The 226,144-nt window shown below is 67.5% G+C and carries 214 protein-coding genes, 4 tRNA genes, 1 other RNA gene and 4 pseudogenes (1 of these 223 only partly in view); 73 read left to right on the top strand and 150 right to left on the bottom strand.

Annotated features, from left to right (window positions below):
• Together mmsA and mmsB are read left to right on the top strand one after the other, a co-directional pair.
• Positions 1 to 544, top strand: the final stretch of a protein-coding gene (gene mmsA, locus FOJ82_RS00265) for a multiple monosaccharide ABC transporter ATP-binding protein (RefSeq protein ID WP_143936478.1). 992 nt of this gene lie to the left of the window's left edge; 544 of the gene's 1,536 nt are visible here — the last part of the coding sequence; its start codon lies beyond the left edge, outside the window; it ends in the stop codon at positions 542 to 544.
• Positions 541 to 1,743 carry a multiple monosaccharide ABC transporter permease gene (mmsB, locus tag FOJ82_RS00270; protein ID WP_143936479.1) on the top strand — a complete coding sequence of 401 codons (1,203 nt, stop codon included), beginning with the start codon at positions 541 to 543 and terminating at the stop codon, positions 1,741 to 1,743. The genes mmsA and mmsB overlap by 4 nt, the downstream gene beginning before the upstream one ends.
• Here the strand turns inward: mmsB and FOJ82_RS00275 are convergent.
• A complete protein-coding gene (locus tag FOJ82_RS00275) occupies positions 1,731 to 2,210 on the bottom strand; it encodes a DUF6912 family protein (RefSeq protein ID WP_143936480.1) in 480 nt (159 codons plus the stop codon). The two genes, mmsB and FOJ82_RS00275, sit on opposite strands and share 13 nt — an antisense overlap.
• A 186-nt stretch (positions 2,211 to 2,396) precedes the next feature.
• Here FOJ82_RS00275 and FOJ82_RS00280 point away from each other — a divergent pair, with 186 nt between their 5' ends.
• Positions 2,397 to 2,765, top strand: coding sequence for an Rv3235 family protein (locus tag FOJ82_RS00280; RefSeq protein ID WP_143936481.1), 369 nt, complete (start codon positions 2,397 to 2,399; stop codon positions 2,763 to 2,765).
• 3 nt (positions 2,766 to 2,768) lie between these two features.
• Here the strand turns inward: FOJ82_RS00280 and secA are convergent, their stop codons facing one another.
• From secA to FOJ82_RS00370, 17 genes are all read right to left on the bottom strand, one after another.
• Positions 2,769 to 5,558, bottom strand: coding sequence for a preprotein translocase subunit SecA (secA, locus tag FOJ82_RS00285; RefSeq protein ID WP_484421955.1), 2,790 nt, complete (start codon positions 5,556 to 5,558; stop codon positions 2,769 to 2,771).
• Between the two features lie 116 nt (positions 5,559 to 5,674).
• Entirely contained in the window at positions 5,675 to 6,280 is a 606-nt protein-coding gene (gene hpf, locus FOJ82_RS00290) for a ribosome hibernation-promoting factor, HPF/YfiA family (protein WP_143936482.1), read from the bottom strand.
• A gap of 112 nt (positions 6,281 to 6,392) precedes the next feature.
• A complete protein-coding gene (locus FOJ82_RS00295) occupies positions 6,393 to 7,067 on the bottom strand; it encodes a ComF family protein (protein ID WP_143936483.1) in 675 nt (224 codons plus the stop codon).
• Between the two features lie 52 nt (positions 7,068 to 7,119).
• The gene (locus FOJ82_RS00300) at positions 7,120 to 8,817 is read right to left on the bottom strand and encodes an LpqB family beta-propeller domain-containing protein (protein WP_143936484.1); all 1,698 of its coding nucleotides are present in this window, start codon (positions 8,815 to 8,817) and stop codon (positions 7,120 to 7,122) included.
• Positions 8,814 to 10,316, bottom strand: a complete 1,503-nt coding sequence (gene mtrB, locus FOJ82_RS00305) for an MtrAB system histidine kinase MtrB (RefSeq protein ID WP_342780563.1) — start codon at positions 10,314 to 10,316, stop codon at positions 8,814 to 8,816. Before mtrB ends, FOJ82_RS00300 begins: the two co-directional genes overlap by 4 nt.
• A gap of 40 nt (positions 10,317 to 10,356) precedes the next feature.
• A complete protein-coding gene (gene mtrA, locus FOJ82_RS00310) occupies positions 10,357 to 11,061 on the bottom strand; it encodes an MtrAB system response regulator MtrA (protein WP_143936485.1) in 705 nt (234 codons plus the stop codon).
• Between the two features lie 70 nt (positions 11,062 to 11,131).
• Positions 11,132 to 11,902 carry a hypothetical protein gene (locus FOJ82_RS00315; protein WP_143936486.1) on the bottom strand — a complete coding sequence of 257 codons (771 nt, stop codon included), beginning with the start codon at positions 11,900 to 11,902 and terminating at the stop codon, positions 11,132 to 11,134.
• Entirely contained in the window at positions 11,899 to 13,521 is a 1,623-nt protein-coding gene (locus FOJ82_RS00320; protein ID WP_143936487.1) for a hypothetical protein, read from the bottom strand. The genes FOJ82_RS00315 and FOJ82_RS00320 overlap by 4 nt, the downstream gene beginning before the upstream one ends.
• Complete coding sequence (locus FOJ82_RS00325; protein WP_143936488.1) at positions 13,518 to 14,234, bottom strand: hypothetical protein; 717 nt, start codon at positions 14,232 to 14,234, stop codon at positions 13,518 to 13,520. The genes FOJ82_RS00320 and FOJ82_RS00325 overlap by 4 nt, the downstream gene beginning before the upstream one ends.
• A gap of 72 nt (positions 14,235 to 14,306) precedes the next feature.
• A complete protein-coding gene (locus FOJ82_RS00330) occupies positions 14,307 to 14,870 on the bottom strand; it encodes a YqgE/AlgH family protein (protein WP_143936489.1) in 564 nt (187 codons plus the stop codon).
• Positions 14,871 to 15,416: 546 nt separating this feature from the next.
• Positions 15,417 to 16,739 carry an SAVED domain-containing protein gene (locus tag FOJ82_RS00340; protein ID WP_143936490.1) on the bottom strand — a complete coding sequence of 441 codons (1,323 nt, stop codon included), beginning with the start codon at positions 16,737 to 16,739 and terminating at the stop codon, positions 15,417 to 15,419.
• Positions 16,732 to 17,208, bottom strand: a complete 477-nt coding sequence (locus FOJ82_RS00345) for a Mov34/MPN/PAD-1 family protein (protein ID WP_143936491.1) — start codon at positions 17,206 to 17,208, stop codon at positions 16,732 to 16,734. Before FOJ82_RS00345 ends, FOJ82_RS00340 begins: the two co-directional genes overlap by 8 nt.
• On the bottom strand, positions 17,205 to 18,503 hold the full coding sequence (locus tag FOJ82_RS00350) for a HesA/MoeB/ThiF family protein (protein WP_143936492.1): 1,299 nt from the start codon (positions 18,501 to 18,503) through the stop codon (positions 17,205 to 17,207). The genes FOJ82_RS00345 and FOJ82_RS00350 overlap by 4 nt, the downstream gene beginning before the upstream one ends.
• Positions 18,490 to 19,011: a ubiquitin-conjugating enzyme family protein gene (locus FOJ82_RS00355; RefSeq protein ID WP_246099653.1), complete on the bottom strand. Its 522-nt coding sequence runs from the start codon at positions 19,009 to 19,011 to the stop codon at positions 18,490 to 18,492. The genes FOJ82_RS00350 and FOJ82_RS00355 overlap by 14 nt, the downstream gene beginning before the upstream one ends.
• 98 nt (positions 19,012 to 19,109) lie before the next feature.
• Positions 19,110 to 20,075 (bottom strand): nucleotidyltransferase domain-containing protein, encoded by a 966-nt coding sequence (locus FOJ82_RS00360; protein ID WP_143936494.1) that lies wholly within the window; start codon positions 20,073 to 20,075, stop codon positions 19,110 to 19,112.
• Positions 20,076 to 21,352: 1,277 nt separating this feature from the next.
• Positions 21,353 to 22,105, bottom strand: a complete 753-nt coding sequence (locus FOJ82_RS00365; protein WP_143936495.1) for an ATP-binding protein — start codon at positions 22,103 to 22,105, stop codon at positions 21,353 to 21,355.
• Entirely contained in the window at positions 22,102 to 22,590 is a 489-nt protein-coding gene (locus FOJ82_RS00370; protein ID WP_143936496.1) for a hypothetical protein, read from the bottom strand. Before FOJ82_RS00370 ends, FOJ82_RS00365 begins: the two co-directional genes overlap by 4 nt.
• Here FOJ82_RS00370 and FOJ82_RS00375 point away from each other — a divergent pair.
• Positions 22,534 to 23,454 (top strand): annotated as a pseudogene (locus tag FOJ82_RS00375) (ISL3 family transposase); the annotation flags it as partial. The gene FOJ82_RS00370 and the pseudogene FOJ82_RS00375 overlap by 57 nt on opposite strands.
• 84 nt (positions 23,455 to 23,538) lie before the next feature.
• Here FOJ82_RS00375 and FOJ82_RS16570 read toward each other — a convergent pair.
• The 15 genes from FOJ82_RS16570 to FOJ82_RS00445 all read right to left on the bottom strand — a co-directional run bounded on the left by FOJ82_RS16570 (position 23,539) and on the right by FOJ82_RS00445 (position 39,520).
• Complete coding sequence (locus FOJ82_RS16570) at positions 23,539 to 23,691, bottom strand: hypothetical protein (protein WP_246099655.1); 153 nt, start codon at positions 23,689 to 23,691, stop codon at positions 23,539 to 23,541.
• 901 nt (positions 23,692 to 24,592) lie between these two features.
• Positions 24,593 to 25,237 (bottom strand): ABC transporter ATP-binding protein, encoded by a 645-nt coding sequence (locus tag FOJ82_RS16980; protein WP_425472457.1) that lies wholly within the window; start codon positions 25,235 to 25,237, stop codon positions 24,593 to 24,595.
• A gap of 1,048 nt (positions 25,238 to 26,285) precedes the next feature.
• Complete coding sequence (locus FOJ82_RS00385) at positions 26,286 to 26,804, bottom strand: hypothetical protein (RefSeq protein WP_143936498.1); 519 nt, start codon at positions 26,802 to 26,804, stop codon at positions 26,286 to 26,288.
• Positions 26,805 to 27,955: 1,151 nt separating this feature from the next.
• Positions 27,956 to 28,540 (bottom strand): hypothetical protein, encoded by a 585-nt coding sequence (locus FOJ82_RS00395; protein WP_143936500.1) that lies wholly within the window; start codon positions 28,538 to 28,540, stop codon positions 27,956 to 27,958.
• Positions 28,537 to 29,961 carry a type IV secretory system conjugative DNA transfer family protein gene (locus FOJ82_RS00400; protein ID WP_143936501.1) on the bottom strand — a complete coding sequence of 475 codons (1,425 nt, stop codon included), beginning with the start codon at positions 29,959 to 29,961 and terminating at the stop codon, positions 28,537 to 28,539. Before FOJ82_RS00400 ends, FOJ82_RS00395 begins: the two co-directional genes overlap by 4 nt.
• Entirely contained in the window at positions 29,958 to 30,401 is a 444-nt protein-coding gene (locus FOJ82_RS00405; RefSeq protein WP_143936502.1) for a hypothetical protein, read from the bottom strand. Before FOJ82_RS00405 ends, FOJ82_RS00400 begins: the two co-directional genes overlap by 4 nt.
• A gap of 212 nt (positions 30,402 to 30,613) precedes the next feature.
• Positions 30,614 to 32,110, bottom strand: coding sequence for a M23 family metallopeptidase (locus FOJ82_RS16575; protein ID WP_246099657.1), 1,497 nt, complete (start codon positions 32,108 to 32,110; stop codon positions 30,614 to 30,616).
• 6 nt (positions 32,111 to 32,116) lie between these two features.
• Positions 32,117 to 33,424, bottom strand: coding sequence for an ATP-binding protein (locus FOJ82_RS00415; RefSeq protein WP_246099659.1), 1,308 nt, complete (start codon positions 33,422 to 33,424; stop codon positions 32,117 to 32,119).
• A gap of 176 nt (positions 33,425 to 33,600) precedes the next feature.
• Positions 33,601 to 35,103, bottom strand: coding sequence for an SCO6880 family protein (locus FOJ82_RS00420; RefSeq protein WP_143936504.1), 1,503 nt, complete (start codon positions 35,101 to 35,103; stop codon positions 33,601 to 33,603).
• Positions 35,087 to 36,598 (bottom strand): hypothetical protein, encoded by a 1,512-nt coding sequence (locus FOJ82_RS00425; protein ID WP_143936505.1) that lies wholly within the window; start codon positions 36,596 to 36,598, stop codon positions 35,087 to 35,089. Before FOJ82_RS00425 ends, FOJ82_RS00420 begins: the two co-directional genes overlap by 17 nt.
• A gap of 5 nt (positions 36,599 to 36,603) precedes the next feature.
• Positions 36,604 to 37,323: a hypothetical protein gene (locus FOJ82_RS00430; protein WP_143936506.1), complete on the bottom strand. Its 720-nt coding sequence runs from the start codon at positions 37,321 to 37,323 to the stop codon at positions 36,604 to 36,606.
• 69 nt (positions 37,324 to 37,392) lie between these two features.
• Entirely contained in the window at positions 37,393 to 37,773 is a 381-nt protein-coding gene (locus FOJ82_RS00435) for a hypothetical protein (protein ID WP_143936507.1), read from the bottom strand.
• A complete protein-coding gene (locus FOJ82_RS00440) occupies positions 37,767 to 38,357 on the bottom strand; it encodes a hypothetical protein (RefSeq protein WP_185975556.1) in 591 nt (196 codons plus the stop codon). Before FOJ82_RS00440 ends, FOJ82_RS00435 begins: the two co-directional genes overlap by 7 nt.
• Before the next feature lie 110 nt (positions 38,358 to 38,467).
• Complete coding sequence (locus tag FOJ82_RS16075) at positions 38,468 to 38,638, bottom strand: hypothetical protein (protein ID WP_185975557.1); 171 nt, start codon at positions 38,636 to 38,638, stop codon at positions 38,468 to 38,470.
• Between the two features lie 63 nt (positions 38,639 to 38,701).
• Positions 38,702 to 39,520 carry a hypothetical protein gene (locus FOJ82_RS00445; protein WP_143936509.1) on the bottom strand — a complete coding sequence of 273 codons (819 nt, stop codon included), beginning with the start codon at positions 39,518 to 39,520 and terminating at the stop codon, positions 38,702 to 38,704.
• 481 nt (positions 39,521 to 40,001) lie between these two features.
• Here FOJ82_RS00445 and FOJ82_RS00450 point away from each other — a divergent pair, with 481 nt between their 5' ends.
• On the top strand, positions 40,002 to 40,499 hold the full coding sequence (locus FOJ82_RS00450; RefSeq protein WP_143936510.1) for a hypothetical protein: 498 nt from the start codon (positions 40,002 to 40,004) through the stop codon (positions 40,497 to 40,499).
• Between the two features lie 308 nt (positions 40,500 to 40,807).
• Here FOJ82_RS00450 and FOJ82_RS00455 read toward each other — a convergent pair whose 3' ends face one another.
• Together FOJ82_RS00455 and FOJ82_RS00460 are read right to left on the bottom strand one after the other, a co-directional pair.
• On the bottom strand, positions 40,808 to 42,574 hold the full coding sequence (locus FOJ82_RS00455; protein ID WP_143936511.1) for a sigma-70 family RNA polymerase sigma factor: 1,767 nt from the start codon (positions 42,572 to 42,574) through the stop codon (positions 40,808 to 40,810).
• On the bottom strand, positions 42,571 to 42,897 hold the full coding sequence (locus tag FOJ82_RS00460; protein ID WP_143936512.1) for a hypothetical protein: 327 nt from the start codon (positions 42,895 to 42,897) through the stop codon (positions 42,571 to 42,573). The genes FOJ82_RS00455 and FOJ82_RS00460 overlap by 4 nt, the downstream gene beginning before the upstream one ends.
• A gap of 204 nt (positions 42,898 to 43,101) precedes the next feature.
• On the opposite strand from FOJ82_RS00460, the gene FOJ82_RS16080 reads away from it, so the two are divergent.
• The 3 genes from FOJ82_RS16080 to FOJ82_RS00470 all read left to right on the top strand — a co-directional run bounded on the left by FOJ82_RS16080 (position 43,102) and on the right by FOJ82_RS00470 (position 44,783).
• On the top strand, positions 43,102 to 43,266 hold the full coding sequence (locus FOJ82_RS16080) for a hypothetical protein (protein ID WP_185975558.1): 165 nt from the start codon (positions 43,102 to 43,104) through the stop codon (positions 43,264 to 43,266).
• Complete coding sequence (locus FOJ82_RS00465; RefSeq protein WP_246099756.1) at positions 43,266 to 44,315, top strand: ArdC-like ssDNA-binding domain-containing protein; 1,050 nt, start codon at positions 43,266 to 43,268, stop codon at positions 44,313 to 44,315. Before FOJ82_RS16080 ends, FOJ82_RS00465 begins: the two co-directional genes overlap by 1 nt.
• Positions 44,316 to 44,384: 69 nt before the next feature.
• A complete protein-coding gene (locus FOJ82_RS00470; RefSeq protein ID WP_143936514.1) occupies positions 44,385 to 44,783 on the top strand; it encodes a PLP-dependent aminotransferase family protein in 399 nt (132 codons plus the stop codon).
• A gap of 436 nt (positions 44,784 to 45,219) precedes the next feature.
• On the opposite strand, the gene FOJ82_RS00475 is transcribed toward FOJ82_RS00470, so the two are convergent.
• From FOJ82_RS00475 to mobF, 4 genes are all read right to left on the bottom strand, one after another.
• Entirely contained in the window at positions 45,220 to 45,480 is a 261-nt protein-coding gene (locus FOJ82_RS00475; protein ID WP_185975559.1) for a hypothetical protein, read from the bottom strand.
• 128 nt (positions 45,481 to 45,608) lie between these two features.
• A complete protein-coding gene (locus FOJ82_RS00480; protein ID WP_143936516.1) occupies positions 45,609 to 46,229 on the bottom strand; it encodes an O-methyltransferase in 621 nt (206 codons plus the stop codon).
• Between the two features lie 511 nt (positions 46,230 to 46,740).
• Positions 46,741 to 49,482 carry a hypothetical protein gene (locus FOJ82_RS00485; protein ID WP_143936517.1) on the bottom strand — a complete coding sequence of 914 codons (2,742 nt, stop codon included), beginning with the start codon at positions 49,480 to 49,482 and terminating at the stop codon, positions 46,741 to 46,743.
• Between the two features lie 877 nt (positions 49,483 to 50,359).
• A complete protein-coding gene (gene mobF / locus FOJ82_RS00490) occupies positions 50,360 to 55,690 on the bottom strand; it encodes a MobF family relaxase (RefSeq protein ID WP_143936518.1) in 5,331 nt (1,776 codons plus the stop codon).
• Positions 55,691 to 55,856: 166 nt separating this feature from the next.
• On the opposite strand from mobF, the gene FOJ82_RS00495 reads away from it, so the two are divergent.
• The gene (locus tag FOJ82_RS00495; RefSeq protein ID WP_143936519.1) at positions 55,857 to 56,087 is read left to right on the top strand and encodes a hypothetical protein; all 231 of its coding nucleotides are present in this window, start codon (positions 55,857 to 55,859) and stop codon (positions 56,085 to 56,087) included.
• A gap of 66 nt (positions 56,088 to 56,153) precedes the next feature.
• On the opposite strand, the gene FOJ82_RS00500 is transcribed toward FOJ82_RS00495, so the two are convergent.
• Positions 56,154 to 56,477 (bottom strand): histone-like nucleoid-structuring protein Lsr2, encoded by a 324-nt coding sequence (locus FOJ82_RS00500; RefSeq protein ID WP_143936520.1) that lies wholly within the window; start codon positions 56,475 to 56,477, stop codon positions 56,154 to 56,156.
• A 533-nt stretch (positions 56,478 to 57,010) separates the two neighbouring features.
• On the opposite strand from FOJ82_RS00500, the gene FOJ82_RS00505 reads away from it, so the two are divergent.
• Entirely contained in the window at positions 57,011 to 57,784 is a 774-nt protein-coding gene (locus FOJ82_RS00505; protein ID WP_143936521.1) for a methyltransferase domain-containing protein, read from the top strand.
• A gap of 286 nt (positions 57,785 to 58,070) precedes the next feature.
• Here the strand turns inward: FOJ82_RS00505 and FOJ82_RS00510 are convergent, their stop codons facing one another.
• On the bottom strand, positions 58,071 to 59,135 hold the full coding sequence (locus tag FOJ82_RS00510) for a hypothetical protein (protein ID WP_143936522.1): 1,065 nt from the start codon (positions 59,133 to 59,135) through the stop codon (positions 58,071 to 58,073).
• Between the two features lie 545 nt (positions 59,136 to 59,680).
• Here FOJ82_RS00510 and FOJ82_RS00515 point away from each other — a divergent pair.
• Positions 59,681 to 60,649: a DUF5677 domain-containing protein gene (locus FOJ82_RS00515; protein WP_143936523.1), complete on the top strand. Its 969-nt coding sequence runs from the start codon at positions 59,681 to 59,683 to the stop codon at positions 60,647 to 60,649.
• Positions 60,650 to 62,287: 1,638 nt separating this feature from the next.
• Positions 62,288 to 63,571: an IS256 family transposase gene (locus tag FOJ82_RS00520; protein WP_221932976.1), complete on the top strand. Its 1,284-nt coding sequence runs from the start codon at positions 62,288 to 62,290 to the stop codon at positions 63,569 to 63,571.
• A gap of 786 nt (positions 63,572 to 64,357) precedes the next feature.
• On the opposite strand, the gene FOJ82_RS00530 is transcribed toward FOJ82_RS00520, so the two are convergent.
• Complete coding sequence (locus FOJ82_RS00530) at positions 64,358 to 64,987, bottom strand: hypothetical protein (RefSeq protein WP_143936525.1); 630 nt, start codon at positions 64,985 to 64,987, stop codon at positions 64,358 to 64,360.
• 277 nt (positions 64,988 to 65,264) lie between these two features.
• Positions 65,265 to 66,698, bottom strand: coding sequence for a chymotrypsin family serine protease (locus FOJ82_RS00535; RefSeq protein ID WP_143936526.1), 1,434 nt, complete (start codon positions 66,696 to 66,698; stop codon positions 65,265 to 65,267).
• A 293-nt stretch (positions 66,699 to 66,991) separates the two neighbouring features.
• Between FOJ82_RS00535 and FOJ82_RS00540 the strand changes: the two are divergent.
• A pseudogene (locus tag FOJ82_RS00540) lies at positions 66,992 to 67,353 on the top strand (IS110 family transposase); the annotation flags it as partial.
• 272 nt (positions 67,354 to 67,625) lie between these two features.
• On the opposite strand, the gene FOJ82_RS00545 reads toward FOJ82_RS00540, so the two are convergent.
• The 9 genes from FOJ82_RS00545 to FOJ82_RS00580 form a co-directional block, all read right to left on the bottom strand.
• On the bottom strand, positions 67,626 to 67,916 hold the full coding sequence (locus tag FOJ82_RS00545) for an IS3 family transposase (protein ID WP_221932977.1): 291 nt from the start codon (positions 67,914 to 67,916) through the stop codon (positions 67,626 to 67,628).
• Positions 67,917 to 68,208: 292 nt separating this feature from the next.
• Positions 68,209 to 68,754 carry a hypothetical protein gene (locus FOJ82_RS00550; RefSeq protein ID WP_143936527.1) on the bottom strand — a complete coding sequence of 182 codons (546 nt, stop codon included), beginning with the start codon at positions 68,752 to 68,754 and terminating at the stop codon, positions 68,209 to 68,211.
• 5 nt (positions 68,755 to 68,759) lie between these two features.
• On the bottom strand, positions 68,760 to 69,755 hold the full coding sequence (locus FOJ82_RS00555) for an AAA family ATPase (protein ID WP_143936528.1): 996 nt from the start codon (positions 69,753 to 69,755) through the stop codon (positions 68,760 to 68,762).
• Positions 69,756 to 70,157: 402 nt separating this feature from the next.
• Positions 70,158 to 70,673 carry a hypothetical protein gene (locus FOJ82_RS00560; protein WP_143936529.1) on the bottom strand — a complete coding sequence of 172 codons (516 nt, stop codon included), beginning with the start codon at positions 70,671 to 70,673 and terminating at the stop codon, positions 70,158 to 70,160.
• Positions 70,642 to 70,839, bottom strand: a complete 198-nt coding sequence (locus FOJ82_RS16085; protein WP_185975560.1) for a hypothetical protein — start codon at positions 70,837 to 70,839, stop codon at positions 70,642 to 70,644. Before FOJ82_RS16085 ends, FOJ82_RS00560 begins: the two co-directional genes overlap by 32 nt.
• Positions 70,840 to 71,144: 305 nt before the next feature.
• Entirely contained in the window at positions 71,145 to 71,369 is a 225-nt protein-coding gene (locus tag FOJ82_RS16985) for an excisionase family DNA-binding protein (RefSeq protein ID WP_143936530.1), read from the bottom strand.
• A gap of 359 nt (positions 71,370 to 71,728) precedes the next feature.
• Positions 71,729 to 72,955 (bottom strand): tyrosine-type recombinase/integrase, encoded by a 1,227-nt coding sequence (locus FOJ82_RS00570; protein ID WP_143936531.1) that lies wholly within the window; start codon positions 72,953 to 72,955, stop codon positions 71,729 to 71,731.
• Positions 72,956 to 73,132: 177 nt separating this feature from the next.
• Positions 73,133 to 73,500, bottom strand: a transfer-messenger RNA (tmRNA) gene (gene ssrA / locus FOJ82_RS00575).
• Positions 73,501 to 73,548: 48 nt separating this feature from the next.
• Positions 73,549 to 74,142 carry a DUF1707 SHOCT-like domain-containing protein gene (locus FOJ82_RS00580; RefSeq protein ID WP_143936532.1) on the bottom strand — a complete coding sequence of 198 codons (594 nt, stop codon included), beginning with the start codon at positions 74,140 to 74,142 and terminating at the stop codon, positions 73,549 to 73,551.
• Between the two features lie 119 nt (positions 74,143 to 74,261).
• On the opposite strand from FOJ82_RS00580, the gene FOJ82_RS00585 reads away from it, so the two are divergent.
• Positions 74,262 to 74,630, top strand: coding sequence for an FKBP-type peptidyl-prolyl cis-trans isomerase (locus FOJ82_RS00585; protein ID WP_143936533.1), 369 nt, complete (start codon positions 74,262 to 74,264; stop codon positions 74,628 to 74,630).
• Between the two features lie 34 nt (positions 74,631 to 74,664).
• On the opposite strand, the gene smpB is transcribed toward FOJ82_RS00585, so the two are convergent.
• The 5 genes from smpB to prfB all read right to left on the bottom strand — a co-directional run bounded on the left by smpB (position 74,665) and on the right by prfB (position 79,468).
• Positions 74,665 to 75,141 (bottom strand): SsrA-binding protein SmpB, encoded by a 477-nt coding sequence (gene smpB / locus FOJ82_RS00590; protein ID WP_143936534.1) that lies wholly within the window; start codon positions 75,139 to 75,141, stop codon positions 74,665 to 74,667.
• A 22-nt stretch (positions 75,142 to 75,163) separates the two neighbouring features.
• Positions 75,164 to 76,621 carry a M23 family metallopeptidase gene (locus tag FOJ82_RS00595; RefSeq protein ID WP_143936535.1) on the bottom strand — a complete coding sequence of 486 codons (1,458 nt, stop codon included), beginning with the start codon at positions 76,619 to 76,621 and terminating at the stop codon, positions 75,164 to 75,166.
• A gap of 21 nt (positions 76,622 to 76,642) precedes the next feature.
• Positions 76,643 to 77,545: a permease-like cell division protein FtsX gene (gene ftsX / locus FOJ82_RS00600; RefSeq protein WP_221932978.1), complete on the bottom strand. Its 903-nt coding sequence runs from the start codon at positions 77,543 to 77,545 to the stop codon at positions 76,643 to 76,645.
• Positions 77,546 to 77,558: 13 nt separating this feature from the next.
• Positions 77,559 to 78,245, bottom strand: coding sequence for a cell division ATP-binding protein FtsE (gene ftsE, locus FOJ82_RS00605; protein WP_143936536.1), 687 nt, complete (start codon positions 78,243 to 78,245; stop codon positions 77,559 to 77,561).
• 104 nt (positions 78,246 to 78,349) lie between these two features.
• Positions 78,350 to 79,468, bottom strand: coding sequence for a peptide chain release factor 2 (gene prfB, locus FOJ82_RS00610; protein WP_143936537.1), 1,119 nt, complete (start codon positions 79,466 to 79,468; stop codon positions 78,350 to 78,352).
• Between the two features lie 20 nt (positions 79,469 to 79,488).
• Here prfB and FOJ82_RS00615 point away from each other — a divergent pair, with 20 nt between their 5' ends.
• The 3 genes from FOJ82_RS00615 (at position 79,489) to FOJ82_RS00625 (ending at position 81,126) form a co-directional block, all read left to right on the top strand.
• On the top strand, positions 79,489 to 79,956 hold the full coding sequence (locus FOJ82_RS00615; RefSeq protein ID WP_143936538.1) for a GatB/YqeY domain-containing protein: 468 nt from the start codon (positions 79,489 to 79,491) through the stop codon (positions 79,954 to 79,956).
• A 109-nt stretch (positions 79,957 to 80,065) separates the two neighbouring features.
• Positions 80,066 to 80,875 (top strand): hypothetical protein, encoded by an 810-nt coding sequence (locus tag FOJ82_RS00620; RefSeq protein ID WP_143936539.1) that lies wholly within the window; start codon positions 80,066 to 80,068, stop codon positions 80,873 to 80,875.
• 174 nt (positions 80,876 to 81,049) lie between these two features.
• Positions 81,050 to 81,126: transfer RNA gene (locus FOJ82_RS00625), tRNA-Val, on the top strand.
• A gap of 62 nt (positions 81,127 to 81,188) precedes the next feature.
• Here FOJ82_RS00625 and FOJ82_RS00630 read toward each other — a convergent pair.
• From FOJ82_RS00630 to FOJ82_RS00640, 3 genes are all read right to left on the bottom strand, one after another.
• On the bottom strand, positions 81,189 to 81,662 hold the full coding sequence (locus tag FOJ82_RS00630; protein ID WP_185975561.1) for an SRPBCC family protein: 474 nt from the start codon (positions 81,660 to 81,662) through the stop codon (positions 81,189 to 81,191).
• Between the two features lie 74 nt (positions 81,663 to 81,736).
• A complete protein-coding gene (locus tag FOJ82_RS00635) occupies positions 81,737 to 82,351 on the bottom strand; it encodes a nucleotidyltransferase domain-containing protein (protein ID WP_221932979.1) in 615 nt (204 codons plus the stop codon).
• Between the two features lie 121 nt (positions 82,352 to 82,472).
• Complete coding sequence (locus tag FOJ82_RS00640) at positions 82,473 to 83,408, bottom strand: NAD(P)/FAD-dependent oxidoreductase (RefSeq protein WP_143936542.1); 936 nt, start codon at positions 83,406 to 83,408, stop codon at positions 82,473 to 82,475.
• A gap of 88 nt (positions 83,409 to 83,496) precedes the next feature.
• Between FOJ82_RS00640 and FOJ82_RS00645 the strand changes: the two genes are divergently transcribed.
• The gene (locus FOJ82_RS00645) at positions 83,497 to 84,087 is read left to right on the top strand and encodes a helix-turn-helix domain-containing protein (protein WP_143936543.1); all 591 of its coding nucleotides are present in this window, start codon (positions 83,497 to 83,499) and stop codon (positions 84,085 to 84,087) included.
• Here the strand turns inward: FOJ82_RS00645 and FOJ82_RS00650 are convergent.
• On the bottom strand, positions 84,084 to 85,253 hold the full coding sequence (locus FOJ82_RS00650; RefSeq protein WP_143936544.1) for an NAD(P)/FAD-dependent oxidoreductase: 1,170 nt from the start codon (positions 85,251 to 85,253) through the stop codon (positions 84,084 to 84,086). The two genes, FOJ82_RS00645 and FOJ82_RS00650, sit on opposite strands and share 4 nt — an antisense overlap.
• Before the next feature lie 194 nt (positions 85,254 to 85,447).
• Between FOJ82_RS00650 and FOJ82_RS00655 the strand changes: the two genes are divergently transcribed.
• Together FOJ82_RS00655 and FOJ82_RS00660 are read left to right on the top strand one after the other, a co-directional pair.
• Positions 85,448 to 86,233 (top strand): hypothetical protein, encoded by a 786-nt coding sequence (locus tag FOJ82_RS00655; RefSeq protein ID WP_143936545.1) that lies wholly within the window; start codon positions 85,448 to 85,450, stop codon positions 86,231 to 86,233.
• 51 nt (positions 86,234 to 86,284) lie between these two features.
• Complete coding sequence (locus FOJ82_RS00660) at positions 86,285 to 87,277, top strand: lactonase family protein (RefSeq protein ID WP_143936546.1); 993 nt, start codon at positions 86,285 to 86,287, stop codon at positions 87,275 to 87,277.
• Here FOJ82_RS00660 and FOJ82_RS00665 read toward each other — a convergent pair.
• From FOJ82_RS00665 to FOJ82_RS00690, 6 genes are all read right to left on the bottom strand, one after another.
• A complete protein-coding gene (locus FOJ82_RS00665; RefSeq protein WP_143936547.1) occupies positions 87,274 to 89,481 on the bottom strand; it encodes a 6-phosphofructokinase in 2,208 nt (735 codons plus the stop codon). The two genes, FOJ82_RS00660 and FOJ82_RS00665, sit on opposite strands and share 4 nt — an antisense overlap.
• 33 nt (positions 89,482 to 89,514) lie before the next feature.
• The gene (locus FOJ82_RS00670; protein WP_281279909.1) at positions 89,515 to 89,928 is read right to left on the bottom strand and encodes a DUF3052 domain-containing protein; all 414 of its coding nucleotides are present in this window, start codon (positions 89,926 to 89,928) and stop codon (positions 89,515 to 89,517) included.
• 79 nt (positions 89,929 to 90,007) lie between these two features.
• Positions 90,008 to 92,764, bottom strand: a complete 2,757-nt coding sequence (gene aceE, locus FOJ82_RS00675) for a pyruvate dehydrogenase (acetyl-transferring), homodimeric type (RefSeq protein ID WP_143936548.1) — start codon at positions 92,762 to 92,764, stop codon at positions 90,008 to 90,010.
• 136 nt (positions 92,765 to 92,900) lie between these two features.
• Positions 92,901 to 93,776 carry a carbohydrate ABC transporter permease gene (locus FOJ82_RS00680; protein ID WP_143936549.1) on the bottom strand — a complete coding sequence of 292 codons (876 nt, stop codon included), beginning with the start codon at positions 93,774 to 93,776 and terminating at the stop codon, positions 92,901 to 92,903.
• Positions 93,773 to 95,125, bottom strand: a complete 1,353-nt coding sequence (locus FOJ82_RS00685; protein WP_143936550.1) for an ABC transporter permease subunit — start codon at positions 95,123 to 95,125, stop codon at positions 93,773 to 93,775. The genes FOJ82_RS00680 and FOJ82_RS00685 overlap by 4 nt, the downstream gene beginning before the upstream one ends.
• 17 nt (positions 95,126 to 95,142) lie before the next feature.
• On the bottom strand, positions 95,143 to 96,534 hold the full coding sequence (locus tag FOJ82_RS00690; RefSeq protein WP_221932980.1) for an ABC transporter substrate-binding protein: 1,392 nt from the start codon (positions 96,532 to 96,534) through the stop codon (positions 95,143 to 95,145).
• A 219-nt stretch (positions 96,535 to 96,753) separates the two neighbouring features.
• Here FOJ82_RS00690 and FOJ82_RS00695 point away from each other — a divergent pair, with 219 nt between their 5' ends.
• The 7 genes from FOJ82_RS00695 (at position 96,754) to FOJ82_RS00725 (ending at position 102,778) form a co-directional block, all read left to right on the top strand.
• Positions 96,754 to 97,260 (top strand): GNAT family N-acetyltransferase, encoded by a 507-nt coding sequence (locus FOJ82_RS00695; protein WP_143936551.1) that lies wholly within the window; start codon positions 96,754 to 96,756, stop codon positions 97,258 to 97,260.
• Between the two features lie 99 nt (positions 97,261 to 97,359).
• Positions 97,360 to 97,962, top strand: a complete 603-nt coding sequence (locus tag FOJ82_RS00700; RefSeq protein ID WP_143936552.1) for a DUF1707 and DUF4870 domain-containing protein — start codon at positions 97,360 to 97,362, stop codon at positions 97,960 to 97,962.
• Between the two features lie 107 nt (positions 97,963 to 98,069).
• Positions 98,070 to 99,209 (top strand): PucR family transcriptional regulator, encoded by a 1,140-nt coding sequence (locus FOJ82_RS00705; RefSeq protein WP_425472469.1) that lies wholly within the window; start codon positions 98,070 to 98,072, stop codon positions 99,207 to 99,209.
• A 55-nt stretch (positions 99,210 to 99,264) separates the two neighbouring features.
• Positions 99,265 to 100,206: an ACP S-malonyltransferase gene (locus FOJ82_RS00710; RefSeq protein ID WP_143936554.1), complete on the top strand. Its 942-nt coding sequence runs from the start codon at positions 99,265 to 99,267 to the stop codon at positions 100,204 to 100,206.
• Between the two features lie 16 nt (positions 100,207 to 100,222).
• Positions 100,223 to 101,206, top strand: coding sequence for a beta-ketoacyl-ACP synthase III (locus FOJ82_RS00715; RefSeq protein WP_143937350.1), 984 nt, complete (start codon positions 100,223 to 100,225; stop codon positions 101,204 to 101,206).
• A 32-nt stretch (positions 101,207 to 101,238) separates the two neighbouring features.
• Positions 101,239 to 101,484 (top strand): acyl carrier protein, encoded by a 246-nt coding sequence (locus FOJ82_RS00720; protein ID WP_143936555.1) that lies wholly within the window; start codon positions 101,239 to 101,241, stop codon positions 101,482 to 101,484.
• A 40-nt stretch (positions 101,485 to 101,524) separates the two neighbouring features.
• Entirely contained in the window at positions 101,525 to 102,778 is a 1,254-nt protein-coding gene (locus tag FOJ82_RS00725; RefSeq protein WP_143936556.1) for a beta-ketoacyl-[acyl-carrier-protein] synthase family protein, read from the top strand.
• A 65-nt stretch (positions 102,779 to 102,843) separates the two neighbouring features.
• Here FOJ82_RS00725 and FOJ82_RS00730 read toward each other — a convergent pair whose 3' ends face one another.
• The gene (locus FOJ82_RS00730) at positions 102,844 to 103,038 is read right to left on the bottom strand and encodes a hypothetical protein (RefSeq protein ID WP_143936557.1); all 195 of its coding nucleotides are present in this window, start codon (positions 103,036 to 103,038) and stop codon (positions 102,844 to 102,846) included.
• Between the two features lie 146 nt (positions 103,039 to 103,184).
• On the opposite strand from FOJ82_RS00730, the gene FOJ82_RS00735 reads away from it, so the two are divergent.
• Complete coding sequence (locus FOJ82_RS00735; RefSeq protein ID WP_143936558.1) at positions 103,185 to 103,880, top strand: hypothetical protein; 696 nt, start codon at positions 103,185 to 103,187, stop codon at positions 103,878 to 103,880.
• A 4-nt stretch (positions 103,881 to 103,884) separates the two neighbouring features.
• Here the strand turns inward: FOJ82_RS00735 and FOJ82_RS00740 are convergent, their stop codons facing one another.
• A complete protein-coding gene (locus tag FOJ82_RS00740) occupies positions 103,885 to 104,409 on the bottom strand; it encodes a DUF3145 domain-containing protein (RefSeq protein ID WP_143936559.1) in 525 nt (174 codons plus the stop codon).
• 193 nt (positions 104,410 to 104,602) lie between these two features.
• Between FOJ82_RS00740 and FOJ82_RS00745 the strand changes: the two genes are divergently transcribed.
• The 3 genes from FOJ82_RS00745 (at position 104,603) to FOJ82_RS00755 (ending at position 109,083) form a co-directional block, all read left to right on the top strand.
• Positions 104,603 to 106,444 carry an alpha/beta hydrolase family protein gene (locus FOJ82_RS00745; protein ID WP_143936560.1) on the top strand — a complete coding sequence of 614 codons (1,842 nt, stop codon included), beginning with the start codon at positions 104,603 to 104,605 and terminating at the stop codon, positions 106,442 to 106,444.
• A gap of 656 nt (positions 106,445 to 107,100) precedes the next feature.
• Positions 107,101 to 107,466: a hypothetical protein gene (locus FOJ82_RS00750; RefSeq protein ID WP_143936561.1), complete on the top strand. Its 366-nt coding sequence runs from the start codon at positions 107,101 to 107,103 to the stop codon at positions 107,464 to 107,466.
• 54 nt (positions 107,467 to 107,520) lie between these two features.
• The gene (locus FOJ82_RS00755; protein ID WP_143936562.1) at positions 107,521 to 109,083 is read left to right on the top strand and encodes a putative mucin/carbohydrate-binding domain-containing protein; all 1,563 of its coding nucleotides are present in this window, start codon (positions 107,521 to 107,523) and stop codon (positions 109,081 to 109,083) included.
• 58 nt (positions 109,084 to 109,141) lie between these two features.
• Here FOJ82_RS00755 and FOJ82_RS00760 read toward each other — a convergent pair whose 3' ends face one another.
• The 4 genes and pseudogenes from FOJ82_RS00760 to FOJ82_RS00775 all read right to left on the bottom strand — a co-directional run.
• Positions 109,142 to 110,107 carry a VWA domain-containing protein gene (locus FOJ82_RS00760; RefSeq protein WP_143936563.1) on the bottom strand — a complete coding sequence of 322 codons (966 nt, stop codon included), beginning with the start codon at positions 110,105 to 110,107 and terminating at the stop codon, positions 109,142 to 109,144.
• Positions 110,095 to 111,063, bottom strand: coding sequence for a VWA domain-containing protein (locus FOJ82_RS00765; protein ID WP_425472470.1), 969 nt, complete (start codon positions 111,061 to 111,063; stop codon positions 110,095 to 110,097). The genes FOJ82_RS00760 and FOJ82_RS00765 overlap by 13 nt, the downstream gene beginning before the upstream one ends.
• Before the next feature lie 8 nt (positions 111,064 to 111,071).
• Complete coding sequence (locus tag FOJ82_RS00770) at positions 111,072 to 112,112, bottom strand: DUF58 domain-containing protein (RefSeq protein WP_143937351.1); 1,041 nt, start codon at positions 112,110 to 112,112, stop codon at positions 111,072 to 111,074.
• Positions 112,113 to 112,161: 49 nt separating this feature from the next.
• Positions 112,162 to 113,169 (bottom strand): annotated as a pseudogene (locus FOJ82_RS00775) (AAA family ATPase); the annotation flags it as partial.
• A 180-nt stretch (positions 113,170 to 113,349) separates the two neighbouring features.
• On the opposite strand from FOJ82_RS00775, the gene FOJ82_RS00780 reads away from it, so the two are divergent.
• Both FOJ82_RS00780 and FOJ82_RS00785 read left to right on the top strand, forming a co-directional pair.
• Complete coding sequence (locus tag FOJ82_RS00780; RefSeq protein WP_143936566.1) at positions 113,350 to 114,228, top strand: hypothetical protein; 879 nt, start codon at positions 113,350 to 113,352, stop codon at positions 114,226 to 114,228.
• 57 nt (positions 114,229 to 114,285) lie between these two features.
• Complete coding sequence (locus FOJ82_RS00785) at positions 114,286 to 115,074, top strand: HAD hydrolase family protein (RefSeq protein ID WP_185975562.1); 789 nt, start codon at positions 114,286 to 114,288, stop codon at positions 115,072 to 115,074.
• A gap of 48 nt (positions 115,075 to 115,122) precedes the next feature.
• Here the strand turns inward: FOJ82_RS00785 and FOJ82_RS00790 are convergent, their stop codons facing one another.
• The 5 genes from FOJ82_RS00790 to FOJ82_RS00810 all read right to left on the bottom strand — a co-directional run bounded on the left by FOJ82_RS00790 (position 115,123) and on the right by FOJ82_RS00810 (position 122,791).
• Positions 115,123 to 118,155: a glycine--tRNA ligase gene (locus FOJ82_RS00790; RefSeq protein WP_221933022.1), complete on the bottom strand. Its 3,033-nt coding sequence runs from the start codon at positions 118,153 to 118,155 to the stop codon at positions 115,123 to 115,125.
• 68 nt (positions 118,156 to 118,223) lie between these two features.
• Entirely contained in the window at positions 118,224 to 119,759 is a 1,536-nt protein-coding gene (locus FOJ82_RS00795; protein ID WP_143937352.1) for an aspartate:alanine exchanger family transporter, read from the bottom strand.
• A gap of 49 nt (positions 119,760 to 119,808) precedes the next feature.
• The gene (locus FOJ82_RS00800; protein ID WP_143936569.1) at positions 119,809 to 120,999 is read right to left on the bottom strand and encodes a TIGR04053 family radical SAM/SPASM domain-containing protein; all 1,191 of its coding nucleotides are present in this window, start codon (positions 120,997 to 120,999) and stop codon (positions 119,809 to 119,811) included.
• Positions 121,000 to 121,055: 56 nt separating this feature from the next.
• Positions 121,056 to 122,156, bottom strand: coding sequence for a sugar kinase (locus tag FOJ82_RS00805; protein ID WP_143936570.1), 1,101 nt, complete (start codon positions 122,154 to 122,156; stop codon positions 121,056 to 121,058).
• Positions 122,153 to 122,791: a bifunctional 4-hydroxy-2-oxoglutarate aldolase/2-dehydro-3-deoxy-phosphogluconate aldolase gene (locus FOJ82_RS00810; RefSeq protein WP_143936571.1), complete on the bottom strand. Its 639-nt coding sequence runs from the start codon at positions 122,789 to 122,791 to the stop codon at positions 122,153 to 122,155. The genes FOJ82_RS00805 and FOJ82_RS00810 overlap by 4 nt, the downstream gene beginning before the upstream one ends.
• 89 nt (positions 122,792 to 122,880) lie before the next feature.
• Here FOJ82_RS00810 and FOJ82_RS00815 point away from each other — a divergent pair, with 89 nt between their 5' ends.
• Together FOJ82_RS00815 and FOJ82_RS00820 are read left to right on the top strand one after the other, a co-directional pair.
• Positions 122,881 to 123,651, top strand: coding sequence for an IclR family transcriptional regulator (locus tag FOJ82_RS00815; protein WP_143936572.1), 771 nt, complete (start codon positions 122,881 to 122,883; stop codon positions 123,649 to 123,651).
• A 71-nt stretch (positions 123,652 to 123,722) separates the two neighbouring features.
• Positions 123,723 to 123,796 (top strand) — tRNA-Ile (locus FOJ82_RS00820).
• 11 nt (positions 123,797 to 123,807) lie between these two features.
• Here FOJ82_RS00820 and FOJ82_RS00825 read toward each other — a convergent pair.
• From FOJ82_RS00825 to otsB, 4 genes are all read right to left on the bottom strand, one after another.
• Complete coding sequence (locus tag FOJ82_RS00825; RefSeq protein WP_143936573.1) at positions 123,808 to 124,149, bottom strand: hypothetical protein; 342 nt, start codon at positions 124,147 to 124,149, stop codon at positions 123,808 to 123,810.
• A gap of 8 nt (positions 124,150 to 124,157) precedes the next feature.
• Entirely contained in the window at positions 124,158 to 124,553 is a 396-nt protein-coding gene (locus FOJ82_RS00830; RefSeq protein WP_143936574.1) for a hypothetical protein, read from the bottom strand.
• A 280-nt stretch (positions 124,554 to 124,833) separates the two neighbouring features.
• Positions 124,834 to 125,172, bottom strand: a complete 339-nt coding sequence (locus FOJ82_RS00835) for a metal-sensitive transcriptional regulator (protein WP_143936575.1) — start codon at positions 125,170 to 125,172, stop codon at positions 124,834 to 124,836.
• Complete coding sequence (gene otsB, locus FOJ82_RS00840; RefSeq protein WP_143936576.1) at positions 125,169 to 126,020, bottom strand: trehalose-phosphatase; 852 nt, start codon at positions 126,018 to 126,020, stop codon at positions 125,169 to 125,171. The genes FOJ82_RS00835 and otsB overlap by 4 nt, the downstream gene beginning before the upstream one ends.
• A gap of 42 nt (positions 126,021 to 126,062) precedes the next feature.
• Between otsB and FOJ82_RS00845 the strand changes: the two genes are divergently transcribed.
• The 6 genes from FOJ82_RS00845 to FOJ82_RS00865 all read left to right on the top strand — a co-directional run bounded on the left by FOJ82_RS00845 (position 126,063) and on the right by FOJ82_RS00865 (position 130,054).
• Positions 126,063 to 127,514, top strand: coding sequence for an alpha,alpha-trehalose-phosphate synthase (UDP-forming) (locus FOJ82_RS00845; protein ID WP_143936577.1), 1,452 nt, complete (start codon positions 126,063 to 126,065; stop codon positions 127,512 to 127,514).
• Between the two features lie 62 nt (positions 127,515 to 127,576).
• Positions 127,577 to 127,649: transfer RNA gene (locus tag FOJ82_RS00850), tRNA-Asn, on the top strand.
• A 264-nt stretch (positions 127,650 to 127,913) separates the two neighbouring features.
• Positions 127,914 to 128,090 (top strand): hypothetical protein, encoded by a 177-nt coding sequence (locus FOJ82_RS16580; RefSeq protein ID WP_246099666.1) that lies wholly within the window; start codon positions 127,914 to 127,916, stop codon positions 128,088 to 128,090.
• Positions 128,018 to 129,046, top strand: coding sequence for a YihY/virulence factor BrkB family protein (locus tag FOJ82_RS00855; protein ID WP_246099668.1), 1,029 nt, complete (start codon positions 128,018 to 128,020; stop codon positions 129,044 to 129,046). Before FOJ82_RS16580 ends, FOJ82_RS00855 begins: the two co-directional genes overlap by 73 nt.
• Before the next feature lie 125 nt (positions 129,047 to 129,171).
• The gene (locus FOJ82_RS16990) at positions 129,172 to 129,678 is read left to right on the top strand and encodes a DUF3048 domain-containing protein (protein ID WP_143936578.1); all 507 of its coding nucleotides are present in this window, start codon (positions 129,172 to 129,174) and stop codon (positions 129,676 to 129,678) included.
• Positions 129,578 to 130,054 (top strand): DUF3048 C-terminal domain-containing protein, encoded by a 477-nt coding sequence (locus FOJ82_RS00865; protein WP_246099670.1) that lies wholly within the window; start codon positions 129,578 to 129,580, stop codon positions 130,052 to 130,054. Before FOJ82_RS16990 ends, FOJ82_RS00865 begins: the two co-directional genes overlap by 101 nt.
• A 59-nt stretch (positions 130,055 to 130,113) precedes the next feature.
• Here FOJ82_RS00865 and FOJ82_RS00870 read toward each other — a convergent pair whose 3' ends face one another.
• Entirely contained in the window at positions 130,114 to 130,614 is a 501-nt protein-coding gene (locus tag FOJ82_RS00870; protein WP_143936580.1) for a hypothetical protein, read from the bottom strand.
• A gap of 62 nt (positions 130,615 to 130,676) precedes the next feature.
• Between FOJ82_RS00870 and FOJ82_RS00875 the strand changes: the two genes are divergently transcribed.
• Both FOJ82_RS00875 and FOJ82_RS00880 read left to right on the top strand, forming a co-directional pair.
• Positions 130,677 to 132,101, top strand: coding sequence for a sodium:proton antiporter (locus FOJ82_RS00875; protein WP_221932981.1), 1,425 nt, complete (start codon positions 130,677 to 130,679; stop codon positions 132,099 to 132,101).
• Between the two features lie 123 nt (positions 132,102 to 132,224).
• Complete coding sequence (locus FOJ82_RS00880) at positions 132,225 to 133,097, top strand: sigma-70 family RNA polymerase sigma factor (protein ID WP_143937354.1); 873 nt, start codon at positions 132,225 to 132,227, stop codon at positions 133,095 to 133,097.
• A 4-nt stretch (positions 133,098 to 133,101) separates the two neighbouring features.
• Here FOJ82_RS00880 and dnaG read toward each other — a convergent pair whose 3' ends face one another.
• The 4 genes from dnaG to dusB form a co-directional block, all read right to left on the bottom strand.
• Positions 133,102 to 134,937, bottom strand: coding sequence for a DNA primase (gene dnaG, locus FOJ82_RS00885; RefSeq protein ID WP_143936581.1), 1,836 nt, complete (start codon positions 134,935 to 134,937; stop codon positions 133,102 to 133,104).
• Between the two features lie 65 nt (positions 134,938 to 135,002).
• Positions 135,003 to 136,067 (bottom strand): HD domain-containing protein, encoded by a 1,065-nt coding sequence (locus FOJ82_RS00890; protein ID WP_143937355.1) that lies wholly within the window; start codon positions 136,065 to 136,067, stop codon positions 135,003 to 135,005.
• Positions 136,068 to 136,134: 67 nt separating this feature from the next.
• Positions 136,135 to 137,421, bottom strand: coding sequence for a citrate synthase (locus tag FOJ82_RS00895; RefSeq protein WP_143936582.1), 1,287 nt, complete (start codon positions 137,419 to 137,421; stop codon positions 136,135 to 136,137).
• A gap of 75 nt (positions 137,422 to 137,496) precedes the next feature.
• Positions 137,497 to 138,660: a tRNA dihydrouridine synthase DusB gene (dusB, locus tag FOJ82_RS00900; RefSeq protein ID WP_143936583.1), complete on the bottom strand. Its 1,164-nt coding sequence runs from the start codon at positions 138,658 to 138,660 to the stop codon at positions 137,497 to 137,499.
• Positions 138,661 to 138,756: 96 nt separating this feature from the next.
• On the opposite strand from dusB, the gene FOJ82_RS00905 reads away from it, so the two are divergent.
• A complete protein-coding gene (locus FOJ82_RS00905; RefSeq protein ID WP_143936584.1) occupies positions 138,757 to 139,542 on the top strand; it encodes an alpha/beta fold hydrolase in 786 nt (261 codons plus the stop codon).
• Between the two features lie 60 nt (positions 139,543 to 139,602).
• Entirely contained in the window at positions 139,603 to 141,645 is a 2,043-nt protein-coding gene (locus FOJ82_RS00910; protein ID WP_143936585.1) for a M3 family metallopeptidase, read from the top strand.
• A 5-nt stretch (positions 141,646 to 141,650) separates the two neighbouring features.
• Here FOJ82_RS00910 and FOJ82_RS00915 read toward each other — a convergent pair whose 3' ends face one another.
• A complete protein-coding gene (locus FOJ82_RS00915; protein WP_143936586.1) occupies positions 141,651 to 142,670 on the bottom strand; it encodes an N-acetylglucosamine kinase in 1,020 nt (339 codons plus the stop codon).
• 72 nt (positions 142,671 to 142,742) lie between these two features.
• On the opposite strand from FOJ82_RS00915, the gene FOJ82_RS00920 reads away from it, so the two are divergent.
• Positions 142,743 to 143,663 carry a MurR/RpiR family transcriptional regulator gene (locus FOJ82_RS00920; RefSeq protein ID WP_143936587.1) on the top strand — a complete coding sequence of 307 codons (921 nt, stop codon included), beginning with the start codon at positions 142,743 to 142,745 and terminating at the stop codon, positions 143,661 to 143,663.
• 26 nt (positions 143,664 to 143,689) lie between these two features.
• On the top strand, positions 143,690 to 144,457 hold the full coding sequence (locus FOJ82_RS00925; RefSeq protein WP_143936588.1) for a sugar isomerase domain-containing protein: 768 nt from the start codon (positions 143,690 to 143,692) through the stop codon (positions 144,455 to 144,457).
• 5 nt (positions 144,458 to 144,462) lie between these two features.
• Here FOJ82_RS00925 and FOJ82_RS00930 read toward each other — a convergent pair whose 3' ends face one another.
• Positions 144,463 to 144,765, bottom strand: coding sequence for an antibiotic biosynthesis monooxygenase family protein (locus FOJ82_RS00930; RefSeq protein WP_143936589.1), 303 nt, complete (start codon positions 144,763 to 144,765; stop codon positions 144,463 to 144,465).
• Between the two features lie 60 nt (positions 144,766 to 144,825).
• On the opposite strand from FOJ82_RS00930, the gene FOJ82_RS00935 reads away from it, so the two are divergent.
• The 4 genes from FOJ82_RS00935 to FOJ82_RS00950 are packed head-to-tail and all read left to right on the top strand — an operon-like array spanning position 144,826 to position 147,919.
• Complete coding sequence (locus tag FOJ82_RS00935; RefSeq protein WP_143936590.1) at positions 144,826 to 145,785, top strand: metal ABC transporter substrate-binding protein; 960 nt, start codon at positions 144,826 to 144,828, stop codon at positions 145,783 to 145,785.
• Entirely contained in the window at positions 145,772 to 146,530 is a 759-nt protein-coding gene (locus tag FOJ82_RS00940; protein WP_246099672.1) for a metal ABC transporter ATP-binding protein, read from the top strand. Before FOJ82_RS00935 ends, FOJ82_RS00940 begins: the two co-directional genes overlap by 14 nt.
• Positions 146,530 to 147,507, top strand: coding sequence for a metal ABC transporter permease (locus FOJ82_RS00945; RefSeq protein ID WP_143936591.1), 978 nt, complete (start codon positions 146,530 to 146,532; stop codon positions 147,505 to 147,507). The genes FOJ82_RS00940 and FOJ82_RS00945 overlap by 1 nt, the downstream gene beginning before the upstream one ends.
• Positions 147,494 to 147,919 (top strand): Fur family transcriptional regulator, encoded by a 426-nt coding sequence (locus FOJ82_RS00950; RefSeq protein ID WP_143936592.1) that lies wholly within the window; start codon positions 147,494 to 147,496, stop codon positions 147,917 to 147,919. The genes FOJ82_RS00945 and FOJ82_RS00950 overlap by 14 nt, the downstream gene beginning before the upstream one ends.
• Here FOJ82_RS00950 and recO read toward each other — a convergent pair.
• Entirely contained in the window at positions 147,896 to 148,621 is a 726-nt protein-coding gene (gene recO, locus FOJ82_RS00955) for a DNA repair protein RecO (RefSeq protein ID WP_143936593.1), read from the bottom strand. The genes FOJ82_RS00950 and recO overlap by 24 nt on opposite strands.
• 49 nt (positions 148,622 to 148,670) lie before the next feature.
• On the opposite strand from recO, the gene FOJ82_RS00960 reads away from it, so the two are divergent.
• The 3 genes from FOJ82_RS00960 to FOJ82_RS00965 all read left to right on the top strand — a co-directional run bounded on the left by FOJ82_RS00960 (position 148,671) and on the right by FOJ82_RS00965 (position 150,196).
• On the top strand, positions 148,671 to 149,435 hold the full coding sequence (locus FOJ82_RS00960) for an isoprenyl transferase (RefSeq protein WP_143936594.1): 765 nt from the start codon (positions 148,671 to 148,673) through the stop codon (positions 149,433 to 149,435).
• A 144-nt stretch (positions 149,436 to 149,579) separates the two neighbouring features.
• Positions 149,580 to 149,705 (top strand): hypothetical protein, encoded by a 126-nt coding sequence (locus FOJ82_RS16825; protein WP_281279912.1) that lies wholly within the window; start codon positions 149,580 to 149,582, stop codon positions 149,703 to 149,705.
• Between the two features lie 206 nt (positions 149,706 to 149,911).
• Positions 149,912 to 150,196 (top strand): hypothetical protein, encoded by a 285-nt coding sequence (locus FOJ82_RS00965; RefSeq protein WP_143936595.1) that lies wholly within the window; start codon positions 149,912 to 149,914, stop codon positions 150,194 to 150,196.
• A gap of 206 nt (positions 150,197 to 150,402) precedes the next feature.
• Here the strand turns inward: FOJ82_RS00965 and leuA are convergent, their stop codons facing one another.
• Positions 150,403 to 152,142, bottom strand: coding sequence for a 2-isopropylmalate synthase (gene leuA, locus FOJ82_RS00970; RefSeq protein ID WP_143936596.1), 1,740 nt, complete (start codon positions 152,140 to 152,142; stop codon positions 150,403 to 150,405).
• A gap of 214 nt (positions 152,143 to 152,356) precedes the next feature.
• Positions 152,357 to 153,298 carry a GTPase Era gene (gene era / locus FOJ82_RS00975; protein ID WP_143936597.1) on the bottom strand — a complete coding sequence of 314 codons (942 nt, stop codon included), beginning with the start codon at positions 153,296 to 153,298 and terminating at the stop codon, positions 152,357 to 152,359.
• A 145-nt stretch (positions 153,299 to 153,443) separates the two neighbouring features.
• Between era and FOJ82_RS00980 the strand changes: the two genes are divergently transcribed.
• Positions 153,444 to 154,115 (top strand): hypothetical protein, encoded by a 672-nt coding sequence (locus FOJ82_RS00980; RefSeq protein ID WP_143936598.1) that lies wholly within the window; start codon positions 153,444 to 153,446, stop codon positions 154,113 to 154,115.
• Between the two features lie 4 nt (positions 154,116 to 154,119).
• Here the strand turns inward: FOJ82_RS00980 and FOJ82_RS00985 are convergent, their stop codons facing one another.
• From FOJ82_RS00985 to FOJ82_RS01010, 6 genes are all read right to left on the bottom strand, one after another.
• On the bottom strand, positions 154,120 to 155,436 hold the full coding sequence (locus tag FOJ82_RS00985) for a hemolysin family protein (protein WP_143936599.1): 1,317 nt from the start codon (positions 155,434 to 155,436) through the stop codon (positions 154,120 to 154,122).
• An 83-nt stretch (positions 155,437 to 155,519) separates the two neighbouring features.
• A complete protein-coding gene (locus tag FOJ82_RS00990) occupies positions 155,520 to 156,047 on the bottom strand; it encodes a hypothetical protein (RefSeq protein WP_143936600.1) in 528 nt (175 codons plus the stop codon).
• A 160-nt stretch (positions 156,048 to 156,207) separates the two neighbouring features.
• Complete coding sequence (locus FOJ82_RS00995; protein WP_143936601.1) at positions 156,208 to 157,464, bottom strand: APC family permease; 1,257 nt, start codon at positions 157,462 to 157,464, stop codon at positions 156,208 to 156,210.
• A gap of 66 nt (positions 157,465 to 157,530) precedes the next feature.
• Positions 157,531 to 157,995, bottom strand: coding sequence for an rRNA maturation RNase YbeY (gene ybeY / locus FOJ82_RS01000; RefSeq protein ID WP_143936602.1), 465 nt, complete (start codon positions 157,993 to 157,995; stop codon positions 157,531 to 157,533).
• Entirely contained in the window at positions 157,992 to 158,936 is a 945-nt protein-coding gene (locus FOJ82_RS01005; RefSeq protein WP_143937357.1) for a PhoH family protein, read from the bottom strand. The genes ybeY and FOJ82_RS01005 overlap by 4 nt, the downstream gene beginning before the upstream one ends.
• Before the next feature lie 153 nt (positions 158,937 to 159,089).
• Positions 159,090 to 159,536, bottom strand: coding sequence for a DUF5709 domain-containing protein (locus FOJ82_RS01010; RefSeq protein WP_143936603.1), 447 nt, complete (start codon positions 159,534 to 159,536; stop codon positions 159,090 to 159,092).
• A 33-nt stretch (positions 159,537 to 159,569) separates the two neighbouring features.
• Between FOJ82_RS01010 and FOJ82_RS01015 the strand changes: the two genes are divergently transcribed.
• Positions 159,570 to 160,271, top strand: coding sequence for a queuosine precursor transporter (locus tag FOJ82_RS01015; RefSeq protein WP_143936604.1), 702 nt, complete (start codon positions 159,570 to 159,572; stop codon positions 160,269 to 160,271).
• Positions 160,272 to 160,370: 99 nt separating this feature from the next.
• Here the strand turns inward: FOJ82_RS01015 and FOJ82_RS01020 are convergent, their stop codons facing one another.
• The 8 genes from FOJ82_RS01020 to hrcA form a co-directional block, all read right to left on the bottom strand.
• Positions 160,371 to 161,306: an AEC family transporter gene (locus FOJ82_RS01020; RefSeq protein WP_143936605.1), complete on the bottom strand. Its 936-nt coding sequence runs from the start codon at positions 161,304 to 161,306 to the stop codon at positions 160,371 to 160,373.
• A gap of 44 nt (positions 161,307 to 161,350) precedes the next feature.
• The gene (locus tag FOJ82_RS01025; RefSeq protein ID WP_143936606.1) at positions 161,351 to 162,193 is read right to left on the bottom strand and encodes a DUF2510 domain-containing protein; all 843 of its coding nucleotides are present in this window, start codon (positions 162,191 to 162,193) and stop codon (positions 161,351 to 161,353) included.
• 31 nt (positions 162,194 to 162,224) lie between these two features.
• The gene (locus FOJ82_RS01030; RefSeq protein ID WP_221932983.1) at positions 162,225 to 163,895 is read right to left on the bottom strand and encodes a SulP family inorganic anion transporter; all 1,671 of its coding nucleotides are present in this window, start codon (positions 163,893 to 163,895) and stop codon (positions 162,225 to 162,227) included.
• Position 163,896: 1 nt separating this feature from the next.
• Positions 163,897 to 164,676, bottom strand: coding sequence for an NAD-dependent epimerase/dehydratase family protein (locus tag FOJ82_RS01035; RefSeq protein ID WP_143936607.1), 780 nt, complete (start codon positions 164,674 to 164,676; stop codon positions 163,897 to 163,899).
• Positions 164,677 to 164,742: 66 nt separating this feature from the next.
• Positions 164,743 to 165,969, bottom strand: a complete 1,227-nt coding sequence (tgt, locus tag FOJ82_RS01040; protein WP_143936608.1) for a tRNA guanosine(34) transglycosylase Tgt — start codon at positions 165,967 to 165,969, stop codon at positions 164,743 to 164,745.
• Positions 165,966 to 166,700, bottom strand: coding sequence for a 16S rRNA (uracil(1498)-N(3))-methyltransferase (locus FOJ82_RS01045; protein WP_143936609.1), 735 nt, complete (start codon positions 166,698 to 166,700; stop codon positions 165,966 to 165,968). Before FOJ82_RS01045 ends, tgt begins: the two co-directional genes overlap by 4 nt.
• A complete protein-coding gene (dnaJ, locus tag FOJ82_RS01050) occupies positions 166,697 to 167,863 on the bottom strand; it encodes a molecular chaperone DnaJ (RefSeq protein ID WP_143936610.1) in 1,167 nt (388 codons plus the stop codon). The genes FOJ82_RS01045 and dnaJ overlap by 4 nt, the downstream gene beginning before the upstream one ends.
• 10 nt (positions 167,864 to 167,873) lie before the next feature.
• Positions 167,874 to 168,887: a heat-inducible transcriptional repressor HrcA gene (gene hrcA / locus FOJ82_RS01055; RefSeq protein ID WP_143937359.1), complete on the bottom strand. Its 1,014-nt coding sequence runs from the start codon at positions 168,885 to 168,887 to the stop codon at positions 167,874 to 167,876.
• A 101-nt stretch (positions 168,888 to 168,988) separates the two neighbouring features.
• Between hrcA and FOJ82_RS01060 the strand changes: the two genes are divergently transcribed.
• The gene (locus FOJ82_RS01060) at positions 168,989 to 169,828 is read left to right on the top strand and encodes an MBL fold metallo-hydrolase (RefSeq protein WP_143936611.1); all 840 of its coding nucleotides are present in this window, start codon (positions 168,989 to 168,991) and stop codon (positions 169,826 to 169,828) included.
• 1 nt (position 169,829) lies between these two features.
• On the opposite strand, the gene FOJ82_RS01065 is transcribed toward FOJ82_RS01060, so the two are convergent.
• From FOJ82_RS01065 to FOJ82_RS01075, 3 genes are read right to left on the bottom strand one after another with little or no spacing between them, the layout of a single operon-like run.
• Positions 169,830 to 170,603 carry an inositol monophosphatase family protein gene (locus FOJ82_RS01065; protein WP_143936612.1) on the bottom strand — a complete coding sequence of 258 codons (774 nt, stop codon included), beginning with the start codon at positions 170,601 to 170,603 and terminating at the stop codon, positions 169,830 to 169,832.
• A gap of 42 nt (positions 170,604 to 170,645) precedes the next feature.
• Positions 170,646 to 171,200 (bottom strand): DinB family protein, encoded by a 555-nt coding sequence (locus tag FOJ82_RS01070; protein WP_143936613.1) that lies wholly within the window; start codon positions 171,198 to 171,200, stop codon positions 170,646 to 170,648.
• 46 nt (positions 171,201 to 171,246) lie between these two features.
• Positions 171,247 to 172,089 (bottom strand): DUF3097 family protein, encoded by an 843-nt coding sequence (locus FOJ82_RS01075; protein ID WP_143936614.1) that lies wholly within the window; start codon positions 172,087 to 172,089, stop codon positions 171,247 to 171,249.
• Between the two features lie 90 nt (positions 172,090 to 172,179).
• On the opposite strand from FOJ82_RS01075, the gene pdxH reads away from it, so the two are divergent.
• Entirely contained in the window at positions 172,180 to 172,845 is a 666-nt protein-coding gene (pdxH, locus tag FOJ82_RS01080; RefSeq protein ID WP_143936615.1) for a pyridoxamine 5'-phosphate oxidase, read from the top strand.
• Between the two features lie 13 nt (positions 172,846 to 172,858).
• Here the strand turns inward: pdxH and FOJ82_RS01085 are convergent, their stop codons facing one another.
• The 6 genes from FOJ82_RS01085 to FOJ82_RS01115 form a co-directional block, all read right to left on the bottom strand.
• Positions 172,859 to 173,677: a hypothetical protein gene (locus FOJ82_RS01085; protein WP_143936616.1), complete on the bottom strand. Its 819-nt coding sequence runs from the start codon at positions 173,675 to 173,677 to the stop codon at positions 172,859 to 172,861.
• Positions 173,662 to 174,420: an ABC transporter ATP-binding protein gene (locus FOJ82_RS01090; protein WP_246099674.1), complete on the bottom strand. Its 759-nt coding sequence runs from the start codon at positions 174,418 to 174,420 to the stop codon at positions 173,662 to 173,664. Before FOJ82_RS01090 ends, FOJ82_RS01085 begins: the two co-directional genes overlap by 16 nt.
• Positions 174,377 to 174,772, bottom strand: coding sequence for a GntR family transcriptional regulator (locus FOJ82_RS01095; protein ID WP_143936617.1), 396 nt, complete (start codon positions 174,770 to 174,772; stop codon positions 174,377 to 174,379). The genes FOJ82_RS01090 and FOJ82_RS01095 overlap by 44 nt, the downstream gene beginning before the upstream one ends.
• A 69-nt stretch (positions 174,773 to 174,841) precedes the next feature.
• On the bottom strand, positions 174,842 to 175,189 hold the full coding sequence (locus tag FOJ82_RS01100; protein WP_143936618.1) for a hypothetical protein: 348 nt from the start codon (positions 175,187 to 175,189) through the stop codon (positions 174,842 to 174,844).
• Positions 175,190 to 175,369: 180 nt separating this feature from the next.
• Positions 175,370 to 175,693, bottom strand: a complete 324-nt coding sequence (locus FOJ82_RS01110; protein WP_185975566.1) for a DUF1990 family protein — start codon at positions 175,691 to 175,693, stop codon at positions 175,370 to 175,372.
• A 158-nt stretch (positions 175,694 to 175,851) separates the two neighbouring features.
• Positions 175,852 to 176,295 carry a hypothetical protein gene (locus tag FOJ82_RS01115; RefSeq protein ID WP_143936621.1) on the bottom strand — a complete coding sequence of 148 codons (444 nt, stop codon included), beginning with the start codon at positions 176,293 to 176,295 and terminating at the stop codon, positions 175,852 to 175,854.
• A gap of 142 nt (positions 176,296 to 176,437) precedes the next feature.
• Between FOJ82_RS01115 and FOJ82_RS01120 the strand changes: the two genes are divergently transcribed.
• Positions 176,438 to 177,016, top strand: a complete 579-nt coding sequence (locus FOJ82_RS01120; protein WP_143936622.1) for a hypothetical protein — start codon at positions 176,438 to 176,440, stop codon at positions 177,014 to 177,016.
• Between the two features lie 289 nt (positions 177,017 to 177,305).
• On the opposite strand, the gene FOJ82_RS01125 is transcribed toward FOJ82_RS01120, so the two are convergent.
• The 7 genes from FOJ82_RS01125 to hemW all read right to left on the bottom strand — a co-directional run bounded on the left by FOJ82_RS01125 (position 177,306) and on the right by hemW (position 182,506).
• Entirely contained in the window at positions 177,306 to 177,728 is a 423-nt protein-coding gene (locus tag FOJ82_RS01125; RefSeq protein ID WP_143936623.1) for an HIT domain-containing protein, read from the bottom strand.
• Between the two features lie 150 nt (positions 177,729 to 177,878).
• Positions 177,879 to 178,145 (bottom strand): hypothetical protein, encoded by a 267-nt coding sequence (locus FOJ82_RS01130; protein ID WP_143936624.1) that lies wholly within the window; start codon positions 178,143 to 178,145, stop codon positions 177,879 to 177,881.
• Between the two features lie 613 nt (positions 178,146 to 178,758).
• The gene (locus tag FOJ82_RS01135) at positions 178,759 to 179,202 is read right to left on the bottom strand and encodes a hypothetical protein (protein WP_073185908.1); all 444 of its coding nucleotides are present in this window, start codon (positions 179,200 to 179,202) and stop codon (positions 178,759 to 178,761) included.
• Positions 179,203 to 180,012: 810 nt separating this feature from the next.
• Complete coding sequence (locus tag FOJ82_RS01140) at positions 180,013 to 180,255, bottom strand: toxin (protein ID WP_073186922.1); 243 nt, start codon at positions 180,253 to 180,255, stop codon at positions 180,013 to 180,015.
• Positions 180,252 to 180,485 (bottom strand): ribbon-helix-helix domain-containing protein, encoded by a 234-nt coding sequence (locus FOJ82_RS01145; protein ID WP_073186923.1) that lies wholly within the window; start codon positions 180,483 to 180,485, stop codon positions 180,252 to 180,254. Before FOJ82_RS01145 ends, FOJ82_RS01140 begins: the two co-directional genes overlap by 4 nt.
• A gap of 108 nt (positions 180,486 to 180,593) precedes the next feature.
• Positions 180,594 to 181,130 carry an HAD-IA family hydrolase gene (locus FOJ82_RS01150; RefSeq protein WP_185975568.1) on the bottom strand — a complete coding sequence of 179 codons (537 nt, stop codon included), beginning with the start codon at positions 181,128 to 181,130 and terminating at the stop codon, positions 180,594 to 180,596.
• A gap of 167 nt (positions 181,131 to 181,297) precedes the next feature.
• On the bottom strand, positions 181,298 to 182,506 hold the full coding sequence (gene hemW, locus FOJ82_RS01155) for a radical SAM family heme chaperone HemW (protein WP_143936626.1): 1,209 nt from the start codon (positions 182,504 to 182,506) through the stop codon (positions 181,298 to 181,300).
• Between the two features lie 88 nt (positions 182,507 to 182,594).
• On the opposite strand from hemW, the gene FOJ82_RS01160 reads away from it, so the two are divergent.
• The 3 genes from FOJ82_RS01160 to FOJ82_RS01170 are packed head-to-tail and all read left to right on the top strand — an operon-like array spanning position 182,595 to position 185,670.
• Positions 182,595 to 183,887: an ABC transporter substrate-binding protein gene (locus FOJ82_RS01160; RefSeq protein ID WP_143936627.1), complete on the top strand. Its 1,293-nt coding sequence runs from the start codon at positions 182,595 to 182,597 to the stop codon at positions 183,885 to 183,887.
• The gene (locus FOJ82_RS01165) at positions 183,887 to 184,849 is read left to right on the top strand and encodes a carbohydrate ABC transporter permease (protein ID WP_143936628.1); all 963 of its coding nucleotides are present in this window, start codon (positions 183,887 to 183,889) and stop codon (positions 184,847 to 184,849) included. Before FOJ82_RS01160 ends, FOJ82_RS01165 begins: the two co-directional genes overlap by 1 nt.
• Positions 184,846 to 185,670, top strand: a complete 825-nt coding sequence (locus tag FOJ82_RS01170) for a carbohydrate ABC transporter permease (protein ID WP_143936629.1) — start codon at positions 184,846 to 184,848, stop codon at positions 185,668 to 185,670. Before FOJ82_RS01165 ends, FOJ82_RS01170 begins: the two co-directional genes overlap by 4 nt.
• Positions 185,671 to 185,702: 32 nt before the next feature.
• On the opposite strand, the gene FOJ82_RS01175 is transcribed toward FOJ82_RS01170, so the two are convergent.
• The 6 genes from FOJ82_RS01175 to FOJ82_RS16090 form a co-directional block, all read right to left on the bottom strand.
• Complete coding sequence (locus tag FOJ82_RS01175; RefSeq protein ID WP_143936630.1) at positions 185,703 to 185,903, bottom strand: hypothetical protein; 201 nt, start codon at positions 185,901 to 185,903, stop codon at positions 185,703 to 185,705.
• On the bottom strand, positions 185,900 to 186,349 hold the full coding sequence (locus FOJ82_RS01180) for a CBS domain-containing protein (protein ID WP_143936631.1): 450 nt from the start codon (positions 186,347 to 186,349) through the stop codon (positions 185,900 to 185,902). The genes FOJ82_RS01175 and FOJ82_RS01180 overlap by 4 nt, the downstream gene beginning before the upstream one ends.
• A 64-nt stretch (positions 186,350 to 186,413) precedes the next feature.
• Positions 186,414 to 188,168 (bottom strand): DEAD/DEAH box helicase, encoded by a 1,755-nt coding sequence (locus FOJ82_RS01185; protein ID WP_143936632.1) that lies wholly within the window; start codon positions 188,166 to 188,168, stop codon positions 186,414 to 186,416.
• A 94-nt stretch (positions 188,169 to 188,262) separates the two neighbouring features.
• Positions 188,263 to 189,348 (bottom strand): FKBP-type peptidyl-prolyl cis-trans isomerase, encoded by a 1,086-nt coding sequence (locus FOJ82_RS01190; protein ID WP_143936633.1) that lies wholly within the window; start codon positions 189,346 to 189,348, stop codon positions 188,263 to 188,265.
• A gap of 110 nt (positions 189,349 to 189,458) precedes the next feature.
• On the bottom strand, positions 189,459 to 191,288 hold the full coding sequence (lepA, locus tag FOJ82_RS01195; protein WP_143936634.1) for a translation elongation factor 4: 1,830 nt from the start codon (positions 191,286 to 191,288) through the stop codon (positions 189,459 to 189,461).
• A 182-nt stretch (positions 191,289 to 191,470) separates the two neighbouring features.
• Entirely contained in the window at positions 191,471 to 192,103 is a 633-nt protein-coding gene (locus FOJ82_RS16090) for a hypothetical protein (protein ID WP_185975569.1), read from the bottom strand.
• A gap of 159 nt (positions 192,104 to 192,262) precedes the next feature.
• On the opposite strand from FOJ82_RS16090, the gene rpsT reads away from it, so the two are divergent.
• Positions 192,263 to 192,526 carry a 30S ribosomal protein S20 gene (gene rpsT, locus FOJ82_RS01205; RefSeq protein WP_143936635.1) on the top strand — a complete coding sequence of 88 codons (264 nt, stop codon included), beginning with the start codon at positions 192,263 to 192,265 and terminating at the stop codon, positions 192,524 to 192,526.
• A gap of 78 nt (positions 192,527 to 192,604) precedes the next feature.
• On the opposite strand, the gene holA is transcribed toward rpsT, so the two are convergent.
• The gene (gene holA, locus FOJ82_RS01210) at positions 192,605 to 193,576 is read right to left on the bottom strand and encodes a DNA polymerase III subunit delta (protein ID WP_143936636.1); all 972 of its coding nucleotides are present in this window, start codon (positions 193,574 to 193,576) and stop codon (positions 192,605 to 192,607) included.
• 93 nt (positions 193,577 to 193,669) lie between these two features.
• Here holA and FOJ82_RS01215 point away from each other — a divergent pair, with 93 nt between their 5' ends.
• Entirely contained in the window at positions 193,670 to 194,680 is a 1,011-nt protein-coding gene (locus tag FOJ82_RS01215) for a Gfo/Idh/MocA family protein (RefSeq protein WP_143936637.1), read from the top strand.
• A gap of 179 nt (positions 194,681 to 194,859) precedes the next feature.
• Here FOJ82_RS01215 and FOJ82_RS01220 read toward each other — a convergent pair whose 3' ends face one another.
• From FOJ82_RS01220 to FOJ82_RS01250, 7 genes are all read right to left on the bottom strand, one after another.
• Entirely contained in the window at positions 194,860 to 197,181 is a 2,322-nt protein-coding gene (locus tag FOJ82_RS01220) for a discoidin domain-containing protein (RefSeq protein ID WP_143936638.1), read from the bottom strand.
• Positions 197,121 to 197,687 carry a glycoside hydrolase family 20 zincin-like fold domain-containing protein gene (locus tag FOJ82_RS01225; protein ID WP_185975570.1) on the bottom strand — a complete coding sequence of 189 codons (567 nt, stop codon included), beginning with the start codon at positions 197,685 to 197,687 and terminating at the stop codon, positions 197,121 to 197,123. Before FOJ82_RS01225 ends, FOJ82_RS01220 begins: the two co-directional genes overlap by 61 nt.
• A 160-nt stretch (positions 197,688 to 197,847) precedes the next feature.
• Positions 197,848 to 200,193, bottom strand: coding sequence for a ComEC/Rec2 family competence protein (locus tag FOJ82_RS01230; protein WP_143936640.1), 2,346 nt, complete (start codon positions 200,191 to 200,193; stop codon positions 197,848 to 197,850).
• On the bottom strand, positions 200,190 to 201,047 hold the full coding sequence (locus FOJ82_RS01235) for a ComEA family DNA-binding protein (RefSeq protein WP_143936641.1): 858 nt from the start codon (positions 201,045 to 201,047) through the stop codon (positions 200,190 to 200,192). Before FOJ82_RS01235 ends, FOJ82_RS01230 begins: the two co-directional genes overlap by 4 nt.
• 56 nt (positions 201,048 to 201,103) lie before the next feature.
• The gene (gene leuS, locus FOJ82_RS01240; protein ID WP_143936642.1) at positions 201,104 to 203,629 is read right to left on the bottom strand and encodes a leucine--tRNA ligase; all 2,526 of its coding nucleotides are present in this window, start codon (positions 203,627 to 203,629) and stop codon (positions 201,104 to 201,106) included.
• A 33-nt stretch (positions 203,630 to 203,662) separates the two neighbouring features.
• On the bottom strand, positions 203,663 to 204,580 hold the full coding sequence (locus FOJ82_RS01245; protein ID WP_143936643.1) for a carbohydrate kinase family protein: 918 nt from the start codon (positions 204,578 to 204,580) through the stop codon (positions 203,663 to 203,665).
• A gap of 18 nt (positions 204,581 to 204,598) precedes the next feature.
• On the bottom strand, positions 204,599 to 205,522 hold the full coding sequence (locus FOJ82_RS01250; protein WP_143936644.1) for a DUF4192 family protein: 924 nt from the start codon (positions 205,520 to 205,522) through the stop codon (positions 204,599 to 204,601).
• Between the two features lie 87 nt (positions 205,523 to 205,609).
• Between FOJ82_RS01250 and FOJ82_RS01255 the strand changes: the two genes are divergently transcribed.
• The gene (locus FOJ82_RS01255; RefSeq protein ID WP_143936645.1) at positions 205,610 to 206,254 is read left to right on the top strand and encodes a hypothetical protein; all 645 of its coding nucleotides are present in this window, start codon (positions 205,610 to 205,612) and stop codon (positions 206,252 to 206,254) included.
• Here the strand turns inward: FOJ82_RS01255 and FOJ82_RS01260 are convergent.
• The 4 genes from FOJ82_RS01260 to FOJ82_RS01275 form a co-directional block, all read right to left on the bottom strand.
• The gene (locus FOJ82_RS01260) at positions 206,244 to 207,176 is read right to left on the bottom strand and encodes a DMT family protein (RefSeq protein ID WP_143936646.1); all 933 of its coding nucleotides are present in this window, start codon (positions 207,174 to 207,176) and stop codon (positions 206,244 to 206,246) included. The genes FOJ82_RS01255 and FOJ82_RS01260 overlap by 11 nt on opposite strands.
• 87 nt (positions 207,177 to 207,263) lie before the next feature.
• Positions 207,264 to 208,472, bottom strand: coding sequence for a L,D-transpeptidase family protein (locus FOJ82_RS01265; RefSeq protein WP_246099676.1), 1,209 nt, complete (start codon positions 208,470 to 208,472; stop codon positions 207,264 to 207,266).
• Between the two features lie 74 nt (positions 208,473 to 208,546).
• Positions 208,547 to 209,428: a 3-methyladenine DNA glycosylase gene (locus tag FOJ82_RS01270; RefSeq protein ID WP_143936647.1), complete on the bottom strand. Its 882-nt coding sequence runs from the start codon at positions 209,426 to 209,428 to the stop codon at positions 208,547 to 208,549.
• Entirely contained in the window at positions 209,425 to 210,117 is a 693-nt protein-coding gene (locus tag FOJ82_RS01275) for a M48 family metallopeptidase (RefSeq protein WP_185975571.1), read from the bottom strand. The genes FOJ82_RS01270 and FOJ82_RS01275 overlap by 4 nt, the downstream gene beginning before the upstream one ends.
• Positions 210,118 to 210,302: 185 nt before the next feature.
• On the opposite strand from FOJ82_RS01275, the gene FOJ82_RS01280 reads away from it, so the two are divergent.
• The 5 genes from FOJ82_RS01280 to FOJ82_RS01300 all read left to right on the top strand — a co-directional run bounded on the left by FOJ82_RS01280 (position 210,303) and on the right by FOJ82_RS01300 (position 213,961).
• A complete protein-coding gene (locus FOJ82_RS01280) occupies positions 210,303 to 211,244 on the top strand; it encodes an NAD(P)-dependent oxidoreductase (protein ID WP_143936649.1) in 942 nt (313 codons plus the stop codon).
• Between the two features lie 44 nt (positions 211,245 to 211,288).
• On the top strand, positions 211,289 to 211,984 hold the full coding sequence (locus tag FOJ82_RS01285) for an AzlC family ABC transporter permease (RefSeq protein ID WP_221932984.1): 696 nt from the start codon (positions 211,289 to 211,291) through the stop codon (positions 211,982 to 211,984).
• Positions 211,977 to 212,303 carry a branched-chain amino acid transporter permease gene (locus FOJ82_RS01290; RefSeq protein ID WP_143936650.1) on the top strand — a complete coding sequence of 109 codons (327 nt, stop codon included), beginning with the start codon at positions 211,977 to 211,979 and terminating at the stop codon, positions 212,301 to 212,303. Before FOJ82_RS01285 ends, FOJ82_RS01290 begins: the two co-directional genes overlap by 8 nt.
• A gap of 84 nt (positions 212,304 to 212,387) precedes the next feature.
• A complete protein-coding gene (locus tag FOJ82_RS01295) occupies positions 212,388 to 213,674 on the top strand; it encodes an inorganic phosphate transporter (RefSeq protein WP_143936651.1) in 1,287 nt (428 codons plus the stop codon).
• Positions 213,671 to 213,961, top strand: coding sequence for a hypothetical protein (locus FOJ82_RS01300; RefSeq protein WP_143936652.1), 291 nt, complete (start codon positions 213,671 to 213,673; stop codon positions 213,959 to 213,961). Before FOJ82_RS01295 ends, FOJ82_RS01300 begins: the two co-directional genes overlap by 4 nt.
• Before the next feature lie 6 nt (positions 213,962 to 213,967).
• On the opposite strand, the gene FOJ82_RS01305 is transcribed toward FOJ82_RS01300, so the two are convergent.
• The 9 genes and pseudogenes from FOJ82_RS01305 to hemE form a co-directional block, all read right to left on the bottom strand.
• A complete protein-coding gene (locus FOJ82_RS01305; protein ID WP_143936653.1) occupies positions 213,968 to 214,333 on the bottom strand; it encodes a nuclear transport factor 2 family protein in 366 nt (121 codons plus the stop codon).
• Positions 214,334 to 214,454: 121 nt separating this feature from the next.
• A tRNA-Ala gene (locus tag FOJ82_RS01310) sits at positions 214,455 to 214,527 on the bottom strand.
• 58 nt (positions 214,528 to 214,585) lie between these two features.
• A complete protein-coding gene (locus FOJ82_RS01315) occupies positions 214,586 to 216,184 on the bottom strand; it encodes a uroporphyrinogen-III synthase (protein WP_143936654.1) in 1,599 nt (532 codons plus the stop codon).
• A 71-nt stretch (positions 216,185 to 216,255) separates the two neighbouring features.
• Positions 216,256 to 217,557, bottom strand: a complete 1,302-nt coding sequence (hemL, locus tag FOJ82_RS01320; RefSeq protein ID WP_425472471.1) for a glutamate-1-semialdehyde 2,1-aminomutase — start codon at positions 217,555 to 217,557, stop codon at positions 216,256 to 216,258.
• Positions 217,554 to 218,516: a porphobilinogen synthase gene (gene hemB / locus FOJ82_RS01325; protein ID WP_143936656.1), complete on the bottom strand. Its 963-nt coding sequence runs from the start codon at positions 218,514 to 218,516 to the stop codon at positions 217,554 to 217,556. Before hemB ends, hemL begins: the two co-directional genes overlap by 4 nt.
• Positions 218,513 to 219,295, bottom strand: a complete 783-nt coding sequence (locus FOJ82_RS16585; RefSeq protein ID WP_281279927.1) for a uroporphyrinogen-III synthase — start codon at positions 219,293 to 219,295, stop codon at positions 218,513 to 218,515. Before FOJ82_RS16585 ends, hemB begins: the two co-directional genes overlap by 4 nt.
• Positions 219,272 to 220,180: pseudogene (hemC, locus tag FOJ82_RS16590) on the bottom strand (hydroxymethylbilane synthase); the annotation flags it as partial. The gene FOJ82_RS16585 and the pseudogene hemC, both read right to left, overlap by 24 nt.
• Complete coding sequence (locus tag FOJ82_RS01335) at positions 220,177 to 221,454, bottom strand: protoporphyrinogen/coproporphyrinogen oxidase (RefSeq protein ID WP_143936658.1); 1,278 nt, start codon at positions 221,452 to 221,454, stop codon at positions 220,177 to 220,179. The pseudogene hemC and the gene FOJ82_RS01335, both read right to left, overlap by 4 nt.
• Positions 221,451 to 222,536, bottom strand: a complete 1,086-nt coding sequence (hemE, locus tag FOJ82_RS01340) for a uroporphyrinogen decarboxylase (protein ID WP_143936659.1) — start codon at positions 222,534 to 222,536, stop codon at positions 221,451 to 221,453. The genes FOJ82_RS01335 and hemE overlap by 4 nt, the downstream gene beginning before the upstream one ends.
• Here hemE and FOJ82_RS01345 point away from each other — a divergent pair.
• Genes FOJ82_RS01345 through hemQ form a run of 3 tightly spaced genes read left to right on the top strand, consistent with a single transcriptional unit; the run spans position 222,511 to position 225,577 of the window.
• Positions 222,511 to 223,806 (top strand): glutamyl-tRNA reductase, encoded by a 1,296-nt coding sequence (locus tag FOJ82_RS01345; protein ID WP_143936660.1) that lies wholly within the window; start codon positions 222,511 to 222,513, stop codon positions 223,804 to 223,806. The two genes, hemE and FOJ82_RS01345, sit on opposite strands and share 26 nt — an antisense overlap.
• Entirely contained in the window at positions 223,803 to 224,870 is a 1,068-nt protein-coding gene (hemH, locus tag FOJ82_RS16595; RefSeq protein WP_246099678.1) for a ferrochelatase, read from the top strand. Before FOJ82_RS01345 ends, hemH begins: the two co-directional genes overlap by 4 nt.
• Positions 224,867 to 225,577 (top strand): hydrogen peroxide-dependent heme synthase, encoded by a 711-nt coding sequence (gene hemQ, locus FOJ82_RS16600; RefSeq protein ID WP_246099680.1) that lies wholly within the window; start codon positions 224,867 to 224,869, stop codon positions 225,575 to 225,577. Before hemH ends, hemQ begins: the two co-directional genes overlap by 4 nt.
• 45 nt (positions 225,578 to 225,622) lie before the next feature.
• Here the strand turns inward: hemQ and FOJ82_RS01355 are convergent, their stop codons facing one another.
• Positions 225,623 to 226,099 (bottom strand): MarR family winged helix-turn-helix transcriptional regulator, encoded by a 477-nt coding sequence (locus FOJ82_RS01355; RefSeq protein ID WP_143936661.1) that lies wholly within the window; start codon positions 226,097 to 226,099, stop codon positions 225,623 to 225,625.
• Positions 226,100 to 226,144: the final 45 nt, after the last annotated feature.

A 226,144-nucleotide genomic window follows, 5' to 3' on the forward strand; every position in this document is an offset into this window, starting at 1 on the left:
CCCCACGACCGTGCAGCGCGCGATCGCGGCGGGGCTCGCCTACGTCAGCGAGGACCGGAAACGCTTCGGGCTCAACCTGATCGCGGAGATCCGGCACAACGTGACCGCGGCGGCCCTCCACAAGGTCTCGAAGCGGGGCGTGGTGGACGCGGGTCACGAGACGAAGGTGGCCCAGGCCTACCGGGAGCAGATGCGGATCCGCAGCGCGACCGTGCAGGCCCCCGTGGGCCAGCTGTCGGGCGGCAACCAGCAGAAGGTCGCCCTCAGCAAGTGGATGTTCTCCGACCCGGACGTCCTCATCCTCGACGAACCCACGCGCGGCATCGATGTCGGGGCGAAGTACGAGATCTACACCATCATCAACCAGTTGGCCTCACAGGGACGCGGGGTCATCGTCATCTCCTCCGAACTGCCGGAGCTGCTCGGGCTCTGCGACCGGATCTTCACGCTCTGCGAGGGGCGCATCACCGGGGTCCAGGACCGCGGGACCGCCACGCAGGAGTCACTCATGCGCCTCATGACGCAGGAAAGGACCACGACATGACCTCCTCCCTCACCACGGCGCCGCCCCGGCGACGCTTCGCCGGGATCGCAGGCGGGGCCAGACAGTACGGCATCGTCGCCGCCCTCGTGGTGATCGTCGCCTTCTTCCAGTTCACCACCGGCGGACGCCTCCTCCAGCCCAACAACGTCACCAGCCTGATCCAGCAGAACGCATACGTGCTGGTGCTGGCGGTCGGCATGCTGATGATCATCGTCGCCGGGCACATCGACCTGTCCGTGGGCTCGGTGGTGGCAGCCGTGGGCGGCGTGATCGGCATCATGTTGGCCGACCACGGGGTGTCCCCCTGGATAGTGGTGGTGTCCGCGTTGGCTGTCGGAGCCCTGATCGGGGCCTGGCAGGGCTTCTGGGTGGCGTTCGTAGGGATCCCGGCGTTCATCGTGACGCTGGCGGGCATGCTCGTCTTCCGGGGCGTGGCGCTCGTCCTGGTCGGCTACACCCGTGCGGGCTTCCCCGGCGGGTTCCTCGCCATCTCGAACGACGGCGTCGCCGGGATGACCGGCTTCGTCGGACAGCTGGACGCCTTCACCTTGGTGGCCGGTGCCGTCGGCATCGGCGGGATCATCGTCACCAGCCTGCGAACCCGGGCTCTTCGGGCCAGGCACGGGCTGGCGCTGGAGTCGCCCAAGGTCCTCGTGGCCCGGCTGGTCCTGATCTGTGCCCTGATCGCGGTCCTCACGTACTGGATAGCCCTGAGCGCACTGGGCCTGCCCTACGTGCTCGTGATCGTGGGCGTGATCATCGTGGTGTACGCGTGGCTGATGGGCAACACGGTCTTCGGCCGGCACGTCTACGCGATCGGCGGCAACCTGTCGGCGGCGAAGCTGTCCGGGGTGAACACCCGCAAGGTCAACTTCTGGCTGTTCGTGAACATGGGCCTGCTGTGCGGCGTGACAGCCATCATCGTCACGTCCCGGTCCGGCGCCGCGCTGGCAGCGGCCGGGGTCAACTACGAACTGGACGCGATCGCCGCCTGCTTCATCGGTGGCGCCGCGGTCACCGGCGGCGTCGGGCGCGTGCTCGGGGCAGTCGTGGGCGCGCTCATCATGGGCGTGCTCAACATGGGCCTGTCCATCCTGGGCGTCGACCCGTCCTGGCAGTTCGTGATCAAGGGAATGGTCCTGCTGCTGGCCGTCGCCTTCGACATGGTGGGCAAACTCAGGTCGTCTCAGACGTCCTGAACGCCCCGGCGGAACTCCTCCACGCCATTCCAGAGCATGTCGTTGGCGTGGAGGAGTTCCTGCACCTGCGGGAAGTCCCATGCGGTGTCCACGTCCAGACCGGACGCGGCCGCGGCCGCATCCGCGAAGTCGACGCCCTCGGCCTCCGAGAACCAGCACGTGATCGACTCCGGCGGCACGTCCGCGACCACCACCTCACCGTTGGAGGCATCGGTCCCCGGGCTCACCTGCGACGCCGGGACCTCGGCCACGAGGACAAGCCGCTCACCATGGGCCGCGAGTGCGGCGACCGAGGCGATCACCATGGCGGCGTACTCCGCGTCCTCGGTCTGCGCTTCGGTGTACTCCAGTGCCTCCAGCAGTTCGCTGGTGACCGTGTGGGCCTGGCGTCGCGTCAGGGTGGTGACTCCCGTGATCGCGTCCAGTTCGTCGTTGCGGATGGGGATGAATACGAGTTGGCGCTGCACGCCGCCAGCCTAATCGGGACGGCGCCCGGCCGTGGGTCCGCCGCGCGCTCCGCCGCACCCAGGTGTTGTCAGTCGCGGCGCAGGTGTTGTCAGTCCTGCCCGGGGTGTTGCCAGTGACGGCTCGCGTGTTGCCGATCCCGGCAAGGCCCTTCCTACGCGGCGGACGCGGCCCCTAGCGTCCAGCACATGACCAAGCTATCCATCCCCGCCACGCCACCGGGCACTCCCCGCCGCGAGGACAGGCGGGTGCCGTCGGCAGCACTGGGGATCGCCGTCGCCGTCGTCGAGGCGCTGTCGGGCCGCCGGCCGTTGCACCAGATCCGCACGCGCATGACCCGGGCGGCGTTCGAGTCCCTCGTCGCACTCCTGGGCACAAGCCGCTTCACGGCCGTGGGTCAGGGGCGCATCACAGCCCAGATGCCGAGCGCAGAAGCCGTGGAAGCCACGGCCAGCATCAAGGTCGCCGGCCGCTGGCTGGCCTGCGTGGTGCGCCTGGACCTCGGCCCGTACGGCTGGGCGTGCTCGGAGTTCGCCGTGGTGGGCGTCCCCGCGTGAGCCTTACGCAGCGGCGCCGCCGTGGCAGTTCTTGTACTTCTTGCCGGAACCGCAGAAGCACGGCTGGTTGCGGCCGAGCTTGCGCTCGGTCTTGACCTGCGTCGTGGTGGAGCTTGCCTCCCCCGACTCGTCGGGTGCCGAGTAGCTGAGGTTCTGCTGCTCCTGCGCCTCCAGGCCCTTGGCGAGCGGCTTGCGCGCCGCCGGCTCCGCAGGTGCCTCCTGCGCCTCCCCACCGGAGGTGGAGAGCCCGGCCTTGCCCAGCACGTCGACGGGGGTGCCGTCGCCCTCCGTGACGAGTCCGACGTTGACCGCCGGCTCGGGCTTGTTGACCTCGAGGTTGAACAGGAGACCAACGACCTGCTCGAACGACGCCTCGCGCATCGCGATGAACATGTCGCCGCCCTCACGCTGGTACTCGACGAGCGGATCGCGCTGGGCCATGGCACGCAGGCCGATGCCCTCGCGCAGGTAGTCCATCTCGTAGAGGTGTTCGCGCCAGTTGCGATCCACGACGCTGAGCAGCACCTGCCGCTCGAGCTCGCGCATGGTGTCCGCGCCCAACTCCTCCTCGCGGCGGTCGTAGGCCTCCTTCACGTCCTCGGTGAAGATCTCGATGAGCTCGGACTGGTTGGGCAGGTCCTCGGGGAGGTCGTCGGCGTCGACGCCCACCGGGTACAGCGTGCGCAGCTCGTTGAGGAGCATGTCGATGTCCCAGTCCTCGGGAACCCCGACGGTGTGGGTGCGCACCACCTCGGCCACGACGGACTCCGCGCGCTCCCTGAGCTGCTCCTCGAGGTCCGCACCGTCGAGGACGCGGCGGCGGTCCCGGTACACCACGTGGCGCTGGCGGTTCATCACGTCGTCGTACTTCAGGACGTTCTTGCGCATCTCGAAGTTGCGCGCCTCCATCTCCTTCTGCGCCGACTCGATGGTGTTGGTCACCGACTTGTTCTCGATGGGGACGTCGTCGGGCACCTTCAGCATCAGGAGTGCACGCTCGAGCAGTTCCGGACGGAACAGGCGCATCAGGTCGTCGGACAGGGAGAGGTAGAACCGGCTCTCGCCCGGGTCGCCCTGGCGCCCGGAGCGGCCTCGCAGCTGGTTGTCGATCCGTCGGGACTCGTGGCGCTCGGACCCGATCACGTAGAGACCGCCGGCCTCGACGACCTCCTCGTGCTCGGTACGGACCTGGTCCTCGAGCGCCTGCAGGGTGTCGGGCCACTGCGCCTCGTACTCCTCCGGCGTCTCGACGGGGTCGAGACCCTGCTTGCGCAGTTGCAGGTCCGCCAAGAACTCTGGGTTGCCGCCCAGCATGATGTCGGTGCCTCGGCCGGCCATGTTCGTGGAGACCGTGACGGCGCCCTTGCGGCCCGCCTGCGCGACGATCTCCGCCTCCTTCTGGTGTTGCTTGGCGTTCAGCACGTTGTGCGGGATCCCGGCCTGCTTCAGGAGCTTGGACAGCAGCTCGGACTTCGCGACGGAGGCGGTGCCGATCAACACCGGTTGGCCCTTCGCGTGGCGCTCGACGACGTCGGCGATGATGGCGTCGTACTTGGCTTCCTCGGTGCGGTAGACGAGGTCCTTGCGGTCCTGGCGGATCATCGGGCGGTTCGTCGGGATCTGGATGACACCGAGGCCGTAGATCTTCTGGAACTCCGACTCCTCCGTCTTCGCCGTACCGGTCATGCCGGCGAGCTTGTCGTACATGCGGAAGTAGTTCTGCAGCGTGACCGTGGCGAGGGTCTGGTACTCGTCGCGGATCTGGACGCCCTCCTTCGCCTCCAGCGCCTGGTGCAGGCCCTCGTTGTAGCGACGTCCGGACAGCGAGCGACCGGTGTGCTCGTCGACGATGAGGATCTCGCCCTCCATGACGACGTAGTCCTTGTCCTTCTTGAACAACTCCTTGGCCTTGATGGCGTTGTTCAGGTAGCTGATCAGCGGCGTGTTCGCGGACTCGTACAGGTTGTCGATGCCCAGCCTGTCCTCGACGTGCTCGATGCCGGAGGCGTTGATGGCCACCGTGCGCTTCTTCTCGTCGACCTCGTAGTCGCGGTCCCGCTCCAACTGACGGACCAGCTTGGCGAAGACGGGATACCACTCGTGCGTGTCCTGTGCCGGTCCGGAGATGATCAGCGGGGTACGTGCCTCGTCCACCAGGATGGAGTCGACCTCGTCGACGATGGCGTAGTGGTGGCCGCGCTGGACGAGGTCCTCCACCTTGAGCGCCATGTTGTCGCGCAGGTAGTCGAAGCCGAACTCGTTGTTCGTGCCGTAGGTGATGTCCGCCTTGTAGGCCTCCCGCCGCTGGGCAGGGGTCATCTTGGACAGGATCACGTCCACCGTTAGCCCGAGGAAGTGGTGGATGCGCCCCATCTGCTCGGACTGGTACTTCGCGAGGTAGTCGTTGGTGGTGACGACGTGGACGCCCTTGCCCGTCAGTGCGTTCAGGTAGGCCGGGAGGGTACCGACGTGCGTCTTGCCCTCACCGGTCTTCATCTCGGCGATGTTGCCCCAGTGGAGCGCTGCACCACCCATGATCTGGACGTCGAAGAGGCGCTTGTCCACGACGCGCACGGTGGCCTCGCGCACCACGGCGAACGCCTCGGGCATGATCTTGTCGATGTCCTCGCCGTCGTCCAGGCGGCGCCGGAACTCATCCGTCATGGCGCGCAGCTCGGCATCGGACATCGCCTTGAAGTCGTCCTCGATGAGATTGACCTGCTTGGCGATCTTGTCCAGCTTCTTCAACTGCGCCCCCGAGCCAAGATTGCTCAGGAAATCCATGAATCCCACGTCGTCGGTCCTTTGGTTGACGTCATATCGGCGCCTAGCACCACCTTTGGTGGTTGCACGCCGCTGACCATCCTAGCCAGCGGCGGCGAACCACCCAAGAACTGGACCAACTCTCCTCAGGCGTCGACGTCCAGGTGGATCACTCCGTAGTTGTAGGCCTTGCGGCGGTAGACCACCGACGGGCGACCCGTGGCGGCGTCCTGGTACAGGAAGAAGTCGTGCCCGACGAGTTCCATCTCGTCCAGCGCCTGCGCCAGGGTCAGCGGAACGGCCTGGAAGACCTTCTCCCTGACAACGAGCGGCCCGTCCCCGGTGACCACCATGCCCGCCACCTCGTGGGTGTCGTCATCGTTGTGGGACTCCGCGTCCGTGGGCAGCGGCGGGAGGTCCTTCGGAGGCAGGGCCGACCGCAGTCCGCGGTGGGTCTTGCGGCGATCGGCGGCCTTGCGGAGCTGTGCCTTGAGGCGATCGAAGGCAGTCTCGAACGCGACGGTCTTGTCGTTGGCCCTGGCCTCGGCCCGGATCACGGGTCCTCGGCTGCGCAGGGTGATCTGGACCTCGACGGCGTCCGCCGGGTTCTTGGTCCCTTCGCTGGCGGAGAACTCGACCTCGCCCCGAATCAACCTGTCCTTGAACTTCTCCACCGAAGTGAGGCGGTCATTGACCAGACTCTTCAGGTCCGTTCCAACCGTGCAGTGCCTGCCAGTTACGACGATGTCCATCGTTCCTCCTATTCGGCGCCGAAGCGCTACGGGGTAAACACAGACGCCTCCGAACGGGCCCGGATTCCGGGACCTGAGTTCGAAGGCGTCTCCATTCCCCAACGCTACCCGGTTACCCAAACGAGGTGTGGGATATCCGGGACTTGGCGGGGGTGGTTCGGTCCGCGTCGCCGATCACCGCGATCCCCACCACCTGGTCCCCTGCGCAGGTCACGGCACGGACCGCCTCCGCCAGCGACGCGCCGGTGGTGACGACATCGTCGCACAGCACCACCGGGGCCCCGCACGGGCGCGCCCGCATGGTGCCGACGACGTTGCGGCTGCGTCCAGTCCTGCCCAGTTCCCGTTGGTCCAGACCCGAGCCGGACCTCGCCAGCAGGGGCGCCCACCTCAGGCCCGTACGGCGGGAGGCCCCCGCCGCCAACCGGCGACCGTGGTCGTGGCCCCGCGCGCGGACCTTCGCCGCGAGCGACGGCACCGGCACCAGCACCGTCTCCGGGCCCGGCTGCAGGGCGGCCACGGCCACTGCGAGACGCGCAGCCAGGACCCGCCCGAGGTGGAGCGCACCGTCGTCCTTGAACGCGGGCACAAGGTGTTCGACCAATGGGCGGTAGTCGTTCGCGCAGACCACCGGCACGCCATCCAGCGTGGGGCGCCGGACCCGCCGTGGCACCGCTGTCACGAGGAGCCGCGAGCAGGATGCGCACAGGGACCAGGCGGGCAGCCGGCATCCCGGGCAGACCGATCCCAGGAACAGGTGCGCAGCGGCGTCGAGGAGGGTGACCATGCCCACACTCTGGTCGGCGCGGTGCCCGCCGCGTCACTTTCCACAGCCCGGGTCAGCCCGGGTAGCTGACCTCACTCATCGTCACGTCCAGCCCGGTCCAGCGGCTGCGAGCCTCGTATCGGCGCACCTCGTTGTCCTCGCTCCGGATCACGACGGCGTCGCCGCCCATCCGAGGCAGGGCGGAGATCTGCACCGGGTCCGCGCCGACCGGGCCGATGTGCTCGACCAGAGCACCGTCCGCGGAGACCAGGTAGACCGACGGGTCGTCCTCGGTGCTGGCGATCAGCGCCAGTTCCGTCTCGCCGCTCCAGCTGACGTCGAGGTAGTCGTGCAACTGGTTGGACTGGTCCGCGACGACTATCTCGGTCGGGTGCACGAGGGTGGGCCGACCTGCGGCCGAGATCGTCGCCACCACCAACGTGTTGCCCTCGTCGCCGGTGGTCACCAGGGCGATCCGGGAACCGGCCTGGGTCACGGAGAAGTCGACCAGTTCCGAGGAGACCAGGCTGATGTCCACGGACGTCACGCGCTCCTGCGCATCGATGATGATCAGCCGAGTCCGGCCCTGGGGGTCCTCCCCCATCACCCACATCTCGCCCAGCACGATCTGCGCGGAGCGCAGGTTGGTGAAGTCCGACTCCACCTCTGCGAGCTCGCCGCTGCGGGGCCCCAGCAGCACGACCGTGCGGTCCTCGCTGATGAAACCCACCAGTGACGCGTCGAGGGAGATCGCCACCTCGGACACGTCCCGGCCGCCGGACTGCATCTGCACGAAGGAGCCCGACGGGGCGACCTGCCCTGCGATGGAGCGTCGGACACCGAACAGGTCTGGGATGGTGGCGCGTGACAGCACCTGGTAGCCCTGCTGGGAGGCGAGCTCGAGCACCCCGTCCTCGTTCTGCCCGGGCAGCGCCAGCGGCACCGCGCCGTCCTCGACGCTCACCCCGCTCATGCGTGGGATGGAGGTCAGGGACCACACGAGCTGCGCCCCCAGGTCGCGCCGGCGGTCCTCGCTCAGGGCGTCGGGCAATCCCCGCAGCGACACCGTCGCGGTCCCCTCGGAGTCGAGGCTGGCGCCGCGCGGACCGAGCGACGCGCTGGTGGGGATGGCGTTGCGCACCGCCGGGGCGAGCCTCTGGCTCGGCCCGGCGATCTGGGACTCGACGATCCGGCTGGGGGTGAGGAGCGCCTCGGGCAGGTGGATCATGTCCGGCACCACGTAGTTGCCGGAGCGGGACAGGAAGTAGGTGGTCACGTGGGCGTAGTAGCGCTCGAAAATGAATCGGGAGACCAGGAGACCCTCCGGGGCGTTCCCGATGCGCCACTCCCCCTCCTCCTGGACCAGCTGGAACCCGAACGCGTAGGGCCGGCGCTCCGACGTGAAGCGGCCCCATTCGTCCAGCGACCCGGTCACCGTGCCCTCGACCGAGAACTGGCCCTCGGCCTCAGTCACCACGCCGTCGTAGATCACGGCCCCGATCCCCGGGTCCCAGTCGTCGCGCACGGACGTGGCGAGGTACTCGCGCGCCACCCGGTAGTCGGCCTCGGGGTCGGCCATGGCCTGCATGAACCCATCGACGAGCCGCTCCGGGGTCACGCCCGCCTGCGGCGGCTCGGGCGCGATCTCGATGCCGGGCGGTGGGGCGCTGGCCGGGATGCTCTCGACCGGCCCCGCCACGGGGACGGTGGTGCACGCTGCCATCCCCAGGCCGAGGGCGGCCACCACGAGGGCCAGCACGATCCTTCTCATGTGTCGGTCCTCCTGGCCGTTACGTCGGTTGGGATGATGGGCAGCGGCGAACTTGTGAGCGCGGTGTCGGTGTCCTTCGGCAGGGTGAGCCGGAACTGGGCGCCCTTGCCGGGACGCCCCCAGGCACTGAGCCAGCCGTCGTGGAGCCGCGCGTCCTCCAGCGAGATCGCGAGCCCCAGGCCACTGCCACCCACGACGCGGGTCCGGGACGGGTCAGCCCGCCAGAACCGTTCGAACACCTGGGCCGCCTGGGCGGCCGGGAAGCCGACGCCGTGGTCCCGCACCGTGACCGCTACCGAGTCCTCGTCGCCTGCGACAGTGACGTGGACCGGCCTGCCCTCACCATGCTCGATCGCGTTGACCAGCAGGTTTCGCAGGATCCTCCGGATCCGGCGCGAGTCCATCATCGCCGTGGCGTCCCCGCGCGCGGTGAACCGCAGCTCGGTCCCCTGCTGCTCCGCGAGTGCGGTGTGTGCCTGGACCTCGGAGCGGACCAGTGCGGCCAGGTCCACGTCCTCCAGCGAGAGCACCGCCGCGCCGGCGTCGAACCGGGAGATCTCAAGCAGGTCCTGGAGCATGACGTCGAAGCGCTCGATCTCGGAGAACATCAACTCGGCGGCCCGGGCCGTCTGGGGCGGGAAGGCCCCGCGCGACTCGTGGATGACGTCCGTGGCCATCTTGATGGTGGTGAGCGGGGTACGCAGTTCGTGGGACACGTCGCTCACGAAGCGGCGCTGCACCGCCGAGAGGGTCTCCAGCTCGCGGATGCGCTGCTGCAGGTCGTCGGCCATCTCGTTCATCGACTCCGCCAGTGAGGCGATGTCGTCGGTGCCGCGCACCAGCATCCGCTCGTCCAAGTTCCCGGACGCCAGGCGGAGCGCGGTCTGGCTGGCCTTGCGCACCGGGCGGACCACCGTGACGGTGACCATGTAGGCGATCGCCGCGAGCGCGCCGAGCAGCGCCAGCCCGGTGCTGACCACCGCCCCCTGGAGAGCGCGGATGGTGGCCACCTCGCTGGTCATCTGGAAGATGTAGAAGATCGGGTACCGCTCCCCGCCGGAGTCCACCAGGACCGTTCCGACAGCCCAGCCCGGGACCGGGGCCTGGTCGTCGTCGACGAAGACCACCTCGGTTGGGGTGACGAACATCCCGGTGCCGGACTCCACGGCCGCGCGCAGTTCGGCGGGGACGGACTCCGCCAGGATCTCCGATGACTGGTAGACCGAGGAGGGCCCCTGGATCAACACCTGGTAGCGGCCGGACTCGGCGCCGGCGAGGGCCGCCAGCTGGATCAGTTGCTCGTTGATGGCGACGTTGCGGGTCTCCGGGAGCCGCAGTTGCTGCTGCATGAAGCTGTGGATGCCGATGGCCTCCGCGATCGAGGCCTGCTTCTTCGACTCGACGATGCCGGCAGTGGCCTGGTTGAGCAGCAACAGCCCCGCCAGCACGAGCACGACGAACGAGGCACCGAGCGTGAGGAACAGCACCCGAAGCGGCAGCGAGCTCCCCCAGAGGCTGCCGAGGCTGAGCTGGCTCCGCTCAGGACGCCTGCGCTGCTTCACCGGCCCGGTACCCGATTCCGCGGACCGTCACGATGATCTCCGGGTGCTCGGGGTCCTTCTCCACCTTCGAGCGCAGGCGCTGGACGTGCACGTTGACGAGCCTGGTGTCGGCCGCGTTCCGGTACCCCCAGACCTCGTCGAGGAGTGCCTCGCGGCTGAAGACCGTGGCCGGCCGCTTCGCGAGGGCGAGCAGCAGGTCGAACTCCAGCGGCGTCAGCTGCAGTTGTTCGCGGCCCCGCTTGACGGTGTGGGCGGCCACGGAGATGGACAGGTCCCCGATGGTGAGCTCGTCGGCACCGGGTTCGGCACTGACGCGCCGCAACCTGGTGCGGATGCGCGCGATGAGCTCCTTCGACTTGAAGGGCTTGGCGATGTAGTCGTCAGCCCCGGCCTCGAGCCCGGCCACGACGTCGGCCGTATCGGACTTGGCGGTCAGCATCACGATCGGGACGTCGGACTCTGCACGGATGTCGCGGCACACGGACACCCCGTCGCGACCAGGCAGCATCAGGTCAAGCAGGACGAGGTCGGGCCGGCTCTCCCGCAGGACCGCCAACGCGTTGCTTCCCGAAGCACAGTGCACCGTCTCGAAACCCTCTTGCCCGAGAACAATCTGGAGCATCTCCGAAAGCGCGGCGTCATCGTCGACGATCAGGATCCGACTACGGGTCCTCTCGCTCACTTGTCCCTCCCCAACTGCTAGCCGTTCCCACCCACTCTAGCCGGTGGGCGACGCCCGGGAGGAGCAGCCTTCAGGCCCTCGCCACGGGTCGGGGCCAACCCCCCGGGGTGAGTTCGTCGCCGTCGGCCATCAGTTCCTCCACCTCGCTCCTCAAACCCGACGCCGCGGCCCGCCACGGTGCGCCGCCGGAGACGTGGGTGGCCAGGAAGCCTGCGGTGGCCCGCACCCTGACCACGGCGCCGCTGCTCCGGGAGAACAGCCCCCACATGCCGACGCTCACCGAGGGCGCCCGGTGCACGAAGCCGCTGAGTTGGGCGTTACCGCTGCTGACGCTCAGCGCGGCCGTGCTGAAGACGGACTCCATGAGCAGTTGGCCCTGCCGGGTCACACGCCCCAGACCCTGCAGCGTCTCAGCGAACTCCCCCGTCGCCACCCGCTGCCGTTCGACGGCCCGGGACTTTCCGCTGCGCGCCCGCCCCGACCAACCGGTGTCATTGCTCTCCATCCTCTCGATCCGTCGCGCGAGGACACCGACGTTGTCGGAGGCGGACAGCCACTGGTGCTGTGCCAGTTCCAGCCGGTCGGGCACCTCCCGGCTGCCCTGCAGGACCGCGAGCGACGCGACGACCCGTCCCATCTCCGCGTCCAGCTGCCACCACAGAGTGTCCCGATAGCGCGTCATGGCGGAGGCCGCGGCGCGGTAGGTGCAGGTCATGGCGCGCAGCACCTCCGAGTTGAGCACCAGGTGCATCTCCACGTTGTCCAGACTCTTCGCGACGGTCACCAGCGAGCGCATCCGCACGACCGCGTCCTGGACGTTCTCGAACCCCTTGCTGCTCATGAGTCGAAGACCTTTCCGGTTCGGTCGACCGCGGCCTGTTCGTTGGCCTCGTAGCCGGCGGCGGTCGCGTTCAGCTGGTGTGCGAGTTCCTCGTAGGCCTTCGCGGCCTGCGCGGACCAGAGCTGGCACTGGTGCGTCGCACGCGAGTAGGCGGCAGCGGGCTCCGACACGAGCCCGAAGCTCGAGTGGCCGTCACGGACCGTTCGTGTCACGCCACCGACGCCTTCCATCTCGAGGGCCAGCCGGCGCCACTGCTCGGCGTCGCGCGCCAGTTCGTCGCTGGTGACGTTGAAGTCTGTCCCCCGCGCGAAGCTGCTGCTGGTCGCGCCCCGTCCCCCTCCGGGACCGTAGTGGTCCCGGACGCCCTGCGCGCCCTGGGGACCGCGCCCGACGCCTGCGGAGAACCCGCCCCCGACCCCGGTGGTGGCAGTGCCGCCCGAGCTCTGGGTCCCGGCACCGCCGGGGGTGTAAGAGGTGCCGTCGACGCCCTGGCCCCCGGCCGCGTGCGCACCCGTGAAGCCACCGCCAGGGGCGTTGCCGGCGCTGGGATTCCATCCCCAACCGGAGGTGTTGGGCGCCCCGGGTGCCACCTGTTGTCCTGCGGCCGCGTTCCCGGACAGGGGTGCGCTGCCGGAGGTGGCCGAGCCGCCACCCCAGCCGGCGGCACCGGCCGCGGCGCCTCCGGCGGCGACCCCGGTTTCGCGCCCGCCGTCGCGGCGCGGCTCGTGCTGCTCGTCCTCCGGAGCTTCGTCCTCGGGACCGTGGACGCCGTCAACGCCGCCGGCGCCCGGACCGCCGGGCACCGTGCCACCGCCGCGCTCGTGCTCACGGAGCTGGCTGCGAAGCCACTGCTCGCTCGCAACGCCGTCGACGCCGTCGCCTCCCACGGCACCGAACGCCTGGACCACCGCGAGGGAAGGGTCCGCCATGTAGCCCTGGGAGCCGGAGGCCTGCACACCCGTCATGGGCGCGAACGCCGCCCCGCCCGCCCTGTTGTTCTGGAGATTCTGCAGTACGGACAGGGGGATGCCACCCTGCTGGGATCCGGGGGTCACGACCCCCGCGCCGGCACCCTGGGTACTCGGGATGCCGCCGACGCCACCGAGGGTCGCCCCCGGGATGGCTGCCCCGCCCACCGGGTCATTGCGGGAAAGGTAGGACCCCCTTGTGCCACCGCCGCTGCGGGCGCGCGGCGCCTCCGACGTGGTGGTACCGGCGAGGAACGCTCCAGGAACTTCGTCGGTGCTGCCCACACCCCAAGGGTCGTCGTCGGTGATCCTTCCGTAGCCGTCGACGCCGAGCCCGTCCCCTCCCGGGACCGCGGTCAAGGGCATCGCCGTGGGTGCGGCGCCGGACACGCCGGAGCGGGACCTTTCGTTCTCGGCGCGGGTCTGGCCCGCGTGGGCGCCGAGCACGGCAGCGCCCCCGGCGCCGGCACCCAGGCCGAGCAGCGGCCCCGGAGCAGGACCGGTCTCCTCGTCGTCGGGACGCAGCCGCGTGTCCGCGAGGATCGCCTCCTGGTCCTCGGCCGGCTCGGTCAGGTCATCGTCCTCGGCGCCGATCCCGGCGAAGAAGAGGCCGTCGTCCCCCCAACGCGGGGACTGCTCGGATCCGGTCATGCCATTCCTCTCGCCATCATCGCCTGCATGTCTGCCTGGACCTGCGCCAGCTCTGCGGCCAGCTCCTCGTGTTCGCCCGGCACGAAGACGGGGGCGACGTGGCGCTGGTACGCGCTCTGGTGGGCCGACATCACGGCGTCGGCGATCTCCGAGATCCGCGCCCTCTGCAACCAGGTGGAGGAGAACTCCACGGTCTCGGTGAGCCCTCCCAGGCCGAGGGTGACGCGGACGTGGCCGTTGCTGCTGAGGCCCGTGGCGCGGGTGCCCGTGAGGTCCGCCCAGCGCACCTCGTTCGGGGGGCGGAGCGCGAGTTCGTCGGAGCGTTCCATCAGCTCGGCAGCCCGCTCCTGGAGGTCCTGGAAGTTGTCCCAGGTGAACTCGAGGTCGGAGCTGGGCTCGGGCCGCGGAACGGGGGCGGAGGGCAGGTTGCTGCCGACGCGCGCATTGGCCAGGAAAAAGGCCTCGGTGAAGGAGTCAGCCAGTTGCCTGCCGGCGGTGCGTTCCCGCCAGCGGGTGGACAGCCGCACCCGCGTCAGGTGCCGGGTCTGTTCGTCCACCCAGATCCGCACGGCGCGACGGGTGCAGGGAAAACCCTGCGCGTGTTCCCACTCCTCGTCGTCGGCCTCCACCTCGGAGTCCGCTTCGGTTGCTTCTGGATCGTAGTCAACGGGTGCCAGGAACTCGTCGTCCATCACCGCGTCGGAATCCTTCATCTGGTGAAACCCCCAATCTCCGCTCCCAAGTCTGGCAGCAGGACGGGTCACCACCCGGGGTGCGGGACGGCCTCAGTTCAGCTCGGGGGTCTCGGTCCACGTGGACCAACGGCCACTCGCTCCACCGATCCGTCGCAGGCTCCGACGCCAGAGGTCCTCCGGCGTTCCGAAGATCTCCTCGACCCGGGCCGGCGCCCGGAACCAGGAGCCGCGGATCAACTCGTTCTCGAGCTGGCCGGCGTCCCAACCGGCTAGCCCTACGAAGATGCGCAGGTGCGAGAACGCGCCCGCGACCAGTTCGATGGGGGTCTCCAGGTCCAGGATGCCGACGTCGTCGAAGATCCTTCGCCAGCCCGGCGGCTCCTCCCACGGGTTGGCGACCTTCGCCAGCGAAACGGCTGCCTGCTGGGACACGGGGCCACCCTCGAACAGCGTGACCGGCGGGGACAGGTGCTGGGTGAAGTGCGCCAGTGGCTCCACCATCTCGACCTCGGCCACCTTGTGGAGGCACACGCCCAGGGAGCCGGAATCGTTGTGGTCCAGGAGGAGCACCACGCTGCGATCGAAGTAGCCACCCTTGCCGGGCTCGGTGGCGATCAGGACCTGACCTGCCGCTGGAGGGCTACCGCTGCGCATGTGACCATTCTGTCACGGACCCGGCTCCGCCCCAGGGAAGGCGGTGACGTCGAAGGACGGGCCCGGGAAAGAAGGCGGGGGAAACAAGAAACCCGGCCCACGGGGGCCGGGTTCGAGCTGAACAGGGGTGGTGGAGGTGGCGGGAATCGAACCATTCAACGCTGACAAGGCCGGACGTGGGAGCATTCGCTTCAGGTACCGCTAGGTACCCTTCGAGATGAGCTTGGCTCACCTCTCCCTGGCGTGTGTTTTCCGAGCGCACGCCGCAACCGAGGTGGGGCGCGGCCAACGGCGATTGTGACCTGAATCGAACGCACCTACCACCGCCGCCGACGACAGCCCAGACTCGGCCGCTTGACCCCCGTCGAATTCGAGACAATCATGATCACACCAGCCGACCTGGCTGCGTGACTAGGAACTGTCTCCTATCCGTGCAGCAACCCGTGGGGCGTCGCTGCAAGGCCGCACTGACGTTTGCGGTGAGAACCAGCACTATCAACTGTCGAATCTCCTCCGAATCTCACGCCCGCGCGAAGGGCGGCTCGGCTAGGCACCAGTGCTGCTCTTGAGTAGAACTTCTTCGATGACCCCGCTTGACGCTGACGGTCGGACCCGCATGGCTGCTACGTAGCGCGCTCGGTAGTCGTCGCCGACGACCGGGTCGGAGTCGTCCCACTCATAGAGGACGAACCGGATCGTGTTCATGAGTCGTCCGATCAGAACTGCGACAGGGAATGGGCATCGAAGCAGCAGATGCACCTGTGCGTTGCCGTTGTGGTTAGAAAGGGTTCGGATTCGCGCTGCGGCTTCGGCGGCGATGAGTCCGGCATCAGTGGGGTCAAGGAGACGTTCTCCCGCATAGGTGAGGTGCTCCCAAGCCGTGAGGAACGACCCGTTCTCTTCGAGGTGTCGGATGAATGCGTAGTCACTTCGGCCAGGCAGGAGGTCTAGGTAGAGAGCCACCGCCGGGCGGCCAGTCTTGGCTGAGTCGGAGGTGCGTTCTTCTTCGACCCTGAGGAGCGGTGCCGTCGTGACGATGGCTTCAGTGCCGCTCATCCATGTTTGTTGGCGTTGGTCGGTGACGTGAAGTGTGCCGATCCGCGACGACGGCAGCGCGGCACCGATCGCGAAGGCGACGGAGAGGTGCGCTCCTCCGTGTATGTGGACTGTCTGGGCCCCGGTTCTGGTTACGGCATCCGGCAGGAGATGGATGGTGTCTTGTAGGTCGCGTAGGCCTTCCGGGCTGGGAAGTCTCTCGTGTGACGAGGGGCGGACGCGCATATCGAGTTGATGACCGGTGCGGTCTAAGACCTGAGGGGCGTTCCTGGTCTGGATGCTGATATGGATCGTGCGGTTGTTGGAAGCCACTCGTGCTTGCTGGTGGGTGAGGCGGTGCCAAAGGAGCTTCTTGGTCAATACCAGTTGTCCGGCGCGGTCAACCGGGTGCTGATCAACGCCACTTAGAGTCTTCGGCTTGAGTTCGAGGAGCCTGTCTGGGGCGTCGTAATCAAGTTTCCCTGGTTCGCGTTCGACGGCGTTGGCGATGCAGAGTGCAAACTCCTCGTGGGCCTCGTGCAGGGCGATGAGCTTCGGTGCTTCGACTTCTCGGACGACCGTGCTGTTGGCGATGTCGGGAGTGATGGTGAGCACTCCCCCCGCGAGCCCATCGGCGATGGCCTGCTGCAACCTGGTCTCTGTGTCGCCGGGCGGTAGATCGTCGCGGTCGCGCCACACGGGGATGCCTGCTGCCCGAAGTAGCCAGGCGAGTTCCGTGGTGATTGCCGTGCCATCGCTCTGGCGGTAGGAGATGAACACGGGGTTGGTCGGCTCGGTATCGGATGCAGCCGCGCCGTTGGCAGTCTCATGCATGCTCCCTCCTGAGGGGGACTTCTTGTGCTCGGTGGCGTTCGATGAGCCAAGCCACAGCGAGGGGGGTTGTGTTGGCATTGCCGCTGACGATGATGGCGACGAAGTAGTCGAGTTGCAGGTCGGGATCGTGGAGGTGCCGCAGGTATGAATCGAGGTCGAGTTCGCTTGGGGTGAGGTCACCGAAGGGGTGGGTGTGCCACTCCCCGATCCATTGGCTTCCATCGCATGTCCACGCCTCATGCGCGACTTGTTGCGCGTGCTGAAGGTCGCGGAGAAAGTTCTGGGGCGCTCGACAGGCGTCTGGCCCCGGGTCTCCAGCGTGGCGTATCCAGATCGCGTGGGCCGTTTCGCTGCCAAGGAGAATGCCACCCGTTTCGAGACCGTCGGATGAGCGAGTCGATTCGGCGGCGATGGTGGCGAGTGCGCTATCAGTGATGGAGATGCTCGGAACGTTTCTGTGCTCTGTCATGCGGCACTACAGGTGGGACAGTCAGGGCGGGGCGACGGGACGGTTCTCCATCGGATGTCCCCCGCTTCCCGGACGTCGAACGGCGAGGCGAGGTCACCAGTGGGTCGGAGACCAAGGATGGCGTGTTCACCTGGGAGTCTCTGGGTGTGGTCGCCGTGGAGTGACTCCAGCAGTGTGGCTACGGCAGTTTTGGCTGCAAGCGTGCCGACGTACTGGAGATCGGGGGACACTGCTGTCATTGGCTGATGGACGCGCCCGATTCCGTAGTCGAGTTCCTGGTCTGCCTCGGCATCCATTGCCCCTTCGTCCTGGAGGTTCTCTCGGAGACACAGCAGACAACCGAAGCGAGGAGTCGGTCGAAGACGGATGATCTCTCCGACGGACCCGTGGTCGAGCACGCACGCCAGTACAGCGGGTTTCCCGGCCCGGCGTGAGAGGTGGCTGACGACACGGCGAGGAGCGATCCCGTCGGCCGCGCATAGGACGAGGTCGACCTTGGGGATGAGCGACCTGAGAAAGTGAGCGTCGGAGACCGCGTCGAGGCGATGGGCAACAAAGTCCTGGTCGGGCCAGCGCTTGTCTAGATGCGTCTTGAGCGCGTCAACCTTGTATCGGCCGACGCTTTCAGGTCCGAGGGTGTGCCGAATGATGTTGTGCCAAAGGAACCTGTCGGGGTCAACGAGTTCGACGGTGCCGACTCCGTATCCAGCGAGGGCTTCGGCAGCCACGCCACCGATGCTCCCGCAACCCACGACCAGGACGGCGTGGCGTGCGAGTTGTTCAATCGGCCACGCACCGGTGAGTTGTGCGAGCCCGACAGTCTCGGGCTCCACTTCAATATGGATCGGGCGCACGCCGCTGCGTTGGACGAGCCACCCGGCGAAGGTGCTCACGCCCACTTCGATCGCTTCTTGTGACAGGTCGGGGTCGTAGGTGATGAGAAGTCCGAGTTGGTTTCCTGGGTCGTTTACACCGGCCACCAAGCTCCGGAAGTCATGGAAGGCGAGAGAGATTCCGGGACGGCGGATCATTGCAAGGTGGTGAAGGTTGAGACCCTCGACCGGCTGACGCATCCATTGGGCGGCGTGGAGCGCGTCACCCCACTTTAGTGCGGTGTACTCGGGCGGGATTGCGACCTGAACGCGGACGTCCTTTGCCGTCTCAACTACATCGACGATGTAGGCGTCTTCGGATGGGGTGTGACGCATGGCCACGCGGCCCCCGCGCATCTCGGAGTTTGCAATCTTCGCGGCTCCGTCGTGGGTCAGGATGACGAAGGGGTCACTGCGGTACATCGTTCTCACGCTCTTCTCCCCGCTGTGTCGAGCCGTCGGTACCTCGAGTGACGGCCTTGGCGATCAGGTGATCCGATGTGGAGTCGGAGACGATGCCGTTGACGGTCATCCGATCGATGACTCCCGCCTTCATGAGCGCGTACTCGACCCGCCATCCCGATGCCTTGAGAAGGAGTTCCGTGATGCTCGCTTCCGGTCGCCATGCTCCATCGCTTTGAAGTAGGCAGAGGGAGCCGCCAGGAGCGACGTGCCACGTTGCCTGGGTCTGCTCTTCGACCTCGGGCTCGGGGCGAACCGGGTAGATGGTTGGCGGCAACATCGGGTGGGCCGCCGAATATTCCAGTACGAAGAGCAGACCGTGGTCACCGATCAGCTCGTCGAACCCAACCGGTTCAGGACGTTGGAACGGCCAGCGCGGCAGTTCTCCGGACCAACCTCCGTGGCGGAACATGGCACCCGTGTCTGGGTTGGGATCTTGGTAGACCACGTCAGGCGCGAACTGCTGCATCTCGGCACGGTCACGTTCGAGTCGCGACGGCTCGGCCTCACTCCACAAGACCCAGCCCGGCCCTTCCTCACCACGCGAGGTCGATGCTGATCCGCTGCTCATCCCTGCGGGGTGTCCTTCACTGGACGGGGCAAGATAGGAGCAACACCGGGCACTGGATTGGTCCCACTCTTCGGAGGCGGCGGGAAGTCGTCACCGAAGACCGTGCCCCAAAGCCGGATCGCGTAGGCCGGATTGCCGTTGGCGTGCGCCTGCACCGCTCGAATGGCATTGTCACGCGCCTCTCGGAGTCGGTCGCTCAACTCGTTGTATTCGAGGTCGGGCTGGATCGGACCGCAGATGCCTGCAGGGTCGACAACTTCGACGCCGCCACCGATAGCATAGGCCGCGCTCACGAAGAACTGCTCGATAGCCGTCGGCTGCGACCCTTCGATGGGCAAGTAGTTCAGCGCGAGGACCTCCATGACGAGGGACTTGATCTTGATGTCCTGCTCAGCCGCCCACCACTTGAGCATGCGGACCGTTCCGGCGAACTTATCCCACTCGGCGTGCTTCTTGGCGACGGCCGCGATGAGGTACTCGGGGTCGCAGTACACCCACTCGTTGGACATCGCTTCGGGAATGAGCAGCATGCCGTTCCGACGCAGCGCGGGCATCGCGTCCACTGTGAAGGCGTCCACGTCGTCAGGATCGTCCAGGAAGCACTTGACGGCGTGGTTGCGCCATCGTGCCAGCCGCACCGTCTTCTCGTAGGTTCCGCTGGTCGCACCGAGGAGCGTGTTGACACGTCCGCGCGTGTAGTCCAGCGCTTCTTGAGCCGACGTGCCCGGTTCACCCCAGTGGGGGTGCTTGTCACCGTCGAAGACGATCACAACGTCGACGTCGTGAATCGGGTCCTTGTGTGTACCGCGTGCGAGTGAACCGGATGCGATGACTTCGCTCACGTCGCCCTCCCCGCTGAAGGCTCCGTTGAACAGGTCTCGCCTCGACCGTGCCTCACGCACGTCCTCGATTTCAGCGTTCACGACGCCCTGGAAAATCTTGAAGGCGTCGGTCACGCTCATCTTGTGTCTCCTTGACGGGATCGGCTGCTGAGGTCAAATGTAAGGTCGCCCACCGACACTCCTGTTCGTCATTGACAGCCTCACTACATCGTCGTGAGGCGTGTCCCCGCAACGATGACTCGGGCCGTCGCTTGCGTGCGTGCATCGCCAGTGTGGCTGGGCCCGGGTGTTCCGGGCATGCAGGCTCGCCGAGGCCGTTGGCGTGGGGAAGAGGCGCCGGACGTGTGACGGCGCGGACGCGTCGCCACCTTGAATGATGACGGCTCACCAAGCCGTAGCAGCGCGCGACACGCCGTCTGCCCGCGGTCAATCTCCGGGACGGCGGGACCTGCTGACTCCCGCTCGGTGAGCCCGAGTTCGTTCTGCAAGACAGTCGGACTGACATACGCGTGCGGCTTGTTTCAGGGCGTGCTCGCGCGTAGGCAGGGGGCTGAATGAGGCGGGTGCGCCTTAGAAACTGCCGACCGAGTAACGTGAGGCAGGTACTCCGGCGTCGGCGAAGTCAACGACAATCACCTCATCGCCGACTTCGAACTCGTTATGTGTATAGCCGGGTATCCGTCGAATCCTGGCAGCTTGGTTGGCGTTGCCGACGCCGTAGTCGCTGCTGGTGTGCTGGTGTCGTCTCGTGCCGCATCTGGCGGCCACTCGGGCACGCGCAGAGCACTGGTTCGAGTCCTGTCGCCCCGACAAGTGAATCCCGTAGTCACAGCAACATTGGCGTTACTCGTCTCCGCTGTCGTGCCAGATTCGTGCCAGATCGATCGAAGGATCGAGGCGGAGCGCGGACAGTAAGCTCCTGCTCACGGGGTCGGGCGTCATTGGCATTCGAGGCAGCTTTCACCGGACCCTCGCTCTCCGGCGTATCCTGCCCAACGGGCTTTACGTTCAACCATCCACAGCCTTTGGCCGCTGGTTCGAGTCCAGTCCGGGGAGCCAATGAACCCCGCTCTGACTACGGCCGGAGCGGGTTCGTTGTTTTTTTTAGGCAGGATTTGGGCAGGCTTCAGGATTCGCGGGCCGGAATTCCCGGCCTTCCACCACCACGACCCCGCACCTCATACCTCGACAACACAACTTCTCCTTTCTGCCCCACCGTTGACGTCGGACTCAGGGTCGTCGCGGGCTGCCCAGCGGGAGCTCTGCCATCAAGGCGCGGACCTGAGTATTTGACGCTGTGAGAGCCGGGTGTTCGTGCGGGTCAGCGCCAGTGTTGGTGCGGGTGAGCGCCAGTGGTGGCGTGGTTGGGAGCCACCACCGGCGCTGTCCCTTGGGTGTCAGGCCTGAGCGGCGGTGTGTTCGCGCATGTTGTAGGTGCCGGTTTCGATCCAGATGGTGTTGTGGACGATGCGGTCCATGATGGCGTCGGCGTGGACGCCGGCACCGAGGCGCTGGTGCCAGTCCTTCTGCTGGTATTGGGTGCAGAACACCGTGGAGGTTTCGCCGTAGCGGCGTTCCATCAGGTCCAGCAGCATCCCGCGCATGGACTCGGTGGGCCGGTCCAGGAGCCATTCATCGATCACCAGGAGGGTGAAGGCTGTGTATTTGCGGAGGAACTTCCCGGCTCCGCCGGGTTGTTCCTGGGCCGCGGTCCAGGCTTCCTCAAGGTCGGGCATCCGGATGTAGTGGGCCCGGATCCTGTGCTCGCAGCCCCGTTTCGCCAGGGCGCATCCCAGATATGACTTCCCGGATCCGGTGAAGCCTTGGAACACGACGTTCTGCTGGCGGGTGACGAACTGGCAGGAGCCCAGGTGGGACAGCAGGCTGCGGTCCAGGCCTCGTTCCTCGAGCAGGTCGATCCTGCGCAGGTCCGCGTTCGGGTAACGCAGCCCTGCTCTTCGGATCAGGCCGGTGACTTTGGAGTGGGTGAATGACGAGTAGGCCTCATCGACCGCCAACCGGAGTCTGTCCTCGAACGGCAACCCGGCCGAGGCCACAGGGTCTTGGCCATCGATCGCGGTCAGCAGTTCGGTGGCGTTCATCTCACGGAGCTTGCGTTTGGTCTCGACGTCCAGCAGCGAGCCGATCATCGGGTTCCTCCTGCGTAGTAGTCGCTGCCGCGGACGTAGCCGCCGACCTCAACGGTGGTCTCGACGGGCTGGCCGGTCTTGTCCTGTCCGGTGTCCAGGATCGGTCTCAGATGGGCGTAGCGGATGTTGCGGACCGGTCCCCGCAGCGCCAGCTGGCAGGCTGCCTCCACCCTGGCCGGGGAGAATCGTCTGGTCAGGCGCAGGATCGCCAGCACCGGGTCATGGGCCTGTTCAGCGACCTGGACCGACTCGAAGACCCGGTCGGTCACCGCCCTCGTGGCCGGCCCCACCCGGTCAGCCCAGGCGTCGATGCGTGCCCGGTCCCACGGTTGCCAGCCCCGCCCCTCGGGCAGGTCAGCATCGTTGGTGCGGTACTTGTTCGAGGTGCTCGAGGGCAGCAGCAAGTGACTGGCCAGGCGTTCATCACCGCGGTGCTGCAGTCCGCTTGGGGCACCGTCCACGACGCCGTCACCGAACTCGGCCAACAGGTCCTGAGTCAACCACCCCGAACGGCTCGACGGGGTGAAGGTGATCGGAGTCGACGAGCACTGTTGGCGCCACACCCGCCACGGTGACAAGTTCGTGACCGTGGTCATCGACCTCACTCCCGTTAGAGACGATACCGGTCGATCACGGTTGCTGGACATGGTCGAGGGCCGCTCCAAGGAGGTGTTCAAGTCCTGGCTCGAGGCGCAGACCCCTGAGTTCAGAGCAGGGGTGGAGATCGTCGCGATGGACGGGTTCAGCGGTTACAAATCCGCCACTACAGAGGCCGTCCCGGACGCGACCACTGTGATGGACCCGTTCCACGTCGTCGCTCTCGCCGGTGACAAGCTGAACCAGACCCGACAACGAGTCCAACGTGAACTCACCGGCGGCCGTGGCCGCAAAAACGATCCCCTCTACAAAGCGCGCCGGCTCCTCCAGACCGGCATCGGTCTGCTCACCGGCAGGCAAAACACCCGCCTGGATGCCCTGTTCGACGTCGAGGACCACGACGAGGTTGAAGTCACTTGGGGTGTCTACCAGAACATCATCGCCGCCTACCGCGACAAGAACCGGGCGGCAGGCCGAGCAGCGCTTTCGAAGTTGATCGACTCGATCAAGGCCGGCGTCCCCAATGGCTGGCCGAACTCGCTCAGCTCGGCCGGACCCTGCACAAGCGACGTGATGACATCTTGGCGTTCTTCGACCATCCCGGTACCAGCAACGGACCCACGGAAGCGATCAATGGCCGTCTCGAACACCTCCGCGGCATCGCTCTCGGGTTCCGGAACCCGGCCAACTACCGACTCAGGTCACTCCTCGAAGCAGGCGGATTCAGACCCCAACTCCACTCATATCTGTGAAGAGCCATCAAGATCGCGCAACGTTTCCCGCGCGGGTGACGAGCAGCTTCAGCGCGGACAGCCGCAGGGCAGGTTTCAACACAGTCAGCGGTTCTTGAGTTCCGATGCGATCTCGCCGCTCATGAGCGCAGCGGAGAGGATCACGGTCAGAGCGATTCCGCCGAGCACTGAACTGACGACTGTGCGTGCTACTAGGGCCAGGATGCTCCAATCCAGAGTGGTGCCGATCACGTTCATCCCTGTCATGGTCAGCAACATCGCTCCGGCAACTGCTGGGGCAGTGAGAAGGAGACACTCAAACCCCACGATGGCCGTGCTCTGCATTCGCGAAGTGCCGAAGGCACGGTAAATGGCCCATTCGTTTCGACGAGTCCACGTGATGAGAGCTCCTACGAGCCCACTGAGGACCGCAGCGGGTACCCAAGGGCGCAAATGCGCAACTGCACTCCATTGGGCGAGCGGGGAGACCGAGTCTAGGAGTGTCACGAGCGGACCAATCTGAACAGAGTTGCCCGGAAAGGTAGCTATGAGAAGATCTGGAGCGCTCGCGATAGCCCCGGGCATCATCCTGACCCAGCATGTTCTCAAGGGAATGGCTGCGGTCGTCGGAATGCTTACTGACGAGCTAAGTTCGGGTACCGGCACCCCTGCACGCAGCTTTCCAACAATCTGCACTACGCGCTGGCCCGATTCATCATAAAGCCACCCTCCCTCTGCAAGGAGGTTAGTGGCTTCAAGTTCGGCACCGATCAGCGGGACACCGAGGGGTGCCTCAGGGTCGAAGACGCGTGATGTGCCGGACGTGACGTAGTACGCAGACACAGTCTGTCCGTTCGGAGTAAACGTCAACAGGGGGGGAGGGAGTTCACTGGCCACTCCACCCGACGCGGCCACCCCTGGGTTCCGCTGGAGGCTTTCGCAGTCGTGGCCGGAGAGCGGCACATCGAGCGCCTGCGCCACCCAAACATGGGACCCAGCCAGGCGATTGGCTCTTTCGGCCACCAGTGAACGCGCACCCGCGAGCCCAATTAAGCTCCCGGCAGCAGCGGCCGCGACGGACATGATCAGCGCCCAAATCAAGAGGCGAGGCGTGAGATTGTGCCACGCCTCACGCACCAAGGCTCGAGTAGTCCAAATGTCAATCACCCCTAGCTGGTGCGAGGTGCACTACCGTGTCAGCCATCTCAGCGATCATCGGATCATGGGTCGCGAGCAGGACCGACGTGTTCTGTGCGGCTGAGAGCAGCGCCGTCGCCACCTCCTGTGCCGTATCCCTGTCCAGGTTGGCGGTCGGCTCATCCGCAATCAGAACTGAGGGAGACGTGACCAAGGCCCGAGCGACCCCAGCTCGTTGCGCCTCTCCGCCAGATAGCGTTCGCGCCAAGGATGTGAGCCTGTGGCTCAAACCGAGTTGGGTTAGCAGCATGGTGGCCGTCGCCCTCGAGGAATCGAGGCTTGATCCATGGGCTCGACTCGGCAGTATTGTGTTATCGAGGACCGTCCTATGGGGCAAAAGGTTCACGCTCTGAAGTACCCACGACACCCGGTCTCCCAACAGCCGTTTACCGTCTTTAGGTCCTACATCTTTGCCGTCAATCTGTACCGTCCCACGATCCGGTTTGATCAGCAGTCCTGCAATGCTGAGCAAGGTCGACTTGCCTACTCCTGAAGGCGCCATAACCGCAACAGATGCCCCAGTCGGGACTTCCAACTCGACGCCCTGCAGAAGTGGTCTGTCAGAACGTGGATATCGATACCAGATGTCGCGAAGAATTAAGGACACGTGGCGTCCGGCGCGACAGTTAAGGGGTTCAACAGCACCCGAGATCCAACTTCCAGCACTGGGGCCAGTTGAGCCTTGCCGTCAATTGTGGAACCCAGAACGTCCACCGGCACTGCCGAGTACGGAGCGGTTGAGGGTACTACGCACGTACTACCATTCGACCCAACGACGAGGCTGGCCCCAGGCAGTTCTATACCAGTTGTAGGCGACGCCAAGCGGACACGGCCACCGATGCTCCTTACATCCGCACCTTGTTCTGGCGCAGCTACATCTGGGGACTGTAGAAGCGCCTGTGCAGCAGACTCATCCTGGATGCTCCATTCTCCCGATGCCCGGGCGACTTGAGCCTCCATCCCGGAACTCGCAAAGATGTACTCTCCATCAGGGCCCGAAACCTCGGCTTCAACCGTGATGTCGACAACGCTCGGTTCGCTAGTTGCAATCACCTCACCGAGTGGCGGAGCCGGCGTCCCGAGCTCGATGGAGATGTCTTCTATGACAAACGGCGTAGCGGGAAGGCGAACGAACCATGCGGGATCAAAGATATCGACCTTTGTCCCAGCTCCAATCGCCTCAGCGAACTCTGCGACCGCCCGGACTGTGCCCCGATCCATACGGCCAGTGTCGGGAACTTGTACGTCCGGCAACAGCTCCGCCAGCAACTTCTGCACCGTCCGGACATCTTGGCCCGACATTCCGCTGCTCAGATGACGATAGAGGACAGGTCCCGTGTAGGCCGTCACAGCGACCGGCCCGACCCTGTATGCGGCCACTCCGGGGAGAAGTTCCATTCCTTGCGTCAAGAAAACTTCCGTAACGATGCCTTCTAGGCCACTCCCCTGAAGCGATAGTCCAGATTGCAATCGACCAGAGACTACACCTGCGGAATTGAAGTCTACCGACGTTGCCACTACCTCGACGTCGACCAAGACCGGCTCTGGGTCCAAATCATCCAAGCCCCTCGGGATTCCGGCGGATGTGAACCAAGCGGTCAAGCACATTCCTGCGACCAAGATGAATGTGATAGAACCGAATAGCCAAGCGCGCATCATGGGTTATTGGCATCCCCGGGTGGCCACACGCCCCTGTGTGTTTCCATACACCCCATGGCTTCAAAGACTTCGTCTTCAGAGAGACTTCCGTCCATTATCGCCGCTACGAACACTCGGGAGTCGGTGGTTGAGTCCTGGAGTCCTGAGACCCCGATCCGCTCCAAGCAATCGATTAGCTGCGTCATCGCTCGATCTCGCTCATCACCGGTAAGGCGCTCCGGCTGCAAATAAGCGGCGGAAATCTCTTTGAGGTGCTCATCATAACAAGAGTCGTACGCTTCCTCGTTACCTGGTTTCGCCTCTACAGAGAATTGCAACTCTTTCGAGTGAGGAACTTCTTGCAGGCTCCCGGTTTCAAATCCTGCCCGCTGGACGCAAGTTCTGGCACTCTCCACGGCAGCACGGTACTCAGCGGCAGTAGGCGCGCCCTCAGCCTCCGCCGACGGTGAGCAAGCAGCCAATGCTGCGAGCGCGACGATCGAAACTGCCGACCATGCAAGGTTGATGGCTCTCACGTGAATCAAATCCTCTTGAATCGGGGCGGCCTCGAAACGTCCTGTTGGTTCGCGGCGAGCAGGTACTGCTGCCTGCCGCGAACCAATGAGGCGATAGCTTGGCCGATGGATGTTCTAGAACGCGATCAGCAAGTCAAGTCCCTTGCCGCAGAGGTGACAACACTGGTGCCTCCATAAATGTCCCACCCCTGCGCTCGGATCCTGTGCCCGCGGGTGCCCGTGCCGTTGCACGTCCACCAAGGATCAGTAATAATGCTCGTTGTGTTGGACACAGGGTTTTTTGGAAAATCGCCCTTATTGTCCCACAAGACAAATCTGACCTCCATCCGCCCTGTAATGCGATCAGCGTAGGCATTTCCCCCAGTGCATGCGATGCGGCCTTGCCCGTATGCCTTGACTCCATCCGTCCACGGGGTTGTAGCGGTCACTGAGCATGACGAGTGGACCGCCGCGTGAGCCGGAGACGCGGGAAGCATCCAAAGGGCCGCCATCGGGGCCACAACCATTGCCAAAAGTCTTCTACTGAACTTCATGTCACTCCCTTGTGTATGAGACAGATGGCCGCACCATAGCAGATGTGGATGTCTTCGAAGCAGACCCCGACAAGATCTCGCGCAGACCCGTGCCGTGGGCTCTCGGGCAAGCCCGGGGGTGTCCGGTGCGACGGTAGTAGCCCCCGCTCGGGTCTGAGTGGTCGGAGCCATCAGCCTGGTTCGCCTCCGGCGCCCGATCGTCTCTCGGCCAACTCCGGGGGAGTTGGAGCCGCGGCGGCGCGTCACTGCTGACGCGCGAGGGGGCTTTCGCGGTGCTTGGTACGCGGGAACGCCTAATTCGCGCGCCCGCGACTGCATCCGCCCACGGTCAGAGAGCGTCGGCCCATTGTCGGTGCCGGCGCCGGGCTTCGAGGAACCCAAGCTTGGTGTCGCCGGACGCCCGGACCGCCCAGTCTGTGACGTACCGAGCAATGGGCTCAGGCGTAAAGAACGCGCCCCGGGCCTTGCGCATCTCTGCCGTGTCGGCAGCCGTCACGGCAGTTTCGAACATGTGTTCATTCTGCCGTACGCGACTAGCAACCACGAGTTTCTCATTTCGCTTGGCGCGTCCGGGACCGCGTGTAGTAGAGCACCGGAGCGGCTGGTGACCCAGATCCCTCAAACGGATGATCCCAGGTGAGGTGAGCGTTCTCTTCTGAACCCTGCGACGTCGGCTTCGATCCGGTCTCGTCGGACTTGACTCAGCTCCGGTCCGACGTGGCGCTTGTGGGCGGGACGCCCGGGCCAAGGAGTGTGCTTGTCCTCGCAGCTGGATCGAGCGGCGCGGGTACGTTCGAGGAACGCTGGGGCGGAGTACTGGTGCCATTCATCCAGGGGTCTGCTTGTAGTGGCGTCGCCGGCGAGGCGGCGTTGGTCTGCGAGGGTGCCGATTTCTCTGATCAGGTGGGGGTGGTGGGTCCAGCAGGCGGGGATTTGCTCGTACGAGAACCAGGTTTGTTGGGCGTTGAACCAGATGACGAAGCCTTCGAGCCAATTCCAGGTGTCGCGGCGGAGGTTGGGGTCGTGGATGGTGGTGATGTCCCAGAGCCTGGGGAGGTTCTCGCCGCTGCCGATGATGTCGCTTGCCGCGGGGCCGCCCTGTTGCAGCAGTTCGAGTTGGTCGAGTGCCTTCTGCATTCGGGAGGTGACATCTGGGAACTCGACGAGAGCGGCCGGGGTGGGCTGGTGTGTGGGTTCTGTCATTGCGGTGTGAGTCCGAGTTCACGTGCGGTTTCGACGGCTGCTGCAGCTTGGTCTCGGACGGCCGGTGCTTGCCATGGGGTGCGGCTGCGGGTTAGGAGCTGGCTCTGTTGGTGAAGGAGTTGTTGACCTGTCTTGCCGTGGATGCTTCGTTGGAGGGTGGCGAGGATGGGTTTGCCGTTCTCGGCGATGACGAGGGCTGTTCCGGTTTGGAGTTCGCGGATTTGTTGTGGGCGGATGATGGGGGTGTCTTCGCCGTGGCTGCTGATGCTGGTGTGTTTGCCGTGTTGGTGGTTGCGTCGTGTGGTCCGGCGCGTTCCGAGGAGATCCGAGAGTTCTTTGTTGAAGGCTTGGTCTTTGGATCCGCCGAAGATGATGAGGGTGTTACTTAGACCAAGGATGGAGCGGGCTTGTTGGCCGTAGGCCTGTTCGAGTTGGGCTCTGGTTTGGGATGCCCACACGATGCTGATGCCCAGGGCGCGTTCGTTGGCCATCCTTGTTGCCAGTGTCGGCAGCGGTGCGGTGGATGGAAGCTCGTCCAGGCATGCCAAGAGTGGTGGGCAGAGGCGGCCGTGCGTGCTGCTGTTCGCAATCTTCAGGGCGGTGTCGAGGAAGTCTTCTGCGACGGCGGTCATCAGGGGGGCGGCCGAGATGTAGGGGTCTTCGCGTCCGAGGAGGTAGACGGTTCCGCCGCGGTCTATGACTTCTGCGAGGTCGGTTGCGGGTCGGCCGGGGGTTGGGATGCAGCGTTCGCGTCGGTCTCTTGTGGTGAAGAGTGCGAGTGCTTGTTCGACGGTGGTTTTGGTGTTGCCGGAGGTGCGGTCGTCGGCGTTGTTGATGGCGCCGTTGAGGAGGCCGTGCCAGTTGGGTTCGGCTGCGGGGTGGTTGAGGAGGATTTCTGTGGGGAGGGTGGTGTTTTTGGGGTTGGCGACCCAGTGGAGGATGTGTTCGAGGGTGCAGCCGGCGAGGGCGGCGGCGTGGAGGTAGCACTGGATGACTTTGGCTGCTTCGCCGGCGTAGAAGTGGCTGGCGGAGTCGTTGGGGCCGCTGGTTTTGGCGACGGTGCCTGCGCAGAAGGCTTTTGCGCGGCGTTCCGCCACGGATGCGTCGATGCATCCTGCGATCGGATCCCACACCAGTTGCGGGAGCCCGGGGGCGGCGTTGAACGGGTCCAGTACTAGGCATGGGCGCTCTCCTGTGGATCTGGCGGTGATGGTGAGGAGGAGGTCGTCGGGTTTGGTGAGGGTTACCAGGGCTGCGCCGGGTGCTTGCAGGAGGGCGGGGGTGAGGATGTCGAGGGTTTTGCCTGATCCTTGTGGTCCGATGACTCCGGCGGTGCGGTCCCAGGGCTGCCAGAGTTCAACTCCTCGAGGCAGTTTGCTGCGCCCGATCTTCCAGCCGACGTCGGCGGGGTTGAACCTCATCGGGGCATGCTTCCGTAGACGTCGGGCCGGATGATCCTGCGGCTCTTTCGGAGCCGGACCAGACCGAGCAGTTGCGTGGCCTGTTCAGTGCTCGCCATCCCCTTCGCAGAGGCGTGTCCACGTAGTCGCCACAGCAGCCAGCCCCCGCCGGCGCACATCACGGCGGCGAACAGCGCTGCCAGGATCCAGGCCAGCTCATTCTGCGACGTCGTTGTGACCGTGTTGGGCAGCCCGGCCGCCAGGTTGCCTTGGCTGATTCCCCACGTGCTGATGAGCAGTTGCTGCGGGGCGGGCCACCATATGCCTGCGCCTGAGACCAGTAGGGCGGTGCTGCGCCCGAGCTGTAGGGACAGCACCCCGATACATCCCAGTACTACCGCCGCTGCGGCTGCTGGTTCCCAGGTCCATGGGTAGGCGTCCTTGTGTTGGTAATCATCCATGGTTCAGTCCCTTGTCAGGTTTTGAGATCTGCATGTGTGGGATAGGCCCGCGCCCGCCGGCGCATGGCGCAGAATCCGAACCCAAGTCTTGAGACTCGCGGACGACGCCGGGCCCTGGCGCGGTCGATGTCTGTTGTCACTCCCCCGCGCCCTCACCTCGGTATGCCTCCTGTTTCGCAGTTCTGCCGGTTTGGCACGGTCTCGGATTCGCGTCATGGCTGAAGACCTTTGTTGTGGAGCCAGACGAGAGGGTCAGTGGTCCGACCGTTGGTGCGGACTTCGAGGTGGAGGTGTGGTCCGGATGCGTTGCCGCTCGCGCCCACTTCGCCGATATTCTGGCCGGCTGCGACCCGTTGTCCTTCATGGGCGGTGATTCGGGACTGGTGGGCGTACCAGGTTTCGGTGCCGTCGGTGGCGCGGATTTTGGTGAGGTTGCCGTAGACGCCGTGGGTGTTGTGGGCGGAGATGATGGTGCCGGCGGTGACGGCTCGGATGGGTGTTCCGGTGGGGGCTGCGAAGTCGAGGCCGGTGTGTCGGGTGGCCCAACGGGTGCCCGGCTGTCCGTAGTGGGCCGAGATCCGGTACTTGCCCTTGTCTATCGGCAACACGGCCCCTGAGGCGCTAGTGGCTGGAGAGTCGGTTCCTTGGTCTCCGGCGACGCTGACGTGGACGTGGTCCAGGTGCGCTGCGGATGGGTCGGGTCCGGCGTAGCAGCTGCCTTCGGAGCAGTCTCGCCAACCCTTGCCTGCGTGCGCGACACTCCAGATCTTGCGGTCCCAGATCACGTAGGTGACGCCCAGTGCGGTGGCGTTGGTTTGTGCCCAAGCAGCGATTTCGGTTCCGAGCGCGTGGCCGGTCGGGGTGTGCCAGTTGGGGATCATGACGTCGACGGCGCGGCCGGTGCCGTGGTCTCGCGGGTCCCCGGGACGGAGGCCGCCGATGGTGCGGATCTGGGGCCATTTCGCGGCGACGCATCGCATCGCCCGAACCGCGTCGGGGGTCTGACCGTTCTCATTCCCAATGCTGTTTGGGGTGGCGGGGCAGTCCAGGCTCAGGTCGTGCGGTTCGCAGGGGTCGTTGACTGTGGCGTTTGGGTTCTTCGCGAGGGCTGCGACGAGTGCGCTAGCGGCGGGTTCGTGTTTGGCGTAGGCGTCGGGGAGTGCCGATACCTGTACCTTCTGCGCAGCTTGGGCGATGGTGAGTTGTTGCCATCCGGGGATGTCGGCCAGTCCGGGGATGTGCCAGCCGTTGGTGGTGGTGTGCCCCTGGAAGAAGACTTGGGCTTGGTATCGGTCGTCGAGGAGGATCTCCATGTTTTCGGAGATGGTGGTGCCGTCGGCGTGCCAGCCAGGCAGGATGCGTTGTTGGAACAGGCCGATGTTGTGGTTGGCGTCGGGTCGTTTCGATCTGGGGTCGGCTCCGAGGCTGGATTCCCGCAGTGCGGTGGCGATCCCAACCACCGCCGCATGTGGGCCGAGGCCGACCTCAAGTGCAGTGTCATAGATGAGTGCTGCTCGTTGGAGTTGCCGTGGGGTCAGCCCACTTGTTGCCGGCAAATCCGCGTCCCAATTCTTGCAAGCCCCCGGTACTGCGGACTGGCGTTGGTCCGCCTGCGTGCCGCCGGCAATCATCGGGACCAGGATCGCCAGGATCAGTACGGGTGCGGTCACAAAGCCGATGAGAACTGCGGCGGTGGCGAGAAGTTTCATGTCAGGTCAGTGGAGGTTTTGGTTGGTGTGGGTGAGGGGTAGTTCGAGGTCTGGGTGGAGGGCGAGTTGGACTTTGTAGGTTCGGGGTCCGACGCAGATGAGGGCGCGGCCTTTGCGGTTCATTGCCCAGCCGGTGACGGTGTTGCGGGCGATGGCGCCGAGGTCGAGGAGTTGTTCGAGGTCGTCGGCGACGGCGGCGTCTTGGCCGTAGAGGATTTTGATGTCGGCGAGGTGGAGGAGGTCTTTGGCTATCTGCGCGGCTTGGGTGCCGGCGTGGCCGGCGCCTTCGTAGTCGGAGGGTTTGTGGGATACGGCGACTTCGATGTCGCCGTGGGCGCGGCTGAGGCGCAGGTCGGCATCGAAGGCGGCTACTGCGTCGGTTCCGAGGCGGAGTTGTTTCCAGGCTTCGTCGCGGACGTTGATCCGATTACCCCCACCGCTGGCTCGCATTGCTGATCCCCAAGAGGACAGGCAGGTCAGGGCCATTCCGGTGGCTTGGTCGCCGAGGTCTGCCAGTCGGGAAAGGGACAGGGACTGGATGGGTGCGGTCCAGTCGATCTGGATGGAGGTTTCGGAGTCGAAGATCCCTGCCAGGACTCCGGTGGACAGTTGCGCTGTCGCGTCCCGCAGCAGCCTGGTTTCGTCCAGGAATGCTTGCCGGTTGGGGAATCGGGTCTGGGTGATCAGGTCGGGGCTGGGTTCGTTGAGGGCTGCCCATATCTGCGGAAGCGCGATCGGCCGCAGCAGTCTCGAGTCGCTGGCGTGGTGGGTGAGGTGTTCGAGGACTGTCTTGAGGATTTGCTCTTGGCTGGGTCCGACGGGGACTCGGCGGTCCCCGATGGTTTGGGAGCCGATGAGGCTCCGGAGCAGGACCAACCACCGGCCGAAAATGGTCTGAGCGCGGGTTTCGCGCTCGGCGCGGCTGAGGCGGTCCCATCCGATGGCGGCGGGGCCGGGGTCGAGGGGGTTGAGGCGGGTGGGCATGCCTGGGCCGATGGCGAAGGGTTCGACGCCGAAGTGGCGGCACAGGAGCTGGTATTCGTCCTTGGGGTCGCCGAGGATCAGGGCGCGGTATCCGAAGGCGAACATCCGGTTCAGGAACGCCTTCACCCATGCTGATTTCCCTCGGCCGGGTTTGCCGAAGATGAAGATGTTCGGGTTGGTCACCGGCACTTGGTCGTCTTGGACCCAGCCGTGTGGGTCGACGTAGAAGGTGGAGCCGGACAGGACGTCGGTTCCCATCGGAGCCCCCGTAGGTGCGGTTGCGGCAGGGGCGACGAAGGGCCAGTAGAGGCCGGTCTGGTCGGATGTCATCCGATACTGCTTCACCGGGGCCCGCGCCGCCGCCCACCCGGCCCCGCGGCGGCGTTGCCCGCGCCAGGAGGGTGCTGTGGTGAATGGGCTCCGGACGGGTGTCTGGGGTGGGTTGTCGGGTTTCGTGGGGAGGGTGTGGCCGAAGTCGGACAGCAGTTTCCCGATTCCGCGGCCCATCACAGTCCCCGGTGGGTGAGTGAGATGCCGAGTGGGATGTTGGCGGTGACGAAGGCGGAGTCCTGTGCGAGGTCGAGGCGTTGTGGTGCGAATCCTGCTTGTCGGATGGACGCGTCGAGGCGTCTGCCGAACTCTGTTATGGGTGCTGTGGTGGGGACGGTGGTTGAGCACACGACGTAGGGGTGCGTGAGGGTTGCTCCGAGGGCGAGTTGGTCTTCGACCTGGTCGAGTTTGGCTTGTTGGCGGCGGTCCTTGATGCCGGTGCGGATCCCGAGCCGGTCCCGGAGTCCTTGGCCGAGGCTGCTGGTGAACTCGGCCTGCGAGGCCTTCCTGTCCGCGACCGACTGCCGCTCGATCGGGAACACCACCGTCAGACTCCGCCGCTCCGAGACACTCGAGGGAACCAGCACACCGGCCAGGGCTCCCAGTGCTGTTCCCCGCTCCGGGAGTTTCAGTGTGGAGGTTACGGAGTGCCAGGCGTCGTGGGTCCAGTGCCGCACCGCCGGGATCGCGTGCGAAGGCCCGGCCAGCGCCCACGGCACCTCCGTGCACGATCCCGCGGCTGTGGCTTGCTGGGCTTGGGCTTGGATCAGGGCGGCGCGGTCGGCGGGTGCGAACCCGGTCCGGACTGCTGCTGCCAGTTGGGGTGAGGTGAGCCACTCAACGTTGCTGGCTCCGACGGCGCCGGTGAGTGCGGTCTCGGTTTCGGAGGCGACCGCGAGAAGGGCGCTCATCCTGCCAGCCAGTTTCCCGCCCAGGTGTTTGGCTTCCCGCGCCAGCCTCGCCTCGGGAACCACGACCGTGATGAAGCATTCGCTGCGGGTGCCTGCCTGGCCCCAGCGCAACAGTTCGATGTTGGTGGCCACTGACGCATCCGGCGCCCCATCGGTGATGTTCTCCCGTAGCCACAGTTCCCGCTCGGCGCAGTCATCAGGGGTGGCGCGCACCATCACATGGAGCTCAGTGATCAGGTCCCCACGGGCGGCGGTGTCGACCAGATCCGTCATGCCAGCTGCGAACCGGGCCAGCTCGGTCTGGTCGGACATTGCGGTGCCCTCGTGTTCCACCCGTGCGGTGATCGCCCACGTCCTGGCCGCGGAGTTCTTGATCATCGCGATTCGGTGCTGCTCCAACCCCGTGGGTGGGCCCTCCAGCACTTCGAGGGGCTGCAGAACGCCGGGCATGTCCAACTCCTCCAAGCATCGCAGCCGACCACGTTCGGCCCTCGAGGTGAATTCTGACCAGCCGGTCAGGGCTGAGATCCCGAACCCAGTGGCTGCTGCCATCCACCCGATGCTGGAGCGGCCCCCGATGGGGACCACGGTCAGAACTACTACGAGTCCCCACAGGAGTAGGAAGACTCCCATGGCGGGCCAGCGTTGGGCGCTGATGGCGAACCAGATCGGGAAGGATGCGGCGATGATGATGCCGATCTGGACCGGGCTGAGGCCCAGCAGCCATCCGGTGCGGGTCTGGGTGAAGTTCCTAAACGTCGTTGTCACTGTGCTCCTCCTGGACGATGGCCGTTGGGGGTCGCTTCCCCCTGGTTCGGGTGGCGGTGTGGTGTGGGCGGCGGGTGTCTCCGGCTGGGTCATAGGGGTAGCTGGGATCCCCCGACCCCATACCGCTGGCAGAGTCCCCCACGATCCCCGACGTGACGGCTCCGGCGGCTTTGAATGCACCCACCAGCGCCTTCGCACCAGCGAGCGCAACCATCCCGACTCCACCCGCCACTCCCCCAGCAGCAGCCCCACCCGACGAGGCGGCACCACCTGCGCCCCCACCGACGGAGGATCCAGCTGCGCCGCCACCGGCGCCGGCGCGGTCCGTCCCGGCGGCAGTGGACCCGCCCGTGGCGGGGGCGGCGGGAGGCTTGGATGGTCCACCGGTTCCGCCCTGAGTTCCAGTAGATCTCGATGGGACGCTGCTACCGGTGGTTGTTCCTCCGAGGCTGCTGGTTTGGGCTCCTTCGGTGCGAGCCGTGGTGGCGGTTTCTGAGCTGCCGGTCTGGTTGGTGGCTTTGTCGGTGGCGTGTTCGGCGAGTTTGGTCTGCATCTGGCCCAGGCCGTGTCCTGCGGCGGTGGTGGGGTGGAGTGAGGCTCTGAAGTTGGCGCCTGAGGTGGTGCCGGGGTCGATGAACGCGAGCAGTCGGAAGAGTGCGAAGGGGCTCCAGGAGGCGACCAGGATCATCGCCACCGCTGGCACTGCCATTGCTGCGGCCTTTTGGACGTCGTCGGCTTGGCCGAGGACCACGCTGTTGGCGATCTGGATACCGATGCCCAGCATCAAGGTCATCAGGATCGGCGCCAACGCCGCGGCGTGGAACCAGCGGAACGTCTTCCAGAACCACACCTTCAACGGCTCGTACAGCAGCCCTGCAGCTGCGATCGGAGCGGTGGCGGTGAGGACCACCAACGCGACCGAGCGGCCCAGGAGCACGATGATGTGGCTGAGGGCGGCGAGCCAGAGCACGAGGCCGAGGACGAGGAGCACGGTTGCGACGACGCCGGAGACGGCGGTCTCGGCGAGGTCGAAGCCGGGTACCTCCAGATCGGACATGGTGGTGATTCCCAGCATTTCGCGCATCAGGGCTTGGTTGATTCCTGCGACGGCGGTGACCACCGCCGCGGCGTAGGTGAAGGCGATGGTGGAGATCAGCAGGAACTGCACCGCTCCCAGGAGCAACGACCCCAACGATTTCGCGTCGCGGCGGACTACGGCCACGATCAGGTGCACCACCGTCAAGATCAATGCCAACACCAACGCGAACCACGAGGTGGTGCTGTAGGCATACGTCAACGCGTTCGGTGATCCGTCGCGGTTGGCAGCAGACAGGGATGGGGTCAGGAGCCACTCCCCCATCTCGAGCACGATCCGGAACACCCACAGTCCGGCACCCCAAACGCCCATGCAGATGCTGATCCACAACGAGGCAACGATCCTGCCGCCGGCGGCAGCGAGGTCGGCGAAGATCTGGATAGCGACATCCCAAGGCATCACGATCAGTCCTGTTCCCAGGTCAGCCAACCGGCCTGCCGGGCGAGGTCGGTTCCGGGCCATGTCGACGGTGCGGGTGGTGGGTGGGATCCTTCGGCGATCAGCCAGCGGGTGCCGTCCCACGCCATCCGTTCACAGTGTCCGTAGGCGATCCGGGCGGTCTCGACGTTGGTGTAGGTGAGGTCCAGCAACACACACGCAACCACCCACCCGGGACCGTCGCTGCCTTTGATCTGCGCTGCAACGGGGACGACCCACATCGTGGCCGGCGACTCCAACCCCAGCGGCATCCCAGCCTGCTCCAGGAACCCTTGCACCAGCAGCAACACCGGCCACACCGGCTCGGCCTCTGGATCCTGAATCCAGGCCGCCTGCACCTGCCTGGCATGATTCAGATCCATCCACCCGAGTACTGATGCAAGGATCTCGCCCAGTTGCGCGGCCGCACCAGCCTCGGTTTGCGGGAACCCGGTAGGGATCCCCGCCGCACCCGTATCTGTGGGCGGCGGGATTATGATCTTCTCGGCCGGGGTCAGGGCTGGGGTGCCCGAGGTCGCGTCCTCAGGAGTGACCTGAAGCATCGGCTGGGCGGCGATCTGGTCTCGCACATTGGATCCGACTGACTGCATCGGTTCGACGACGACGTCCGTGTTCCCGGTGTTGGTGGTGTCGAAGAATGTGAAGTAGACGGCCAGGGCGAGGCCGGTGATCAGGATCAGTGCCATTGCGGTGGTGGCGGCGATGAGTTTCAGGGCTGCTTGTCTGGTTGATGTCATGTCGAGTCGGGTCCCTTGTTAGCGGGTGACGCAGCCGTCGCCGAGGAACCCGGCCAGGATGCCGGGGACCACGAGGTAGAGCAGGCCAGCTCCCAGCACCACGAACAGTCCGATCAGGCCGGCCTTGCCGACGTGGGGCATTGAGAAGATCTTCCCGAACAGGACCATCCCGACAGCAGCGAGGATCCCTGCTGGGAATGCCACCCACACCAGGAACCAGGCGAACCAGCCCAGGAACTGATCAACCAGCGGCTGCGCACCGGTTGGCGCCATCGGACACACCTTCCCGCGCGGCGGATCCGCATCCGCCGACACGAATCCAGTCATCTCCCAGACGCGGTCACCGGCCTGGAGGACGAAGAGGTTGAAGCGGGTCATCAGCAGGGCAAGGGTCAGCATGAGGGGTCGACCTCCAGGTCATCAACGAAACGAGCAACAGCACCAAGCAACGACTTCGGCAACACCGCCGTGGTGACACCTGAGCGGGCAAGGTCCGAACACTCAGGCACGGTGTGGATCAGGTCATCGGCGATGGCTGACCGCAGCAGTGGGCTGAGGGACGCGGCCACAGCCTTCGGCCATGCCCGCACCGGCGCCCCAACGACCACCACAACCGTGGGCGACTCCGGCAGGGTTTCGAGCAGGATCGACAATCGACGAAGACTCGGGACACTGCACCGCGCCACCACAACCAACGCGGCGCTGGCTGGAACCGGTGGGGCGTCACCGGTCCAGGAGCCGACGTCGACGATCGCGATTCCCGGGGAGTTGCGGATGGTGGCGGTAGGTTGCTCGCGGCGTTCGATCAGCAACCCGTCGCGGGTTCCCAGCCGCCACCCGTCCTGTTCACCGAGTTCTGACGTTGTGGCCTCGGCCAGGCCGGAGGCCCACGGCTGGCACAATTCCACCAACCTCGCAGCCCCGAGAGTTTCGGCGATGGCGAGGGCGGTGACTGTGGTGCCGACGCCACCCCCGAGGCCCATCACAGCGATTATCGAGCTGTCGCTGGGCCAGTCGGTGTTGGTGCGGAAGGTGCCGGCTTGGAGGCCGTGGACAGCGGCGCGGAGTTCTTCGAGAGCGAATGCTGGGGCTGTCATGGTCGTCGCCTCAGCGCATTCTGCAAGTCTTCGGGGTCGAGTTCAGCGAGGCGGGTGCGGGCCTCGTGCGCGACCCGCAGTGTCTCTGCCCAACGGCTGATCTGCCTGGCAGCTTCAGCATCCTGCTTCGCAGCTGCCAGCAACGCCTTCACCTCAACTTCGGCCATGATGTACCTCCTTCCCCCAAGGCAGGCCCCCCGAACACGGTCCACAGCGCAACCCATCGGGTCTCAGCGTCTGGTTCCGGCCGCGTGCCGCAGCGTCCCCAACGTCTGACGAGCCCGGTACTGCAGCTGGTTGACCGAAAGGCCACGCTCGGACGCAAGCCGGGCACACGCGGTGCGGGAAGTGATTCCGGCGTTGGATCGGGCCGTGATCCCCTCATCGGTGGCGATCACCGCAAGCTGCAGCAGCACGTCCAGATCGGACGCGCTCACCCCACCGCTGCGGATCGCCCACCAGTACAGGCCACTGGCCTCCAACGCTTGATCCCCCGAAGATGCTGATGGCATCCGTCCGAACTCTTCGGGCTCCAGGTGCATCCGCTCCCGCCACGCACGGTCCCCGCGGTCGCCCCAACCGAACTCCCGGTCCACCGAGCGACGCACCGACCGCAGGATCGCCGCCGGGATCCACGCATCCGGCGGCGCCTGCCACGGATAATCCAGGATTGTGGTCCACACATACCCAGCGACCACCGCCTCCACCTCACCCGAGGCCACGTCGCCCCGGCACCTGCGAGCCGTCAAAGCCCCAATTCCCGGCACCAACAAATGCACCATCACCGCCACAGCCCGATGCGACCCAACCTCGTCCTGCGTGAGACGCCCCAACGCGGCGAACAAGGTCTCGACCTCGTCATGGCTGGCGCGATCGCGCCACAGCTCCAGCCGCTGGACCGACCCGAAACGGCCCACTGCTTCTTCGCCGGCGGTCCACTCGGGCCAGGTGAGGTTCGCTTCCTCAACCAGATCGGCGATGCCCAATGCCTGTCGTACACACATGATGTCCTCCACGAAATCGGTGAATAGTTCGTGGCTGACACTCACCCCTGCACATCTCCCCTTCCGTACCCCCAACCGCATACCCCCAAGGGGGTACGCAAACCCAAACAACCTGTGACAAGGGGCAAGGAAACATACCCCAACTCACCAGCGCGCAAGCGCGTGCCAGCCAGCAGATCCATGACGGTTGGCTGTCCGCCAGCGAAGGCGACGGACGATCTGGAACACTCGACGACAGATGGATGGCCGACGAGGACCACCACCTCTGGCCTGCGAACTCAAAGGGGATGCGCGAACGATGACGAGCCACGTGTCATCTGGTGGCGTTTGGTCCACCTGTCCCGACCCGGGTTTCAGCAACGACCTTGCGGTGGCCATGCGCTGCGTAGCCCACAGATGTCCCGACGACGCACTACCCACCGGTCAGCTATGTGGCCCGCATCAGAAACGTCTCGATAGCGGCGGTGGGCTGCCAGGGTTTGGCGAACGAGTCAAAGGAGACCGCAGCGGATACGGACGCTACGGGATGAACGACGTCAACGACTTGGGCGTGCAGTGCCACGAGTGCGGTGAACGCTTCGCCTCAGTGAGTCAGCACTGCCGACGGACCCACTCAATCTCCACACACGACTACCTCCAGCGCCACGGCATCGACCCGATCAACGCACCAAAGCGAACAGACGGCCGGGTCCGCCGACGGGCCCATCCGTGTCGTCGATGCACCGTACCGATCACCACCAACGCCAAACTCTGCGACAACTGCAAGGCCGACTACCAACGAGAACGAGACGGGCTCCAACCACGCCCCACGCCACGCTCCGTCTGGCGAGACCTCACCGACACCGAACGCACCCACCTCACCGAAGCCGACGACGACCACCTAGCCGAACTGATCCCGGCACTGCAGGCTGACCGGGTCCCCAGCGTGCGCATCGCCAAGGCACTGGGCCACTCCACCGCATGGATGACCAAGTACTGGCCCAGCCCAACGTTCACCCGAGGCAAGCCCCACTGGCGAGCCTGATCCGCAGAACATCCGACGTGGCGGCACTCGACTCCGAGCACCACCAGCGGCCGCGTAACCACTCCTTGAGTCCGTCGGCCGACTCTCCACCAGTCGTGACAGGCCGTTTCAAGATTCCCTGGCAACGTCTCGCGGATCTCGTACGCCTCACCCGATCCCACGTACCCCCATTAGTACGGACCGGGGTACGTGGGGGTACATCGGATTGACAAGGGTGGATGCCCATACCACCCCGACACTTCTCCACAGCTCCTGCCGACTCCCGGAGCTCAATACCGGCGGTGGTGGTGCTCCACCAATGGAGCGACTCAGCGGGTCGGGGTAGTCCTGTGCGGTGTTGGCCGCCGTCGTCGATTCTCGATTTGCGCACGGCTGCTGACCGCCGGGGGTTGGGTCGACTCCGGGAACGGTCCGGCTTGTCGTAGGACCTGCAGACCTTCCTTGCAGTAACGGCGAGCTGTTGCCTCCGAGAATCCCAACTCCGCGGCGACCTGACCGAAGGTCCTTGGCGGTTGCCCGTCTAGCCCGTGCCGAGCTAGGAGCACCTGCGCGGTGACAGCCGTGAGTTCACCTTCGCCCTGCCGCTTGATCCACTCAACAAGATGCGCCGCCTCAGTTCGGGCCTCACTGCGCTCGGCCACCTCGGCTGGTGTGAGTCCAGGATCGGCGAGATTGGCAGGCATTGAGTCAGTATCGAACGGAAGCGGAAGGTTGGCGTCGTCACGGATCCAGTGTTTGGCCGCCCACCCCGCAGTAGCTGTCGCGTACGTGAGCCACCGGGACTTGTCCGGATTCCACCTGGCCGTGGCCTCCATCAGCTCCACCACGGCAGCCTGCAGCGCCTCTTCCTTGTTGAACCACAACACGCTGCGCTGCGCACCTCGTGAAGCAGGCAAGGCTGAAACCACCATCTGGGCCTGGGCCTGACGACCATCAGCAGCCAGCCCTCGCAGTTCACCCTCCGAGACACTCGACGTGATGCTGGAGGCGACCGGGTCACAGGCCAAAGCAGCATGGGCAAGGATCCCCACATCTCGGCGTTTCGCCAGTTCAATCTCAGACGCAGGCGTCAAGCGCACCGGTTCCACAAGGACCCCCGCCCCCGGCTCGTAGGAGGTCGGGACCTCACGGGTCGGTTCCGGCGCTGCTGCAGTCAGTACTGGAGCCGCTGGGAGAGGGACGTCCCGAAAGGGGTCGTCAGGCAGTGGGTCAACTATCTGCTGGAGTTGGTGGGCCGCGTTGATCACTGGGAGCGCCACATCCGGGGAAGAGCGACCGACGACGAGACCGGCAACCAGATTGCCTGCGAATCCTGACTGCAGGACCGCGTGCAGCACCTGTTCGGCAGACCGGTTGCTCACGAGAGCAGCATTTCGGCTGTCCACGGCGGCTGCAAGGCGACGAGTACTGAGTGCGTCGGCGTCATGGGGCCTCCCTCCGAAGGTAGCGAACTTGAAGTCGGCGCGGGCCTGACGCCAACTCTCTCTGCTGGCCTCCACCCCTGCGCGCAGCCTCGACATGTCCGTAGCCACTGAGATTGATTCCACACGATCAAGGAGCTGCAGGCAGTGGCTCAGGAGCAGTACTTGGTTCGTGGCGATCGCAGCCGACAAGTGCACTGAAGGGCCCGGGTGGCTCAGTCCACATGCCGCGACCGCGATCCGCCAGTCCGCCATCGCCGAATGCAAGGGTTGGTCGGGTGGTGGTGCGGGTGTGAGTTCCCTCTCAATACCCAGCAGGACAGCGAGCTTGACCCCGGAGGCATTCCTTGCGGCCGCGTGGGTGGCGAACCTCAAAGCGGTCCGCCCAGCCAGCCGGGCTTCCTCCCTCTGTACCGTCGTCAGAGCCTGGGAATTGATGGCTGTGAACTCGGCTGCCATCAGGTTCGCGACGGGATCGCTGACCAACCGTGCTGTAGCCGCCGTTGCGCGAACGGTATGGTCGACAATTCCCGCCGCGGCGAACGCGCGATCACACTCGATCACTGTTGCCGCCCACTGGTCGAACCACAGCGGCTCTCCCGTGACCCGGTCCATGGAAGCTCGCAGAGCACGATCGAACATCGTGCCGCTCACGGGAGCACCCAACGCGCACTCAGCGCCTCCGCGACCTCACGAAGAGTGACCGAAACCTCTACCGCTTCCGCCGGCAACTGGGCGTGGTCCCAATCGCTGGTCTGGTCGGCTGCCGAGCCGACAGATTCCACCACGCTGTCAGGGAGGCCTGCGTGTGGCAGGGGATTGCTTGGCTCGAGGAGTGCGAAGACTCGGAGTTCGAGACTGCCGATCGCCAACGCGGTCAGGGAGTCGATCTGTACTCCCCTGCCCTCCAGGATGAGATCTGTCGCGTGAGTCAACAGTTGGTACGTCCGTGCCACAGCAATTCGAGAAGCGGTCATGAGTGTTCCTTTCCCAGCGGACTTTCGAAGATCGGTTCTTGGGTGATGGTGGACAGCCAGTCGCTGGTCGCGTCACCATCCACAACCGACGGGGGCCAATGCCTGCCGGTCATTGGCCGGTCTGACTGAGGACTGCCCACCCAAGGCCCGCTGCCGCGCAACCCGATTTCACCTACCCAGCCCGACCGCGGGCTGTATCTGGACATGAACCAACAAGAACAACATCCCTGCGATGGGCCGTACGACGATGTCTACGTCGAGTTGGAGGACGTACTCCTGCAGATCGAGGAGATCCGAAACAGCCGGGGTGATCCGCAAGAGATCGCTGACTTGGTCGACTACGCCCTCACACTTGGGCCGCAGTCGTGATGACCAAAGTGTGGAGCGACGACGACAAGGCCAGGTTCACCGCCGAACGCGACGAGAAACTCACCCAGATGCAGGAACAACTCGCATCCGGGGTCCAGCACCTGATGGCCACTGACGGCTGGGTCGCGTGGCTCAAGATCGCCAGGCATTTCCATACCTACTCGTTGAACAACCAACTGCTGATCTCGGTCCAGCATCCGCAGGCGACCCAGGTCGCCGGCTACCGCGCCTGGCAAGCCAGCGGACGCCAAGTCCGAAGAGGCGAAACCGGAATCAGAATCCTCGCACCCATCACCAAACCCGCGACCACCGAAGACGGCACCCCCATCCTGAACCAGAACGGCAAACAGCGCCGCAGCATCGTCGGAGTCAAACCCGCAACCGTGTTCGACATCTCACAAACCGACGGACCATCCCTGGCACAGCAACCCTCCCAAGGCCGGCCCCTCCAAGGTCAGGCACCCGAGGGAATGTGGGACAACCTGCATCAGTACGCGACCCAGGCTGGCTTCAGCGTGACGATCGGGGCCTGCCAAGCCGAAGGCATGACCGACTTCCGCGACCGCAGCGTCACCATCAGGGACGGGTTCGAACAAGCACACGCCACCACCGTCCTGGCCCACGAAGTCGGCCACGTCACCATGCACAACCCCCAAGACGCACACGAACCGGCACGTGACTACTGCCGCGGGATGATCGAAGTGGAAGCCGAGAGCTTCGCCTGGCTCGTCAATGACGACTGGGGCCTGGACTCCAGCACCGACTCCTTCGCATACCTCGCCGGCTGGACCACCCAAGCAGCAAAGCAACAACACAAAACACCCACTGAAATCCTCACCGCGAGCGCCGAACGCATCCGAGGAGCCGTCGCCAGGTACCTGACCTTCCGACACGAACCCGGACCCGACCACCCATCTGCTGCGCTCCGTGAACAGATCAACTACAGCCTCACGCACACCACCCCGCCTACGACACCCGCATCAAGAACCCTGCGCATCCACGCCGCACTCCAGTCGCGCCATCGCAACGCTGCTGGCCCGACCCGTTGACATTCCCCACGGGTATGGCCCCACCCGTCAGGACGGATGACAGACCAACACCCCTGCAAAGGACACATGATGAATGACGACATCCACGATCAGCGCGAGCACCAAGAGCAGGTAGCCAACGAGGCCTCCGACGCAGTCCGAGATCTGGCCAGAGCCGTGAACACCGGCACGGTCACCGCACCCGCCGCCTACGCAGTCCTCGGCAACCAGAAACTGATGCTCCACCACCTCGAAGAAGTCAACGACCGCCTCATCCACGGTCTACGGTCTTCACTGACCGACGACAGGATCACCGTCGTGGACCGTCACTTCATCACCGGCACCGAACGAGACCCCGAAACTCAGATCTCCCACGCAACACAACTGCTGGAAACCGCACGCAACGCCCTTGCACACGCGGCCCACGCGGTGGCCACCGCCCAAGAGGTACTCAACAGCCAGGGCTTCACCGCAGCGGTAACAAACTGATGCCGCGGCCTAGACCCCACTCATCTGGACATCCCCGTCCGCCAAGGTTCAGAGAGACCCACAGCCACCAAGGCCGGGTGTTCAGTCAGCGACGAGTTCGAACTCGAAGCCTCGACGAACAGCGCCGAGCCGGCGTGCGGGTATTGCTCCCACGAACAGCTCCGTCCAAGCCATGTTGCGAGGACAGCGCGCGCAGGCAATCCAGCTGGTCCCGGTCGCGGAGCCCGGCGCCACATCTTAGGAGTTCGCGCCCGGGGCGTAGTCTCGATGGCTACAACGGCTCCAATTAACGAGCGCTGCAAGTCCATGGGTTGACGCCAAACTGAAAACGGCTCAGGAGACACGACAAACAAACGACGAGACGGTCGGCGAACCAGAGATGTTGTTGAGAGCCGACGACGCCAAGGCAGCGGCTGTATCGACTAACAGCGGCATGTCAGGACGTTGGGCCCCGGTCCTCTCCGCGAGGTTCAGGAGTCTCGCCGTTGGCTACCTCGTCTATCCAGTCGTTCGCCTCGTCCGACAGGAATAGCCCGGCTGGCCCGCTCTGGCCGACCCACCATGCATCAGCACTGATGATCGCGCCTGCTCCGGTGATTTCTTCGACCAGCTCGGCCGGGACCTCGTCACCGTTGTTTTCCATCAGATAGTCACGGGACTGCTGCCGCAGCTTCGGCCACCATGCTTCGATGCTCATGCCGACATCATCCATCACTGCGATGCGAGGCGCCAGACGCGGCAAATGGGTGCGTTCCTGATGTGGGTTTCCAACGTAGATGGCTGCGACAATCCCCGACACACCTGACGTTTCCTACTGGTCCCAGCTTATGATTCGCCGTGCAGGATCGGCGGCACCTCAAGTTTTGGATCTACCGGGCTTTTGGTCTTCACGCACAGCATCAGCCCACTGCTCCACGGCAGAAACTCGATCTCCCACCCCGGCATGCACGTGAGTTCCTGGATGAGCAGGTCCACGCTGTACTGATGTCCCTCAGGCCAGCCGGGCTGCGGATAGAGGTCGTCGATCACATACCAACCGCCCGGCTTGACCAGCTCCATTGCCAGCTCTCGGTCTTGGTACTTCCCTGGCCACGTATCCGCGAAGACGACATCGAAGCGTTCAGTCTGCTCGACTGCGGTGCGTAACCAATCGGAACCGTCACCAAGCACCCATTGCACTCTTTGGTCCCCGCGGAAGACGTGGCTTGCGACTGCTTGGAGCTCGCCATCCTGTTCCACGGAGACCAAGCGGGCTTCAGGGGTCATGCCTGCCAACATCCAGGCTGCGCCGAAGCCGACTCCCGTTCCCAGTTCGAGGAACCGGCCCCTTGGGCGTGAGCAGCACAAGAGCCGAAGGAGCCGACCCAACTCGCGGTCCGAGGACTGGACAAAACCCAACTTCGTCGCCGCCTCAGAAACTTGGTCCAGAGCCTTGGTCAGCTCCATCGCTGGCCCTCCTTGAATCGAATGGCGAGAGTGAAACCTATCAGTTAGCAAGCCTGTATCGCCGCTGCTGAGGGGACAACGCTCCGGTCAGGGCGCGAACACCAGCGGGAATTACTCAAGGCGGAAATGTCCGGACCAGCAGGGGGCTGCCGTCGCACACCGCGGCCGTCGACACGCGGCATGTGCGCGCAGTTGGCATCGGAGACGGAGCCAACTTGACCACGCTATTTGAGTGGCGCACTTGGCTGGCGCACTCGGCTCCGTATTCGGGCCAAGTGCACCAGTCAGCCTGAGGTCTCCAAGGGAGGGTGCGGCTGGGCAGTAAGTCAACCGCCTGGCTGCGGCATGTGCGAGCTATGTGCTGGTAACTGCGAGGACCTACGGAAACCGCTGTGCCGTCCCTTCCGGAGTTCAGTCCGCTGTGTGAATCACCCCGGCATCCTGAGACTCGAATCGTTGTCATATCATCCGCGAGTGGCCGTTCGTGTGGGTTGGCTGGATGCCAGTGGGACTACAGGATGATCCCGTAGTCCCCTGGGATACCGAGGGCGCAGCGGATGGAATGATCCGCGACTGAGGAGGTCGACAGGAACTCTTCGAAGAGGCTTGACGCGTATAGCGAATGCGTACTGTATTTTGGGTGCTCGCTAGATCGGTGCGTCAGAATGCTGAGGGCTTCGTCTTCTGATACCAACTCGACGGTAACTGCGGGCGTAGGACCCGGCGTTCGTATTCCGATTCCAGACATCTGGGCACGGTCGTGCCTCCCTGCGCGGTGCTGATAGAACAAGAGCCTCCAGTGGGCTGGCTGCAGTTCGGTCGCGTCGAGGACGAGCCCTGCCTGCAACAGAGCCTCGGCATCGAGGTACGCCATCTGCAGAGCAGAACTGGCCAAGGCTTGGAACTCGTCAAGAGTCGAGAAGGAGACCTCCTCGCCGTAGTCTCGGTTGAATCGGTATGCGCTGTCGGTGAACCGCTTGATGATCGCGGTCGTGGGGTGTTCGGGGGCCGTCGAGAGCGCGGACTCGACTGTGACGTAGCCAAACTCCGCTTCCATGGGCAGCCCGTTCTCCTTAGCCAACTCAAGGTAGTCCCAATGACGGGCCCAAACGTCGATGGATGCCGGCACGACGAGCGGAATGGCCTGTGGCTCTGAAGATGTGAACTCAGCCGTGAGAACCCCTCCGCCGGTGAGGTGGGCGAATCCGAGACTCATCTCGTCGTAGAGTGATGTTGCGAGGCGCTCGGTGAGGTTGAGGCGTTCCCTGATGACTGTGCGTGCGGCTTGCTGCATTTCTGCTAGTTCCTCAAGGGGTGTGGGACCCATGGGCAATGTGTGCACTCGGTCGAGATAACCAATAGAAGACTTCGACGCTAATTGCCAGGCACGAACGAAGCGGCGCTCTCGGATCACAGGCGCCGGGGTCTTCAGCACATACTCGACCACTAGTTCAGCATCATCGAAGCGAGGAGGGAGGGTGGTCAGATCCATGACGGCTTCGTCCCTCGACTCTCTGGTCGGGAAGCTTGCGTGGGCGAAGACTCGGTGTTGCGCGAGCCTCAGTCTCGTCGTGATTGTCCATGGGAGTGGATCCAGCGCATACCACGAAGCGTCATACTCATCGGGCAGTCCTGTGGTTCCCGCAGCGCAAACCCCGTAGCGGATGGCTTGGTGACCGTACAGTCTAGGGGCAAGGATTCCGCGCACGATCTGGGAGGCGATTGACTGCCATGGCATACGCCCGAAGGCCTGTTCGCACAGCCCTAAGAGGAGCGCGAACATCCCGGGGATGCGGATCGTCAGGGCCACGACTGAATAGCTCTCATGTGTCCCGATCACAACCAGTCCCGAGTCTCGTGCTAACTCAAGGGCCGAGCGAGCAGGGATCTTGGAGTCTAGATAGAGGCTGGCCCATCGCAACACGTTGAGAAGCGGTACGAAGCCGGGACCATCTTCCTGTGGTTCAGCCAGCTCGATCACTGCCATGAGGCATGCCAGCGTCTCTCTTGGCAGACCTATGATTTGGGCGGCATCAGCAAGTAGGCCATCATCGTGCGCGCAGGCTGCGGCCATGGCGTAGTCAAGGCAGTGCTCATAGCTAAGGAGGTCGGCCTGATTCCAGAGGGCTTCGACAGTTGCCCGTGCGGAGCTTGCCAACCCGGCACCGCATGCATTCTGCACAGCTTGGCGCTTGCGGTCGTGAAACCACACCTGACCGTCGTGTTGTTTTACGAGCAGTCGTGCCTCCTCTAGCTCGATCCGGACTAAGTCAAAGTCCTCGCCTGAGAGGCCACTCGCGACAATGGAAGCCGCTCGAGGCAGTGGAAAGGCGAAATGGGCGAGTCGTCGAGCAGTCCGCTTGGCTTCTCTGGATAGAGGGCGCCAGGTGCGTTCGACCTCGCTCTCCAAGGTTTCTGTTGGGGTCAGGTCCTTAAGCTCTCCTCCTTCCTCGAGGTGGCGGAGCGCCCCTTCGATCATCAGAGGGAACCCACCCGTGCTGCGCAGGAACTGGGTGAGGTTTGGCACACGCACGTTACTCTCACGGATCCAGTCAGCAACGTCTTGGGGGGCGAGCGGTAGCAACTCGTGGAGGACGGCTCCACAAAGGCCGAGAGAGGAGATCGCATCAGTCGCATCGCTGTTCGTCACGGCCATCGCGATCGTGACTTTGGCGCCAGGAGGCAGTAGTACGGGGAGAGCCTCCAGGACCTCCAGGTCTCGGGGGCTGAGCTTTGGACCTGAATCAAGAACGACGTGGAACTCGCCCATAGCGTTCACGACACTCTTGGCAAGTTCGGCGAAGGCCAGCGGAGCATCCGGCTGACTTGCTTCAGACAGGTTGTCAGCGATTGCGTCCTCAAGGGCATCGGCCGCACTCGCCCCGGCAGCTTCGACGATCTCTCCCAAAGCCACGCCAGATTGGGCCTTAACGACACTGGAGAGTGCCCGGGTGAAGAAGCGGAGTGTCTGGCCGAAGGTCACCCCCGTCGCTTTGGCCAGTAGGTCCCTAATGGCTGGACCCAATCTGACGGCCAGGTGACGTCGAGGTGTGCTGCTGATGACATCGCCGGTCGCCCGAACCAAGGTGTTGAGCAGTGACCCAGAGTATTGATACACCGTAGGAACGACGCTTTGGGCCGAGAGTGATCTGAGCACCGCAGATTTGCCGACCCCTGAATCTCCATGGATCACATGAAGACCACTGGTGCTCGCGTGTATGGCTTCGAGGAAGGCGTCTCGTCCAAACAGCATAGGAGTCCTCTCCCGCCCGTGGGAACCGCCTAGAGCCAACGGCGTGGCACTGTCTCGATTGAAGGTCGAAGCGCCCACTACGGTTCACTGTTCGCATCGGTGTCCTCAGTGGATTCCTCATCCTCCAGTGGTCGCGCCCATGAGGCACCAAGGCGTCGATTGTCCGCTTCGAGTGGTTGGCGCCCGGCGCGGCGGTGCCGAAGCTCGTCCAAGTCGGCAGCCGCCATGTTAAGTAGCGTCGAGGCCAAGCTGATCCACATCTCGAGGCTGAATGTGACAGATTGCATCATGTGGCGTCGTTGACGCCCGTCGTAGGTGGGGCGCGTCTCCCACTCGCGAATGGTGACTGTCCCATCCCCGTTGGGGACCACCTCAATAGCCATGTGACCGATGATCTCACGTCCTAAGTCTGTTTGCGCTGCGTCACGGCGGAACATCTCGTGGCGGGGGTTTGGTGAATCATCGGCGGTGCTACGGACGGACGCTGCTGTGACGCATCTCTAAGAATGGGTCTTTTCTGGGTGACTCCGAATTCTCTGAATGGGAGAAAGCGCTGTTGATCAGTGCGGCCTTTCCCACGAGCGTGGCAACTTGGATCGGGACAGAGTACGCCAAGACGATTCTCGGCCAGCCCTGCCTTATGGGCGTGGTTTTCATAGCCATGGTGGGCTCAGGGTTGCTCGCGTGCTGCGGTGGTGGCGGTGGCTCGGTCCATACATGCATTGTCCTGCAACCGGTGAGGAGGCGCCCGCAACATAGGGAGTTCGGCTCCCTTGAGGCCAGGCGCTCATCGGCATGAGCGGGCGTGGGTTTTCGTCGCAAATCGCATCTTGGCGAACAGTCGCGATTCGGGCTGATGATCCCAACCTGCCGGGCGCTATCGGCTTGGTGTCCGGCTCCGATTCGCCCGCGTCGCTCTCATTCTGGCGGCACGCCTTTCGCGGTCGGGGACCCCGGAACTCTTGGGTGAAGTTGGTGGTTGCTGTAGGCGTTGGCGCAGCTGTTGTGTCTGCTCATGAGCGCGGTCGCCAGCTGCGGACGGCCTTGAGGTCCATTCGGTGGCTGAGTCAAGCAGTTGCTTGAAGAAGTCAGCTCCACCATCGTTCCGGGCGAGCAGCTTGCCCAGCTCGGCCCATCGATGCCCGGGGCGAGCTGCGAGGATCTCGACCTGCTGGATCATGCCCTCGCGCCGCGCCAGGGAACTGCGGCGCTCACGGACCATGTGGTCTGCCTGCGGCTCGCCGTCTTGTAGGGCTTGATACAGATTGGCGGGTCCGTCGGTTTGGAGGAGCTGCGCAGGGTCGGTGCCTTCTGGGAATGCCGCTCGGGTTGGGTCGAGGCGTTGGGTTGCCAGGATCCAGTAGGCGTTCTCGGCGGCCAGCTCGCCGGCGTTGTCTGCGTCGGTGGCGATGACAGGGTGTTGGTGGTTGGCGAGGAGGAGCGCTTGGTAGTGGGTGAGGCTGGTTCCCAGTGGTGCGACTCCGATGTAGTGGCCTTGGCCGGCGAGGGTGATGGCGATCGCGTCGATAGGTCCTTCCGCGATGACTGGGACGGCTCCCTTGTCGAGTAGGTCTTGGCTGTAGAGGATGTCCTTCTTGCTGAACATTGGTGTGGTTGTGGTGTTGAGGTACTTGGGCCCAGCGTGGTCATCGTGACGGTCTGGGTTGCGGCGACCTACGAACCCTCGAACGACACCGTCGGTGATGACTGGCAGGACGAGTCGGTCGCGGAACTGGTCGATGATTCGGCCGTGCTTGGTGCGGGTAGCGACACCGGCGGCGAGCATCTCGTCATCATTGATCCCTTCGCTGCGTAGGTGGTTGGTCAGGTTGGTCCAGCCATCTGGGGCGTAGCCGGGGCGGAAGCGTGGGTCGCCGGCGAGGTCTTGGCCCAGACGCTGAATGAGGTGGCGTTCAGCCCAGGACGTTGAGAGTTGGGTGGCGTAGAACTCGGTGGTGAGTTCGTTGATGCGTGCGAGGCGTTCGGGAGTGTGAGGTGATGCCGCCCAGCGGTCGGCCCTTTCGAATGCCTGTTCGAGTTCGAGTTGGGTGTTGTCGGGATCGGTGAGTTCTCGTAGTTCGGCGGCGTGTTTGAGGGCGTCGTCGAGGGTTGGTGTTGTGTTCCAGTCGATGAGGTGAAGATCGTCGGGGGGCATCTCGTCGGGGTGAGACGGGTCGTCGGACGGCTCAGGTTGTGGGTTGATTTGTTGTTGTGCGCGCCACATCAGGGCTTGGCAGTCGTCGTCGAACGCCGAAGTGTCGATACTCGGAGCAACTAGATTCTCCAGCCGGTGGCCGGTGTCGATGCCCTTGTTGATGGTTTCAACGAGGAGGGGCCACCAAGGGCTGCCTTCAAGTTCGGCAAGCTTGGACTGGCCTACCAGTGCTTGTAGTGCTGGAGCCCAAGCCAGTGATGGCTCTGCGGCTGTCGGGACTGTTGTTTGATTGGGTTGGAGGTGGCGGGAAAGTCGCCACCACAGTGCTGCTGCCGGTTGGTCTGCGGGCAGGGGACCTTCGGCTGTGGCCTCTGCGAGGAGTGCGGAGACGGGGACACCGCTGTTGTGGAGTGCGGCGATGCGGTGGGTGAGCGCGGGCGCGTAAGGATCGTTGTGGATCCCGGGGTGGATGTCGCCCAGGAGATCGGTCCAGATTCCGACGATGCCGGGGTTGAGGCGCTGGTCCAGGGCGCGCTTCCATTCTTTGGCTGCACTGCCCAAGGGAGTTGGACCGGTGGCCCGTCGGTCGGTCACCTCGACGCCCGTTGCCGCGCGCCACGTCTCCACATCTGCGATCAGACTCGGCGTGAGTCGCTGCCCGGGGAGCGCCCATGCTGGCCGCACGGCCTGTGGGGTGGTTCGCAGTTCTTGGGTGCAGTGGTCGACGAGTGCTGCTCTGCGGGTGAGGTAGGGGCCCCAGTTTGGGTGCTGGGCCAAGGTTTTTGGGATGCCGGGGAGCCACGGCAGCGGTCCTTGGATTGGTGGGGTGTGGATGCGCCAAGTGAGGACGGCGGCTGGGTCGTGGGCGCTTTCGAGTTCGCGAGCAGCCACCGCTGCCCGGAGCTCCGCGAGGGGATCTCCGCCGTCTGCGGCGGTGAGGATCAGCATCGCGCGGAGGGTGGGCCACGCCGGACAGCTCGTCAGTCCGGCATGAAGCTGGTCTGCCTGCTGGTCGAGCATCTCGACCTTCTCGGCTGGGGCTAGTTGTTCGGCAGCGGCGTGGAGTGCGTCTTGGTAGCGGGCTGCCGCGTGGGCGAGTCGCTGGTGTGGGTCGGCTGCTTCCCGGGTTTCTGTGGTGGCGGAGCGGGCGGCGCCGTCGCAGGCGAGGATAGTTTCGAGGATGTCGCTGGCTGTCAGGGGGCGAAGTGTTGTTGGGTGGAGGACGCTGTGCTCGCCGCCGTCCCCGACGACTGGGAGGTAGATGTGATTGGCATGCTTACCGCGGGTGGCCATCACGTACAGCTGCTGCCTGGACTCAGACCCGGACAAGACCCCGCGTGTGACGTCGACGGTGAGACCTTGGGCGGTGTGGATGGTCACGGCATAGCCAAGCTGAGTGTGGTCAGCCACATACCTTGCGGGCAGATGCGCCGTCAGGCCAGTGTTTCGGTGCCTGACCACGAGACCACCGTCCGCGGTGATGTTGTGTACGGTCCAGCGGTCACCGTTCTTGACCCAGTCCGTCTCTGAGAACGCGAGCCTGCGATCGTTCATCCGGGTGACAATCACATCCCCAATCGAGGCCTGATTCCCATCAGAGAGCACCACCGAAGGCCCAACCGTATTCGGTGCCTGGGCTGCGAGGCGGTGCTCTCGGGCTCGGCGGTTGAGCTCAAAGACCGCTTCCTTGGTGCCCGCCAGCATCAGCGAGTCCATGCCCGCTGATTGGTCCTGGATCCAATGGCCGAAAGCTGTCTCGAGGCTGGTCTCCCCGGTTCCTACATGGATTCGGTCGGCGTCGAGGTAGAAACCGAGTGCCTCCGGGCGCCCGTCACGCAGCGCCAACGACGCGGCCGCCTCGGCCTTGTCCTCGAACCGCATCAACTCAGACAGTTCCACCGCCCCGTGGGTGTGGGCAAGGTCACGCAGCACTCCCCCAGCGCTGATCGCTGCCAGCTGTTGGTCGTCGCCAACCAGTCGAACCGATCCTCCCTTCGCGACGACGTGCTCGATGACACGGGCCAGGGAGTGGGTGTCGGTCATGCCGGCCTCGTCGATCACCACCATCGTCTCCGCACCAATCTTGGCCAGAAGGTCATTTTGGGTGTGGTGGTCGAGGTCCCAGACGAGTTTGGCGACCGTGGTGGCACCATCGACCTGCTCCCGCAGGATCCCAGCAGCAACGGCCGAAGGTGCCAGACCGATGACATTCCCGCCGCTGTCCCGCCACGCAGCAGCCAGCACCCTCAACGCGGTGGTCTTCCCCGAACCCGCCGCCGCCATAGCCAGCTGTACCCGGGATCCACTGGTAGCCATCTGCCTGACAAGGTTACTTTGACCAGCGTTAAGGGTCACTCCGTTGGCGACGGACTCCAGCAGCGCCAACGACACGAACTGCTCACCGATCCGTCGCCCGTCGCTCCGGCCAGCCAACTCAAGGATCCTGGTCTCAGCAGCAACCACGCTCCGGGAGGTGAATCGGGCAGCCCCAGAAACGGTGTAAACCGACGCACCGTCGCGGCGGCGCAGCTGCGCTGGCTCGGCGATGCCATCGCCGCCATGCTCTTCTAGGGGGAGACACAGTTCAGTTGCTTCGCGGAGCAGATCCTGAGTCAACCCTTCTACTTGCTCAGGGTTGGATGCGTGCTCCCGGGCCCGTCGTGAAGCCTCGGCCCTCAAATGCCACACCTGCCACGTAGCCCTGGACGACTCCACCGCAGCAACCACCTCAACTGCCGTGGCCGAGACCCAACCAGCAGGCAGCCTCAAGGGTCGTGACTGGTTGGAGGTCACTGCGTGCACCATCTCAGTGATGCCCCGCTCCCCCAGCACCGCCGCTGCCTCAGCGTGCCACGTGTTCCGTTGTTCGGTAACGGAGCGGGATTCGTGTTTCGCGTCCCGAGTCTCCAACGTTGCCTGCTGCGCCAGCTTCAGCGCCTCACCCGGGGACGGCGGTCTGCCATGACTGTTCTGGAACTGGGCCGCCAGCACTTCCTGTCGGGCCTCGATCGCCGCCCGGCGCGACGACCACCTTCGCATCAAGCCGGGCGCAACGCCAACAATTTCCCGGACCGGCCGCTTCGAGCGGTCATCACCCGGCCGTTCGGTGAAACGGATACCCAAACTGGCGAGGTGGGCTTCGAGTTGGGTGTTGTAGGTCTCCGACACCGACACCATCGCCTTGAAGATCAGCCGGCCATCGATCGCCAACCAACGCCCATCCAAGGTCTGGACCTTGTTCGCAATCGCAACATGGGTATGAAGATTCGGATCCCCAGCCCGAGAATCCCTGTGCACGAACCCGGCAGCCACCAACCCACGAACATCCAACTGCCGTACACCACCGGCTCCAGCGCGGGTGAACAACGCGTGCTCCTCCAAGAACCGCAACGCATCAGACACCGCCGCGTTGTGAGCCTCCTCGATCCTGGCCGCCAACCCCAACGGGGCGACAGCCCACAACGCTGAGACCGACTTCACCGGCGTAAAGGTCACGTCGTAGCCGGCACACGCCGTCGACGGATCCCGCGACAACCTCGCCACCTCGGTCGACAGCTCCAACCCACTCGGGATCCTGCCCAGCCGCCTATGGAATCTCTCGCTCGCGATCTGGCTGCGGATTTCCGCCTTCACACCAACCGGCACCTCCAACCCGTCATGACTGGACTGCCACTGGCTGCAGCGGACCGCGACTTCCTTCTGGAACTCGGTCACCGACGGCTGCACCCTGAACGGGTTCCCCAACCTCGAAGCATCCCGGATCTGTACCTCGGTGGCATCGCCAGGCAGCGCCGCCAACCGGGCGGCCATGTTCGGATGGAATCCCCCACCAAAGAGGGCACGCATCTGTTCAGCATTGACCCGATCCCCCACCACCAGGTCCCCCAACCCAGACATGCCACTGCCCAACCACGTGCCGGGGACTTCACCCTTCTCCGTGTAGTACGAGGCCAGAGTCGTGTGACCCTTCTCCGTCGAGTCCAAGGCAGCAACCTGCCGAGTCAGGTAGTCATACCCCGACCCGGCCGTGAGCTTGTGAACCGATGCAACCACACCAGATACAGCCCACTCACCAACCCCTACAGCGCTTCACCACGCACATCTGCATTCCCAGAAGACGCATTCCCCAGCCGTCTGCGGCATCGGGCACGCACGGACTACCCCGGACAGCACCACACCGGCCAGTGAATTGTCGGACGCAGTGCCTACGGTGTCTGGAATGACGAGCAAGATCTCGGCCTTCGGATCCCTGGCGCAGCGGCAGGCCAGAATGCGCGGCCAAACCGACCCCGGGACACGTCACGTATGGCTCGACGGCACCGTCCCCGCCCTGGTGACCGACCGACGTCAAGTAGACGGCAGATGGCAGGGGCTACTGCTCTACATGCACAACGCCGGGCCAGTGCATGAATGGGTTAACGGCGATCGCATCTCCAAGACCGCGAACTGATCACCGCCTCCCTCAACCCCAAGTCAGCCGCCCGCCTTCTCACCGAACCCCTGCTTGGTGTCGCGGTCAGTGAGCGGCGTTGTACTGGTCGATGACCCCGTTGGGGACTCGTCCGCGATCGGGAACAGTGATGCCCTGCTCCTTTGCCCAGAGCCTCACTGCCTGGGAAAAGCTGCGTCCCTCGACTGCGGGACGCTGGCCCTTCCTCGCGCCGCGAGTGACCTTGGATGCCTTATCGATGAACGGCGCCATGGCCTTCTCTAGCCTCTGCGCATTGGCTTCGCTCAAGTCGATTTCGAAGGCGGAACCATTCAGGCTGAACTGGATGGTGCGGTCAGCAGAGCTGCCGTCGAGGTCATCGATCAAGATGACTTGGGTCTTGCGCATCATTTCGGATCCTCTACTCGTAGCGGGTGCTTCTTCTGGTTCCTTGAGGCTGCTGTTCTGGGAATCCCCGACAACATTGACTCCAGTCGATCATCACCGAACAGGTCAACCCTCAACCCTACCGCCGAGCCAGGCAACCCCGTCTCCGATCGACGAAAAGACACCAGACCGCCATCCTCCAAAACCACGAGCGCGCTACAAGGACCTTCCGCCCACCACAGCCACTCCCCGCCCATCACGCTACGTAGCCGTACCCCCGGCGTACCCCCTGACCTTTGAAGTGGCACACACCTCTTGCACTCCCGGACGAAAGGCCCACGATTGGCATCCGCGTTGACCGATGCGTCACGCGCGTCTACCCCTGGCGCGAGCCGAGATCTCGTCGGCGCACAAGAGGTCCCCGCCGTGGTAACCAAGGCGTCCCCAGCTTCAGGCGATGTTCGAAGCCGTGCAGGCGGGAGCAGGAGCGCTGAGCCAATCGAACGACCTGCGGAACCACAGGTCTGGTCGACTGATACGCGGCCCATACTGGTCTCATGACTACTCTGGAAGAAAACCGTCCTCACGATTACCTGTCCCGCTTGGCTGTGTCCGACTTTGGTCAGGCCTATAAGCGTCTGGCACTTGACGAGATGGCTCTGAGGCCAGGACATGATGTTCTGGACCTCGGTTGTGGACCCGGTGCCGACTTGCCAGCCTTTGCCGAGGCCGTGGGCCACAACGGCACCGTACTTGGCGTTGATCATGACGCGGACGCTGTCCGAGAAGCGCTCCGCGCCACCGTGCGTTGGCCCCAGGTGGCTGTAGCGGAGGGAGACGCACACAAGCTCACGGTCGAGAATGACAGCCTCGATCGAGTGCACACCGACAGGGTTCTGCAACACGTCGAGGATCCAGCCCGGGTGGTCCGCGAGGTGTGTCGAGTCCTCAAGCCGGGCGGGATCGTGGGGTTCGCTGAGCCCGATTGGGAAACCTTGGTGGTTGACCACCCTGACAATTCGACCGTGGCATCCTACCGCGCGTTCATCGTTGACCGGGTCGTGCGTAACTCGCGGATCGGCCGGCAACTCCCAGCGTTGTGCACGACCGCAGGTTTGCTCGCATCCCGAGTGGTTCCAGTCACTGCGGTATACACCGATGTGATAGAGGCAGATCAGGTCTTCGGGTTTGCAAGGGTTACTGACCGCGCGGTCAAGGCGGGCTACCTCAAGACCAAGCAAGCAGATGCATGGTTGACACACCTCAGAACACAACCGTTCTTCGCATCCGCCACGCTCTTCCTCACTGTGGCAGAGCGGCCCCCGCGCTGACTACAGCGCCAATCCAAGGCGTCGCTATGCGCACCTTCGGGTTGCTGCGCAGGAAGGTGAAAAGATCCTAGTCACAAGGCCAGATCGGCTGCTGCGGCAGTAGGTGCTTTGGTCCTAGGCTTGACCGGGTTCCGAGGCTCTTCGAGGTGACCCGTGGGACTGAACGTCAGGAATCTCCCGCCGGTCATCCTTGGGATGAAGGGTCTCACCTGGAGCGGTTCAGACGGGGACCGTCCGAGTCGAACCGGTGATCCCAGAGTGGTTGGATGGATGGTCCGTATCAGGATTATCGTGGCACGCGGGAAATGACGTATTCCTCATATGGCCCGAAGGATCCGCGACGGCTCTCACCGACCGCGATGCGGTACCCGGCCTCGGCGGCCCCGCGATGCAGCTGCGCCACCACGACACCATCGTGGGAGATGAGTTGCGCCTCGCTGTACTCGGCCACTGTGTCCCCACTGACGGTGAACGCGAACGCCGGATCGTCCATCCAACCCTTCCGTTCACACGCCTTCACGAACTCAGCCGAAAGGTCATGCGCTGGATCGCCGGGGACGAGCAACGTCGGCCCCCAAGGCCACTTCTCACCATCCAAAGCCTCGGGGTCTCGGCTGGCGAGAATCTCGGTCAGGACCGCCTTCCAGTCCTGACTGGACACATCCTGAAGTCCGACTTCTGCCACGAACCGGGACTTGCGGCCATCATGGGTGTACAGGTATCGACCGCCGGCGCACAGCCGCAGCTTCATCCTCGTTGAGTCGTCAAGCGACGGCACCCAGGTGAAGAAGTGCCCGTCGTGGGAATAGTTGAACTCGCCGATGTTCACCACATGTGAGGGCCGCTTCGCTGGGGAAGGCGACTTCCCCTTAGGGACGAACCTGACAGGGGCGGGCCACCCGTGTTGGAAGTCCTCTATGGCTTGGACTAGCGCGCTCTGGGCTGCCTTGGTGAATCCTGACGACTCCACCAGGACGTCACGATCACCAATCTCACCGCCAGCCTCGGCGCCGATCCGGAGTGTGATGACAGTCCACCCCGACAGTCTCGAGGAGTTCGTTGCGGAGGCGGTCCTTCTCCTCCTCCCCGTGGTGGCTATAGCCGTGCCTCTCCACTGGATTGCAGGGATCCACCTCGACTGCCATCCTGTGCTCCGGGAACACAAGGCTGGGGTGAGGACCAGAGCCTGACCCTTCCGGTCCGGGTGATGGCACACAATGCCGAGCCGTTCCGCGCTTAACCCGTAGCCGGCGGACAGCAAGAAGTCCCGCACGGACTCTTCCAGCTTGGACGTCTCGGGATTGTTGGAAGGAACCGCATCCCCGAATGTGATTTCGTCAAACTCTGCCATGACCGAATCTTCTACCCCGCTGCCACTGACAGTATGACCCACGCCAGAGGCCTCGCGTGCGCTAGCGCCCGAGCCCCGTGCTCCAACAGCTAGTCGCGCTCAACCTCCACCAGCAGGCTTGACTATTGGATTCTGCTGGCGGACGAACGGTGACATCAGCTTCGGTTGGGCCCCTTCCCATCGCTCATCCCAGCCCTAAAGCATGGGCATAGGTGAGTCGCGCAGACGGGCGTTGGAGCACTTTGACCGTCCCTACTGGGCACACCAACGACGCAGACGACGTTGGGGTGGCCCACTGCCCCGGCCGGACAGGGGTGCTTGCCACTCGGTCCCGGGCCGAAGCAGGTTGGGAAACTGGTATGACATCACCGATCCATGCCCAGGCCCGGCGAGTCCTTGGCAACAATTGCTTTCTGGGCTCGATGATGCTCCTCAGTGATCGCGGCCCAGCGCTGTCGTAATGGCGCGACGAGGGCGCAAAGACGTTGTCGGCCAACGTCGATACGCTACTCCACAGACTGTGGACCACATCCATTGGAGGTATCGTGGACGAAACAAGCACGGAAGCAGAGCGGGCAGCAGCTGGGGCTATACGACAGGCCGGGCTTGACATGGTCACTGACCTAGATCAGAAGATCGAAAACCACGACCGGACGCACCGCGACTTCAAAGAGCGCCTCTGGCAATGGTGGTCGACGCCGCTGGCACTCTACTTCACCGCTTGGAGGGAACTCAGTGAGATCGGCGGCATGCTGAAGATGGATTCGGAAGCAGACCCGGACCTGAGAGAGGTACTCGCAGGGCTTCACGCCAAGGGCACACGAGTAGCACTGGAAGTCTTCCACCTCCTGCGCGACGGGCTCCCCAAGGCGGCCGCCGCACGGGCGCGGACCTTGTTCGAGCTCGCAGTCCATTCCGAGCTGATACAGGCTGATCCAAGACTCGCACCTCGGTTCCTCGCCTACTCCGAGCACCAGCGACACCTAGACGCAACCGGATACATGGACAGCGGCATCTATGAGAACGACTTCACACCGGAGGAGATGGCCAGTTTCAAACAGCGGGCCGACGAAGCGGAGGCCCGGCATCCGGGTATCAGCAAGCTCAACGGTTGGGCGAACCTTGATGGAAAGGGCTCCACGTTCCATCATCTGGTGCAACGGACCTCGCTGTGGGGTCAGTACCCGCACTATGTCTGGTTCAGCCACGAAGTCCACGGCAACGCCCGAGGTGGTGTGCTCAACACATTCCCCGGCCCTGACGGACACGTGTACTTCAGCGGGTACACCAACAAGGGATTGGCGGACCCCGGGCAGGCGGCGATCCTCTGCTACCTGCGAATCACCTCCGACCTACTCGAAGGGTGCGGCGATGACAGCGCCCCATGGGCTCGCTATGTCGCGGCTACGGCCATCTGCAACCGAGCCAATGAGCGCTTCGCTGACGTCGAGCAGGAGTTGAGTACAGAAGGGCTGAATCTGGAGCTGTCAGACATCTGGAAGCGGCCCATCTGATAGCCACTCCGCAATTGCCGGCTCCCTTGTCACGACAGACGGCGTCCGTTGAGCCGGCGGTTTTCTGTCACGTCCCCCTCATGCCGGAGTTCTCGGAACCTTCCAGGAACTCCTCAGGAGAAACCCTCGGTGCTGGAGGGGTGCCAATATGGACAAGTCCATGGATGAGCGCAATCTGCTCCGGAGTCACTTCTCTTCCTCCCCAGCTGACCAAACTGTCATTTAATGCCCTCAAGGCGCCGCTCCTACTCAGCCCCATGTTCACGTTAGGGAACTCCTACTTGAAGTACGCCAGATCTCTTGTGGTCCAGTCAGTTGGCACGGTCGGCATAATCGGGTAGCGCCATATCCTTGAATGAATCATCCCGAACTCCCATGCCTTCCACTTGAGACTTGGTTCCAGCCTTCACGCCCCAACTCGACCAAAACTCCGCCTACTTACGGGACCTTGTCCTTGGAGCTACTGCGAGGCACGACCGGCAGCGACTCTCGAGTGCAGAATGCAAATCCCCTCCAAAGACTCGTGCCAGCAAGACTGTGTCACCGAATTCGAGGTTGATACCTTGAAGCTCTCCAACCTCGTCGACCTCAAAGTTCGTCGCGAAAACAGAAAGCCCGACGATACCGGCGAGTCGCTCGTCCTGGACAGGCACCCACAGCCCAACCTCACGAGCAAGCTGCACAGACTCCTCCTCAGTCACCTCTGCATAGGGAGCCATGCACCGTCCTGAACATCCAGAGTCCAGTCGGTGTCCACGTCGATGCTTGTGTAGTCAGCCTCACTCCACGCTATCTCGAACGGACCTACGTCGGCAGAGTCGAGCGTGTTCCTAACCAAACTTCGCCACACATCGCCCCATGAATGACGCGTTCACTTAACCCGAACCTCCGCTGCCAAGAACCAAAAGTTCAGTGGAACCCAGTTGGCCGCGCCGACAAAGGGGAGGCCCCCGTCGAGATAGCAGTGGCTCCGAACTGAGTTCCTAAACAGATTCTCAATTCCCGACTACTTGGCAACACGGCATCATCTTGCCTCCCCTTCGCGACGCCAAACGCTCTTAGCTATCGACTCACCCGATTCGGTTACGTCGACCCAGAACAGACCCCCCAGTTGGTTTCCCGAAGTGCCTGGCTCGCTCCGCCATTCTCGGATCAAGCGCAGAATTGACTCTTCTGGTGTCAACTGCCAAGGATGATACTGTCCCGCCCTGAGGTCACCGAGAACGATCAGCCCGTCTACAACGAGACCCGCCAACAAACCGCAAGAGAGATCGCGCAATACTGTGCTATCCCTGATCCCCGTTTCTCGCACGATCTGAAGGACCCAACCTGGGTCGAGCCAATCCTCAGCCGCGTGAGACAACAGTTCCTCGCGCAGCGTACGTTCACGATCCATACTAGCCATCGTAGTGCACCCTCAGCCGAGGCCCATCTGGAACAGCGACGTCTAGGGTCTTTCCCCCCGTCTTGGAAGTGAGTCGCAGTCCAACGGTAGTACCGTCTGGGAGTAGGACCATGCTGCCGTCATAGGAGGGCTTATGCATTGGAGAGCCACCCCGGGAGAGGGCCTGTCGGGAACTTTGTGTAACTGGTGTGGCGTGATCCACGGTTTGGCCGTGGGGAGCGGAGCATTTGTTCATGAACAACAACAGCATCAGCAACGAGGCCGGTTCCGGCGTGCCTGCGGTCAGGGAGCCTGACTTGACCGGTCTGGCGGAGCAGCTGGTATCGGCGGCGGGTGAGCGTGGGATCGCACTCACCGGCGAAGGAGGGCTGCTCTCGGCGTTGACTAGGCAGGTGTTGCAGTCTGCGTTGGAGGCGGAGATGAGTCTCCATCTTGGCTATGACAAGCACGCCCCAGATGGCCGCAACCGCGGCAACTCCCGCAACGGGTCGTCTCCGAAGACGGTGACCACCGAGATCGGGCAGCTCACGGTCCAGGTCCCCCGGGACCGGGACGGCAGTTTCGATCCGAAGATCATCGCCAAGCACCAACGCCGGTTGTCAGGCTTCGATGACCAGGTGGTGAGTTTGTACGCCAAGGGCATGACCACCGGAGACATCGCAGCTCATCTGGAACAGATCTATGCCACCAGTATCTCTCGCGACACTGTCTCGGCGGTGACGTCGAAGGTGGCAGAGGACCTCAAGCTGTGGCAGAGCCGACCTCTGGACAAGGTGTATCCGGTGATCATCATTGATGCGATCGTGTTGAAGATCCGTGAGGGGCAGGTCGCGAACCGGCCCGTCTACGTGGCGATGGGCGTCAATCTCGACGGTGTTCGTGACGTCTTGGGCATGTGGGTCGGCCCCACCGGAGGCGAGGGGGCGAAACAATGGATGAATATGCTGACGGAGTTGAAGAATCGCGGCATCATGGACGCATGCATCGTGTGTTGCGACGGCCTCAAGGGCCTACCAGAGGCCATCTCGGCGATCTGGCCGCTCGCGGTCGTGCAGACCTGTGTGGTGCATCTGGTCCGGAACTCGCTGCGGTACTCGGCCAGGCAGCACTGGCAGACCATCACCCGGCAACTGCGGGGCATCTACACCTCCGCCACCGTCGACGAAGCGACCGACCGGTTCGAGGAGTTCGCGCAGCAGTGGCAACCCAAGTACCCGGCCATGATCGGGTCCTGGCGCAGCGCCTGGACCGAGTTCGTGCCGTTCCTCGACTTCCCCTCCGAGGTCCGGTCCCTGATCTACACCACGAACGCGATCGAGTCGTTGAACTCGAGGTTCCGGGCCGCGGTGCGGCGTCGTGGGCACTTCCCAGACGAGGCCTCCGCTTTGAAGGTCCTCTACCTCACCGTTCGCGAACGACGCCCGAACCGGGCCAACCCCACCGGCCAGATCGCCGGCTGGAAGAACATCCTCAACGTCCTATCACTGACCTACGGCGACCGCCTAGGTCTCAACTGAAGCCATGGCCACTTACACAAAGAATCCGACAGGCCCCAGGCTCGCCAGAGGGTGTGGTCTTGGTATCGGTGGCGCGCTCGGATTCCTCGGCGACGCTGGCAGCCCTCGTGATGCCCATAGTCCCTATATCCCGCCGACGGGTACCTACAGTGAAACCGAATCTCACAAATGCGAAGAAACCAACGATGGCCACCGCGCATCAGCATGGTCCGGGGAGATCCCAGCACCAAGGCAATCTACGTGAGCTGCTCTGCTCACCGTCGGAAACCCTCCCGACCCACCAGACCACGGTGCCGCTGGAAACCCTTGACACGGCCGGCTAGTCCTGCCACGGACAGTCGTTCCGGCAGTTTAAGCACACAAGGGGTCACTCCAGCGGGGCAGCCACTGCCAAACCACCACAGAAGGCTGATATCAAGCCCTTGCCCAACCCTCGGCACATCACCTAGCCTGCTCCCGCCCAGTTCAGAGGCGATCAGCGGCCGGCCTCGAGCGGCATGCGGAAGGAAGTCGCGCACAGGGCCGCATCCAACTCGTCCAGATCCACTATTACCTTCCTCCCCAGGCGATACCGACTCAAGGTCCCATCCCCGAAACGACGAGTGATCGTCCTCGGATGACAGCTCACGTACCTTGCCGCATCCTGCAACGTCGCCCACCTTCTGACCGCGCCGCGCGCGTGCCCAGCCTCCCGGCCAGAACAGCAAGGCGCAGATCGTGTTCGCGGAGAAGGGAACCAGGTTTGCGGCCTCGCTTGTTTCCATGGAACCGTGATTTGGCATCAGTTCAGGACTGGCGCAATCGGGTCAACGCCGCGGCCAACTCCGCAGAGGGGACGAACGCCGTCCGACCTCCGCCGTCGTTGAAGGCGTAGCCGCGGCTGCCGAGCCACTCGAGCGCAACGGCATCGCCGTACTGGTCCTCAAGCATTATGAACGCCTCGGTGTTCCAGTCCGAAGGGGCGGGATCCGTGGCTGTCCCAATTTCCTCCGAGATCTCATGCAGGACATCAGCCGGGATCGGGCTGCCCTGCAACCAGGATCCGCCTCCCCCCCGGGTTTCCACGGCCATGTCACGGGAACACCAGACGCCCCTTACGGCTTCGGTCGCTGCTGCTCGGATGAGGCTGGCGGTGGCGCACTCACCAACCTCCTCCTCAGGATAGGTGTACCCGGCTACACGTTGTGCCTCCCAAAGACCCAGCACATGTTCCAAGAATAATCCTCCCTCATCGCTGAGGGTGTGCCCGTCCCCGATCATGCCGCAAGCACCCAGATCTCCGTCAACCCGAGCTTCACGCCCGTCGTCGTACTCAAGGAGGAGAGTGAAGACCACTGTTTGCGTGCCTGCGCAGGACAGATCGTCGAGCTTCGGTAGAGACTGGTACTTGTCTACGGCACTCTGGACATCGTACACGAGTGGCTCTCTGGGACCCCTGTGGCCCATCGGGTGATGCAGGCCGACTGACCCCAAGTCGCCACACAACCAAGCCCTCACTGCACCTTCCTCCACGGGCACCGCAGCCCCTGCCGTGGAATCTCGTCCGGCAACGGCATCGCAAACCTCGACTGACGTCCTCACCGGCAGCGACTCCACCGGCGGGGGCGGTGAGTCGCTACGCGAATTCGGAGAAGTGCAGCCCCCGAGGAGTAACCCGACGACCAGTGCACCCACTGTTAAAGTGGATCGCAGTTCAGGCGCCCACGGTGATCGCCGGGTACTTGGCGCGGATACCATTCAGCTCCTGGATGTAGTAGGTGCAGTTGGTGTTGCTACTTGGCGTGGTAAAGCTCTGGAACATGCCGTAGCCCCACTTCTTTCCTGGTCTCACCGAGTCGTCGTAGAATGCCAAACCACCTGAGTCGCCGAAATACGGCCCCCCGCAAGTATAGACCCCGTTCCAGCCCGGGTCGTATTTTGCCTGAGTTAGACGGGCAACGGTGACGTTGACTGTGGGGTCCGAGTTACTGGGCGTGGTCTTGAAGGGCATGGTCTTGTAGACATGTCGCTGCAAGATCCGAAGCCTGCAACGGCCGCCGGTAGTACGCCCACTAGTACAGACTGATGCATTCTCGCCAACCGCGGCGAAGTCGGCCCCCGTCAAGTCGGAAGTGGCAGTGCTGCCTAATGCAGGTCCTGTGAACGCAGTGAGAGACGTACTTGCACGAATCAGGAGCCACTCTCCATATATCTGCGGCCCATATCCAGCCGTGTTCGAGTTGGCAAACACTGTACCCAGAGGAGAACCGTTCTCTCCCAGAAACGAGGTCGCCCACGGCTGGTTGAATACCCCGTATGCACAATGGGCCGTTGACGACACGTAGTTGACACCGTTTAGTCGCAAATTCGGCATACCCAAAGAGCAAAGCCCAGCGGTGCCATCTGGGAGCGTGCGTGTGGTGCGGATCCAAGCCCCTCCGCGGTACGGAGCACTTGAGTTTGTGCGCGTGCTGGCTGGAGTGACTTGCTCTCTCGGCTTGAGGGTAATCACAAAGTCCATACCGACACTGTTAGCGACTCCACGCAGATTGACCTCTGACACTCGAGCGGATCGTTGTTCGTCTCGGTCTTCGATGAAAATTTTGGCGTCGTCCTTGATCGTCACCATGTTCTCATCCAAGGTCATCATCACGGTCCCTGTGGCCTCATCGGCGTACATTTCAGTGAGCGCGGCAAGGAGCTGCTTAGAATGATCCCCAACCGCGAGACTGTCCATCTTACGGAGGATTTCGTCATCCGACATGGGCACCTCTCGAAGTTCGAACAGATGCGGACCATACTCTGAAATCAACTCGGCCAGTTCGTTCGCGCCTGGACCAGTTCGGTCCACAATGTTAACGATGTACTTGCCCTTGTTGCTCCAGTCCGCAACGAATCCGGCAAAATTCGAACTGTACTCATCCAGGATGTCACGCAGGGGGACCATAGCAGCTTCGAAGTCTTTGGCCGCTTCGGAACCAGGTTCTAGTTCAGACGCAGCACTTGCAAGAGCGGAAGACTCAGGAATGGGAAGTTGTTCGACGAAGCGAACCGAGTGGTTCGCGGCCCCTACGGGCTCAGCTGGGAGTACGAAACCGGCGAGGAGGGCAGCCATGACGACTCCCAGTACCACCATAGATTTCTTCATGCCCAAAGCCTATCCTGAGCTTGTGCCACCTCGACGGGAATCAAGAGAACTCCGGAATCGAGCCCCGTTAACTTGGTGCTAGCCCCGATTGGGGTCGTGGTCGTCGGCTGGGTATGACTTACTGCCCCTGTCCTGTGCCTGATCCGAGGGGGGTCGCCCAGCTTGGTGGCGTCAGGTTGACCGCTGACAGGGACATGGCCTCCTGAGGTCTCTTCGTAACGTGGGTGCCGGCAACTGACGCTTCACCATCACCGACGACCATCCAACATGGATGGGGAAGGATGGTGGCCGTAATGGACGGACCAGGGTTTGAGATTTGGTGCGGGCTGGATGTGGGTAAAACAGGCCCACCATGCCTGTGCTCTGGATGCTGCCGGACGCAAGATCCTGGACAAGCCCCTGCCGCAGCCCGGACTCAACTCTAGGGGCTGTTCAGCAAACTGCTCGCACATGGCCGGGTGTTGGTGATCGTCGACCAGCCCAACACGATCGGAGCGCTGCCGATCGCCGTTGCCCGATGGAAGGGCATCCCGTCGCCTACCTTCCCGGGCTGGCGCTGCACCGCGCCGCGGAGCATTATCCCGGCAACGCCAAGACCGACGCCCGGGATGCGTTCATCATCGCAGACGCCGCTCGGACCATGCCTCACTCCCTGGGCGGGTCGATGCAGAAGCACTGGCGTTGAGAATGGTAGGGCCTGCTTGGGGGGTGACTCTGGACTCTGACTGGCCCAGTTCACTGGTGTCTCTAATCTCATCTGTCCACTTCCCGAGTGGGTACGAACGTGACGCCGACCGGGCGGACATGACCTTATAGGAGCTTGGCCTAGAGGTCCCACCAACGTCTTGTCTGCCCGTCCGGTCGACGCTGCCACCAAACCTGTCGAACTCAGGAGGGTGAATCGCCCCAGGTTTGGTGGAGACTCCGTTAGTTGGTTCCGGTCTTCGTGAGAACCTTGTCTTCACGGTAGTGGTTGGTGTGGTGTTGGGACCAGTGGTTGGTCTCGAACTCGTTGGGTGGGACGTGGCCGAGTTCTCCGTGGAGTCGTCGGTGGTTGTACCAGTCGATGTCCTCGGCCACTGCGATTTCGACGTCGGAGACGTTCTTCCAGCCGCCTGCAGGGCGCATGGCTAGGTTGCGGATGCACTCGGCCTTGAACAGCGAGTCCAGGGCCTCGGCCAACTCCCAACTGGTCAGCGACCCGCTAGATCGCGCCACGACTCGTCTCCGGGTCCTTCCTCGCGTCCAACGCCATCCGCGTCGCCCGTTGCTGGAACTCGACGCTGTACTTCCTCGGTGGTGCCAAAACTCCCATCCTTCACTGGTTTGAGAGCCTCCACCAGCCTGTCGCAGCTCAGCTATGTCATCCAGCAACCGGAAGGCCTCGGCGAGCTGATCCGCCGTCGCACGGACCAGCACGACGGTCCTGTCGCCGAAGCCGAGATAATGATCGCTGGTTCGGAGCAAATGCGCCGCGGCGAAGGCGGTGAACCGCCCCAGTTCGCGGCCGTCACGCTTGCGCAGCCAGACCTCCCACCATCTGACCTCCCCCAGGCTCGTCCGGGTAGGCGTCATCCGCGTCCGTCCACAGCTCGCGGATCGTCGCCCGGCGGATGGATTGGATGCCCTCTACCAGGGTGGCGTTACGCGCCGTGTCCTCGTCTGCCGAGTCGACGTATTGGCTGAGCCGCTTGAGGAAGTACTCCTTCTTACCGTCGGGGATGTCTACGGTCGCGATCTGAACGGGCCCATTGGCGGAGTCCGCCTCCCGCACCGCGACCAGCTCCGGCTGTTCACCTAGACGCTGCACGTCCAGGCTCTCCAGCGCGAGTTCAAGGCCCGAGAAGGACAGGAAGGAGAGATAGGTGCCTTCGACCTCTGGTGCATCGGGTTCAGCCGCGACCGCATCTTCGTACTGTTGGACAAGTGCCGCGCCGTGCCGGCGCCGGTCGCCCGAGAATCCGGCGCCGTCGTTGCCGCCGCCGGTGGGGATGGTGAAGGGTTCGGGTCGGGGGTCCGTCGGCACGACTATGTGGGGACGGTCACGTTCAGCCATCCGCCCTACTCTCCCCGGCCACCCGAACCGGATCGGGATCTCTCCCCGAGAGCAGTGACCAGGTCGCCGGTAAGGACCCGCGTCCGGCCTGCGAGGACGCTACGCTTCGCCGCGTTCTCGGCGGCGGTGGCGATCTCGGCATGGCTGAGTCCGCGGGCGGCGTCCAGCACGCGTGGCCAAGTGAGGTTGCCGATGTGAAACAGCGTGAGCCGATTCCTGATAACCGCCTCGGCGCTGAGGTCGTCGGGAAACGTGAAATCCATGACGGTGTCGAACCGTCGGTACAGCGCGTTGTCCAGCAGCTGCGGATGGTTCGTCGCCGCCACGATCACGCTCTCCGAGATGTCCTCTTCGAGGAACTGCAGAAACGAGTTCAGCACCCGGCGAATCTCGCCAACGTCGTTGGCCGCAGCCCGGTCGCCAGCGAGGGCATCGACCTCGTCAAACAGGTATACCCCGCGTGTCTCGACGAGCGCGTCGAAGATCAGCCGCAGCTTCGCGGCAGTCTCCCCCATGAACTTCGTGATGATCGTGTCTAGGCGGATCGCGAACAGCGGAAGCCCCAACTCGCCGGCCAGCACCCGAGCGGTGGAGGTTTTCCCGGTGCCGGAAGGTCCGATCAACAGCAGCCTGCGCGCAGGACTGAGGCCGTGCCGCACGAGCATGTCCCGCTGACGCTGCTCAAGTAGGACGTGCCGCAGACGCTCCGCCAGTTGATCAGACAGGACTAGGTCACCCAGTCGTGCGTCTGGGTAGCTGACGGTCAGCAGCGAGCTCAGCTCGCCGCGGGGCTGAGTTACGGGGACCACCGACGCCACACGGGAGGGCGCGGCACTTCGCTTGCGCAGGCCGTCGACGAGGTCGCGGAGGTCCTGTGCGAACTTTGCCTGCCCCGATCGGGCCGCCTTCGCCGCGACCTGCATCGCGACCGAGTAGAACTGCGGGTCGTCACCGTCGGCGTGGCTCTTCACGAGCGCCTTGAGCTGATCGTTGGTTGCCACGGCCTGACCTCCTCCGGCGATGATTGTGGTCCTGACCGGGTCTGCCAGGTTCCTCTTTGAGTGTAGCGATGCGCATTAGGGCGGCACCCGGCGCCACGCCCCGCCCAGCGCCAACGTCGCCCACGCACCTGGACTCTACCCACTCTCCCGAAGCCCACTCGATGCCCCGAGTAAGATGTCATCAAGCCCGGACGTGTCAACAGCGTATGTTACCGCCAGAGCCGACCCTGGCGCTCTCGCGTAAGCCGCCTCGGGCGCATTGCCCGGGGGTGCATGCACCGTCGAGACTCAGTGGGGGCGCCGATCATCTGCCCGCAACACGAACCTGATAGCTGATGACCTCGAGAGCGGACCGGGGGTGATGGTGCAGTAAGCACCGGACTCATGCCGCTGCGGGCCCTGTCATTCAAGTGTCTTCGGTCGCTGCTTCGCGTGGTGCTTCGCGGTCCAGTGGTGGTCGTAGAAGCCGGAGCTGTTAAGGCGGTGCATCGCTGGGACGATCGTGGGCGAAGTGAGGATCGAGTCGCACAGAGGGGTTAGTGCGTCGACGACGACCTGCCCGAGGTATCCAACAATCTCGATCTGTCCGGTTGTGTTTCCCAGCAGCACGGGAGCCATACAGCTCATCGCTTCTTGACCATCTTCATCCGGATCGCCGAGGTGGACACCACCCTCGACGTGGGCGTAGTAGCGAATGACCTGCTTTACGGACAGGTCCCGGCCCTCGACCAGCCCGACTCTTGCCGCCAGGAACTGATCCACCGTCAGTGCGTCAGTCTTTGCATCGCCCACAAGCTCGGGGCCGCTCAGGCGGATCAGATAGTTGAGCGACTCGTCTGTACCGTCAGCTGCCTGCCACGGTAGAATTCGATATCTTGGTCTGATCTCATGTCGTGCCCGCCGGATGATTGTGATCAAGGGGGTCGCCGCGATCGGTGAGAAGCTTCCGAAGCAACGGTGCAATGCCTAGCAACTCGTACCGGCTTCGCGAGGCTGGGTCGTGACTACGGTCGCGCAGGTCGGCGACTGTCTCCACGAACAGCCATTCGACCAGCATCATGTGCGCACCAATTTCTCGTGCCACCGGGGCCTCCTTCTGTTCCTCCACAGAGTGGCGCACCGCCATATCGGTAGAGCCTCGCGCAGTACTCGGCACCTAACCAACGGGGTGAGCCGCGGAGCGCGACATAGGCCGCGCCTGATCCGTGCTTTCAACTGACGAACTATACTCGTGGAGCAGCAGGTACGCAGGGACGCGCACCGATCGGCTAAGTCAACATCAGATGCCTGACCGACAACGGACGAGAGGATCCTCAGAACTCCCACGAAAGCTTGGACCTTTGGTCGTTGACCGTGCTTGCGAGTGCGCCTCTTTCTGCTTGGATGTAATCATCGCGAACGCCGCGATTGCGGAGCCCGGTAAGAACTGGTCTCGAGGACGGCGTCCACCTCGTCCAAATCGACGAGGAGCCTCCGGCCAATTCTGTATCGGCTCAGCGTTCCGTCAGTCAATCGCCGAGAGATCGTCTTCGGGTGGCAGTTCAAGTATGTTGCCGCTTGATGCAGCGTTGCCCAGCGTCGGGCTCTTCTGACCACTGATCCCGCCTTGTCCATGCTGATGGCTCCCCTCAGAGTCGCGACCCACGCACTTGGCACTCGATTCCAGCTCAGCTGGAAGTCGCAGAGACCGTCGCGGAGCGTCGGATGATCGGATCTCGCTAACTACCTATGGCCCACGGACTCTGGGGTCGGCGAAACTTGGTTTCTGGACACGTGATGAACGTGGCGTCATTGCACAGCCTGTCGTGGCCAAGCCGCAACCGCTGTACATGCAGGCCGGTCTGAGCAATGCCCTCAGAGGCTGCAGCCAAACCTGTGGTCAGCAACACCGCCCACCGGCGCAATGGTCCAAGGCGCCACGTGCACTGAGGCATCTCCCCGGTCTTGATCGGGGCCAGGGATGCTCCGGATCCTTACTTATTCGTCATCGCATCCGCTACAAGGGACGCAAGACGAGTTCTCGTCGCGTGCTGGTAGCGCTGAACTGTGGCACTGTCGCGGTGGCCCGCGAACTTCTTTAGTTCTTCGAGCGTGGCCCCTCGCTGACCCAAGCGAGTGAGGGCGGTATGGCGTAGACCGTGGAACACGAACGTGTCTGGAATCCCGTGGGTCGACTTCACCGCCGCGGTGAAGTGCCGACGCAGCACGTTTGGGTGTAATGGCACATCCCCACGACCAGTTCGCGGGAACAGGGGCGCATCATCTGCATCGCCAACGTGACTCTCCAGATGCGGTTTCAAGGCCTGAGCCACTGCTGGGAAAATCGGAAGCTCTCTGATCCCCGCCTCAGTCTTCGGAATGTCAATTCGCAATCCCTGCCCGCGGCTCTGAAGTTGCCGTGCCACGGTCAGCCACTCACCTTGCACGTCACGACGCTGCAGCCCCAGGACCTCCCCGATTCGCAGCGCCTGCCATCCCCCCAGCAGAACGGCCAACCTTTCCAGGGCAGGCATGGCCTGGGCCAACTCTCCTAGTTGTGCGTCCGTGATGACCTTGTCGCTAGCCGCCCCGGGCCGGACCGGCTTGTGCTTCGTCGCTCCCACAACGCGGCACGGGTTTTCGGCAATCAGAGGGGTAAACCCGTAGGGCTGCCCCTTCGCCTTCCCGGCGGCGTAGGTGAACATCCCAGACAGCATCATGTAGGCGCCTCGGCTGACTCCGTTGCCGTGGTTTCGATCCAGTTCGTCGTACCAATCTTGAACGGCCTGGGGTGTCACGGCATCGACTGGCAGGTGTCCCAGCGTCGGTAGGACCTGAGCGTCGATGCGTTTCTGATACGTATAGAGCGTAGATTCCTTGCGTCCCATCCGCCTGACGTGTTCGACCCAGAGCTCTGCAAGGTCGGCAACGCTCGTGCTGTTGAACCGAGCCATGCGCGCCGCCTCCTCCTCGGCCTTCCTTGCCTCACGGATGGCGCGGGGCGGAGTGAAGACTCCGCGGAGGATGTCGGCCTGCGCGAGAGTTAGGGCGTGCTTGGCATCGGTGAGGTGATCATAGCGACCTACGAACTCTCGGCGTCCCAGCCACGTGACTCGGACTTGGTAGAGCTTCTTCTGGTAGGTCTCCGGAACCCCATTCCGTACGCGTCGGCGATTACGATAAACGATCGACACCCCCATCGGGAGCACTTCCAAAGGCACGCGACCCACCTCCTGAGTTGATCAGGAGTCTACGCGGGCCCTCAACTGGGTGGGGTACCTAGGTACCAATCGGATGGCCTTTTGAGTCCATTCGAGGGTGTCTATGTCCCCTTGGACAGAACGCCAAATGCACTCTGACAAGTAAAAACCCCTGCCAACGGATGTTGGCAGGGGCAGGGGTGGAGGTGGCGGGAATTGAACCCGCGTCCTCAAGAGGCGAACCAGGTCTTCTCCGGGCGCAGCCGACTAGGCGTTCTGCTTGGCTCCTGCACTCACGTCGGCATGTCGCAGACGAGCCCAGAATCTGTTGAGTCCCGAGTAGCCCCAGATCCCCGTGCTACTCAGCAAGCCTTCTGAATGAGGCCAGGTTACGAGCGGAAGGCGCGCCCGTGCTGACCCTTCGGTCGCTGATCAGGCAGCGAGAGCGAAGTTAGTGCGGTTGTTGTTGGCACTTATTGGTTTCCATGCAGCGTTAACGAGATAGGCATGGATCCTCGGCCCGCTTCTCCTGGAACTACCGTCCCAAGTCGAAACCAGTCACCCCCTGTTGAGTTGTTCGTCACCCATTCTAGCAGCGACGTGCCCCGATCCAATCATCGACGGGGCGGCAGCTTGGGGCGGAACAGCATCAGCCGCTCGAGGCCCCCGGTGCTGTCGTCACCGTTGAAGGCGCGGATCGAGAAGAACACCGTCCCGAGGAACCAAGCCAGGCCGGCCAGGAAGACCGGTGTCCCGGTACCCACGATGATCGACCCGATGAGCACCGCCACCATCGCCATCATCGCCGTCACCTGCCAGCTCAGCGCCCGACTGGCCTCCCACCAGATCCTGGAGCCCGGCGCCGACGCTGCCTTCGTGATCGCCGGCGCGATGAAGCCGGTGGGCAGACCTGCCAGGTGGACCAGGCCGGCCCCGACGTTCTGAACTCCCTGCGGCACCGGCGGCAGGGCCATCGGGGCCGGGGCGAGCGCACCGGCGTTCACGTCCGCGACCCGTGCGATGCCCCGCAGGGAGGCGTTCAACTCGCTGCGGTTGGTGGCGGTCAGCGCCTGCGCCAGCCTGTCGTCAAAGGCTTCCGCGTCCAAGGTCCCCTTGGCATAGGCCTGCTGGAGGTAGTCGACGGCGCGGTCGCGCTGTTCATCGGTCACCAGGTTGGGGCGCGAGGGGTCGTGGATCATGGACTCCATTGTCCCCTCCACCGGACGGTATCCGTACCGGGGACAGCCCTGAGCAATCCCGGAGCCGCAGCGACCCCATAGGGTGACGGGGTGGACTCCGGACCCACCCCTCGGGCTAGGGTTGCGACATGAATGACAAGCCAATAATTGAGATTCCCTCCGAAACCCCTCCGAAGGAGCTCGTGATCGACGACATCACCGTCGGCGAGGGCAACGAGGTCACCCCCGGCGACCTGGCCGACGTGCACTACGTCGGAGTCGCGTGGAGCAACGGCAAGGAGTTCGACAGCTCCTGGGGCCGCGGACCGCTCCAGTTCCGTCCCGGCACCGGACAGGTCATCCAGGGCTGGGACCAGGGCCTCATCGGAATGCGGGTGGGCGGCCGCCGCAAGCTGACCATCCCTGCGCACCTCGCCTACGGTGACCGCGGAGCGGCCGGTGTCATCGCACCGGGCGAGACGCTGGTCTTCGTTTGCGACCTCGTCGCCGTCAGCTGACCCTCTGACCGACGCGGGCCGCCTGCCAACCACCTCAGCGGCGCAGGCGGTTCCGCGTGGCGAGCGCTCGCTGTGCCTCGCGGTCCGCGTCCCGCTTCGCGATGGTTTGGCGCTTGTCCCAGTCCTTCTTGCCCGTTGCGACCGCGATCTCGACCTTGGCGTAGCCGTCGGAGAAGAACAACGAGAGCGGCACGATGGTGCGTCCGGAGTCCCCGACGGCCTTCTCGAGCTTCTCGATCTCCCTGCGGTGCAGCAGGAGCTTGCGCGTGCGCCGGGTGGCGTGGTTGGTCCAGGTCCCGAAGGCGTACTCGGGAATGTGGGCGTTACGGAGCCAGACCTCGCCGTCGTCGATGGTGGCGTAGGCCTCCTGCAGGCTGGCGCGTCCCTGCCGCAGGCTCTTGACCTCGGTTCCGGTCAGCACCAGACCGGCCTCGTACACGTCTCCGATGTGGTAGTCGTGCCGGGCCTTCTTGTTCTGCGCAATCAGCTTGCGTCCGGTCTCCCTGGGCATCTGACAATCATGCCACAGGGGCTCAGCCGAACCACTTCGCCATCGGGTTGGTCACCGAACCGTTCTGCCACACCATCAGGTGGAGGTGGCAGCCGGTCGAGTAGCCGGTGGTCCCGACGTACCCGATGACCTGACCCTTGCTCACCCGCTGGCCGACGCCGACGATGTACTTCGTGGCGTGGTTGTAGCCGGTGGTGACGTAGGTGCCGTTGATCCGGCCGTGGTCGATCATCAGGCGGTTACCGTAGCCGGCGTTGTAGTAGCGCTCAGCGACCGTGCCGGCCGCGGCGGCCTTGATCGGGGTGCCGCAGGCGGCCGCGAAGTCGGTGCCATCGTGCAGCTTGCGGTACCCGAGGACGGGGTGCAGCCGCATGCCGTAGCGGGAGCTGAGACGTCCGTTCACCGGCAGCATGAACCCGGTGGAGCTGGATGCGGCGGCCTTCTGCGTCGCCGCCTTCTGCGCCGCGGCCTTCTGTGCGGCGGCCCGGTTCGCTGCTGCGCGGCTCGCGGCTGCCTTGTCGGCCGCCGCCTTGTTCGCCGCCGCTGACTGGCGGGCTGCTGCCTCGCGCGCTGCTGCCTCGCGCGCGGCTGCCTCGCGGGCCGCCTTCTCCTCAGCGGCCTTGCGAGCGGCCTCCTCGCGGGCGATGCGCTCGGCGATGCGCCGGTCGACGTCGGCCGCCTCGGCCTCCAGTTCCGACTGCCTGGCCTGCTCGGCCTTCAACTCGTTCTGCGCGGCGACACGGGCCTTGTCCCGGGCAGCGACCTTGCCCTCCACGTCGGTGCGCAGCTGCTCGGCGCGGTCCTCCTTGGCCTCGGTGTCGGCGAGTTGGCGCGCCGCCTCCTCGCGCGCATCCTTCGCGGCGGCGCGGGCGTCGTCGGCGGCCGATTTAGCGGCGTCGAGCTTGAACCGCTGTTCCTGGAGTTCGTCGAGCTCGAGCGCGGAGGAAGTCAGGAGGGTCTCCCCGAGCTGGGCCCGGTGGTTCAGGTCCGCCATGGAGACGTCGGTCAGCAGCAGTGCGAAGTCCACGAGCGGGCCGCTCTGCTGGGTGATGACCGTGAGTTCCTCGGTGGTGCGGGCATCGACTGAGTCGAAGGCTGCCTGGGCGGCCGCGACGTCGGCCTCGGCCTGCTTCACCTTGTGCTCGGCATCCGCGAGTTCCTCGGCGCGCTGCTCGTCGAGCGTCCGCGCCTTCTCGGTGGCCTCCTCGGCCTCCTTGAGGGCGGCCTCGGCAGCTGCCAGCTCGGCCTCTGCAGCCTCGAGCGCGGCGATGGCGTCGTTCACCGCGGCGGAGGCGCCGTCGACGGAGGACTTGGCCTGCGCGATCTCAGTCTTGAGCTCTTCACGGCGTTCGTCGAGTTGGTCAGCACTGGCGCCGAGGGCACCCATGCTGACCACCAGGGCGAGCACCAGCGCGGCGACGACGACGCGAATGGGTGCTGTCCTGGGGTTCTCGGGCTGAGGGGGAAGGTCCCGATACACGATGTTTCTCCTTGCGGCTTCCTAGATGCGGAGGTACTTCCTGGTTGCCAGCAGGGTGGGGATCACCGCGAGTGCGACTCCCACCGCCGCCATGGCAAGAATGGCAGTTGTGACGTGGGACCAGTCAATCCAGGGTAAAGCTTGGATTGAGGTCTTGGCGTTGGTCTCGATGACGAGGTAGTAGCCGATTGCGAGTGTTCCGCCGGCCACGACGATACCGATCAGACCGGCGATCAGGCTCTCCAGCAGGAATGGCAGCACGATGTAGAAATTGGATGCGCCGACGAGGCGCATGATTCCGATTTCGCGTCTTCTGGTGAAAGCGGCCATGCGGATGGTGTTGGCGATCTGGAGGGAGGCCGCCAGCAGGAGCAGCACGCTCATTCCGATTGTTGCCCACTGCAGCGCGTTCAACCAGTTGAACATCGGGTCGAGGATCCGGTGCAGGTCCTGGACGTTCTGGACCCCCTGCAGGCCCTGGGCCTCGCTGACGACGCCGGAGTAGTTCTCGGGGTTCTCGAGCTTGATGCGGAACGAGTCCTGCATCTGGTCCACCGTGCGCGAGCCGAGGATCGGCGAGTCGGCGAAGACTCGCTGGAACTCCTCGAAGGCCTCCTCCTTTGACTCGTAGAACACCTCAGCCACCTCGGGGTTCGCCTCGAGGGTCTGGCGGATGCTCTCGCGCTGGGCCTCGGTGGTTCCCTTGCCCTCCTCGCACATGCCGCCCTGGGTGTGCTCGGTGCACAGGAACACCGAGATCTCGATCTTGTCGTACCAGCGGCCCTTGACGAGATCGACCTCCATCGAGGTCAGTAGGCCGGCACCGAACAGCGATAGCGAGACGGCCATCGTCACCACGACCGCGATGGTCATGGCAAGGTTCCGCTTCAGACCTGACCAGGTCTCCCGAAGTGTGTGTCGCATAAGTCTCTCCTGATCAGGCGGTGCCGTAGACGCCCTTGGTCTGGTCACGCACAAGTTCTCCCTGGCGCAACTCCAGAACGCGGCGGCGCATCTGATCCACGATCGAGGAGTCGTGGGTTGCCATGATCACGGTGGTGTCGGTCCGGTTGATCCGGTCCAGCAGTTTCATGATTCCCACGGAGGTCTCGGGATCGAGGTTTCCGGTGGGTTCGTCGGCGATGAGGATCTTGGGGCGGTTGACGAATGCCCGCGCAATTGCGACGCGCTGCTGCTCACCGCCGGAGAGTTCTTCGTTCTGCCGATTCTCCTTGCCCGCGAGTCCGACGAGTTCGAGAGTTTCCGGCACGATCTGCTTGATCAGTCGCTGTGGCTTTCCGATGACCTGCAGCGCGAATGCGACATTCTCGAAGACGGTCTTCCCCGGGAGGAGGCGGAAGTCCTGGAACACGGTGCCGATCTGGCGTCGCAGGGCGGGCACCTTCCACTGGTTCATGGTGGTTAGGTTCTTGCCCGCGACGTACAGGGTGCCCTTCGTCGGGCGGTACTCGCGCAGGATCAGCCGCAGGAAGGTGGACTTGCCCGACCCGGACTGGCCGACGAGGAACACGAACTCGCCCTTGCCGATCTCCAGGTTGATGTTACGAAGCGCCGCCCGGTCCTGACCGGGGTAGAACTTCGTGACGTCTTCGAACGTGATCAATGCCAGACTCCGACCCTTGGGGAAGTTTCTGAGGAATTCTCAGATGGTCACTGGCGAGTCTAGGGGCAGGAAACCCGTCCGCCCGCACAACACGCCGGGGCCGGCTACTCGGCTGCGGCCGTCTCCGTCTGCTTGCGCCAGCGGATGCCGGCGTCGATGAAGCCGTCGATCTCACCGTCGAAAACAGCCTCCGGGTTGCCGACCTCGTGCTCGGTGCGGAGGTCCTTGACCATCTGGTACGGGTTCATCACGTAGGAGCGCATCTGGGCGCCCCAGGAATTGCCGCCGTCGCCCTTCAGCGCGTTCATCTCCTTCTCGCGCTCGATGCGTGCCCGCTCCAGGAGGCGCGACTGCAGCACGCGCAACGCCGCCGCCTTGTTCTGGATCTGGGACTTCTCGTTCTGGCAGCTCACGACGATGCCGGTGGGCAGGTGGGTGATGCGGACGGCGGAGTCGGTGGTGTTGACCGACTGCCCGCCCGGTCCGGACGAGCGGAAGACGTCGACGCGGATGTCGGCCTCCGGGATGTCGACGTGGTCGGTCTCCTCCGTGACCGGCAGCACCTCGACGCCCGCGAAGGAGGTCTGGCGGCGACCCTGGTTGTCGAACGGGGAGATGCGCACCAGTCGGTGCGTGCCCTGCTCGACCGAGAGCGTGCCATACGCGTAAGGGGCCTTGACGGCGAAGGTGACGGACTTCAGGCCGGCCTCCTCGGCCCAGGAGGTGTCGTAGACCTCGACGCCGTAGCCGTGGCGCTCCGCCCAGCGCAGGTACATGCGCATCAGCTTCTCCGTGAAGTCCGCGGCGTCCACGCCGCCAGCCTCGGCACGGATGGTGATGAGGGCGTCACGGGGGTCGTAGTCACCGGAAAGGAGCGTGCGCACCTCGAGGGCGGCGATCTCCTTGCCGAGCCGCTGCAACTCCCCCGCCACCTCGTCGTGCACGGACGCGTCACCCTCCTCGTCGGCGAGTTCGAGCATCAGGCCCGCGTCGTCGAGCCGCGAGCGCAGCCCGTCGAGGCGGTCGACCTCGGACTGCTTCGCAGACAGCTGCGAGGTGACGCGCTGGGCGTTGTCCTGGTCGTCCCACAGGTCCGGTGCCGCCACCTCCTGCTCGAGTGCTGCGATCTCCGAGCGGAGCTTCGGGAGGTCGGCGACCGCCTCGATGGAAGTCAGGGACTTGTCGAGGTCGGCGATGGTTTGGGTGAGATCAACAGCTGCCACAATGTGACATCCTACCAACCATGGGAGCTTCCAAGGAACGACTGCGGGCTGATCTGGCCAGCGCACTGCGAGCCAAGGACGAGGTGGCCAAGACCACCATTCGGTCCCTGCTCGCCGCCATCTCCAACGAGGAGGTGGCCGGTGACACGCCCCGCGCCCTCTCGGACGCCGAGGAGATCAAGGTCATCACCAAGGAGCAGCGCAAGCGGCGCGACTCGGCGCAGACCTACGCAGACGCAGGCCGCCAGGAGCTGGCCGACCACGAGAACGTGGAGGCCGAGTTCATCGCCGCCTACCTCCCCCAGCCGCTCACCGCCGACGAACTCCAGGCCATGGTCGACGCCGAGGTCCAGGCAGTGCGCGACGCGGGCGAGACTCCGTCGATGAAGCAGATGGGTGCCATCGTGAAGGCGGTGAACGCACGCGCGGCGGGCCGTGCCGACGGCGGCACCGTTGCCGGCATGGTGAAGAAGGCCCTGGGTGCCTGACACCGCTCCAACCCTAAAGCTCAGGTTCCGGTCCTTGGGCGCGGAGGCGGCGGGGTGCCTAGAGTGCGGACCAACCCCGATCATCACTATTCCCCCCGGAGTTGAAAACGTGCGCGGCTCTTCCCGATTCATCCGCATTCTCCTGGTCCTCGCGGTTGGCATCGCCTGGACCCTGTCCATCACGCCCGGCCAGGCCGCGGCCGAGACCAAGAAGGCCTCCTCAGCGACGCAGGTCTACACGCAGACCGGCGTGTGGGCCTTCAACGGCCGCACCTGGGTGACCAACTGCACTCCGTACTCCAGCAAGGTGGAGCGCTGCGAGACCAAGATCTGGGGAACGCTGGTCACCTACGCCGCCGGCAAGTTCACCCAGAAGAACCAGTGGGTCTTCAACAACCTGACCTACAAGAAGACCCCCCGCTCCATCTGGGAGCCGGACAACCCGCTGATCACCCCCGGCGAGCACACGATCTCAGGGCGCAAGTGGAAGACCGAGTGCAACACCGCCTGGACCGGCCAGGGCGCCTGCCGCAGCCAGATCTGGGCGACCGTCGCAGGCCTGAAGGACGGCAAGTACCAGAACATCAACATGTGGGTGTTCAACAACATCGTGAACCTCTCGCAGATCAGCTGCCCGGTGACGGAGAAGCAACTCAAGGAAGACCTCAAGGAGCCGGCGGTCATCACGTTCTGCCTCCAGTCGAAGGTCAACTCGAACTGGTTGGCGCTGCAGTACCCGGTCCAGGACTCCAACGGCGCGTGGTACGACTCCACCGTCTTCTACCTGAAGAAGTCCGGCGGTTGGTCCAAGGAGGCCGACGGCACCCGGCTGAGCGGCGCTCCCCTGTGTGACTTCTACGAGAAGGCAGGCGTCCCCCACGACCTGGCCGACACGGTCAGCTACTGCTTCCCCGGCTGACCTCGAATCGTCCCTCGCCCCACCGGCCATCCCCGGCTGGGCGAGGACCATGCCCGGCGGCGACGAGCTGGCCCCGCGGCTGACTCCATGTCGGGCAGGATGTCGACGGGTCATCAATCATGAATGCCCCCGAGTTCGCGCACGGCGGGGTTGCTTTGCCACAATGGTCCCGCCGGGCGCATAGCTCAGTTGGTTAGAGCGCCTGCCTTACAAGCAGGATGTCGGGGGTTCGAGTCCCTCTGCGCCCACCACCGGTCGCCTGGCCAGCACGTCGCCGGCCACATGCCCGACCGCCGCGTCTGGCGCGGGGACACTAGGGAGCGCCGCGGTCCCGGGCGAAGGACTCCTTGAGCGCATCAACGGTTATGGTGCGTTCCCTGACGGCGAGCCATCGGAAAATGGGGGTGCCCAATCGCCACACCCCGTACGGAACCAGCCTGCCGCGATGGCGCACGAGCGTCTCGTCATCGCCGACGGAAGCAAGGCGATAGCTCGGCCAGCCCTCGAACTTCAGCTTCCCGGACCGGGACCTCTGCCACCAGTGGTACACGAGCGTGTGGGGGGCTTCCAACTCGACGATCTCCCCCGGTACGACGCCCGGGACAGTGTCGTCCTCGAACGTCGTACCAACGCGAGGCTCGCCCGGTGAGGTCTGCCGAGTGTGCTTCAGCATGCTCCCCGTGCCAGTCATCCAGTCGTTGTACCCCTCAATGTCGGCCAGGCGTGCGAACACCCGCTCGATGGGCGCACTGATCGTGCGCTCGACCTCGAAGTCGATGGGTTTCATGGGACTGAGCATCCTCCCCGGGAAGGGTGACCGCAATAGGCTGGACGCCCGATCATGGAATGCTGTCGAGGCTGTCAAAGGCTGCGTGCCCACTCGTGGTCCGGATGCATTCGGGCCACCGCCTCGCGCAGCCAGCTGCGGGCTCGGTCATCCAGCCTGGGCAGCGCCACCTCAGCATCCTTTCGGTCCTTGGCCCGTGACCGTGCGGCCTTGAACATCAGTGTCACCTCTGGGCGGGCGTACCGAAGTCCGTCGGCCGCGACCCAGGTGACGTCCTCCAGGTCCTCGGTGTGGGCGAGGTGGCGCTTGTTGGTCCAGCGGCCGTCGGTGTCCGGGGTGAAGGGCACGTCGATCACCCAGGGCGAGGTCGCGTTCCGGCGCACCCAGACCTGGCTGGCGGGCCTGACGTCCTTGAACCGCTCGTCGAACGGACGGAGCCAGCCCTCGTCGACGTTCCAGGGCGTCCACGTGTCCCCCAGGAAGCGCCTGAAGACTTCCGCGTCGCTGGACAGGATCGAAATGTCCAGGTCTTCGTGGTGACGACTGACGCCCGTGAACGCTTCGATGCTCCAGCCACCGACGATCCACCATGGCCGGTCGAAGCCCTCCATGAAGTCGGCCACCGTCGTCGGGTCGAGTGGGTCCCACCTGCCGTACCAGCGGTCGAACTCCTCGGGCTCCAGGGGCACGGCCGAAGCAGGTTGCCGAGCAGGAGGCTCTGCGTGCGTTGTCGGTGACACGATCACCAAGCCTAGGTCAGGATCACATCTCGTGCCGCCGGGACGACAAGAAGGCTGATTCGGCCCACCTCTACAGGGCCGCCACGGCCAACTCGGTCTCCTCGTTGACGAGGTGGAAGTTGATCTGGGCGGCGACCCTGGTGCCCTGCGCGGCAGCCGCCCCCACCTGGGCGGAGAGGTCGGTGGCGTTGCCGGCCACCCAGACACCCGCCACCGAGGTGCACCCGAGTTCGTCGGCCTCGATGAACGAGCCCATCGCGTGCTCGACCGTCTTCAGTCCCAGGGCTGCGAACGGCCCCAGGTTGGCCACCATCCTGCTCGCCACCACGGCGGCGTCCACCTCGAACCGGCGGCCATCTGCCATCCGCACGGCCTGCAGGGAGTCCTCGGCGACCTCGAGCCCCTCGACCTCTCCCTCGACCACCTCGACACCCCGGGCCCGGAACCGGTTCCTGTCCTCGTCCGAGATCTCGACGCCCCGGGAGAACAGCCGCAGGTTGTCGCTCCACTGACGGAACAACAGGGTCTGGTGCACCGACATCGGCCCGGTGGCGATCACACCGATCCTGCGGTCACGCACCTCCCAGCCGTGGCAGTAGGGGCAGTGGAGCACGTCGTGCCCCCACCGTTCCCGCACCCCGGGCAGGTCGGGCAACTGGTCACTGAGCCCGGTGGCGACCAGGAGCTGCCTCGCTCGCAGCTGCCGCCCGTCGGCCAACTCGACCATGAACCCGAGCGGATCGGTGTCCGCCCGTACCACCTCGCCCTCGAGAATCGTCCCGCCGTAGCCGCGCACCTCGTCGCGTCCCCGCGCGAGGAGCTCCAGCGGGTTCGTGCCCTCCAGTCCGAGGAGGCCGTGGACCCCCTCTGCAGGGGCATTGCGCGGCTGACCCGCGTCGACAACCACCACGCTACGGCGCGCCCTCGCCAGCGTCAGTGCCGCCCCGAGCCCAGCGGCCCCGCCCCCGACGACCAAAACGTCGACCAACTCGTTCCCTGTTCCCATCTTCGTTCCTCCTGTTCGAGAGGAACTGAGCTTGCGTCAACGACGGGGATTCCAGCAAGCGTTGTTGCCGAATGGCAAACTTGGGCGCATGGAAGAACTCGACGCCACGCTGGACGCAGTCGGACCGCGCCTCAAGGCGTTTCGGTTGGAGCGGCAGATCACGCTCGCCGACCTGGCCACCCAGACGGGAATCTCCACCAGCACCCTGTCACGCCTCGAGGCCGGCCTGCGCCGCCCCACCCTGGAGCAGCTGCTGCCACTGGCCAAGGCCTACGCCCTCACCCTCGACGAACTGGTGGACGCTCCCCCGACCGGCGACCCGCGGATCAACCTGCGCGCCATCAAGGGTTGGGGCGGCGCGACGGTCCTGCCGCTCACGCGCCGGGTCGGCGGCATCCAGGCCTACAAGTTCGTGCTCCCCCGAGGGGACGACGCCGTCGAACCCGAACTGCGCACCCACGACGGGTACGACTGGGTCTACGTCCTCGACGGCACCCTCAGGCTAGTGCTCGGCGAGCACGACCTGCGGCTTAGGCCCGGCGAGGCCGCCGAGTTCGACACCCGCACGCCCCACTGGTTCGGCGCAACGGGCGACGGCCCCGTGGAGTACCTCAGCCTGATGGGCAAGCAGGGCGAGCGGGCGCACATTCGCGCCTCGCAGCGCCCGCCGAACCGCTAGACGCCGTCGGGCAGCGGTCCGCCCACAGTCTTGCGGATGGTCCCGATCGCGTCCCAGTCGTTGAGGTGCATCCCAGCCACGACGACGTCGTCCTTGACCCAGTAGGCGCGCAGGCCCTGGGCTGCCTCCCCGGTCGTCACCACCCGGTCGTAGCCGTCGGCCCCCACGTGCCCGACGTACTCCATGCCCCAGTCGTACTGGTCGGTGAAGAAGTACGGCTCGGCATCGTAGGGGGTCTCGTCGCCCAGCATCGCCCGGGCGGCGTGCCGGCCCTGGTTGATGGCGACGTCCCAGTGCTCCACCCGGATCCGGCCCAGCCGCGGGTGGTCGTGGTTCGCGATGTCGCCGGCGGCGTACACGGCCGGATCGCTTGTGCGCAGCCGTTGGTCGACGAGCACGCCGTTGTCCACCTGGAGGCCCGCAGCCTCCGCGAGCGCCACGTCGGGTACGACGCCGATCCCCACCACCACCAGATCCGGCCACAGCTCGTGCCCGTCGGAGAGTCGGACGTGCGTCGCGTCGTCGGTTCGTGAGATCTCGGACAGCTGCGTTCCCATGCGGAGGTCGACGCCGTGGTCCCGGTGCAGGCCGGCGAACACCTCGCCGAGCTCGCGTCCCATGACCTTCTCCAGCGGTACCTCGGACGGGTCCACCACCGTCACCTCGGCGCCCGCCTGCCGCGCCGCGGAGGCGACCTCCAGCCCGATCCAGCCGGCGCCGATCACCAGGATGTGCCCGGAGAGGTGTTCCTTGAGGTTGCGTGAGTCCTCGAGCGTGCGCAGGTAGCCCGCGGGCGCCCCCGACTTGTCCACCGCCGCGAGATGCCTGGGGATGGATCCGGTGGCGAGCAGCAACTTGTCGTAGCCGAACTCGCGCTCATCCACGCGCACCAGCCGCGCCTGCGTGTCCAGGGAGGTGGCGGGACTCCCGACGACGAGCTCAACTTCGTGCCGTGTGTACCAGTCCTCGTCGTGCACGAAGACACTCTCCGGAGGGTCGTTGCCCAGCAGGACGCCCTTCGAGAGCGGCGGCCGCTCGTAGGGCAGGTGGTCCTCGGCCCCGATGAGGGTGATGGACCCCTCGTAGCCGCGCTCGCGAAGTTCCTCGACGGCGTTGGCGCCGGCGAGTCCTCCGCCCACGATGACGATGCGTTCGGGAGTGTTCACAAGTCCTCCTTGACAGGCGTGTCGACGTTGTCGCCACCGTAGCCCCGATGCCGTCCGGGTACGCTCGGTACGAGCAAGTCGCAGTTGGGGAGTAAAGGAGCGCCGAGATCAGCACCAAGCCGCGCCGCGCCCTCGTCACCCCCGAGGACCCAGAACCACGATCGCGCATCCCCACGGTCCTGCTCGCCACGACAGTGGTCTCAGCGCTGGTGGTGGGGCTCGCCTACCTCGTCTTCGGGCCCCGGACCAACATGACCGAACCATCCCCCGGCGTGACCTCCGCGCCGGCGCCGACCAACAGCACCAGCGCGGCCGCACCCACCTCCCCGCCCACGACGCCGCCCGCTCCGGAGCCCTCGCCCACCCAGTCCCCACCGCCGACGGACAGTGCGCCGCTCCCCAGCCCGAATCCCACCACCAGCTTGGCCCCGGGCGCCTCCCCCACCGACCCGACCGAACCCGCGAAACCCGAGGACGAACCGGGAGGGACGGCGCTCCCGGCCGGCACGATCGAGCTCAACGACACGACATTCCTAGCCGCCGACGGCTGGGTGCTGTACGGCGACGACCTGGTGGAGGGCGACCGCAGGGTGGTGCGACTCAGCGACCCCACCTCCGACACCCGCCTGCAGGTCCTGACGCTGCTCCAGGACCAGGACCTGGCCGCATCGTGCGAGGCGCTGGTGGCGGCCCAGAAGGGCCACTTCGTCGTGATGAGCGAGCAGCTGGCCCGCCCGGTCGGCGTTGCCCCGGAGGAGGGCACAGGAGTCAGCTGCGGCTTCGCTGGCGTGCGCACCAGCGACGGGTTGGCGAACTCCGTGTCCTTCACCCTGCTGCGCCGCGCCGCCGACTCGCACGTGCTGATGCTGCGCACCACCATCCCCGACGCCGTCGGCGTGGGCGACCAGCCACGCAGGGACCTCACCCAGATGACATGTGCCGCCAGCAGCGGCTTCGGGGTCCCACTGCCCCTGTGCTGATCAGCGTAGACACACGCCCGACCGGCCGAGCGGCACAGTAGGCTCGAAACCATGAACACTCTGGTCCTCGTGGCAAACGCAGGTGACGGCACGATCTCCACCCTCCGGCAGGCTGACGCATCGCTGGAGGAGGTGACGATCTCTCAGGTCGGCGACGGCTGCAACGCATTCGTCGTGGACCACGCTCGTGACCTCGTCTACGCGGCGGTCGGCGACGGCGTGGTGACGCTTCGCCTCGACCGCAACAGCGGCGCGCTCACCGAGGTCTCGCGCCGCGGGGACACCGGCCCGCTGGTCTCGCTGGACCTCGCCCACGACGGCATGGTGCTCGCAGGCGCCTCCTACCACGACGGCCACGCCACAGCCTGGCCGGTGGCTGACGGCTCCCTGTCGGACCCGGTCGGCCGGGCCGAGCACGCCAACGCCCACTGCGTCGTCGTGGTCGGCAGGTTCGCCTACGTCGCCTCCCTGGGCGAGGACCTAGTGGCGCAGTTCGTCATCGGGACCGACGCCGCCCTGACGCCGCTGGATCCCGCCACGACGGCCGCGCCGGAGGGCAGCGGCCCCCGCCACATCGCGGTCACGAGCCCCAACGCCTACCTCGTCACGGAGTTCTCCGCCGAGGCCATCCGACTCGACGTCGCGGGCGACGGCACGCTCACGCCGGCGGAGTCCGTCCGGTTCGACGACCCGGCCGCAGGCCTCGCCCACAGCCGCTTCGGCGCCGACCCCCGCGCGGAGCACCTGCGCTGGGGCGCCGACGTCCACGTCGCAGGCGACTTCCTGCTGTGCTCCGAGCGGACCGGCTCGACGATCACGTCCATCTCGCTGGACCAGCAGGGACGCCTGCGCGAGGTCGCGGCGGTCACGGCGGTGCCGACCCAGCCCCGCGGCTTCGGCGTCTCCCACGACGGCTCGCTCGTGGTGGCCGTGGGCGAGCGCTCGAGCGACGCCGTGCTGTTCCGGGTGGAGACTGACGGCAAGCTCACCGAGCTGGACCGTGCCCAGGTGGGAGCGAAGGCCCGCTGGGTGCGCTTCGTCTAGTCCTGACCGGGCCGGCGGCTGAGCCGGTGGAACACCGGACGCAGCTCCATCCACCACTGCTCGCGCGGTCGGTGGTTCTCCCAGTCCATGGCGTCGGTGATGTCCCGCAGGGGTGCGAAGAAACCGGGGGCGCTGGCTGAGGCCGCCCAGTAGCCCTTCTCCCCCGCCTTGAGCCGGGCGTCCAGGTGGCGCACCGCGCTCCAGGCCAGACGGGTGGCGTTGATCCGGTCGAACGGCGAGGGTGCGCCGCCCTGCTGCACGTGGCCGACCACGTTGGCACGGACGGTGAAGCTGCCGTCCCCCTCGGCGTCGAACAGCCGCCGCAGGACATCGGTCGTGTAGTGCTCGCTGGCCCCCTCGCCCATGACGGCGAGGTAGAAGTCCCTCCCCGAGGCGAACGAGTCCACCAGCGCTGCGATGTCCTCCTCCAGCCCTGCGAGGTTGATGCCCAGTTCGGGGAGGTAGGCCTTCTCCGCGCCGCCGGCGATGCCGCCCATCAGCGGCAGGAAGCCGCAGCCGCGACCCATCGTCTCGACGATGAACGCACGACGCGAAGCCGAGGCCGACATGCGCACCATGTCGATCGACCGGACAACCGTGTTCAGCGCGGTGTCCGCGCCAACGGCCATCGGCCATCCCGGCAGGTTGTTGTCGATGCTCGCGGGCACGACCGCGATCGGGATGTCGAAGGCCGGGTAGCGGTGCTTCTCGCGCTCCAGCAGGTCCACCGTCGCGTAGGCGTGGAAGCCGCCCACCACCATCAGGGCGTCGAGCTGCTGCTCCTCGATCCGCCGGGCGATGGTGTAGAGGTCGGATTCCTTCGGCACGTAGCGTCGTGTGCCCAGGTCCGCACCGCCCGTGTGGGCCATGCCCTCCACGTCGCCCCAGCCCAGCTGTCGGAAGCGCCCCTCCAGCAGCCCCGGCACACCGCCCTCGACGGCCACCATCAGGTAGCCCAGGTCGATGCCGGTGCGCACCGCGACCCGCACCAGCGGGTTCATCCCCGGCGCCAGCGCGCCGGAGTGCATGATGCCGATCCGTCTGGAGCCCACGGGCTCGACGACCGTCGGTCGCGCCTCGGAGACTGTGCGGTAGATGTCTATCATCGTCTCGAAACCGGCGCCGCGGGCACTGATCGCCGACGCGTAGTCGCCCTCGGCGATGTGGTCCGCGACGGCGTGGGTGTCGGAGACGGCCTCGATCAGCGGCACGGCCCGCACCCGGTCCCGGTGCACGCCAACGAGCACCGGCTCAGCGCCGACTTCCGCGTCGAGCACCTGCCGCACCGCCTCGACGCCGCACACGGTGGCCATCCAGCGGTCGTAGGCGCTCGGCACGCCGCCCCGCTGGACGTGGCCGAGGATGGTGATCCGCGCCTCCTCGCCCGCCTTCTCCGCCAGCACCTCGCTGATCCGTTCCGCGGTGATGGGGACGCCGTGGGTGTCCGCAGCCCCCTCGGCGACGATGAGGATCGAGTCGCGCCGACCGGCACTGCGTCCGTGGCGCAGCACCTCGACCATCTGGTCCTCCCAGCCGTCGCCCGGCGGTGACTCTGGCAGGAATGTGTAGTCGGCACCGCTGGCGATCGCGCTCATCAGGGCGAGGTAGCCGCACCGACGCCCCATCACCTCGACGATGAACGTGCGCTGGTGCGACTCGGCCGTCGAGCTGATCGCGTCGACCGCCTCAGTGATGCGGTGCAGCGCCGAGTCCGTGCCGATGGTCATGTCGGTGCCGACCATGTCGTTGTCGATGCTGCCGACCAAACCGGCTACGTACAGGGCGGGGTGGGCGTCGGCCAGTTCCTGCGTGATCTCGCCGGCGGCCACCAGCTCTGCCAGCAGCTCGCCCCAGCCGAGGCCGAGCTCGCGGGTCCCGGTCAGCGAGCCGTCACCACCGATGATGATCAGCCTGTCGATGCCGCGCTCCACCAGGTGGCGCACCGCTCGTCGCTGCCCGGCACGCTCGCGGAACTCCGCCGAGCGCGCCGTCCCGATCACGGTGCCGCCCTTGTTGAGGATGCCTGAGACGTCGCTCCATCCGAGCGGGACGATGTGGTCGCCACCGGCCAGGGCGCCCTGCCAGCCCTCGCGGATGGCGAAGACCTCTGCCCCGCTGTGGATGGCGGCCCGGGTGATGGCACGCACTGCGGCGTTCATCCCGGGTGCGTCACCGCCGGAGGTCAGGACCCCGATGCGCGGCATGGCGCTCCTAGTGTTGTCGTGTGGTGGAACCGGTCAGGACCGACGAACGCCCTTCGGGCGGACCATCCGGTGCGCCTGCCAGTCCGCGCTGACGTTGGCGGTACGGGTCAACTGCAACCCTGCCGTCGTCGCACCCTCGGCGATGGCTGCCGGCTCGATGAACTGCGGGCGCCCCACCTTGGGGGTCAGCAGCCAGATGTAGCCGTCGTCGTCGAGGTCGGTGCCGGCGTCCACGAGGCCGTCGACCACGTCTCCGTCGTCGTCGCGCCACCACAGGATCACCACGTCAACCGCCTCGACCGCATCCTCGATCATGTCGGCGTCGATGATGTCCATGATGTCGTCGCGCAGGTCCGCGTCAACATCCTCGTCCCACCCGAGCTCCTGGACAACCATGCCAGGTACCAGGCCGAGCGGGTCGGCTCCTTCATGGTCAGCCGTGCTCACCGTACGTTCCCTTCACAGATAGGTCCCACGGACACAAGCCTGCCAGATGTTGTGCTGATGGTGCACCCCGGGCCGGAGATCAGGCATCCCCTCCGGCATTGCCGGAGGTTCCAGCGGTGACGTCGTCCAGCTTGTACTTGGCTGCGGCCTCGATGGCCCACTCCTTGGGCACCTCGCCGTTGCGGGCGAGACGCTGCAGCACCGCGACGGCGATGGAAGGGCCGTCGATGTGGAAGTAGCGACGTGCAGCGGCGCGGGTGTCGGAGAATCCGAAGCCGTCGGCGCCGAGCGTGGTGTAGTCGCCCGGGACCCACTGGCGGATCTGGTCGGGTACCGCCCGCATGTAGTCGGACACGGCCACGACGGGGCCCTCGGTGGCGCCGAGCTTGCTCTCCACCCAGGTGTCTGGGTGCTCGCCGAACGGGTCCGCGTGGATGGCTTCGTCCTTGACCAGGCCCTCCCGGCGCAGCTCTCCCCAGGAGGTGACGCTCCAGACGTCGGCGACCACGCCGTAGTCCTGCTTGAGCAGTTCCTGCGCCTCGAGGGCCCAGGGCACTGCGACGCCGGAGGCCAGGACCTGTGCCCGGCGGGCGTCGTCCCCGACACCGTCGAAGGAGCCCGGCTTCAGCAGGTACATGCCCCGCCGGATGCCCTCGACGTCCACGTTCTCCGGCTCGGCCGGCTGGACGAGCGGCTCGTTGTAGACCGTCAGGTAGTACATGATGTCCTCGGGGTTCTCCCCGTACATCCGCTCCAGGCCGTCCTTGACGATGTGGGCGATCTCGTAGCTGTAGGCCGGGTCGTAGGAGACGACGGCGGTGTTGGTGGAGGCGATGATCGGCGAGTGGCCGTCCATGTGCTGGGTGCCCTCACCGGTCAGCGTGGTCCGGCCGGCGGTGGCGCCGATCAGGAAGCCCCGGGCGAGCTGGTCGGCCGCCGCCCAGATGAAGTCGGCGGTGCGCTGGAAGCCGAACATGGAGTAGAAGATGTAGATCGGGACCATCGGGACGCCGTGAGTGGCGTACGAGGTGCCGGCGGCGGTGAACGCCGCCACCGATCCGGCCTCGTTGATGCCGGTGTGCTGGATCTGGCCGTTCTTGGCCTCGCGGTAGCTCAGGAACAGCTCGTTGTCGACGGGCGTGTAGTTCTGGCCGTGCGGGTTGTAGATCTTGATGGTCGGGAAGAACGCGTCCATGCCGAACGTGCGGGCCTCGTCGGGGATGATCGGCACGACGTGCGGCGCGAACTCCTTGTCCCGCATGAGGTCCTTCAGCAGTCGGACGAACGCCATGGTCGTGGCGATCTCCTGGTTGCCGGATCCCTTGCGCACCGAGGCGTAGGCCTTCTCGGCGGGCAGCGAGATGAACTTGCGGTCCCCACGACGCTCGGGGAGGTAGCCACCGAGCTCGCGACGGCGCTCCTGCAGGTACTGGATCCTCGGGTCGTCGTCGCCCGGCTTCACGTACGGCGGGCGGTACGGATCGTTCTCGAGGACCTTGTCGTCGACCGGCATGTCCAGGCGGTCGCGGAAGGTCTTGAGGTCGTCCAGCGCCAGCTTCTTCATCTGGTGGGTGGCGTTGCGGCCGGCGAAGTGCTTGCCGAGGAAGTAGCCCTTGATCGTGTGGGCCAGGATCACGGTGGGGGCGCCGGTGAACTCGGTGGCGGCCTTGTAGGCGGCGTACACCTTCTGGTAGTCGTGCCCGCCGCGGGAGAGGCGCCAGATGTCCTCGTCTGTCCAGTCCTTGACCATCTCCGCGGTGCGGGGATCGCGCTCGAAGAAGTGCTTGCGCACGTAGGCGCCGTCGTTGGCACGGAAGGTCTGGTAGTCGCCGTCGCTCGTGGAGTTCATGACGTTGACCAGCGCACCGTCGGCGTCGTTGGCCAGCAGCGGGTCCCAGCCGCGGCCCCAGACCACCTTGATGACGTTCCAGCCCGCGCCGCGGAACTGCGCCTCCAACTCCTGCAGGATCTTGCCGTTGCCACGTACCGGCCCGTCGAGGCGCTGCAGGTTGCAGTTGACGACGAAGGTGAGGTTGTCGAGCTCCTCGTTCGCGGCCACCTGCAGGAAACCGCGGGACTCCGGCTCGTCCATCTCGCCGTCGCCAAGGAATGCCCAGACGTGCTGGTCGGAGGTGTCCTTGATGCCCCGGTTGTGGAGGTACCGGTTGAACTGGGCCTGGTAGATGGCGTTCATGGGGCCGATGCCCATCGACACCGTCGGGAACTCCCAGAACTTGGGCATCTGGCGCGGGTGCGGGTAGGACGGCAGGGCGCGCAGCTCGCCGTCGACGTAGTGGCTGTGCTCCTGTCGGAACCCGTCCAGGTCCGCCTCCTCGAGCCGACCCTCGAGGAACGCGCGGGCGTACATGCCGGGCGAGGCGTGGCCCTGGAAGAAGATGTGGTCCCCGCCGCCCGGGTGGTCCTTGCCGCGGAAGAAGTGGTTCATGCCCACCTCGTAAAGCGTCGCGGAGGAAGCGTAGGAGGCGATGTGGCCGCCGACTCCGATGCCCGGGCGCTGGGCGCGGTGCACGGTGATCGCGGCGTTCCAGCGCAGCAGCCGCCGGATCTGGCGCTCGAGGTTCTCGTCGCCCGGGAAGTTGGGCTCCTCGGAGGCGGGGATGGTGTTGACGTAGTCGGTGCCCGTCAGGGACGGCACACCGATGTGCCGTTCACGCGCACGTTCCAGGAGCTTGAGCATCACGTAGCGGGCCCGGTTCTGCCCGCCCTGCTCGATGACACCGTCGAGGGACTCCAGCCATTCGGAGGTCTCGTCCGGATCGGTGTCGGGGAGATTGGTGGGGAGCCCGTTGAGGATCGGCCCGGCCTCTTCAGTCACGTGAGTCCTCTCATCGATGTCAGTGCGCAGCGCACACGCGCGCGACAATCTCCAACTTAGCGCGCCAAGTCCTGTGGCAACAGTTGGTGGCTGAGTTGCCACGGTCAACCGGCTGTTGCCACAGGACGTGGGGCTCCTACTTCTGGGATCCGGCGAGCAGCGCCTGCACGAAGTAGCGCTGGAAGGCGAAGAACACCAGCAGCGGCACGATCATCGACAGGAATGCACCGGCCGACAGCACGTCGATGTTCGACCCGAACTGCCTCAGCTGGGTCTGGATCGCCACGGTGAGCGGCATCGACTCGGCGTTGGTGAAGATCAACGCCACCAGCATGTCGTTCCAGGTCCACAGGAACTGGAAGATCGCCAGCGACGCCACGGCGGGCAACCCCAGCGGGAGGACGATGCGGAAGAAGATGTTCCACTCCCCCGCGCCGTCGACCCTGGCGGCCTCCATCAGTTCACCGGGGAACTGCGAGTAGAAGTTGCGCAGCAGGAAGATGGCGAAGGGCAGCCCGAAGGCCGTGTGGAACAGGATCACTCCGAACACGCTGCCGAAGATCCCAAGGTCCCCGAACAACCGGGCCAGCGGGATCAGGGCCACCTGGATGGGGACCGCGAGCAGGACGATGACGGCGATCAGGAGCCAGTCCCTGCCGGGGAACTCGAGCCAGGCGAAGGCGTAGCCCGCCAGTGCCCCGATGATCACCACCGCGAAGGTGGTGGGCACCGCGATCACGACGGTGTTCCAGAACGAGCCGGTGATGGTCTCGTTGCTCAGCAGGTTCGCGTAGTTCTCCAGCGTCAGCTGGGCCGGTGCCGTGAAGACCGTCCACCAGCCCGACGACGCGTTGGCACTGGAACTGCGAAGCGACGTCAGCAGCAGGCCGAAGGTCGGGACGAGCCAGAAGATGGCCACGATGACCAGGACCACGTTGACGATGCTGTTGTTGAAGACCCTGAGGACCTTCTGGGCAGGGGTGAGCTTGCGCACTATGGTGAGTTCACTCATGCCCTACGCTCCTCTCGGAACCGCTTCACGTTGAGGATCATCGACGGCAGCACCAGGATCAGTAGCAGGATCGCCAGCGCGGACCCGAGCCCGTAGTCGTTGCCGCCACCGAACGAGACCGTCCACATCTCCACCGCGATCACGTTCGCGGCGGGTCTGGAGACGCCCGGTGGGATGACGTAGACGAGGTCGAAGATCTTCAGCACGTTGATGATCAGGGTCACCAGCACCACGAGCAGCACCGGGGTCAGCAGCGGGGCCGTGATCCTGCTGAAGACCTGCCACTCGGTGGCGCCGTCCATCCGTGCGGCCTCCTGCAGGGACCGGTCCATGGCGGACAGGCCGGAGGCGATCATCACCATCGCGAACCCGGCCCAGATCCAGATGTAGGCAAGGATGACGACGGCGTTGATGAACGTGGCGCTCAGCCAGGACACGCCCGTCGGACCCTCGGAGAAGTTCGACGCAGGCAGGGCGATCCGGTAGGTCTGGGCGGAGTCCAACCCCTCCAGGGTGAAGGTGCCATCTGAGGCCGTGATGGTGTGGGCCGCCACGTCACCGTCGACGGTCACGGCGTCGACCCTGATGCCCGGCAGGCCGCTCTTGCCCTCGTCGATCTGGCCCTGCTCACCACCACCGCCCGGAACGACGTCCAGGAAGACGGTGCCGGTCACCTGGTCCCCACCCGCCTCGGGTGCGGGGGCTGCCTGCGCTGCGTCCTCCGGCAGCGAGGTCTGTCGGACGGCGGTGAGCGGGAAGTTCACCGACGAGCCGGGCGCGACCTCGCCCTCGGTGACCATCACCGACTGCTCCATGACCACGCCGTGGCCCTCCCGGATCTTCGCGCCCGGGAAGTAGGAGCTGTCCTCGAACACGCTCTGGATGCCGACGATGCCGGCGTTGACCGCACCGAGCTGGGGGTTCTCCTGGAACAGCCCGCGGAAGATGACCCCTGCGGCGAGCATGGAGATGGCCATGGGCATGAAGATGATCAGCCGGAAGGCTGTCTTCCACTTCAACTTCTCCAGCAGGACCGCAAAGATCAGGCCCAGGATCGTGCACACCAGCGGCGCCACGATCACCCACAAGATGTTATTGCGGATGGCTGTGAAGGTGGTGTCGTTGGTGAACATCGTCAGGTAGTTCTGGAACCCGATGAACGCGTCACCCCCACGGTCGTAGAACGACCGCACCAGGGTGAACACGATCGGGTAGACCACGAGCGCACCGAGCACCACGAGCGCCGGTGCGAGGAACGAGATGATGATCAGTGCCCGCCGCCCACGGCCCGAGGGCGCGGCACGTTTGCCGGTCCTCGGGCTGTGGGGCGCGGTGACTGTGTCAGTCACGGCAAGTCCCCTCTACCTCATTCGCCGTATGCGGACACCGCAGCGGCCTCGAGGCGCTCCATCGTCCCGTCGATGTCGGTGGGATCGGTGTAGAAGTTGATCATCTCCTGCCAGAACCCCTGGCCCTGCGTGCCGCCGAATGCGCTGGGCGTCAGGTCGGACATGTCGAACCGGAAGGACTCGGCGTTGGTGAGCGCCTCGGCGATCTGGCGCGAGATGTCGTCCGGGTAGAGGGACGTGTCGACACCGCTGTTGGGGGAGGTCAGGCCGCCCAGCGGCACCCAGATCTCGGCCGCTTCCGGCGAGGCCAGGAAGGCCATCAGCGCCGAGGTGGCCTCGTCGTCGGTGAACTGGATGGCGACGTCGCCGCCACCCACGACCGCGGGTGCGGAGCCGTTGATGGACGGGAAGTCGAAGAACAGGGCGTTCTCGCCCACCACGGAGTTGCCGTCGTCGGTGATGTTGCCCGCGACGAAGTCACCCTCGTAGACGGTGCCTGCCTGGGGGCTGGCGCCGAAGACCTCGGTCACCGTGGTCGGGAAGTCACGCTGTGCGCCACCATCCTGGATCAGGTCGGAGTCGAAGAGGGTGGCCAGCACCTCGAGCGCCTCGCGGACCGACTCGTCGGTCCAGGGGATCTCGTGGTTGGTGAGCTGGTCGTACATCTCGGGCCCGGCGGTGCGGAGGTACACGTTCTCGAACCAGTCGGTCAGGGGCCACCCGACGTCGGCGCCGATGGAGATGCCCGCGTAGCCCGCGTCACGGATCAGGCCGAGCTGCTCGAGGAAGCCGTCCCAGTCCTCCGGCGGCGTCGCGCCGGCCTCGGACCAGATGTCGTCGTTGTACCACATCGTCGACTTGTTGGCGGCCTTGAACCAGACGCCGTAGAGCTCCCCGTCCACGCTGCCGAGGTCCAGCCACGACTGCGAGTAGTTGGCCTCGACCTCGGAGGCGATCTCGTCCGAGAGCGGGATCAGGTGGCCGTCGGTGGCGAGCTGCTGCATCAGCGCCGGCTGGCCGACCACCGCCACGTTCGGCGGCGTGCCACCCTCCAGCTGACCGGAGATGTAGGTGGGTCCGTTGTCGCCGAAGCTGGTGTAGGTCACCTCGGCACCGGTCTGCTCGGAGAAGGCGGCCAACACCTGCTCGAAGTTGGACTGCTCCGCACCGGACCATGCGGCCACGACGTTCAGGGTGGTGCCGGAGAAGTCCTGGTCCCCCGTCGTCCCCTCAGTGGTCTCGCCACCGGTGGTCTCCTCACCCCCGGTGGTCTCCTCCGCCGTGGTCCCCGTGTCCGGGCTGTCTGTGGCTACCGGGGTCTCCTCCCCGCCGCATGCACTGAGCATGGCCACACCGGCCAGGCTCAAGGCGGCGAAGAAGGCAGACACGCGCTTACGAGTTGTGAACATGCGACTCCTCCATCTACCGAGCATTGCCGCAGAACCACACGAGGCAGCGTTGCGGCTCGAACAGTTGAACATTTACAACCTAGTCACACGGGGATGCATTGGGGCAGCGCATAGGTCTCTTTTTGCTAACAATCCGCCCGCCCCCACTGCCCGAGTGTGGTCTCGACACGCGACCAGCGGGGCCGGCCCCAGTGGGCGGGCGGGGGCTAGCCTGATGGCGTGGATCCCGAGGTCAGGCCTGCGCAGGCGCACGAGTGGGAGCGCGCCCGACGCCTCCGACTTGAAATGCTGGCCGACGCCCCGCAGTCCTTCGGCGACCGGCTCGAGGACGTGCGCACGTGGGGCCGGGAACGCTGGCGAGCCAGACTGGCTTCCGCACTGATGGACGACTCCGCGCTACTGGTCGCCGTCGATGTTGACGGTGTCTGGGTCGGCCAGATGGCCGCCCGCGAGTACCTCCACCCCGCTCCCGCGAGGGTCTGGTTGCTGGAGGTGTACGTGACACCCGCACACCGGTCCAGCGGTCTCGCGGAGGTGCTGCTGTCGGGAATCGAGGCGTGGACACTCGACCGGGGCCACCACCGGCTCCACCTGGACGTGCACGAGGACTCAGGCGCCGCCCGCAGCTTCTACCTGCGGATGGGCTTCGTGGAGAGCGGCAGGACCCAGCCCTACCCCCTGGACACCACCCGGCGCGAGTTGGAGATGGTCAAGGATCTGCCCTGAGGAGCCGTCGCCGTCGACCGCGGTCAGGGGTCGGGACCGGGGTCGGATCAGGGGCAATCCCAATGGTGCCGGGGCACCGGGGCGACGAGAATTGAGTCCATGAGCACCTCGACCAACATGCGCGTCTCGGACCAGGAACGCAATGCCGCCATCACGGCCATCCAGGCCGCCTACGCGGAGGGCCGGCTCGACGAACCCAACCTGGAACGCCGTCTGGACCTCGCACTGAACGCCCGCACCCGTCTCGAACTGAACCAGTCCCTCGAGGGCCTCGTGCGCTTCCGTCCCCAGACCCCGTTCACAGCACCGACGATGCCGCTGGTCCGCGCCGGGCTCGCGGGCACTGCCCTCCAGCGGAGCCACGCCGACGGACCGGTGGCCGGTCTCACCCACCTCTCGGCACTCCCGTTCGGCCCCTTCGGTCCCGGAGCCGTCTGGCTGTTCGCCGGCCAGGGCACCGCAGTCAGGCGTGAGGCCGCCAAGGCACTCAACTTCCAGGTGATCGCCTGGGTGATCGGTGCCGTGCTCGGCATCGCCGCAGGCATCTTCAACCTCGGCTTCCTCGCCGGGATCTGGGGCGTGTCCTGGTTCGTGCTGACGATCGTCTCCGGCGTGAAGGCGTGGAAGGGCGAGGACTGGGAGAACCCGGTGACCACCATCGTCGACAAGCGCCTCGTCGACGAGGGGCGGGGCCACCGCTGACGCCTCCACACCGCGGCAGCCACTAGGGTGTCGGGATGGACTCGACGCAGCGCCCCAGGGCGGGCACCCTGCCCTCCCAGGTGGGCTCCACCCGGACCCGCGCCGCCATGCTGAAACGCCTGCGCGGCGCAACGTCCACCATGAACACCGCAACCCTCGCCGCGATGGAGTCCAGGCACGAGTGGTTCACGCAACTCGACGCCGAGTCCCGGTCCTGGATCAACCTGCTGGCACGCAGCGGCATCGACGGGTTCGTGACTTGGCTCTCCGGCGAGGACTTCGAACCCGAGTCGGTCTTCGCCGCCGCACCGCGCGCCATGGCCGGCAGGATCTCGCTGCAGCAGACCGTGGACCTGGTGCGGACCACCACCGAGGTGGTCGAGGAACAGATCCAGCACCTGCTCCCCCGGGGGGACAGGCAGGCGCTGCTGCTGGGCATCGTCCACTACTCCAGGGAGATCGCCTTCGGGGCCGCGGCCATCTACGCCCGCGCCGCCGAGGCCCGCGGTGCATGGGACTCGCGGATCGAGGCCACCGTCATCGACGCCGTAGTGCGCGCCGAGACCGACGAGTCCGTCCTGTCCCGCGCCTCGACACTCGGCTGGCCGAGCGGCTCGAAGGTGGTCGTGGCCATCGCCGCCGCACCGAAGGAGGCCCGGATCGAGGACCTGCGCCGCGCCGCCCGCCACCTCGGACTCGAGATGCTGGCAGCCCCGCAGGGCGACCGGCTCGTGTGCATCTTCGGGGGCGCCCGCATCACAGAGCCCGTCGAGACCTGCGACCTGATCTCGCAACTCGAGGACCACTTCGCCGACGGCAACGTCATCGTCGGTCCCATCGCCGACAACCTCGCGGGGGCGCCCTCGTCCGCCCGCGCCGCCGCCTCCGGGTTCCGGGCCGCGAAGGCCTGGCCCGAGGGACCCCGCACCATGCTCTCCGTCGACCTGCTGCCCGAGCGCGCCCTCGCCGGCGACGGCCACGCGCGCCGCACCCTCGCCCACGACATCTACGGGGCGCTGCGCGGGTCGAAGGAATTGTTGGAAACCTGCGTCGGCTTCCTCGACAGCGGGTCCTCCACGGAAGCCACTGCGCGTGCCCTGTTCATCCACCCCAACACCGTCCGCTACCGCGTGAAGCGCATCCAGGACGTGACCGGCTACAACCCCGCCGATGCCCGGGAGGCGTACGTGCTGCGCATGGCCATCACCCTGGGCCGACTTGTGGGAACCCCACAAACCGGTGCTTGAGAAATTCGTGCCATCCGGTCCGGCACCCGGGCGCCCCGACGGGCACAGTAGAACCGTGCTTGCAATCGTCGCGCCCGGACAGGGCGCCCAGACCCCCGGCTTCCTGGCCCCCTGGCTCGCCGAGTCCCGCTTCGCTGAGAAGCTCGCCGCGCTGGCCGAGGCCAGCGAGCTCGACCTCGCCCACTTCGGGACCGGGGCAGACGCGGACACGATCAGGGACACCGCCGTGGCGCAGCCGCTCCTCGTCGCGGCCGGCATCGTGACCGCGCTCGCGCTCGACGGCACGGCCGCATTCACGGCGGACACCCTCGTCGCCGGCCACTCCGTGGGCGAGTTGACCGCAGCCGCCCTCTCAGGTGTCCTCTCCGACACCGACGCGATCGTCGTCGTCCGCGAACGCGGGCGCGCCATGGCCGAGGCGTCCGCCGCCCGGCCCACCTCCATGACCGCGATCGTTGGCGGCGAGCCCGAGGACGTGCTCGCCGCCATCGACCGCGCGGGCCTCACGCCCGCCAACAACAACGGCCGCGGCCAGATCGTGGCCGCCGGCACGGTGGAACAACTCGCGGCACTCGCCGAGGACGCGCCGCGCCGGGCCCGCCTGGTACCCCTCAGCGTCGCCGGCGCCTTCCACACCGTCCACATGCAGCCCGCAGTCGCGCACCTGCAGCAGGTGGTGGCGGACGTGGCGGTGGCCGAGCCGGTCACCCGGCTGGTCAGCAACCGTGACGGTGCCCTGGTCGCCAGCGGCCGCGACGCCCTGGAGCGGATCGTCGCACAGGTGGCCAACCCCGTGCGCTGGGACCTGTGCATGGAGACGATGGCGGGACACGGCGTCACGGGGCTGCTCGAACTGGCCCCGTCCGGTACGCTCACCGGGATCGCCAAGCGCAACCTGAAGGGCGTGGAGCTCTTCTCCCTGAACACCCCCGACCAGATCGACGACGCCCGGGCCTTCGTGGCCGCACACGCCGGCGACAACCCCGCGCAAGCCTGAGGAGACCGACTTGACCATGAAGACCTCGCAGGGTGCGCAGTACGCGCGCATCATGGCCGTGGGCGGCGCCCGCGGCAGCCGTGTCGTCGACAACGCCGAGATGTGCACCATGATCGACTCCACCGACGAGTGGATCACGCAGCGCACGGGGATCAAGGAGCGGCGCTGGGCCACCGAGGACGAGTCCGCCCTGTCGCTGGCCGCCGCCGCCGCGCGCAAGGCCATCGAGCGCTCCGGCGTGGACCTGGCCGACGTCGACGGTGTGATCGTGTCCACGGTGTCCCACTTCCAGCAGACCCCGTCGCTGGCGACCATCGTCGCCGCGGAACTGGGGCTGACCGGCAACCCCGCGGCCTACGACATCTCGGCCGCCTGCGCAGGCTTCAGCTACGGCGTAGCCTCCGCCGAGGCGATGGTCCGCACCGGCCAGGCCCGTCACGTCCTGGTGATCGGCGTGGAGCTCTTGTCCCGCTTCATCGACATCAAGGACCGCTCGACGGCGTTCCTGTTCTCCGACGGCGCCGGCGCCGTGGTCGTCGGCCCCTCCGAGACGCCGGCCATCGGCCCGGTCGTGTGGGGTTCAAACCCCGACCAGCACGAGATCATCGAGATCGACGACTGGCGCGAGGACCGCGGCGGCGAGCCGCCCTACATCCACATGGAGGGGCGCACCGTGTTCAAGTGGGCCACCACCTACATCGCGGGCAAGACCCTCGAGGCCCTCGAGGTCGCCGGGCTCCAGCCCGAGGACCTCGACGTCTTCATCCCCCACCAGGCCAACAACCGGATCACCGATTCGATGTTGCGCCACCTGAAGCTGCCCGAGAGCGTCGTCGTCGCACGCGACATCGTGAACATGGGCAACTCGTCTGCGGCTTCCATTCCGCTGGCGATGGAGGCCCTGCTCGAATCGGGCGAGGCCACCAGCGGTCAGACCGCACTGATCATCGGTTTCGGCGCAGGTCTGGTCTTCGCCGGCCAGAGCATCGTCCTACCCTGATCACAACCACCACCACCTGAAAGGGAGCCAACATGGCAAGCACCGAAGAAATCCGCACCGACCTCGCCGAGATCGTCAACGACGTCGCCGGCGTCGCTGTCGAGGACGTGCAGCTGGACAAGTCCTTCGTCGACGACCTGGGCGTCGACTCGCTGTCCATGGTCGAGATCATCTACGCCTGCGAGGACAAGTTCGGCGTCTCCATCCCCGACGAGGACTCCAAGAACCTCAAGACCGTCGGCGACGCCGTCGCCTACATCGAGCGCGCCGCCAGCTGACCCGTACACCCCCAGCCGTTCACCCCTCCAGGAGCCAGACATGAGCGCGACCACCGTAGTCGTCACCGGTTTCGGTGCCACCACACCCCTCGGCGGCACTGCCAAGGAGACGTGGGAGGGCCTGCTCGCGGGCCGCTCCGGCGTCAGGACCCTCACCCAGGACTGGGTGGAGGGGCTGCCGGTGAGCATCGCTGCGCCAGCCGCCGTCGAGCCCAGCGAGCTGATCGACCGCGTGGAGGCGCGTCGTCTCGACCGCTCGTCCCAGTTGGCCCTCGTGGCCGGCCTCGAGGCCTGGCGCGACGCCGGCTTCGGGCTCGAGGAGGACAATCCCGTCGAACGTGACCGGCTGGGGGTGGCCTGCGCCACCGGCATCGGCGGCCTGCACTCGCTGCTCTCGCAGTGGGACGTGCAGAAGGACAAGGGCGCCCGCCGGGTCTCCCCCTTCACCATCCCGATGCTGATGGCCAACGCCCCCGCAGCGAACCTCGGCCTGCGGCTGGGCGCCCGGGCGGGGATCCACACCCCGGTGTCGGCCTGCGCCTCCTCGAACGAGGCGATCTCGCTGGGCATCGACATGCTGCGCCTCGGCCGCGCGGACGTGGCGGTGGTCGGTGGCACCGAGGCGGTCATCCATCCGCTGCCCATCGCATCCTTCGCGAACATGCAGGCGTTGTCCCGCCGCAACGACGAGCCCGAGCGCGCCTCCCGGCCCTGGGACATCAACCGCGACGGCTTCGTCCTCGGCGAGGGCGCAGTGCTGATGGTCATCGAGACCCTCGAGCACGCCAGAGCCCGCGGCGCCCGGATCTACGGCACCCTGGCCGGGGCAGGCATCTCCGCCGACTCCCACGACATCGTGCAGCCCGACCCGATCGGCTACGGCCAGTCGCTGGCCATGAAGCGCGCGCTGGCCGAGGCGGACCTGGCTGCCGGCGACATCGTGCACGTGAACGCCCACGCCACCTCCACGCCGCAGGGCGACACCACCGAGGCAGGTTCCATCCGCAAGTCCCTCGGCGACGACACCTCCGCGATCCTCACGGGCACCAAGTCCATGACGGGCCACCTCCTCGGTGCCGCGGGCGCGCTCGAGACGTTCGCAACAGTGATGGCCCTGCACGACCGCGTGGTGCCCGGCACCATCAACGTCGACGACCTCGAGCCCGGCCTGGGCGTCGACATCGCGACCGAGAACCGTGAACTGCCGCAGGGCGACCTCGCCGCGCTCAACAACTCGTTCGGGTTCGGCGGCCACAACGTCGCCATCGCGGTGACGAACCAGAACACCAACTGACAACCGCCCGCAGGACGTCCTCGGCCAACTCAGGCCGGGGGCGTCCTGCTCGTGTGTCGTGGCCGTCAGCGGCGCCGGTCGACCCGGAACAGCTTCTGGCCCACCGCCCACCACCCGATGCCGGCGGCCATCAGCACAACCACCATTCCCAGGCGTCCGATCGCGTTGCCGACGGTGATTCCGGCGACGATGAACGTCACCACCACCAGGACCACGGTGAACATGGTGGCCATGAGGGTGCGCATGATCGGTGAGTCCATGCCCACAGCGTAGCGATGCCGAGCAGGGGGTCCCGACCGGGTGAATGGCAGCGTGAAAAAAGGCACAGTTGCCAAGCTCGTGGACAACGGTGCTCCGGTGAGTGGTTGCAGCCGGCGCGGTGCGCATGCTGGCTAGGCTGTCGTACATGCCGGAGGAAGACCACCAGGACGAACCCGTCGTCGTGCTGCTGGGCGACGACGCCGCGACGGGGGCCGCAACTTCCCGGCCCCCGTCACACCGCCTGCTCATGGCCGGGATCATCGGCACTGTCCTCGGGGCGGGCATCACGGCGGCAGGGTTCCTCGCAGGTACCGGCACACCTGAACCGATCGCCGTCACGTGGGACACCTTCCCCGAGGAGGTGCTGGGACTGGCGCGCGAGGACATCGGCCCCGCGCGCATGGGCACCCAACTCCGCGATCGCTACGACGAGTACTTGCGGCGGCAACTCGAGCTCCACCGGTTCGCGCACGGCGGTGACGGGGCCGAGGTGGCCTACGGGGGTCCGAACGGCGAGGCCACCGTGCGCCTGACGATCGTCAATGGATCGCTCGCCCCGCCTGTCCCGTGGCTCACCGTCGGCGCGGATGGACTCCATGACCAAGGCCAGCGAACGGTTGTCATCGGCGAAGTCCGGTGCACTGTCGAGGTCTACTACTTCTCCTCCGCCGACGCCCAGGACACGGTCCGGGCGGAATCCCCGAACTGCGTCCTGAACGACGAGGCCCGAGGGCTGGGTCTGCGCCTCCGGGGCACCCTGGGGTCCTACTGGGGCGAGGGGCACGACGCCGGCGAGTTCGCCGAGGAACTCGTCGCCCTGCACTCGTGGCTGGTCGGCTGAACGGTCAGACCACCTGGTGCAGCCAGCGCACGGGCACGTCGTCGCCGGCATAGCGGAAGACGTCGAGTTCCTCGTCCCACGGCACACCGAGCAGGCCCTCGAGTGCGCGGTGGAGGCTCTCCCCGCCGAGGGCGTCGTTGGCGACGGCGCGCTTGATGCGGTCCTCGCCGACGAGGATGTCGCCGTGCACCCCCGTGGTGGCGCTGAAGGCCCCGAGCGTGGGGGTGAAGCTGAAGCGCTGGCCATCGGCCCCGGGGGAAGCGTCCTCGGTGACCTCGAAGCGGAGGCGCTGGAACGCGCCGAGCTTGCTGGCGAGCTCGGCCCCGGATCCAGCTCTCCCGACCCAGGACAACTCGGCGCGGCGCGACCCACGCTCGGCGGGCTGTTCGTCCCACTCGAAGGAGACCTGGTTGTCGAGGACGGCGCCGACGGCCCACTCGACGTGGGGGCACAGCGCTGCCGGCGTCGAGTGGATGAACACCATCCCTCGCGCCTTCGGCTGACTCACAGCAGACATGCGTGCGGTCATCTTCAGTTCCTCCTGGTCTCGGCGGGATTGCCTTCCCCTGCGATCCATCCGAGCCAGTCAGACCATCTTGCCCCAGCCCGGCAGCGAGTACAACTGCCCAGCCCTGACCTGCGCGGACCGCCGACGGCTTCACTGGCTCCGCGCTGACAAGCGGCAAGGGAAAAATCCGCCCCGGTCAGGTATACATGGGCTGGTGAGCGCACAGATCTCCATCGACGAAGCCCTGACCGGTACCGACCAGATCCGCCAGGTTCGGGCCTCTGCTTCCGGCGTCCACTGGCTGGCCAGCATCGCCACCGAGGACAACCGGACCACCATCCGCCGGTTCCACGCGGGCGGCACCACCGACCTCACGCCCGAGGCCAACGTCCGCTCGCGCGTGATGGAGTACGGCGGCGGCGCCTATGACGTTGCCGAGGACCTGGTGGTGTGGGTTGACGACACCACGAAGAGGCTGTGGCTCCTGGAGGGCGAGGCGCGCCGCCCGCTGACCCCCTCGCAGGAGCGGTTCCGCTTCGGCGGCCTGCACCTGGCGCCGCATCGTCGCATCGTCGTGGCCGTGCGCGAGGACCACGCCGCCGCGCCGGAACCGCGCACCGAGATCGTCGCGCTCGACCTGGACGGTGACAACGAGGACGGCGGCCGGGTGCTGGTCACCGGCGCCGACTTCTACGCCGGTCCCGTCGTCAAGGGCCATCGGCTGGCCTGGTTCCAGTGGATGCACCCCAACATGAGCTGGGACAGCTCCGAGGTGATGCTCGGCTCCCTCGACGACCCGTCCGAAATCCAGGTCGTCGCCGGTGGCGACGGCACCAGCGCCCAGCATCCGCTGTGGCTGCAGACCGCGCTGGCCTGGACCTCGGACATGAGCGGCTACTGGAACTGGTACCACGGCAACCAGGAACGCCACACGCACTTCGCGGTGGAGCGTGACTGCGACATCCCGACCTGGGTGCTGGACGCCCCGCCCGCGTGCGTCGTCAACGACGACCTCGTGGCCACCGTCGAGATCGCCGACGGCGCCGGGGCCCTCACCCTGTGGCAGCCGAGCACCGGTGGCATCACGCGGCTGCTGCCGGGCACGTCGTTCATCGAGTCCATCGCCAGCATTGACGAGGACCTCTACGTCATCGCCGGCTGGGCCAGGCGTCCCCAGTCGTTGGTCCACATCTCGCCCGACGGCCTGGTCGACGAGATCGTCGGCGGTGACCCACTCCCGGGTGCTGTGGCGCCGCAGGCCCGCTGGTCGGAGGGCGAGGCCGGGCCCGTGCACTCGTGGTTCTACGCGCCGGCCGAGGCCCTGAGCCCACCGCTGCTCGTGAAGACCCACGGCGGTCCCACCAGCGCCGCCCGCGCCGACTACGACCGCGAGATCCAGTTCTGGGTGTCACGCGGTTTCGCGGTTCTGGACGTCAACTACTCCGGCTCCACCGGCTTCGGCCGCGCCTACCGTGACCGCCTCAAGGGCCGATGGGGCCTGTTGGACGTCAGCGACGTCGTCGCCGCCGTCGGTGAGATCACCGCCGCCGGGCTCGCGGACCCCGCCCGGGTGGCCATCATGGGCGGCAGCGCCGGCGGGTACACAACCCTGCAGTCGCTCGTGACCACTGACGTGTTCGCGGCGGGCATGAGTTCCTACGGCATCGGCGACCTCCGCACGCTGGCCACCGACACCCACAAGGCGGAGTCCCGCTACCCGGACTCCCTGGTGGGGCCGTGGCCGGAGGCGGAGGAGACCTATCTGGCGCGCTCCCCCATCACCCAGCTGGAGAACCTCTCCACGCCGATGCTGATCCTGCAGGGCATGGATGACAAGGTGGTGCCGCCGAACCAGGCCTTCGACATGGCCGAGGCCGTCCGCGCCAAGGGGCAGCCGCTGGCGCTGGTCACTTTCGAGGGCGAGGGCCACGGTTTCCGCTCGATGGCCGCGAGGCGCACGGCCCTGGAGTCCAAGGTCTCATTCCTGCAGCAGGTGTTCGGGATGGAGCACAGCACCGACGTCCCCCGACTGGAGATCGAGAATCTGCCCCAGTGATCACACGTCTGATCACATGCAGTAAGCGATGCGTCGCAGAGCCCGGGAACTGACCCCACCGGGCACCTAACGTGCGAGCGCGGCACGGCCCGTCCAACGTGGGGCGGGAGCAGATGCCGTCGTCACACCGCGATTGGTGCTGGAGGAATCCTTGTCACTCCCCATCCGCAGGACCAGGACGCTGTACGCGTTACTGCTTGCCTGGGCGCTGTCGACCACCTTGGTGCTCGCCGCCCCCTCGGCCGCGAAGGCCGACCCCGTCATCCACTCCCGGACCCTGACCCCGCTGGCCGAAGGCAACGACGTCATCTCCCGACTCGGTACCAACCGGGGACGCGGGATGATGCGCGAGTCCCTCGGGATCTCCATCGACGCCGGTGCCGTCCTCGAGGCGCGAGTCACCAACGGCGTCGCCGACGTGAACATCGCACTCACCACCGACGACCACCAGCAGGACCTGCAGGGCGCCCTGCCCGTCGACGGCTCCTGGCGGGCGTTGACCGCCAACAAGGCCAGCGCCGTGTTCGCCCGCTCACGCGAATGGCCCACGGCCCCGCAGATCGAGTACCGGCGGCTAGGAGTTCAACCAGATCAACGTCCGGCTCCGGCTCGACGTACTGGCCCGCATCGCCGAGCTCACGGGCACCGACGGCTTCGTGGGCTTCAACCGCGGTTTGAGGGAACTGCGCGCCGACGAGTCCTTCAACGGCTGGCCCAGCCGCAACGACCTGGTCGCCGAACTCTGGGGGCAGGCACGCGGCTACGACCTCCTGCCCTGGTTCGACCAGTTCGGCCTCCCGGTAAGCGCCGACGTCGAGGCCGGTATCCGAGACCTGGACCGCCTGCCCGCCGTGCTGCCGCTGGGAGACTACTTCAGCGATCACACCGTGGCCACGGCCGCAGCCGCGAAACTCGGCCTCGACTCACCGGGCAGGTTGGTGGCCACCACTGACCTCCTGGGACTGGGCTACTCGGGGACGCTGGCCGTGGACGCCGAGATCGCCGACGCGTCCCGCATCTAGGCCGGTGGCGCCACCCTGTGGGCCGGCACCCGGCAGGTCGGCCAGGCAGCCTTCGTGGCGGGCCGGGCGGACTTCGGCAAGCTCCCGATCGGCACCTACACCCTCAGGTTCCCGCAGGACCGTGTCACCGGCACCGTGCCGCAACGCCTGAGCGTGCAGGTCAACCACGCCGCAGCCACCGTCGTGGACGTCTCCTACCCCGCGACGGCCGCGCCGAGCAACGTCAACGGCAGTCGGTTCGTGCTGCGCGGGCTGGGCGACGGCAACTTCGCCGAGGTCTCCCACGACCCCGCGACGGGGTCATTCACCATCAGCGACGGCCTCGGCGCACCGCACGTCTACTTCAACGACGAGTACGCGAGGATCACCGTGACCGACGGGGCCAGCACACTGTTCGACCGCAGCTTCGTCGGCGACACCGGGCGCCCGGAGGCCGAGCGTGCCACGACGGTGGCCGCCGGGATCGGCAGCATCCTCACCATCAAGCACCGGGAGTACTCGGGGAGGCTGCTCGAACTCGACGCCAACACGGGCGCCGACAAGGCCGGGCTCAACACGACCGCGGTGACCACCCAGTACGAGGTGACCGGCCACGGTCTGGTCAAGGTCGGGGGCGGCAACGACGTCGCCGACGAGTTCGCCGACGCGCTGGAGACGGCACTGACGCAGCTGCGGGCGACCGCCGTCGCGAATCCGGGAGCACGGCTCGAGGTACAGGCCTCGGCACTGCGCAACGCCATCGCGCAGGTGAGCGACGCAGCCCGGCGCACCGCGTTGTTGGAAGCACACGGCACGCTTCTCGAGGGACTCGTGCGTCCGGCCACCACCGCCGCCGTGGACGTGGTGCTGGCAGCGCCTCTCGCCTCGCAGTCGGGGCAGCCGTCGTCGAACCTGTTCGACGGCGACCTCGCCACGGCGTTCCACTCGCCGTGGGGCTCCAGCGTGGCGTTTCCCTACGACATCGACCTCGATCTGGGCCCCGTGCCCGTCGAGCTCGACTCGCTGGTCCTGGTCCCGCACGACCCCGGTGGCAGCGGCACCTCCAACGGCCGACCGGCCGCGTACCGCGTCCTGGCCGGTGACGACGCCTCCTCCCTCACGGAGATCGCGTCGGGCACCTGGGTCGACGACGCCACCTCGAAGTTGGTGCCACTGCAGGGGACAGCGAGGTTCGTGCGACTCGAGGTCATCGGCAGCTACGGCAACACCCTCGACACGTGGGTCTCGGCCCGCGAACTGCAGGTGTTCGGTACCGGGGTCGGTGCATTTTCCGTGGCGATGACCCGGACGGACACGACCGTCACGCCCAGCGTCGGGGACGTGCTCACCTTCGAGATCGACTACACCAACAACACCGCCTCGGCGCTGACGGTGTTCCCCCGCAGCAGCAACCTCAGTGGGGCGCTGACGACGGGAACGCCGAACTGCCGTTGGCAGGGCCTGGGTGCCGGGGCCACGCGCGGCTGTACCACGGCCAGCCACACGGTCACCGCCGACGACGTCGCCGTCGGCCGGTTCACGCCGGCAGTGGTGTTCGACGCCACCGCCGACCGCGACGGCACGGACGTGCTGGAGGCGGGCTTCGTCGCCACCGTGGGATCGGTGGTGATCGGCTGAGTGTGGTTCTCCGCCGGTCGGGTGGCGCGCCGCGCTGCCCGGCGGCGGTCTCAACCGCTCAGGGCCAGCGGGCGCCGAGTGAGATCACGCCGAGGGCAGCGCCGATGGCGAAGATGATCGCGAGGCCGGCGTAGCGGTCGGTGACCTCCATCGGGACGCGCTCGTAGCCGATGTCGGAGCGGATGGCCTCGTAGATCTCGCGCAGTTCGCTGGCGGTCTCGGCGGAGAACTTCTTGCCGCCGGAGCGCTTGGCGATCTCGGAGAGTTCGTAGTGGTCCACTGCCACGCGCTGGCGCTGGCCGTTGGACTCCACCCAGCCGTCCTGGGTCCCGTAGGCGATCGTGTAGATCGGAACGCCCTGCTCCTTCGACTTCTCGGCGGCCGTGGCCGAATTGCGTCCCATGTTGGTGGCGCCGTCGGCCAGGAGCACGATCGCCGCGGGCGGCACCGAGTCCGGGTCGTCCGGGTCCGGCGGGACCATCTTGAGCGCCTCCAGGCTGGCGTAGATGCCCTCGCCGGTGGCGGTCGAGGGGGCCAGCTTCAGCGCGTCGATCGCCCGGGTGACCGCGCCGCGGTCGATGGTCGGCGGGACTGCCACGTTGGCGGTGCCGGCGAAGGAGACGAGGGCGACGTTGAAGCGCTCGGGCAGGTTCATCACGAACTGCTTGGCCGAAGCCTTGGCGGCGTCGAGCCGGTTGGGGTCGACGTCGGTGGCCTCCATGGACCAGGAGACGTCGATGACCACGACGACGGAGGCCCGGTCGCGCGGCTGGTTGGCGTAGTCCTTGGGCATCGCCCAGGCGATGATCAGGGACGCCAGCGAGAGCAGCGCCAGCAGCACGGCACCGTGCCGCTTCCACGCGGCGTCCTTGGGCAGGACGAGCTTCAGCCGGTCGGAGACCCTGGCCTTGGTCTGTTTGCCCGACAGCACGAGGTACAAGACGGCCACCAGTGGGATCACCAGCAGCGCCCACAGGCGGTTGGGGGCGAGGAACTCGAGCGCGAGCAGCGTCATCGCGGCCACCTCGCGGCCATCATCACGGCGCCGAGTGCGGCGACGATCGCGAAGCCGAGTGCGCCGAACGCGTACTGGGCCGTGATCGGCTTGGCGACCTCCTCGTAACCGACGGAGGACCCGATCTCCTGGTACGCATCGGCGAGCGAGTCGGCGCTGTCAGCGTTCACTGCCGTACCTCCCGTCTCCTCCGCGATGGCCTTCAGCGTGGCGACGTCCGGGGCCACGTTCTCGCGGGCCCCGTCGACGTCGACGTATCCATTCTGCGTCCCGTAGGCAATCGTGAACACCGGCACCTCCGCCGCCTTCGCGGCCGCGGCGGGGCCTGAGTGTCCGGCACCGACGGTGTTGGTGCCGTCGGAGAGCATCACGACCATCGCGGGCGGCGACTCCTCGTCCTCGCCCACTGGGGCCTGCTCGATCGCCTCCAGCGAGACCGTGATGGCCTCGCCGATGGCGGTGCCCTCCTCGAGCTGCAGGGCCATCAGCGCCCGCTCGAAGGCGCCCCGGTCGGTCGACGGGGGCATCTTGATCTGGGGGGTGCCGTTCAGGGAAACCAGCGCGACGTTGTAGCCGTCGGGCAGCTCGTTGACGAAGTCCAGGGCACCCTGCTTGGCGGCCGCCAGCCGGTCAGGTTCAACGTCCTCGGCCTGCATGGACAGCGAGGTGTCGACCACCATGACGACGGTCGCGCGCTCGCGCGGCACCTTCTCGGTCCCGAGCGGCTGCGCCCACGCCAGGCCGAGGGCCACCAGCGAGCACAGGCTCATCGCCACCGCGAGGTGGCGCGTCCAGCGGCGCTGCGAGCCGACGACCGAGCCGAGCACCCCGGTGTTGGTGAAGCGGAACGACACCCTGCCCTTCATGCGCATCAGCAGGATGTAGAGCAGCACGAGGACGGGCAGGGTGACCAGCACCCAGAGCCGCTCGGGCGTCTTGAACTCGGGTAGCAGTAGGGGAACCAGCTGTGGGATCACTTGCTGACCCCCTGCGGCGGCTGGTGCAGCATGCTCGCCACGCGGCGGTAGTTGAGGACGAAGCGGGCGATGTCGGTGACCCAGTCCCGGTCCGTGCGGAGCTGGATGTGGCCGGCGCCGGCACGGCGGATCGCCACCTTCACCCGCTCCCGCTGGGCACGGGTCGCGGCGTCCATGCGGGCCCGCGCCTCCGGGTCGGAGGTGTTGATGTAGCGGCGGAAGGACGTCTCCGGGTCCCGGATCAGCATCTCGCCGACGTCGGGGAACTCCATCTCGTGGCGGTCGATGACCTCGATGCACAGTACCTGGTTGCGCACCGCGAGGCGTCGGATGGCCCGTTCCCAGGAGGGCTCGACGTCGGGGTTGAGCTCGTGGTCGCCTGCGGTGAGGAAGTCCGAGACCACGACTCGCATGCCGCGGCGGCGCTGGGAGCGTGCGAGCTGCTCGATGCCGTCGGCGAGTTCCAGGCCGCCGGGGGCGTTGTCCGGGACGATGGGCTCGGTCAGCAGCTTGCGCAGCAGGGCGTACAGGGCGTTGCGCCCGGAACGGGCCTGGAGCCGCTTGACGCGGTCGGGCAACATCATCATCCCGCCGAAGCGGTCCCCCATCTTCTGGCTGAGGAACCCGATCGTCGCGATGGCGGCGATGCCCAGGTCGCGCTTCGTGATGCCCTCGGTGCCCCAGTTCATCGACGGCGTGACGTCCAGCAGGGCCCAGATCTCGAGCTCGCGGTCAGCCATCGTGTCTCGCACGTGCGGGACCGTGGTGCGAGCCGTGACCGCCCAGTCGATCTTGCGCACGTCGTCCTGCCCCGGCTGGTAGACCCGGGCGTCGTTGGTGTCCGACCCGGGCCCGGGCAGCAGCCCGAGGTGGTCGCCGTGGAGGAAGCCCTCCAGACGGCGCACGACCGTGAGTTCGAGCCTCCGGAGGGCGGCCTCGGGGGCGAGGCGGTTAAGTGGGATGGTCGGCCCCGCGGGGACCTTGAGCACCGACGTCGCCGCCCCGGCGTCACGGTTGCCCGCCGGGACCGCGAGCATCGGGGCGCCGCTCGGCGGCGAGAAGGAGACCTCAGCCAAGACGGTCCCCCTATCGACGCGCGGGCTGGTGGGAGTGCTGCTGGTGGCTGGCCTGGCGCTGCTCGGAGTTCCACACCGGGGTGGGTGCCGGCACCATCGCGAGGATGCGCTCCACCACGTCAGCGGTCTGGATGTTGTCCGCCACCGCGTCGAAGCCGAGCACCAGTCGGTGCGACATGACGTCGCGGGCGACGGTCTGCACGTCGGTGGGCAGCACGTAGTCGCGGCCGTTGATGAGCGCCAGGGCGCGGGCTGCGGCCACGAGGCCCAGCGTCGCCCGCGAGGAGCAGCCGATCTGGATGACGGACTCCAGGTCGGGCATGCCGAACTCCGCCGGGGTGCGGGAGGCCAGCACCAGCCGCACGATGTACTCGCTGACCAGGTTGTGGACGAACACGTTGGAGGCCATGTCCTGCAGGTGGCGCACGAGCTCCGGGTTCAGCACCGGCTCCGCCACCGGCGGCCGCACGCTCATGCGGCGCAGGATCTCGAACTCCTCGTTGCCGCGCGGGTAGGGCACGTCGACCTTCAGCAGGAAGCGGTCGCGCTGCGCCTCGGGCAGTGGGTACACGCCCTCGGACTCGACGGGGTTCTGTGTCGCGATCACGATGAAGGGGTCCGGCGCCGGGTAGGTCTGCCCGCCGAGGGAGACCTGCTTCTCAGCCATCAGCTCCAGCATGGCGGACTGGACCTTGGCGGGCGCACGGTTGATCTCGTCGGCCAGGACGAAGTTCACGAACACGGGACCGAGCTCGATCTCGAAGCTCTCGGAGCTCTGGGAGTAGATGCGGGTGCCGACGATGTCGGAGGGGACCAGGTCAGGCGTGAACTGGACGCGGGCGAAGTCGCTTCCGACGACGGTGGCGAACGAACGCACGGCGAGCGTCTTCGCGGTACCCGGCACCCCCTCGAGCAGGCAGTGGCCCTTCGCGAGCAACGAGACCATCAACTGCTGGACCATGTGTTCCTGGCCCACGATGACCCGCTGGACCATGCTGATCGCTGTGCCCAGCAGCTTGGACGCATCGGCGACGTTGGCCGGGAGGGCCGGGCTGACGGCTGGTGTGCTCACTGACTGACTCCTGGTGGTTCCTCGCTTGCGGGATCGTGGATCCCGGGACAACCCTACAGCCCGACGAATGCACCCGGCCGCGTCCGGAGAGCCGGTTGGCATCGGAATGTGGTGTCATAGGGGGTGATGAGCGAGCCATCCGGACCACAGCAACCCGCTGACCCCCTGTCGGGTCTGGCGGCCCACTATCCGTTGTCCCCCGAGGACCCGGTCCGGATCGGCGACTACTGGCTGGATTCCCGCCTCACCGCCACCAGGGCAGGCATGGCGTTCTCCGCCCACGAGGACGACAGCGACTCGGTCATGGTCATCCTCCTCAACGCCGGAGCCGCCTCCGACGCCGCCGCCCGCGCCCGGTTCTCCGGCGAGGTCAACGCGATGCACATCGACACCGTCGTGGCGCGCGGCGGTGAGGGGCAGGACGACGGCCGGATGGGGGTCCGGTTCCGCGACGAGTCCGACGACCCGATCGTCGCCGAGCACCAACCCCTGGCCCCCTGGGTGGCCATGGCCTTCGACGGGACGCTGCGCGCCGTCGGCGAGGCCGAACGGGTGCTGCACGCCGTCGACCTCGAACTGACTGCCCCGCTCGGCAAGCCCTCCGGCCCAGACTACAAGCTGCACTGGTCCGACAGGACGGAGCACGGCACCACCCGGCTGTGGCCGCTGCCGTGGCCGGGCCGCTCGGACCGCGCCGGCTGGATCTCGATGCTGGTGTCGTGGCTGCTGATGCTCCTGATCGCCGCCGTCGCAGTCCTGCTGGCCATCCTGGTGTTCCAGAACCAGCCCCCCGTGAGCCCGCCCCCGCCGATCCCGAGCGACGGTTCGGGAGATCCGCAGTCTGGTGAGCCCACCAGCGGGGAACCGACCGAGGGCGAGTCCCAGAGCGCCTCCCCGGAGGAGTCGAGCGGCAACGAGCCCCCGCCGTCGGACGACCCGTCGATGATGCAGCCCTCCGGCGACGAGTCCGGACCAGGGGACCCGTCACCGAACAAGAAGCTCTAGCCCGCCCCACCAGGGCCGTGGATCTAGTCCTTCTGCCGAGTGGATAGGCTCATGTCCATGAAGCCCGCCCTCGTAGCAACAGACCTGGACGGCACCTTCCTCGGCGAAGGTGGCCTGCCACACCCCGGAAACCTCGAAGCCGCCAGGCAGATCCACGACGCCGGCATCGAACTGGTGATCGCCACCGGGCGTCCGCGCCGCAACCTGGCACCACTGGACGGGCTGCGCGACATCAACCCCATCCTGATCGCCAGCAACGGCGCCTCCATCGGCCGCCTGGCCTCCCCCAGGCCCGAGATCATCCACCCGATCGCGCCGGCCGTCGTCCATCGTCTCGCCGGCGAACTGCCGACGGACCTCGAGATGTCCTACGGGGTCGAGTTCGAGGAGGACTGGGGCGTGGCCGACGACTTCCCCTACATCCCGGACCGCAAGCCCATCATCGGCACCCTCGAGGAACTGGTGGCACGGGAGCCGATCATCAAGCTCATCGCCCACACCCGGCGGGCGAACACCGAGGAACTTGCCGAGGTGGTCACCGCTGCGGCCGGCGAGGACCTGACGGTCACCTTCTCCTGGAGTGCCGAGCACGGCACCGTCGAGATCAGCGCGGCCGGCGTCAGCAAGGGCACCGCCCTGTCCGAGGTGATCGCGGACCTCGGGATCACCCCGGCCGAGTGCGCGGCCTTCGGCGACATGCCCAACGACCTCGAGATGCTGCGTCTCGTCGGCGGGCCGCACGTCATGGCAGGCTCGCACCCAACGATGTTCGAGCACGGCTTCACGGTCATCGGTCACCACCACGAGGGCGCCGTCGGCGACCTGTGGCGCACCTACCTCGCCTGATCCCCTCCGGGGGCGCTGCACCCGGCCAGCGGGCTCACCACCGCGGCGTCAGTTGGCGACCGAGTCCACGGCTGCCCAGTCGAGGCCCTGCGGCGCCTTGGCCAGGACCGTGGCGAGCAGCCCCAGTCGGGCTGCGCGCACTTCGGGGTCCTCGGCCATGACGAGGGTCTCGTCGAAGAACCTCGTGATCGGCGCCACCAGGGCCGCGCCCACCTCGGCGAAGCGACGCAGGTCGGCGCTGCTCTCCACGGCGGACACCGCGGAGTGGAGCTCCAGCTCGGCCGGATCGGTGAGCCTGGCCTCGTCGTAGGAGGCCTCGGTGCCGTCGGGCACGATCCGTGAGATGCGGACTACTCCCTCGACGAGCTTGCCAAAGCCCTCGTCGTCGGCGAGTTCCACCAGGGCCCGGGCGTGGGCGTCGGCCGCACCGGGGCTCCCGGCCGAGGGAGCCACGGCGGTCACGACGTCGGAGGAGAGACCCTCGTCGCGCTGGAACTGGGCGAAGCGGCCGATGATGAACGCCTCGGCGGCGTCGAGGGCGTCGTCGCCGACCTCGATCCCCTGCTCGCGCAGGCGGACCGCGGCGGCCTCCAGCCCGGCGCGGATCGTCAACGAGGACAGGGCCGGCAGTTCGCGCAGGATCCGCACGACGCCGAGGGCGGCGCGGCGCAGGCCGTAGGGGTCCGAGGAGCCGCTCGGCTTGGCGCCGAGTCCGAACATAGCCGCCAGCAGGTCGAACCGGTCCGCGAGCGCCAGCAGCCCGCCGGGCGTGGACGCCGGGACGGCATCCGCCGTGGTGTGGGGCTGCTCCATCTCGTAGAGCGCGTCGGCGACGGCCTGCGGCTCGCCCTTGCGGACGGCGTACTCCCGCGCGACGAAGCCCGCGAGGCTGGTCATCTCCGTGACCAGTGCCGTCGCGAGGTCGAACTTGGCGAGCCTGCCGGCGCGCGAGAGGGTGGCCCCGTCCTGCTCGTCGAGGCCGACTGCCTCGCCCAACCGGTTGGCGACGTCGGCGATCCGGTTGGCCCGCTGGCCGACCGAACCGAGCCGGTTCTCGAAGGTGAGCTGCTCCAGTCCGGGGACGAAGGACTCGACCGTCTCCGCCTCGAGGTCCTGGTTCCAGAAGAACAGCGCGTCCTCGTAGCGGGCGCGGAGCACCGACTCGTTGCCGGCGCGCACCACGGCGTCGTCGCAGTGCCCGTTGGCCATCGTGACGAAGTGCGGCAGCAGCGCCCCGTCCGCAGCCCGTACCGGAAGGTAGCGCTGGTGCTTGGCCATCACCGAGGTGGTGATGCGGTCCGGCAGTTCGAGGTAGCGCTCGTCGAAGTTGCCGAGGACGCCGTAGGGCTCCTCCACGAGGTTGGTGATCTCGTCGACGAGGGCCGCATTCGCCTCGAAGTCGACGGTGCCGTCGGCGGCGGTGGCCAGTGCGGTGGCCTGCTCGACGACGGCGGCGCGGCGCTGCTCTGTGAATGCGGCGATGCGGCCGGCCGCCAGCTTCCCGAGGTAGTCGGAGGCGGTTGCGACGTCGTGGTGGCCGACGACCGTGCCGTCGGGACGGGCTTGCGGGGACGCGGCGGTGCCGCGCTGCAGGTAAGTCCTGCGGCCGGTCTCGAGCCCGGAGATGCGGGCCGGGACCACGGTCTCGCCCCACAACGCCAGCACCCAGCGCACGGCGCGGCTGAAGGACAGCTCCGGATCGCTCCAGCGCATGTTCTTCTCGGCGCGCAGCCCGGTGACGGTGTCGGTGATGATGCTCGCGAGCACCTCGAGGACGCCGCGGCCCGGGGCGGGGACGCGGACGCAGGCGTGCTCGTTGCCGCCCACCTCGGCCTTCACGACGGCGTCGAGGTCGACGCCCTGGCCGCGCATGAAGCCCTGCAGCGGCTTGGTGGGGTTGCCGTCGGCGTCGAACGCGGCGGACCACTTGGGCCCCTTGCGCAGGTTCTCGGCGTCGGGCTCGCGGGCGGCCACGGCGTCGACGACCACGAACACGCGGCGCGGCGTGCCGTCGACGGTGATCTCGCCGTGCTCGAGGCGGGAGGCGGCCAGGCCGGCGGTGACGGCGTCCCGGACAGCGCCGATGGTCTGCGGGAGCACGTGCGGCGGCAGCTCCTCCACGCCGATCTCGAACGCGAACGTCTCGGGAGCCGCGTCGGAGGCGACCTCCGGCAGCGCGGGTGCGACGGGCTCGGTCGCCTCGGCCTGCTTGAGCAGCGGGAAGCCGAGCTCCTCGCGGCGCTCGATCCACAGGGCCGCCGTGTCGCGCATCAGGCGGCGCATCGTGCCGAAGGCCTTGGCGCGCTCGGTGGTGGAGATTGCGCCGCGGGCGTCGAGCACGTTGAACGCGTGCGAGGACTTGAGGATGTACTGGTGGGCCGGGACGGGCAGGCGGGCCTCGACCATCCGGGTGGCCTCGGAGACGTAGGCCTCGTAGAGCCGCTGGTTGACGTCGACGTCGGCGTCATCCAGGTAGTAGCGGCTCATCTCGTACTCCTGCTGCCCGAGGGCCTCGCCGTAGGTGACGATGCTGCCGTCGGGCTTGCGGGAGTAGGCGATGTCCTTGAAGTGCGTGACGCCCTGCTGGGCCATCAGGATGCGCTCCATGCCGTAGGTGAGCTCCACGGGGATGGGGCCCAGGTCCTGGCCACCCACCTGCTGGAAGTAGGTGAACTGGGTGATCTCCATGCCGTCGAGCCAGACCTCCCAGCCAAGGCCCCAGGCGCCGATGGCCGGCTGGGCCCAGTTGTCCTCGACGAAGCGCACGTCGTGGGCGTCGAGGTCGATGCCGAGTGCCTCGAGCGAGCCGAGGTAGAGCTCCTGCGGGTTGCCGGGCTCGGGCTTCAGGATGACCTGGAACTGGGTGTGCTGCTGCAGCCGGTTGGGGTTCTCGCCGTATCGGGAGTCGTCCGGACGCACCGAGGGCTCGACGTAGGCGACGTCCCACGGCTCCGGTCCCAGCACCCGGAGCACGGTGGCGGGGTTCATCGTGCCGGCACCGACCTCGGTGTTGAAGGGCTGCCAGGTGAGGCAGCCGCGCGAGGTCCAGTAGTCGGACAGGGTACGGAGGGCATCTTGCATCGTCAGCACGCGGGCGAGTCTATCGCCAACCGCCGCGGTGGCCATCCGGCGGGGATGTCCGGGGCGGCTCAGGTGAGCACCGCCCCGATCACCTGGACGGCGAGGATCTTGGCGATGATGCCGAGTGCGAACAGCGCGGCGTACCCGGCCTCGACGCGCTCGTCGTTGACCCGAGCCTGGGCGAAGGAGAGGATGGCGGGCTGCCCCACATAGCCGGCGAAGCCGCCCGAGGCGCGCGGGGCACTCAGCCCCAGCAGCCGCGCCCCCGTCAGGAACACGACGGCGGACACCACGACGACCAGCGTCGCAAGCAACACCACCTTGCCGCCGGTGGCGGTGAGGACCTGCGAGGCGAACATCGGGCCGGAGGCCAGGCCGACGGTGGCCAGGAACAGCAGCAGGCCGAGCTGGCGGATGGTGAGGTTGGCCGAGTGCGGAACGTCCCAGTTGAGCGGGCCCGTGCGATGGACAGCGCCCAGCACCATGCCGACCACCAACGGCCCGGCAGCGGCCCCGAGCGAGAACTGGATACCGCCCGGGATGCCGATGGTGATGCTGCCCATCAGGAGGCCGAGGGTGACTCCCAGCCCCAGGGCGAGCGCGTCAACCTCGGAGACCTTGCGCTCCGAGTCCCCGAAGAACTTGCCCGCACCCGCGAGCTCGTTGCGCGGCACGACCGCCAGCACCCGGTCCCCCAGCTGCAGGACAAGGTCGTCGCGTGCCAGGAGGTCCGAGTCGCCGCGCCGGACCCGGGTGATGACTCCCCCGAACCTGCTCGGCAGGTTCAGCTGGGCGACGGTTCGGCCGGCCACGTCGGGCTCGGAGATCACGAACCGCTTGAAGTCCACGTCCTCGCGGTCGTTGGTGAGTTCCTTGCCCAGCGGCGTGCCGAGGAACTCGACCGCGCGGGTCGCCGCGCTGTGGGAACCGACAATCAGGACGCGGTCGGCGGGCTGCAGGTCCTCCCCCGGGGAGAGGACCCGCGTGTGCCCGTGGCGGATGAGGTAGCTCATCTTGATGGCCTGCTCCCGCCAGCCGGGGACCTCGCGCAGCGGAGTGGGGCGGTCCACCTCGACGGACTGGGCGACGATGGCCTCACCGTCGGCGGAGGCCTCGTCCCTCCTCGCAGGCCACTTGCGCCGCACCACCACCGAGACGGCGAGGATGGAAAGCACGACTCCGACGGGGTAGCCCATCGAGTAGCCCACCCCCGCCTCGCCGCTGCCGGTGGCGGCCGTCGCCGCCGCCAGGGCCGGGGTGGAGGTGAGCGCGCCGGCCAGAGTGCCGGCGATCAGTCCGGCGTCCAGGCCCAGGGCCAGGCCGACCAGGACGGCGAGGACCGCGACGACGACGATCACGCCCGCGCCCAGGCCCATCAGCGGCAGCTGTCGCCCCAGGTCGGCGAAGAAGGTCTCCCCCGCCGCGATGCCCACCATGTAGACGAACAGCGCAAGCCCAAGGTTGGACACCAGGGTCAGGCCCTCGCCGAGCGCCGGATCGAGCGCCCCGACGGCGAGGCCGACGAAGAGGGCGCCGGCAGCGCCGAAGCGCACGGGCCCGAACGGGATGATGCCGATCGCGGCGCCGAGGGCCACGACGAGCATGATCGTCAGGAGCGGCGAGGCCGCGAGCAGTTCGAGCACGCCCCTTACGTTAGTCGGCTGCCGCCAGCGCTGTCGGCTGCCAGCTGCAGGTCGGGTCGCTCGCGAGCGGGTCGCCGAGCATGGCGTGGGCCCGCGCCCTCGAGCCGCCGCAGATCCAGTTGAACTCGCAGACACCGCACTTTCCCGAGTAGGTGGAGGGGTCACGCAGGGCCTGCATCATCGGGGACTCGGCGTAGATGGCGCTGAAGGGCTGTTCCCGCACGGAGCCGCACTGGTACGGCAGGAAGCCGGAGGGGTAGACGTCGCCGACGTGGTCGACGAAGGCGAAGCCCCGGGCGGAGTTGACGCCGATCGGCGGCCGCGGAGGCCGACGCTCCCCGGCCTCCCCCAGCAGCGCCGCGGTCTGGGCACGCAGCTGGGCGTGCAGTTCACCGGTGGGCGGCAAGGGCAGTCCGGCCGCGCGGGCGTCGTCGCGCTGGAGGGCCACGCGTCGGTAGCTCGGGCCCTCCGTCACCTTCACGGCGATGCGGTCGGAGACGTCGTGGATCCAGTGGAGGACGTCCTCCATCTCCTCCGCGTCCAGGGGCTCGAGGTTGGAGCCGCGACCCATGGGGACGAGGAACAGGAGGTACCACATGCCCGCGCCCATGCCCAGGACCGTCCTCAGGATCTGCGGCAGCTCATGGACGTTGTTGCGGCAGACCGTGGTGTTCACCTGGAACCGGAATCCGTGCTTGAGAACCAGCTCCGCGGCGCTCAGCGAGTCCGCGAACGTGCCGTCGATGCCGCGGAAAGAGTCGTGGGTCTGGGCGGTGGCGCCGTCGAGCGAGATGGAGAAGGCCTTCACCCCGGCCTCGCGGACCGAGCCGAGCCGCTCGTCGGTCAGGAGCGGCGTGACCGACGGGGACAGCGCCATCGGCAGCCCGAGCGAGGACCCGTGGGCGATGAGTTCCTCCAGGTCGGAGCGCTCGAAGGCATCCCCGCCGGACAGGACGACGATGGGGTGCGGCGTGCCGTAGCCGGCGAGGTCTTCCAGCAGCGCCTTGCCCTCGGCGGTGGTGAGTTGCCGCGGATCGGCCTTGGTGAACGCATCTGCACGGCAGTGCCGACACGCCAACTGGCAGGCCCGCGTCACCTCCCAGACGACGACATGGGGACGGTCCCCGGGATCATGGTGGAGCGTGCGGACCACCCCCCGCCTGGCCTTGCTGGGACTGGAGGGGGCGGTGCTGGTGGTCATGCCCGGCATCCTACGAAGAGCCCGACGGCCGTCGGCGGCGGGGTGGCCCAAAGGCGTCAGCGGTCGACGCGCGCGCTGCCCCCACCTGCGAGGTGGACCACGTCGGCGGCGGTGACCATGGACGTGTCGCCGGGGGTGGTCATGGCCAGGGCGCCGTGGGCGGCGCCGTACTCGACCGCCGTCTGGAGCGGCTCACCCGTCATCAGCCCGTAGATCAGGCCCGAGGCGAACGAGTCGCCGCCACCGACCCGGTCGAGGATCTCGATGCCCTTGCGGTCGGCCGCCTGCACGACGCCGGTCTCCCTGGACCAGGCGATGGCGCTCCAGTCGTTCACGGATGCGCTGGTGACGCCGCGCATGGTGGTCCCGATGACCTGGAAGTTGTCGAACTCCTCGGACACGTTGGCGATCATGCGCTTGAAGCCCTCGATCGGCAGCTCCGTGAGGTTCTCGTCGACGCCCTCGATCTCGAAGCCGAGCGAGGCAGTGAAGTCCTCCTCGTTGCCGATCATGACGTCGACGTGGCGTGCGAGCTCGCGGTTCACCTCCTGCGCGCGGGCCTGGCCGCCGATGGCAGACCACAGGCTGGGCCGGTAGTTGAGGTCGTAGGACACCACGGTGCCGTGCTTCTTGGCCGCCTTCAACGCAGCGAGCGCCGTCTCGGCGGACTGCTCGGAGAGCGCGGCGTAGATGCCGCCGGTGTGGAGCCAGCGCACGCCCAGTTCACCGAAGACGTGGTCCCAGTCGACGTCGTCGGCACGCAGCTTCGAGATGGCGGTGTTGCCGCGGTCCGAGACGCCCTTGGCCTTGCGGAGCCCGAAGCCACGCTCGGTGAAGTTCAGGCCGTTGCGCACCGTGCGTCCGATGCCGTCGGAGGGGACCCACTTGAGCAGCGAGGTGTCCACGCCACCGGCGAGCATGAAGCCCTCGACGAGGCGGCCCACCTCGTCGTCCACGAAGGACGAGATTGCGGCGGAGCGCAGGCCGAACACCCGCGAGAGGCCACGCACGACGTTGTACTCGCCGCCACCCTCCCAGGCCTCGAAGCGGCGCGCGGTGCGGATCCGGAACTCCCCCGGGTCCAGCCTGAGCATGATCTCGCCGAGCGAGACGGCGTCGTAGCGGCATTCCTGTGCGGGGCGGAGCTGGATGCTCATGCGTTCTCCTTGATCTTCCTGGCAGCCGCGACGGCCGCCTTCGACAACTCGGTGACGGCGGTGAAGTCGCCGTCGGCGAACAGGGACGGCTTGACCATCCAGGAGCCGCCGGCGGCGATGACGTTGGGCAGGGAGAGGTAGGTGTCCAGGTTCTCCGCTGACACGCCGCCCGTGGGAACGAACCGGACCTGGCCGAAGGGCGCGCCCAGTGCCTTGATGGCCGACGGCCCGCCGTAGACGTTGGCCGGGAAGAACTTGACGGTGTCGAGTCCGAGGCTGAGTGCCGTCATGATCTCCGACGGCGTCACCGCCCCGGGAACGATGGCCACGTCGTGCTCCTGCGCCCGCCGAACCACCTCGGGCAACAGCCCGGGGCTGACAATGAAGCGCGCGCCTGCGTCGACCGCCCTGTCCACCTGCTCGGCGCTGATGACGGTCCCGGCACCCACCAAGAGGTCGTCGCGGCCGGCGAGCGCCTTGATCGCGTCGGGTGCCGCCGCGGTACGGAACGTGACCTCGGCCACGGGGATCCCGCCGGCCACCAGTGCATCGCCCAGCGGGACGGCGTCCGCCGGGTCCTCCAGGACCACCACCGGCACCAGCAGCGCCTCGACCATCGTGTCCAGAACAGCCATTCCAAACCTCCAGCGTTTCATCCATTGAAACAGTAGTTTTCGTCAGTCGCAATCTAGCATGTCGGGGACGGGCCTGCCAGACTTGGGGAATGACCGACGCACCACGGATCGAGGCCATCGACCGGGCCCTCGCGCTCCTCACCGCCCTGGCGGAAGCGGGTCCGGCCGGGACCAGTCTCGGCACGCTGTGCGAGCAGACCGGGGTCAACAAGTCGACGGCCTACCGGGCCCTGTCGACGTTCCGCAGCCGCGGCTACGCCACCCAGACCTCCGGCGGGGGCTACCGGCTGGGCCCCTCCGCCGTCGCCCTCAGCGACCGGTTCCTCGGAGGCGACAACCTCGTCGCGGTGCTGCACCCGGCACTCGTGGAGGTGTCCCGGAAGTCCGAGGAACTCGTCCACCTCGGCTCGTGGTCCGACGACGAGGTGGTCTACCTGGACAAGGTGGAGCCCGGGACCCGGGCCATCCGCGTCTGGTCGGCGGTCGGGCAGCGGGTGCCGATCGCGGCCAGCTCCCTCGGGCGCGCGCTGCTGGCTGCCCGCGGCGTCCCCGACGACCAGCTCGGCACCTACATCCGCAGCCTCCCGGCCGATCGGAAGGTCACGTTGGAGCAGCTGCGCGAGCAGATCGCCCTCGCCCGGAAACGGGGCTACTCCGTGGAGAACGAGGAGAACGAGCCGGGCGTCGCGTGCATCGGCATGGCACTGATGCGGGGGGCCGACGCCGTGGCGGCGCTCTCGATCACCTCACTCGCGAGCCGGATGACACCCGCGCGCCAGGCGGAGCTGGCCGACATGGTCCACGAGGAGCTGCCCAGACTGCTGCCCGAGGGGATCTCGCTGTTCCGCGGCGACCGCTGAGCCGACAAGTTCCGACATGGATCTGACCACCGGCACCATCGGGGGTAGTATCGCCAACACATTCCACTACGGGGGCGTTGGCGCAGCCGGTTAGCGCAGGTGGCTCATAACCACTCGGTCGCGGGTTCGAGCCCCGCACGCCCCACCGTGGGCACGTCAGTTCGAGCCCGGCTTGATGATGATGGTCTCCGTGTACTCGACCGCCGGGCACTCGGCAGTGCCAGTGCGCCCGTCGTCGGTGACCACCGTGATCGAGGCCAGGTAGGAGGTTCTCGCCATCCGGCTGGTCACGCCATCCAGGAACTCGGATTCCGTCTGGCGGGTGCCGCTCCGGGCAAGGTCGACGGATATCCCCAGGTCTGCGACCACCGCCTCCGTGGTCAGGTCGACAAGCCCGGCACCAGCGTCGCCAGATCCTCCCCGAAGCTGAATGGTCCCGCTGGCCTTCAACGGGGTGACACCGTCGTCGATGACCACCTCGAACACAGGGTCCTTCACTGCCCCGCTCAACTCACCTCACCGAACTCGATGCCCTCAAGCTGGCAGATCTCCGAGTCGAGACCGCTGTCACCGTACACAGCGCCCGCGGGGTTGGTGGTCCGGACGTCGAAGGCCAACTCCTGGGAGGTGCAGTCGTCCTCCCCCACCAACACGTCATAGCCGGGTACCGTCACCGAGCGCACCTCAACCCGGTAATCGGTGGTCGTCACGGTGCCCTTCTCAGCCCAGCTGTTGCCGGAGCGGCCTCGCACCTCCTCAACCACCGGAGCACCTGCCGCGGTGAGCAGGGCGTCCACGGTGGCCGTGCCGACGGGCTCGCCGGTCTCAGCGCTGACGAGGTCGACGTCGGCGGAGAAGCTCCCTTCGGCACCGAACTCGGCGGTGCCGACCACGCTCGTCAAGACCGTCTCGAAGTCCAGGCACGATGTGTTCGCTGGGGGCCGCCGAAGCAGTGGGGGCGACGGCCACTCCGGCCAGGATGAGGCCTGAGGCCAGGGTTGCGGCGAGCCGCCGCGAGGAACTGGTTGCCATGATGGGTCCTCCCCGGTTGGATTTTGCTCAGCGAAAGTCGGCCTCGCCCGCGGCGCTGCCAGATCCCCGAGAAATCCCGTTCCCCCGTGATGCGCGAATGGTCTTCGCCTCAAGCGCGCCCAGGGGGATGCTCTCGCCTGCAAGCCCGGATCAGGACTTGACGAGCCTCGCGATCGCGGCCGAGGCCTCCTGCAGCTTGGCGTCGGCTTCCGGGCCGCCGTTCTTCGCGGCGTCCACGACGCAGTGTGCGATGTGGTCGTCGAGCAGGGCGAGCGCGACGTTCTCCAACGCGGAGCTGAGGGCACTGATCTGGGTGAGGATGTCGATGCAGTAGACGTCCTCGTCAACCATCCTGTGCACCCCGCGGACCTGGCCCTCGATCCGCTTCAGCCGGGTCAGGTAGCGGGCCTTGTCGCTGATGTAGCCGTGCTGGTGCGGGTGCTCGTGCTCGTGGACGCCGTCGGTCGCCACCGTGGTGATCTCGGTCATGACACTCTCCTCGCGAGTTCCGTGAGCCAGTCCGCCACCCCATCGGGCCCGTCGCACACGACGTCGGCCACCTCGGTCAACGCGGGCTGCTCCTGAGACGAGGATACGACGGCGCAGCAAGCGATCCCGCGCTCCCGCAGCCGCGGCAGCAGCTCGAACGCCGGCAGGTCCCCCAGGTCGTCACCCACCATCGCCACCAGGCCCGGCGAGAACTCCGCGACCAGGTCCGCCAGGGCGTCCCCCTTGGAGCGCGTGGAGGAACGCAGCTCGATCACCAGCCGCCCGGGCTCGGCGTGCAGCCCGTGCCGCTCCCCGATCCCGCGCACGCCCTCGTCAAGCAGGGCCAGTGCCGCCTCCGGGTCCTCCGCACGTCGCGTGTGGACCCCGATGGCGCGCCCCTGCTTGTCCTCGAGGTGCACTCCTGCCACAGGGTGGCCCGCCGCTGCCAGTTCAGCCAGCAGCTCGACGAGTTCGCGCTTGGCGGCTGCCACGGCCCCGCCCACCTCGGGTTCGCGCAGCTCGCCCGTCGCGGCGTCCCAGCGCTCCACGCCGTACTGGCCGAGCACGACGAGTCTCCCCAGACCGGGGCGCCCTTCGAGTTCGCCCAGGCGCCGCACGGCGTCCACGGCGCGACCAGTGATGATCGCCACCTGGCCCAGCCGGTCCCCGAGCTGGGCGAGGGCCGCGGCGGAGCCTGCATGCATGCGGGAGTCCTCGGGATCGGGCACCAGGTGCGCGAGAGTGCCGTCGAAGTCGAGGGCGAGGAGCACCTTGTCGGGTTCGGCTGCGGCGAGGTCGGCGAATTCGCCGCCCGCCTCGGTCACGGGATGCCAGGTTGTGGGAGCCATGGGATCAGCCTGCCACGTCCCGGCGGTAGGGTGGTTCCGACAATGGAGGTAGACGTGGCTGACGAAGTGCCCATCGCTGAAGCTGGTGCAACGTTCCTTGTCGTTGCGAATCGACTCTCCGTGGACCGGGTCACCGGGCCGGAGGGCGAGGTCTCGTGGCGGACGGCACCCGGAGGGCTGGTGACCGCCCTGGAACCCGTGATGCGCAAGCGCGGTGGAGCCTGGGTGGGCTGGCACGGCGCCCCCGACGAGGTGGTCGAGCCCTTCGAGCACGACGGCTACGAGATCAAGCCGGTGTCCCTCAGCGCCGAGGAGATCGAGGAGTACTACGAGGGCTTCTCCAACGCGACGCTGTGGCCGTTGTTCCACGACGCAGTCGCGTTCCCGGAGTTCCACCGCGAGTGGTGGGACTCCTACAAGCTCGTCAACCAGCGCTTCGCCGATGCCGCCGCCGAGGTGGCCGCGGAGGGGGCGACGGTGTGGGTCCAGGACTACCAGCTCCTCCTCGTGCCACAGCTGCTGCGCGCCGCGCGACCAGACCTGCGGATCGGGTTCTTCCTGCACATCCCCTTCCCACCGGTGGAGCTCTACCAGCAACTGCCGTGGCGCAAGGAACTGCTCGAGGGGATGCTGGGCGCAGACCTGGTGGGTTTCCAGGTGCCCGGCGGCGCGAGCAACTTCCTGCGGCTGGTCAGGACGCGCACCAGCCACAAGGTGGACCGGGACCGGGTCCAGGTGGGGGGCACGCACGTGTGCACCGCCAAGGCGTTCCCGATCTCGATCGACACCGAGGGCTTCCGGGAACTGGCCGAGAGCCCGGAGGTGGTCGCCGAGGCGGAGGCGCTGCTCACAGAGCTGGGCCACCCGAAGGTGGTCTTCCTGGGGGTGGACCGGCTCGACTACACCAAGGGCCTTCGGCAGCGCGTCCGCGCCATGGGCGAGCTGTTCACCGAGGGCAAGCTTGACCCGGAGGACGTGGTCTTCTTCCAGGTGGCCACACCGTCGCGCGAACGGGTGGACGAGTACCGGCGCCTTCGCGACGACATCGACCTGCTGGTGGGCCGGATCAACTCCGAGGTTGGCGGCGTGGGCCGCCCGCCCATCGTCTACCGGCACTCCTCCTTCCCGCGAAACACCATGGCGGCCCTCTACCGGATCGCCGACGTGATGCTCGTCACTCCCCTGCGCGACGGCATGAACCTCGTCGCGAAGGAGTACATCGCCTGCCACCCCTCCGACCGCGGCGCGCTGGTGCTCAGCGAGTTCGCCGGCGCCGCCCGGGAACTGCGGCAGGCATACCTGGTCAATCCGTACGACCTCAACGGCATGAAGGACGTCTTCATGAAGGCCCTGAACGACACCCCGGCCGCCAAGGGCCGCCGGATGCGCTCACTGCGCAAACAGGTCAACGAGCACACCATCAACGACTGGGCGGACAGCTTCCTGGCCGCGCTCGACTCGGGCGGATCCAGGGCTCCCGGCAACGAGGGCTGATTTCTCAGCGCGCCGAACTCTCTGGTAGTGTTTCACCTCGCGTGGTTGGCAACAGCCACCGATCCCTGGTAGCTCAATTGGCAGAGCATTCGACTGTTAATCGAAGGGTTACTGGTTCGAGTCCAGTCCGGGGAGCCCATGAACCCGCTTCTGACTACGGTCGAAGCGGGTTCGCTGCATCTCGGGGACTGTTTGGGGACTATCCGGCTCTCGCGCGTGCGGCCAGAGACGTCTAATGAGCGCCGACCTTCATCTCGACCCGTCCCTGGAACGGCCACCCAAGTGGACGCTTCGCCAGAGGTGCTCACCATCTGACGCCATCTGCCGGATCGGGCCATCAGAAGTCGGCACCGGCGTAAAGTCAACGTCCCCACGGGTTGTCTCGAGGAAGGTGCTGCCATGTCTGACCATCCACACCACCACCCGGGCGAAGAGCCCTCGGAGGCCCCGCACCCCGAGGACGACCGCAAGCCCGACACCCCGGCCCAGATCACCCGGCCCTCGTGGCGTCACATCCTGCGCACTACGATGCGGGAGTTCTCCGGCGACGGCTGCACGGACTCGCCGCCGGGCTGACCTATCGCAGCGTCCTGTCACTGTTCCCCACCCTGATCGCCCTCGTCTCGATCCTGAGCCTGTTCGGGCAGAGCGGGCAGGGCTTGCGTGCCGTGCTGGACGAGGCCGGTGACGTCGTCCCCGCTGAGACATGGGACACCATCAGCCCCGTCCTGGAGTCCCTGCTGACCGCGCCCGCGCCAGGCATCGGCCTGCTGGTCGGCCTCGTGACGGCACTGTGGGCCGCCTCCGGCTACGTTCAGGCGTTCGGCCGCGCCATGAACACCGTCTACGACGTCCCCGAGGGCCGCGGCCCGGTGAAGCTCACGGCGCAGATGCTCGGAATCACCGCACTCGTACTCGTGCTCGGTGCCGTCGCGATCATGATCTTCGTGCTCTCGGGTCCGGTGGCCGAGGCGGTGGGCAACGCCATCGGACTGGGCTCCGTCGCTGTGACGGTGTGGAACGTGGGCAAGTGGTTCGTCCTGGCCTTCATCGTGGTCTTCGTGATTGCGCTGCTCTACTACGCCACGCCCAATGTGCGCCAGCCCAAGTTCCGCTGGGTCAGCATCGGCGCGCTGATCGCCATCCTCGTCTCCGTCGCAGCCACACTCGGGTTCTTCTTCTACGTGTCCAACTTCGGCAACTACGACGCCACCTACGGGGCACTCGCGGGCGTCATCATCATGCTGCTGTGGATGTACATCATCAACGCCATCCTGCTCTTCGGGGCCGAGGTGGACAGCGAGATCGAACGTGCGCGGCAGCTGCAGGCGGGAATTGAGGCAGAGGAAGAGCTGCAGCTCCCCGCCCGGGACACGAAGGCCAGCGACAAGCGGGCGAAGAAGTTCGAGGAGGACCTCGAGCGGGGCAGGAACCTGCGGCTGTCCCACGGCGAGAGCCTCGACGACCCGCCCGCTGGTGACGGGGAGACAGACGAGTCCAGTCCGGGGAGCCGAACCAACAGACATCCCTGACAAGGCACAGCGCAGGGTCAGGGATTTCTTGTTCCCGCACTCGGGTCCCCTGCGCGGGATGCTGAATCCCGGCGCTGGAAGCGGTACCCTCGCCGACGGAAACCGTCCTCCAGGGGGAACCAGCAATGCAAGAGATCACACGGCGTCGTGCGCTCGGAGGCGCCCTCGTCGCCGCGGCCGCGGGTGTGACCGCGTGCGCACCCAGCGTCGCGGCCGAGAGCGCCAGCCCCTCGCCCACACCCTCGCCGAGCCCGACGCCGTCACCCACGGTCGACGACCGGCCACGGTGGCCACTGACCGGGAGGTTGATGTCGGACCAGACGCTCGGCGGCCACCCCGCCGTTGCGGTCAAGGTTCCGGACAACCAGAACGAACACCCCCAGGAGGGCATCAACGAGGCTGACATCGTGTTCGTCCAGGCGGACGGGTACCGCAACCCCAACGGGTACGACGGGACACGCCTGATGCCGGTCTACCACTCCAACATGGCGGAGAACTCGGCCCCGGTTCGCTCACTGGCGCCCCGTCGACGTGCCCCTGCTCGCCCCGATGCACGCCGTGCTCGGCAGCAGCGGCGGCGCCCCATGGGTGGTGAACTACCTCGAGAGCTTCTCCGAGTCGATCTCCAGTGACCTCGTCTACATCGACATGAAGGGCACTGGGGCCTACTCGGTGAACCGGGAGCGGGTCCGCAAGTACCAGGGACAGACCTACTGCGACCGCGCCCTGGTGTGCCACCCCGGCATACTGGCCGAGGTCTCGGGCGTGTTCCCGGACGGGCCGCCGATCGCCTACCTGCCGTTCGCGACGGACGTCGACGAGCCCAGCATCGCCAAAGGCACCTTCGTGTACGCCTCCGGCGGCCGGCACGTGAGGGGCAACTGGTCCAAGCGCGCCGAGGACTCGGCTTTCGTCTTCACACTGGATGATGGCGCGCCGCTGCTCATGACCCCGGGACGAACGTTCTTCGAGCTCGTCGACGAGGGCACCGAGGTCACCATCTCCTGAGGGTCACTACCGGTCCCGGTGCGACGTGGCCGGTCCGGCCCCGGACCCTCGGCAGGCGCCTAGGAGCGGTCCCACTCCTGCTTGAGCGCGTCGGTCCGCTCGACGATGAACGCGGCCGTCGCCGGATCGGCAAGGCTGGCGCCGCCGCTGGCCGAGGTGTACCAGGTGATCTCGTCGCTGCCGTCGAGGCGACGTCGCCCCACGATCTGGATGCTGCCACGGGGGAGATCGTGTGCCTCGGTCGCGACGGTGGAGGCCTGCACCCGCTCCCGGAAGACCTCCGGGAGCTTGCCCACCTCGTCGAGCTTCGCCTCGACCTTGCGGTTGCCGCCCACGGTCCAGGTGAACGTGGATTGCTCCGCCCGCCACGCGCCCTTCAGCACCTCGTCCCAGCCCCAGGTCTCCCACTCACCCAGGTGCCTGAGCGCGAGCAGCTCACGGGTCGCGAACACCGTCGCCTCCGGGCCGGAACCGTGCGCCAGTACGGCTACCTTGCGGCCGCTCACCTGCTCCAGTTCGTGCAGGAGGGACTTGTCCGGGCGGGGCGCGATGAAACTCATGGCACCCATTGTGCCCGGCCTGGAGGCCCGCACTAGATTGGCCGAAGCTGAAAGGACAGACCGTGCTGCTTGAGACCTCACTGGCGTGGTGGACAGTGCTTCCGTTCGTCGTGTTGCTGCTGTGCATCGCCATCCTGCCGCTGATCCCGGCAACCGAGCGCTGGTGGGAGCACAATCGAAGCAAGCTCATTGTCGCCCTGGCACTCGGGATCCCGGTCGCGGTGTTCATGAGCATGCTCGAGGGCCCCTCCCCCGTGGTGCACGCGCTCGTGGAGTATGCGCAGTTCATCATCCTGCTGCTCGCCCTGTTCATCATCTCGGGAGGAGTTCACCTTGGCGGCGACATCGCCGCGCGACCGCGCACGAACGCCGCCTTCATCGGCTTCGGCGCCCTGATCGCGTCCTTCATCGGAACCACCGGCGCCGCGATGCTGCTCATCCGGCCGCTGCTGCGGACCAACCACCAGCGCATGTACCGCGCCCACACCGTCGTCTTCTTCATCTTCACCGTCGCCAACGCGGGCGGCCTGCTGACGCCGCTCGGCGACCCACCCCTGTTCCTGGGAATGCTGCGTGGCGTCCCGTTCACGTGGACGTTCAGCCTGTTCCCGCAGTGGCTGTTCGTCAACGCCCTGCTCATCCTGAGCTACTACGCGCTGGACAAGGTCCTGCACGCGAAGGAACCGGCCGCCAACATCATCTGGGACCTCTCGGAGGTCAAGCCGCTCTACGTCGTCGGGCGCCGCAACCTGGTGTTCCTGGCCATGGTGGTGCTCGCCGTGGCACTCGTCCCGTCCATCGACCTGCACGGCATCGAGGCGGGGCACCCACTCTGGTACCACTACGTGCCCTGGCGGGAGATCATGATGCTGACGGCGGGCGCGCTCTCCCTGCTCGCTGGCAGCCGGGACGTCCGCTACGTCAACAACGGCTTCAGTTGGGGGCCGATCCTGGAGGTCGCCGCCCTGTTCGTCGGGATCTTCCTGACGATGATCCCGGCACTGCGGGTCCTGGGGCAGCTGGCACCAAAGCTGCCCCTCAACGACGTGACCTTCTTCCTGCTCACCGGTGGCCTCTCCGCGGTGCTGGACAACGCCCCCACGTACGCGACGTTCTTCGAGATGGCCCACACCCTCGGTGAGGGCACCACCGGCGTCGAACTCGTGGCCGGGGTACCAGTGAGCTTCCTGACCGCGATCAGCCTGGGTTCGGTGTTCTGGGGGGCGATGACGTACATCGGCAACGGCCCCAACTTCATGGTGAAGGCGGTGGCGGAGGAATCGGGGGTCCCGATGCCGAGCTTCGGCGGCTACATCGTGTGGTCGGGCCGCTACCTGCTGCCGATCCTGATCGCCATGATGTGCATCTTCGTCGCGGGCCAGTGGTGGGCGAAGGGGCTCGGCGTCGCCCTGACCCTCGCCATCGTCGGCGCTGCGACCGTCAGCCTGCGCCGGGCGAGGCAACTGGAGACCACCACGGCGGCCTGAGTGTTGCCCAACCGCCGCCGGGTGTTGTCACCGGAAGGCCTGGTGTTGGCACCCCTGGGGCTGTTGTTGTCGGTCCTGCCGCAGCGCTGGCGGGGCACCCGTCCGCCCACGAGACTGCGGTGCATGGCCTTCCTTGACAACCACCTGAACGCACCCCTGCTCACCGCTGACGAGGAGGTCCGGCTGGCCCGAAGGATCGAGGCCGGCGTCTATGCCGAGCACCTCCTCGCCACCGAGCGGGCGGGCGACGTGGCGCTGGTGGCCGTTCGAGACGACGGCCGGGACGCCTGGCAGGAGCTCTGGACGGCGAACCTTCGCCTGGTTCGTAGGCACGCCATGGACTTCGCCAAGCGGCAGTCCCTGCCGGTGGACGACCTCTTCCAGGATGGCTGCATCGGCCTCGCCGACGCAATGCAGCGCTTCGACCACGGACGGGGGTTGCGCTTCACAACCCTCGCCCATGACTACGTCCGGCACGCGGTGGCCGCCAGCGCGGCCCGACGCGGCGGGATGCTCGAGGGACCGCTGCACCGCCAGCGCATCCGGCAGCGCATCCGACGGGCCGAGGCCGATGGGGGCCGGGTCGGCCGCCGAGAGTTGGCTGACTTGGTGGGGGCCAGTCCCCTGGCCGTCGAGATCGCACGGGGACACACGGCGTCGATCGACGAGGTACCGAGTGCGCAGGTGGTCTTCGTCGACGACTTCGACAGGGTCGAGCGGGTGGGGACCGACTTCCTGAACCTGCTCTCGACGGAGGCCGCGGAGTTCCTGCGGCTGCGCTTCGGCATCGGACGGCCCACGCACAGCCTGCGCCAGCTGGCGGCGCGACTGAGCATCTCCGAGTCCACTGCCCGCAGACTGGAGGCGGTCGCCCTCGAACTGGCACGCCGCGTGCTGGCCGGCGACGACGAGCGCTGCGTGCTGCCGTCCGAGACGGAGCTGGACCCGACGATGCAGGCCCTGGGCCCACGGCTGCTGGCGCTGGCAGCGGCCTGAGCGCCTACTCCCCGGCGCTCGCGACAAGCAGTTGCTTGCGCTGCATCTCCAACTGGGTCAGCTCCGCGAACTGGCTGCGGTGGGCCGTGGGTTCCTTGACCGGGTCCGTGCGCTGCAGCTTGGACTTGCAGTCGGCGATCTCCCGCACCACCCGCGCGAGCTGCAGGCGGCTGGAGTGGGCCAACGAGTAGTTCTCGCTGGCCTCGCGCACCAGCGGCTCCACCAGCAGCGCCACCAGGAGCTGGGTCACGAGCTCGTTCGGGGCCGCGGACCTGAGCCGCTCCACCCAGCCGTCGGCAAGTGGCGTGGCGCTGATCACCCGGAACACCGCCGCGTAGCCGGGGTGGGTGAAGTCCCCCTCGACGACGCCGTTCCAGGCAGCGTCGAACGTCAGCGGGTGCTGCAGCATCAGTTTCAGGGTGTCGCGCTCCAGCCGCAGCGACCGGTCGTCCGGGTTCGGCCAGCCGACGTCGCCGTCACGGAAGGACTCCTCAGGGGGCGCCTCCGACGGGGACGGGCCACCGCGCTGCCGGCTGGACACCTCGCGTCGCACGTCCTCGATGTCCATCCCGAGCATCCCCGCAAGCTCGCGCAGGTACTGGCTGACCAGGGAACCGTCGCGGATGGAGCTGACCAAGCCCGCGCACTCCCGCAGGGCGCTCAGTCTGGCGTCGGCACGGTCCAGGTCGTAGCCCTCCAGCACGTTGGCCATAACGAACCGGTACAGCGGCACCCGGCGACCCACGAGCTCACGCACCGCAGCCTCGCCGTGCTCGAGGCGCAGGTCGCACGGGTCCAGCCCGGTGGGCTCGACGGCGACGTAGGTCTGCGCGATGAAGTTCTGGTCACCCTTGAACACCTTGAGGGCTGCCTTCTGGCCCGCGTCGTCCCCGTCGAAGGTGAAGATCACCTCGCCGTGCAGCCCGTCGCGCGTACCCATGAGCCGCTGCAGCAACCGGGCGTGGTCATCACCGAAGGCGGTGCCGCAGCTGGCCACCGCGGTGTCCACGCCCGACAGGTGCGCGGCCATCACGTCGGTGTAGCCCTCGACGATGACAGCCTGCGAGCGCTTCCCGATGCTCTGGCGGGCGAGGTCCAGACCGTAGAGAACGTGGGACTTCTTGTAGACCGGGGTCTCGGGGGTGTTGATGTATTTCGCCGGCAGCCTGTCGTCGTCGTGGATCCGGCGCGCGCCGAAGCCGAGAACGGACTGGGCCGAGTCCCGGATGGGCCACAGCACGCGGCCGGAGAAGAAGTCCCAGCCGTTGTCCCTGACCAGTCCCGCCGCCTTGAGCGTGGCATCGTCGAAGCCCTTGGCCCGCAACGTCTGGCCCAGCGCGCGGCCGTGCTTCGGCGCGTACCCCACGCGGAAGTGCAGCGCGGCCGCCCTGTCGAAGCCGCGTCCGTCGAGGAACTGCCGGCCCGCCACACCCTCGGGGGTCTCGAGCTGCGCCGCGAAGAACTCCTCGGCCGCCTGGTTGGCCTCCAGGATGCGCTTGCGCCGCCCCGGGGGCTGGCCGGGCCCGGTGCCGTCGTCGGTGACGCGCAGCACGATCCCGACCCGGTCGGCGAGCACCTGGATGGCCTCGGTGAAGCTGAGGTTCTGCTGGCGCTGGAGGAACGTGATCACGTCGCCGCCCTCCCCGCACCCGAAGCAGTAGTAGAAGCCGCGCGACGGCGTCACTGTGAAGCTCGGGGTCTTCTCGTCGTGGAAGGGGCACAGCCCCTTCTGGGAACCGCCGCCCGCGTTGCGCAGTGCGACGTACTCCCCCACCACATCGTCGATCCGGACGCGTTCACGGACCGACGCGATGTCGTCCTCGTTGATGCGTCCAGCCATGGCGGGAAGTCTAGCCCTCCCGGGCGAGTGGTTGCGCAGGGCCCCACCGGGGCTGTGGAGAGGTCTCAGGCGCCGCGGCCGATCCCCCGTGGCAGTTGCGTCGGGTCCCAGCCGAGGAACTCCTGCGCGCGGTCGAAGGCGAACCGGTCGGTCATGCCGCCGACATAGGTCACCGCGCCGCGCACGGCGTCCTCGGTGCGGTAGTCCGCCGGCAGGATGTGGGGGTGCTCGAGGTAGAACTCGACGAGCCCCCTGAGCACGCGCACGACCGTGCGCGACTGTTGGATGGACTCGGGCCGGGTGTAGATGCGCTCGTAGTTGAAGCGACGCAACTCCCCGAGCGCCTCGCCCGTCACCCGGTCCATCCCCACCACCCCGCCCGAGGAGGTGGTGTGGATGACCGCGTTGATGAACGTCGCGAGCTGCCGGCGCCGGGTGGTGCCCGCCACCTCGCGCACGATCTCGGGAACCTCCGCCTCGTTGACGATGCCCGCGGCGATGGCGTCCTCGAGGTCGTGGGCGCAGTACGCGATCCGGTCGGCCCAGCTCACCAGTTCGCCCTCCAGCGTGGCCGGCGCCGGTCTGGACCAGGAGTGGTTGCGGATGCCGTCCAGGGTCTCCAGGCACAGGTTCAGGTCCCGCAGGACGACGTCGGCGCCCCAGGGCCCGTGGTCGTAGCCACCGGCGATGAACTCGTCGAAGGCGTCCTCGGAGGCGTGCCCGCCGGGGCCGTGGCCGCAGTCGTGCCCGAGCGCCATCGCGTCGACGAGCGTGACGTTGGCGCCCAGGCCTCGAGCCATCGCGACGGCGCACTGGGCCACCTCGATGGCATGGGTCAGGCGGGTGCGCTGGTGATCCGTGGGGTAGACGACGACCTGCGTCTTTCCTGCCAACCTGCGGAAGGCGGCCGAGTGCACGATCCGGTCCCGGTCACGCTCGAAGCAGGTGCGGAACGGGTCCGGATCCTCCTCGCGGGCCCGGTTGCCGGCGCCGAGCGCGAAGGTGGCGTTGGGGTCCAGCAGCGCCCGCTCGGCCTCCTCGCGTCGCTCCCGCACGCGCCGGCCGTCGCCGGCCAAGGTCGCGCTCGAGCTCTCGTGCGCGGTTACGACCTCGTCGCCGTGGCCGTGCATCGTCTGGGCCCAGAGCTTTGTGCGGGGCAGGAGGCTGTCATTCATGTCCCCGCAAATCTAGCGAACCTCAGCGCTCGTCCCGCGGCAGCCACTGCGTCAGCGGGTTGCCGACGTAGAGCTGGCGGGGGCGCTGGATGCGCTGGGCGGGGTTGTCGTGCACCTCCTTCCAGTGCGCGATCCAGCCCGGGGTGCGGCCGATGGCGAACAGCACCGTGAACATGTCCTTGGGGATCCCGAGGGCACGCAGGATGATGCCGGAGTAGAAGTCGACGTTCGGGTAGAGCCTGCGCTCGCGGAAGTAGTCGTCGGCGAGCGCCAACTCCTCCACCTCCCGGGCGATGTCCAGCAGGGGGTCCGTCACGTGCATCGACTCGAGGAGGTTGTACGCCGCCTCCTTGAGGACCCGGGCACGGGGGTCGAAGTTGCGGTAGACCCGGTGCCCGAAGCCCATCAGCCTCACTCCGGACGACCTGTCCTTGGCCATGGAGATGTAGCGCTGCGCGGGGATCCCTTCGTCGTGGATACCCTCGAGCATGTCCAGCACCGCCATGTTCGCCCCGCCGTGCAGAGGACCCCACAGCGCCGTGACGCCGGCGGAGACCGACGTGAACAGGTTCGCGCCGCCCGAGGCCACCATCCTCACAGTGGAGGTGGAGCAGTTCTGCTCGTGGTCGGCGTGCAGCACCAGGAACATGTTGAGCGCGTGCGCCATCTCCGGGGTGGGCTCGAAGTCCCGGTAGGGCACGGAGAACATCATGTGCAGGAAGTTCTCGGCGTAGGCGAGGTCGGGGCGTGGGTAGGCGATCGGCTGGCCCACGTGGCTCTTGTAGGTGGCCGCCGCGATGGTCCGCGTCTTGGACAGGAGCCCGGCGGCCGCTCGTCGGAAGCCCGCCTCGTCGGTGATGTGGATCTCGGGCAGGTCGTAGGCCTGGATCGCGTTGATCATCGCGGAGAGCACCGCCATCGGGTGGGCGTCAACGGGGAAGCCGTCGAAGTGCTTGCGCATGTCGCGGTGCAGCGCGGCACTGTCGGTGAGCAGTGCGCGGAACTCGTCACGCTCGGCCGCGTCCGGCAGTTCGCCGAAGATCAGCAGTTCGGCCGTCTCGATGAACGACGACCTGGCCGCGAGGTCCTCGATGGGGACCCCCCGGTACCGCAGGATCCCCTGCTCACCGTCGATGAAGGTGATTGCGGAGCTGCACGAGCCGGTGTTGGCGTAGCCGTCGTCGAGGGTCACGAGGCCGGTCTCGGCCCGGAGGTGGGAGATGTCGATGGCGCGTTCTCCCTCGGTCCCGGTCAGGATGGGCAGTTCGTGACTCACGCCGTCGATGGTGAGTGTGGCCGTGGTTTCCAATTCGGTGCCTTCCTCTTCGGTGCTGGCAGCCTAACCGCCAGCTGTCCGGAGCGAACGGGCACCCCCGCCCAACGGCTAGCCGCCGCTGGTGTCCAGTTCCGCGTCACCGAGCTCGAGGTCCATGCCGGAGGTGTCGTCGTACCAGCCGTGCGGCACGACCACCTTGGACCGTGGCGTCCCCTGCCTGCCGCGCGGGGTGCCGAGCTCCGACTCCGGGAAGGCTGCCCCCGAGTCGAGCTGGCCGACGAGGTCCTCGAGTTCGGCCATGGAGGAGACCATGGCGAAGCTCCGGCGCAGTTCGCCCACGGGATAGCCCTTGAAGTACCAGGCCATGTGCTTGCGGATGTCGACGATGCCGCGCTCCCCCATGATCCCGGTGAGCAGCTGCGCGTGCCGGATGATGGTGCGCCCCACCTCGCCGAGCGTCGGGCGGCGGCGGTACTCCTGGCCGGTGAAGGCTGCGGCGAGGTCGCCGAACAACCACGGCCTGCCGAGGCAGCCGCGGCCGATGACGACGCCGTCGGCGCCGGTCTCGCGCATCATCCGAAGGGCGTCCTCGGCCTCCCAGATGTCGCCGTTGCCCAGTACCGGGATGTCCACCTCGGCCTTGAGCGCGGCGATGGCCTCCCAGTCCGCCTCTCCGGAGTAGGCCTGCTGCACGGTGCGGCCGTGCAACGCGATCGCCGCAGCGCCCTCCTCCTGGGCGATCCGCCCTGCATCTAGGAAGGTGTGGTGGTCCTGGTCGATGCCGATGCGCGTCTTGATGGTGACGGGCACTCCGGACTCGTCGGCTGCCCGCACGGTCTCGCGCACGATCGCGCGCAGCCGGTCACGCTTGTACGGCAGCACGCCCCCGCCGCCCTTGCGGGTGACCTTGGGCACTGGGCAGCCGAAGTTCAGGTCGATGTGGTCCACGGAGAAGTCCCGCACCAGGATGCGGGCAGCGTCGGCCATCACGTGCGGGTCCACGCCGTAGAGCTGCACCGAGCGGGTGGTCTCTCCGGGATCGAACTGCAGCATGTCGTGGGTCTTGTGGTCGCCGACCACCAGCCCCCGTGAGGTGATCATCTCGCAGACGTAGAGCCCTGCACCCTGTTCACGGCACAGTTGCCGGTAGGCGGCGTTCGTGACCCCCGCCATCGGCGCCAGCACCACGGGCAGGTCCACCACGACGGCGTCGGCGCGGCTGGGCGCGCTCAACCGCAGCGGGGCGTAGCTGGTGACTGTCTCGGTGGTCATGGTCCTCCAGGGGTGAGCAACCCGTCGATTCTACGACGCCCGACCGGTGGGTCCGAATCCCTTGTGGCTAGGGCGCGGTGGTGCCACGGTGGGGGCATGACCGACGACGCGCCACGCGAACCCCTCAACGTCCACCGCTTCGGCAACCCCGATGCCCCGCCACTGGTGCTCGTGCACGGACTGACCGACGACGGCACCAACTGGCCCGACGCGGTGTTCCGCTGGTCCTTCCACTGGGACATCCACGCCCCCGACCAGCGCGGTCACGGCCACTCACCGCGGTTCACGCGCGAGGAGGTCACCGACAGCCAGGGCATCTGGGTGGCAGACCTCCTGGAGCTGCTGCGTGGCCTGGAACAGCCCGCAGTGCTGGTGGGTCACTCGCTGGGGGGCCTGGTCTGCCTCCGCGCAGCCCTCGACGAGCCCGACCTCGTCCGCGCCCTGGTGCTCGAGGACCCGGCGGCACCCACCGACACCGACGCCGCCGATGCGCAGTTCGTGGCCCACCAGCAGCGCTTCCTCGCCGCGTTCCCGGAGCACACCCACTCCGAGATCGGGCGGATGCGCGCAGAGACCCCCTGGTCCGAGACGGAAATCCTCGCGTGGGCGCAGTCGAAGGCGCTGGTGGATCCCCTGATGGTCGAGCAGGGCCTGCTGCTGCGCGGTCACGAGTGGGCCGGACTGTTCGAGCAGCTCACCGTCCCGACGATGCTGGTGCTTCCCGGCGACGGCGGTATGGGCCCGGACGCGGCCGACTACGACAACCCACTGGTGGAGCGGGTCGAGGTGCCAGGTGCGGGACACTGCGTGCGCCGCGACCGCCCGGAGGCCTTCCACGAGGCGGTGGATGCCTTCCTCGCGGCGCACCGCCGGTCCGTCTGAGCGAGGGCGATCGGACGACGAGATCCTGACGTTGCCCTGCGGATGCGGTTGGATGGTTCCATGACGAATCCGCTGCTGCAGCCCTCCGAGCTCCCGTTCCAGCTGCCCGACTACGCCAACCTCGGCGACGACCAGGTCCGTGAGGCGATCAGCATCGGCATGGCCGAGCAGCTCAACACCCTCGACGCCATCGCCACCAACCCGCACATCCCGACGGTGGCCAACACTCTCGAGGACTGGGAGCGCAGCGGGGCCACCCTGACCCGGGCCATGAACGCCTTCTGGGTCGCCAAGGCAGCCGACACCAACCCCGTGCGAGACGCCATCGAGGAGGAGTTCGCGCCGAAGCTGGCCGCCCACGGGGACGCGATCCTGCTGGACGCGCGCCTCTACGAGCGGCTGCTCCAGCTGAAGGACCGGGGCGAGAGGGGCGAGATCGAGCTCGACGCCCAGGACTCCCACCGGATCGAGGAGCACCTGCGCGCCTTCCGCCGCGGCGGCATCGCCCTGCCCGAGGCGGAGAAGGAACGCCTCCGGGCCCTCAACGTGGAGCTCGCCACGCTCTCGGCCCAGTTCCAGGAGTTGCTCGTGGCCGGCCGCAACGCCGCCGGAGTGCACGTCACCGACCCCGCCGAACTGGACGGCCTCTCAGACGACGACCGGGCCTCGGCCAGGTCCTCCGCGGAGGCGGCCGGTCTGGACGGATGGCTCATCGACATCGTCAACACCACGACCCAACCGGCCCTCGAGGACCTGACCGACCGCGGCCTGCGCGAGCGCATCTTCCGCGCCTCGGTGGCCCGGGGCCTGGCCGGGGAGCACGACACCCGCGAGCTGGCGGTCCGCACAGCCCACCTCAGGCACGAGCGGGCCCAACTGCTTGGATTCGAACACCACGTTGCCTACGTCGCCGGCGACGGCTGCGCCCGCACCACCGGGGCGATCAACCAGCTGCTCGCGCAGGTCGCCCCGGGTGCGCGGGAGCTGGTGGAGCGGGAGGCCGTCGAGCTCCAGGCGCTGCTCGCCAAGGATGCTCCGGATGCCACGCTGGAGCCGTGGGACTGGCAGTTCTACGCCGCCCGCGCCGCCGCGGCCAACTCCGTCGACCAGCAGGCCCTGCGCCCGTACCTGGAGTTCGAGCGCGTCCTCCACGAGGGGGTCTTCGCCGCAGCCACCGCCCTGTACGGGATCACTTTCCACGAGCGGCCGGAGCTGGTCGGCTACACGGCCGACGCCCGCGTCTTCGAGGTGCGCGAGGACGACGGTGCCGTCCTGGGGGCCGTCGTGATCGATCCCTTCACGCGCCCCACCAAGCAGGGCGGCGCCTGGATGACCAGCATCGTGGACCAGTCCCTGCTGTTCGGTGACCTGCCGGTGGTCACCAACACCTGCAATTTCCCCAGGCCGGCCGCCGGCTCCCCCAGCCTGCTGACCTGGGACAACGTCATCACGCTGTTCCACGAGTTCGGGCACGACCTGCACGGCCTGCTCTCCCACGTGCGCTACGCCTCCCTGTCCGGCACCGCGGTGCCGACGGACTTCGTCGAGTTCCCCTCGCAGGTCAACGAGATCTGGGCATGGGAGCCCGCGCTGATCGCGAGGTATGCCGTGCACCACGAGACCGGTGAGCCGATCCCCGCCGAGTGGATCGATCGGCTCGTCGCAGGCCGACGGCAAGGCATCGGGCACCAGACGTTCGAGACCGTCGCGGCGCAGCTGCTGGACCAGGCCTGGCACCAGAGCGCCGTGGAGGAACTTCCCGGCGGCGCCGAGGAGGTCGAGGCGTTCGAGGCCGGTGCGCTGGAGGCGGCTGGGGTCAGCTTCCCCCTGGTGCCGCCGCGGTACCGCAGCGCCTACTTCGCGCACATCTTCTCCGGTGGCTACGGTGCCGCCTACTACTCCTACCTGTGGTCCGAGGTGATGGACGCCGACACCGTCGCCTGGTTCCGGGAGGCCGGCGGCCTGTCCCGGGAAACCGGTGAGCGGTTCCGGCGCCGCCTGCTCGCCCCCGGCGGCTCGGTGGAGGCGATGGACTCCTACCGCGACTTCCGCGGAGCCGACCCCGACGTGCGCCACCTGCTGGAGCGCTTCGGCCTGGGGTGAACGGCTCAGCCCCGGCAGGCTGCGACGGAGTGGGTGAGGCGCTCGAACACGGCGGCGTCGACGTCCACCCCGAGCCGCCGGAGCGCCAACACCGCTGAACCGACGAGTCCGTCGACCACCGGGACCAGTCCCTCCGGCGGCAGCTCGTCGCCCAGCACCCGCTCCAACCGCTGCCTGAGCCCGTGCGCGCCCGTCAGCAGTCCACCGGCAACCACCACCGGTCCCGGGGCCCCGTCGGCCAGCGCCGCCCGCAGCGTGACCGCGAGGCCGGCGGCCGCCTCGTCGAGGATCTCCCGGGCGACCTCATCCTCCGGCACCGCGAAGACCAGCGATGCGTACCGCGCGAGCCGCACGGGCAGTTCCGAATAGCTCGTGATCCCGATCTCGTGCACCAAGCGGGGCCTGCCGTTCAGGGCGTCTCGCTCGTCGACGAGGTGCTGCAGGCCCATCGCGGACACCAGCAGCGGGGTGAGCCCGGTGCTGGGGCCAGTGCCGTCCAAGTCCGCCAGCACGGCCCGCACCACCCGCTGGCCCACCCAGAAGCCGGAGCCGATGTCGCCCAGCAACCAGCCGAGGCCATCGACGGACCGGATGCTGCGACCACCCTCGACGCGGTGCGCGACGGCGCCGGTTCCGGCGACCAGCACGTACCCGTGCCCGAGGTGGGTCCCGGAGCAGAACGCGGCCAGGCCGTCGGCCTCCATCGCCACGGGAGCGTGCACGCCGCGCAGGCCCAACGACGTGCTGATCATCTGCATGAAGGCGGGCCGGTGGCCCCCACCGGCGGCCGCCAGCAGGACGAGGCGGACGTCAGCCGGATCGGCTCCCGCCATGTCCACGGCCCCGAGCGCACTGGTCACGATCGCCGCGGCGGCATCGCCGTCGTCGGTTGCCAACGGATTCGCGGAACCTGCGAGGCCTAGCCCCCTACAGGTTCCTCCGAAGTCGACGAGCGCTGTTCTGCAGGAAGTGCCTCCGGCGTCGACGGCAAGCACTAACGTTCCCTCGGGCAACCGTTCGCCCATCAGGTTGACACCCCCCAGCCACTGAAAGTATGTTTCACGTAGTCAGCCTACAGACGAACAGGAATTTCCGCCATGGAATCCGAACCCGCCGTCACCGGGGTACCGAGCCCAGAGTTCGGACTGCTCGCGCGGGTGCAGGCCGCCCTGCCAAGTCTGTCACCATCCATGGCCAAGATCGCCCGCCTCCTGCTGGGGAACCCGGAGCTACCGCTGACGCTGTCCATCACCGAACTCGCGGATCGCGCGGGCACCTCGCCGCCGACGGTGACCCGGTTCTGCCGCCAACTTGGCTACGGCGGCTACGTCCCCCTGCGGGTGGGGGTTGCCGCCGACCTCGGCCGCTCCGACGCCCAGACCGAATTCGTGCACGAACTCGGCCGGACGTTCGATCCCGACGAGAGCAGCACCGCATTGCTCAAGACGCTGCGGCTGAGCCACATCAACAGTATCCAGGCGGCTGCCGACCTGATCGCCCTGGACGACTTCGAAACCGCGGCCGGCGCCATCGCCGCCAGCCCGCGCGTGGACATCTACGGCGTCGCCGGGAGCGCAACCGTGGCCCACAGCCTGCACGACAGGCTCTACCGGATCGGCGTGCACACCCACTCGTGGTCCGAGGTCCACCACGGCCTGATGAGCGCGTCGCTGCTCCAGCTCGGCTCGACAGCGATCGCCATCTCCAACTCAGGCAGGACCTCCGAGGTGGTGGAGATGCTGGCAGCAGCCAGGGACACCGGTGCGACCACCGTCGCGATGACCAGCGACCCGCACTCCCCGCTGGCCGAGCTCGCCGACACGCACCTGCGCACCTCGCCGCCGGACCAGTTCTTCAGCGCCGGCGGAATCGCAGCACAGACGGTGCAGATGTTCGCCTGCAACGTCTTGTACATGCTGGTGGCCAAGGCCACCTACACCAGGACGCAGGAGGCACTCGCACTGAGCGCCGCCGTCATCGACAACCACAACAACCCCCGCCGTCGCCAGCAGTCGTGACGGCCAGGAACAACAGGGAGAACAGAATGCACGAACTCGCCACCTCCTTCTCCGAAGAGGTCACCAAGCGCCTGCGGGCCCTCGATGAGGACGCTGCCGCCGGCCGCTTCGACGACGCGGTCACGATCATGGTGGAGACCTTCGCCCGCGACGGCGTCCTGCACGCCTTCGGAACGGGCCACTCGGAGGCGTTCGCCATGGAGATCGCGGGCCGCGCCGGCGGGTTCATCCCCACGCACCACATGACCCAGAAGGACCTGTTCTTCCTCGGCGGCCGCACCAGCGTCTCCGAGATCGGGGGCGCGGAGCTGGAGCGCGACGACTCGACCGCCGACCAGCTCTACGAGCTCTACGAGATCCACCCCACGGACGCCCTCATCATCGCCTCCAACTCCGGGGCGAACGGCTCCACCATCGGGCTGGCGCTGCGCGCACAGGCCGAGGGCCTCCCGGTCATCGCGGTGACCAGCCTGGACCACAGCTCCCGGGTCACCTCCAAGCACCGTTCGGGCAAGCGTCTGTTCGAGGTGGCCGACGTCGTCATCGACAACCACGCACCCTACGGCGATGCCACGCTCGAGATCACCGAGGGCCTGAAGGTGGGGCCGGTCTCGTCGCTGACCGCCGCCTACATCGCGCAGCTCCTCACCATCGAGACCGCCGCCCGACTGCAGGCCTCCGGCACGCTGCCGCCGATGTTCATCTCTGCCAACATCCCCGGCGGCGACGAGCACAACAACGTGCTGCAGGACCGGTTCGGGGCGCGCATCCGGCCGCACCTGTACCAACGCTGAGCCGCTCAGAGCCCCCGGGGCAGGTTCTCCCCCAGCTCCTCGGGGGCCAGGTAGGCCGACGGTTCGTCGATCGCACGACTGAGGACCGGGGTCAGGACCACCTTGGCGTCGTAGCCCCCGAACGAGCGGCGGTAGGCGCCCACTGACTCCCAACGGCTCACGATGGCCCACATGGACTGTTCGTCCAGGTTGCGGACGAGCTCGACCGACAGGCATCCGTCCCGCTGCTGCCAGAACTCGACCACGGCGCGGGCCCCGGCCTCGAAGTCTGGTCCGGGTTCGGAGAAGCGGGAGATCGCGAGGAGCATGGCCGCAGCCTAGCCGAGCTGAGTTGACACCGGACCACCAGGTTATTGATACTGATTCTCATGACATCTCGTGCACTCGCCGCCGTCCTGACCGCCGGAGCCCTCGCGCTGACCGCCTGCGGCGCCAAGTCGCCCGCTCCGGGGGACGGCGACGCCGAAGGGCTCCGGGTCGCAGCCGCCTTCTACCCGCTGGCGCACGCGGCCGAGCTTGCAGGCGGCGACGCCGTCGCCGTCTCCAACCTCACCACCCCCGGGACCGAGGCCCACGACCTGGAACTCTCCCCCCAGCAGATCGTCGCCCTGACCGAGGCCGACGTCGTGGTGTACCTGGCCGGCTTCCAGCCCGCCGTCGACGACGCGATCGCCCAGTCGGGGGCCCAGAACGTGATCGAGGTCTCGGAGGTGGCCCGGCTGACCGAGCACGCCGCCGACGAGCCCGGGCACGCGGACGAGGGCCACGAGGACGAGGGGCACGAGGACGAGGGCCACGACCACGGGGAGGCGGACCCGCACTTCTGGCTCGACCCCACCCGCCTGGCGGACGTCGTCGAGGCCATCTCCGAGGAGCTGGCTGCAGTGTCCCCGGAGGATTCCGAGGCCTTCAAGGAGAACGCCGTCCGGTCACGGGTCGCGCTGGTTGCGCTGGATGAGGAGTTCGCCACCGGACTCGCCGAGTGCGAACGTCGTGAGATCTTCGTCTCTCACGCCGCCTTCGGCTACCTGACCGAGCGCTACGACCTCGAGCAGGTCGCCGTCGTCGGCCTCACCCCCCACGCGGAACCGTCGCCCGCGCGCATCGCCGAGGTGCAGGAACTGGCGCGGGAGCACGGCGCCACCACCATCTTCTTCGAGTCCCAAGCATCTGACGCGGTCGCCGACTCCATCGCAGGAGACCTCGGACTGCGGACCGCGGTGCTGGATCCGCTGGAGTCACTCACAGAGGAGTCGGCCGGGGAGGACTACTCTGCTGTGATGCGCGCAAATCTCCAGGCCATCCGGGACGCCAATGGCTGCTCCTGACAACGAACTGCTGGCCGCCGACGGGGTCTACGTCTCCCTCGGCGGCCTGCCGATCCTGCGCGACGTCTCCCTGCACGTGGGCCGGGGGGAGGCCGTTGCCGTGCTCGGCGGAAACGGCTCCGGCAAGTCGACGCTGGTCCGTGCGGTCGTGGGGCTGAACCAGGTCCAGGGGGGAACCGTGAGGCTGTTCGGGCAGCCGTTGCAGGACTTCAGGCAGTGGTCGCGCGTCGGATACGTGCCGCAACACTCCTCGCTCAACGTCTCCAACGCGACCGTTCAGGAGATCGTCGCCTCCGGGCGCCTCCCCCACCGCCGGCCGTTCCGCTGGTTCCGCCGCGCCGACCGCGCCGCCGTCGCCGACGCCCTGCAACTCGTGGGCCTGGCGGACCGTGCGAAGTGGCCCTTCCGCAGCCTCTCCGGCGGCCAGAAGCAGCGCACCCTGATCGCGCGCGCCCTGTCCACCCAGCCCGAACTGCTGGTGATGGATGAACCCTTCGCCGGTGTCGACCTGCACAGCCAGGCCGGGCTGGCCAACCTGCTCGCCGGCCTGCGCGCCGACGGGCTCGGCCTGGTGATCGTGCTGCACGAGCTCGGCCCGATGGCCGAGGTGCTCGACCGCACCATCACGCTGTGCGACGGCCGCCTCGCCGACCACGACGCCCCAACCTCCACCATGGACTGTGACCCCGAGTTGGCCGAGCACTCCGAGATCGGCCTCCTCGACCCGGTGGCGGGGGGCGAGTGATGGAGATCCTCGCCTATCCGTTCATGCAGCGCGCGCTGCTGGCCGCCCTCCTCAGTGGCCTGATGGCCCCGGCCATCGGCATGTACATCGTGCAGCGCAAGCTGAGCCTGCTGGGCGACGGGCTGGGCCACGTCGCCATCATGGGCGTCGGCCTGGCGTTCCTCACAAACACCGCACCGCTGCAGATGGCCATCGTGGTCAGCGTGCTGGGCGCCGTCGCCGTCGAACTGGCCCGCCAGCACGGCAAGGCCTCGGGCGACCTGGGGCTGGCCATCCTGTTCTACGGCGGCCTGGCCTCCGGCGTGATGATGGCCGGCATCTCGGGACAGGGCCCTGCCGGGCTCTCGGCGTTCCTGTTCGGTTCCCTCACCTCCGTCAGCGGACCCGACCTGTGGGTGATCCTCGTGCTCGCCGTGGTGGTGCTCGTGCTCACCGTCGGCCTCTCGCAGCGCCTGTTCGCCGTCGCCGTGGACGAGGACTACGCAAAGGTCCTGGGCGTGCGGGTGAACCTGCTGAACCTGATGATCGTCGTGGTGGCTGCCGTCACCGTCAGCGTGTCGATGAGAACCGTCGGTCTGCTGCTGATCAGTGCACTGATGGTGATCCCGGTTGCCACCTCCCAGCAACTTTTCGTCGGCTTCAAGGCCGCCTTCTTCGGCGCCATGGGCATCGGGATGCTCGCTGCGCTGCTCGGCACGGTCGGCTCCTTCTACCTGGACACCGCCTCCGGCGCGACGATCGTCGTGGTCGCCATCCTCCTGCTTGGTGTCTCGTGGATCGTCGCCGGTCCATTGCAGCGCAAGCGTAGGTTCATCCCCTATGTCGAGGACCATGGGGACCACGAGCACGAGCGGGCTGAGGGCCACGCCGCCTCCCCGCCCGCCGGCGCCCGCGTGATCCAGCACGGTGACCACCTCGACTACGTCCACGACGGACACAGACACGCCCGCCACGGAGACCACTATGACGAGCACTGAGCAGCCCACCAGCCCACCCACCCGCCACACCTGGCAGCGCGCCGCGGTGCGGGACCTGCTGGCCCGGATGGGCGAGTTCCGCACGGCCGCCCAGGTGCACGAGGACCTGCGCCGGCTCGGGGACAAGGTGGGCCTCGCCACGGTCTACCGTGCGCTGCAGGCAATGGCCGACTCCGGCGAGGTCGATGTCCTGCGCACCCCCGACGGGGAGGCCGCGTACCGTCGCTGCTCCACCGGGCACCACCACCACCTGGTGTGCCGGGAGTGCGGCGCCACCGTGGAGATCGCGGCCGTCTCCGTGGAGCGGTGGGCCCACGACGTCGCCGCCGAGCACGGCTTCACCGACGCCGGCCACGAGATCGAGATCTTCGGCCTGTGCGCCGAGTGCTCAGCGCTCGAGGAACGGGATTGAGCGCAGGCCACGGTCCATGTGCCAGCTCGCGAACGCCACCACGAGCCCGTGGCAGCGCCTCGCCACGCCCGGCTCCGTCCGGGAGACCGTCTCCCAGTCTCCTGTGAGCAACGCCGTCAGGTGGCGCAGGGAATCCTGGTCGACCCGGGCCGACGACGGGGGCCGGCAGCGGACGCACACGGTGCCGCCGCCCTGCGGGTTGAACCAGCCGACGTCGTCGACCGACCCGCAGCCCGAGCAGCTCTCCAGCACGACGGCCCAGCCCGCGATCGCAAGCGACCTCAGCAGGTAGGAGTCCACCACCGCGTTGGGCGACATGTCCGCACGGTTCATCGCCAACAAGGCACCCAGCAGCAGCCGGTACTGCTGCAGCGCAGGCACGCCGTCCTCGGCGACCAGCCGCTCCGCGGTCTCGACCAGCACCTGGCCCGCGGTGAAGCGGTCGTAGTCCAGCCCGAGCTGGCTCGGGTGGAGGGTCTCGACCTGCGTGACCACCTCGAGGCTGCCGCGACCCTCCGCGAACTGGATGTCCACGTGGCTGAACGGCTCCAGCCGGGAGCCGAACTTGCTGCTGGTGCGGCGCACCCCCTTCGCGACGGCGCGCACCTTGCCATGGGCGCGCGTGAGGAGGCAGATGATGCGGTCGGCCTCACCGAGTTGGTAGGTGCGCAGCACAACTGCCTCGTCACGATAGGTCGCCACGCGCCCCAGTCTACGAGCCGGCGCCGACGGCTCCCGGTAGGCTCGCAGGGTGGCAGACTCCTACCGGCTCCCGCCCCCTCACCCGAGCGGCGCGACCGCCCCGAAGATCCCGGCGAAGGCGCTGCCAAGGCACGTCGCGATCGTGATGGACGGCAACGGGCGCTGGGCCAAGCAGCGGGGCATGAAGCGCACGGAGGGCCACGCCCGGGGTGAGGGAGCCCTGCTGGATGTGATCCACGGAGCGCTGGAGATGGGCATCCCGTACCTCTCCGCGTACGCCTTCTCCACGGAGAACTGGAAGCGCTCCCCCGACGAGGTCCGCTGGCTGATGGGCTTCAACCGCGACGTCATCCACCGCCGCCGCGACGAGCTCGACGCCATGGGTGTTCGGATCCGCTGGGCCGGCCGTCGTCCCCGCCTGTGGGGCTCCGTCATCAAGGAGCTCGAGTCCGCCGAGGAACAGAGCAAGGACAACACCAAGCTGACCCTGCAGTTCTGCGTGAACTACGGGGGGCGGGCGGAGATCGTCGACGCCGCACGGGAGATCGCCCGGCAGGCCGCCGCCGGCAACCTGGACCCCGAGCGACTGACCGAGGCCCGGTTCGCCAAGTTCCTCGACGAGCCCGAGATCCCCGACGTCGACCTGTTCCTGCGCAGCTCCGGTGAGCAGCGCACCTCCAACTTCCTGCTGTGGCAGTCCGCCTACGCAGAGTTCATCTTCCTCGATCGGCTGTGGCCCGACTTCGACCGTCGTGACCTCTGGGCGGCCGTCGAGCAGTACAGCTCCCGCGAGCGCCGGTTCGGCAGCGCCTGAGCCCGGCCCCGGCCCGTCTCGCGCGACACGGCTGGGGAGTTGGCGCGGAGTCCTTGACGCCCCTCGTCGGGGCGGAGTAGTGTCAACCCCCGATCGACCTGACCGGGACGGTCGCGCACCGCGAGACGAGAGGAGGGGATCCTGATGGACATCACCCAGGCTCCCACCACCAAGGCCACCGCGTCCGGCCCCGTCCGCAATGCCGCCACCGTCTCCACCATTTGCATCTCGGTCCTCGGCGTCCGCACCTCCGGTACGTACCAGGCGTAAGGCCGCGCCACCGCCGCGTCTCTGAGGAGACGCACCACTCCATGTGAACAGATGGGCTTCGTTGCCCGTCGTCTCCCACCCCCTGCATGCCCCGAGGGCGACCCGGAGCGATCCTGCGTCCGTCCGTCGAGCATGCGCGTCATCTCCCCACGTCTTCCGGTGACGACTGGCGTCCCCGGCAACCAACACCAACCGAAGGAAACATCGTGAACACGATGCACGTGCCCGAAACCGCCCACCCTCCTGAACAGCTCGTGACCGCAGCCGCGCTCACCGAGTTGCCCTCGATCCCTGGTGCCACGCTGACTGATCGCATCTCGATGCGCATCGGCCTGTGGCTGCTGCTGCGCGGGGCCCGCAACGCAGCCCGGGACGAGCAGGACCGACGAGAAAACGAGCTCGAGCGCATCTCTGATGCGGCCCGGGCCGAACACACCGACGGGGTCGCCCGCGCCTGGCTCCAGGGCGCCCAGTCCCCCGAGCCGCGATGAGCACCGGAATCGTGTCGGGGAGTGCAGCAGCACTCCCCGACACCCCCAGTCGAGCGGAACCTCGGGCCGCGACTACGATCCCGTGGTGACAGCGGTCCGCGACACGCCGACAACCGGTTCCAGTAGCGCTCAGAAAGCGTATTCTCGCGGAGGCTGGTCACCACACCACGGCGCGCGCAGGACCGGTCGAAGTGGCAGCGGCCGCCTCAGGACTCCCGGCGCGCCCTGTTGATGGCGCTCAGGATGGCCTTCATGGAGGCGCTGGTGATGCTCGGGTCGATGCCGACGCCCCAGAACACCTGCGCGTCCTCGCCCTCGCCCACCTCGCACTCGACGTAGGCCGCGGCAGTCGCGTCCCCGCCGGAGTCCATCGCGTGCTCGTGGTAGTCCAGCACGCGGACGTGGGCCCCGGCCTCGACGAGCGCGTCGACGAAGGCGGACACCGGTCCGTTGCCCTCGCCCTCCACCTCGAGCTCGCCGTCGGGTCCAGCGACGGTTGCCGTGATGTGGAACTGCCCGTTCTCGGAGGTGGACCCGGCCCTGGCGAGTGACCAGACGCCTTCGGAGAGGTACTCCCGGTTGAAGAAGTCCACCATCTCCTGGGCGGTCACCTCCCCGCCCTCGTTGTCGGTGTGGGCCTGGACGACGCGGCTGAACTCCATCTGGAGCCGACGGGGCAGGTCCAGCTTGGCCTCGGACTTCATCAGGTAGGCCATGCCACCCTTGCCTGACTGCGAGTTCACGCGGATGACGGCCTCGTAGGTGCGGCCGACGTCGTGCGGGTCGATCGGCAGGTACGGGGCCTCCCACTCGATCTCGTCAACGCTCTTGCCCTGCCTGCCGGCCTCAACCTGCAGGTACTCCAGGCCCTTCTTGATGGCGTCCTGGTGGGAGCCGGAGAAAGCGGTGTAGACCAGGTCGCCGGCGTAGGGGTGGCGCGGGTGCACGGGCAGGCCGGTGCAGTACTCGACGGTGCGGCGGACGTGGTCGATGTCGGAGAGGTCCAGCTGCGGGTCCACGCCCTGCGTGTACAGGTTCAGGGCAAGGGTGACCAGGTCGACGTTGCCGGTTCGCTCCCCGTGCCCGAACAGGCAGCCCTCCACGCGGTCGGCGCCGGCCATCTGGCCCAGTTCGGCGGCCGCGACGGCCGTGCCGCGGTCGTTGTGGGGGTGCAGCGAGACCGCGACGTGCTCTCGGCTGCGGACGTTGCGGCAGAAGTACTCGATCTGGTCCGCGTAGGTGTTCGGCGTTGAGCGCTCCACGGTGGCGGGCAGGTTGAAGATGATCTCTCGCTCAGCGGAGGGCTGCCACACGTCCGTGACGGCGTTGCAGACCTCGATGGCGAAGTCCGTCGGCGTCTGGGTGAAGATCTCGGGGCTGTACTGGTAGCCGAACTCGACGTCGCCCAGGTACTTGTCGGCGTACTTCATGACGTGCTCGGTACCGCGCACCGCCATCTGCACGCACTCGGTCTCCGAGATGCGGAACACGACCCGACGGAACAGCTCTGCCGTCGCGTTGTACATGTGGATGGTTGCGCGACGCGCCCCCACTAGCGACTCCGCGGTCCGGCCGATGAGGTCCTCACGGGCCTGAGTCAGCACCGAGATGGTCACGTCGTCGGGGACCTTGTCCTGCTCGATCAGCTGGCGGACGAAGTCGAAGTCGGTCAGCGACGCCGAGGGGAAGCCAACCTCGATCTCCTTGAACCCCAGTTCCACGAGCATCTCGAACATGCGCAGCTTGCGGGCGGGGGTCATCGGGTCGATCAGGGCCTGGTTGCCGTCTCGCAGGTCGGTGGAGAGCCAGCGCGGCGCCTTGGTGATGTTCTGGTCCGGCCACGTGCGGTCCGGCACAGTGACTGGCCGGAAGGGCTTGTAGCGGTCCACCGGCATCGGGGTGGGCTGCTGCACGGGCTTGGGCTGGATGCGGGTGTTGATATCCATCGGTTCAGCTCCTCAGCTGGTGTGGTGGGCGCCAGGCACGACGAGACTCCGCAGCGAGGGGGCTGGCTGTTCCATTCAGGAGCGGGCCCCGCTGCGGCAACCAAGGAGCAGGAACTGCTGTGCCACGAACGCGACTTTAGGCCCCGAGGGGGCCATCGGCAAGCGCGACCCGCGATGTGGACGCCACCGCGGCCGCGGCAGCCGCGTCGTTTGCTCAGAAACCGAGCCGGTTCAGGTACTTGGCGTCGCGCTGCCATTCCTTGAGGACCTTCACGTGGAGGCTCAGGTGCACCGGGGTGCCCAGCAGCCGGTTGATCTGGTGACGAGCCTGCGTGCCGATGTCCTTCAACCGTGCCCCGCGGTGGCCGATCACGATGCCCTTCTGGGAATCGCGCTCCACCACGATGGTGGCGAAGACGTCCAGCAGGGGCTTGTCCTCCGGGCGGTCGGCACGGGGCAGGATCTCGTCGATCATGACTGCAATGGAGTGCGGCAGCTCGTCACGGACGCCCTCGAGCGCCGCCTCGCGGATCAGTTCCGCGATCAGCGTCTCTTCGGGCTCGTCGGTGATCTCGCCCTCCGGGTACCAGGCCGGCCCCTCGGGCAGCAGGTCCAGCAGGACTCGCTCCACGTCGTCGAGCTGGTCGCCGAGCTCGGCGGAGCAGGGCACGACCGCCGCCCAGTCGATGCCGAGCTCCTCGCCCAGCTTCGCGATGTCCACCAGGTGGGAGAGGACCCTGTCCTTGGAGACGAGGTCGGTCTTCGTGGCGATCGCGATGACCTTCGGCTTGTTCTCGAGCTCGGCGATCTGCTTGGCGATGAAGGTGTCTCCGGGGCCGATCCGCTGGTCGCACGGCAGGCAGATGCCGACGATGTCGACCTCGCTCCAGGTGTCCTTCACGAGGTCGTTGAGGCGTTCACCGAGCAGTGTGCGCGGTTTGTGCAGGCCAGGGGTGTCGATGAGCACCAACTGCCCGTCGGGTCGCGTGATGATGCCGCGGACCACGTGGCGCGTGGTTTGCGGCTTCGACGAGGCGATAGCGATCTTCTGGCCCACGAGCGCGTTGGTGAGGGTTGACTTCCCGGCGTTCGGGCGGCCCACGAAGCAAGCGAAGCCCGATCGGAAGCCCTGCTCGGGGGTCTGGTTCTCAGTCATGATCCGCCGAGTCTATCGGACCCGTCATCCCGGGGGCTTCGTGGCAACCGGTGCGATGTGAGGTGTTTCGACGATCTGCCTGTGTCGGCACCCGTCGGGGTCTAGTGTCGGAAGAACCACTGATTCAGATGGACGGAGGATTGTCATGCCGGACTGGCCGATTTGGGTGTGGGTAGTGATTGCGGTGGTGGTGCTTGCCATCATCATCGCCATCGTCGTGGCCGCGACACGCGGCAGCAAGGGCGCGAGGATCGAGCGCGCCGAGCAACTCCGCGCCAGGGCGCACGAGGACGACAGGATCGTCTCCGCCCGCAAGGAAAGGGCGGACGGACTCGCCGCACGAGCCGAGGCCGTGCGCGAGGAGGCGCGTTCCGAGGGTGCGCGCGCCGACAGCCTCAGGCGGGAGGCCGAGGCCGCGGAGGAGCGCTCTGCCAGGGCCGCGGAGGAGGCTCAGCTCCGCGACGAGGAGGCCCAACACAGCAACGAGAAACTGGGTGAAGCAGTCCAGGAGCGGGACCGGAGACTGCACCGGGCCGACGAGCTCGACCCGCGCACCGACGCCGACGACGGGCGTCATCGACGCGATGACCGCGACTCCACCCTCGGGGGGCGCGACGTCCACCGCGGGGACGACCTCCACGGCGACGACAACCTCCGCCGCGACGACGACATCCGCCGTGACGACCTCGGTCGCGACGACGAACTCCGCCGTGACGACCGGGACGTCCTGCCCGATGACCACGACGCACCCCGCGACGAGCAGGGCCGACGTCTGGACCCCTACGGGAACCCGATCGACCCCGACCAGAGGAACTGACAGCTCAGTCCGCGTCTGATCCGGCCTCGTCGGGCGTCGGCTCCAGGTCCTCCTCGGTGAGGCGACGGACCAGCACGGTCCCCACCTGGTGGCGGCGCCCGACGGCTCGGTCGGCGACCATCTCGATGCCGTCGTGGACCACCATCGAACCGGGGATGGGCACGAGGTTCAGCAGCTTGGCCATGAGCCCGCCGACGGTCTCGACGTCCTCGTCGTCCCAATCACGGTCGAACAGGTCTCCGCACTCGTCCAGCGGCAGGCGGGACGAGACGCGGTACCGGCCGTCGTCGAGGGGGACGACGGCCTCGATCTCGTCGTCGTACTCGTCGACGATCTCGCCAACGATCTCCTCGACGATGTCCTCCATGGTCACGAGGCCAGCGGTGCCGCCGAACTCGTCGATGACCACCACGAGGTGCGAGTGGGTCACCTGCATCTCCCGCAGCAGGTCTGCGGCCGGCTTCGAGTCGGGGACGAAGGAGGCGGGCCGCATGTGGTCCCCCACCGTCTCGAGCTTCTCCGCGTCTGGGTAGTCGTAGATGCGGCGCATCACGTCCTTGAGGTAGACGATCCCCTGCACGTCGTCGATTCCGCCCTCGCCCACGACGGGGATCCTGGAGAAGCCCGAGCGCAGGGACAGTGACAGGAGCTGGCGCAGGGTCCGCTCCAGCGGCACGAAGACCATGTCGGGGCGCGGCACCATCACCTCCTTCACGAGGGTGTCACCGAGCTCGAAGACGGAGTGGATCATCTTCGACTCCTCGGCCTCGATCAGGTCGTTCGCCTCGGCCAGGTCCACGTACTCACGCAGCTCCGCCTCGGAGGCGAACGGCCCGTCGGCGAACCCACGACCGGGAGTCAAGGCGTTGCCGATCAGCACCAGGATCGCGGTCACCGGCCCGAGGAGTGTGGTGAGGACGGAGACCGGCAGAGCGAAGGCACGCATCACCCCCTCGGGGCGCTGCCGCCCGATGGTGCGCGGCGCGACCCCCCAGAAGATGAAAGAGACCAGCAGCATGCTTCCGATCGTCAGACCCAGCCTGGGCCACAGGCCCTGGACGTTGTCGAACACGACCAGCGCCACGAGCAAGACGGTTGCCGTCTCGAGCAGCATCCGCGTGAACATGACGGCGTTGATCGACGGCGCCGGGTCCTGCGCGATCTGCTGGATCCGTCCGGCGCCCGGGACCGCCTCCTCGACCATCTTGTCCGCGCGTCCCCGCGAGAGGGTGGACAGTGCCGTCTCAACGGCCGCCAGGCCCGATGCGAACACTGCGCTGACCAACGCGACGACCAGTGTGGTCCACTCCGCCTGCGTCACGGTGGGTGATCAACTCATCTCTGCCGAGAGGGAAAAGGGCTGCCCCAGTCTATCCGACCGGGGCAGCCCTTCGGGGATCACCTTCAGGAGAAGCGGACCATGTTGTTCAGCACCCACTTCTGGACCAGCTCGAACTGGCTCGACCCTGCGGTCACGGGCTGCCAGACGTCGGCCCACACGTAGCTGCGACAGCCGCCGCGACCAGTCGTCGCGTTGTCGCACTCGGTGGTCCACTGGCGGCCGTCCTCCGCGGTCCAGGCGCCGTTGCGGGCGAGCGGGCCCACAGTCATACTTGCCCCGGTTCCACCGGGCAGGATCTCGCGTCGGGGCACGGGAGGATTGGAAACACTGGCCGGGTAGTACCAGGTGCAGCTGTCTGCGTTGGAGAGAGTGTCGGACGTGGTGACGATCTCGCGATTGGGTGCCGTGGCGTCCGTGGTCTCGAAGCGGAACTTAAGGGTGACCACGTCGCCCACCTCGTACGCCGACTTCTGGGGCGCCACCGAAGAGATCCGATACTGGCCGTACTGCCCGGGGACCCATTCACCGACCTCTGCCGCCCTGGCCAAGCTCGGCGCCCCGAACGGGACGGCAAGACTGATCGCAGTCACGACTGCCGTCAGTAGAATCAGTAATTTCGGCGTTCGCCTCGTAGCACGCATGCAAGACCTCCGTGTCTCCCCGCCCACTCTTCATGTGCGGTTCCCGCAACTATGGGTGGCCCGTTTCGGGCGGGTCAAGCGTCAGACATCAGATGAGCCCTAATGCGCATCAGGACTGCGCGGATCGTCCCGAAATCCGGAGTCCGAGCCCGCGCAGGAGGAGGCCGACCGCAACCACGGCCACGCCCGTGACGACCGATTGCCACGGAAGTGTCACGACCAGCGTGAGGCACGCCACGGCGCCTGCCACCTGCAGCCAGCGGGGGAACCGGCGGTGCTCGACCCCCTGCCGATGGGCCGCAACATTGGCCACGAAGTAGTAGAGGAGCACGCCGAAGGACGAGAAGCCGATCGCTCCCCGCAGGTCCACGAGCGCGATCACGACTGTGAGCACGATCCCCAGCGCGATCTCCACCCGGTGTGGCACCTTGTGGACCGGGTGCGTGACCGCGAACCACTGCGGCATGTCGGACTCGCGCGCCATCGCCAGCCAGGTCCGCCCGATGCCGGTCAGCAGCCCCAGCAGGGCACCGGCGCTTGCGGCCACGGCGCCAACCACCAGGACAGCGGTGGCCACCGGAGCGCCCTCGACGAGCAGCGTCAGCGGGGCGCTCGTCGCAGCCAGCCTCTCCGGTCCCACCAGCGCCAGCAGGCTGACCGCCACGGCCGCGTACAGGACCAGCACCACGCCCAGTGCCGCGACGATGGCTCGGGGGATCGTGCGGGCGGGGTCCCTGACCTCCTCGCCCATGGTGGCGATCCGCGCGTATCCGGCGAAGGCGAAGAACATCAGACCCGCCGACTGCAGGACTCCGTACCAGCCGCCCGGGCCCTCGGGCAGGGCGACGGCCGGCGAGCCGACGGCCATGGTCCCCCAGCCCGTCCCCAGTGCCACCAGCAGTCCCGCGAGCGCCACCAGCACCAGCACCCTGGCGACCTGCGCCGTGCGCGTCACTCCGAAGTAGTTCACCGCGACCAGCACCCAGACCAGGCCGATCGCCACCGGCTTCTGCCAGGTCTCAGGCACCCAGTAGGCCGCGAAGACCATGGCCATGGCCGCGCACGAGGCGGTCTTACCGATCACGAAGCTCCAACCGGCGAGGTAGCCGGACCACGGCCCCAGCACCTCACGGCCGTACAGGTAGGTGCCACCGGCGCCGTGGTACTGCGCGGCCAGCTGGGCCGAGGAGGTCGCGTTGCACCACGCCACGAAACCGGCCACCAGCAACCCGATCAGCAGGGCGCCCCCGGCCACCGCGGCGGCGGGCGCGAAGACGGCGAATACGCCGGCGCCCACCATCGAGGCAACCCCGATGAAGAATGCGTCCCATACGCCCAGGCGGCGGCTGAGCTGCGACTGGGTCACGGGTACTCCTGTCGGCAGATTGATCCGCCCACCGTCCGGCGGGCGGCTGGGGACGGCTGGTGGGAGCTAGCTGGTGCGCTCGGCCCGGGCGATCTCCCAGGCGGCGATGATCTTGTCGTTCAGCCCGAACATGACTGCCTTCTCCTCGGGCTCGGCGTGGTCGTGCCCGAGCAGGTGGAGCAGGCCGTGGATGAGCAGGTACTCGGCCTCGGCGTTGGGTTCCCGGCCGTTCTCGGCTGCCTGCGCGCGGGTCACCTGCGGGCAGAGCACGATGTCGCCGAGCAGCCCCATGGGCGGGTCCTCGTCGTCGGCCGGAGCGCGGAGCTCGTCCATCGGGAAGCTCATGACGTCGGTGGGTCCGGGCAGGTCCATGAACCGCTCGTGGTAGCCGGCCATGGTCTCGGAGTCCACCAGCAGGATGGACAACTCGGCCTGCGGGTGGATCCGCAGCTTCTCGAGAGCGAAACCGGCCAAGGCCACGAGCCCCTGCTCGTCCGCCGTCTCGCCGGACTCGTTGTTGATGTCGATCATCTCGTCCTCGGCCTGTGCTCGTTGGGTGCGTTGTTGACGGAGTCGAACTGGTCGTAGGCGGCGACGATGCGGCCCACCAGGCGGTGGCGCACCACGTCCCGAGAGGTCAGGGTGCAGAACGCGATGTCGTCGAGGCCGTCGAGGATGCCCTGCACCTGCCGCAGGCCGCTGCGCACGCCCCCCGGGAGGTCCACCTGCGTGACGTCACCCGTGACCACGACCTTGGAACCGAAGCCCAGGCGGGTGAGGAACATCTTCATCTGTTCGCTGGAGGTGTTCTGCGCCTCGTCGAGGATGATGAACGCGTCGTTGAGCGTGCGGCCGCGCATGTAGGCCAGCGGTGCCACCTCGACCGTTCCGGAGGTGAGCAGCTTCGGCACGGCGTCGGGGTCGACCATGTCGTGCAGCGCGTCGTAGAGGGGCCGCACGTAGGGGTCGATCTTGTCGTTCAGCGTGCCGGGCAGGAACCCGAGCCGCTCCCCCGCCTCGATCGCCGGACGGGTGAGGATGATGCGGCTCACCTGCTTGGCCTGCAGCGCCTGCACCGCCTTCGCCATGGCGAGGTAAGTCTTGCCGGTGCCGGCCGGACCGATGCCGAACACCACGGTGTGCTGGTCGATGGCGTCGACGTAGCGCTTCTGGTTCAACGTCTTGGGCCGCACGGTCTTGCCGCGCGAGGAGACGATGTCCGCGGTGAGGATCTCGCTGGCCGTGGCCTCGGGATCCGAGGCCATGCCGACGACGCGCTCGACGTCTTCACCGGTGAGGCCCTGTCCGGTCCGGATGATCGTGATGAGTTCGGTGAGGACGTCGGCTGCGTGGGCGACGTCGGCGGCGCTGCCGCTCAGCGTGATCTGGCCGCCGCGGACGTGGAGGTCCGCTCCCAGTTCACGCTCGAGGATGCGCAGGAAGTCGTCCCGTGGGCCGAGCAGGTTGACCATGTCCATGGAGGCAGGAACCTGCACCACACGGGTGCCGGGCTGCGCCTCCAGTGCGTGCGAGGGAGTCAGGGTGAGCCTTCTTCGTCTCCGAGCGGGCGCCGTTCGCCCACGTCGTGGGCAAGTCTAGGCCAACGCCGGAGCGGACCGGAGGGATCAGTCGAGCTGGTCCTCGTCCTCGTCCGAGATGACGTGCATCGCGGCCTCCTCGGCGCTGGCTGCGCCTCCCGAATAGCCGACGTCGACCCCGAGGGTGTGCTGCCGGCCTCCCGGCCCCTGCACCCCCATCAGGCGGCCGGCGCGCTCGCCGCCCACCTGTCGCTTGTCGCCGTCCTTGTTCCAGCGCTCGCCGTCGGACTGCTGGTCCGGGTCCGGCTCAGGGACCTCCTGCTTGACCCTCTGCTCGATCGTCTCGCCCTGGCGCATCTCGGCCGGCGTGTTGCCGAATCGTTGCGCCGGTGACCAGCCCTCGGGGGTGGTGTACCCCTCGTCGAGGACGTCGGCCACCCCACGGTTGACGAGCGAGTCCCCCTCCTGCAGCTGGTCCAGCTGCTCTGACTCGTCCGGTACCTGCTCGTTCATGAAATCGTCGGTGGCTTCCATGAAGCAATCTTGCCACCCCCTTATGGTTGACCGGTGACAAACCCCACCGATTCCCGTTTCGCGCGCCGCCCGGGCGGCAACTACGACGTGATCGTCGCGCTTTTCTGCGCCTTCCTCCTGATCTCCAACGTCGCGGCCACGAAGCTGATCCAGTTCGGCCCCGACGTCGAGGTCCTCGGGTTCCCGGTGCTGCCGATCATCACCGACGGCGGAGCGTTCCTGTTCCCCATGACCTACATCCTCGGCGACGTGCTGGCCGAGGTGTTCGGCCTGAAGGGGGCACGCCGCGCGATCCTCCTCGGCTTCGTCGTCTCGGCGCTGGCCTCGGTGGTTTTCCTGGCGGTGGGAGCCGCACCTCCCGCCGCCGACTGGGGCGGGCAGGAGGCCTTCACCACCATCCTGGGGTTCGTCCCGCGGATCGTGCTGGCGAGCGGCCTGGCGTACCTCGCCGGGCAGTTCCTCAATGCCTACGTGCTGGTGAGGCTCAAGGAGAGGTCCAAGGACGGGTCGCTGTGGACACGGCTGCTGGGATCCACGCTCGTCGGCGAGGCGGCCGACACGGTGATCTTCTGCGTGGTCGCCTTCGGGGGCGTCGTCGGCCTCGGCACCCTCGGCAACTACATCGTCGTCGGGTACGTCTACAAGGTCCTCGTCGAGGTGGTCATGCTGCCGGTAACCTACCGCGTCATCGCGCTGGTGAAGCGGCACGAACCGACCTACCAGCCGGCCGCCTGAGCGCCACCGACCCGACACGCCGCACGGAATCGCGGCAGGGGGAACCCGCACCCTCCGACTCCGTTCTGAACGGCGTGTCGGGTCGCCCCGGTGAGCGGCTCAGCCCGGGCCGAGCAGCGCGGCAATCACCAACAGCGATCCCACCGAGAGGATCGTGGACCAGAACACCGAGTCCCGCGCGAGCAGCTCGCTCTCGCCGTAGCGGGTGGCCACGACGTGCACGTTCTGCGCCGACGGCAGCGCGCCCAGCACGACGACGGCGTACAACTCGGCGCCCCCCAGGCCGAAGGCCCGCCCCAGCAGCCACGCCAACAGCGGGTGCCCCACCACCTTCAGTGCGACCGTCAACCACGAGTGGGGGCTGTGCGGGCCGCCGCCGGGCAGCGGGTCCAGCCTGAGCGAGACGCCGAACGCCATCAGCATCAGCGGAACGGCAATGCCGCCGACCATCTCGACCGGCGCCCAGACCGGCTGCGGGATCTGCACCTCCAACAGGTTCACGGCAAGACCGGCGAGGATCGCGACGGTGATCGGGTTGCGCAGGGGCAGGGTGAGGTAGCGCACCAGCCCGAGTTCAGCGCCGGTGGCTCGCGCCCCGGCGACGTCGAGCAGGGCCAGCCAGACGGGCATGATGACCGCCACCTGCATCAGCAGGATGGGCGCCATCCACGTGGCGTCGCCCAGCAGCGCCAGCGCCACGGGCAGGCCGAAGTTGGCGGCGTTGGTGTAGGAGCTGGCGACGAAGCCAGTGACGGCGGCGCCGAGACCGGGCCTGACGAACAGCCTTGCCAGCAGCAGATAGAGCGTCCCGGTGGCCAGGATGGCCAGGCCCGAGACCACCACCGTCATGGAGAAGACGTGGTCCAGCGACGCGCGGGCCACCAGCACGAACAGCAGGGCGGGCGACCCGACGTTGAACGCCAGCAGCGCCATCAGCTTGCGGCCCTTGTGGTCGGCCAGTCGCAGGTGCGCCACCAGCCAACCGACGCCAATCACCACCCAGATGGTGGAGATTCCTGCGAATGCGTCGGTCACGACGCGAGCCTAGTGCCCACCATCATCGCCGGGCGCCGGGACTCTCACCCTTCGTACCGGAGTGAGTCGATCACCTCTTCGACGTCGGCGACCCTGGGTGCCTCCTCCGAGTTCACGACGCCATGGAAGGTGGGCAGGCGTTCGCCGTCGTCGAGGACGATGACGTCCACCCTGTCGACCAGGCCGGAACCGGAGTGGATGAGCCCCTGCACGCGCCAGCCCTGCAGCCCGTCCACCTGGACGGACTCGTCGAGCACCACCTCGACCTTTCGAACCGACGTGTAGTAGGTCTCCGAGGCCTGGCAGTCGAAGACGGTGTGGGCCGAGTCCCGCGGGTCCGTGAACCCCTCCCCGGGGCGGAGCTCGGCCACCATCACCACGTTGTACCAACGGTCCCCGTCATTGCGGAGGCCGTCGGCATCGTGTGCCCAGGGGATGTTGACCTCCGTGGACACCGGCTCCCATTCAGGGCCCGGGTGCCGGAAGGAGAGGCCACCGCCCCGGATCCAGTCACCGTCGGAGTCCGAGCTCCGGGCCTCCGGGTCCCCGCTCGGGCACACCGTCTCCTCCCCCGACGACGGCGCCGTGTCGGAGGTGGGCGTCGGGGACTGCGTGACAGGCAGTTCGTCCCACTGGCTCTGCGTGGGCCGCGGCCCGGTAGGTTCGGGGTCCGGCTCGGCGATGGCGTCACCGCCGAATACCCGGGACAACAGCAGTGCCACCGCGACCACGAGGACCGCCAGGACCACCAGCAGCACCAGCCAGCGACGCGTCCTGCGGGACCCGCCACCAGCCGCGGCCGGGGCGTCGGCCCAGGAATGACCGTCCCAGTAGCGGGCACGGTCCGGGTCCTGCGGGTCCGGGTACCAACCGGGGGCTGCTGACATGGGGCCAGCGTAGTCCCCGCGTGGTCCCGCCTCAGCTCTGCGGCACAGCCCGGGCGCGGGCCTCGGCGTTGCGACGGACGTGGCTGCGCGCGTGCTCCACCGCCAATGCGAGGTCGTCGAACTGGTGCTCGCGGTGGCGCAGCGCGCCCACAACGCCCACGCGTTCCACCAGCTGGGTGTGGACCGAACGCACGCCCTTGATGAGCACCGTGACGCCACGGCTCTCCAGCTCGTCGATGGTCTCGACGAGGGTGTGGGCGCCGGTGGCGTCCAACAGGTCCAGGTGGCTCATCCGCAGGATCACCACCTCGACGCCCTTGACCGCCGAGATCTCGGTCATGATGCGTTCGGAGGCACCGAAGAACATGGAACCCTCGAGCCGGAACAGCGCGATCCGGCCGTCGCCGTCCTCCCGCCTCCCCGGGAGCTGTTCGCGCCGCGCCCCGGACATCTTCGCCACTGCGCGCAGGGCGAAGAAGGCGGCGGCGAGCACGCCGATCTGGATGGCCTCGATGAGGTCGAAGGCCACGGTGACGAAGGCGGTGATCGTGAAGAGCGCCGCGCTGGAGCGCGACGAGCGCAGCACCACTTTCGCCGTGGAGGTGAACACCATCCTGGCCGCGGTCACCATCAGCACCCCGGCGAGCGCGGCGATCGGGATGCGCGAGACGAGTCCGGAGCCCGCATAGACCACCAGCAGCAGCACGAGCGAGTGCACCACGACCGAGAACCGGGTCCGGCCGCCGCTGCGGACGTTGACGGCCGTGCGGGCGATCGCGCCGGTCGCGGGCATCCCCCCGAAGAGCCCCGCCGCGACCGAGGCGAGTCCCTGGCCGACGAGCTCACGGTCCGGGTGGTAGGGACCGGTGGTGGTGCCCTCTGGTCCACGCAGGCCGGAGGCGACCCGGGCGGACAGGAGCGACTCGATGGCCGCCAGCAGGGCCACTGCCACGGCCGGCCCGGCCAGCTGGGTGACCAGTTCGGCGCTGATGGGCGGTATCGACGGTGCGGCCAGCGACTGCGGGAGTGCCCCGATGCGCGGTACGTCTATCCCGAGCACCTCCACCAGGACAGTGGCCAGCACCACGCCGATGAGGCTTGCGGGCAGCGCCCGGTGGATCCTGGGCACGAGCAGTTGCACGGCAACCACCAGCAGGATCAGGCCGAGTGCCAACAGGAGGGTGGAAGTTCCTGCCCCGGAGACGGACAGGTATGCCGCAACCACGGCATTGATGCCCTCCACTCCCTCGGCGGCGAGCGCGAGCGGCACCTGTTGGAGGAAGATGATGACTCCGATGCCGAGCGTGAAACCCTCCACCACCGGCCATGGGATGAACGCGACGGCCCGACCCAGCTTCGTTATCCCGAGTGCGAGCACGATGACACCCGCCATCACGCTCAGCAGCGCGACGCTCCCCACGCCATGGCTCGCGACGATCGGGGCCAGGACGACCACCATCGCGCCCGTGGGTCCCGAGACCTGGACGTGGCTGCCGCCGAACACGGCCGCGACGATGCCGGCCACCACTGCGGTGGCGAGACCGGCGGCGGCGCCGACTCCGGAGGAGACCCCGAAGGCCAGCGCCAGTGGGAGTGCCACGATGCCGACCGTGACCCCCGCGAAGATGTCGACGCGCCAGGAAGTGGGAAGCTCGGCGTAGTCATTGCGAACGGGCAGGAGCTCCCGGACACCGCGCAGCAACTCAGGATCCTTCGGGCCAGGAGTCGCGGACGGTGGCGCCGCCCTCGACCACGTCCTCGGAGGCACCGCGGAACTCGGTCCAGGAGTCCGCGGGCCGGTAGCCCAGCTCCAGCAGTGTGTTCGTCAGGTCCCACCGCCGGTTCGGGTTGTCGGAGATCGCGTAGAACAGCCCGTAGGTGGTCTCGGCCTCGATGGCCCGGCGGATGACCTGCTCGGCGTCGTCGGGGCTCAGCCACATCGCCCGCAGGAGTTCCTCGTCGGCGCTCATAGGGTCGTCGGTGACCCAGCCGATGCGCAGCGAGATGAAGTCGAGCCCGTACTCGTCGTGGTAGTAGCGTCCGAGCAGTTCCCCGAAGCCCTTCGAAACCCCGTAGAAGGAGTCGCCCCGCGGGAGGTGGTGCGGGTAGACCGGCCACTGCTCGCGCCTGTCGTACATGCCCATCGCGTGGTTCGAGGAGGCGTAGACGACGCGGCGCACCCCGGCCAACCGCGCGGCCTCCAGCACGTTGCGGGTGCCCACGATGTTGGCCTCCAGGACCGTGTCCCACTCGGACTCGGGCGAGGCGGCGCCGGCCAGGTGGACGACGGTGTCGACCCCCTCCATCAGCGGGGGCCAGTCATCGAACTCGCCAAGGTCGGCGATGCGGAGCTCCGCCTCCTGCCGCTCGTCCTTCGGGGTCCGGCCCTGCTGCACGAGGTCGTAGTCGTCCCGCAGTCGCAGGGCGAGCATTGCGCCGATGCCGCCCGTGGCCCCGGTGATCAGTACGCGTCGCTTCCCCATCGTGTTCCTCTCCTCGGCTCGCCTCCACACTAGTGGAGGCCATCCGACGGCAAGGACGGGCCCTCGTCAGGAGCGGGAGCGCTCGGCGTAGAACCGGCCGAGGAACTCGGTCCGGAAGGCGTCGAAGTCTCCCGCGCGCACAGCGGCGCGGATGTCGTCGACGAGCCGGACCGTGAAGCGTTCGTTGTGGATCGTGGCCAGCGTGGAGGCGAGGATCTCCTTGGCCTTGAACAGGTGGTGCAGGTAGGCGCGGGTGTAGTGCGCGCAGGTGTAGCAGTCGCACCCGTCATCGAGCGGCTTGAACGCCCTGCGCGAACTGGCGGTGTTGACGTTGTAGCGGCCGTCGGCGGTGTAGATGGCAGCATTCCGGGCGACGCGGGAGGGGTTGACGCAGTCGAAGGTGTCGGCGCCGGCCGCGACCGCGGCGAACAGGTCGTCGGGCTCGGAGATGCCGAGCAGGTGGCGGGGCTTGTCCTCGGGGAGTTCGTCCGCCATCCAGCCGATGATGGTGCCCAGGTTCTGCTTCTCCAGGGCGCCGCCGAGTCCGTACCCGTCGAAGGACTGCCCGTCCACCTCGAGCTGGGCCAGCCCACGAGCCGCGCTTCGGCGCAGGTCCTCGTACTGGGCGCCCTGGACCACTCCGAACAGCGCCTGGTACGGCTTGTCCGAGCGCTCGCGGGTGAGCCGTGCGTGCTCGGCCAGGCACCGGACGGCCCAGGCATGGGTGCGCTCCACGGAGAGTTCCTGGTAGGCACGCGTGTTCATCAGCGTGGTCAGCTCGTCGAAGGCGAACATGACGTCTGCCCCGAGCTGGTGCTGGATGCCCATCGAGACCTCCGGCGTGAACCGGTGCCTGTCCCCGTTGAGGTGGGAGTGGAAGGTGACGCCGTCGTCGTCCACGTGCGCGAGCCGCGCCTTGCCCTCGGCCACGACGTCGTCGTCGGCCAGTCCCGCGGTGTCCATCGCGAGGACCTTCTTGAACCCGGAGCCGAGGCTCATCACCTGGAAGCCGCCGGAGTCGGTGAAGGTTGGGCCCTGCCAGTTCATGAACGCGCCGAGTCCCCCGGCCTCGTCGACGATGTCCGGCCCCGGCTGCAGGTACAGGTGGTAGGCGTTGGCGAGCACCGCCTGTGCGCCGAGGTCGGTGAGTTGCTCGGGCAGCACCCCCTTGACGGTCGCCTTGGTCCCGACGACGACGAAGGCAGGCGTCTCGATGCTGCCGTGCGGGGTGGTGATGGTGCCGGTGCGGCCGTGGCCCTCCAGCCGGCCGGTGATCTCGAAGCCGAAGCTCATCGTGGTCTCCTGGCCAGGGCCTCGAGCTGTCCGACGGCGACGGCGCCGGCCGTCGAGGTGCGCAGCACGCCGTCGGAGATCAGCACGGTGCGGGCTCCGGCCTGCCGGAACGTCTCGAGTTCTTCCGGGGAGATCCCGCCCTCGGGTCCGACGACCACCGCCACCCGGCCCTCCTCGGGCAGGTCGACGGCGGCGATGTGCTCGGTGGCGTCCTCGTGTAGCACGAGGGCCAGGTCGACCGCGGCGAGCAGCTCGGCCACGTCCTTCGTGCCCGCTGCCGTGACCTCGGGCAGGAAGGTGCGGCGGGACTGCTTCATGGCCTCGCGGGCCGTGGACTGCCACTTGGCGAGCGACTTCGCAGCCCTGTCCCCCTGCCACCGCACGATCGAGCGAGCGGCCTGCCAGGCGAGGATCCGGCGAACGCCCACCTCGGTGAGCATCTCGACGGCCAGCTCCGAGCGCTCACCCTTGGCGAGCGCCTGCACGGCGACGAATTCCAGGGCCGGCGGCGGCGCGTCCTCGACCTGGTCCACCCGGACCACGAGCTCCTGCTTGCCGGCGGTGACCACCTCACCGGTGACCGTGCGGCCGGCGCCGTCGGAGAGCAGCACGTGCTCGCCCACCTGGATCCGTTTCACCGCCACGGCGTGGCGCGCCTCGTCCCCCGTCACCGTGGCAGTGCCACCGACGACGACGCCGGCCAGCTCGGCCAGGAACAGGGGCAGGCTCACTTGAACGCCTCGCGCAGCCAGCCGAGCACGCCGCCCTTGCCGCCGCTGTGTGCCTCGACCTCGTCGAGACGCTCCTTGCGGACGTCTGCGAACTCCCGGAGCAGCTCGCGCTGGCGGTCGTCGAGCTTGGTGGGGGTCTGGACGAGGAAGGTGATGCCGAGCTCTCCCCGACCGCCGCCGCGCAGCCTCGGGACGCCACGGTTCTTGATGACGATGCGGGTGCCGGACTGGGTTCCGGCGGGAACCTCGACGGCCACCTTGCGGTCGGCCACGTCGGAGTTCTCCCATTCGGCCTCGAGCGTGGTGACGTCGACGGTGGTGCCGAGCGCAGCCGCCGTCATCGGGAGCTTGACGACCATCTCGAGGTTGTCGCCGTCGCGCCTGAAGGTCTCGTGCTCGGCCACCTGGACCTCGACGTAGAGGTCACCGGCGGGTCCTCCGCCGGGGCCGACCTCCCCCTGGCTCTCGAGGTGGATGCGGATGCCGGTGGAGACGCCTGCGGGGATGCGGACGGAGATGTTGCGCACGGAGCGGACACGGCCCTCGCCGGAGCACTCGCCGCAGGGTCGCGGGATGGTGGTGCCGTAGCCGCGGCAGGTGGGGCAGGGCTGGGACGTGCGGATATCGCCGATGAAGCTGCGCTGGATCTGCGAGACCTCGCCGGCGCCGTCGCAGGTGACGCAGGTCACGGGCTCGGAGCCGGGCTCGCCGCCGCGTCCTTGGCACTTCGGGCAGACGACGGCGGTGTCCACCTTGATGGACTTGGTGACGCCGAAGACGGCCTCGTGCAGCTGCAGCCGGACCCGGATGAGCGCATCCTGGCCCTGGCGCACACGAGAACGGGGGCCGCGGGTGCCTTGGGCGCCGAACATGGCGTCGACGAGGTTGGAGAAGTCGAACCCGCCGGCGAAACCACCCCCGAAGCCGGAGAAGCCGGCGCCCTGGTTGGACATCGGGTCGCCGCCGCGGTCGAAGACGGCGCGCTTGTTCGGGTCGCTCAGGACCTCGTAGGCCTCGTTGAGCTCCTTGAACTTGTCCGCTGCGTCGTCGCCCTGGGCGACGTCGGGGTGTACCTTCATCGCCTGTCGGCGGTAGGCCTTCTTGATCTGCTCGGCCGTCGCGTCCTGCTCGACGCCCAGGATGCCGTAGTAGTCCTTGCTCATGCGGGTGGGTTCAGCCTTCCGTCAGGAATCGGCTCACGTACCGCGCGACGGCGCGGACGGATGCAATGGTTGATGGGTAGTCCATGCGGGTGGGACCGACGATACCGAGGCTGGCCGTCAGCTCGCCCTCGGAACCGTAGCCCGAGGCCACCAGCGAGGTGGTCTGGAAACCCTCGGCCCGGTTCTCCTGGCCGATCCGGATGGTGACGTCGTCACCGGCCGCCTCGTCGAGGAGCCGCAGCAGCACCACCTGCTCCTCCAGCGCCTCGAGCAGCGGGCGGAAATTGCTCTGGAAGCCGGAGTCGAACGACGCCAGGTTCGGAACCCCAGCCACGACGACGTGCGCCGAGTGGCCAGGCCCGAGCAGCTCGAGCAGGGTGGCGACGAGGGGCGCGGCCAGGGCGCGGTCGGCGGGCGGGAACTCGTCCAGGATCCTGCCCAGGACCTGGGCGGCGTCCGGCGTGGACTGCCCCACTAGGCTCTCGAGGAGCTTGGCGCGGATTGGCGCGAGGATGCGCTCGTCCGGTACGGGCAGCTCGACGACCGTCTGGTCGACCTTGCCGGTGGAGTTGACCACCAGCACGAGCAGCCGCTCGCCGGTCAGCGGCACGAGCTCGACGTGCCGGATCACCGCGCGCTGGGCCACCGGGTACTGCACGATGGCCACCTGCCGCGTGAGCTGCGCCAGCAGCCGCACGGTGCGGGTGACGAGGTCGTCCATGTCCAGCGCGCCGGAGAGGAACGTGGAGATGGCCCGACGCTCTGCCGCCGAAAGCGGCTTGACGCTGGCGAGGCGGTCCACGAACAGGCGGTAGCCCTTGTCCGTGGGGATGCGGCCGGCGCTGGTGTGGGGCTGGGTGATGTAGCCCTCCTCCTCCAGCACGGCCATGTCGTTGCGCACGGTGGCGGACGAGACGTCGAGTCGGTGGCGGTCCACCAGCGCCTTGGAGCCCACCGGTTCCCGCCGGTCGACGTAGTCGGTGATGATGGCTCGCAGCACGGCCAGCTTGCGGTCGTCGAGCATGTTCACCTCCGGGATTCGATTCTGGCACTCAGGGCATGCGAGTGCCAGTGTAGTTCCGCCGCGCGGGAGGGGCGAATCGCGGAGGGCATAAGCTGGCGGGCATGCCTGACAGCGAGACCATCAACTGGCGCGAACTCACCCCCAACGTATTCCTCACCACCCTGGAGCCGGCCTCCGTGAACGTCGGGCTGGTGGTGGGCGACGAGAGGGCACTGCTCATCGACGCCGGCTCGTCGCCCGCACAGGGCGCCGCGCTGCTGGCGTCCGCGCGCACACGCGCCGGGGTGCCGGTCACCCACGTCGTGGTGACCCACAACCATTGGGACCACTGGTTCGGGATCGCCGGGATGCCGGAGCTGGTGAGCATCGCGCACGAGAACCTGCTGGAGACCGCTCCCTCGGGCGAGACGGCCGCCCGGGCCACGGAGCTCGGGCTCGCGGAGCTTCCCCGTCCCACCGTCACCTTCTCGATCGCGAAGGCCGTGGACCTGGGCGGGCGCCGCGTCGAGATCGTCCACTTCGGCGGCGGCCACACCGGGGCAGACGCGTTCGTGCTGGTACCCGACGAGGACCTCACCTTCACCGGCGACATGCTGGAGCAGGGCTCCGACCCCCAGTTCGACGAGACCTCCAACATCAGCAACTGGCCCACCGCCCTGGACGGGGTGCTCGGTGCATCGCGGGCCTCGACGCGGTTCGTCCCGGGCCACGGCGACGTCGTGGAGCGCAACTTCGGTTTCATCCAGCGCGCCGAGGTGGGCATGCTCTACGGCACCACGGAGGCCCTGATCCAGCAGGGCACCAAGCTGGAGGATGCCGCGGCCGCGGCGGAGTGGCCGTTCAGCGAGGAGACCCTCGCCGTCGCGCTGCCGCTGATCTACGCGGAACTCGAAGCCAAGGGCGTCAAGCCCCGCACCCAGCTGCCCATCATGGGGCTCTAGGTCACAGGCGCCAGTTCTGCTGCGCCGTCATCCACACGAGGATGTCGTTGGCCACGATGAGGCCCTTGCTGCGCGAGAGCACGGTGTAGGCCAGGCCGTCCATCGTGCGGCTCACCCCGCCGTTCTCGGTCAGCATCAGTGCCCCGGCGAGGTGGTCCCACGGCATGATGTTGGTGTAGTAGATGAAGTCGTACTCGCCGTGCAGTGCGGCCGGGTAGTCGAAGCAGCAGGCGAACTTGGTGTGCACGGTGGGGCTCAGCCGGCCGCCACCGTCGAAGCCCTGCAGCGCGTCCTTGGAGGTGGCGCCCTGGGGCAGCCGGTCCGGCCTGTCGGGGATGATGACCTCGTCGTTCATGCGGACCCCCGCGCCCCGCTCGGCGACGTAGGCACGTCCCGTCTGGGGCTGCCAGATCCATCCGCGCGTGGTGATCCCGGCGCGCGTCTCGGCGATGATGATGCCGTGCTCGTCCTTGCCTCGCACGAAGTTCGCGGTGCCGTCGATCGGGTCGATGATGAAGGCGTGGTCGGCGTTGTTGAGCTTCTCGCGGAGTTCCGGCTCGGCGAAGATCGCCTCCTCCCCCACCACCACGGCGTCCGGGTTGGCCGCCCTCAGCCGCTCGGTGAGCATCACCTCCGCCTCCTTGTCGGCGACGGTCACGAAGTCCGACGCGTGGCTCTTGGTCTCGACGTCGGTGTCGGCGAGCGCGCGGAAGCGGGGGTTGATCACCTCTTCGGCGGTCTCCTGCATCAGTTCGAGGACGGCGGCGGTATCCATGTTGCAACCCTAGCGTCGGGTGCCCGGTGAGGGCATTTCGGTTCAGCCCATGGTCCGCTGGCCGTCGATGGTCTCCCGGATGATGTCGGCGTGGCCGGCGTGCTGCGCCGTCTCCCCGATGAGGTGCAGCAACACCTCCCGGTTGGACCACTGGGCGCCGGTCTCGAACCAGGGAGCCTCGGGCAGGTCGTGCTTGCGGTCCAGGTCTAGGTCGGTCACGACGATCCGGGTGTGGGCCGCCTGCTCGTTCATGGAGCCCACCAGATCTGTCAGGGTCTCGCCGTCGGCGAGCCGCCACTGGGCCTGCTGCTCGGCCAGCCACGCGGGCATCTCCTGGCGGCCGTCGGCGATGGCGTCCCAGTCGATCGCGCCCCAGTCCTCGTCGGCCTTGGCGGCGGGGCCGTGGCGCATGAAGTCCACCCAGCCGGCCTCGTTCGCCGTGACGTGCTTGACCAGGCCCGCGAGGCAGAGCGTGGAGGCCGTGGGGGTGGCGGAGGCCTGCTCGTCGGTGAGGCCCTCCACCGTCCTCAGGAGGAAGTTGCGGCGCAGGTCCAGCATGTCGAGGAGTTCGGTCTTCTCCTGTCCGAGGTCGGTCATCTCGGGCTCCTTCCGGTCGGGGCCCCAACAATGCCACCCGGCGGGATCAGGGACCGACGTGGTCTTGGGTCACGAAGTCGATGAGCTTCTCCACCAGCGTGTTGAAGCGCGGCTCGAGGTCCCGCCAGGACTCCACCCGCGCGAGGATTGCCTGCCAGCCCTGCGCAATGTCCTTCTGGTCGGCGTGTGGGAGCCCGAGCACCTTGAGCGTGCCCTTCTTGAAGTCGACGTCGCGTGGGATGTCCGGCCACTTCTTGAGCCCGACGCGCGCGGGTCGGACGGCGTTCCAGACGTCGATGTACTCGTGGCCCTCCACCAGCACGACGTCGCGGAACCCGGCCTTGTGGACCTGAGCCACGATGCGGGACTCCTTGCTGCCGGGCACGAGGTGGTCGACGAGCACGCCCAGGCGACGGCCGGGCTCGGGGCGGAACTGGGCCACGACGTCGGGGAGGTCGTCGATCCCGCCGAGGAACTCGACGACCACGCCCACGTGGCGCAGGTCGTCGCCCCAGACCTTCTCGACGAGCTCGGCGTCGTGGCGGCCCTCCACGTAGATGCGGCTGGGCAGCGCGGTCCGAGCGGGTTCGGGCGCGGCGGAGGCACGGGAGCCGGACGCGGTGTACTTCTGCTTCTTGGGGACGTTTCGCAGCGGCGGGCGCAGCGCCACGGGTTGCCCCTCGAGCAGGAAGCCCGGCCCGAACGGGAAGCTGCGGCGCTTGCCCCTGCGGTCCTCCAGCACGACGATGCCGTTCTCCCAGCCGACGACCGCACCGACGAAGTCGTCGAACTCGACGACCATGTCCTTCTCGACACCCACGTCGCGGGTCTGCTTGAGGTGCGCCTTCTGCCAGCCGGGGCGCAGGACGTCTTGGGAGTAGCGGTTCACCCCAAGAAGGCTAGGCCCTCGGGAACGGTATTCGGCGGAACGCCACCCCGCCTCCCGTGATTGCCGCGACTTGGGAGCAGACTGGGGCCCATGAGCGTGCACGACCTCAGGAACCGCCGGATCAACTACGACTCCTCGACCCTCGACGACGGCCGTGCCGCCGACCCGTTCGAACTCTTCGCGGACTGGATGGACGAGGCCACGGACGCGCAGGACGCGGGGAAGCTGTTCGAGGCCGCAGCCATGACGCTGGCGACCGCGCACCCCACGGCCGACGGCACGTGGCAGCCGCGCAACCGGGTGGTCCTGCTTAAGGGCTGGGACACGGCAGGGTTCATGTTCTTCACCAACTACGACTCCGCCAAGGGTCGCGACCTCGACGAGAACGCCCGCGCCAGCCTGCACTTCCACTGGCCGGAGCTCCACCGTCAGGTGCGCATCGACGGGACGGTGCGTCGGACCTCGGCCTCGGTCTCCGAGGAGTACTTCGCGATGCGGCCGAGGGGCTCCCAGGTCGCGGCCTGGGCGTCGCGACAGAGTTCGCCGATCCGCTCCCGGGAGGAGCTGGAGGGCAGGGTCGCGGAGGCGGAGCGACGCTTCGAGGGCAAGGAGGTGCCGTGCCCGCCGAACTGGGGCGGCCTGGTCGTCGTCCCGCAGGAGATCGAGTTCTGGCAGGGGCGGACCTCCCGCCTCCATGACCGGATCGTGTTCACGACGGTCGACAGGGGCTGGGAGGTCACCCGGCTGTGCCCGTGAGTGCCGAGCGACCTCAGACGAGCGACACCTTTCCGTTCCAGGACACCACTGTGCGCCACACCAGCACGGCGGCCGCCACCAGGAACCCGGGCAGGAACCCGATGGGCACCGTGGCCGGATCAGCGCCGTCGAGCACCATCGCGAGGTAGTTCTCGGAGACCAGCGCGAGGGCGCCGCCCTCGACACCGAGCCCGATTGGGATCAGCATGAATCCGATCAGCACGATCTGGAGCACCACGTACAGGACGAACCAGACCAGTACGGGGCCACCGAGGCCGAGGGAGCCGAAGCGCTTCTCGCTGCCCACGGACGCGGCGAAGTAGTACTGGAGCAGGTTGAAAGTCGCCAGCAGTAGCAGTGCCGGCGGTGCGGCCATCCAGCCCCACCACGGCATCACGGCCGCCATGTCAGTCCACCACTGGCCGACCATGGAGAACAGGTCCAGCGGTGCGTGGCCCAGTGAGCCGGCGTTGCCCATGAACGTGATCGCGCCGAGCAGCAGGGCGAGGGCCACCGAGGCGACCACCACCAGCGTCCCCCACGCCAGCTTGGCCCAGTAGATGGTGGAGCCCTTCACGGGCAGCGTCTGCGTGAAGTAGCCGATCCGGCGGTACCCGGTCTGCCAGTAGTCGAAGGCGAGTGCCAGCTGCGTCGCGGGCACGACCCCGACCGCACCCAGCACCGAGACGACGAGGCCGAACTGGGCGACCACCGGCCACTGGGTGGCGGCCAGCAGCGCCCCCATGACTGCCAGCAGGGTGGCGGCCCCGAACACCGTGGCGAGCATGCCCCTGGTGCGGATGGCCTCGTGCTTGATCAATTTGCCGACCATGAGTAGACCTCCTTGAAGAGTTGGTCGATGGACTTGTTGTGCCGGGCGCGCAGGTCGTCGACCTGGCCGGTGAGCAGGACCTTGCCGTGGCGCATCATCACCACGCCGTCGAGCACCGGCTCCAGGTCGTGGACCAAGTGGGTGGAGATGAGCAGCAGGGAGTCCTCCCGGAGGTTACGGAGGATCCCCTGGACGATGACGTCCCGGGCTGCGGGGTCGACGCCGGAGATCGGCTCGTCGAGCAGGTAGACGCGCGCCTTGCGTGACATGGCGAGTGCGATCTGGACCTTCTCTCGCATCCCCTTCGACATCTGCCCCAGCCTCATCGACCGCTCGAGACCGAAGAACCCGATGAGGTCCTCGGCGCGGGCGCGGTCGAAGTCGGCGAAGAAGTCGCCGTACAGGTCGAGGCAGTAGGCAACCCTCGCGCCGTCGGGGAGGAAGCTCACGTCGGGCAGGAAACTGACCCGGGCCTTGGACTCCGGGCCGAGCGGGGCCCCGGCGATCTCGACGCTGCCCTCGTGGTCCTGCAGGAGACCGGCCAGGACCTTCAGCAGCGTGGTCTTGCCGCAGCCGTTCTCGCCGAGCAGCCCAACCACCTGCCCGTACGGCAGGCTCAGGTCCAAAGCGTCGAGCGCGCTCAGGGATCCGTAGGTCTTGGTCAGCCCCCGGACCTCGATGGCGTTGCCGGTCATGGCGTCATCGCTCCCCTCCGGTACTGGGCGGGTGATTGTCGAAGTCATTGCTCCACCTCTGTTCAAGTAGTGCGCGGGCGTCGTCGAGGCTCATCCCGAACCCCCGCCCGCGTTGTACGAAGTCGTCGGCCGCCGCCGTCGCGAGCCGCCGTCGCAGGCCGGAGACCAGTTGCTGGTCGTCCGAGACGAAGCGACCCGCGGTCCGCTCGGAGCGCACGAGGCCGTCCCGCTCGAGCTCGGCGAACGCGCGCTGCACCGTGTTGGGGTTGACCCCCAGGTCCGCGGCGAGTTCACGGACGCCCGCGACCCGCTCCCCCGCCGGCCACACCCCGACGGCGATCCGACGCGAGAACTCGGCGACCAGCTGGAGCCAGATCGGTTGGGTGCTGTCGAAGTCCACGGGGCACCTCCTCGCGTGTTGTGTTGCTGTACTAGGTACTTAATACAGTAGCACGCGGCGTTGATCTGTTCAACGGTCCTGCGACCCGGGCGGGCGCGAAGCACCCTTGCGCCATCGAGCCAGGACGGCGATGATCGACCCGATCGCCAGTAGCAGGAAGCTGGCCGACAGGGCGAGCCACTTGCCGGCGGTGAAGATCGGCGCCAGTTCCGCGAGCACTGGCGTCCGGGCCGGATAGCGCGCCATCACCGTCGCGGTGCAGACGTTCTCGGCGTAGTCCAGAGCCACCGCCACGACCGGCAGCAGGCCCACCGCTCGCCACCGGCTCCCAGCAGCCGTCCCTCGCGCCCAGGCCCAGGCGAGCGTCGTCAGCAGGAAGAACCCGTACACGATCGGCCAGACGACATCGAACGTCACGCGCGCCTGGACATAGGCGGATCGACCATCTCGCCCCCAAGCCTCGGCGGCTGCGTAAAGATCGTCCGGGGAGTACCAAAGGGACGTGTCCGGGGCGGCGTGGCGGACCGTGTAGAAAGCCCCCAACTCAGCCTGTGCCGGCAGCACCAGGTGCCGTAGGCGAATCCCTTCCGGTGTGGCTCATCCATGACGTACACGACACGCACTGGTGCCCTCCAGGCTCAGGCTGCCCCGGCCCAGCAGAAGGACGGCTACGGCCCCGGGGACCGCGTGCTTGCTGGAGGTGCGAACACGAATTCCCGCTATGCGATGCATGTCCCAAGACATCAGGATGCGAACGGCCTGTTCGAACCGATCGGCTCCGGTCCCGAGGATGCGAACGCGGCGAAGGTGATCGTAGTTGCCGGGCAGGGTTTCGCTCTGGGTGGCGCCGACTTCGCCGTATGTGAAATCGGCATCGCCCAGCCTCTTGGTCTCCTTGCTGGACAGGGCTTCGTCGGTCACGGACAGCATCGTTACACAACAGCAAGGGCATCCGTTACTGACACGGTTGACTGGCTCACCGCGCGGCAATTGAGGGCGGTCGTGCTCGGGCGCCAGGCAGCCGAAAGGCTACCCTCGCACACCGCGGCATGTGCGCGCATCCCTGCGGGCGGCTCTGTTCAGAGCTCGGAGCGGGCATGCGTTTCGAGGGAGGTGGCATTCGTCTGCAGGTGCCGACGCCAAGGGACCACGACCGCAGCACTGATCCCCATGGCGATCGGCGCCATCAGCGCAATCCAACCGGGGCTCCCAAAGACCCAAGAGCCGAGCAATGGCAACGCAGCCGATGCGACGAGGAAGCCAACGGCCAACCTTGAGGGCAAACCCCGTCGGACACTCCCACCCAGCCGCAGGACTCCCGTCATTCCTGCCAAGAGCGCCAGCGGTGCATCAAAATGGCCGCAGCCGGGCAGAATCGGGTCGAACCAAGAATGCCTCGACACCGGTGGATCCACTCCCAGAGCAGGGTCAACACCCCAGTGCATCTCCATCGTCGGGAGCAGCATCACGCCGACACCCACCACCGCCACCACTAGGGCGACTATGCCTGGCCAGCGCTTCATTGTTCGATCCTGCCACTACGGCACACCAGCCGGGGCGGCCCTTCACTTTCCTAGGCGGAAGCCCGCTCTGGATGCAGCAAGTCCGGACGTCCAAATAAAACAACCCCGCCCGAATTGAGGACTATCCAGACCCAGGCGCCGGATGACGACGGTGCTGGCTTATCGTTCGCTTATGAAGCAGGGGAAACTGATCCGCATCCTCGAGTGTGTCACCGTAGCACTGGTCCTCGCTGGCTGCACCGGAGGCGCTGCCGTCCTTGCAGTTCCAGATGGCACCAATGCGGTATGCGCAGGGGTTCTTCCCGGGAAGGCTGAGCCGTACTGGTTCGGTATCCCGGTTTCGAATCCGGGGCAAAGCCCGATCACGCTGAAGGACGTCCGCCTTGGGGAGCATGATCACATCATGATGAGCGATGCCTTCGCCGTGCCTGCGGTGCAACTCGATGACGGAACCATGCTGGGAGTGGGCGTGATGCGCGCTCCGGCGGAGGAGAGTCCCGAGTTGTGGTCCGGTCGGCAATCGGTGGCCGGGTACGTCATCGCGCCAGGGGCCGATGTTCATCTGGCGCTCGGTCTGTCTCGTGACGGGGCCGAGACCGGACGGGTCCACAGCCAGACCATCACATATCGGGTCGACGGTGAACTCTACGATCGCAACGCGACCTCCGGGCTGAAAATGGCCCTCACAAGCGACTGCCAGACCCTCGAAGAAGACAAGTAACACTTCCTCACTCTGCGCGGCAATTGAGGGCGGTCGCGCTCGGGTGCCAGGCAAGCCGGAAGGCTACCCTCGCACACCGCGGCAAATCCGGATGCTCGAAGCTCGCTTGGAAGCATGTTGCGCCGGCGCGGGCATTCGGAACGTCTGCGGCAGCTTCGGTGGTGCGGTCGCGCATTTGGGCATGACGCGCGTGGAGTGCCAAGGTCCAAGTCAACGGCCGCTCCGGTCTCCGTATCATGGGTGGACACTTGGCCTGCAAGCCCTAGAGAGCCCGACGCGCCAGGCGAAATCAATCGAGTTCCGCCCGCAGGTCCCGCAGCCAATCGGGGGCCGGGTTGTGGGTGGACCGTTCGGTAGGCCAAGTGTCCAGTGCGTCACCTCGCCACCGAGGCACGACGTGGAAGTGCAGGTGGGGCACGGACTGGTCTGATCCCGGGCCGCTGGCGTTCAGCACATTCACGCCCAGTGCGCCCATCGTCGTTGCCATGCTTCGGGAGACACGCCGCACCAGGGACATCGTCGCGTGCAGGTCCGCCAAGGAGGCGTCCTGAACTCCGACCGCGTGGGCGTTGCTGATCACAAGGGTGTGCCCAGGAGCTAGTCGAGTCTCGGGCAATGGGAGCAGCGCTGCTGCCCGGTCTTCTCGGACAAGCCACTCTGCTGGTCCCTCCCCAGCTAGGAGACCGCAGAACACGCACGACCCAGCAAACATGCGCGAGAGCCTATCCCACCGCTGCGGCACCAATCCCGGTTTGGTGAACTGCTGGTGGCGTAGTCGACCCCCGGGTGATCGCGACAAAGCTGCGCAACGCTTCGCGGCTTGAGCGCGCGTTCGCGTGACGGCGATGTGGAACGAACTCTCTCAAAAAGTGTACGGCGTCCATTTCTGGCCATCCCAGATGTTTCCGTTTGTCAGATCGCCACCGATGAAGAGGAAGGGGGCGCCTTGGTCATTGACCTCTACGTACTCACGTGTGCCATCGATGAGTACTGGCAGGCGGGCGTGCCAGGAATACTGGTAGGGGTTCGCAGATTGAACACGAAGCAGGAACTGCTCCACCCCATTGCGTCCCAGCGAGAAGGACAGCGGGTCGTGCCGAACCGAGCCAGACTGATCCTCCAGGTTCACAACTGGATTCCGGTGGCCGAAACTGTCTAGGTCCACGGTGTAGGCCCGAGGGGTAATGTCTGCCCCTCCGACTGGTCGCACAACCTTGACGCATGAGTGGTGCGGTTCGGAGGTGACCGTTACAACTGGCGTCTCGACCACCACGGCGACGGGCGCCGTTCCCACCAGGGTGAGACGAACGACACTCTCCCAAAGGTCATAACCTCCGTGGCTGGACGCCCACCGACGCCACTCCCGCGGACTCGCCAGGCGGCGGCTCATCAGGCAAGCCAGTGGGGAAACAGAACTGAAATGGAACCCAGTCCGGCGTGCCAGCCCAGATCACTGCAGGATCGGTCTCGACGTGGACTGCTAGACCACGGTCCCGCGCAGTCTTGCGTCCAACGCGACCGACCAAGCGGTTCAGAGGCTCGACGAGCGTCGCAGCAAGGCCGGCCAGCAGTCCCACCGCGAAACTCGCAACCTCAGCCCACATGGCATCACTCTAAGGCGTATTGATGAACGCCACGGCGGTCACCCAGAAGCAGTCTGGATCCGCCCGCTCGTGGCCGATTGCTAGTGAGTGCCGCCCACGCTGCGGCATGTGCGCGCGTTTAATAGAGTGCATGTCCGCTCAGGGTTCGGAGCGGAGATGTTGTTGGAGAACGGTGGCTTCAGCCTCGGCCAAGCCACGGGAGATAATCGCCGCCGCGGCACTGGCTGCCATCGCAGTTGGCGCCAACAGCGCAATCCACCCGAGACTCCCGAAGGCCCAGAACCCGAGTAGAGGCACGACCGTCCCCGCGATCAAGAATCCAACCGCGAGCCACGAGGGCGGGCCCCTGCGCACACTCAAGACGAGCAGGAAGAACCCCGCTATCCCTGCCAACAGCGCAAGCGGCGCATCGAAACGAGCTACGCCGAAAAGAAGTGGGTCGAACCACGAGTGCCTCGTTACCGTCGGCTCGAGTCCGAGTGCGGGGTCAACGCCCCACCGCAGTTCCATCGTCGGGAGAAGCATCACCACGACGCCCCCTGCCGCGACGATTAGGGAGGCCATGCCCAGCCAGCGCTTCATCGTAGGATCATCTCAGAACGCCGCACCCACCGGGACGGACCCCGCACTGCATAGAAGGGGTATGCGGCAGTTCCGGACGTCCGTAGATCGGCACGGCTGCGGCAGATCCGCGCTTTTCCAGATTATCCGGCGGGGCTGGATCGACATCGCCCCCTGGAGAGACTCTCGGATCCCCGGCTGCAAACACCATGGAGTGCTCGCCGGACGCAGCAACCACCGATCCTGCTAGTTCGAAGCGCGCACCGGCCTGCGTAAGCGCAGGCCGTGACGGCCATGGAGCACGATAGCCGCAGTCATCAAAGCCGGGACGATTGCGAAGTAAACCCCATAGACCACAAGGTAGAAAACGAGTGCTCCCCACCACCCTCGATCATCCCACAGCATGCTGATCGGAAGTAGAGTCATCGCCGCAGCCGTCACGCCCACGGCCAAGACGGTCGCCCATCCAGACGGCGGACGCCAAGCCAGCAACGTGACCCCGGCTACAGCTGCCAGAGCAGTGCAAGCCAGCGAAAGGCTGGACCACGCCAACGGCGTCTCGTTAGGGCCTCCGAGGAGTAAGTGGGAGAGGGTAGGGACCGTCAGCATGATTCCCGCTGCGGCCAAGAAGGCTACAGCAATTCGGGCGGGGAAGGGGGAAGGCTTCTTCATGCCTACAGCATGGACCATCCCGTCACCGAACAAGTAGAGCCCCGGGAGTCCGTCCCCGCCAGCCGCACCGCGCCTCGTTCCAAGCGCCGGACTGGTTGAGCGTGCCTTCTTCACCCTTGGGAACGCGGCATGAGCGAGCGTGCTTCTGTGCCCAGCTAGTCATGGCAGTAGGTCCCAGTACTGCTTGCGGGCAGGCATGGCGTGGATGACCATCTCTTCCCCGCTCTCGAAAACCAGGACAACCGTCTCCAGCAACCGAGCCGCGGTATCGAACCCGAGCCGCAGTTCCCGGTGCGGCCACTCATCCTCGTCAAGGGGCTCAATCCACAACGACCAGTACGCGGCCTGCACCGCATCCTCCTGAGCGATGCCGTGCTTGAGTGCGCTCGGGTGAACCTTCACGCGGCGTAGCCGGCCAAGGCGCGACGGATCGCCTCCGAGCGCGACACGTGATCCCGCTCAGCTGCCGCGTCCAGCTCGGCGAGCTCCTCGGGCGTCAGGCGCACCGCGATCACCTGCGACGGCTCAGCGCCGCGACCCGGACGGCCGCGTCCTCGCCGCAACAGCTTCTCCGGGTCGTAGCCAGCTTCTGCTTCGTCGGCCCACTTCTGGATCTGCTCGTCACTGACCATGCACAAATCGTATAACGAAAAGGGAGCGCGGGGAAGAGTCCCCTGGAACTTTGCGCAACTCGGCAGTTCCCGACGTCCGCTCGTCGGCAGTTGAGGACGTTCCCGGAGTCAGGCCAGATGAATCTCGTACGTGTCGAGGAGCTTCCGGAGCCTCTCCATCCCGTCACCATATGTCCAGCGTTCCGCGTTCAATCCCGCGGACCGAGCTCCCGAAACGTTCGCAGGCTGATCGTCGATGAACAGCAGCTGCTCGGGGGCAAGCCCAAGATCCGACGCGATGTGTTCGAAGAACACCGCCGACGGCTTTGCCGAGCGGATGTCGCAAGAGTAGTACGCGCCGTCGAGGATCTCCTCGTAAGGCGCACGGTTTCGCATGCACGTCGCGCGGTAGGAATCCTGGTTTGTCGCGAGATAGCAGGAGACCCCGGTGGCTCGCACTCTAGCGACGATCTCCAACGCGGGCTGCAGGACGTCGAAGGTCCACCAGACGGAGAGAACATCATCAATGCGATCGCCCAAACCCATGGCGTCAGCGACGGCCCGAATGCCATCTTCATCGATCGCTGCTCCGGTGAGCGCGCCAGGGAACTGAGACACGACCGAGGCCGCGAGGTCCCAGGTGCCAGCAGGCGTGCCCTGTAGCACGCCGTCAGCGTCCCAGAGGACGGCACGGACGGATTGCATAGGGATGTGGGCCTCCGACTCTTGACGTGGGCGAGTGATTCGATCATAGAAGCGATGGATGTCAGGTCGCCGCTTTCCTCTGGATGATCCTCGCAGGCTCCGCTACGCCCCAACATCGGCAGACCCGGTCAGTCCAGCAGGTCGCGGACCACGCCGTCGGCCAACAGCCGCCCCCGCAGGGTGAGGACCAGGCGGTCCCCTTCCACGACGGCGAGGCCTGCGCCAACCACGTCGCCGACCTTGGCACGCTCGGACGGCGTGAGGACGTCCAACGCGAGGCCGTCGGAGAGGCGCAGCTCCAGCAGCACGCGCTCCACCCGTTGGTCCTCGGGCGCGAGGAACTCACCCGCCTGCGCTGGCGAGCGTCCGGCGTCGAGTTCGGCCACCCAGGACCGGGGGTGCTTGCGGTTCCAGAACCGGACACCGCCCACGTGGCTGTGAGCGCCTGGCCCGATTCCCCACCAGTTGGCCCCCCGCCAGTAGGCGAGGTTGTGCCGGCAGCGGCCTGAGTCCCGGCTCGCCCAGTTGCTGACCTCGTAGTTCGTGAACCCCTGGCCGGTGAGGTACTCCTCTGCCACGAGGTACTTGTCTGCGAGCACGTCGTCGTCGGGCATCGGGATCTCTCCCCTGCGGACCTGGAGCGCCAGTCGGGTGCCCTCCTCGACGATGAGCGAGTACGCGGAGACGTGGTCGACGGGGGTGGCCGCGACCGCCTCGAGCGAGCGGCGCCAGTCGTCGAGGGACTCCCCCGGCGTGCCGTAGATCAGGTCCAGGCTGACGTGCTCGAACCCAGCCTCGCTGGCCCAGCGGGCGGCGTCGAGGCCGCGACCGGCGGTGTGGACGCGCTCCAACACCTGCAGGACGTGCGGCACAACGGACTGCATCCCGAGCGAGATCCGCGTGAAGCCACCCTCGAGCAGCTCCTCGAAATAGGCGGGAGTCACCGTGTCCGGGTTGGCCTCGGTGGTGACCTCGGCCCCGGGCAGGAGTCCGAACTCGTCGCCGATGGCATCTAGGAGGCGCACCAGTTCGCGGGCGGGCAGCATCGTGGGGGTGCCGCCGCCGAAGAAGACCGTGCCGACTGGGGGCGCGGCATCGCCGAGGACGCGTCGCGCGAGGCGGATCTCGGCCAGCGCGCCCGTCAGGAAGCTGGAGGTGGACATCCCCGGCAACTCGGAGGCGGTGTAGGTGTTGAAGTCGCAGTAGCCGCACCGTGTCCGGCAGAAGGGGACGTGGAGGTACAGCGACAGCGGCCGCGCCGACACGTCCGCGAGGGCGGAGGCAGGCAGGGAGCCGTCGGCGGGCAACTCGACGCCGTCTGGGAGCTGGGAGGGCACCCCACGAGCCTACGTTCCGCGTCCTCCCTTGGCGAACGCGCGTGGCGGTGACCCAGGAGGTGAGCGGCCCAGTGGGATGCTTGGACCCATGAAGCTCAATCGACGAACCCTGCTCACCCTGGGCGGCGGCCTCGCCGCCACCGCGACCCTGGCCGCCTGCGGCAGCAACAACCCGCTCGCCTCCGAGGAGCCCACCACTTCAACAACCGGGGAGGACACGGCCGCTGCGGGCATCACCCTGCAGCAGTGGTACCACGAGTATGGCGAGGCCGGCGTCAAGGAGGCGGTCGAGGGCTACGCGGCTGATTACCCCGACGCCACCGTCGAGGTCAAGTGGACCCCCGGCGACTACGGCAGCATCCTGGCCGCGCAACTGCTGACCGACGACGTCCCGGACGTGTTCGAGGTGGAGCAGGGCGGCTCGCTGGACATGATCCGCAGCGGCCAGCTCGCCGACCTGACCGACATCATCGAGCCGGTCCGTGACCAGTTCAACGCCTCGGTGATGGAGCGCTTCACCTTCGAGGGCAAGGTCCACGGCATCCCGCAGACCATCGACATGCAACTCCTCTACTACCGGCCCTCGCTGCTGGAGGCCGCAGGCGTCGAGCCGCCGCAAACCTTCGACGAGCTCGTCGCCGCGATCGAGGCGGTGAGGACCGACGACATCGGCGGCCTGTTCGCCGGCAACGACGGCGGCGTCGGCGTGCTCGGCACCCTGTTCATCTGGGCCTCCGGCAACGACCAGCTCAACGCCGAGCGCACCGAGGCGGCCTTCCTGAACGAGGACTTCTACAACGCCCTGGTGGCCTACCGCGAGCTCTCCGCCTCCGGCGGCGTCGTGCAGGCGGCCTCGGCCGAGTGGTACGACGGCGCCGCCTTCATCAACGGCGAGGCCGCGTTCCAGTGGGGCGGCCTGTGGTCTCTCCCGCAGATCATCGAGGCCCACGGCGACGACGTCGGCGTCCTCCCGTTCCCAGCCATCGGACCCGGCGGACGTCCTGCGGTGCCTTTCGGGGCGTTCGGCGCCTGCGTCGCGGCCGACGGCCCCAACGTCGAGGCCGCGAAGGCTTTCGTGAAGTGGCTGTGGATCGACCAGGAGGACAAGCAAGTCGACTTCTCCAACTCCTACGGCACCCACATCCCGGCCAAGGACGCACTCGTGGCGAAGGCGGACAAGCTGTCGGGCGGTCCGGGCGCAGAGGCTGCCCGCTTCGTCGCCGAGAGCGGCTTCGCCAACGACATCATGTGGTCGGGGACCCTCGGCGACGCGTTCGGCGCCGCGGTGAGCAACGTCATCAAGCAGGACGCTGACCCCGCCACCGAGTTCGCCGACTTCGCGGACCTGGCGGCCACCGAACTGGAGAAGCTCCAGGGCTGATGTCGACGCCGCACGCCACGGTCCCGGCCCGCCCCCAGCAGGGGCGGGCCGGGCTCTGGCGTCGCCTGAAGGGCAGGCAGGGCCGCAACCTGTGGTTCGCAGCGTTCGTGGCGCCGTTCTTCGTCGGCCTCGCGGTGTTCGTCTACCTGCCGATCGCCTGGAGCGGTTACCTCTCGTTCTTCGAGGCCCGCAACACGGTCAGTCCCACCCGCTTCGTCGGCTGGGACAACTACGCGCGACTGCTCAACGACGACCTGTTCATCGACTCGCTGCTGGTCTTCGTGGTGTTCGCTGCCTTCATCGTGCCCGTGACCTACGTGTGTTCCTTGGGGCTGGCGCTGCTGCTGAACAACCTGAAGCACGGCCAGGCGTTCTTTCGCTCGGTCTTCTTCATCCCGACGGCGGTCTCCTACGTGGTGGCCGCGATCGTGTGGCGCTTCGTGTTCTTCAACGGTGCCCGCTTCGGCTTCCTGAACTCGATCATCCGCTCGCTGGGCGGCGACCCCGTCAACTGGCTGGGCGGCACCAACGACCTCTACTGGGTGGCGCTGGTCACCGTGCGGCTGTGGCTGCAGGTGGGGTTCTACATGATCCTGTTCATCGCGGGGCTGCAGCTGATCCCGCACGAGACCTACGAGGCGGCCGCCCTCGACGGCGCCTCCGGCTGGCGCCTGCTGCGCTGGATCACGCTGCCACAGCTGCGAGCCACCAGCGTCGCAGTAATCATGCTGCTGCTGATCAACGCGTTCCAGGCCTTCGACGAGTTCTACAACATGCTGGGATCCATCGGCTCCTACCCGCCGTACGGCCGACCACCGCTGGTTCACCTCTACATCACGGCGCTCGGCGGCGGCCAGCAGGACCTCGGCGTCGGCGGCGCGGGCACCATGATCCTGACCAGCATCATCGTGCTGTTCGGCCTCGCCCAGAGCTGGGTCCTGAACCGGGGACGCGACAAATGACGACCCGACGCTCAACGACTGTGTTGCGCTACGTCGCACTCGTGGTACTGGCAGCACTCTTCTGCCTGCCCTTCTACGTGATCGTGCGCAACGCGTTCTCCACCAACGCCAACATCACCTCCGCGCAGTGGAACTGGCTGCCCGACCAGTTGGACCTCACGAACCTGGACTCGCTGCTGGCCAACGACTCCATCGGGATCCTGCGGGCAATGTTCAACTCGGCGGTGATGGCCGTGCTGCAGACTGGCGGCACCGTCGTCGTCTCCCTGCTCGCCGGGTACGCCCTGGCCCGTCACACGCACCGGCTCTCCCGGTTCCTGCTGGGGTTGACGCTGTTCACCCTGATGGTTCCCGCCGCCACGACGTTCGTCCCGATGTTCATCATCACCGCCCAGTTCGGGTGGATCGACACCTTCCGCGGCCTGGTGGTCCCGGGGATGTTCTCAGCGTTCGCCACCTACCTGTTCCGGCAGTCGTTCCTGGACTTCCCCACCGAACTCGAGGACGCGTCGCTGATCGACGGCTGCAACCCTTGGAGCAGCTTCTGGCGGATCGTGGTGCCGAACTCCAGGGGCATCATCGCCGCCGTCGGCACCATCGTCCTGATCGGCTCGTGGAACGCGTTCCTGTGGCCCAGCCTGGTCGGCCGCGACGCGACGCGCACCCTGCAGGTTGCGCTCAGCCAGTTCATGACCAGCCAGGGCGTGCGCTACCCGGAACTGTTCATGGGCTCGCTGGTCGCGATCGTGCCCATGGTGTTCGTGTTCCTTTTCCTGCAGCGCTACCTGGTGCGTGGGCTGACAACTTCCGGCCTGCGCTGAGGCGGGGCATCCACCGCCGCTGCGTCCCGACGCTACTCGTCGCCCAGGACGTCGGCGAGCCCCCATGCCGACGCCGCGGCCCAGGCCGGGGGCCGGCAGCTGGCCGGGTACGGCAGGGGCGGCCAACCCTCGTCGGCCGACAGCCAGCCGAACCCGGTGGCCGTGGTGTTCATCATCTTCCAGAAGCGGATCATGAACGCCTCGTCCGGTGCCGTGAACGAGTGAGGGCTCACACCGTCGAGCGGTCACCCTGCACGTAGTGGAAGAGCTGGTTGGTCTCCTCCTCAAGCTCGTCCAACCGGTTCTTCACGACGTCGCCGATGGACACGATGGCCAGGAGGTGGCCGTCCTCGTCCAGCACCGGCATGTGCCGGACGCGGTGCTCGGTCATCCGCACCGCGAGGCTCCGGAGCTCGTCGTCGATGGCGCACGCCTGCACCTCCGGTGTCATGATCGAGCTGACCGGTTTCTCCAGCACACCGGTGCCGCGTTCGTGCAGGGCGATGACGACGTCGCGTTCGCTGACGATCCCCGCCACCGTCGAGCCGTCGTCGAGACTGACGACGCAGGCACCGATCTTGTTGTCGTAGAGAGACTTGAGGAGATCCGCCACGGACGCATCCGGGGCGATGGTCACCACCTTGCTCCCCTTGCGCTTGATTACCTCTGAGATCCTCATGCCCAAGCCTAACCCCGCTGCCCATGCCACGGGCGGAACGGGACCGTTCCGCAGGGGCGGGACCTCAGGCGCCGCGGAGCCAGCGGCGCATCACGAGGATGCGCTGGTCCACCTGCTCCTGCGACGCCTCCGGCACCTTCGGGCCGCCGGTCTCGCGGCGCAGGTTGGCGTGGACGTGGCTGTGAGGCACGCCGTTGGCCCGGGCGAACTGGGCCACCAGGGAGTTGAGCTCCTTGCGCTTGCTCGCCAGCGCCCGGTGGAGGGCCACGGCCGGTTCGGCACGCTCCTTGCGGTCCTGCCGCTCGCGACGGCGCAGCTGGCGACTCTGGCGCTCCGCGAGCAGCGAGTGCACCTGGTCCGGCTCCAGCAGCCCCGGCAGGCCGAGGTAGTCCTGCTCGTCCTCGCTCAGCGGTTCGGCGTGCATCCCGAAGGCCTGAGAGTCGAACAGGACGTGGTCGAAGGTGGCCTGGGACTCGAGCGCCTCGAACTGCCCGAGGAGGTCGTCGGCGGCGGAGTCGTTGGAGTTCGCGTCGGCCATCAGCGCCTCGGACTCGCTCCAGAGGTCGTCGGCGTTGCGGGGGCGGCCCAGGACGTGGTCGCGCTGCCGCTCCAGGTTGGCGGCGTGGCTCAGGAGGATGGGCACCGTCGGCAGGAACACGGTGGCCACCTCGCCGCGGCGGCGGGAGCGGACGAACCGGCCCACGGCCTGGGCGAAGAACAGGGGCGTGGAGGTGGCGGTGGCGTAGACCCCCACCGCGAGCCTTGGGACGTCAACGCCCTCGGAGACCATCCGCACGGCCACCATCCAGCGGTCCTCCGACTCGGAGAACTCCTCGATGCGGGAGCTGGCCTTCTGGTCGTCCGACAGCACGACGGTGGGTTTCTGGCCCGTGAGCGAGTGCAGGAGGCGGGCGTAGGCACGCGCCTGGGTCTGGTCCGTGGCGATCACGAGACCACCGGCGTCGGGGACGTGGCGCCTGGCCTCGGTGAGCCGGGTGTCTGCGGCGCCGAGGACCGCCTGGATCCACTCCCCCGTGGGCGCCAGGGCGGTGCGCCAGGCGTGGGAGGTGAGGTCCTTGGTCAGCGGCGTGCCGAGGTCGACTGCGAGCTCCTCCCCGGACTTGGTGCGCCAGCGCATGGGGCCGCCGTAGTTCATGAACAACACGGGCCGCACCACGTGGTCGGCCAGGGCCTCGGCGTAGCCGTAGGTGTAGTCGGGACGGGAGGTCTTCACCCCGCCCGCGCCCTCCTCGTAGGTGACGAACGGGATGGGGTGCTCGTCGGAGCGGAACGGGGTTCCCGTCAGTGACAGGCGCCTGGCCGCAGGCGCGAAGGAGTCGGCGACGGCGTCGCCCCAGGAGCGGGAGTCCCCGGCGTGGTGGATCTCGTCGAAGATGACCAGCACGTCCGTGCCGTGGCAGATGGCCTCGTAGGCGTAGGCGCGCATGGCCACCCCGGCGTAGGTCACCACCGAGCCGTCGTACTCCTTGGAGCGGCCGCGGCGGGTGCCGCCGGTGCCGGGGTCGAGCTGGATGCCAACGCGGGCCGCGGCGTCGGCCCACTGCACCTTGAGGTGCTCGGTGGGGGTCACGACGATGATGCGCTTGACCGTGCGCCTGCTGAGCAGGTGGTGCGCCACGCGCAGCGCGAAGGTCGTCTTGCCGGCGCCGGGGGTTGCGACGCAGAGGAAGTCCCGGGGCTCGGTTTCGCAGTAGAGGTCGAAGGCCTCCTGCTGCCAGGCGCGCAGGCTCGAGGCGGTTCCCCAGGGTGCCCGCCTGGGATAGGCGGGGGGCAGGGACTCGAACGGTGAAGCGCGCATACGGCTTGGGATCATACCGGGGTTCACCGGCCCTTCCGAACCCACGACATCCGGCGCGCCGACCCCGATCGCGGGGCCGGCGCACCGTCGGTTGTCAGTACGCCGCCAGGATGTCGACGACGAAGACCAGCGTCGCGTCCGGCGGGATGGTGTCGCCACTGCCGGTGGCTCCGTAGCCCATCTCCGAGGGGACGACGAGCAGGAGGCGGCTGCCCACCTGCTGCCCGAGGACGCCCTGGTCCCAGCCCTGGATGACGCCGCCGGTGCCGGCCTGGAACGTGAACACGTCGTTGGGGGCCTCGCGCTCCCACGAGGAGTCGAACGGGGTGCCGTCGGTGAGCCAGCCGCTGTACTTCACCAGTACCGTCTGGCCCGCCTCGACGGTGGCACCCTCGCCCTGTACGAGCGGCTGGACGACGAGTTCCGTCGGGTCGGTGAAGGACTCAGGAACCGTGATCGCGGGCTTGCCGTCGACGATCTCGACGACGGGGAGCGACTCGTCGGTGACGGGCACGTCCGCGCCGGTCGCGGAGTCGGCCACAGCCTGCGAGCCGGTGATGGTCATGGCGTAGAGGAAGCCGTTGACGGCCTGCCCGGTGGAGCTCTCCTCAGCCGTCAGGCCGGGCTGCGCCCACAGCAGCTTGGCGCCGGTGCTGACGCCGTCCATGGTGGCCGCGAGCGACTCGCCGAAGTTGGCGACCGACAGCACATAGGTCTCCGGAGCGTCCTCCTCGGCGGTGAGACCCCAGGTTGAGTAGAGCTTCTCTCCGGTGACCGTGTCGCAGACCAGGTAGTTGAAGGTGACCAGGTGGCCGTCCGCGAGGTCCTCGCCGTCACCGTCGGAAGCCACCCGCACGGCCTCCTGACCGATGGACATCGGCGCGTCGAAGGTCACCGTCGGGGCAGCGTCGTCGCTGATGGTGACCGCCTCGAGGGCGGCGAGCGAGGCTTCGGCGTCGGCGGTGGTGTCGGCCTCGCCCTCGCCCATCGTCGCGTCGCAGGTGCCGCCGCTCTCGGGTACGGGGGCCTCCGTGGTGGCGGTGTCCGCGGCGGGCGTGGTGGCCGGGGCCGTCGCCTCGGACGCGGCATCGGTCTGGGTGGCGTCGGGGCTGGAGCAGCCGGCGACCAGGAGTCCGGCGACGGCGCAGAGCGCAGCGAGGTTGCGGGCAGGCAGTTTCATGGGGTGGTCCTCAGGTCGGTGTTGCATTCCGGGAGCTCCCGGAGCAGTCTCCCCGGCGACGATACCCGCCGAACCTGTGACGCGCCTTTGGGTCCGCTGCCGGTGGTCCGCTACTTCTTGGTCGGCTCCGAGGTGGACAGCGCGGCGACGAAGGCCTCCTGGGGGACCTCGACGCGGCCAACCATCTTCATCCGCTTCTTGCCCTCCTTCTGCTTCTCCAGCAGCTTGCGCTTTCGGGAGATGTCTCCGCCGTAGCACTTGGCGAGGACGTCCTTGCGGATGGCGCGAATGGTCTCGCGGGCGATGACCCGGGCGCCGATGGCGGCCTGGATGGGCACCTCGAACTGCTGGCGCGGGATCAGTTCCTTCAGCTTGGCGGCCATCGACAGACCGTAGCTGTAGGCGTTCTCACGGTGGACGATCGCGGAGAAGGCGTCGACCGGGTCACCGTGCAGGAGGATGTCCACCTTCACGAGGTCCGCCGACTGCTCGCCGTCGGGCTCGTAGTCCAGCGACGCGTAGCCCTTGGTGCGGGACTTCAGCGCGTCGAAGAAGTCGAAGACGATCTCGGCCAACGGGAGCTGGTAGCGGATCTCGACGCGGTCCTCGCTGAGGTAGTCCAGGCCCAACTGGATGCCGCGCCGGGTCTGGCACAGCTCGAGGATGGTGCCGATGTAGTCGGCCGGCGCCAGGATCGTGCTGCGCACGACCGGCTCGTAGACCTCGGCGATCTTGCCCTCCGGGTACTCCGACGGGTTGGTCACCGTGTGCTCCGTGCCGTCCTCCATCACCACTCGGTAGACGACGTTGGGGGCGGTGGAGATCAGGTCCAGGTTGAACTCGCGCTCCAGCCGCTCCCGGACGATCTCCATGTGGAGCAGGCCGAGGAAGCCGATGCGGAAGCCGAAGCCGAGCGCGCCGGAGGTCTCGGGCTCGTAGGTGAGGGCGGCGTCGTTGAGCTGCAGCTTCTCGAGCGCCTCGCGCAGGTTGCCGAAGTCGTCGCCGTCCATCGGGTACAGGCCGGCGTAGACCATCGGATTGGGGTGCTGGTAGCCACCGAGGTCCTGCTGCGCGGGGCGGGACTGGGTGGTGACCGTGTCACCCACGCGCGACTGGCGCACGTCCTTCACGCCGGTGATCAGGTAGCCCACCTCGCCGACGCCGATGGCGTCGGACTTGATCGGGTCGGGCGAGATCACGCCCACCTCGAGCAGTTCGTGGGTGCCCTTGGTGGACATCATCTGGATGCGTTCGCGGTGGTTCAGCTCGCCATCGACGACGCGGACGTAGGTGACCACTCCGCGGTAGGTGTCGTAGACGGAGTCGAAGATCAGCGCGCGTGCCGGGGCGTCGGCGTCGCCGACGGGGGCGGGAATCTGCTCGACGATCTCGTTCAGGAGCTCGGGGACGCCGACGCCGGTCTTCGCGGAGACGCGCAGTACGTCGTCGGGGTCGCAGCCGATGATTCCGGCGAGCTCCTCGGCGAACTTCTCCGGCTGAGCGCCGGGCAGGTCGATCTTGTTCAGGACCGGGATGATGTGCAGGTCGGCCTCGAGCGCGAGGTACAGGTTGGCCAGCGTCTGGGCCTCGATGCCCTGGGCGGCGTCCACCAGCAGCAGCGCACCCTCGCACGCCTGCAGGGACCGGGACACCTCGTAGGTGAAGTCAACGTGGCCGGGGGTGTCGATCATGTTCAGGACGTGGATCGTGCCGTCGACCGTCCACGGCATCCGCACCGCCTGCGACTTGATGGTGATGCCGCGCTCGCGCTCGATGTCCATGCGGTCCAGGTACTGCGCCCGCATGCTCCGGTTGTCGACGACTCCCGTCAACTGCAGCATCCGGTCCGCAAGGGTCGACTTCCCGTGGTCGATGTGGGCGATGATGCAGAAGTTGCGGATGATCTCCGGCTCGGTCCGGCCGGGGCTCGGTGCGCGCATTCACATTCCTCGTGGGTCTCAGGGAACACACATTCTCGCACGGAACCCCGGACCGGCGAAACGGCAGCGGGACCGGGCCGACCCGACACGCCCGGTGGAATCGACGCAGGGGGGACGGGCCACCCCTGCGCTTGATCCGTGCGGCGTGTCGGGTCGGAGTGGGATTGTGGACCCGACGGCCGTCAGGCCAGGGCCGCGCACTGATCCTCGGCATCGCCTGCGACGACGTTGCCGCCACCGGTCGGCGCCGGGTCGTTGCCCTCGCACTGGAGGTTGCCGTCGATGGTGTTGCCGCTGAACTCCTGCGCACCGGTGTTGTCCTCGGACTGGATGTCCCCGTCGACGTCGGTTCCGGTGACGGTGGCGGCGCCGCCGCCGTTGAGCTGGATGTTCCCGCCGACCCGGCCGTCGACGAACGTGACGGCGGCGTGCCCCTCGCCCTGGACGTCGCCATCGACGGTGACCTCGTTGGCCACGAGGGTGCCCCCTCGCTCGATCTCGAGGTTGCCACCGATGACAGCCCCGTCGAGCTCGCAGACCTCGCCGTCGCGGATCACCAGGTCGTCGTCGCTCGAGGCGCAGTCCCCCGCCGGGCCGGTGGTGGCGGCGTGCGTGGGTGTGCCGGCCTCGGTGGTCTCCGGGGACGTGGTCGCGGAAGCACCGTTGTGGGTGTCGTCCGACGCAGCGGTGGCGACCGGCTGCCCGGAGACCGTGGTCGCGGGCGTGGCGGACCCGTCCGGCCCGGTCTCACCCCCGGAGCATGCGGCCAGGAGCAGGAGCGGAACGACGGTCAGGGTGATCAAGGACTTTCGCATGGTCCAATTGAAGCGCCGTAGTATGAGAAGCCGATGAGAGACGCGGGAAGATCCTCTCACGCATGATTTGGCCGCTCAGGCCAAGCGACAGTAGTATGGGTCGTCGCGCCGAGTGCGCGACTGAAAAATCCGAGTAGACATTTAGTGAGGCGAGCCCCAGTGGCGAACATCAAGTCCCAGAAGAAGCGCAACAAGACCAACGAGAAGTCGCGCCAGCGCAACAAGGCCATCAAGTCCGAGCTGCGCACCCACATCCGCTCGTTCCGCCAGGCTGTCGCCGCCGGTGAGACCGAGAAGGCCGTCGAGCTCTCGAGGGTGGCCAACCGCTCCCTGGACCGGGCCGTGAGCAAGGGCGTCATCCACAAGAACAACGCCGCCAACCGCAAGTCGGCGATCTCCGCCACTGCGGCCGCCCTCTCCTGAGGCACCCACAGCGCTGAACGTGACCAGCGCCCCGACCCACTCGGTGGTCGGGGCGCTGTTTCGCGTTCCCGTGCCCGGTCAGCGGGCGGCGTTTCGACGCTGCGCCAGCACTCCCAGCACCATCCGCTCCAATGAGTACTCGGCGCTGGTGGCGGCGCCCTTCACGTCAGCGTCCGCAGCGGCAACCAGCTTGATCGCGGCGGCCACTCCCCCGGACTGCCAGTGCCGGGAGTTGCGGGAGTAGTCCTTGATCTTCCAGGGCGGCACCCCGAGCTGGCGGGCCAGGTCGTACTCGTTCATCCGCATGCCTTGCGCGTCCAGGTACTTGCCCATCCCGCGAAACGCGGCCGCCATGGCGCTGGTCACGAGCACCGGCGCCGCACCGGTGCTGAGCGCCCAGCGCAGCCGCTCCATCGCGAGGGACGAGTTGCCGGCGAGGACGGCGTCGGCGACGGCGAACGACGTGACGTCGGCCCGGCCCGCGAAGTAGCGGCCGATCAGCTTGGCGTCGATCTCCTCCCCGCCGGCGTCGTCGGCGAGCTGGGAGATGGCCGAGACCAGCGCCCGCAGGTCAGTGCCGATCGCGGCGACCAGCGCATTGGCCGCATCCGTGGTGAGCCCCACCCGCTGCCGCTTGGCCTCGGCCTGGCAGAACTTCGGGACCTCCCAGCTCTTGATGGGAGCCACGGTCTCCAACTCGATCCTGGCCTTCTTGAGCTTGTCGATGAGGCCCTTGCCCTTGTTGCCGCCCTGGTGGACCAGTACCAGGCACAGTTCCGGGCCCGGGTTCTTCGCCGTCGCCACCAGCTGGTCCACCACCTCGGGCGGTGTGGCGCCGACGTCGTCGATGATGGCGATGATGTGGCTCGCGAACAGCGATCCGCCGACGACCTCCGCCAGCATGGAGCCCTGGAGTTCCGAGGCGTCCAGCCGGTTGACCTCGGCGTCGGGCTGTTCGGCCAGCGCCTCCTTGCGGCGCGCCTCCACGGCGCGAGCGGCGAGCAGCTGTTCTGTCCCGCTGACCAGCAGCGCGGTTCCGAAGGCGGTCATGGGTGCAAGTTTGCCAGTTGACCCCGACATCGCGCCCGTCTGCGCGGCCCCTAGACTGGCAGACAGACCACGATGCACCACTGGAGGACACAGATGTCGCAGGCTGAACCGTTGAGGATCGGGATCCTCGGAGCCGCGGGGATCACCCCGCCGGCGTTGATCGAGCCGGCCGCCGGCAACCCGGACGTCCGGCTCGTCGCCGTGGCAGCCCGTGACCGGTCCCGGGCCGAGGAGTTCGCCGCCGAGCACGGCATCGAGCGGACCTGCGACTCCTACGGGGAACTGCTGGCCGACGCTGAGGTGGAGGCCGTCTACAACCCGCTGCCGAACTCGCACCACGCGTACTGGACAATCCGCGCGTTGGAGGCCGGCAAGCACGTCCTGGTGGAGAAGCCCTTCGCCTCCAACCTGGCCGAGGCGCAGCAGGTGGCGGCCGTCGCGGCCGGCCATCCCGAACTGGTGCTGATGGAGGCCTTCCACAACCGCTACCACGCGCTGACCCACAAGGTCCTGGACCTGCTCGCCGACGGCGCGATCGGAGACGTGCGCACCGCGGACGCTGAGTTCCTCGTGCACCTGCCGGACCGCAGCGACATCCGCTACAACCACGACCTCTCGGGCGGGTCCACCATGGACCTCGGCTGCTACCCGGTGCACTTCCTGCGCACGCTGTTCGGCGAGCCGTCGGTGCTCTCCGGCTCGGCGCGCACCACTGACGACCCTCGCCTCGACGAGGCGATCACCAACACCCTCGAGTTCCCGGGTGGAGTCCGCTCCACCATCACCAGCTCGCTGTTCGAGCCCGAGGAGGTGCAGCACGTCCTCATCACAGGCAGCCGTGGCACCATCGAGGTCAACGGCTTCGTCAAGCCGCAGCAGGGCAACCAGGTGCTGGTCACCGTCGACGGCGAGACCGTGGACCACTCGGTGCCGGGCACGCCGACCACCTACGAGGCCCAGCTGTCGGCCTTCGTGGCAGCAGTGCGTGGCGGCGCCCCGGTCCTGACCGGACCCGACGACTCTCTGGCAACCATGAAGGTGATCGACGCGATGTACGTCTCCGCGGGTCTGGAGCCGCGGCCGACGGTTGCCGTTGCGGAGTGACACCGCACGCGGGGGTCCTGAGCGTTACGCCGCGCAGCACGTCTGACGCGTTGGTAGTGGCCAGGCGCAACCACGTCGGGAAACGGCGCTGACACGGCGACTCCACCGACCAGAAGGGGCGCCCCGGACTTCGGTCCGGGGCGCCCCTTCCTTCTGTTCTGGATTCGGGCGTTGTCGAGTCAGCCGAAACGGACCATGTTGTTGAGCACCCAGATCCGGTCCCAGCGGTAGGTCCACCTGCCGTCGACCTGCTCGGAGACCACGACGTCGGACCGCGTGTAGCTGCGGCAGCCGTTGGCCCCCGTCACCGCAGTGTCGCATTCCGTCCGCCATTCCCGACCGTCAGCTGCGGTCCAGTGCCCCGTGCGTCCGAGTGGGTTCGCGGCCCACTGCTCGCGGGACATGTGGGGCAGGTAGGTCAGGTTGTTGAACGTCCAGTCGGTCTTCCCGACGAAGGTCGCACCCACCTGCGACACCGTGGTGGCCCAGATCTTCGTGGTGCAACGGAACGTCTGGGAATACGGCTCGCACTCGGTCCACCAGTGCCGGCCGTTCACGTGATGCAGGCCGGGCGTGGCGTAGACGTCGACGGGGCCAGCGGTCGGCTCCTCACTCGGCTCCTGCGAAGGCTCCCCACTCGGCTCCTGCGAAGGCTCCCCACTCGGATCCTGCGAAGGCTCCTCACTCGGCCCGGGATCGGGCGCATCAACTTCGGGGGCAGGGATCGTGATCTCGTAGATACTGAGGTAGGGGTTGATCGACTTGGCGCGGACTGTGATCCTCACGTGCCGGGCGGTGACCGGCTCCGTCAGGACCACCTCGTCGGTGCGGGCGCCGGTCGGCTGGTCGCTGAGCGCCTCGACCTCGGCCCAGGTCTGGCCGTCGTCGGAGACCTCAATCACGCATCCGGTCGCGGAGGCGGACTCCCAGGCGATGTCGATCTGGCTGAAGGTACTGGGCTCACCCAGGTCCAGCGCGATCCATGGGTTCTCCACGTAGTTGGCGGACCAGCGAGTGGCCAGGTTTCCGTCCACCACGGCCTCCGGAGGAGTCGATGCTGCCTCCACGCCCGAGGCCGTGACCACGGCACCTGCGGAGAGCGGTTCAGGGGCGAACACGGCCGCGCGCCAGGCAGTGATCGAACCTGCCGTCGAGGCTGCGGTCACGCGGACGTAGCGGGCGGAGTCGGCCTCGAAGGCGATCTCGTTGCCTTCGGCGCCCGATGCAACGGTCCGCCAGACGTCCCCGTCGTTGGACACCTCGACATCGATCCCCGTCGGCGCCGGGGTGGCCCAGTCAACCTCGACACGGCCGACTGTGCGGTCAGAGCCTAGGTCGACCGTGAAGGAGGCCTCGCCCCGGCCAGTGGACCAGCGGGAGAACATGTTGCCGTCGACAAGGTTCTCGGGTCCGTTGCCCGCGGTGCTGCTGGAGGCGGTGACGTCGGCCCCGAGGCTGAGCTCGCCCGTGTCGGCGACCGGGTCCTGCTCGATCACCCGTAGACCGGGACCTCGGCCGACAGCCTGAAGGGCGTCGGAGAACTGCGCGTAGCTGATGGCCGGGTCCTCCGCCTTCCACGACTTCTGCGCGATGACCGGGAAGGAGTCCCTCACCAGGCCGTGCACACCGAGCTCGGTGTAGTCGTCGTGGACCAGGTCGTTCCACACGGCGAACATCGCGCCGGCCGGCGCACCTGCGGGAACCACGTCCTGGTCGCCGCGGCGATTGGGTAGCCAGCTGCTGTAGAGCCACTGGTTGTTGAGGCCGCTGCCGTGGTAGTAGTCGGCGAACGGCACGACGTAGAGGGTGCCGTCGTTCATGCTGATGAACTCATAGCCGTCCTCGTAGGCGCTCTCCATGCTGTACCAACCGCCGTCCCCGGCACCGTTCCAGGCGTTGATCGTGACATCCCGGTCGTAGCCGTCGGCGGAGCCGTGCATGTGGGTCATGCTGCCCCAGGCGCGGGCCTCCTTGCCGAGGTCATCACGGACGAACGCGGCCATGGCGTTGAAGAAGTTGCGGTAGTCATCCTCGTTGCCGGGGTACTCATCGGCGCCGAAGTGAACTGCCGGTCCTTCGAACCAAGATGCGAACTCGGAGAAGACCCGCTGGATGACCTCGGTGGTTTCGGGCTTGGAAAGGTCGAGCCGATCCGAGTCACCGCCGTTGAGGCCAAGTTCCGGCTTCCACTGGATGAAGGAGCGCGAGTGGGCCGGGACGTCGATCTCAGGGATGATCGTGACGCTGTGGGCGGCCGCAGTGTCCTCGAACGACTGCCAGTCCTCGCGGTCGTAGGCGCCGTCCTCAGCGGCCAGGCCGTCGAAGTACGGGTCTTCGGACACCAGCCGGAAGCCCTGATAGGCGTTCTCCCAGCCGTTGGAGGGGTAGATCTCGTTGTCATTGAGGTGAATCTGGAACTCGTTGAGCTTGTACCAACTCATCATCGAGATGTAGTCGCGGACGAACTCGGGGGTGAAGAACCGCCGCCCGACGTCGAGCATGAAGCCGCGTACCTCGTAGGAGGGCCAGTCGGTGGCCTCACCTGCAGGGAAGCTGGTTCGCCGTCGGACTGGACGAGTCCCTGCAGCGCCGTCCTGGTGCCGTAGAAGACGCCGGCCTCGCTCGGGGCCGTGATGGTGAGCTGCGATGTGGTCGCCTCCAGGACATAGCCCTCCTCGGCGAAGCGTTCGGCGTCCCCGTCGTCGGTCAGTGCTGCGTCCTGGTCCAGCACCACGTCGCCACTGGCCGGTTCGGACTGCGTGACCTCGAGCTCGAGACCGGTGACGGCGGCCAAGTCTGATGCGAGCTGCTCGCCGACCTCACGGAGCGCGTCCTCCACCACGATCCTGGACGTCGAGGAGAGCGCGAAGCTCCCCTCCCCGCCGGTCCATTCCTGGAGGGCCGGGATGATGGTGGGTGCATCGTTGGGCGCCGCGTTGGCCTCCTGGGCGGAGGGGGCGAGCGGGGCGAGTGTCACCGCCAGCGTGGCGGCCGTAATGGTGGCCACCGAAGCCAGTCTGGATCGTGGGCGCATCTGGGACATGGGTCATCCATCCACTTCGTTGTCGGATCGACTGCACGCCGTGGCAGTCACGCGTCCGAGTATGGTCAGCACCGTCATCGGAAATCGAGCTGTGGGGCGTTTCAGACAACGCGATTGCGCGTTCTCAGGCTGGCGCGGTGACCGTTCCCGTTATCCGGACGCTCAGTTCCCCGTCCTCGACCGCGACAGCGATCGCTCCATCCTCATCGGTCCGCGCGACCACCATCCCGGACCGGGCTGCCAGATCCAGCGCCCCGTCGGACGGGTGCCCGTAGTCGTTCTCCCTGCCCGCGGACGCTACCGCCAGCGCAGCTCCCGTGGCGGCGAAGAACTCCTCGTGCTGCCGCGAGGATCCGTGGTGCGGGAGCTTGAGGACGTGGGCCTTCAGCGAGAGGCCGAGCCGCGCCGCATCCGACATGGTCCGCCGTTGTCCGTCGGGTTCCAGGTCCCCCGGGAGCAGCACCCGCAGGCCCGCCACCTCCGCCACCCCGGCCACCGACGAGTCATTCTCGTCCCCGCTCTCCCCCATCGTGTCGCTGTCGACCCGTCCGGGCTCGTGCGCACCGATCGTGGTCCAGGAGACGTCACCCACCCGGAACGTCTGGCCGGGCACGGCCGCCACCACACGGGCGCCAACCCTCGCAGCCGCGCTCGACACCGTCGCGACCTGCGGCTCGGGCGAGGCGAGTGGACTCACCAGCACGAGTTCGGGCCGATATCGCTCCAGCAGTTCGGCCGCGCCCCCGACATGGTCCGCATGGTAGTGCGTCAGCACCAGCAGCGGCACGGCGGTCACCCCGAGCGACTCGAGGCAGAACCGCACACTGTTCGGTTCCGGACCCGTGTCCACCACCACCGCCGACCCCGCCGCCGCACGGAGCACGGTGGCGTCCCCCTGCCCGACGTCACAGAACACGACGCTCCAGGGACCCGGCCAGCCCAGCGGGTGGGGCCGGACCAGGGATCCCAGCACCATCACCACGACCATGGCCCCGACTCCCAGCGGCGTCCGCAGCAACTCGCCCGCGAGTAGGGCCACCAATGCGCACGCTACGACGCACAGCGCCACTCCCAGCACGTCGGCCGGCCACGCCAGGGACGCGGCCGGAAGCCGCGATCCCAGGTCCGCCACCCACAGGATCGGTTGCACGCACCAGCCAGCGAGCCACGCCACCGCCGCGGCGGCGGGTGGGAACCAGATCAGGCAGGTGGCAGCGAGGCCGAGGGTGGTCGCCGGCCCGACGAATGGTCCTGCGGCCATGTTCGCGAGGACTCCCACCACCGAGACCTGACCGCTCAACGCGGTGATGAGCGGCTGCGTCGCGAGCTGGGCCGCAAGCGGGATGGTCAGGGCCTCGGCCAGCGGACGAGGCAGCCAAGCCATGCTCCTGGCCCAGGCGGGGGCCAGGAGGGCGATCCCGCAGCACGCCGCCACCGACAGGGCAAACCCCCAGGAACGGGCCAGCCAGGGGTCCAGCAGCATCAGGCAGAGGACGGCGAGGCCGAGGTGGCGCATCGACCGCCTCCCCCTGCCCAGACCGATCGCGGACAGGCTGACCAGCCCCATGGCCGCCGCCCGCACCACCGAGGGCTCGCTCCGGCAGACCAGCACGAACAGCACCACGCAGGCAACAGCGATGCCGCGCACCGCCCAGCCGCGCACCCCCACCAAGCGGGCGAGCGCCAGCACGACCGTCAGCATCAGCGTCAGATTGGCCCCCGACACCGCGAGCAGGTGGCTGAGGGAGGTGGCCTTGAAGTCCGTCGTCATGTCCTCGGTGATGGCCGATGTGTCCCCCACCACCAGCGACGGCACGAGCGCGGCCTGCCCTGGTGGCGAATGGGTCGCGGCCGCGCGTCGAAGCCCTGCGCGCAGGCGATTCACCAGCGCATCGACGGGGCCCGGGCCCTCGACGACCCCCACCATCTGCCGGGCCCTCACCACGACCGCCTCGGGAGAATCGGGATCGGCCGGCGTGAGCGTCCCCCGGAGGTCCACCACAGAACCCGGTGCCACACGTGTCAAGGCCTCCCCGACGTCGTCGGCGGCGAAGATGACCACCTGCTGGGAGGTCTCGACGGCCATCCCCGTGGCCTCCAGCCGGAGGAGGCGGGCGTTGGCCACCAGGAGCGGTGGCCGTGGACCCTGCTCGACCAGCCGCACGTCCCCGACGAGCCGGACGCGGACCTGGGCGCTCACCCCGTCGGCCGCCAGCCGGGCGGGCAGCGAGTCGTGGAGCTGGAGCTCCCGTGCACCGGAGAGGAGGGTCGTGGCGGCGAGCACGGCCACGAACAGGAAGGTCCAGTGCCGGTGTGAGCGCGCCGCCAGCACCGCCGCGATGCCGAGGGAGGCGAAGATGCCAAAGAGGACGGGAGCCTCGGGCCGGAAGCCGCCGGTGCCGAGCCAGGCGCCGGCCCACGCCGCCGCGGCCAGGGGCAGCAGGCGTAGGTCGTGCCCGTCATCCCTCATACCGTCACCAGGGGCTCCAGCGTCTCGTAGGTCTTGGGGCCGATGCCGGAGACCTCCTGCAGGTCCGCGACCGAGCCGAAGCCGCCGTTGCCGTCGCGCCACGCGATGATCTCCCCGGCCAGGACCGGGCCCACCCCTGGCAGCTCCTCCAACTGGGCCTGGCTCGCGGTGTTCAGGTTCAGCTTGCCGGTGGTCTCCGCTCCGCCGTCACCGGGCTGGGACGGCTGGCCCCGCACGTCTCCCTGTGGCCGCTCCCGGGTTCCCACGACCACCTGCTGGCCGTCGGCGAGCCGCGCGGCGAGGTTCAGCTGGGCAGGGTCCGCGTCCGGGAGCAGCCCGCCCGCTGCAGTCAGGGCGTCCGCGACAATGGCACCCTCGGGAACCGAGACGACCCCGGGGGACGCGACGGCACCCAGGACGTGCACCCGCAGAGCCACCGGTTCGGGCGTTGGACTGGAGGGAGCCGGCGGTGGCGCCTGCGTCTCCACCCCAGGGGGCGTCGCGAGCGGCACCTGGGAGGCCGAGCTCTGGCTGAGGACGGCCATGGTGATGCCGAGCCCCACCAGCAGCAGTGCCAGGACGGCCACCACGTAGCGCCGGCGCAGGGCCTGCTCGAGGATCCCCAGGCCGGCGGTAGGCAGAGCGCGGAGAGCCGCTCCGGGATCGGGAGCTGGCTCGCCGAGGGCCGACGACGCCGCGTCGTCCGCAACCGGGGCCGCTAGGCCTGGCTCACTGCGGGTGGGCTCTTCCGGCAGCGCATGGCGGGGCGCGGACAGGGCCGGCTGGCCGGCGCTGATCCAGGCCAGCCGGGCACGTGCCAGTTGGTCGTCGGGGATCCCGGAGGAGGTGGGCATACCCACACTCTGGTTGCCGGGACCCCCGATCCGTCACGCTTCGTCGGGGCTGTGGATTACTTCCCGGGGACGAGGCTCAGCATCTTGGGCAGGCGCGCGATCACCTTGACGACGCTTCGGCCGTCGAGTGACCGCTGGACCCCGGCGTCGGCCATCGCCAACTCGAGCGCGGCCTCCTCGGTGATGTCGGTGGGGACCTCGAGCTTGGCGCGAATCTTGCCCTGGATCTGGACGACCATGGTGACGGAGTCCTCCACCAGCAGCGTCTCGTCGGCGGTGGGCCAGGTGCTGTTGGCGACCGAGGGCGGCAGTCCGAGCGTCTCCCAGATCTCCTCCGCAACGTACGGGGCCACCAGGCTGAGGGCCTGCGCGACGAACATCACGGCCTCCCGCACTGCCGGGTCAGCGCCACCGGGACCGCTGTCGACAGCCTTGCGGGTGGCGTTGACCAGTTCCATCGTGCGGGCGACGGCGACGTTGAAGCGGCCGGACTCCACGAGCTGGGTGATCTCGGCGATCGACTTGTGCGTGACGTGGCGCAGGGCCTTGTCACCGTCGGCGAAGTCGACCTCGGGTTTGCTGGCGACGTCGTGCGCCAGACGGAACGCGCGCTGCAGGAACTTCAGCGAGGAGGCGGGCGAGACCTCGGCCCAGTCGATGTCGTCCTCCGGCGGGCCGGCGAAGATCATGGTCAGCCGGACGGCGTCGACGCCGAACTCGTCGATCTGCGCCCCGAGGTCGATCCCGTTGCCGAGCGACTTGCTCATCGCCCTGCCCTGGTTGATGACCTGGCCCTGGTTGAGCAGCTTCAGCATGGGCTCGTCGAAGGACACCATGCCCATGTCGCGCAGCACCTTGGAGAAGAACCGCATGTAGAGCAGGTGCAGGATCGCGTGCTCCACGCCACCGACGTACTGCGCCACGGGCATCCAGTTCGCGACGTCGTCCGGGTTGAACGGGCCCTCGGTGTAGCCGGGAGAGCAGTAGCGGAAGAAGTACCACGAGGAGTCCACGAAGGTGTCCATGGTGTCGGTGTCGCGCTGCGCGGGACCGCCGCACTTGGGACACTCGACGTTGACCCAGTCGGTCGCGCCGGCCAGCGGGGACGTGCCCTTGGGAGCCAGCTCCGAGCCGCGCAGGTCGGGCAGCCTGACGGGCAGCTGCTCGTCGGCGACCACCACCTCGCCGCAGTCGGCGCAGTGGATCACGGGGATCGGGCAGCCCCAGAAGCGCTGGCGGCTGAGCAGCCAGTCGCGCAGCCGGAACTGCACGGTGCCGACGCCGTTGCCGTCGGCCTGCAGCTGCTCGGTGATCCTCGCGACGCCGGCCGCCTTGTCCGTCAGCCCGTCGAGGGGGCCGGAGTTCAGGTAGGTGCCGTCGCCGCTGGTGGCGATGCCGGTCTCGGCCGGGTCGGTGCCGTCGACGTCGATGACGTTGCGGACGGGCAGGCCGAACTTGCGGGCGAAGTCCAGGTCGCGCTGGTCGTGCGCGGGCACCGCCATCACCGCGCCGGTGCCGTAGTCGGCCAGCACGTAGTCGGCCGCCCAGATCGGGACCCGCTCCCCGTTCACGGGGTTGGTCGCGAAGGCGCCAAGGGGGACGCCGGTCTTCTCGTTCTCGGTGGACTGGCGCTGGATCTCGGTCTGGCGCTTGGTCTGCTCGACGTAGGCCTCGAAGGCCGCGCGGTGCTCGTCGGTGACCAGTTCGGCGGCCAGGGGGCCGTCCGGGGCAACCACCATGAAGGTGGCACCGAAGAGGGTGTCGGGCCGCGTGGTGAACACGCGGATGGGGGTTTCGCGGCCCTCGACCGCGAAGTCGACGTGGGCGCCCTCGGAGCGGCCGATCCAGTTGCGCTGCATGGCCAGCACGTGGTCGGGCCAGCCGCCCTCCAGCTGTGTCATGTCGTCGAGCAGTTGCTGGGCGTAGTCGGTGATCTTGAAGTACCACTGGTTCAGCTTGCGCTTGGTCACGTCGGACCCACAGCGCTCGCAGCGGCCGTCGACCACCTGCTCGTTGGCGAGCACGGTCTGGTCCTTCGGACACCAGTTGACGAACGAGTTCTTCCGGTAGGCGAGGCCGCGCTCGTGGAACCGGGCGAACAGCCACTGGGTCCAGCGGTAGTAGTCCTCGTCGGAGGTGTGCAGCCGGCGCGACCAGTCAAGGCTCAGTCCGTAGCGCTTGAAGGAGCGGGCCTGGGTCTCGATGTTGTTGTAGGTCCACTCCGCCGGATGGGTGTTGGCCCTGATGGCGGCGTTCTCGGCGGGCAGGCCGAAGGAGTCCCAGCCGATCGGGTGCATGACGTCGTAGCCGCGCAGCCGCAGGAAGCGGGAGACGACGTCGCCCATGGCGTAGGCCTCCGCGTGGCCCATGTGGAGGTCACCGGAGGGGTAGGGGAACATGTCGAGGACATAGCGGCGCTCGCGGCTGCCGTCGTCGAGCGGCTCGAAGGTCTTGTCCTGCTCCCAGAAAGCCTGCCACTTCTCCTGCGCCGCCTGGCTGTCGTAGTGCGCAACCGTCGGCTCCACGTGACTCGTCACGAGATCGCTCCTCTTGTTCCCGCGCGCCCCACGGCGCACGGTCATTCAATATAGCGCCGCGGCCCCGGCGCGACCGAGTCAGCCCCGGAAGGCAGCGACCTCCTCGGCCGTGGGCGGGTTGGCCCCGCTGCGGGAGCACACCAGCGCCGACGCCGCGATTCCGTTGTCCAGTGCTGCGGCCACGTCAGTGGGGTCGAGGGCGTAGGCGGCCAGGAAGCCGGCCATGAAGGTGTCGCCCGCACCGACGGTGTCGACGAGCTCCACCTTGCGTCCCCTGACCCCGATCTGGCGTCCGTCCGCCTTCACCGCTACAGCACCCTCGGGGCCGAGAGTCACGATGAACATCGACAATCCGTACTCGGCGGCCCAGGCCTGCGCGTACGAGATCGGGTCCTCGTCGTCGACGAGCCAGTTGATGTCCTCGTCACTGGCCTTGATGATCCCCCCGGATCGCCCGACGGCCTCCATCAGCGGATTCACCAGGTCGAAGTACTCGACGCGGTCCGGGATGACCGTGGGTCGGATGTTGAGGTCGTAGCTCACGGAAGCACTGGTGTGGGACACGAAGTCCAGCAAGGGGCCGGTGCCCGAGCCGGCGACGAACCCGATGGACCCGAAGTGCAGCCAGTCAGACTCGTCGAGTTGCGGGAACTCCCCGGGCTGCCAGCTGAAGCCGGCGGTACCGCGCAGGTGGAAGTTGTAACTGGCCTTGCCGCTCTCGTCCAGGGACACGATACCGAGGGCCGTCGGGTCCTCGGAGCGCACTGCCAGGTCCAACTGCACGCCGTTGGCGCCGAGATGCCCCTCGATCTGGCGCCCGAAGGCATCGGCCCCGATCCGGCCGAGGAAGTGGGTGTCCGCGCCGAGCTTGGCGAGGGCCACCGACGTGTTCATCGGGCCTCCGCCCGCGAACGCGGACCAGCGGCTCTCGATGGTGGAGACGGACTCACCGGGAATGAGGTCGATCAGGTTCTCACCGCACACTACGAAGCGCATGGCAGCACCCTATCGTCCTCACCAGCTGTCCCAGCGCGAGGGCGGGACCGCGTCGTGCAGCAATTGCCTCAGCAGCCGCAGGACCGGATTGCGCGGCGCCACCTCCTCCAACTGCGCGACGCACTCGTTCATCTGAGCACCCTTGCCGGCGAGCCAGCAGGCCAGGGCGAGCGGCCCCAGCACGTCCGCCTCGCATTCCTCGTCCGAGGCGGCCCGGGCCTCGACGAGGCGGGCGTGGAACCGGGCGGCGGTGGCGCTACTCAGCTGGCAGAGGAACTCCCCCTGGCAGTCCTGGACCTGGAGGAGGGCCGCCAACTCGGCTGCGTCATCGGACGCAAGGACGTCCCCGGAGTCGATGAGGTGACCGAAGAGCTGGATGCGGTCGTCCGGATCCATGGGCAGGACACGTTCGAACGCCGCCTCGAGGCGGACCGAGATCTCGGCGCGCAGGTGCGCCGGCGGCCGCTGGACCGCGGCGACCGCCTCCGCCCTCGTACGCCTCAGCGACACTCCCCTGTAGACCGCATGGGCAGCCACCCCGCTGTTCTCGACGGCGTAGGGCTCACCCGCGTGGGCCGGGAGCTCCCCGTCCTCGAGCCGCCAGAAGCGCTCGTGGTTCGTGGCGACCATCATGGTCACCACCGGCCCCAGCCGGGCGCCGAGCGCGACCATGGCGTCGCGCACTCGCAGCATGTCGCGCCCGTAGCCCAGGAGGATGAACTCCCTGCCCCGGGTGTTCTCGAACCCTCGCAGGAGTTGTGCCGCGGTGGCGTCCAGGGCATCGTCGTCCATCCCGAGGTCCGAACGGGCGCAGAACTTGACGGTGTCCCCACGCATGCAGACCGACACCACGGATTCGTCGGGCTGGAACTCCAGCAGCAGGGAGGCGATGGTGAGCAGGTCGTGGGGGCCGGAGCAGCGGAGGCGGGTGGGCTGGTGCATGCCCACACTCTGGTTGTCGGGCCGCCGGATCCGTCACGGCCGGTCGAGCCTGTGGAGAACTGCCCCGCTTGTATCGTTGTGGCCACCATGAGCAACGAAGACTCCCCCTGGGCGCACGAGGATCCCCGCTGGAAGCCGCAGAGCTACCACGACGCGGTGGGCCGCGACCCCCGGCAGCCGTTCGGGCAGCCGAACAGGCAGGCGGGGCCGGCGCCGCACGAACCCTCGATCGACGACTACCGGGAACCGCGCCGCGGCGGTCCCCCGTGGTGGCTGGTCGCGGTCGGCGTGGTCGCCGCCATTGCGCTGGTCCTGATAACGCTGCAGGTCGTCACGGGCGAGGGCGAGCCGAGCGTGTCGCCCAGTCCGACGCCCGCCACCACCGCCGGCGAGTCGGAGACCCCCAGTTCGAGCGCCACGGGCGGCAACTCCATCCCGTTCGAGGGGAACGGCACGGGCGTCTTCGAACTGTTGGACCAGGACTGGACGGCCGACGGACTCGTGGTGCGTTTCCGGGTCACGCTCGACGCGGGCCAGCAGAGCTTCGGCGTCTACATGTTCAGCAACACGACGATGGAGGTCTCCGACCCCCTCGACACCACCCCGTTCGACGTGATGGCGGGGCAACCCCACGAGGGCACAGCCACCTTCGCGGTGGAACAGGGTGAGGCGACCTTGGTGCTCACCTCGGCGTTCGGCAGCGCGGTCACCGCCCTGCCGATCAAGGGATGAGGCGGGCCCTGTCCTTCTCCTCGGCGTCCTTGCGACGCTCCTCGAGGGCGTCGGGGTGGTCCCGGGAGAGCAGCACGACCCCGTAGACGGCGATGGCCCCGGAGACGGCCATTCCGATGGCCGGCAGCGGGCCCATGCCCGAGCCCTCACCGAGGATGAACAGGCCGAAGATGACGGCGACGAACGGGTCCACCGTCGTCATGGTGCCGACGGTGATCTCGGCCGGGCCGGACGCGTACCCCTGCTGGATCATCCACACGCCCAGGCCGTAGCAGGCGAGCATGAAGCCGATGACCACCAGCACCTGCCAGTGGAACAGGTCGAACTCGCCACCCTGGACCAGATTCATGGCGGCCTTCATCATGCCGGAGGCCAGGCCGTAGAAGATGGCGCCGACCGAGGACCAGAGCATCGCCTTCGCCCAGGCGGCGGCACGCGCCGCGAACAGCGAGAGCACCGCGCAGATCACGCACACGACCAGGAACGAGATCACCACGCCCTGGAAGCTGAACTGCTTGTCGCCCCTGGCGAAAACCGAGGAGAAGATGGTGAATCCGACGACGCCAACCACGGTGATCCCGACGGCCCCCCAGATCCGCAGCGGCACCTTGTGGCCGTGGATCTTGGAGGCAAGGATGACCGACCACGGGACGGCGAGGATGCCGACGGGCTGCACGACCGCCACCGGGGCCATGCTCAGCGCCACCAGGTGGAGCCCCGCGCCGGCCAGGACGCACAGCAGGCCGAGCAGCCACTTCGGGATCAGGAACAGCCTGAGCATCCCCTTTATCGTCAGCCGATTCGACGACTGCCGACCGGTCGGGTCGAAGGTGGACTTCACCCCCAGGTGCTGCAGGGTTGCCCCGCTCGCGAAGAGGAACGAGGAGATGACCTGCAGGCCGATTGCCAGAGCGATTCCCACCAGATACGCCTTTCGAGTGACTCCCGGAAACGATATCCCACAGCCATGCCACTGCTGATCAGACCATGGTCTGGCTCTGGCCCGGGGTCAGCCGGTGTAAACCACGACCTTGTCCCCCACCTTGGCGGCGTCGAACAGCGCCGAGACCGCAGCCTTGTCACGAACGTTGACGCAGCCGTGGGATGCGCCGTTGTAGCCACGGGCAGCGAAGTCGGCGGAGTAGTGAACGGCCTGGCCACCGGAGAAGAAGAGTGCGTAGGGCATGGCGGTGTCGTACAAGCTCGAGACGTGGTCCCGTGACTTCCAGTTCACCGCGAACACACCGTTGCGCGTGGGCGTCATCTCCGATCCGAACCGCACGTCCATGGTCATCTGGATCTGTCCGTCGACGACCCACGCGAGCTTGCGCTGGGCCTTGGAGATGCACACCACGCGACCCTGCAGGCACCTGTCGTCGAGGACCATGGCGCCGGCGCCGGGCTTCGGGGCGACGTTGTTCAACTCGTCGGTGGTGGGCTTGTGCGTCATGCCGTGGAGGCGGTCGAGCGTGCGCTGGTCGACCTCTCCGGTCACGGGGATCTCCCGCTTCTCCTGGAAACCCTTGACGGCCTCGACGGTCTTGGCACCGTAGATGCCGTCGACCTTGTCGAAGTACCAGGCGATCTGCTTGAGCCGGGCCTGGAGGTCCTTCACGTCGTCGCCCTTCGAACCCTCGCCGAGCAGTGCCGGCCCGGGGGTGAGGATGTTGTGCATCTCGTCGTGAGTGGGCATCCGTGTCATGCCGAGGAGCCGGTCCCAGGTGACCTGGTCGACGTAGCCGAGCACCGGGATCCCCCGCTTCGACTGGAAGCCCTCCACCGCGAGCCGGGTCTGGTCCCCGTAGTTCGGTGTGATCCTTCCCTCGAACCACTCGATCTGCTGGAGGCGGCTCTGGAGCTCGCGCACCTTGTCGCCCTCGTCGCCGACGTCGATGATCGCAGGCGGCGGGGGCGGGGTGGTGGGATCGGCGGGGGCGGGCTCGGGCGAGTCGGTCGGGGTCTGCGTCGGCTCCTCCGGCTCGTGCGGAGCGGGCTGCGGGGCCGGGGTGTCGACGTCAGTGGGGCTTGGCGAGGACTCCGGGGACTCCTCGGTCGTGGGCTCCGCCGACGGGGTTGGAGTCGGGTCCGCGACGACCACGCTCGGGTCGGTCGGGGGCACGCCTCCGGGATGCGCCATCACGTCGGGGGCGCAGCCCCCGAGGGCGAGCACGAAGACCGCCACGGCGGCGGGGATGATGCGTCGGTACTGCGTTGTCACGGGGGAAGCCTTCCGTCGGGTTCAGCCGTTTCGGTGACGGTGACGCGCACAGCGTATGTTCCGCGAGCCGTCTTCTACCCCTGTACACGCCCTGTAGTGACGGATTCGTTGCCAAGTTCCTCGGTTCCGAGCCGAATCAGTTCGGTGGTGACCTCGACGAGGCGCTCCCGGACCGGCATCGCGCGTTCCGCGAAGCCGCGCTGCAGGGCCGCGTACTCGGCCCTGCCCTCGGGCGTTTCCACCCTGATGGGTTCATAGCCCCAGTCGGCCAGGTCATAGGCCGAGGCACGCATGTCCACCTCGCGGATGTCGCGGGCCAGGAGGAACGAGTCGAAGAGCAGCTCGGAGGAAACGGCCGGGACCAGTTTGCCGGCCCATTTGTAGAGGTCCATGTTGACGTGCAGGCAACCGGGTTGGTCCAGCTCGGGCTGCAGTTCGCGGGTGGGTTGCAGCAGGTTCAGCGGACGGGCGGGCGGCGTGAAGAACCGGAAGGCGTCATAGTGACTGCATCGGCAGCCCACCTCCTCCACCGTGCGGGCCGTCTCCTCGGGGGAGAACCGCAGCTTGAGGTAGGGGTGACGGGTCTCCCCCTCGTCCAGGCCGTAGACCATCGCCCACTCATGCATCCCGAAGCACCCGAAGCGTGGCTTGGCGGCCATGGTCGACACCAGCAGGCGGTGGGCACCCTCGATGGTCCTCGACCGCTTCCGCCAGAAGTCCACGGCGTCGAAGGGCTCGCGCCCCTCGCCGACCCAACCGACAGGTTCCGGCCCCAGCCCGGGATGCCACCTCAGCAACTGTCCGGGGCGCAGGTTGTAGTAGTGCCACAGGAAGTCGTCGACGGGGTGCTTCTCCCCCCGCTCGCGGCGTGCCATGGCGTCGGCGAGCTCGCGGCGGACACGGGCCTCGTGCGCGGCGGCCCGGGCCCGCCACTGCTCTGGCTGGAGCGGCGTCAAAGTCTCCCCTTCAGCCCGGCGTCGCGGCTGCGCCAGTCCGGCAGCATGGCCGTGAGGTGCTGCTTGAACGCGGGACCGTGGTTGGCCTCCAGCAGGTGACCGAGTTCGTGCACCACGACGTACTCGAGCTCCGTCTGGGGCCGCTCGGCCAGTGCCACGTTGAACGACATCCGACCCGTGACGTGGTTGCAGCTCCCCCAGCGGGACCGCATGCGCGCGAGCCGCACGTGGCTGGGACGGCGCCCGACGTAGGGCGAGTGGACGTCAAGGAAGTGCTCCACGGCAGGGAGGAGCTCCCTGCGGTGCAGCGCAGTCAGGGCACGTCGTGCCGCCTCCTCGTCGCCGTCGGGCCGGACGATGTGGATGCGGCCGTCCTCGACGTGCGCCGTGGAACGGCCGCCGTCGCTCACCACCAGTTCGCGCCACTGCCCCCACAACCTGGCACGTCCCCCGGAAACCAGCCGCTCCGGCACGTTCATCCGGGCCCGGGTCTGGGCCTCCACGACCCACTCGAGGTTGCGGGCCACGAAGGCCGCGATCTCGGCCTCGTCGGCGTGGTGCGGAGCGGACAGTTGGACGCTGGCATCTCGCGGGTCCACGCGCATCCGCAGGTTCTTCATCCGCTTGCGCGTCACGAACACCTCGACGCCGGAGGTCCGCAGGAGATGGCGGGAACCGGTGCGGGGCATGTCTGAAATGCTATGCCACCGCTTCGGGGACTCCAAGGTGTCGCGGGCGGTCTCGTAGTTGGCCATGACTTCTCCGTCCTGGAACGGGCCGGGCCATCCGCCCGAACCCTCGCTGCCTCCCAAGATGTCACCGGGCACTGACACACTGGGCCCTGAGACCAGCCACCCACACACAGGAAGCACCGATGAAGATCCTCCTGCCGGATTCCGTCCCACTGTCCCCCGAGCTCCCAGAAGGCGTCACGGCGGTCACCTACGCCGTGGCCGAACCGATCCCCGAGGAGCACCTCGACGCGGACGTGCTGGTGGTCTGGACCAACTCGCAACAGCACCTCGATGCCACCGCGGCGGCCATGCCGCACCTGCGGCTCGTGCAAGGGCTGATGGCCGGGCCCGAGACGATGATCCGCGCCGGCTTCGCCGACGGCGTGGTCCTGGCCAACGGGATCGGACTCCACGACGCGACGGTGGCCGAGCACACGCTTGCGCTGCTCCTGGCGCTCGTGCGTCGTCTGCCCCTGGCGCTGGCGGCACAGGCCGAGCACGACTGGTCGGCAGAACTGAGCGGCCCCAAGCCGCTGCATCCCGACGGGCCGATCACCACGCTGCTGCGTGCAAAGGTCCTCGTGTGGGGCTTCGGGAGCATCGCCAAGCGCCTGGCCCCGCTGCTCACGGCCCTGGGCGCGGAGGTCCGCGGCATCGCCCGCAGCGCGGGCACACGCGACGGCTACGACGTCGTCGCGGAGTCCGAGCTGTTGCGGGTGCTGCCCGAAGCGGACCTGCTGATCAGCATCCTGCCGGACACCCCCGACACCCGGAACGCGCTCGGCCCCGTGGAGATCGACGCACTCTCGGACGACGCGTACTTCGTCAACGTTGGGCGCGGATCCACCGTGGACGAGCGGGCCCTGCTCGCGGCCCTGACTGAGGGTCGGATCGCGGGGGCCGCGCTGGACGTGACCGCCGTGGAGCCGCTGCCCGGCGACTCCCCGCTGTGGGACGCGCCGAACCTCCTGATAACGCCGCACGCCGCCGGCGGACGACCGGTGGACCCGGACGCGCTGATCGCGCACAACGTCGCCGCCCTTGTCGCCGGAGCGCCACTGAGGAACGTCGTCGAGCGCTGAACCATCGGTTCGGGGTCTCGGACGTAGGTCGATATGGTGCGGGAGTGACACCTGTTCAGACGGCTCGAGGCGGGGAGTTCCGGGCAGGTCTCCGGATCGCACTGCCCGCCATCTTCGGCACCGCCCCGATGGGAATGGCCTTCGGCGTGCTCATCGTCCAGGCAGGACTGGAGTGGTGGTGGGGTCCGGTGTTCGCGGCGGTGATCTTCGCCGGCTCGCTGGAGTTCCTGGTGCTGGGCCTGGTGACCGCAACCGCGCCGCTCGCCACCATCGCGGGCACAGCCTTCCTGGTCAACTTCCGGCACGCGTTCTACGCGCTCTCGTTCCCGCTCCACCGCGTGCAGGGCCGGGGGCGGCGCGCGTACAGCACGTTCGCCCTGACCGACGAGGCGTGGGCCCTGACGTCGTCGTCGGTGGCGCAGGGCTGGTCCAGCCGCCGGATCTTTGCGCTGCAGTCGACGTTCCACCTCGCGTGGGTGTCCTCGGTCACCGTCGGTGGCCTGGCCGGCAACCTGATCCCTGACAGCGTCGTGGGCCTGGACTTCGCGATGTCGGCCTTCTTCCTGGTGCTGGCGCTGGAGGCGTTCGTCGTGCGCCGCTCCGCCCCGCTGCCGATAGTGGCGCTGGTGTGCTCACTGGTCTCCCACCTGCTGTTCGGGGACGGGATGCTCCCGGCGGCGATGGGCTCGTTCATCTTCCTCGTCATCCTGGACTTCTACGCACGGAGGCGTCGTGCCTGACTGGCCCTACATCCTCGCCGCGGTGCTGGTGAGCGCCGCCATCACCTGGGCGCTGCGAGCGCTGCCGTTCCTGTTCATCAGTCGGCTTCGAGAGAGCGAGCTGCTGCCCCACCTGGCAGCGGTGATGCCCGTCGGGATCATGACGATCCTCGTGTTCTACACCCTGCGCAACACCGACGTCGGCACCAATCCGGCAACCCTCGCCGTCGCCGCAGGGCTGGCCGTGACGGGTGCGCTGCACCTGTGGCGACGCAACGCGGTCCTCAGCGTGCTCGGCGGAACCGGCGTCCACGTGTTGATAATGTCAATCAGTAGTTGACAAACTATGCAGAATTCCGGCAAAGTAGGTTAATTTGCCTTCTCGATTGGGTGAACTCAGGGTTAACGATGCACACTATTGTGCGTGACCCCGGAACTGTTGATCCTGTCCCTGGTCGTCGTCACGGCACTCGCGTTCGACTTCACGAACGGCTTCCATGACACGGGCAATGCGATGGCTACCTCCATCGCGACGAAGGCTCTGAAGCCCAAGTCTGCGGTGACCCTCTCCGCGATCCTGAACCTGATAGGCGCGTTCCTGTCCGTGGAGGTGGCACTGACCGTCACCAACGCCGTCGTGAACATCCAGGACGCCTCGGGCGCCCCCAAGCCGGAACTGATCGGCGACGGTGGGCTCGCGCTCCTGCTGATCATCCTGGCCGGCCTGGTGGGGGCCATCGTATGGAACCTCCTGACCTGGCTGCTGGGCCTGCCGTCCAGCTCCTCCCACGCCCTCTTCGGCGGCCTCGTCGGAGCGACGATGGCCGGCCTCGGGGTCGAGGGCGTCAAGTGGGTCGGGGACGGCACGAAGCTCGACGGCGTTGTCGGAAAGGTACTGCTGCCCGCCTTGGTCTCCCCCGCCATCGCGATCGCCGTCGCCTCCGTCGGCACCTGGCTGGTGTTCCGACTCACGAAGGGCGTCGCGAACAAGTACCGCGAGTCCGGCTTCCGCTGGGGCCAGATCGGTTCCGCGTCACTGGTGTCCCTGGCCCACGGCACCAACGACGCACAGAAGACCATGGGCGTGATCACCCTCGCCCTGATCGCCTCCGGTCACTGGACGGACCTCACTGCGGTCCCGTTCTGGGTGAAGTTCACCTGTGCCGCGGCCATCGCCGCCGGCACCTACATCGGGGGGTGGCGCATCATCCGCACCCTCGGCAAGGGCCTCGTGGAGATCTCCGCTCCCCAGGGCATGGCGGCCGAGTCGTCCTCCGCGGCGGTCATCCTTGCCTCGAGCCACATGGGCTTCGCACTGTCCACCACGCACGTGGCAACCGGCTCCATCCTCGGCTCTGGTGTCGGCAAGCGCGGCGCCAAGGTGAACTGGCGGATCGCCGGCCGCATGGCCATGGCGTGGCTCATCACCCTTCCCTCCGCGGGGCTGGTCGGCGCCGTGATGTGGTTCCTCGGCCACTCCATCGGTGGCGTCTACGGCGCCCTGGTGATCTTCGCGATCCTGCTCGCCGCCGCTGGCTGGATGTACGCACACTCGAAGCGGACCCGGGTTGACCACAACAACGTCAACGACGACTGGGCCGACCAGATCGCAGCCGTGCCCGACAAGCCGATGGTCTCCGGACCCAGGAAGAAGTCGAAGAAGAAGGCCAGGAAGAAGAAGGCGGCCAAGAAGCTGAAGGCGGAACTGTGAACATCTTCCTCAACCTCCTCGAGGGCGCCTGGCACGTCCTGCTCGCCGGACTCATCCTGGGCGCCGGGCTGCCCGCCCTCTTCGCGCTCGGTATCCGCGCCCTCTCCTACGGGGCCGACGACGGGCAGAAGGACTCAGACCACAAGCCCCATCCCGGCATGCGCGTGCTGGCCTACGCCTGCTTCGCCGTCGTCCTGGCCGCCATCGGACTCGGCATCGGCGTGATCGTCGCCGGAGGGTTCGGACTCGAGGTCCAGCTGGGCTGGCCGCTGTTCGTCAGGGAGTAGCCGGGATCACCCGGCCTCGGGGAGCGGCGTCTGCTGGTAGAGCGCCAGCCGCCACTGGTCGCCCGTCCGCGTGTAGACGCTCGACATGAGCGCGCGGAACTCGCCGTCCTCCCGGCTCGCGGCACCCGTGTAGACCAGGATCGCCGAGCGCTCGTCCAGCTCGACGAGGCGCGGCTCCTCGATGCTGTACTCGCGCCACGGGGGCGCCTTGTCGAGTGAGGCGGCCACGGCTTCACGGTCCAGCACCATGCCGTTGGCGAGCACCATCACAGCTGTCGGTGTCATGATCCGGCCGTAGAACTCGCCACCGGTGCCGCTGCACAGTGAGTCCCAGCCCCGGCGTTCGAGCTGCAACAGTTCGTCGATGTCCATGCTCGACACCATAGTTGCGGGCCACGTCATGTGCGTGCCCTTTATCCGGGCGCCCGGGGAACGACAAAGGCCCGAACCAATTCACTGAGCGTGGTGAACCGTTCGGGCCCTTCATCCGGGGTGGAGCTAAGGGGATTCGAACCCCTGACCTCTTCCATGCCATGGAAGCGCGCTACCAACTGCGCCATAGCCCCAGTTCCCGCTACCAGCGGGGCTTCGCAATGTTATCGCAAAGCCGAGCCCCGACGCCAATCAACCCTCGGCCACGAGCTCCCGCAGCAGCCCCACCACGTCCTGGGGACGGTACGAGTGGGAGAACTTCGCCACCGGCACGTGGGCGCGGCGCAGGACGGCCTGCGCGGACTCGCCCACAGCGACAACGGGAACGTCGGAGTTCCAGCCCAGCAGTTCCCCCACGGCGAGCGCGTTGGACCCTGAAGCGATGATGACGGCGTCGTAGAGGCCGGCGTGCCACGCTTCGGCCACCTCGGGCGGCGCGCTGGGCAGCGTCTCCATCGTGTAGACGGGCACGAGGTGCGTGGTGTAGCCCTTGCGCTGCAGCTTCGCGAGGAAGCTGGGGGCCAGCAGGGCCGAGCCGGGGACGTAGACGGTGCCGGTGCCGTCGGGCCAGACATCGAGCAGCGCGTTCACGCCGGCGGCCTTCTCGGGGACGAGTTCGACGTCGTAGCCCATCGATTCGAGGGCATCAGCGGTGCCGGGTCCGACCGCGGCGATCCTGGCCTCCCGCGGCAGTGTCCAGCCGAGCTCGCGGATGGAGGCCACGGCCCGGGTGGAGGTGAACACGATCCAGTCGGCCCCGTCGAGGGTGCTGCTCACGTTCAGCAGCTCGCGTGTCTGGAGGGGGACGGCGTCCACCTGGAGTCCCGCGGAGCGCAGCCCCACGGACATGCGACCCTCCTCACGGGCGACGAGCACCCGCATCTCGGTGACGTCGGAGAGGCGGCGCTTCTCGGGCGGGGCGGGTTGGGGCTTGGGGTCGCGACCGATCTCCTCCACGCCGCGGCTGCGCAGCAGCCCCGCAAGGCGGTGTCCGGTGCGCACCGCGTGGAACTCCGAGGTGGGCATGCCCAGCGTCAGCGACACGACGGGACTCCCGTCGAGCGGAAATACGTCGGCACGCAGCGACAGCACGCCTTGGCGATGGGCACGCACTCCGAGTACGGCTTGGTCGGAGAGGTCGAGCGACTCCTGGACGGCGCGCTCGGCGGCGACGCAGATCCTGGTGTCAGGGTCGTCGAACTCTGCCAGGACCTCGATGATGTCCTTGTCGTCCTGGCGGCACTCGTAGCCGAGCGCACCCTGCCCGGCGGTGGGTGGCGTCTCCAGTCGTTGGGTGATCTCCTCGGCGCGCTCCAGGTAGTCGACGTCGGCCGCACCGCAGAGCACGCCGTCGAGCTCGCCAGCCGCCACGCGGTCGAGGCACTCGGCAAGGTTCGGCTTGATGTCCTCGTACTGGATGCCGGGACGCAGCCGCGTCAGCTTGGCCCGACGCAGCGGCGTGGCCGTTGCGACGCGGGCGCCGTCGGGCAGCGCAGAGATGGTCATGCCGTCGCGGCCGACGAACACGTCACGTCGGTCACCGCGGACCGGGACGGCAGCGAGCTCGGTGCCGGGCACCTTGCCTTCGGGAAGGCGGTTGATGCGGTGGATCACCACGTCGAAGTCGTCTCGGAGCAGCCCCAGCCGCAGCTGGCCGATGCTCTCGAAGTCCCCGACGTTGGGGAGCCTGAAGATCTCGACCTCGTGGCCGCGTTCCTCGAGTTGCTCGATGAGCGCCTCCGCGCGCAGCATCGCAAGGGTGGAGTCCTTCGTACCAAGCCTGATTCTCACCTTGCCACCATATCCACTCGGCGCCCACGGTGCGGACAGGGGGACTGACCGGGCCCAGGGGCGGCGTCGCGCTACCCGACGGCAGCCGCCCGCGCCGCGGCCGGGAGTGCCGCCACGACGCGGTCCAGGACGGCATCGTCGTGCGCCGCGGACAGGAACCAGGCCTCGAAGGCGGACGGTGGCAGGGCCACGCCCGAGTCGAGCATGGAGTGGAAGAACCGTCCGAACGCGGCGGTGTCCTGGGCCTTCGCGTCCGTGTAGTTGGCGACGGGCCGGTCGCGGAAGAAGACGGAGAAGAGGCTGCCTGCGCGCTGGATGACGTGCGGCACGCCCGCAGCCGAGAGCTCAGCACCGACGGCCTGTTGCAGCCGGAGCGAGGCCTTGTCGACGTGCTCGTAGACGGCCGCGTCGGCCAACTGCAGCGTGGCGATCCCGGCCGCCGTGGCCAAGGGGTTCCCGGACAGGGTCCCTGCTTGGTAGACGGGCCCGACGGGGGCGAGCAGTTCCATCAACTGCGCGCGGCCGCCCAGGGCGGCCAGCGGCATCCCGCCGCCCACGACCTTCCCGAAGGCAAACAGGTCTGGGGTCCAGGCAGGCTCGGTGGTGCCCGCCTCGAGGCCCCACCAGCCTGCGGGCCCCACGCGGAAGCCGGTCAGCACCTCGTCGAGGATCATCAGCGCGCCATGGTGGGCGGTGAGCGCCCTGATCTCGGCGTTGAACCCGTCCGACGGCGCCACCACACCCATGTTCGCCGCAGCGGCCTCGGTGATCACGGCGGCAACCCGGTCCCCCAGCTCGGCGAACGTGGCCCGGAGCGCCTCGAGGTCGTTGTACTCGAGGACGACGGTGTCCGCCGTGGCCGCGGCGGTGACGCCCGCGGACCCCGGCAGGCCCTGGGTCGCCACGCCTGATCCCGCGGCGGCGAGCAGCGCGTCGCTGTGGCCGTGGTAGCAGCCGGCGAACTTGATGACCACGTCGCGGCCGGTGGCGCCACGGGCCAGGCGGATGGCGGTCATGGTGGCTTCGGTGCCGGTGGACACGAAGCGAACCCGTTCCGCGGCGGGGACGCGCGAGCGAACCAGCTCGGCGAGGGTGACCTCGGCCCGCGTCGGGGCACCGAAGGAGAGTCCCCGAGCGGCAGCCGCCTGGACGGCCGCAACCACCTCGGGGTGGGCGTGGCCGAGCAACGCGGGCCCCCACGAGCAGACCAGGTCCACGTAGGTGCGGCCGTCCTCGCCGTGCACGAACGCGCCGTCGGCCGACTGGACGAACACCGGCGAGCCGCCGACCGCCCCGAAGGCCCGCACCGGGGACGAGACGCCACCGGGGATCACGGCGGCTGCCTGCGCCATCAGCCGGTCGTTCACGTTCAATTCAGCCATGCGGCCAGCTCCTCTGCGTAGTAGGTCAGGACGATGTCGGCGCCCGCACGCATGATGGCGGTGACGGACTCCCGCACCGCGGCCTCCCTGTCTATCCAGCCCTGCTGGGCCGCCGCCTCGATCATCGAGTACTCGCCGGAGACCTGGTAGGCGGCCACGGGGACGTCGGAGACCTCGGCGACGTCGGACAGGACGTCGAGGTAGTGGCTGGCGGGCTTGACCATCACCATGTCGGCGCCCTCGGCCAGGTCGAGGATCGCCTCCCGCATGCCCTCGCGGCGGTTGGCCGGGTCCTGCTGGTACGTGCGGCGGTCGCCCTGCAGCGAGGACGCGACCGCCTCGCGGAAGGGCCCGTAGAAGGCGGAGGCGTACTTGGCCGAGTAGGCCAGCACGGAGACGTCGGTGAAGCCGTCGCCGTCGAGCGCGTCGCGGATGGCGAGCACCTGCCGGTCCATCATCCCCGACGGCGCCACCACGTGCGCGCCGGCCCGCGCCTGCGCGAGCGCCATCTCCCGGTAGGCGGCCACGGTGGCATCGTTGTCCACCAGGCCGGCGGCGTCGAGGAGGCCGCAGTGGCCGTGGTCGGTGAACTCGTCGAGGCAGGTGTCGGCCATCACGACGATGTCGTCGCCGACCCGTTCCCGTACCGCCGCGATCCCCCGCTGCAGGATCCCGTCGGGCGAGAACCCGGCCGAGCCGATGGCGTCCTTGTCGGCCTCCTCCGGGACGCCGAAGAGCATGATCCCGCCGAGGCCGGCGTCGACGGCGCGTGCAGCGACGTCGCCGATGCCCGACAGCGGGTGCCTGCTGACGCCGGGCATGGAGGAGATGGGCGCCCCGGTCGCGCCGACGAACACCGGCAGCACGAGTTGGCGGGCGTGGACCCGGGTCTCGCGGACGAGTTCACGCATGGCGCCGGTGGTGCGCAGTCTGCGGGGGCGGTGGGTCATTTCTCTCCTTCATGCCGACGCGTGGCCAGCAGGTGCTTGAATGCGGCGAGCACGCCGGCCGCGTCCTGGGTCTCCGCGACGGCTGCCGGGACGCCGAGGCGTTCGAGGACCTGTCCGCTGGGGCGGCCGAGTGCCACCACCATGATGTCCTCCGGCCAGCCGAGCGAGGAGTCGATGACCTCGGCGACCGACCCTGACGTGACCAGGACCGCATCGATCTCGCGGCGGTTCCATGCGAGCACGAGCGAGCCGGTGTGCTCCACGGGTTCGGTGGTGTAGATGGGCAGCGCGCGAGCCTCCCAGCCGCGCTCCCGCAGTCCGACGGTGAGCACCGGTCGGGAGCGGGCAGAACCCGGCACCAGCACGCTTCCGGTGCCCTCGGGCCAGGCGGCGAGGAGGTCCTCGGCGCTGGAGTTCGCCCCGGGCACGAGGTCCACCCGGTATCCGTCGTCCTCGAGCGCTCGTGCGGTGGCGGGGCCCACGGCGGCGATCCGGGTGCCCTCGGGGATCCTCCAGCCGAGATCGCGCAGGACGCCGACGGTGCTGGCCGACGTGATGGCCACCCAGTCGGCCGCCGGCAGTGCATCCAGCCTGGTGCTGAGGGCAACGATCCGTTGCACGGGTTCGCACCACACGGTGGCGCCCGCGTCCTGCAGTGCCTCGGAGAGCGGGCCGGACGGGCGCGGGACGAGGACGGTGAGGCCGTCCAGCGGTTCGACGCCCCAGAGGCTCGCGTCGTCGTGGAACTCCGCCAACCGGGACTCGCGTGACTCGTCCAACCGGGTGATGGCAGCGGCGCCGTCCTCGAGCAGTCGGCGGGCCAGCCCACGCCCGGCACCGACGGCATCGGCCGCCTCGAAGGTGGCGTGCTCGGTGACCGAGGACACCCCGTCGGCGGCGAACACTCCTGCCTGCAGGACGAGGATCCCGCCGTCGGCCTCCGCCCTGGCCCCGATGGGCGCAGCACATCCTCCTCCGAGTTCCGCGAGCACCGCGCGCTCGGCATCGGCCGCGGCCCGGGTGGCGGGGTGTTCGAGCACTGCGAGGGCCTCGCGGGTGGCGTCGTCGTCGGAGCGGCACTCGACGGCCAGGGCACCCTGCCCGGGTGCCGGGAGGATCTCGAGGTGCTCGGTGATCGCGCCGGCCAGGCCCAGCCGGTTGAGCCCGGCCGTGGCCAGGACCACGGCGTCGAGGTCCCCGGGTGCTACGCGGGCGAGCCGGGTGCCGACGTTGCCGCGGATGTCCACGAACTCGCAGTCTGGACGCAGTGCGCGCAGTTGCGCGACCCGCCGCGGCGAGCCCGTCCCGATGCGCGAACCGGTGGACAGTTCGGCCAGCGCGAGCCCGTCCCGGGCGCACAGCGCGTCGCGGGGGTCCTCGCGTTCGGGCACTGCCGCGACCACGAGCCCGGGGACGCCCGCCACGGGAAGGTCCTTGTATGAATGGACGGCGAGGTCACACTCCCCCTCAAGCAGCGCGGTGCGCAGTTCGGCCGCGAACACGCCGAGCCCGGCAAGTGCGGTGAGCGAGCCGCGCTCCTTGTCGCCGCGGGTCCTGACGATGACGATGTCCACCTCGTGCCCGGCTGCGCGCAGCGCCTCCGCCACTGTGTTGGACTGCGTCACCGCGAGGTCGGAGCCGCGGGTTCCCAGTCTCAGCCTCATGCGGTGGCCTCCTTCGCGGACGCGACGACGGCGGCCAGGCCGTTGCCGGCCAGCCACGCCCCCGCGACGGTCAGACCCTCCAACCGGCGCACTGACGCGATCAGCTCCTCGCGCTCGGGCGGATGGATCACTCGCGGCATCTCCGTCCAGGTCACCTGGTGGGAGTCGACGACGTGCTCGGGGCCCAGTTCGAGGCCCAGGATGCGGGACAGGTCACCCAGCACGTGGGCGAGCTCCGGCTCCCCCTCGGGGGGCAGGGCCACGCGGAACACCTCGACGCGGTCCCTGCGCGCCCACGGCCACTTGGCCGAGTAGTGGGTGACGGAGCGCGCCACCATGCCCTCGGGGCGGGCACCGAGCAGCGCCCCGGAGCCGATCGGCTCGACGGCCAGTCCGGGGTGGCGCAGCGCGAGCAGCAGGTTGCGGGTCACGGAGGTGCGGGGCGGGGTGAACCTGATCCCCTGCGGCCTGAGCAGGCGCGCCGTCACGCGGGCCGGCGTGGCGAGGACGACGGTGCGGGCCTCCGCCTCGCCGCCCGGCACCTCCAGGACCCAGTTGCCGGACCTGCGTCGGATGGCGGCGACCCGGGACTCGGTGCGGACGTCGACGCCGGACGCCCGCAGCGAGGTCTTCAGCGCGGTCACCAGTTGGTGCATGCCGCCGAGGGGCTGTTCGACCGCGTGGCCCGTCCCGGCCCGCTCGGCGACGGCGCGCAGCAGCGAGCCGAGGCGGCGGGTGTCCTCGGCGAGACCGGGGGCGAACTGTTCGGCGGGCATGTTCTCGGGCGCGAGCCCGTGCACCCCGCGGGTGAGCGGTGCCACGAGCCGCTCCAGCACGGCGGGGCCAAGGCGCGCCGTCACCAGGTCTGCGACGGTGCTGCCGAGGTCCCCCACGGGTGCGGTCTCGTCGGCGCGGGCCCGCTCCAGCTCTTCGGGGCCCAGCGCCGCCAGGGCGGCGTCATCCAGGCCGGCCGGGATGCCGAGGAATCCCCTGGCCAGCGGCAGGGCGCCCCTGTCGGGCCACCAGACGTGGCTGCGTCCTGATGGCTCGGCGACTGCCAGGCCGAGTTCCGCGCACAGTTCGCGCACCAGCGGGGTGCGGGTGGCGTAGGCCTCGGCGCCGGCGTCGACGTCGATCCCGGCCAGGCGGACCGCGTGCACCATGCCGCCGACCCGCTCGGCGGACTCGAGAAGCGTCACCGACGTCCCGCGCAGCGCCAACTCCCGGGCCGCCACGAGCCCGGCGATGCCTCCACCGACGACGACTGCGTTCACAGTTCGTGCACCAGCGCTACCAGTTCGGTCAGGATGCCCGGGTCGGTGGTGGGTGGCACGCCGTGCCCGAGGTTCACGACGTGGGAGGGGGCGGCGCGGCCGCTCTCCACCACCTCGCGGGCGTGGCGGGCCAGGGAGTCCCAGCCCGAGGCGAGGCGGGCCGGGTCGATGTTGCCCTGCAACGGCAGCCCGGGCAGCAGCGCGGCGGCCTCGTCGAGGGGGGTGCGGTAGTCGACACCCATCGCCTCGACCCCGCACGCGGCCATGTCGGCCAGCAGGTGGCGGGTGCCGGTGCCGAAGTGGATCCTGGGGACGCGTCCCGCGACGGTCTCCAGTGCGCGGCTTGAGTGCGGGGCGACGAACTCGACGTAGTCGTCGCGGCGCAGGGAACCCGCCCACGAGTCGAAGAGCTGGACGGCGCGCGCGCCTGCGTCGACCTGCACCTCGAGGAACTCGGACGACAGCTCGGCGCACCAGCCCAGCAGGCGGTGCCAGGCTGTGGGGTCGGAGTGCATGAAGGAGCGGGCCGCGAGGTGGTCGCGGCTGCCGCGTCCCTCCACCAGGTACGCGGCCAGGGTGAAGGGTGCACCGGCGAACCCGATCAGCGGGATCGCGTCGCCGAGTTCGGCGACCACGATCGCGGCGCCGCTGCGGATGGCCTCGACGTCGCCGAGTCGGTGTGAGACCAGGCGTTCGACGTCGGCGGCGGTGCGCACCGGTTCGGCGACCACGGGCCCGACACCGGACTGGATGTCCACGTCCACGCCGGCGAGCACGAGCGGCACCATGATGTCGGAGAAGAAGATCGCGGCGTCGACGCCGTGGCGGCGGACGGGCTGGAGGGTGATCTCCGCCGCCAGCTCCGGGATCAGGCAGGCCTCCAGGATGGTGGTGCCCTGGCGCACCTCCCGGTACTCGGGCAGGGAGCGGCCGGCCTGCCGCATGAACCACACAGGAAGTCGTTCGGGGCGCGTACCGGAGAGTGCCTGCAACAGGCTGGGCTGGTCGGAGTCGTTCACAGTTGCGATTCTGCCCCATCCGGCAAACGGTGGTTGAATGGACGTCACTGTGAACCTGCGCATCCTCTCCGTCCAGCACCGCCACCACGGACTCGTGGAGGTGGAGCGAATCGTCGACTCGGCCGAGGAGATCGCGGCCCGCCTGCGCGGCGTTCCGGGCGTCGAGGCCGTCCTCCCGCTGACCACCTGCAACCGCGTCGAGTTCATCGTCGACGCACCCGAGGGGACCAGCGAGCAGCTCGTGGAGGCCATCGCCGACGAACTGGACCTTCCCCCGGCCTGGGACCGCTACGACGCCGACGAGGCGATGCAGCACCTGTTCCGGGTCTGCGCCGGGTTGGAGTCCATGGTGGTGGGCGAGCGTGAGATCGCGGGCCAGGTCCGCCGCGCCCTCGGCGAGGCCCAGGACGCCGGGCTTGCCTCCCCCGACCTCACCCTGATCGTCGACGAGGCCCTGCGCGCCTCCCGCCGGGTAGCCCGCGAGACCTCGTTGGCGGACGCGGGCCGATCGGTGGTGTCGGTGGCCCTCGACCTGCTCGGGGACCAGGACTTCGCTGCGATGCGCGTGCTGCTGGTGGGCACGGGCGCTTTCGCCGGGGCCAGCGTGGCCGCCCTCCGGGCGCGCGGCGTGACCGACATCCGAGTCCACTCCGCCAGCGGCCGGGGCGACTCCTTCGCGCTCAGCCACCGGCTCGGGCTCGCCCAGGACCTGCCCGACGCCCTCCGGGACGTGGACGTCGTGGTCGCGTGCCGCGGCACCGGTGTGCCCGCCATCACCGGCACCGACGTCGCCCCCGACGCCCGGCTCCGCATCCTCGACCTCTCACTCCACAGCGACGTCGCGCCCAGCGTCGCCGACCTCCCGGGGGTGGAGGTCATCAGTCTGGCCACCCTGCAGCAGACCCTCTCGCCGAGCCTCAGCCCCGACACCACCCTCGCCGAGCGGATCGTCGCGGAGGGTGCCGACGAGCTGCGCGCCAAGCTGCACCGCCGCGTGCTCGACCCAGCCGTCGTCAGCCTGCGTGAGACCGTGCTGGAGCTCGTGAACGACGAGGTCGAGCGCCTGCCGGCGGGGCGACCCCTCAGCCATGACGACGCCGCCCGCGCACTGCGCCGGCTCGCGACCCGCCTGCTGCACGTCCCCTCCACGCGGGCCAAGCTGGCCGCCGCGGCGGGACGCACCGACGAGTACCTGTCCGCCATGGCCGAGCTGTACGGCATCGGCGGCACCGATGAGTCCCTGGACCGGGCCGAGTGCCCGGTCACGGGGTTGGGCGTCGACGCACTCGCCGACGACCGGGACGAGGAAGAAAGACAAGGCCGAGCTGGATGACCCACTCCCTGCACCCGTACACCGCCATCCTGGTGGCCTCCTACGGTGGCCCAGACGAACCCGACGACGTCCTCCCCTTCATGCGGAACGCGACGGCCGGGCGCGGGGTCCCGGACGAACGCCTGGTTGAGGTCTCGAAGCACTACATGCTCTTCGGGGGCAGGTCCCCCATCAACGAACGCAATGCGGAACTCCTCGACGCCCTGCGCACCGAGCTCGCCACCCGCGGCATCAAGGTGCCAGTGGTGATCGGGAACCGCAACTGGCATCCCTACCACGCCGAGACCGTGCCGGCCCTGGTGGCCGACGACCACGAGCAGGTGCTCGCCGTGGCAACCTCCGCCTACCACTCCTACTCCAGCTGCAGGCAGTACTCGGAGGATCTGGACAAGGCCGTGGCCGACGTCGGCGGCGCCATCCGGATCGACAGGATCGACGCCTACGCCGAGACCGACGGGTTCGTCGAGGCCAACGCCGACGCCGTCGTCGCGGCACTGGCGGAGCTGCGCGCCAGGGAGTTCCACGGCGACACCCGCGTGCTGTTCGTCACCCACTCCATCCCCACTGCGATGAACGACGCCTCCGGGGACGGATCGCCCAGCGCCACCTACGACCAGCAGCACCTCCGCGTGGCCGAGCGCGTCGCCGCCCGTGTCAAGGAGCTCACCGGCGAGGACATCACCTGGGAGCTGACCTACTGCTCGCGCTCCGGCTCGCCACGCACGCCGTGGCTCGAGCCCGACGTCAACGACCGGCTCGAGGAGTTGCGCACCGAGGCCGTCGGCGGCGTCGTCGCCTCCCCCATCGGCTTCATCACCGATCACATGGAGGTCGTCTACGACCTTGACACGGAGGCCGCGGCCACCGCCGAGGAGCTGGACCTGGCGTTCGTCCGCGCCGCCACCGCCGGCACCCACCCCGCCTTCGTGTCGATGCTGGTCGACCAACTCGAGGCCCGCACGGCCGTGGCGCGGGGCGAAGCCGACGCGGCCACCACCGCCACCCACCTCGGGGCCAGATCGTGTTGCCACGCCCGTCCCGACCAGGAGAAGGAGTCCGCATGAGCCACCCGTCCAGAGACGCCCGCGACGCCACCGACGTCGACCTCGAGGCCATCAACGAGCAGACCCTCTACGCGATGTACTCGGTCTTCGCGACCCCTGGCGGGCTGCCGTCGATCCTCGACGTCAACACCATCCAGGTGGAGCTCGCCGAGATCGGCGTGGAGGTCCGCGGTTTCTACGACATCGGTGGCTTCCGCGCCGACGCCGACCTGATGGTCTGGGCCACCGCCGACGACGCGGAGAAGCTGCAGGCCGCCTACCACGCCCTCCGCAGGAGCGAGCTGGGTACGCACCTGGAGCCGGTGTGGTCCGCGATGGCAGTGCACCGCCCCGCCGAGTTCAACCGCGCCCACGTGCCCTCCTGCTTCGCCGGGTTCGCGCCCAGGCCGTGGGTGTGCGTGTACCCGTTCGTGCGCAGCTATGAGTGGTACGACCTGCCGGAGGAGGACCGCGCCAGGATGCTGCGCGAGCACGGCATGGCTGGGCGCGAGTTCCCGGAGGTGGTGGCCTCCACCCTGTCCAGCTTCGCGCTGGGCGACTACGAGTGGATCCTGGCGTTCGAGTCCGACGAACTGCACAGCCTCGTCGACGTGATGCGCCGCCAGCGAGCGGTCGAGGCTAGACGCCACGTGCGCGAGGAGATCCCGTTCTTCACCGGCCCACGCGTGGACCTCGCCGAGTGGGCCGCCCGGCAGCCGCTCGCCTGATCCTGCCTGCAGCCGGGCTGGGTCGGGTGTCCGGGCCGGCCGTCGTCAGGGCCGCGGGTAGAAGATGCCCTCTGCGTCGATCCGGTCGAGGATCTGGGCCGAGATCTGCGCCACCTGGCCGACCTGCTCGGCAGTGATCGCGTCGAAGATGGACTCCCGCACGGTGCTGACGTGACCGGGGGCGGCCTCGACCACCTTGTCCCAGCCAACTTCCGTGAGCTGTGCGTTGGTGGCCCGCCTGTCCTCCGGGCAGGGGAACCGATGCACGAGACCTCGCTGCTCCAACCGATTGACGACGTGCGACAGCCGCGACAGCGTCGCGTTGGTGCGGCCCGCGAGTTCCGTCATCCGAAGCGTCCGATCAGGCGCCTCGGACAGCATCGCGAGCGTGAAGTACTCGAAGTGGGTCAGGTCGGAGTCACGACGCAGTTGCGTCTCGAGCACGCCTGGCAGTAGCTCGACGACGGCGATCAGCCCCAACCACGCCTCGCGCTCCTGCTCGCTCAGCCATGCAGTGTCCATGGGAAGAGCCTACCAAATCGCTTGACACATCAACTAAAGCGCGTA

This window comes from Tessaracoccus rhinocerotis (genome assembly GCF_007197885.1).
Classification (GTDB): Bacteria; Actinomycetota; Actinomycetes; order Propionibacteriales; family Propionibacteriaceae; genus Arachnia; species Arachnia rhinocerotis.

What these genes read in the sequence shown, in the direction of transcription:
- FOJ82_RS00355 (WP_246099653.1), bottom strand. Translation starts at nt 19,011, where the DNA reads ATGCAGCAGTTCGCGCCTGACGTGGTCTACCAAGATCCCAACCCAGAC.
- FOJ82_RS00930 (WP_143936589.1), bottom strand. Translation starts at nt 144,765, where the DNA reads ATGCTCCTCGCGATCTCCCGCTTCTCCGAACCCGGACCAGACTTCGAG.
- hrcA (WP_143937359.1), bottom strand. Translation starts at nt 168,887, where the DNA reads ATGCTCGACGACCGCAAGCTGGCCGTGCTGCGAGCCATCATCACCGAC.
- FOJ82_RS01215 (WP_143936637.1), top strand. Translation starts at nt 193,670, where the DNA reads ATGTCGCAGGCTGAACCGTTGAGGATCGGGATCCTCGGAGCCGCGGGG.
- FOJ82_RS00940 (WP_246099672.1), top strand. Translation starts at nt 145,772, where the DNA reads ATGGCTGCTCCTGACAACGAACTGCTGGCCGCCGACGGGGTCTACGTC.
- FOJ82_RS16575 (WP_246099657.1), bottom strand. Translation starts at nt 32,110, where the DNA reads ATGAAACTTCTCGCCACCGCCGCAGTTCTCATCGGCTTTGTGACCGCA.
- FOJ82_RS00890 (WP_143937355.1), bottom strand. Translation starts at nt 136,067, where the DNA reads ATGCACGGCCACGGCGACGAGGTCGTAACCGCGCACGAGAGCTCGAGC.
- FOJ82_RS00550 (WP_143936527.1), bottom strand. Translation starts at nt 68,754, where the DNA reads ATGGCTGAACGTGACCGTCCCCACATAGTCGTGCCGACGGACCCCCGA.
- FOJ82_RS00440 (WP_185975556.1), bottom strand. Translation starts at nt 38,357, where the DNA reads ATGGGCCTCGGGGGTGGCGTCGGCACCACAGTCACCGCCCTCGCCATC.
- FOJ82_RS00870 (WP_143936580.1), bottom strand. Translation starts at nt 130,614, where the DNA reads ATGAGTTTCATCGCGCCCCGCCCGGACAAGTCCCTCCTGCACGAACTG.
- FOJ82_RS00905 (WP_143936584.1), top strand. Translation starts at nt 138,757, where the DNA reads ATGACCGACGACGCGCCACGCGAACCCCTCAACGTCCACCGCTTCGGC.
- FOJ82_RS00660 (WP_143936546.1), top strand. Translation starts at nt 86,285, where the DNA reads ATGAACACTCTGGTCCTCGTGGCAAACGCAGGTGACGGCACGATCTCC.
- pdxH (WP_143936615.1), top strand. Translation starts at nt 172,180, where the DNA reads ATGAGCGTGCACGACCTCAGGAACCGCCGGATCAACTACGACTCCTCG.
- FOJ82_RS01220 (WP_143936638.1), bottom strand. Translation starts at nt 197,181, where the DNA reads ATGCTCGACGTCGGGCGGCGGTTCTTCACCCCCGAGTTCGTCCGCGAC.
- era (WP_143936597.1), bottom strand. Translation starts at nt 153,298, where the DNA reads ATGACTGAGAACCAGACCCCCGAGCAGGGCTTCCGATCGGGCTTCGCT.
- FOJ82_RS00665 (WP_143936547.1), bottom strand. Translation starts at nt 89,481, where the DNA reads ATGCCGCGCATCGGGGTCCTGACCTCCGGCGGTGACGCACCCGGGATG.
- FOJ82_RS00505 (WP_143936521.1), top strand. Translation starts at nt 57,011, where the DNA reads ATGACTACTCTGGAAGAAAACCGTCCTCACGATTACCTGTCCCGCTTG.
- FOJ82_RS01250 (WP_143936644.1), bottom strand. Translation starts at nt 205,522, where the DNA reads ATGCACCAGCCCACCCGCCTCCGCTGCTCCGGCCCCCACGACCTGCTC.
- hpf (WP_143936482.1), bottom strand. Translation starts at nt 6,280, where the DNA reads ATGGACATCGTCGTAACTGGCAGGCACTGCACGGTTGGAACGGACCTG.
- FOJ82_RS01235 (WP_143936641.1), bottom strand. Translation starts at nt 201,047, where the DNA reads ATGCCCACCTCCTCCGGGATCCCCGACGACCAACTGGCACGTGCCCGG.
- FOJ82_RS16580 (WP_246099666.1), top strand. Translation starts at nt 127,914, where the DNA reads ATGTCTGACCATCCACACCACCACCCGGGCGAAGAGCCCTCGGAGGCC.
- FOJ82_RS01085 (WP_143936616.1), bottom strand. Translation starts at nt 173,677, where the DNA reads ATGGTCGGCAAATTGATCAAGCACGAGGCCATCCGCACCAGGGGCATG.
- FOJ82_RS00770 (WP_143937351.1), bottom strand. Translation starts at nt 112,112, where the DNA reads ATGCTCGCGGTCCCGGCGGGCAACCGTGACGCCGGGGCGGCGACGTCG.
- FOJ82_RS01060 (WP_143936611.1), top strand. Translation starts at nt 168,989, where the DNA reads ATGCCTGACAGCGAGACCATCAACTGGCGCGAACTCACCCCCAACGTA.
- FOJ82_RS00520 (WP_221932976.1), top strand. Translation starts at nt 62,288, where the DNA reads ATGAACAACAACAGCATCAGCAACGAGGCCGGTTCCGGCGTGCCTGCG.
- FOJ82_RS01010 (WP_143936603.1), bottom strand. Translation starts at nt 159,536, where the DNA reads ATGGAAGCCACCGACGATTTCATGAACGAGCAGGTACCGGACGAGTCA.
- otsB (WP_143936576.1), bottom strand. Translation starts at nt 126,020, where the DNA reads ATGGCTCCCACAACCTGGCATCCCGTGACCGAGGCGGGCGGCGAATTC.
- tgt (WP_143936608.1), bottom strand. Translation starts at nt 165,969, where the DNA reads ATGAGCTTCGGCTTCGAGATCACCGGCCGGCTGGAGGGCCACGGCCGC.
- FOJ82_RS00630 (WP_185975561.1), bottom strand. Translation starts at nt 81,662, where the DNA reads ATGAAACCCATCGACTTCGAGGTCGAGCGCACGATCAGTGCGCCCATC.
- holA (WP_143936636.1), bottom strand. Translation starts at nt 193,576, where the DNA reads ATGACCGCCTTCGGAACCGCGCTGCTGGTCAGCGGGACAGAACAGCTG.
- FOJ82_RS00300 (WP_143936484.1), bottom strand. Translation starts at nt 8,817, where the DNA reads ATGAGAAGGATCGTGCTGGCCCTCGTGGTGGCCGCCCTCGGCCTGGGG.
- FOJ82_RS00460 (WP_143936512.1), bottom strand. Translation starts at nt 42,897, where the DNA reads ATGACCGCTTCTCGAATTGCTGTGGCACGGACGTACCAACTGTTGACT.
- FOJ82_RS00725 (WP_143936556.1), top strand. Translation starts at nt 101,525, where the DNA reads ATGAGCGCGACCACCGTAGTCGTCACCGGTTTCGGTGCCACCACACCC.
- FOJ82_RS16570 (WP_246099655.1), bottom strand. Translation starts at nt 23,691, where the DNA reads ATGAACGTGATCGGCACCACTCTGGATTGGAGCATCCTGGCCCTAGTA.
- FOJ82_RS00790 (WP_221933022.1), bottom strand. Translation starts at nt 118,155, where the DNA reads ATGCAAGATGCCCTCCGTACCCTGTCCGACTACTGGACCTCGCGCGGC.
- FOJ82_RS00425 (WP_143936505.1), bottom strand. Translation starts at nt 36,598, where the DNA reads ATGCCTTGGGATGTCGCTATCCAGATCTTCGCCGACCTCGCTGCCGCC.
- FOJ82_RS00450 (WP_143936510.1), top strand. Translation starts at nt 40,002, where the DNA reads ATGAACGACGTCAACGACTTGGGCGTGCAGTGCCACGAGTGCGGTGAA.
- FOJ82_RS00910 (WP_143936585.1), top strand. Translation starts at nt 139,603, where the DNA reads ATGACGAATCCGCTGCTGCAGCCCTCCGAGCTCCCGTTCCAGCTGCCC.
- FOJ82_RS00915 (WP_143936586.1), bottom strand. Translation starts at nt 142,670, where the DNA reads ATGGGCGAACGGTTGCCCGAGGGAACGTTAGTGCTTGCCGTCGACGCC.
- FOJ82_RS01035 (WP_143936607.1), bottom strand. Translation starts at nt 164,676, where the DNA reads ATGGGGAAGCGACGCGTACTGATCACCGGGGCCACGGGCGGCATCGGC.
- FOJ82_RS00325 (WP_143936488.1), bottom strand. Translation starts at nt 14,234, where the DNA reads ATGAAGGATTCCGACGCGGTGATGGACGACGAGTTCCTGGCACCCGTT.
- FOJ82_RS00360 (WP_143936494.1), bottom strand. Translation starts at nt 20,075, where the DNA reads ATGAGCGTGACCGACGCCTTCAAGATTTTCCAGGGCGTCGTGAACGCT.
- dnaJ (WP_143936610.1), bottom strand. Translation starts at nt 167,863, where the DNA reads ATGAGCAAGGACTACTACGGCATCCTGGGCGTCGAGCAGGACGCGACG.
- FOJ82_RS00280 (WP_143936481.1), top strand. Translation starts at nt 2,397, where the DNA reads ATGACCAAGCTATCCATCCCCGCCACGCCACCGGGCACTCCCCGCCGC.
- FOJ82_RS00330 (WP_143936489.1), bottom strand. Translation starts at nt 14,870, where the DNA reads ATGCGCAGCGGTAGCCCTCCAGCGGCAGGTCAGGTCCTGATCGCCACC.
- FOJ82_RS01255 (WP_143936645.1), top strand. Translation starts at nt 205,610, where the DNA reads ATGAGCAACGAAGACTCCCCCTGGGCGCACGAGGATCCCCGCTGGAAG.
- FOJ82_RS00320 (WP_143936487.1), bottom strand. Translation starts at nt 13,521, where the DNA reads ATGACCGGATCCGAGCAGTCCCCGCGTTGGGGGGACGACGGCCTCTTC.
- FOJ82_RS01230 (WP_143936640.1), bottom strand. Translation starts at nt 200,193, where the DNA reads ATGAGGGATGACGGGCACGACCTACGCCTGCTGCCCCTGGCCGCGGCG.
- FOJ82_RS00585 (WP_143936533.1), top strand. Translation starts at nt 74,262, where the DNA reads ATGAATGACAAGCCAATAATTGAGATTCCCTCCGAAACCCCTCCGAAG.
- FOJ82_RS01005 (WP_143937357.1), bottom strand. Translation starts at nt 158,936, where the DNA reads ATGGTCAACCTGCTCGGCCCACGGGACGACTTCCTGCGCATCCTCGAG.
- FOJ82_RS00475 (WP_185975559.1), bottom strand. Translation starts at nt 45,480, where the DNA reads ATGAGCATCGAAGCATGGTGGCCGAAGCTGCGGCAGCAGTCCCGTGAC.
- FOJ82_RS00495 (WP_143936519.1), top strand. Translation starts at nt 55,857, where the DNA reads ATGACGAGCAAGATCTCGGCCTTCGGATCCCTGGCGCAGCGGCAGGCC.
- FOJ82_RS00880 (WP_143937354.1), top strand. Translation starts at nt 132,225, where the DNA reads ATGGCCTTCCTTGACAACCACCTGAACGCACCCCTGCTCACCGCTGAC.
- FOJ82_RS00845 (WP_143936577.1), top strand. Translation starts at nt 126,063, where the DNA reads ATGGAGGTAGACGTGGCTGACGAAGTGCCCATCGCTGAAGCTGGTGCA.
- FOJ82_RS00365 (WP_143936495.1), bottom strand. Translation starts at nt 22,105, where the DNA reads ATGATCGGCTCGCTGCTGGACGTCGAGACCAAACGCAAGCTCCGTGAG.
- ftsX (WP_221932978.1), bottom strand. Translation starts at nt 77,545, where the DNA reads ATGCGACACACACTTCGGGAGACCTGGTCAGGTCTGAAGCGGAACCTT.
- leuA (WP_143936596.1), bottom strand. Translation starts at nt 152,142, where the DNA reads ATGGATATCAACACCCGCATCCAGCCCAAGCCCGTGCAGCAGCCCACC.
- FOJ82_RS00730 (WP_143936557.1), bottom strand. Translation starts at nt 103,038, where the DNA reads ATGGACTCACCGATCATGCGCACCCTCATGGCCACCATGTTCACCGTG.
- FOJ82_RS00295 (WP_143936483.1), bottom strand. Translation starts at nt 7,067, where the DNA reads ATGGTCACCCTCCTCGACGCCGCTGCGCACCTGTTCCTGGGATCGGTC.
- FOJ82_RS00435 (WP_143936507.1), bottom strand. Translation starts at nt 37,773, where the DNA reads ATGCTGACCCTTGCCCTGCTGATGACCCGCTTCAACCTCTTCGTCCTC.
- FOJ82_RS00645 (WP_143936543.1), top strand. Translation starts at nt 83,497, where the DNA reads ATGGAAGAACTCGACGCCACGCTGGACGCAGTCGGACCGCGCCTCAAG.
- FOJ82_RS01125 (WP_143936623.1), bottom strand. Translation starts at nt 177,728, where the DNA reads ATGTTTGCTGGGTCGTGCGTGTTCTGCGGTCTCCTAGCTGGGGAGGGA.
- FOJ82_RS00500 (WP_143936520.1), bottom strand. Translation starts at nt 56,477, where the DNA reads ATGATGCGCAAGACCCAAGTCATCTTGATCGATGACCTCGACGGCAGC.
- FOJ82_RS01120 (WP_143936622.1), top strand. Translation starts at nt 176,438, where the DNA reads ATGACGACGGTGCTGGCTTATCGTTCGCTTATGAAGCAGGGGAAACTG.
- FOJ82_RS00720 (WP_143936555.1), top strand. Translation starts at nt 101,239, where the DNA reads ATGGCAAGCACCGAAGAAATCCGCACCGACCTCGCCGAGATCGTCAAC.
- FOJ82_RS00780 (WP_143936566.1), top strand. Translation starts at nt 113,350, where the DNA reads ATGAGCGAGCCATCCGGACCACAGCAACCCGCTGACCCCCTGTCGGGT.
- FOJ82_RS01135 (WP_073185908.1), bottom strand. Translation starts at nt 179,202, where the DNA reads ATGAAGCGCTGGCTGGGCATGGCCTCCCTAATCGTCGCGGCAGGGGGC.
- FOJ82_RS00980 (WP_143936598.1), top strand. Translation starts at nt 153,444, where the DNA reads ATGCCGGACTGGCCGATTTGGGTGTGGGTAGTGATTGCGGTGGTGGTG.
- FOJ82_RS00945 (WP_143936591.1), top strand. Translation starts at nt 146,530, where the DNA reads ATGGAGATCCTCGCCTATCCGTTCATGCAGCGCGCGCTGCTGGCCGCC.
- FOJ82_RS00480 (WP_143936516.1), bottom strand. Translation starts at nt 46,229, where the DNA reads ATGGAGCTGACCAAGGCTCTGGACCAAGTTTCTGAGGCGGCGACGAAG.
- FOJ82_RS00700 (WP_143936552.1), top strand. Translation starts at nt 97,360, where the DNA reads ATGAGCACCTCGACCAACATGCGCGTCTCGGACCAGGAACGCAATGCC.
- FOJ82_RS00835 (WP_143936575.1), bottom strand. Translation starts at nt 125,172, where the DNA reads ATGACCGAGATCACCACGGTGGCGACCGACGGCGTCCACGAGCACGAG.
- FOJ82_RS01165 (WP_143936628.1), top strand. Translation starts at nt 183,887, where the DNA reads ATGTCGACGCCGCACGCCACGGTCCCGGCCCGCCCCCAGCAGGGGCGG.
- FOJ82_RS00810 (WP_143936571.1), bottom strand. Translation starts at nt 122,791, where the DNA reads ATGGCTGTTCTGGACACGATGGTCGAGGCGCTGCTGGTGCCGGTGGTG.
- FOJ82_RS01355 (WP_143936661.1), bottom strand. Translation starts at nt 226,099, where the DNA reads ATGGACACTGCATGGCTGAGCGAGCAGGAGCGCGAGGCGTGGTTGGGG.
- FOJ82_RS00405 (WP_143936502.1), bottom strand. Translation starts at nt 30,401, where the DNA reads ATGGATGATTACCAACACAAGGACGCCTACCCATGGACCTGGGAACCA.
- FOJ82_RS00925 (WP_143936588.1), top strand. Translation starts at nt 143,690, where the DNA reads ATGCACGAACTCGCCACCTCCTTCTCCGAAGAGGTCACCAAGCGCCTG.
- FOJ82_RS01070 (WP_143936613.1), bottom strand. Translation starts at nt 171,200, where the DNA reads ATGACCGACCTCGGACAGGAGAAGACCGAACTCCTCGACATGCTGGAC.
- FOJ82_RS00705 (WP_425472469.1), top strand. Translation starts at nt 98,070, where the DNA reads ATGCTGAAACGCCTGCGCGGCGCAACGTCCACCATGAACACCGCAACC.
- FOJ82_RS00580 (WP_143936532.1), bottom strand. Translation starts at nt 74,142, where the DNA reads ATGGAGTCCATGATCCACGACCCCTCGCGCCCCAACCTGGTGACCGAT.
- FOJ82_RS00935 (WP_143936590.1), top strand. Translation starts at nt 144,826, where the DNA reads ATGACATCTCGTGCACTCGCCGCCGTCCTGACCGCCGGAGCCCTCGCG.
- FOJ82_RS01025 (WP_143936606.1), bottom strand. Translation starts at nt 162,193, where the DNA reads ATGTCAGCAGCCCCCGGTTGGTACCCGGACCCGCAGGACCCGGACCGT.
- FOJ82_RS01305 (WP_143936653.1), bottom strand. Translation starts at nt 214,333, where the DNA reads ATGGACATCGACGAACTGTTGCAGCTCGAACGCCGGGGCTGGGACTCA.
- FOJ82_RS00815 (WP_143936572.1), top strand. Translation starts at nt 122,881, where the DNA reads ATGACCGACGCACCACGGATCGAGGCCATCGACCGGGCCCTCGCGCTC.
- FOJ82_RS00800 (WP_143936569.1), bottom strand. Translation starts at nt 120,999, where the DNA reads ATGACCACCAGCACCGCCCCCTCCAGTCCCAGCAAGGCCAGGCGGGGG.
- hemH (WP_246099678.1), top strand. Translation starts at nt 223,803, where the DNA reads ATGACCCACTCCCTGCACCCGTACACCGCCATCCTGGTGGCCTCCTAC.
- FOJ82_RS01245 (WP_143936643.1), bottom strand. Translation starts at nt 204,580, where the DNA reads ATGCGCTTCGTAGTGTGCGGTGAGAACCTGATCGACCTCATTCCCGGT.
- FOJ82_RS01180 (WP_143936631.1), bottom strand. Translation starts at nt 186,349, where the DNA reads ATGAGGATCTCAGAGGTAATCAAGCGCAAGGGGAGCAAGGTGGTGACC.
- FOJ82_RS16985 (WP_143936530.1), bottom strand. Translation starts at nt 71,369, where the DNA reads ATGGACAAGGCGGGATCAGTGGTCAGAAGAGCCCGACGCTGGGCAACG.
- FOJ82_RS00715 (WP_143937350.1), top strand. Translation starts at nt 100,223, where the DNA reads ATGAAGACCTCGCAGGGTGCGCAGTACGCGCGCATCATGGCCGTGGGC.
- FOJ82_RS00920 (WP_143936587.1), top strand. Translation starts at nt 142,743, where the DNA reads ATGGAATCCGAACCCGCCGTCACCGGGGTACCGAGCCCAGAGTTCGGA.
- FOJ82_RS00340 (WP_143936490.1), bottom strand. Translation starts at nt 16,739, where the DNA reads ATGCATGAGACTGCCAACGGCGCGGCTGCATCCGATACCGAGCCGACC.
- FOJ82_RS01170 (WP_143936629.1), top strand. Translation starts at nt 184,846, where the DNA reads ATGACGACCCGACGCTCAACGACTGTGTTGCGCTACGTCGCACTCGTG.
- FOJ82_RS00735 (WP_143936558.1), top strand. Translation starts at nt 103,185, where the DNA reads ATGCCGGAGGAAGACCACCAGGACGAACCCGTCGTCGTGCTGCTGGGC.
- leuS (WP_143936642.1), bottom strand. Translation starts at nt 203,629, where the DNA reads ATGACCGTGCGCCGTGGGGCGCGCGGGAACAAGAGGAGCGATCTCGTG.
- FOJ82_RS16090 (WP_185975569.1), bottom strand. Translation starts at nt 192,103, where the DNA reads ATGCGAAAGTCCTTGATCACCCTGACCGTCGTTCCGCTCCTGCTCCTG.
- FOJ82_RS00315 (WP_143936486.1), bottom strand. Translation starts at nt 11,902, where the DNA reads ATGAGCAGCAAGGGGTTCGAGAACGTCCAGGACGCGGTCGTGCGGATG.
- FOJ82_RS00740 (WP_143936559.1), bottom strand. Translation starts at nt 104,409, where the DNA reads ATGACCGCACGCATGTCTGCTGTGAGTCAGCCGAAGGCGCGAGGGATG.
- FOJ82_RS00535 (WP_143936526.1), bottom strand. Translation starts at nt 66,698, where the DNA reads ATGAAGAAATCTATGGTGGTACTGGGAGTCGTCATGGCTGCCCTCCTC.
- mmsB (WP_143936479.1), top strand. Translation starts at nt 541, where the DNA reads ATGACCTCCTCCCTCACCACGGCGCCGCCCCGGCGACGCTTCGCCGGG.
- hemE (WP_143936659.1), bottom strand. Translation starts at nt 222,536, where the DNA reads ATGCGCAGGTTCACAGTGACGTCCATTCAACCACCGTTTGCCGGATGG.
- FOJ82_RS00510 (WP_143936522.1), bottom strand. Translation starts at nt 59,135, where the DNA reads ATGGCAGAGTTTGACGAAATCACATTCGGGGATGCGGTTCCTTCCAAC.
- FOJ82_RS00430 (WP_143936506.1), bottom strand. Translation starts at nt 37,323, where the DNA reads ATGGCACTGATCCTGATCACCGGCCTCGCCCTGGCCGTCTACTTCACA.
- FOJ82_RS00795 (WP_143937352.1), bottom strand. Translation starts at nt 119,759, where the DNA reads ATGCTCGTCGTGGCCCTCGGCGCCGCGATCGGCATCATCCCGTTCGGG.
- FOJ82_RS00400 (WP_143936501.1), bottom strand. Translation starts at nt 29,961, where the DNA reads ATGAGGTTCAACCCCGCCGACGTCGGCTGGAAGATCGGGCGCAGCAAA.
- FOJ82_RS01115 (WP_143936621.1), bottom strand. Translation starts at nt 176,295, where the DNA reads ATGAAGCGCTGGCCAGGCATAGTCGCCCTAGTGGTGGCGGTGGTGGGT.
- FOJ82_RS16075 (WP_185975557.1), bottom strand. Translation starts at nt 38,638, where the DNA reads ATGGCCGAAGTTGAGGTGAAGGCGTTGCTGGCAGCTGCGAAGCAGGAT.
- FOJ82_RS00950 (WP_143936592.1), top strand. Translation starts at nt 147,494, where the DNA reads ATGACGAGCACTGAGCAGCCCACCAGCCCACCCACCCGCCACACCTGG.
- FOJ82_RS00485 (WP_143936517.1), bottom strand. Translation starts at nt 49,482, where the DNA reads ATGCTGTTTGGACGAGACGCCTTCCTCGAAGCCATACACGCGAGCACC.
- smpB (WP_143936534.1), bottom strand. Translation starts at nt 75,141, where the DNA reads ATGCCCAGGGAGACCGGACGCAAGCTGATTGCGCAGAACAAGAAGGCC.
- ybeY (WP_143936602.1), bottom strand. Translation starts at nt 157,995, where the DNA reads ATGATCGACATCAACAACGAGTCCGGCGAGACGGCGGACGAGCAGGGG.
- hemQ (WP_246099680.1), top strand. Translation starts at nt 224,867, where the DNA reads ATGAGCCACCCGTCCAGAGACGCCCGCGACGCCACCGACGTCGACCTC.
- FOJ82_RS00690 (WP_221932980.1), bottom strand. Translation starts at nt 96,534, where the DNA reads ATGTTCACAACTCGTAAGCGCGTGTCTGCCTTCTTCGCCGCCTTGAGC.
- FOJ82_RS16990 (WP_143936578.1), top strand. Translation starts at nt 129,172, where the DNA reads ATGCAAGAGATCACACGGCGTCGTGCGCTCGGAGGCGCCCTCGTCGCC.
- FOJ82_RS01160 (WP_143936627.1), top strand. Translation starts at nt 182,595, where the DNA reads ATGAAGCTCAATCGACGAACCCTGCTCACCCTGGGCGGCGGCCTCGCC.
- FOJ82_RS00345 (WP_143936491.1), bottom strand. Translation starts at nt 17,208, where the DNA reads ATGACAGAGCACAGAAACGTTCCGAGCATCTCCATCACTGATAGCGCA.
- FOJ82_RS01345 (WP_143936660.1), top strand. Translation starts at nt 222,511, where the DNA reads ATGGACGTCACTGTGAACCTGCGCATCCTCTCCGTCCAGCACCGCCAC.
- FOJ82_RS01090 (WP_246099674.1), bottom strand. Translation starts at nt 174,420, where the DNA reads ATGACTTCGACAATCACCCGCCCAGTACCGGAGGGGAGCGATGACGCC.
- dnaG (WP_143936581.1), bottom strand. Translation starts at nt 134,937, where the DNA reads ATGGCTGGACGCATCAACGAGGACGACATCGCGTCGGTCCGTGAACGC.
- FOJ82_RS00680 (WP_143936549.1), bottom strand. Translation starts at nt 93,776, where the DNA reads ATGAGTGAACTCACCATAGTGCGCAAGCTCACCCCTGCCCAGAAGGTC.
- FOJ82_RS00785 (WP_185975562.1), top strand. Translation starts at nt 114,286, where the DNA reads ATGAAGCCCGCCCTCGTAGCAACAGACCTGGACGGCACCTTCCTCGGC.
- dusB (WP_143936583.1), bottom strand. Translation starts at nt 138,660, where the DNA reads ATGACCACCGAGACAGTCACCAGCTACGCCCCGCTGCGGTTGAGCGCG.
- FOJ82_RS00615 (WP_143936538.1), top strand. Translation starts at nt 79,489, where the DNA reads ATGGGAGCTTCCAAGGAACGACTGCGGGCTGATCTGGCCAGCGCACTG.
- FOJ82_RS16080 (WP_185975558.1), top strand. Translation starts at nt 43,102, where the DNA reads ATGAACCAACAAGAACAACATCCCTGCGATGGGCCGTACGACGATGTC.
- FOJ82_RS16825 (WP_281279912.1), top strand. Translation starts at nt 149,580, where the DNA reads ATGGACATCACCCAGGCTCCCACCACCAAGGCCACCGCGTCCGGCCCC.
- FOJ82_RS01065 (WP_143936612.1), bottom strand. Translation starts at nt 170,603, where the DNA reads ATGGATACCGCCGCCGTCCTCGAACTGATGCAGGAGACCGCCGAAGAG.
- lepA (WP_143936634.1), bottom strand. Translation starts at nt 191,288, where the DNA reads ATGCGCGCACCGAGCCCCGGCCGGACCGAGCCGGAGATCATCCGCAAC.
- FOJ82_RS00640 (WP_143936542.1), bottom strand. Translation starts at nt 83,408, where the DNA reads ATGGGAACAGGGAACGAGTTGGTCGACGTTTTGGTCGTCGGGGGCGGG.
- hemB (WP_143936656.1), bottom strand. Translation starts at nt 218,516, where the DNA reads ATGACCCACCGCCCCCGCAGACTGCGCACCACCGGCGCCATGCGTGAA.
- FOJ82_RS01280 (WP_143936649.1), top strand. Translation starts at nt 210,303, where the DNA reads ATGAAGATCCTCCTGCCGGATTCCGTCCCACTGTCCCCCGAGCTCCCA.
- FOJ82_RS01145 (WP_073186923.1), bottom strand. Translation starts at nt 180,485, where the DNA reads ATGGTCAGTGACGAGCAGATCCAGAAGTGGGCCGACGAAGCAGAAGCT.
- FOJ82_RS01185 (WP_143936632.1), bottom strand. Translation starts at nt 188,168, where the DNA reads ATGCGCGCTTCACCGTTCGAGTCCCTGCCCCCCGCCTATCCCAGGCGG.
- FOJ82_RS00470 (WP_143936514.1), top strand. Translation starts at nt 44,385, where the DNA reads ATGAATGACGACATCCACGATCAGCGCGAGCACCAAGAGCAGGTAGCC.
- FOJ82_RS00465 (WP_246099756.1), top strand. Translation starts at nt 43,266, where the DNA reads ATGACCAAAGTGTGGAGCGACGACGACAAGGCCAGGTTCACCGCCGAA.
- FOJ82_RS00805 (WP_143936570.1), bottom strand. Translation starts at nt 122,156, where the DNA reads ATGAGCATCCAGCTCCGCCCCGCACAGGAATGCCGCTACGACGCCGTC.
- FOJ82_RS01190 (WP_143936633.1), bottom strand. Translation starts at nt 189,348, where the DNA reads ATGAAACTGCCTGCCCGCAACCTCGCTGCGCTCTGCGCCGTCGCCGGA.
- FOJ82_RS00415 (WP_246099659.1), bottom strand. Translation starts at nt 33,424, where the DNA reads ATGACATCCGACCAGACCGGCCTCTACTGGCCCTTCGTCGCCCCTGCC.
- FOJ82_RS01275 (WP_185975571.1), bottom strand. Translation starts at nt 210,117, where the DNA reads ATGCCCCGCACCGGTTCCCGCCATCTCCTGCGGACCTCCGGCGTCGAG.
- FOJ82_RS00395 (WP_143936500.1), bottom strand. Translation starts at nt 28,540, where the DNA reads ATGACAGAACCCACACACCAGCCCACCCCGGCCGCTCTCGTCGAGTTC.
- FOJ82_RS00350 (WP_143936492.1), bottom strand. Translation starts at nt 18,503, where the DNA reads ATGTACCGCAGTGACCCCTTCGTCATCCTGACCCACGACGGAGCCGCG.